The organism is Candidatus Ornithobacterium hominis (assembly GCF_900538215.1).
Lineage (GTDB): Bacteria > Bacteroidota > Bacteroidia > Flavobacteriales > Weeksellaceae > Ornithobacterium > Ornithobacterium hominis.
Map to the genome: position 1 here is coordinate 460,884 of NZ_UNSD01000002.1, position 222,663 is coordinate 683,546.

At 35.5% G+C, this 222,663-nt stretch carries 193 protein-coding genes, 5 tRNA genes, 3 rRNA genes and 1 pseudogene (1 of these 202 cut by a window edge); 116 read left to right on the plus strand and 86 right to left on the minus strand.

The window, feature by feature from the left end:
- On the minus strand, positions 1 to 958 hold the 5' portion of the coding sequence (locus D5J18_RS02385; RefSeq protein WP_119057411.1) for a UDP-glucose dehydrogenase family protein. It extends 353 nt beyond the left edge of the window; the window shows 958 of its 1,311 coding nt (coding positions 1-958); the start codon lies at positions 956 to 958; its stop codon lies off the left edge, out of view.
- A 98-nt stretch (positions 959 to 1,056) separates the two neighbouring features.
- On the opposite strand from D5J18_RS02385, the gene D5J18_RS08765 reads away from it, so the two are divergent.
- The 5 genes from D5J18_RS08765 (at position 1,057) to cysN (ending at position 5,857) form a co-directional block, all read left to right on the plus strand.
- A complete protein-coding gene (locus tag D5J18_RS08765; RefSeq protein ID WP_165844942.1) occupies positions 1,057 to 1,212 on the plus strand; it encodes a hypothetical protein in 156 nt (51 codons plus the stop codon).
- Positions 1,209 to 2,996 (plus strand): SLC13 family permease, encoded by a 1,788-nt coding sequence (locus D5J18_RS02390; RefSeq protein WP_119057412.1) that lies wholly within the window; start codon positions 1,209 to 1,211, stop codon positions 2,994 to 2,996. Before D5J18_RS08765 ends, D5J18_RS02390 begins: the two co-directional genes overlap by 4 nt.
- A complete protein-coding gene (gene cysC, locus D5J18_RS02395) occupies positions 2,993 to 3,595 on the plus strand; it encodes an adenylyl-sulfate kinase (protein WP_119057413.1) in 603 nt (200 codons plus the stop codon). Before D5J18_RS02390 ends, cysC begins: the two co-directional genes overlap by 4 nt.
- 5 nt (positions 3,596 to 3,600) lie before the next feature.
- Positions 3,601 to 4,506 carry a sulfate adenylyltransferase subunit CysD gene (gene cysD, locus D5J18_RS02400; protein ID WP_119057414.1) on the plus strand — a complete coding sequence of 302 codons (906 nt, stop codon included), beginning with the start codon at positions 3,601 to 3,603 and terminating at the stop codon, positions 4,504 to 4,506.
- 94 nt (positions 4,507 to 4,600) lie between these two features.
- Entirely contained in the window at positions 4,601 to 5,857 is a 1,257-nt protein-coding gene (cysN, locus tag D5J18_RS02405; RefSeq protein WP_119057415.1) for a sulfate adenylyltransferase subunit CysN, read from the plus strand.
- Positions 5,858 to 6,184: 327 nt separating this feature from the next.
- Here cysN and D5J18_RS02410 read toward each other — a convergent pair whose 3' ends face one another.
- From D5J18_RS02410 to D5J18_RS02545, 28 genes are all read right to left on the minus strand, one after another.
- Positions 6,185 to 7,342, minus strand: a complete 1,158-nt coding sequence (locus D5J18_RS02410; protein WP_119057416.1) for a glycosyltransferase family 4 protein — start codon at positions 7,340 to 7,342, stop codon at positions 6,185 to 6,187.
- Positions 7,339 to 8,361 carry a hypothetical protein gene (locus tag D5J18_RS02415; RefSeq protein WP_119057417.1) on the minus strand — a complete coding sequence of 341 codons (1,023 nt, stop codon included), beginning with the start codon at positions 8,359 to 8,361 and terminating at the stop codon, positions 7,339 to 7,341. The genes D5J18_RS02410 and D5J18_RS02415 overlap by 4 nt, the downstream gene beginning before the upstream one ends.
- 31 nt (positions 8,362 to 8,392) lie before the next feature.
- Positions 8,393 to 9,616, minus strand: a complete 1,224-nt coding sequence (locus D5J18_RS02420) for a hypothetical protein (protein WP_119057418.1) — start codon at positions 9,614 to 9,616, stop codon at positions 8,393 to 8,395.
- The gene (locus D5J18_RS02425) at positions 9,616 to 10,140 is read right to left on the minus strand and encodes an asparagine synthetase B family protein (protein WP_119057419.1); all 525 of its coding nucleotides are present in this window, start codon (positions 10,138 to 10,140) and stop codon (positions 9,616 to 9,618) included. The genes D5J18_RS02420 and D5J18_RS02425 overlap by 1 nt, the downstream gene beginning before the upstream one ends.
- 46 nt (positions 10,141 to 10,186) lie before the next feature.
- A complete protein-coding gene (locus D5J18_RS02430; protein WP_119057420.1) occupies positions 10,187 to 11,422 on the minus strand; it encodes a glycosyltransferase family 4 protein in 1,236 nt (411 codons plus the stop codon).
- Positions 11,423 to 11,430: 8 nt separating this feature from the next.
- A complete protein-coding gene (locus tag D5J18_RS02435; protein ID WP_119057421.1) occupies positions 11,431 to 12,618 on the minus strand; it encodes a glycosyltransferase in 1,188 nt (395 codons plus the stop codon).
- Between the two features lie 15 nt (positions 12,619 to 12,633).
- Positions 12,634 to 13,692, minus strand: a complete 1,059-nt coding sequence (locus tag D5J18_RS02440) for a glycosyltransferase (RefSeq protein ID WP_119057422.1) — start codon at positions 13,690 to 13,692, stop codon at positions 12,634 to 12,636.
- Entirely contained in the window at positions 13,689 to 15,167 is a 1,479-nt protein-coding gene (locus D5J18_RS02445) for an asparagine synthase-related protein (protein WP_119057423.1), read from the minus strand. The genes D5J18_RS02440 and D5J18_RS02445 overlap by 4 nt, the downstream gene beginning before the upstream one ends.
- A 12-nt stretch (positions 15,168 to 15,179) precedes the next feature.
- Entirely contained in the window at positions 15,180 to 16,253 is a 1,074-nt protein-coding gene (locus D5J18_RS02450) for a glycosyltransferase (RefSeq protein ID WP_119057424.1), read from the minus strand.
- Positions 16,250 to 17,737 carry an oligosaccharide flippase family protein gene (locus D5J18_RS02455; protein ID WP_133298090.1) on the minus strand — a complete coding sequence of 496 codons (1,488 nt, stop codon included), beginning with the start codon at positions 17,735 to 17,737 and terminating at the stop codon, positions 16,250 to 16,252. Before D5J18_RS02455 ends, D5J18_RS02450 begins: the two co-directional genes overlap by 4 nt.
- Before the next feature lies 1 nt (position 17,738).
- Positions 17,739 to 18,842, minus strand: coding sequence for a DegT/DnrJ/EryC1/StrS family aminotransferase (locus tag D5J18_RS02460; protein WP_119057426.1), 1,104 nt, complete (start codon positions 18,840 to 18,842; stop codon positions 17,739 to 17,741).
- A complete protein-coding gene (locus tag D5J18_RS02465) occupies positions 18,833 to 20,038 on the minus strand; it encodes a formyltransferase family protein (RefSeq protein ID WP_119057427.1) in 1,206 nt (401 codons plus the stop codon). Before D5J18_RS02465 ends, D5J18_RS02460 begins: the two co-directional genes overlap by 10 nt.
- Positions 20,028 to 20,450 carry a sugar 3,4-ketoisomerase gene (locus tag D5J18_RS02470; protein WP_119057428.1) on the minus strand — a complete coding sequence of 141 codons (423 nt, stop codon included), beginning with the start codon at positions 20,448 to 20,450 and terminating at the stop codon, positions 20,028 to 20,030. The genes D5J18_RS02465 and D5J18_RS02470 overlap by 11 nt, the downstream gene beginning before the upstream one ends.
- Entirely contained in the window at positions 20,443 to 20,841 is a 399-nt protein-coding gene (locus D5J18_RS02475; protein ID WP_119057429.1) for a sugar 3,4-ketoisomerase, read from the minus strand. The genes D5J18_RS02470 and D5J18_RS02475 overlap by 8 nt, the downstream gene beginning before the upstream one ends.
- On the minus strand, positions 20,841 to 21,707 hold the full coding sequence (gene rfbA / locus D5J18_RS02480; RefSeq protein ID WP_119057430.1) for a glucose-1-phosphate thymidylyltransferase RfbA: 867 nt from the start codon (positions 21,705 to 21,707) through the stop codon (positions 20,841 to 20,843). The genes D5J18_RS02475 and rfbA overlap by 1 nt, the downstream gene beginning before the upstream one ends.
- Positions 21,708 to 21,741: 34 nt before the next feature.
- On the minus strand, positions 21,742 to 22,290 hold the full coding sequence (gene rfbC, locus D5J18_RS02485; RefSeq protein WP_119057431.1) for a dTDP-4-dehydrorhamnose 3,5-epimerase: 549 nt from the start codon (positions 22,288 to 22,290) through the stop codon (positions 21,742 to 21,744).
- Between the two features lie 284 nt (positions 22,291 to 22,574).
- Positions 22,575 to 23,693: a non-hydrolyzing UDP-N-acetylglucosamine 2-epimerase gene (gene wecB / locus D5J18_RS02490; RefSeq protein ID WP_119057432.1), complete on the minus strand. Its 1,119-nt coding sequence runs from the start codon at positions 23,691 to 23,693 to the stop codon at positions 22,575 to 22,577.
- Positions 23,694 to 23,894: 201 nt separating this feature from the next.
- Complete coding sequence (rfbB, locus tag D5J18_RS02495) at positions 23,895 to 24,944, minus strand: dTDP-glucose 4,6-dehydratase (protein WP_119057433.1); 1,050 nt, start codon at positions 24,942 to 24,944, stop codon at positions 23,895 to 23,897.
- 1 nt (position 24,945) lies between these two features.
- Positions 24,946 to 26,232, minus strand: a complete 1,287-nt coding sequence (locus D5J18_RS02500; protein WP_119057434.1) for a nucleotide sugar dehydrogenase — start codon at positions 26,230 to 26,232, stop codon at positions 24,946 to 24,948.
- Positions 26,233 to 26,375: 143 nt separating this feature from the next.
- Positions 26,376 to 27,347: an SDR family oxidoreductase gene (locus tag D5J18_RS02505; protein ID WP_119057435.1), complete on the minus strand. Its 972-nt coding sequence runs from the start codon at positions 27,345 to 27,347 to the stop codon at positions 26,376 to 26,378.
- Positions 27,344 to 29,755 (minus strand): GumC family protein, encoded by a 2,412-nt coding sequence (locus tag D5J18_RS02510; protein WP_119057436.1) that lies wholly within the window; start codon positions 29,753 to 29,755, stop codon positions 27,344 to 27,346. Before D5J18_RS02510 ends, D5J18_RS02505 begins: the two co-directional genes overlap by 4 nt.
- Before the next feature lie 4 nt (positions 29,756 to 29,759).
- Positions 29,760 to 30,512 carry a polysaccharide biosynthesis/export family protein gene (locus tag D5J18_RS02515; RefSeq protein WP_119057437.1) on the minus strand — a complete coding sequence of 251 codons (753 nt, stop codon included), beginning with the start codon at positions 30,510 to 30,512 and terminating at the stop codon, positions 29,760 to 29,762.
- 38 nt (positions 30,513 to 30,550) lie between these two features.
- On the minus strand, positions 30,551 to 32,335 hold the full coding sequence (locus D5J18_RS02520; protein ID WP_260377426.1) for a UDP-N-acetylglucosamine 4,6-dehydratase family protein: 1,785 nt from the start codon (positions 32,333 to 32,335) through the stop codon (positions 30,551 to 30,553).
- 158 nt (positions 32,336 to 32,493) lie between these two features.
- Positions 32,494 to 33,627: a DegT/DnrJ/EryC1/StrS family aminotransferase gene (locus D5J18_RS02525; RefSeq protein ID WP_119057439.1), complete on the minus strand. Its 1,134-nt coding sequence runs from the start codon at positions 33,625 to 33,627 to the stop codon at positions 32,494 to 32,496.
- Positions 33,620 to 34,219, minus strand: coding sequence for an acetyltransferase (locus D5J18_RS02530; protein WP_119057440.1), 600 nt, complete (start codon positions 34,217 to 34,219; stop codon positions 33,620 to 33,622). Before D5J18_RS02530 ends, D5J18_RS02525 begins: the two co-directional genes overlap by 8 nt.
- Before the next feature lies 1 nt (position 34,220).
- Positions 34,221 to 34,829, minus strand: coding sequence for a sugar transferase (locus D5J18_RS02535; RefSeq protein WP_119057441.1), 609 nt, complete (start codon positions 34,827 to 34,829; stop codon positions 34,221 to 34,223).
- Between the two features lie 120 nt (positions 34,830 to 34,949).
- On the minus strand, positions 34,950 to 35,609 hold the full coding sequence (locus tag D5J18_RS02540; RefSeq protein ID WP_119057442.1) for a 50S ribosomal protein L25/general stress protein Ctc: 660 nt from the start codon (positions 35,607 to 35,609) through the stop codon (positions 34,950 to 34,952).
- Between the two features lie 22 nt (positions 35,610 to 35,631).
- On the minus strand, positions 35,632 to 36,567 hold the full coding sequence (locus tag D5J18_RS02545) for a ribose-phosphate pyrophosphokinase (protein WP_119057610.1): 936 nt from the start codon (positions 36,565 to 36,567) through the stop codon (positions 35,632 to 35,634).
- An 87-nt stretch (positions 36,568 to 36,654) separates the two neighbouring features.
- Between D5J18_RS02545 and D5J18_RS02550 the strand changes: the two genes are divergently transcribed.
- From D5J18_RS02550 to D5J18_RS02580, 7 genes are all read left to right on the plus strand, one after another.
- Positions 36,655 to 39,738: a UvrD-helicase domain-containing protein gene (locus D5J18_RS02550; RefSeq protein WP_119057443.1), complete on the plus strand. Its 3,084-nt coding sequence runs from the start codon at positions 36,655 to 36,657 to the stop codon at positions 39,736 to 39,738.
- Between the two features lie 24 nt (positions 39,739 to 39,762).
- Positions 39,763 to 41,583, plus strand: coding sequence for an excinuclease ABC subunit UvrC (gene uvrC / locus D5J18_RS02555; protein WP_119057444.1), 1,821 nt, complete (start codon positions 39,763 to 39,765; stop codon positions 41,581 to 41,583).
- 170 nt (positions 41,584 to 41,753) lie between these two features.
- Positions 41,754 to 42,119, plus strand: a complete 366-nt coding sequence (locus D5J18_RS02560) for a hypothetical protein (protein WP_133297995.1) — start codon at positions 41,754 to 41,756, stop codon at positions 42,117 to 42,119.
- Positions 42,120 to 42,336: 217 nt separating this feature from the next.
- Entirely contained in the window at positions 42,337 to 43,260 is a 924-nt protein-coding gene (locus tag D5J18_RS02565; RefSeq protein WP_185124698.1) for a hypothetical protein, read from the plus strand.
- 7 nt (positions 43,261 to 43,267) lie between these two features.
- Positions 43,268 to 45,262: a porin family protein gene (locus D5J18_RS02570; protein ID WP_119057612.1), complete on the plus strand. Its 1,995-nt coding sequence runs from the start codon at positions 43,268 to 43,270 to the stop codon at positions 45,260 to 45,262.
- 48 nt (positions 45,263 to 45,310) lie between these two features.
- Positions 45,311 to 46,171, plus strand: coding sequence for an MbnP family protein (locus tag D5J18_RS02575; protein ID WP_119057446.1), 861 nt, complete (start codon positions 45,311 to 45,313; stop codon positions 46,169 to 46,171).
- Positions 46,172 to 46,242: 71 nt separating this feature from the next.
- Entirely contained in the window at positions 46,243 to 47,277 is a 1,035-nt protein-coding gene (locus D5J18_RS02580; RefSeq protein ID WP_119057447.1) for a cytochrome-c peroxidase, read from the plus strand.
- Positions 47,278 to 47,762: 485 nt separating this feature from the next.
- Here the strand turns inward: D5J18_RS02580 and D5J18_RS02585 are convergent, their stop codons facing one another.
- The 3 genes from D5J18_RS02585 to D5J18_RS02595 form a co-directional block, all read right to left on the minus strand.
- Positions 47,763 to 48,791, minus strand: a complete 1,029-nt coding sequence (locus tag D5J18_RS02585) for a hypothetical protein (RefSeq protein WP_119057448.1) — start codon at positions 48,789 to 48,791, stop codon at positions 47,763 to 47,765.
- A 390-nt stretch (positions 48,792 to 49,181) separates the two neighbouring features.
- Positions 49,182 to 49,859 (minus strand): tRNA (guanosine(37)-N1)-methyltransferase TrmD, encoded by a 678-nt coding sequence (gene trmD / locus D5J18_RS02590; protein ID WP_119057613.1) that lies wholly within the window; start codon positions 49,857 to 49,859, stop codon positions 49,182 to 49,184.
- An 8-nt stretch (positions 49,860 to 49,867) separates the two neighbouring features.
- A complete protein-coding gene (locus tag D5J18_RS02595; RefSeq protein WP_119057449.1) occupies positions 49,868 to 52,300 on the minus strand; it encodes a transketolase C-terminal domain-containing protein in 2,433 nt (810 codons plus the stop codon).
- A gap of 254 nt (positions 52,301 to 52,554) precedes the next feature.
- Between D5J18_RS02595 and rplM the strand changes: the two genes are divergently transcribed.
- The 4 genes from rplM to tsf all read left to right on the plus strand — a co-directional run bounded on the left by rplM (position 52,555) and on the right by tsf (position 55,281).
- Positions 52,555 to 53,010: a 50S ribosomal protein L13 gene (gene rplM, locus D5J18_RS02600; RefSeq protein WP_119057450.1), complete on the plus strand. Its 456-nt coding sequence runs from the start codon at positions 52,555 to 52,557 to the stop codon at positions 53,008 to 53,010.
- 4 nt (positions 53,011 to 53,014) lie between these two features.
- Complete coding sequence (gene rpsI / locus D5J18_RS02605) at positions 53,015 to 53,401, plus strand: 30S ribosomal protein S9 (RefSeq protein WP_119057451.1); 387 nt, start codon at positions 53,015 to 53,017, stop codon at positions 53,399 to 53,401.
- Between the two features lie 213 nt (positions 53,402 to 53,614).
- Positions 53,615 to 54,367, plus strand: a complete 753-nt coding sequence (rpsB, locus tag D5J18_RS02610) for a 30S ribosomal protein S2 (protein WP_119057452.1) — start codon at positions 53,615 to 53,617, stop codon at positions 54,365 to 54,367.
- Positions 54,368 to 54,456: 89 nt separating this feature from the next.
- Positions 54,457 to 55,281 (plus strand): translation elongation factor Ts, encoded by an 825-nt coding sequence (gene tsf, locus D5J18_RS02615; RefSeq protein ID WP_119057453.1) that lies wholly within the window; start codon positions 54,457 to 54,459, stop codon positions 55,279 to 55,281.
- Positions 55,282 to 55,441: 160 nt separating this feature from the next.
- Here tsf and D5J18_RS02620 read toward each other — a convergent pair whose 3' ends face one another.
- Together D5J18_RS02620 and D5J18_RS02625 are read right to left on the minus strand one after the other, a co-directional pair.
- Positions 55,442 to 56,425: an FAD:protein FMN transferase gene (locus D5J18_RS02620; protein WP_119057454.1), complete on the minus strand. Its 984-nt coding sequence runs from the start codon at positions 56,423 to 56,425 to the stop codon at positions 55,442 to 55,444.
- The gene (locus D5J18_RS02625; protein ID WP_185124681.1) at positions 56,422 to 56,781 is read right to left on the minus strand and encodes a DUF8840 domain-containing protein; all 360 of its coding nucleotides are present in this window, start codon (positions 56,779 to 56,781) and stop codon (positions 56,422 to 56,424) included. Before D5J18_RS02625 ends, D5J18_RS02620 begins: the two co-directional genes overlap by 4 nt.
- 71 nt (positions 56,782 to 56,852) lie before the next feature.
- Here D5J18_RS02625 and D5J18_RS02630 point away from each other — a divergent pair, with 71 nt between their 5' ends.
- From D5J18_RS02630 to D5J18_RS02640, 3 genes are read left to right on the plus strand one after another with little or no spacing between them, the layout of a single operon-like run.
- The gene (locus D5J18_RS02630; protein ID WP_119057455.1) at positions 56,853 to 57,263 is read left to right on the plus strand and encodes a thiol-disulfide oxidoreductase DCC family protein; all 411 of its coding nucleotides are present in this window, start codon (positions 56,853 to 56,855) and stop codon (positions 57,261 to 57,263) included.
- 37 nt (positions 57,264 to 57,300) lie between these two features.
- Complete coding sequence (gene rpe / locus D5J18_RS02635) at positions 57,301 to 57,948, plus strand: ribulose-phosphate 3-epimerase (protein WP_119057456.1); 648 nt, start codon at positions 57,301 to 57,303, stop codon at positions 57,946 to 57,948.
- Positions 57,949 to 58,299, plus strand: coding sequence for a hypothetical protein (locus D5J18_RS02640; protein WP_119057457.1), 351 nt, complete (start codon positions 57,949 to 57,951; stop codon positions 58,297 to 58,299).
- Here D5J18_RS02640 and D5J18_RS02645 read toward each other — a convergent pair.
- Together D5J18_RS02645 and mnmC2 are read right to left on the minus strand one after the other, a co-directional pair.
- Entirely contained in the window at positions 58,284 to 58,718 is a 435-nt protein-coding gene (locus D5J18_RS02645; RefSeq protein ID WP_119057458.1) for an NUDIX hydrolase, read from the minus strand. The genes D5J18_RS02640 and D5J18_RS02645 overlap by 16 nt on opposite strands.
- Complete coding sequence (gene mnmC2, locus D5J18_RS02650) at positions 58,706 to 59,386, minus strand: tRNA (5-methylaminomethyl-2-thiouridine)(34)-methyltransferase MnmC2 (protein WP_165844943.1); 681 nt, start codon at positions 59,384 to 59,386, stop codon at positions 58,706 to 58,708. The genes D5J18_RS02645 and mnmC2 overlap by 13 nt, the downstream gene beginning before the upstream one ends.
- Positions 59,387 to 59,466: 80 nt before the next feature.
- On the opposite strand from mnmC2, the gene D5J18_RS02655 reads away from it, so the two are divergent.
- On the plus strand, positions 59,467 to 60,522 hold the full coding sequence (locus D5J18_RS02655) for a branched-chain amino acid aminotransferase (protein WP_119057459.1): 1,056 nt from the start codon (positions 59,467 to 59,469) through the stop codon (positions 60,520 to 60,522).
- A gap of 68 nt (positions 60,523 to 60,590) precedes the next feature.
- Here D5J18_RS02655 and rsmD read toward each other — a convergent pair whose 3' ends face one another.
- Genes rsmD through D5J18_RS02670 form a run of 3 tightly spaced genes read right to left on the minus strand, consistent with a single transcriptional unit; the run spans position 60,591 to position 62,573 of the window.
- A complete protein-coding gene (gene rsmD / locus D5J18_RS02660; RefSeq protein ID WP_119057460.1) occupies positions 60,591 to 61,133 on the minus strand; it encodes a 16S rRNA (guanine(966)-N(2))-methyltransferase RsmD in 543 nt (180 codons plus the stop codon).
- 6 nt (positions 61,134 to 61,139) lie between these two features.
- Positions 61,140 to 61,829 carry a DUF3822 family protein gene (locus D5J18_RS02665; protein WP_119057461.1) on the minus strand — a complete coding sequence of 230 codons (690 nt, stop codon included), beginning with the start codon at positions 61,827 to 61,829 and terminating at the stop codon, positions 61,140 to 61,142.
- 30 nt (positions 61,830 to 61,859) lie between these two features.
- Positions 61,860 to 62,573, minus strand: coding sequence for a hypothetical protein (locus D5J18_RS02670; RefSeq protein ID WP_119057462.1), 714 nt, complete (start codon positions 62,571 to 62,573; stop codon positions 61,860 to 61,862).
- A 99-nt stretch (positions 62,574 to 62,672) separates the two neighbouring features.
- Between D5J18_RS02670 and kdsB the strand changes: the two genes are divergently transcribed.
- From kdsB to D5J18_RS02700, 6 genes are all read left to right on the plus strand, one after another.
- On the plus strand, positions 62,673 to 63,410 hold the full coding sequence (gene kdsB / locus D5J18_RS02675) for a 3-deoxy-manno-octulosonate cytidylyltransferase (protein WP_119057615.1): 738 nt from the start codon (positions 62,673 to 62,675) through the stop codon (positions 63,408 to 63,410).
- Positions 63,403 to 64,062, plus strand: a complete 660-nt coding sequence (locus tag D5J18_RS02680; protein ID WP_133298091.1) for a LolA family protein — start codon at positions 63,403 to 63,405, stop codon at positions 64,060 to 64,062. Before kdsB ends, D5J18_RS02680 begins: the two co-directional genes overlap by 8 nt.
- Positions 64,059 to 64,286: a DUF3820 family protein gene (locus D5J18_RS02685; RefSeq protein ID WP_119057464.1), complete on the plus strand. Its 228-nt coding sequence runs from the start codon at positions 64,059 to 64,061 to the stop codon at positions 64,284 to 64,286. Before D5J18_RS02680 ends, D5J18_RS02685 begins: the two co-directional genes overlap by 4 nt.
- Before the next feature lie 88 nt (positions 64,287 to 64,374).
- Entirely contained in the window at positions 64,375 to 65,127 is a 753-nt protein-coding gene (sufC, locus tag D5J18_RS02690; protein WP_119057616.1) for a Fe-S cluster assembly ATPase SufC, read from the plus strand.
- Between the two features lie 4 nt (positions 65,128 to 65,131).
- The gene (gene sufD, locus D5J18_RS02695; RefSeq protein WP_119057465.1) at positions 65,132 to 66,406 is read left to right on the plus strand and encodes a Fe-S cluster assembly protein SufD; all 1,275 of its coding nucleotides are present in this window, start codon (positions 65,132 to 65,134) and stop codon (positions 66,404 to 66,406) included.
- A gap of 197 nt (positions 66,407 to 66,603) precedes the next feature.
- On the plus strand, positions 66,604 to 67,824 hold the full coding sequence (locus tag D5J18_RS02700) for an aminotransferase class V-fold PLP-dependent enzyme (protein WP_119057466.1): 1,221 nt from the start codon (positions 66,604 to 66,606) through the stop codon (positions 67,822 to 67,824).
- Positions 67,825 to 67,911: 87 nt separating this feature from the next.
- On the opposite strand, the gene rho is transcribed toward D5J18_RS02700, so the two are convergent.
- A complete protein-coding gene (rho, locus tag D5J18_RS02705) occupies positions 67,912 to 69,576 on the minus strand; it encodes a transcription termination factor Rho (RefSeq protein ID WP_119057467.1) in 1,665 nt (554 codons plus the stop codon).
- A gap of 161 nt (positions 69,577 to 69,737) precedes the next feature.
- Between rho and D5J18_RS02710 the strand changes: the two genes are divergently transcribed.
- The 7 genes from D5J18_RS02710 (at position 69,738) to D5J18_RS02740 (ending at position 77,661) form a co-directional block, all read left to right on the plus strand.
- The gene (locus D5J18_RS02710) at positions 69,738 to 70,145 is read left to right on the plus strand and encodes a DUF4293 domain-containing protein (protein ID WP_119057468.1); all 408 of its coding nucleotides are present in this window, start codon (positions 69,738 to 69,740) and stop codon (positions 70,143 to 70,145) included.
- A gap of 241 nt (positions 70,146 to 70,386) precedes the next feature.
- Entirely contained in the window at positions 70,387 to 72,573 is a 2,187-nt protein-coding gene (locus tag D5J18_RS02715) for a glutamine synthetase III family protein (protein ID WP_119057469.1), read from the plus strand.
- Positions 72,574 to 72,675: 102 nt separating this feature from the next.
- Positions 72,676 to 73,758 carry a peptide chain release factor 1 gene (gene prfA, locus D5J18_RS02720; RefSeq protein ID WP_119057470.1) on the plus strand — a complete coding sequence of 361 codons (1,083 nt, stop codon included), beginning with the start codon at positions 72,676 to 72,678 and terminating at the stop codon, positions 73,756 to 73,758.
- 1 nt (position 73,759) lies between these two features.
- Complete coding sequence (locus D5J18_RS02725) at positions 73,760 to 75,031, plus strand: DUF2851 family protein (RefSeq protein WP_119057471.1); 1,272 nt, start codon at positions 73,760 to 73,762, stop codon at positions 75,029 to 75,031.
- A gap of 330 nt (positions 75,032 to 75,361) precedes the next feature.
- Positions 75,362 to 75,535 carry a hypothetical protein gene (locus D5J18_RS08770; protein WP_165844944.1) on the plus strand — a complete coding sequence of 58 codons (174 nt, stop codon included), beginning with the start codon at positions 75,362 to 75,364 and terminating at the stop codon, positions 75,533 to 75,535.
- A 2-nt stretch (positions 75,536 to 75,537) separates the two neighbouring features.
- The gene (locus tag D5J18_RS02735) at positions 75,538 to 76,470 is read left to right on the plus strand and encodes a helix-hairpin-helix domain-containing protein (protein ID WP_119057473.1); all 933 of its coding nucleotides are present in this window, start codon (positions 75,538 to 75,540) and stop codon (positions 76,468 to 76,470) included.
- 57 nt (positions 76,471 to 76,527) lie between these two features.
- The gene (locus D5J18_RS02740; RefSeq protein WP_119057474.1) at positions 76,528 to 77,661 is read left to right on the plus strand and encodes an acyl-CoA dehydrogenase family protein; all 1,134 of its coding nucleotides are present in this window, start codon (positions 76,528 to 76,530) and stop codon (positions 77,659 to 77,661) included.
- A gap of 25 nt (positions 77,662 to 77,686) precedes the next feature.
- On the opposite strand, the gene D5J18_RS02745 is transcribed toward D5J18_RS02740, so the two are convergent.
- The 9 genes from D5J18_RS02745 to D5J18_RS02785 form a co-directional block, all read right to left on the minus strand.
- Positions 77,687 to 78,481 carry a lysophospholipid acyltransferase family protein gene (locus D5J18_RS02745; RefSeq protein WP_119057475.1) on the minus strand — a complete coding sequence of 265 codons (795 nt, stop codon included), beginning with the start codon at positions 78,479 to 78,481 and terminating at the stop codon, positions 77,687 to 77,689.
- A gap of 3 nt (positions 78,482 to 78,484) precedes the next feature.
- Complete coding sequence (locus tag D5J18_RS02750) at positions 78,485 to 79,150, minus strand: NUDIX hydrolase (RefSeq protein WP_119057476.1); 666 nt, start codon at positions 79,148 to 79,150, stop codon at positions 78,485 to 78,487.
- A 101-nt stretch (positions 79,151 to 79,251) separates the two neighbouring features.
- Positions 79,252 to 80,883: a S8 family peptidase gene (locus tag D5J18_RS02755; protein WP_119057477.1), complete on the minus strand. Its 1,632-nt coding sequence runs from the start codon at positions 80,881 to 80,883 to the stop codon at positions 79,252 to 79,254.
- 18 nt (positions 80,884 to 80,901) lie between these two features.
- Entirely contained in the window at positions 80,902 to 81,501 is a 600-nt protein-coding gene (locus tag D5J18_RS02760) for a WbqC family protein (protein ID WP_119057478.1), read from the minus strand.
- Positions 81,501 to 83,009 carry a signal peptidase I gene (gene lepB, locus D5J18_RS02765; protein WP_119057479.1) on the minus strand — a complete coding sequence of 503 codons (1,509 nt, stop codon included), beginning with the start codon at positions 83,007 to 83,009 and terminating at the stop codon, positions 81,501 to 81,503. The genes D5J18_RS02760 and lepB overlap by 1 nt, the downstream gene beginning before the upstream one ends.
- A gap of 7 nt (positions 83,010 to 83,016) precedes the next feature.
- Positions 83,017 to 83,733, minus strand: coding sequence for a 4-hydroxy-tetrahydrodipicolinate reductase (dapB, locus tag D5J18_RS02770; RefSeq protein WP_119057480.1), 717 nt, complete (start codon positions 83,731 to 83,733; stop codon positions 83,017 to 83,019).
- Entirely contained in the window at positions 83,730 to 84,296 is a 567-nt protein-coding gene (locus D5J18_RS02775) for a DUF5683 domain-containing protein (RefSeq protein WP_119057481.1), read from the minus strand. The genes dapB and D5J18_RS02775 overlap by 4 nt, the downstream gene beginning before the upstream one ends.
- Positions 84,293 to 85,156 (minus strand): ParB/RepB/Spo0J family partition protein, encoded by an 864-nt coding sequence (locus D5J18_RS02780; protein WP_119057482.1) that lies wholly within the window; start codon positions 85,154 to 85,156, stop codon positions 84,293 to 84,295. The genes D5J18_RS02775 and D5J18_RS02780 overlap by 4 nt, the downstream gene beginning before the upstream one ends.
- A 43-nt stretch (positions 85,157 to 85,199) precedes the next feature.
- On the minus strand, positions 85,200 to 85,967 hold the full coding sequence (locus D5J18_RS02785) for a ParA family protein (RefSeq protein ID WP_119057483.1): 768 nt from the start codon (positions 85,965 to 85,967) through the stop codon (positions 85,200 to 85,202).
- Between the two features lie 90 nt (positions 85,968 to 86,057).
- Between D5J18_RS02785 and D5J18_RS02790 the strand changes: the two genes are divergently transcribed.
- From D5J18_RS02790 to D5J18_RS02825, 8 genes are all read left to right on the plus strand, one after another.
- A complete protein-coding gene (locus D5J18_RS02790; RefSeq protein WP_119057484.1) occupies positions 86,058 to 87,062 on the plus strand; it encodes a FecCD family ABC transporter permease in 1,005 nt (334 codons plus the stop codon).
- On the plus strand, positions 87,059 to 87,661 hold the full coding sequence (locus tag D5J18_RS02795; protein ID WP_119057485.1) for an ABC transporter ATP-binding protein: 603 nt from the start codon (positions 87,059 to 87,061) through the stop codon (positions 87,659 to 87,661). The genes D5J18_RS02790 and D5J18_RS02795 overlap by 4 nt, the downstream gene beginning before the upstream one ends.
- 389 nt (positions 87,662 to 88,050) lie before the next feature.
- Positions 88,051 to 89,571: ribosomal RNA gene (locus D5J18_RS02800) — 16S ribosomal RNA — on the plus strand.
- A gap of 142 nt (positions 89,572 to 89,713) precedes the next feature.
- Positions 89,714 to 89,787, plus strand: a tRNA-Ile gene (locus D5J18_RS02805).
- A gap of 143 nt (positions 89,788 to 89,930) precedes the next feature.
- A tRNA-Ala gene (locus D5J18_RS02810) sits at positions 89,931 to 90,004 on the plus strand.
- 264 nt (positions 90,005 to 90,268) lie between these two features.
- Positions 90,269 to 93,031: ribosomal RNA gene (locus tag D5J18_RS02815) — 23S ribosomal RNA — on the plus strand.
- An 83-nt stretch (positions 93,032 to 93,114) separates the two neighbouring features.
- Positions 93,115 to 93,223, plus strand: a 5S ribosomal RNA gene (rrf, locus tag D5J18_RS02820).
- Together the 16S, 23S and 5S rRNA genes with 2 tRNA genes alongside form the textbook arrangement of a ribosomal RNA operon.
- A 645-nt stretch (positions 93,224 to 93,868) precedes the next feature.
- The gene (locus D5J18_RS02825; protein ID WP_119057486.1) at positions 93,869 to 97,684 is read left to right on the plus strand and encodes a dermonecrotic toxin domain-containing protein; all 3,816 of its coding nucleotides are present in this window, start codon (positions 93,869 to 93,871) and stop codon (positions 97,682 to 97,684) included.
- Positions 97,685 to 98,120: 436 nt separating this feature from the next.
- Here D5J18_RS02825 and D5J18_RS02830 read toward each other — a convergent pair.
- Positions 98,121 to 98,194 (minus strand) — tRNA-Ile (locus D5J18_RS02830).
- A gap of 227 nt (positions 98,195 to 98,421) precedes the next feature.
- Between D5J18_RS02830 and rbfA the strand changes: the two genes are divergently transcribed.
- Both rbfA and D5J18_RS02840 read left to right on the plus strand, forming a co-directional pair.
- Positions 98,422 to 98,781: a 30S ribosome-binding factor RbfA gene (rbfA, locus tag D5J18_RS02835; protein WP_119057487.1), complete on the plus strand. Its 360-nt coding sequence runs from the start codon at positions 98,422 to 98,424 to the stop codon at positions 98,779 to 98,781.
- 6 nt (positions 98,782 to 98,787) lie between these two features.
- Positions 98,788 to 99,984: an ABC transporter permease gene (locus tag D5J18_RS02840; protein ID WP_119057488.1), complete on the plus strand. Its 1,197-nt coding sequence runs from the start codon at positions 98,788 to 98,790 to the stop codon at positions 99,982 to 99,984.
- A gap of 96 nt (positions 99,985 to 100,080) precedes the next feature.
- Here D5J18_RS02840 and D5J18_RS02845 read toward each other — a convergent pair whose 3' ends face one another.
- Positions 100,081 to 101,502, minus strand: a complete 1,422-nt coding sequence (locus D5J18_RS02845) for an L-serine ammonia-lyase (RefSeq protein ID WP_119057489.1) — start codon at positions 101,500 to 101,502, stop codon at positions 100,081 to 100,083.
- A gap of 270 nt (positions 101,503 to 101,772) precedes the next feature.
- Here D5J18_RS02845 and D5J18_RS02850 point away from each other — a divergent pair, with 270 nt between their 5' ends.
- The 11 genes from D5J18_RS02850 to D5J18_RS02895 all read left to right on the plus strand — a co-directional run bounded on the left by D5J18_RS02850 (position 101,773) and on the right by D5J18_RS02895 (position 114,499).
- On the plus strand, positions 101,773 to 103,887 hold the full coding sequence (locus tag D5J18_RS02850; RefSeq protein WP_119057490.1) for a M3 family metallopeptidase: 2,115 nt from the start codon (positions 101,773 to 101,775) through the stop codon (positions 103,885 to 103,887).
- A gap of 74 nt (positions 103,888 to 103,961) precedes the next feature.
- Positions 103,962 to 104,402 (plus strand): hypothetical protein, encoded by a 441-nt coding sequence (locus tag D5J18_RS02855; protein WP_119057491.1) that lies wholly within the window; start codon positions 103,962 to 103,964, stop codon positions 104,400 to 104,402.
- A 227-nt stretch (positions 104,403 to 104,629) separates the two neighbouring features.
- Positions 104,630 to 105,874, plus strand: coding sequence for a DUF1015 domain-containing protein (locus tag D5J18_RS02860; protein ID WP_119057492.1), 1,245 nt, complete (start codon positions 104,630 to 104,632; stop codon positions 105,872 to 105,874).
- Positions 105,875 to 105,878: 4 nt separating this feature from the next.
- Positions 105,879 to 106,535, plus strand: a complete 657-nt coding sequence (locus tag D5J18_RS02865) for a YggS family pyridoxal phosphate-dependent enzyme (RefSeq protein ID WP_119057493.1) — start codon at positions 105,879 to 105,881, stop codon at positions 106,533 to 106,535.
- Positions 106,525 to 108,141 carry an ABC transporter substrate-binding protein gene (locus D5J18_RS02870; RefSeq protein WP_260377432.1) on the plus strand — a complete coding sequence of 539 codons (1,617 nt, stop codon included), beginning with the start codon at positions 106,525 to 106,527 and terminating at the stop codon, positions 108,139 to 108,141. Before D5J18_RS02865 ends, D5J18_RS02870 begins: the two co-directional genes overlap by 11 nt.
- A gap of 194 nt (positions 108,142 to 108,335) precedes the next feature.
- On the plus strand, positions 108,336 to 109,040 hold the full coding sequence (locus D5J18_RS02875) for a head GIN domain-containing protein (RefSeq protein ID WP_165844945.1): 705 nt from the start codon (positions 108,336 to 108,338) through the stop codon (positions 109,038 to 109,040).
- 7 nt (positions 109,041 to 109,047) lie between these two features.
- Positions 109,048 to 110,757, plus strand: a complete 1,710-nt coding sequence (locus tag D5J18_RS02880; protein WP_119057495.1) for a phospho-sugar mutase — start codon at positions 109,048 to 109,050, stop codon at positions 110,755 to 110,757.
- 119 nt (positions 110,758 to 110,876) lie between these two features.
- Positions 110,877 to 111,020, plus strand: coding sequence for a hypothetical protein (locus D5J18_RS08775; RefSeq protein ID WP_165844946.1), 144 nt, complete (start codon positions 110,877 to 110,879; stop codon positions 111,018 to 111,020).
- Between the two features lie 94 nt (positions 111,021 to 111,114).
- Entirely contained in the window at positions 111,115 to 112,092 is a 978-nt protein-coding gene (locus D5J18_RS02885; protein ID WP_119057496.1) for a YpdA family putative bacillithiol disulfide reductase, read from the plus strand.
- A gap of 48 nt (positions 112,093 to 112,140) precedes the next feature.
- Positions 112,141 to 113,889, plus strand: coding sequence for an arginine--tRNA ligase (argS, locus tag D5J18_RS02890; RefSeq protein ID WP_119057497.1), 1,749 nt, complete (start codon positions 112,141 to 112,143; stop codon positions 113,887 to 113,889).
- Positions 113,890 to 113,893: 4 nt separating this feature from the next.
- A complete protein-coding gene (locus D5J18_RS02895; protein ID WP_119057498.1) occupies positions 113,894 to 114,499 on the plus strand; it encodes an HAD family hydrolase in 606 nt (201 codons plus the stop codon).
- 87 nt (positions 114,500 to 114,586) lie between these two features.
- Here D5J18_RS02895 and D5J18_RS02900 read toward each other — a convergent pair whose 3' ends face one another.
- The gene (locus D5J18_RS02900) at positions 114,587 to 115,801 is read right to left on the minus strand and encodes a porin (RefSeq protein WP_119057499.1); all 1,215 of its coding nucleotides are present in this window, start codon (positions 115,799 to 115,801) and stop codon (positions 114,587 to 114,589) included.
- Positions 115,802 to 116,121: 320 nt separating this feature from the next.
- Between D5J18_RS02900 and secD the strand changes: the two genes are divergently transcribed.
- From secD to D5J18_RS02925, 5 genes are all read left to right on the plus strand, one after another.
- Positions 116,122 to 119,085 (plus strand): protein translocase subunit SecD, encoded by a 2,964-nt coding sequence (secD, locus tag D5J18_RS02905; protein WP_119057500.1) that lies wholly within the window; start codon positions 116,122 to 116,124, stop codon positions 119,083 to 119,085.
- Positions 119,086 to 119,398: 313 nt separating this feature from the next.
- A complete protein-coding gene (locus tag D5J18_RS02910; RefSeq protein WP_119057501.1) occupies positions 119,399 to 119,692 on the plus strand; it encodes a twin-arginine translocase TatA/TatE family subunit in 294 nt (97 codons plus the stop codon).
- 1 nt (position 119,693) lies between these two features.
- A complete protein-coding gene (locus D5J18_RS02915) occupies positions 119,694 to 120,278 on the plus strand; it encodes a phosphatase PAP2 family protein (RefSeq protein ID WP_119057502.1) in 585 nt (194 codons plus the stop codon).
- Positions 120,278 to 121,297, plus strand: coding sequence for a 3-oxoacyl-ACP synthase III family protein (locus tag D5J18_RS02920; protein ID WP_119057503.1), 1,020 nt, complete (start codon positions 120,278 to 120,280; stop codon positions 121,295 to 121,297). The genes D5J18_RS02915 and D5J18_RS02920 overlap by 1 nt, the downstream gene beginning before the upstream one ends.
- A gap of 118 nt (positions 121,298 to 121,415) precedes the next feature.
- Complete coding sequence (locus tag D5J18_RS02925) at positions 121,416 to 122,315, plus strand: ATPase (RefSeq protein ID WP_119057504.1); 900 nt, start codon at positions 121,416 to 121,418, stop codon at positions 122,313 to 122,315.
- Positions 122,316 to 122,723: 408 nt separating this feature from the next.
- Here the strand turns inward: D5J18_RS02925 and D5J18_RS02930 are convergent, their stop codons facing one another.
- From D5J18_RS02930 to pncB, 4 genes are all read right to left on the minus strand, one after another.
- The gene (locus D5J18_RS02930) at positions 122,724 to 124,694 is read right to left on the minus strand and encodes an alpha amylase C-terminal domain-containing protein (protein ID WP_119057505.1); all 1,971 of its coding nucleotides are present in this window, start codon (positions 124,692 to 124,694) and stop codon (positions 122,724 to 122,726) included.
- Between the two features lie 241 nt (positions 124,695 to 124,935).
- A tRNA-Asp gene (locus tag D5J18_RS02935) sits at positions 124,936 to 125,009 on the minus strand.
- A gap of 433 nt (positions 125,010 to 125,442) precedes the next feature.
- The gene (lipB, locus tag D5J18_RS02940) at positions 125,443 to 126,219 is read right to left on the minus strand and encodes a lipoyl(octanoyl) transferase LipB (RefSeq protein WP_119057618.1); all 777 of its coding nucleotides are present in this window, start codon (positions 126,217 to 126,219) and stop codon (positions 125,443 to 125,445) included.
- Positions 126,219 to 127,403 (minus strand): nicotinate phosphoribosyltransferase, encoded by a 1,185-nt coding sequence (pncB, locus tag D5J18_RS02945; protein ID WP_119057619.1) that lies wholly within the window; start codon positions 127,401 to 127,403, stop codon positions 126,219 to 126,221. Before pncB ends, lipB begins: the two co-directional genes overlap by 1 nt.
- 69 nt (positions 127,404 to 127,472) lie before the next feature.
- On the opposite strand from pncB, the gene pepE reads away from it, so the two are divergent.
- From pepE to D5J18_RS02965, 4 genes are all read left to right on the plus strand, one after another.
- Positions 127,473 to 128,180: a dipeptidase PepE gene (gene pepE, locus D5J18_RS02950; protein WP_119057506.1), complete on the plus strand. Its 708-nt coding sequence runs from the start codon at positions 127,473 to 127,475 to the stop codon at positions 128,178 to 128,180.
- Between the two features lie 83 nt (positions 128,181 to 128,263).
- A complete protein-coding gene (locus D5J18_RS02955; RefSeq protein WP_119057620.1) occupies positions 128,264 to 130,381 on the plus strand; it encodes a S9 family peptidase in 2,118 nt (705 codons plus the stop codon).
- 169 nt (positions 130,382 to 130,550) lie between these two features.
- The gene (locus tag D5J18_RS02960; RefSeq protein ID WP_119057507.1) at positions 130,551 to 131,630 is read left to right on the plus strand and encodes a 3-oxoacyl-ACP synthase III family protein; all 1,080 of its coding nucleotides are present in this window, start codon (positions 130,551 to 130,553) and stop codon (positions 131,628 to 131,630) included.
- Complete coding sequence (locus D5J18_RS02965) at positions 131,627 to 132,955, plus strand: metallophosphoesterase (protein WP_260377437.1); 1,329 nt, start codon at positions 131,627 to 131,629, stop codon at positions 132,953 to 132,955. The genes D5J18_RS02960 and D5J18_RS02965 overlap by 4 nt, the downstream gene beginning before the upstream one ends.
- 28 nt (positions 132,956 to 132,983) lie before the next feature.
- Here the strand turns inward: D5J18_RS02965 and D5J18_RS02970 are convergent, their stop codons facing one another.
- From D5J18_RS02970 to era, 5 genes are all read right to left on the minus strand, one after another.
- Complete coding sequence (locus D5J18_RS02970; protein WP_119057622.1) at positions 132,984 to 133,964, minus strand: DUF438 domain-containing protein; 981 nt, start codon at positions 133,962 to 133,964, stop codon at positions 132,984 to 132,986.
- Between the two features lie 94 nt (positions 133,965 to 134,058).
- On the minus strand, positions 134,059 to 134,787 hold the full coding sequence (locus tag D5J18_RS02975) for a YggS family pyridoxal phosphate-dependent enzyme (RefSeq protein WP_119057508.1): 729 nt from the start codon (positions 134,785 to 134,787) through the stop codon (positions 134,059 to 134,061).
- Between the two features lie 217 nt (positions 134,788 to 135,004).
- Complete coding sequence (locus tag D5J18_RS02980; protein ID WP_119057623.1) at positions 135,005 to 136,609, minus strand: DUF6909 family protein; 1,605 nt, start codon at positions 136,607 to 136,609, stop codon at positions 135,005 to 135,007.
- 59 nt (positions 136,610 to 136,668) lie between these two features.
- A complete protein-coding gene (locus D5J18_RS02985) occupies positions 136,669 to 137,250 on the minus strand; it encodes a DUF3109 family protein (protein ID WP_119057509.1) in 582 nt (193 codons plus the stop codon).
- Between the two features lie 295 nt (positions 137,251 to 137,545).
- Positions 137,546 to 138,427, minus strand: coding sequence for a GTPase Era (gene era, locus D5J18_RS02990; protein ID WP_119057510.1), 882 nt, complete (start codon positions 138,425 to 138,427; stop codon positions 137,546 to 137,548).
- A gap of 323 nt (positions 138,428 to 138,750) precedes the next feature.
- Between era and ligA the strand changes: the two genes are divergently transcribed.
- The 7 genes from ligA (at position 138,751) to D5J18_RS03025 (ending at position 147,685) form a co-directional block, all read left to right on the plus strand.
- The gene (gene ligA, locus D5J18_RS02995) at positions 138,751 to 140,739 is read left to right on the plus strand and encodes an NAD-dependent DNA ligase LigA (RefSeq protein ID WP_119057511.1); all 1,989 of its coding nucleotides are present in this window, start codon (positions 138,751 to 138,753) and stop codon (positions 140,737 to 140,739) included.
- A gap of 627 nt (positions 140,740 to 141,366) precedes the next feature.
- Positions 141,367 to 143,055, plus strand: coding sequence for an FISUMP domain-containing protein (locus tag D5J18_RS03000; RefSeq protein ID WP_119057512.1), 1,689 nt, complete (start codon positions 141,367 to 141,369; stop codon positions 143,053 to 143,055).
- A gap of 382 nt (positions 143,056 to 143,437) precedes the next feature.
- On the plus strand, positions 143,438 to 143,716 hold the full coding sequence (locus D5J18_RS03005; RefSeq protein WP_119057513.1) for a fibrobacter succinogenes major paralogous domain-containing protein: 279 nt from the start codon (positions 143,438 to 143,440) through the stop codon (positions 143,714 to 143,716).
- Between the two features lie 287 nt (positions 143,717 to 144,003).
- Positions 144,004 to 145,206, plus strand: a complete 1,203-nt coding sequence (locus D5J18_RS03010; protein ID WP_260377438.1) for a reverse transcriptase domain-containing protein — start codon at positions 144,004 to 144,006, stop codon at positions 145,204 to 145,206.
- Entirely contained in the window at positions 145,178 to 145,522 is a 345-nt protein-coding gene (locus tag D5J18_RS03015) for a four helix bundle protein (protein ID WP_165844947.1), read from the plus strand. The genes D5J18_RS03010 and D5J18_RS03015 overlap by 29 nt, the downstream gene beginning before the upstream one ends.
- Before the next feature lie 36 nt (positions 145,523 to 145,558).
- Complete coding sequence (locus D5J18_RS03020) at positions 145,559 to 146,065, plus strand: MutS N-terminal domain-containing protein (RefSeq protein ID WP_119057516.1); 507 nt, start codon at positions 145,559 to 145,561, stop codon at positions 146,063 to 146,065.
- A 555-nt stretch (positions 146,066 to 146,620) separates the two neighbouring features.
- Positions 146,621 to 147,685, plus strand: a complete 1,065-nt coding sequence (locus D5J18_RS03025) for an FISUMP domain-containing protein (RefSeq protein WP_119057517.1) — start codon at positions 146,621 to 146,623, stop codon at positions 147,683 to 147,685.
- Between the two features lie 185 nt (positions 147,686 to 147,870).
- Here the strand turns inward: D5J18_RS03025 and D5J18_RS03030 are convergent, their stop codons facing one another.
- The 3 genes from D5J18_RS03030 to D5J18_RS03040 form a co-directional block, all read right to left on the minus strand.
- The gene (locus tag D5J18_RS03030; protein WP_119057518.1) at positions 147,871 to 148,368 is read right to left on the minus strand and encodes a hypothetical protein; all 498 of its coding nucleotides are present in this window, start codon (positions 148,366 to 148,368) and stop codon (positions 147,871 to 147,873) included.
- A gap of 4 nt (positions 148,369 to 148,372) precedes the next feature.
- The gene (locus tag D5J18_RS03035; protein WP_375730843.1) at positions 148,373 to 149,146 is read right to left on the minus strand and encodes a (Fe-S)-binding protein; all 774 of its coding nucleotides are present in this window, start codon (positions 149,144 to 149,146) and stop codon (positions 148,373 to 148,375) included.
- Positions 149,147 to 149,265: 119 nt separating this feature from the next.
- Positions 149,266 to 151,401 carry a polyribonucleotide nucleotidyltransferase gene (locus D5J18_RS03040; protein ID WP_119057519.1) on the minus strand — a complete coding sequence of 712 codons (2,136 nt, stop codon included), beginning with the start codon at positions 151,399 to 151,401 and terminating at the stop codon, positions 149,266 to 149,268.
- Positions 151,402 to 151,946: 545 nt separating this feature from the next.
- Between D5J18_RS03040 and D5J18_RS03045 the strand changes: the two genes are divergently transcribed.
- Positions 151,947 to 152,384 (plus strand): DUF417 family protein, encoded by a 438-nt coding sequence (locus D5J18_RS03045; protein WP_119057520.1) that lies wholly within the window; start codon positions 151,947 to 151,949, stop codon positions 152,382 to 152,384.
- 83 nt (positions 152,385 to 152,467) lie between these two features.
- Here the strand turns inward: D5J18_RS03045 and D5J18_RS03050 are convergent, their stop codons facing one another.
- Genes D5J18_RS03050 through map form a run of 3 tightly spaced genes read right to left on the minus strand, consistent with a single transcriptional unit; the run spans position 152,468 to position 154,301 of the window.
- The gene (locus D5J18_RS03050) at positions 152,468 to 153,238 is read right to left on the minus strand and encodes a class I SAM-dependent methyltransferase (protein ID WP_119057521.1); all 771 of its coding nucleotides are present in this window, start codon (positions 153,236 to 153,238) and stop codon (positions 152,468 to 152,470) included.
- A 32-nt stretch (positions 153,239 to 153,270) separates the two neighbouring features.
- The gene (locus tag D5J18_RS08780; RefSeq protein WP_165844948.1) at positions 153,271 to 153,426 is read right to left on the minus strand and encodes a hypothetical protein; all 156 of its coding nucleotides are present in this window, start codon (positions 153,424 to 153,426) and stop codon (positions 153,271 to 153,273) included.
- A 41-nt stretch (positions 153,427 to 153,467) separates the two neighbouring features.
- A complete protein-coding gene (gene map / locus D5J18_RS03055; protein ID WP_119057522.1) occupies positions 153,468 to 154,301 on the minus strand; it encodes a type I methionyl aminopeptidase in 834 nt (277 codons plus the stop codon).
- Positions 154,302 to 154,617: 316 nt separating this feature from the next.
- Between map and D5J18_RS03060 the strand changes: the two genes are divergently transcribed.
- The 6 genes from D5J18_RS03060 to D5J18_RS03085 all read left to right on the plus strand — a co-directional run bounded on the left by D5J18_RS03060 (position 154,618) and on the right by D5J18_RS03085 (position 158,404).
- Positions 154,618 to 154,691: transfer RNA gene (locus D5J18_RS03060), tRNA-Met, on the plus strand.
- Between the two features lie 201 nt (positions 154,692 to 154,892).
- Positions 154,893 to 155,717, plus strand: a complete 825-nt coding sequence (locus D5J18_RS03065; protein ID WP_119057523.1) for a helix-turn-helix domain-containing protein — start codon at positions 154,893 to 154,895, stop codon at positions 155,715 to 155,717.
- Between the two features lie 681 nt (positions 155,718 to 156,398).
- Positions 156,399 to 156,923: a PH domain-containing protein gene (locus tag D5J18_RS03070; protein WP_133298092.1), complete on the plus strand. Its 525-nt coding sequence runs from the start codon at positions 156,399 to 156,401 to the stop codon at positions 156,921 to 156,923.
- A gap of 27 nt (positions 156,924 to 156,950) precedes the next feature.
- Complete coding sequence (locus tag D5J18_RS03075) at positions 156,951 to 157,433, plus strand: hypothetical protein (protein ID WP_133297998.1); 483 nt, start codon at positions 156,951 to 156,953, stop codon at positions 157,431 to 157,433.
- Between the two features lie 215 nt (positions 157,434 to 157,648).
- Positions 157,649 to 157,933 carry a virulence factor gene (locus D5J18_RS03080; RefSeq protein ID WP_119057526.1) on the plus strand — a complete coding sequence of 95 codons (285 nt, stop codon included), beginning with the start codon at positions 157,649 to 157,651 and terminating at the stop codon, positions 157,931 to 157,933.
- A 96-nt stretch (positions 157,934 to 158,029) separates the two neighbouring features.
- Entirely contained in the window at positions 158,030 to 158,404 is a 375-nt protein-coding gene (locus tag D5J18_RS03085; RefSeq protein ID WP_119057527.1) for a hypothetical protein, read from the plus strand.
- Positions 158,405 to 158,459: 55 nt separating this feature from the next.
- Here D5J18_RS03085 and D5J18_RS03090 read toward each other — a convergent pair whose 3' ends face one another.
- Positions 158,460 to 158,783: a DUF6922 domain-containing protein gene (locus tag D5J18_RS03090; RefSeq protein WP_119057528.1), complete on the minus strand. Its 324-nt coding sequence runs from the start codon at positions 158,781 to 158,783 to the stop codon at positions 158,460 to 158,462.
- A gap of 771 nt (positions 158,784 to 159,554) precedes the next feature.
- Here D5J18_RS03090 and D5J18_RS03095 point away from each other — a divergent pair.
- The 8 genes from D5J18_RS03095 (at position 159,555) to D5J18_RS03130 (ending at position 168,661) form a co-directional block, all read left to right on the plus strand.
- Positions 159,555 to 159,998 (plus strand): DUF1648 domain-containing protein, encoded by a 444-nt coding sequence (locus D5J18_RS03095; RefSeq protein WP_119057529.1) that lies wholly within the window; start codon positions 159,555 to 159,557, stop codon positions 159,996 to 159,998.
- Positions 159,991 to 160,362: a thiol-disulfide oxidoreductase DCC family protein gene (locus D5J18_RS03100; protein ID WP_119057530.1), complete on the plus strand. Its 372-nt coding sequence runs from the start codon at positions 159,991 to 159,993 to the stop codon at positions 160,360 to 160,362. Before D5J18_RS03095 ends, D5J18_RS03100 begins: the two co-directional genes overlap by 8 nt.
- A complete protein-coding gene (locus D5J18_RS03105; protein WP_119057531.1) occupies positions 160,352 to 160,537 on the plus strand; it encodes a hypothetical protein in 186 nt (61 codons plus the stop codon). The genes D5J18_RS03100 and D5J18_RS03105 overlap by 11 nt, the downstream gene beginning before the upstream one ends.
- A 380-nt stretch (positions 160,538 to 160,917) precedes the next feature.
- Positions 160,918 to 164,283 (plus strand): SusC/RagA family TonB-linked outer membrane protein, encoded by a 3,366-nt coding sequence (locus tag D5J18_RS03110; protein WP_119057532.1) that lies wholly within the window; start codon positions 160,918 to 160,920, stop codon positions 164,281 to 164,283.
- A 2-nt stretch (positions 164,284 to 164,285) separates the two neighbouring features.
- Positions 164,286 to 165,626, plus strand: a complete 1,341-nt coding sequence (locus D5J18_RS03115) for a RagB/SusD family nutrient uptake outer membrane protein (RefSeq protein WP_119057533.1) — start codon at positions 164,286 to 164,288, stop codon at positions 165,624 to 165,626.
- A 231-nt stretch (positions 165,627 to 165,857) separates the two neighbouring features.
- Positions 165,858 to 167,267: a TlpA family protein disulfide reductase gene (locus D5J18_RS03120; RefSeq protein WP_119057534.1), complete on the plus strand. Its 1,410-nt coding sequence runs from the start codon at positions 165,858 to 165,860 to the stop codon at positions 167,265 to 167,267.
- Positions 167,268 to 167,490: 223 nt separating this feature from the next.
- Positions 167,491 to 167,871, plus strand: a complete 381-nt coding sequence (locus tag D5J18_RS03125) for an START-like domain-containing protein (RefSeq protein ID WP_119057535.1) — start codon at positions 167,491 to 167,493, stop codon at positions 167,869 to 167,871.
- Entirely contained in the window at positions 167,855 to 168,661 is an 807-nt protein-coding gene (locus tag D5J18_RS03130) for an aminotransferase class IV (protein WP_119057536.1), read from the plus strand. Before D5J18_RS03125 ends, D5J18_RS03130 begins: the two co-directional genes overlap by 17 nt.
- Here the strand turns inward: D5J18_RS03130 and D5J18_RS03135 are convergent.
- Complete coding sequence (locus D5J18_RS03135) at positions 168,650 to 169,204, minus strand: YqgE/AlgH family protein (RefSeq protein WP_119057537.1); 555 nt, start codon at positions 169,202 to 169,204, stop codon at positions 168,650 to 168,652. The two genes, D5J18_RS03130 and D5J18_RS03135, sit on opposite strands and share 12 nt — an antisense overlap.
- A gap of 35 nt (positions 169,205 to 169,239) precedes the next feature.
- Here D5J18_RS03135 and pdxH point away from each other — a divergent pair, with 35 nt between their 5' ends.
- On the plus strand, positions 169,240 to 169,881 hold the full coding sequence (pdxH, locus tag D5J18_RS03140; RefSeq protein ID WP_119057538.1) for a pyridoxamine 5'-phosphate oxidase: 642 nt from the start codon (positions 169,240 to 169,242) through the stop codon (positions 169,879 to 169,881).
- 3 nt (positions 169,882 to 169,884) lie between these two features.
- On the plus strand, positions 169,885 to 170,166 hold the full coding sequence (locus D5J18_RS03145) for a DUF493 domain-containing protein (RefSeq protein WP_119057539.1): 282 nt from the start codon (positions 169,885 to 169,887) through the stop codon (positions 170,164 to 170,166).
- Here D5J18_RS03145 and D5J18_RS03150 read toward each other — a convergent pair.
- Both D5J18_RS03150 and tsaD read right to left on the minus strand, forming a co-directional pair.
- Positions 170,156 to 170,866, minus strand: coding sequence for an RsmE family RNA methyltransferase (locus tag D5J18_RS03150; RefSeq protein WP_119057540.1), 711 nt, complete (start codon positions 170,864 to 170,866; stop codon positions 170,156 to 170,158). The genes D5J18_RS03145 and D5J18_RS03150 overlap by 11 nt on opposite strands.
- The gene (tsaD, locus tag D5J18_RS03155) at positions 170,863 to 171,870 is read right to left on the minus strand and encodes a tRNA (adenosine(37)-N6)-threonylcarbamoyltransferase complex transferase subunit TsaD (protein ID WP_119057541.1); all 1,008 of its coding nucleotides are present in this window, start codon (positions 171,868 to 171,870) and stop codon (positions 170,863 to 170,865) included. Before tsaD ends, D5J18_RS03150 begins: the two co-directional genes overlap by 4 nt.
- 33 nt (positions 171,871 to 171,903) lie before the next feature.
- Here tsaD and D5J18_RS03160 point away from each other — a divergent pair, with 33 nt between their 5' ends.
- The 3 genes from D5J18_RS03160 to D5J18_RS03170 all read left to right on the plus strand — a co-directional run bounded on the left by D5J18_RS03160 (position 171,904) and on the right by D5J18_RS03170 (position 177,574).
- On the plus strand, positions 171,904 to 176,454 hold the full coding sequence (locus D5J18_RS03160; protein ID WP_133298093.1) for a translocation/assembly module TamB domain-containing protein: 4,551 nt from the start codon (positions 171,904 to 171,906) through the stop codon (positions 176,452 to 176,454).
- 119 nt (positions 176,455 to 176,573) lie between these two features.
- On the plus strand, positions 176,574 to 177,050 hold the full coding sequence (locus tag D5J18_RS03165) for a winged helix-turn-helix transcriptional regulator (RefSeq protein WP_119057543.1): 477 nt from the start codon (positions 176,574 to 176,576) through the stop codon (positions 177,048 to 177,050).
- Positions 177,051 to 177,175: 125 nt separating this feature from the next.
- Positions 177,176 to 177,574: a hypothetical protein gene (locus D5J18_RS03170; protein WP_119057544.1), complete on the plus strand. Its 399-nt coding sequence runs from the start codon at positions 177,176 to 177,178 to the stop codon at positions 177,572 to 177,574.
- A 30-nt stretch (positions 177,575 to 177,604) separates the two neighbouring features.
- Here D5J18_RS03170 and gldG read toward each other — a convergent pair whose 3' ends face one another.
- Genes gldG through D5J18_RS03190 form a run of 4 tightly spaced genes read right to left on the minus strand, consistent with a single transcriptional unit; the run spans position 177,605 to position 181,340 of the window.
- Positions 177,605 to 179,266: a gliding motility-associated ABC transporter substrate-binding protein GldG gene (gldG, locus tag D5J18_RS03175; protein ID WP_119057545.1), complete on the minus strand. Its 1,662-nt coding sequence runs from the start codon at positions 179,264 to 179,266 to the stop codon at positions 177,605 to 177,607.
- The gene (locus D5J18_RS03180) at positions 179,263 to 179,979 is read right to left on the minus strand and encodes an ABC transporter permease (protein ID WP_119057546.1); all 717 of its coding nucleotides are present in this window, start codon (positions 179,977 to 179,979) and stop codon (positions 179,263 to 179,265) included. Before D5J18_RS03180 ends, gldG begins: the two co-directional genes overlap by 4 nt.
- A complete protein-coding gene (locus D5J18_RS03185; RefSeq protein ID WP_119057547.1) occupies positions 179,976 to 180,515 on the minus strand; it encodes a CopD family protein in 540 nt (179 codons plus the stop codon). The genes D5J18_RS03180 and D5J18_RS03185 overlap by 4 nt, the downstream gene beginning before the upstream one ends.
- Positions 180,516 to 181,340: an SAM hydrolase/SAM-dependent halogenase family protein gene (locus D5J18_RS03190; protein ID WP_119057548.1), complete on the minus strand. Its 825-nt coding sequence runs from the start codon at positions 181,338 to 181,340 to the stop codon at positions 180,516 to 180,518.
- A gap of 57 nt (positions 181,341 to 181,397) precedes the next feature.
- On the opposite strand from D5J18_RS03190, the gene D5J18_RS03195 reads away from it, so the two are divergent.
- The 3 genes from D5J18_RS03195 (at position 181,398) to D5J18_RS03205 (ending at position 184,772) form a co-directional block, all read left to right on the plus strand.
- The gene (locus D5J18_RS03195) at positions 181,398 to 182,348 is read left to right on the plus strand and encodes a PhoH family protein (protein WP_119057549.1); all 951 of its coding nucleotides are present in this window, start codon (positions 181,398 to 181,400) and stop codon (positions 182,346 to 182,348) included.
- Positions 182,349 to 182,359: 11 nt separating this feature from the next.
- Entirely contained in the window at positions 182,360 to 183,979 is a 1,620-nt protein-coding gene (locus D5J18_RS03200; RefSeq protein WP_119057550.1) for a glycosyltransferase family 39 protein, read from the plus strand.
- Positions 183,980 to 184,298: 319 nt separating this feature from the next.
- Entirely contained in the window at positions 184,299 to 184,772 is a 474-nt protein-coding gene (locus tag D5J18_RS03205; protein ID WP_119057551.1) for a Dps family protein, read from the plus strand.
- A gap of 83 nt (positions 184,773 to 184,855) precedes the next feature.
- Here the strand turns inward: D5J18_RS03205 and D5J18_RS03210 are convergent, their stop codons facing one another.
- A complete protein-coding gene (locus D5J18_RS03210; protein WP_119057552.1) occupies positions 184,856 to 187,006 on the minus strand; it encodes an endonuclease MutS2 in 2,151 nt (716 codons plus the stop codon).
- 114 nt (positions 187,007 to 187,120) lie between these two features.
- Positions 187,121 to 187,768 (minus strand): protein-L-isoaspartate(D-aspartate) O-methyltransferase, encoded by a 648-nt coding sequence (locus D5J18_RS03215; protein WP_119057553.1) that lies wholly within the window; start codon positions 187,766 to 187,768, stop codon positions 187,121 to 187,123.
- A 77-nt stretch (positions 187,769 to 187,845) separates the two neighbouring features.
- Between D5J18_RS03215 and D5J18_RS03220 the strand changes: the two genes are divergently transcribed.
- Genes D5J18_RS03220 through D5J18_RS03230 form a run of 3 tightly spaced genes read left to right on the plus strand, consistent with a single transcriptional unit; the run spans position 187,846 to position 192,967 of the window.
- The gene (locus D5J18_RS03220) at positions 187,846 to 188,805 is read left to right on the plus strand and encodes a Gfo/Idh/MocA family protein (RefSeq protein WP_119057554.1); all 960 of its coding nucleotides are present in this window, start codon (positions 187,846 to 187,848) and stop codon (positions 188,803 to 188,805) included.
- A gap of 3 nt (positions 188,806 to 188,808) precedes the next feature.
- The gene (prmC, locus tag D5J18_RS03225) at positions 188,809 to 189,681 is read left to right on the plus strand and encodes a peptide chain release factor N(5)-glutamine methyltransferase (protein WP_119057555.1); all 873 of its coding nucleotides are present in this window, start codon (positions 188,809 to 188,811) and stop codon (positions 189,679 to 189,681) included.
- A 43-nt stretch (positions 189,682 to 189,724) separates the two neighbouring features.
- A complete protein-coding gene (locus D5J18_RS03230; protein WP_119057556.1) occupies positions 189,725 to 192,967 on the plus strand; it encodes a cytochrome c biogenesis protein CcsA in 3,243 nt (1,080 codons plus the stop codon).
- 492 nt (positions 192,968 to 193,459) lie between these two features.
- On the opposite strand, the gene D5J18_RS03235 is transcribed toward D5J18_RS03230, so the two are convergent.
- Genes D5J18_RS03235 through D5J18_RS03250 form a run of 4 tightly spaced genes read right to left on the minus strand, consistent with a single transcriptional unit; the run spans position 193,460 to position 197,763 of the window.
- Positions 193,460 to 194,812 (minus strand): peptidylprolyl isomerase, encoded by a 1,353-nt coding sequence (locus D5J18_RS03235; protein WP_119057557.1) that lies wholly within the window; start codon positions 194,810 to 194,812, stop codon positions 193,460 to 193,462.
- Positions 194,790 to 195,626: a peptidylprolyl isomerase gene (locus D5J18_RS03240; protein WP_119057558.1), complete on the minus strand. Its 837-nt coding sequence runs from the start codon at positions 195,624 to 195,626 to the stop codon at positions 194,790 to 194,792. Before D5J18_RS03240 ends, D5J18_RS03235 begins: the two co-directional genes overlap by 23 nt.
- The gene (locus tag D5J18_RS03245; protein ID WP_119057559.1) at positions 195,619 to 196,827 is read right to left on the minus strand and encodes a hypothetical protein; all 1,209 of its coding nucleotides are present in this window, start codon (positions 196,825 to 196,827) and stop codon (positions 195,619 to 195,621) included. The genes D5J18_RS03240 and D5J18_RS03245 overlap by 8 nt, the downstream gene beginning before the upstream one ends.
- Positions 196,828 to 196,872: 45 nt before the next feature.
- A complete protein-coding gene (locus D5J18_RS03250) occupies positions 196,873 to 197,763 on the minus strand; it encodes a hydroxymethylglutaryl-CoA lyase-like TIM-barrel protein (RefSeq protein ID WP_245952921.1) in 891 nt (296 codons plus the stop codon).
- Positions 197,764 to 197,812: 49 nt separating this feature from the next.
- Between D5J18_RS03250 and pepT the strand changes: the two genes are divergently transcribed.
- Both pepT and D5J18_RS03260 read left to right on the plus strand, forming a co-directional pair.
- Positions 197,813 to 199,057 (plus strand): peptidase T, encoded by a 1,245-nt coding sequence (gene pepT, locus D5J18_RS03255; protein WP_119057560.1) that lies wholly within the window; start codon positions 197,813 to 197,815, stop codon positions 199,055 to 199,057.
- A 149-nt stretch (positions 199,058 to 199,206) separates the two neighbouring features.
- Positions 199,207 to 199,935, plus strand: a complete 729-nt coding sequence (locus D5J18_RS03260; RefSeq protein WP_119057561.1) for a M15 family metallopeptidase — start codon at positions 199,207 to 199,209, stop codon at positions 199,933 to 199,935.
- Between the two features lie 46 nt (positions 199,936 to 199,981).
- Here D5J18_RS03260 and D5J18_RS03265 read toward each other — a convergent pair whose 3' ends face one another.
- Positions 199,982 to 200,374 carry a hypothetical protein gene (locus D5J18_RS03265; protein ID WP_133298094.1) on the minus strand — a complete coding sequence of 131 codons (393 nt, stop codon included), beginning with the start codon at positions 200,372 to 200,374 and terminating at the stop codon, positions 199,982 to 199,984.
- A gap of 32 nt (positions 200,375 to 200,406) precedes the next feature.
- On the opposite strand from D5J18_RS03265, the gene D5J18_RS03270 reads away from it, so the two are divergent.
- From D5J18_RS03270 to D5J18_RS03285, 4 genes are all read left to right on the plus strand, one after another.
- The gene (locus D5J18_RS03270) at positions 200,407 to 201,903 is read left to right on the plus strand and encodes a GFO_1087 family putative carboxy terminal peptidase (protein ID WP_119057563.1); all 1,497 of its coding nucleotides are present in this window, start codon (positions 200,407 to 200,409) and stop codon (positions 201,901 to 201,903) included.
- 132 nt (positions 201,904 to 202,035) lie between these two features.
- Entirely contained in the window at positions 202,036 to 202,704 is a 669-nt protein-coding gene (locus D5J18_RS03275; RefSeq protein WP_260377442.1) for a LysE family translocator, read from the plus strand.
- Positions 202,691 to 202,927, plus strand: coding sequence for a hypothetical protein (locus tag D5J18_RS03280; RefSeq protein ID WP_165844949.1), 237 nt, complete (start codon positions 202,691 to 202,693; stop codon positions 202,925 to 202,927). Before D5J18_RS03275 ends, D5J18_RS03280 begins: the two co-directional genes overlap by 14 nt.
- 56 nt (positions 202,928 to 202,983) lie before the next feature.
- The gene (locus D5J18_RS03285; RefSeq protein WP_119057566.1) at positions 202,984 to 204,204 is read left to right on the plus strand and encodes an AI-2E family transporter; all 1,221 of its coding nucleotides are present in this window, start codon (positions 202,984 to 202,986) and stop codon (positions 204,202 to 204,204) included.
- 16 nt (positions 204,205 to 204,220) lie between these two features.
- Here the strand turns inward: D5J18_RS03285 and rsmA are convergent, their stop codons facing one another.
- Complete coding sequence (rsmA, locus tag D5J18_RS03290) at positions 204,221 to 205,000, minus strand: 16S rRNA (adenine(1518)-N(6)/adenine(1519)-N(6))-dimethyltransferase RsmA (RefSeq protein ID WP_119057567.1); 780 nt, start codon at positions 204,998 to 205,000, stop codon at positions 204,221 to 204,223.
- Between the two features lie 162 nt (positions 205,001 to 205,162).
- Between rsmA and serS the strand changes: the two genes are divergently transcribed.
- Together serS and D5J18_RS03300 are read left to right on the plus strand one after the other, a co-directional pair.
- A complete protein-coding gene (gene serS, locus D5J18_RS03295) occupies positions 205,163 to 206,428 on the plus strand; it encodes a serine--tRNA ligase (protein WP_119057568.1) in 1,266 nt (421 codons plus the stop codon).
- A gap of 215 nt (positions 206,429 to 206,643) precedes the next feature.
- The gene (locus D5J18_RS03300; protein ID WP_119057569.1) at positions 206,644 to 208,125 is read left to right on the plus strand and encodes a glycoside hydrolase family 10-like protein; all 1,482 of its coding nucleotides are present in this window, start codon (positions 206,644 to 206,646) and stop codon (positions 208,123 to 208,125) included.
- Between the two features lie 27 nt (positions 208,126 to 208,152).
- Here D5J18_RS03300 and D5J18_RS03305 read toward each other — a convergent pair whose 3' ends face one another.
- Positions 208,153 to 208,728 (minus strand): YiiX/YebB-like N1pC/P60 family cysteine hydrolase, encoded by a 576-nt coding sequence (locus tag D5J18_RS03305; RefSeq protein ID WP_119057570.1) that lies wholly within the window; start codon positions 208,726 to 208,728, stop codon positions 208,153 to 208,155.
- A 306-nt stretch (positions 208,729 to 209,034) separates the two neighbouring features.
- Positions 209,035 to 209,649 carry a deoxynucleoside kinase gene (locus tag D5J18_RS03310; protein ID WP_119057571.1) on the minus strand — a complete coding sequence of 205 codons (615 nt, stop codon included), beginning with the start codon at positions 209,647 to 209,649 and terminating at the stop codon, positions 209,035 to 209,037.
- Between the two features lie 154 nt (positions 209,650 to 209,803).
- Between D5J18_RS03310 and dapA the strand changes: the two genes are divergently transcribed.
- The 12 genes and pseudogenes from dapA (at position 209,804) to D5J18_RS03370 (ending at position 220,293) form a co-directional block, all read left to right on the plus strand.
- Entirely contained in the window at positions 209,804 to 210,694 is an 891-nt protein-coding gene (gene dapA, locus D5J18_RS03315) for a 4-hydroxy-tetrahydrodipicolinate synthase (protein ID WP_119057572.1), read from the plus strand.
- A 45-nt stretch (positions 210,695 to 210,739) separates the two neighbouring features.
- Positions 210,740 to 211,558 (plus strand): outer membrane protein assembly factor BamD, encoded by an 819-nt coding sequence (locus D5J18_RS03320; protein ID WP_119057573.1) that lies wholly within the window; start codon positions 210,740 to 210,742, stop codon positions 211,556 to 211,558.
- A 5-nt stretch (positions 211,559 to 211,563) separates the two neighbouring features.
- Complete coding sequence (locus tag D5J18_RS03325; protein WP_119057574.1) at positions 211,564 to 211,893, plus strand: DNA-directed RNA polymerase subunit omega; 330 nt, start codon at positions 211,564 to 211,566, stop codon at positions 211,891 to 211,893.
- A 2-nt stretch (positions 211,894 to 211,895) separates the two neighbouring features.
- Positions 211,896 to 213,086 carry a bifunctional phosphopantothenoylcysteine decarboxylase/phosphopantothenate--cysteine ligase CoaBC gene (coaBC, locus tag D5J18_RS03330; protein ID WP_119057575.1) on the plus strand — a complete coding sequence of 397 codons (1,191 nt, stop codon included), beginning with the start codon at positions 211,896 to 211,898 and terminating at the stop codon, positions 213,084 to 213,086.
- Positions 213,087 to 213,992, plus strand: a complete 906-nt coding sequence (gene porD / locus D5J18_RS03335) for a type IX secretion system protein PorD (RefSeq protein ID WP_119057576.1) — start codon at positions 213,087 to 213,089, stop codon at positions 213,990 to 213,992. It begins immediately after the preceding gene.
- A 3-nt stretch (positions 213,993 to 213,995) separates the two neighbouring features.
- Positions 213,996 to 215,648 carry a DNA repair protein RecN gene (locus D5J18_RS03340; protein ID WP_119057577.1) on the plus strand — a complete coding sequence of 551 codons (1,653 nt, stop codon included), beginning with the start codon at positions 213,996 to 213,998 and terminating at the stop codon, positions 215,646 to 215,648.
- A gap of 59 nt (positions 215,649 to 215,707) precedes the next feature.
- On the plus strand, positions 215,708 to 216,454 hold the full coding sequence (locus D5J18_RS03345) for an electron transfer flavoprotein subunit beta/FixA family protein (protein ID WP_119057578.1): 747 nt from the start codon (positions 215,708 to 215,710) through the stop codon (positions 216,452 to 216,454).
- Positions 216,455 to 216,466: 12 nt separating this feature from the next.
- Positions 216,467 to 217,399 carry an electron transfer flavoprotein subunit alpha/FixB family protein gene (locus tag D5J18_RS03350; protein WP_119057579.1) on the plus strand — a complete coding sequence of 311 codons (933 nt, stop codon included), beginning with the start codon at positions 216,467 to 216,469 and terminating at the stop codon, positions 217,397 to 217,399.
- 194 nt (positions 217,400 to 217,593) lie between these two features.
- Positions 217,594 to 218,217, plus strand: coding sequence for a bifunctional nuclease family protein (locus tag D5J18_RS03355; protein ID WP_119057580.1), 624 nt, complete (start codon positions 217,594 to 217,596; stop codon positions 218,215 to 218,217).
- Positions 218,218 to 218,241: 24 nt separating this feature from the next.
- Positions 218,242 to 219,564 (plus strand): annotated as a pseudogene (locus D5J18_RS03360) (NupC/NupG family nucleoside CNT transporter); the annotation flags it as partial.
- An 11-nt stretch (positions 219,565 to 219,575) separates the two neighbouring features.
- The gene (locus tag D5J18_RS03365; RefSeq protein WP_119057582.1) at positions 219,576 to 219,908 is read left to right on the plus strand and encodes a CD225/dispanin family protein; all 333 of its coding nucleotides are present in this window, start codon (positions 219,576 to 219,578) and stop codon (positions 219,906 to 219,908) included.
- A complete protein-coding gene (locus D5J18_RS03370; protein ID WP_119057583.1) occupies positions 219,868 to 220,293 on the plus strand; it encodes a DUF2752 domain-containing protein in 426 nt (141 codons plus the stop codon). The genes D5J18_RS03365 and D5J18_RS03370 overlap by 41 nt, the downstream gene beginning before the upstream one ends.
- A gap of 194 nt (positions 220,294 to 220,487) precedes the next feature.
- On the opposite strand, the gene lpdA is transcribed toward D5J18_RS03370, so the two are convergent.
- Complete coding sequence (gene lpdA / locus D5J18_RS03375) at positions 220,488 to 221,885, minus strand: dihydrolipoyl dehydrogenase (RefSeq protein ID WP_119057584.1); 1,398 nt, start codon at positions 221,883 to 221,885, stop codon at positions 220,488 to 220,490.
- Positions 221,886 to 222,663: the final 778 nt, after the last annotated feature.

The window sequence follows — 222,663 nt, forward strand, 5'->3', positions numbered from 1 at the left end:
CGGCAATGGTTTTTCCTTTTAAATTTTTAAAGGCTTTAGAAATTTTATTGAAAAGCACTCGTTTTTGGTCTTGATTAACGTCATCTACTGCTTGCAGAATTCGTAAAGGATGGTTTAACTCTTCTCCAGTTTTGATGAGAGCCTTTACATCTTTTGGGAAACAAGAGCCTCCATAGCCCAAACCAGCGTATAGAAATTTTTTCCCAATTCGGGGGTCAGCTCCAATGCCAGCTCGGATTTGGTTGATATTTGCACCTACTTTTTCACAAATATTAGCAATATCATTCATAAAGCTGATGCGCGTTGCCAGCATGGCATTTGCGGTGTATTTGGTGAGTTCAGCAGAGGTGACATCCATATAGATGATTCGGTAGCCATTGAGCTGAAAGGGTTTATAGATTTTTTCTAACATATTCTTGGCACGGTCGTTTTCAACACCAATCACCACACGATCGGGTTTCATGAAATCATCTATGGCTGCACCTTCTTTTAGAAATTCAGGGTTGGAAGCCACATCAAATTCAATGGATGAATTTCTTTTTTCTAATTGTTCTTCAATGGTTTTTTTTATCAATTGAGAAGTCCCTACAGGAACTGTGCTTTTGGTAACCACAACTAAATAATCTTGCATATTTTCTCCGATTTCTTTAGCCACAGCTTTCACGTATTGCAAATCAGCATTACCTTCCTTATCAGGTGGCGTACCCACTGCTATAAAAATGGCGTTGGCATCTTGAATGTTTTCGGAGAGGTGAGTCGTGAAGTTTAAACGTTGAGCTTTGATGTTTCTTTCAACAATTTTGTCTAAACCAGGCTCATAAATAGGGATTTCACCATTTTTTAAGGCCTTAATTTTTTCTTGATTAATATCTACACATGTGACAGAAATACCGACGTCTGCTAAGCAAGCTCCAGTGACTAAGCCTACATAACCTGTGCCAACAACAATGATTTTCATGCCTATAAAATTAAAGATTTAATTTAAATTTAAATAAAAATTCATTGTTTCAAGAATTTTTTTTAGAATCTCTTATTTTTGTCTTTCAAAATTGAATTATGAATTCAATGCATCATTTAAGGCGAATTGCTATTCAAGCAGCTTTATCAGCAAGAGCGAGGGTTTTACAAGACGATACAAATCAAGAATTAAAGTATAATAAAGGCGATTTGCTCAGCTCATGGTTTGTAGTAAGTGATAGATTAGAGGCATGATGATAGCGGAAGAAATGCAAATGTGGATTGTACTGGGGGTAATGGCGCTTTTAGTCGTAGGTTTGGTCACAGATAAATTCAGGCCACATAATTTATTTTTCGGAGCCACATTAATTCTAATGTTACTTGGAATTTTAGACTACAAGGTTTTTCTCACTTCCTTTGCCAATGGTTCCATTGCGACTATTTTTGTCTTAATACTGATTACGGCAGGGGTGAATTCTAATTTTAATATTCTCAAGTATTTAGATAAAATCTTTACACAGCAACAAAAGCCAAGATGGTTTCTTTTTCAGATGATGGGCATGGTTTCGTTAATTTCATCGGTGATGAATAATACGCCGATTGTGGCAATGATGATTCCTTATGTGATGCGCTGGAGCAAAAAAATGAAAATTCCTCCAGCAAAGCTGCTGATTCCGTTGTCTTTTGCAGCGATTTCTGGCGGAATGATTACCGTGATAGGAACCTCTACCAACCTAGTGCTAAATGGTTTTATGGAATCTAAAGGGGTGGAAGGGTTTAAAATTTTTGATTTTGTGATTCCAGGTATTTTGGTGACATTAGCTATGATTTTCTTTCTAATAACGGCAGGGTATAATCTGCTTACGGCTAGAAAAAATCCGATTGATTTTGTGAAAGAAAACTTAAAAGAATATTTAGTCGAGGTATCCTTAAGTCAAAATTCAGCTCAGATTGGGAAGACGGTGCAAGAGGCGGGTTTACGGAATTTGCAGCGGGTTTATCTCGTAGAAATTGACCGAGGCGGGAAGCTCATATCACCAGTAGCGCCCGAGGAAGTTTTAGAAAGCACAGACCGTTTGTTTTTTGCAGGAGACACAACAGGGATTGTAGAAATTGTGAAAGAAAAAAATGGCTTTGAGTTTCCCAAGACGCAACGGTTTAACTTACAAGGACAATTAGAAATCATTGAAACATTGATACCATATAATTCTCATTTATCAGGAAAGACATTGAGAGAAGCTGGCTTTAGAGAAAAATATGATGCTGCGGTGATAGCAATTCACAGAAATTCAGAGCGTTTGCGGGGGAAATTGGGGGAGATTCGATTGTCGCACGGAGATTTATTGATGTTAACAGCAGGGAGGAAATTTCAAAAGGCTTTAGAAAATAATACCGATTTATACTCACTAGGCATCAAAGACCAATTGGGGAAAACGCCACGCTGGAAGGCCACGACACTTGGTGTGATTGCTGTTTTTATGATGAGTTTAGTCATAGCTGGATTTATTCCTTTTTTTATTGGTATTTTAACTATATTAATCACTTTTTTAGGGCTTGGACTGATGTCTCAAAAAGAAGTATCGAAGAATCTGAATCTTGATTTATTCATTATTTTAGGAAGTGCAGTGGCGTTGGGTTCAGCTTTTATAGAAACAGGAGGAGCTAAATTTATTGCCGATGAGGTCATTCATGTTTTCTCGGCTTATGGAAATATCAGTTTAGTCATCGGGATATACCTTCTCACAGTAATTCTTACGGCGTTTATCACCAATGCAGCGGCTGTTTCCATTGTTTTTCCCATTGCGTATGAAATGAATCAAGCTTTGAACATAGAAGCCAGCGCGATTTATTTAGCCATAGCATTTGGGGCGAGTTGTTGTTTTACCACGCCATTCGGATACCAAACGAATTTGATGGTTTATGCACCAGGCGGATATAAATTCATAGATTTCATCAAAATCGGAATACCTGTAACTATTATTTATTCAGTCGTAAGTTTGAGTTATATTTTTATTCATTATCAAATGTATTCGTCATGAAATTAAAAAATATCATAAAACAAAATTATAAAATAGATAGAAAAAAAAGAGAAAATCAATATCATCAGCACGGGAAGGTGATTTGGTTTACAGGGCTTTCAGGTTCTGGTAAATCCACTTTGGCGAATCTTTTGGAATATGAGCTGCACCAAAAAGGATTCAAAACTTATGTTTTAGATGGAGATAATCTACGATTTGGTTTGAATCAAGACTTAAACTTCAGTCCGCAAGATAGAAAAGAAAATCTGAGAAGAACAGCTGAAGTTGCAAAACTTTTTGTAGATGCTGGGGTAGTGGTTTTGGCAGCATTCATTACACCATACCAAGAAGATAGAGATAAAATTAAGCAAATCATAGGCAAAGAAGATTTCATGCACATTTTTGTGGAGACGCCTTTAGAAATTTGTGAAAAGCGAGATGTAAAAGGTTTGTATGCCAAAGCAAGAGCTGGTGAGATAAAAGATTTCACAGGAATCAATGCTCCATTTGAAATTCCTAAAACCTATGATTTAATCATTCATACAGAAAAAGAAAAGCCCGAAGAAAGCGTAGATAAATTGCTATCTTTGGTGCTACATAAAATAAACCTCCAAAAATAAAAATCATGACATCTTATAGACTATCTTATTTAAAGGAATTAGAAGCCGAAGCGATTTACGTTTTCAGGGAAGTTTATGCTCAGTTTGATAATCCAGCGATTCTTTTTTCTGGAGGGAAAGACTCGATTGTTCTCACACATATTGCCAAAAAAGCTTTTTCCCCAGCCAAAATCCCGTTCCCGTTGGTGCATATAGATACAGGACATAATTTCCCTGAAGCCATTCAATTTAGAGATAATTTAGTCAAAAAATTGAGCGTTAAGTTAATTGTAGGTTCTGTTCAGAAATCTATTGATGAAGGTAGAGTAAGAGAAGAAACTGGAATCAATGCCAGTAGAAATACTTTGCAAACGACTACGCTTTTGGATACAATAGAAGAATACAAGATTGATGCAGCAATGGGCGGAGGAAGAAGAGATGAGGAAAAAGCAAGAGCAAAAGAAAGATTTTTTTCTCACAGAGATGATTTTGGGCAGTGGGATCCTAAAAATCAGCGGCCAGAATTGTGGAATTTGTTCAACGGAAGGAAGAATATGGGCGAACACTTCCGTGTTTTTCCGATTTCTAATTTCACCGAAATGGATATTTGGAACTACATTATGGAAGAAAATATTCAATTACCACCTTTATATTTTGCTCATCAAAGAAACGTAGTTTGGCGAAACAATACATGGATTCCAGAGTCAGAATTTCTACAATTGAGAGATGGCGAAGAAATCGTGAGCAAGAAAATTCGTTTCAGAACTTTGGGTGATATTACCATCACAGGTGGAATTGAATCAGATGCAGACACTATAGAAAAGGTAGTGAATGAAATTGCTACAACCAGAAGTACAGAAAGAGGAAACCGTGCAGACGACAAGCGTGGAGAGACAGCCATGGAAGACCGTAAAAAGCAAGGATATTTTTGATTAAAGTTGAAGATGCGATGAAGAAGTCAAGAAGGTAAAGGCACGGTGTTACCCATCAACTTCCCCAACCACTAAACTTATAACCCCCAAAACAATGAACAATAAAGAACGCGAATTACTAAGATTCACAACTGCTGGAAGCGTAGACGACGGGAAAAGTACGCTGATTGGCAGATTGTTATACGATTCTAAATCCATATTTCAAGACCAATTAAACGCCGTAGAAGAATCATCTAAAAAGAAAGGATTAGAGCATGTAGATTTTTCCCTTTTAACCGATGGATTAAAAGACGAAAGAGCGCAAGGCATCACGATAGATGTAGCCTATCGCTATTTCTCCACACCTAAAAGAAAATTCATTATTGCAGATACGCCAGGACATATTCAGTACACTAGGAACATGGTAACAGGAGCCTCCACAGCCAATCTTGCTTTGATTTTGATAGACGTTCGCAATGGCGTGGTAGAACAAACCAAAAGGCACTCATTCATCGCTTCACTTTTGCAGATTCCGCATGCTATCGTATGCGTCAACAAGATGGATTTGGTAGATTATTCAGAAGAAGCCTTTAATAAAGTCGTAAAAGAATACGAAGAGTTTTCAGCAAAAATGGCGATTAAAGATATTAGATACGTTCCCATTTCAGCACTCCATGGCAGTAATGTCGTAGATAAAAGCGAAAAAATGCCGTGGTATCAAGGGCGAACCTTACTCAACACCTTAGAAACCATTCACATCGCCAGCGACCACAATTTTATAGACATGCGTTTCCCCGTACAAACCGTGATTCGCCCACATTCAGATGAACACCACGATTTTAGAGGATATGCTGGGCGTTTAGCCAGCGGAACGGTGAGAGTAGGAGACAAGGTATCCGTGTTGCCATCAGGCTTTGAATCTACCGTCAAAAGCATTCACATACACGATGGAGATTTGCAAGAAGCCTTTCCCCCAATGTCTGTAACGCTCACTTTGGAAGACAATATAGACGTGAGCCGAGGCGATATGATTGTGAAAATTAATAACAAACCACAAGAAACTCAAGATGTAGATGTAATGCTCTGCTGGCTCAACAATAAAGCTCCATTGCCAAAAGCCAAATATTACCTAAGACATACATCAAACGAAGTGAAAGCAATGATAAAAGAAATCGTTTACAAAGTAGATGTCAACACTTTACACAAAAACGAAGAGGATAAAGAATTGAAAATGAATGATATTGCAAGAGTAAGACTGAGAACAACCAAACCCATTTTTACAGACGAATACAGAGACAATAGAATCACAGGTTCTGTTATTTTGATAGACGAAACGACCAATGAAACCGTAGCCGCAGGAATGATAAATTAAATTTTATGGACTAGACTTTAGCTCAAAAGAAAAAGTCGTCTCAAAAAACGAAGACAACCGCCGTAAATTTTTTAAGCCTTAAAAAAATCTGTAGAAGTATTATAAAAAAAGTTGATCGAAATACTAAAAAGTTAATGTAATGTATTGAATATTAATAAAATAATAAGGATCTTAAGGAAAGTAAAAAAATAGTTTTGATAAATTATAACAATCAATTCTAAATATTAATCAATTTGTGTTTAATAGACCTATTCAACAATGTTAAAGTTAGCTTGAACTAAATGCATTAAGGATTCTGTACATGAAGTTAAAAAGCAAATAATGAGTTTATTTTGCATTCAAATAAAATTGATAGATTTCATAGATTTTTTGCCAAATAGCCTCACGTTTGTATTGGCTAACAATTGTTGGACGTGCGTTTTGTTGTAATTTTTCATAAATATTTTCTTCATTTAGCATGCGTTGCATCGCTATTTGTAGATTTTCTCTATCTTTTATAGGAACGATAAAACCGTTTATTCTATTTTGAATAATTTCATTGCACCCGTTGATGTCGCTCACAATACTGGGCAACCCCATAGCACCAGCTTGCATCACTACATTGGGGAAGCCTTCACGGTAACTGGGGAAGACCAAGGCATCACTTATAGCAAAATAGGGGCGGACATCGTTTTGCCAACCTACAGAAATAATATTTGGATTTTGATTGATTTCAGTTAAGGTGTTTTCATCTAAAGGATCTAAATTTTGTTCAAAAGAACCAACTAATAATAATTTAAGATTTTTCTGTCGTATTTTTGAAAAAGCAGTTATCAATTCATTAATCCCTTTATCTTTTACCAATCTTCCTACGAAAATAAAGACAAAATCATTTTCACTGATATTTAAATTTTTTTTTAAAGCCTTTAAAAATTCTTCAGAAAAATGATCTTTAGAAAAATAATTCGCGTCAATGCCATTAGAGCTACCGTTACCAACGATATGAAGTTTATTAGGTGAAGCTAGTTTTTCTTTTATAATAAAATCTTTCAAACCAGTAGAGTTGGGTAAAACCTTTGACGCACAGGCGTAGGTTAACTTTTCTACAAAATTGAGTATTTTTCTTTTTGGGCCAGAGGTTTCCATAAGAGGCAATCCAGCTACTGTATGCAAACGAATAGGAACGCCCGCTAATTTGGCTGCCAACATACCTATGATTCCAGCTTTTGGGGTATGTGTATGCACAATTTCTGGCTTTTCTTGACGCAGAAACTTCACCATTCGGAAGAGAGCTTTTAGATCTTGAGCGGGGGTAATGCTTCGGGTCATTTCAATGGGGTGATATTGAACGCCTTCTCTTTCAGCTATTTTTTTTAAATATCCATCTTCCCAGCAACTAACGGCTATTACCTCAAAATGATTAGCCATGTACTTTAATTGACCTTCTAAAAGTTTGTCTAAAGAAAGGGGAACAGTTGTAATGCGTACAATCTTAGGCTTTTTCATTTGAGTTTAAATGGGTTTTTAATCAATTGAAAGATAATGTGAATCTGTATTATGTAAATGAATGGCGTTACCAGTATTTTGGTTCTTGCAATAATGCCAAAGTTACTGTAAAGTTGTGCATATACCAAGGCATAAACCAAAGCTAAAACAAAAATGAAAACTTGTAAAAAAGAAATTTTAATCACTTTATAATTTAGAATTAGAAAGTAAGACCAGATTAAAAAAAGGCCAAGAAAAACCATGTTTTCTAAACCATAAAACCAACCGAGCAGATCTAAGCTTTCTGCTGCAATCGGACGAAAATAAAAGGTTAATAATTGCCAAGGAATGGAATATTCCTCCATAGGTACATAGCTTGGAGTATCTTTAAAAACGGTGTGATGAGCTTGAATATATTGCTTAATAGAGCTAAGGTCTATATTTTGAAAATTTGCTGTGTATAGAAGAGAATATATAGCAGCGATTCCGATTAGGAGGCCGCAAATAGCTACAATTAATTTGTTCCACCAGCGGGTAGGGTAAGTGAGGAGAAATGAGAGAACAGCCGCGGCCAAAATCATAGCAGCCGTATGAGGCCTAATAAGTACGATTGGGATGAAAAATAAAGCTGTAAACCACCAATTTTTTTTGCTAATGATTCGGTAGAAAATAAGACTCATTAATGAAAATAATATGGCTTCTTTGCCCACAAAAGAAGTCCATAAATGCAAAGAAGGAAAAAGCAACAAGAGCTTTGGCAGTTGTAATCTTTTAAAATCGGGGGTGAAATTAATATACTTTTGTATGGATAAATACCAATAAAAAATGCCCGTAAAGCCGATGCAGCTGTAAATTAAATCTCCGACCCAAAGAGGGATTCGTAGCAAATAAGCAGGCACATAATTAAGGTAAAGCATAAAACTATTGCCCATAGGGAATGGCTGATATTGTAACCAGCCAAAAGAAGTTTCTTTATTAAACCAATAAAAATAACTATCAGCTTGTAGCCCCAATTGCCACACGGCAATAGTGAAAGCCATATGATAGAAAAATAGAAAAAGGGGGAAATATCTATTCTTTAACAGGCTGATTAGCATAATATTTTTCCTTTTCTTTGGCTAGCCACCATTCGTATTTTCTGAATTTTTTGGTATTGGCTATACCTGCTATGGCAAAAAGAATAAATGCAGGTAAAAACATATTTCTTTCACGAATAATAATTCCTAAATTACTCATCACAGGAGCGAAAGTTAATGCCCCAATGAGCCAAAATAAAAATGATCCTAAAATCAGGAAATGAGATTTTTTAAAAGTTCTAAAAGGATTATTATTGAAGAAATTAAGAGATAGAGTTATCCAAACTAAATTTTCAATACTAGCGAGAAGAGAAAGTATATTTCTAGCATCAAAAAATAATGGACGATATAAAAAGGTTAAAACTTGTAGAGGATAGGGTAGTCCAGCTAAATCAATACCTGAATTTGCTTCAGAAGCTAATGCTTCTGATTTATGGCTACTAAATTTATCAAAGCTTTCTAAAGTTGCTTCTTCAATTTTTACAAACTCTAATACTTTTGACAATAATGGGAAAAAAAGAATAGATGCAAATAAAATAAGGAAGAACTTTTGATATTTCATCAAATTACTTTTCAATAGAAAGGCAACTCCAAATCCCGTGAAAATCATGAGTGTAATGTGTGGTCTAATGAAATACGAAATTAAAACTCCAAGCAAAAGAAGAAAAAAATATTTTCTAAAAGATAATAGACTGTACATAATAATACTTATGGCAAAAAAAACCAAAGTATCCTTACCTATACCGCCAGACCAAAAGTGGAAATTAGGTAAAAATAAAAGTGTAGGAAATATAGAAAAATTGAGTATTTTTACTCTGCTTAAAAACTGGTTTAAAGGGAATAATTTTTTGATGATCAAATATAAATATAGAAGACCAATATAGCCAATCACTCCGAAAATCATACACCCTGTGAAAAAGTCTAAATCTAGAATTTTGGAAGGAAGATGAGTGAAAAACAACAATGAAGCAGTGGCATTTTGTTCTAAAAACATCATATGAGCAATTTCTGTGAAATCATGATCTCTTGTTTGCTCCCAGTATCCAATAGCATCACCTCCATTTGTCCTAATATAAAGATAAAATATAAAGGACATAATCATATGGTAAAAAAATAACAGATCTAAAATACGATGATCATAAGCATTTAAAAATCTAAAGCGGTTTTTAAAACCATAACCAAAGATAAGTATGATAGGAACTATGATATAGTCTAGCATTAGGTGTTATTTTTTAGATTTTTGTAAATATTTTCATGCCATTTTTGGAAACAATAAAAAGTCCAAATCTTAAAAGTATGATCTTTTTTACTGTTGATATGCTCATGGATGATATTCTGAATGTAATGAGTGTTGAAAATACCTTGCTTGTTTAGATAGGAAACCTCAGAAAGGTACAATAACTCATCTTTTATTTTGTAGTACAACTGCAATATAACTTCTGTATCACTTTTGGTTTTGAAAATAGCACCTTCATCTATCAGCATTTCTTTTATGGCGAGATAATTATAAATTTCTCCATTAAATACAATAGATACTTGTTCATTTTCGGTACTGATGGGTTGCTGACCATCGTGCAAATCGATGATGGAAAGCCTTCTCATCCCCATTTGTACTTTCACTTCGTGTTTTTCATCGGTATAAATCCCTTCACTATCTGGGCCTCGATGAATAATCTGATTATTCATCTCGTGAATATTTGTTTGATAATGATTCCAAGAGATACTACCGTTGATGCCGCACATAATTCTACAATTCTAATTTACTCCTACTACAAATATAAGCCGTAATTTATAAAGCAATATGATTTTTATCCATAAATTGGCTGTAGGTTAAATTTTCTAATGCATACGTACTATTATTTCTATACTTTTCAAGATAGAAATCATTGTTATCAATTGCTTTTGATATTACTTTTGCTAAATCTTCAACGTTAGAAGGTTCAAAATACAAAGAAAGCTTCTCATCTTCATTGATTTGATGTACACTTTCAAAATCACCATTTATTACAATTTTATTGGAAAGTAGAGAATCCAAATATTTAAGATGAATTATCAAATGTGAGTATGGATTATCTTGATCTGGGCAAACGATGATTTTGGCTAAAGATTGGTAGATAGGTAAGTCACCATAAGGTGTTTTCCCTGTAAAAATTACTTTATCATTTAATCCTTTTTGTTGCACATATTTTTCACAATATGCCTTTTCTGGACCGTCGCCAACCAGCATTAATTTAGCTTTAGGCTTGGTTGGACTTAAAATTTCAAAAGCCTTGATTAAATCTAAAACCCCACCTGTTAGTTTAAATGAACCTGCAAATAGAATAATAAAATCATTTTCAGTGATTATATATTTTTGTTTAATTTGCTCAGCTAATGCCAAATTGATTTTTTTATTAAAAGAATTTTCTGAAAGTAAATTAGGAATTACCACCTTTTTTTGATGTAAAATTGCTGGATATTTTTCGCAGAAATAATCATACATTCTTTCGCTGGCATGAATGTTAAACAAAGCATTACTCAAAACTTTTTTATCCAATTTCTCAGCAACAGATTCTTTCAATTGGAATTTTAGGTACTGAAGGTTTCCTTTATTTTCCTTTTGATAAGAAAACTCTAAAGGTGCAATGCCATGAATATCATTTACATAATTCCCGATGATTTTGTTTTTATAAAGCCAATAGCCAATAGAATTATCTAAATATTCAAAAAAATAAACAGTATCGTTTTGATGAGAAGATAATAAATGATGTAAATGCACTTTTAAATCCTTAAATACTGAATCCAAAATAGGAATTAACCCTAAAGCTAAAAAAAACTGAAATTTCCTTTTATCTTTAGCAGAAATCTTTTTATTTACAAAACGATGCTCAATAGCTGGGTGGAAATTATGATAATCAGTTGCGTTAGAATAGAAAACAACATGATTGCCATCATTTGCTAAAGTATTTAAAAGACCATACATCCTGACAGGACCTCCACCTTGAGTGCTAAAATCATTTAATGTAAAGAAAATCAGATTTTTCATAAAAATATTCAAATCATTTTATTCAAAACTCTCAAATAAGACTCAGCAGCCGCTTCTAAAGAAAAGTATTGGAGAGCATAATTTCTTATTTCTTGCTTAGTTATATTGTTTTGATTTACAAAGTTAATAATTTCCTCCAAAGGAGGAATATTCTTGTGGTCATATAAATAGATTTCTGGAATTTCTTTTAGAATTTCTTCTGAATCGCCGATGCCTTTGCTTGCGATGGTAGGAAGACCGGCTAAAAGGTATTCGCCTAGTTTGATAGGAAAGACCCCTTGCATGCTCAGAGTAGGTTGCCGAATAGCAAAGGCAACATCTGCCGCATTCATATATTTAGCAACTTCTTCAAACGGAACACGATGTACAGTAAATTTTTCTTTTAAATTTTCAGGAATTAAAGGTTTTACTTTCTCAGGAGAACCAGTTAAAAAGATAAAATGTGTGGGCTGATTTTTTTCATAAGCTTTAAAAATTTCTATCATTTCCGTGCCGCCGTATTGTGGACCAAAAGAACCTGCATAAACGAAGACTTTAGTATCATCCGTTACATTCAGTTTTTTGCGGTATTCTTGCCGTATACGTTTATCTACATTGAACTGATTGGTGTCGCGTCCATTCAATACGCGATAAAATTTATTTTGATTTTTTAGATGATAGTGCTCCAAATGATAAGCAATTGACTTGTTGGAACGCGTCATCACATAATCCGCTTTTTGAATTATGTTTTTTTCTATGTTTTGTAAAAATTTATGAGATAAACTATTACGTTTCAATCCTGCAAAATCAATACGCTCCTCGATGGGTAACCCATCAGCATCAAAAATGATAGGTATATCTGATTTTAGTTGATTAACCATAAAAGCAGGGAAAAGACTCCTTGGCATCAGTATATCAATATCCCATTTTTTGATGTATTTTTTTATCTCTTTATGTCCATTGAACAATGCCCAAAAACTACCCAATGTAGCTATTGGCTTTCTTTGAATATGAGCGGAAGCATAAGGAATATTAAATTGTTTGGATGCTATTTGTTGGTTTTGTGTATTATCTGTAGGAATAAATTGCAAACAGTGGAATTGAAAACGAGTATCTATTTTCTGAATTTCATGAAAAATAGGCATAAACAAACCTTCCATATAACTGGTTTGAGGTCCGTCCCAAGTGATGAAGAGTATGTTTTTTTTATTGTTCATTTTTAAAAAGTAAACCTATTGATAAATTTTAATTAATTCTTGAATATGATGTTCTAAAGAATAATTATTAACGATTTTTTCATGTCCAGCGTTTCCAATTTGCTCCAATTGATATTTAGACATATTTATAATTTCTTTTAATTTTTGGTACAAGTCTTCTTCATCTGCTGGTTTTACCAAAAATCCATTTATGCCATCTTTTATCATTTCTTCTGCAGCACCTACTTTAGAGCTTAGCGAAGGCGTGCCGCTATACATTGCCTCTGCCAATGAATTAGAAAAGCCTTCAGAATGAGAGTTGAGAATATATAAATCAGATTGGAGGAGAAGTGGATATGGATCTGTAACATAACCAAGCATCTCTACAACATTCTGTAGGTCTAATTCCTCAATTAAATTTTTTAAAAAGATTTCTTCGGATCCTGTGCCAGCAATTTTTAAGCAAACATTTATATTTTCTTTGTATAATCTTGAAAAGGCAGCGAGCACTCCTTTAATATTTTTAACTTTTTCCAAGCGAGAAATCATTACCATCTGAAAGCATTTGTCAGAATGCTGTTTTTTATTATTCAGATGACTGAAAATTAAAGGGTTATCTATTTTTACCAATTTTGAGTATGGAACTTTATCAAGTTGATGAACTGCATCTAATACCAATTGAGAATTACCCACTACATAATCTGTCAATTTATAAAGGCTTGAAAAAATAATTCGAGCCATTGTGCTATGTTGCGGTATGCCAATTTCCTCGCCAATAATTTTTGGGATCCCAACTATTTTTCCCGCTATAATACCATGAAAATTAGCTTCAGCGCCAGAGGTGTGTAGTACATCAGGCTTTTCTTTCCTCAAAAATTGAACCAAGTTTTGAAGTGTTTTGTAGGAAAAAATTTTAGGTGAAATATTCAGATTGACGACCCGTTTTTGATTGGATTCAATAATCTTGGCAGCATTACCTCTTTTGTCAAAGCAAACAAATACCCACTCATTATTATCTTCCACATGTGAAATATTGGCTAATCTACGCTCCAGTCCACCATAATCTAGATAGGTTGAAAGTCTGATGATTTTCATTTGATAAGGTTTATTTTTCTTAAAAAATTTCCGCTTTTATTTCTAAGATACCTTAGCATGTACTCATTATAAGTTGCTTTTGTTGAAGATGAATTCCCTTCAACTGTTTTTAAATTCGAGAAATTAAAATTTTGGTAATCTAATAAAGTAGAAACACTTGCGAGCCAAGCTAACTTTTCTGTATAATAAAAATTATTCATTGGGTATTTCTGAACTAAATCAAAAAGTTTTTCTAAATTTTGATAATTTATTATGCCAGTATTCTTGAGTTTTTGAGTCAAAGTAATTTCTCTAATTTCGTCTAAAATGTCAAACTGTAAGATTTCTTTGTAACGGTGATGCGCTTTCGTATAGTTGTCAGTACTTCCTTTTTTTATTCCATATCTTAATCCTGTTCTTGCCCATGGAATATCCTTCAAATCAGTTTTGAAAAATTCTAAAAGATGAATATACAATTCATCATTTCTCAACGAGGTGTCTATGCTCCACATGTATCTAAAAGTATTAGGATGTGTAAAAAGTTGATAAAATTTAGTTTTTTTGGTTAGTAACTCCATACATGGATTTAGTTGTCTGCGCATATAATGAAGCTGATAATCAAATTCGTTCTGCATATACTTTTCTTTTGCAGGAAATAATTTATGATAACGATCGATATCAGACTGAATTTCAGACAAAGTATCACTGTACACTTCTTCAAGAATTAGGGAAGCTATATTTTGAATTCCTTGATTAATAGGTGCCAAATTTGAAACATGTACTCCACCGTATTCCGCACGTCCGATACTATCGCCATAACTTCCACCTATAATTATGTCAGCGGAAGTAAAATCCCTAACTTTTGGAATTGCATGTAAGTGCATAGGTGAATATTCACACCCATGAAGTGCGGTTTCTTTAATATTATTTAAAATGTCATTTCCATCAACGGTAAAATGGGTCCATTCCCAATTTAATCTTGTTGCAATTTTTTTTGCATATTGAACATCACGAGAGTTGGTTAATCCCCAAGTATAAGCATGCACATTAGGTGTGATTTTATTTTCTTTGATGAGGTAGTCTAATACCCCAGCTGCCATTCTACTATCCATTCCGCCACTTAACAAGATTCCGATTTCATTGGCGTTTTTGGTTTTTTCAAATACCTCATCTTTTAAGCGCTGAAAAAGTTCATTAGCAATAGATTTAGTATCGTTTTTAATATAATCGTGCTTGGGTATATCAGCTCTTTCCCAATCAGTGAAATCTTCGTTAGGTTTAGATAGCCAAGGAGTTTTATTTATCCCTTTAATAATAGTTCTATCTCCAAGTGCAAAATTTTTGTTTAAAACTTCTACAAATGTAGTTGGATCAAGAGTTAGACTTTTATTGAACATATTTAAAATATCTTCAAAATGTGATGAAATGATTAATTTATTTTTTTCCTTAAAAAAATAAGGATTATTGAAGCCTAGATTTTGGTAATTATTAAACATAAGTTTTAATTTTTATTGTTGCCAAACATCAACATATTTTTTCGCGACCTTTATGTGATCGTGAATATCTTCTACATATTTGCGTGATTCCATCCCCATTTCTATTATGTTTTTCCTATTTTCAATTAAATGAAATACTGCTTTTTCAATACTTTCTTCTGTAGGTTCCAAGGGAATCATGGGGGAGGATGTCAATCCAAATTCTTGTATACATTCCTTTTCTCCTCCACCCATTACAATTTTTCCTTTTGCCATATTTATTATGGCATTTACTCCATAAGATGCTGAATATAGTTGATCAATTACAACATTGGCTGAATCTAATACTTTCAAATATTCATTGTAGGGCAAACCACCAACCATCATAACGTTTATTTCATTAGGATATTTTTGTTGTAATTTATTTAGAACTTTTTCAATCAAAGGGGTACCTTTATCAGCACGGCTTTTTCCGTGAAAAATATTTAATTTATTTTGGATAATATTGTCAGTATAGGTTATTTTTTCTAAATTGATAGGAATAGGAATAGTTGGTTTTAGTTTGTCATATTTTTCCCTCCTATAAGGTTCCGCATACTCATACATTAACGGAATATAACCATCTAAAATATCCAATAAAAAATTGTTAAATTTTCTACCTTCGATACCCTCGCTCCAAAGTTCTTTATTTTCGGGGTTAATAGCTCTATAGATTTCTTTATATTTAAAATATTTTTTGTAAAAATCAGCAAGTTTGGAGTTTAATTGGGTGCCTCCAGCTCCTAGCATGAAAATTTTATGATTATTTTTTTTTAAATGCTTTAAAATCCTATAGTTTATCTTATATTTGATAGGGAAAATTCCTGGATGCATGAGTTGAACTACATCATAATTCCTAATCCTTTGAGAGAGAGCTATTAGTTTAGAGAAGTAATGAATGTCCTTGAAAACACCTAAATTTTTATTTTTAGTAAGGTCAATATCACGCTCAATATTTCTAAATCCGTCACCTGAAGATGCGACAATAACGTCATGACCTAAATATGTTAATCCTTCCTTTAAATTTTTGTGAACACCACTATACTCGCCTAGTAATAATACTTTCATTTTAATAAATTTAAAAAACGTTTTTTTAATGTACTTAAGAATTCCACTCTTTCGTCCAATTGATTTATTGCTATTAAACTTACAATAATAATAAACAAAGAACCTAAAATATAAGCATATATTTCCTGTAGAAAGATGTCGATTAATAGACAAGAACTAGCAAAACATAAATAAACTAATAATTTTTTGATTACGATTGATTGTAGTTTTAATTTATATTTTTTTCTACACACTACATATATCTGTATAAAGTATAAAAAATATCCAATTAGATAAGAAAAACCTAAACCTTTTAGGTGAAAAAAATTGTACAAGCAAATATTTAGGAGTAACATATAAATATTACTAAATATTTCATTCCAGAAGAAAAGCTTTGAGTTCCCTTTAGATAAAATTAAATATGCAGTAGAAACACTTACAGCTTTAAATAAAACACCAATTATAGCCCACTTAATCATAGGAATGATTCCTAAGAATTTATTTGAGTATAATAAAATAATTATCCAATTTATATGGATTAAGAAAAAACAGATAAGTGGAGCAGTGATAATCAGGCTTACTTCTGATTGCTGTGATATCAATAAGTTATATTTTTTGACATTATTGCTAATTGCAGAGAGTCTTGGAAAAAAATCAGTACTCATTGCGGTAAAAACCAATCCAACATAGCTATTAATAATAGCGAAACCTGCTGTATACAAACCAACTTCTTCAATAGATCCTAATCTTGCAATTAAAATACGTAGTAGATAAGAACATGCGATAGAAATCAATCCAGCGAGTGATAGCATAAAGCCTAACTGTAGCATTGGTCTTCCCTTTCTTATGGCTTCTTTTAGGTTTATGACAGCCTTTTTGATCTGAATATTTTTAGTGAAAAAAAAGTAAACGATATAATTGAATATAGCTCCTAAGATAAGTGCAGGAACTATACCTTCTTCTCTAAGCCAATAAAATAAGGGAATGGAGACTATAAGCATAGACAATGAGCCCCAAACGTTAGCCTTTGCTAATAATGTTATTTTTCTTAAACCTTGCAATAATACGCTTTGCCCTGTATTTAATTGCTCAATCAAAAGAACTAGGGACAAAGCTACAAAATGATAAGTGTAATCTCTATTGCCAAAAGTGAGTTCACTGAGCCAGGGAGATAAAAGTATAGTAACAATTAAGCCTAATAAACCTGTACCCCATATTAATCTACGAAATACCGAAACAGTTTCTGAAATTTTTTCAGGCTGGTTTTGTTCATTTGCGGAAGCGATATCTTTTACCGCACTTGTTCGCAATCCAAAATTGGTAGAAGCCTGAATTAATTGTATCGTGGACTGCAAAAGTCCCATTATACCAAAACCTGCTGGGCCTAATAATACAGCAACAACTTTAGACCGAATTAGCTGAATAAGGATATTAAATACCTGAACACCTCCGAAGATGGAGGTAGCCTTCATAATTTGGCGGTATGAACTTTTTTCTGCAGACAAATTAAAACTGATTTACTACTTCAATTACTTTTTTTACTTCCTCATCAGACATTATGGGGCTGATAGGTAAGCTTAATACTTCTTTATGGATTTTTTCTGTGATTGGGAAACTTAAATCATTCCAATCTTTATAAGCCTCTTGTTTGTGAGGAGGAATAGGGTAGTGAATGAGTGTTTGCACACCATTTTCAGTTAAATATTGCTGTAATTTATCTCTGTTTTCTGTGCGAATCACAAATAAATGCCATACGTGTTCCTTTTTATTTTGAGGTAGATTAGGCAGTGTAACCGCATCATTTTTGATGTTTTTTACATACTGCTCAGCAATTTCCCTTCTTCTTTGATTTTCTTTATCAATATACTGAAGTTTAACGTCCAGTACAGCTGCTTGAATTTCATCTAATCGTGAATTTAAACCTTGATAAATGTTCACATATTTTTTGTGCGAACCATAGTTAGCTAATGCTCGGATGGCATTTGCCAATTCAGCGTCATGGGTAGTTACAGCACCGGCATCACCCAGAGCACCTAAATTTTTACCAGGATAGAAACTAAAACCAGCAGCATCACCTAAATTTCCGGTCTTGATGCCATTCCATTCCGCACCGATAGCTTGGGCATTATCTTCTATAATCTTTAGATTATATTTTTGTGCCAAAGATTTTAATGCATCGGAAAAAACAACTTGCCCGTACAAATGAACAATCATAATCCCTTTGGTTTTATCTGTGATTTTATCCTCAATTTTATGGATGTCAATATTATAAGTGTCTAAATCAGGTTCAGCTAAAACAGGAATCAATCCATTGTCTGAAATTGCCAAAATAGAAGCGATGTATGTATTGGCAGGAACAATGATTTCATCGCCTTTTTGCATGATGCCAAGTTCTATATATCCACGTAAAATCAGACGCAAAGCATCTAATCCATTGGCAACACCTATGGCGTGTTTAGCTCCGATATATTGAGCTAAATTGGTTTCAAAATTTTTCACTTCGTTCCCTAGAAGATACCAACCGCTTCTGAAAGTTTGTAATATACGCTCTTCAATCTCTTGCTGGTAAGCTAAATTGATTTGTTGTAAATCTAAGAATTTTATTGACATAGTATGTTTAGTACTTTACTGTTACTTAGTTTTTTAGCATAGTGAAGGATATCATATCCATACGCATCTTTATGATTCCAATTTATCTCTGCACAGTTTTCTTTGATATATTTAAGTAATTGGATGTCATCTGATGTAGAAGCATTGGTCATTACATACATTGCAAAGCTTGTTTTATTATTATTCATTGAATTTTGATTCCATTTTAAATCTTCAATCAACCATTTTACGAAATCATACTTCCCGTTATATGCTGATATGATTAAAATATCCCATCCTTCTTTACTTCTCTGCTCAATAGGATATTTATTGGATATCATTTCCTTTACAAAATTGATATTACCTTCTTTTGCAGCATTAAAAAGTTCTTTTTGTCTATCTTTTAATAAACATAAATCATAATCAATAGTAGAAATCACTTTTTCATAATCATTTTCTAACTGTACAGTACCAGGCTTATCTTTGCTTTTCTGATTTAAAATTCTAGAATGATAAATTTTATTACCTAAGATAATTGGTAACTGGTAGGCTGGAAAAGAAAATGCTCTAATTTGATTATAAATTTCAAAAGCTGTTTTGTTTAAGTCAATGACAAGATTCTGATAATCAATTGTGGATTTTGAATAGTAACTTGCACCTTGGATAGGTTGAGGTGTTTCCGTATAATTTTTTTGAATTATTTGTACTAAATTTTTCTTGATTAAGTCTGTCCCATAGTTTATATATTTATTATATAACTCTTGCCCGGTCATCTTAAAATCAATTTTAAATGAAGTTTGAGCAATTATATTGCCTGTGTCAATTCCAACATCAATTTTATGTAAAGTAACCCCACTTTTATTTTCACCATTTATTATTGGAAGTGCAGAAGTGTACATCCCTTTATATGCTGGTAAAAGAGAAAAGTGAATGTTAAATAACTCCTTTGTTTTTAAAAGTCTAGGTTTGATGATTCTATCAAATTCCAAAGATAGAAATATTAAATTTTCAATAGGATAAACATCCTTTAGTTGAACAATTTCTATATTATTATTCTCACAAAATAATTTATAAGATAATTGAAAATGGTTCTTACCATTATCATTTTGATTTATGATAGAAACAATCTTATAATCAGCAAAATTATCTAATACATATTGAGCAATATTTATAGCAATATTATTTTTACCAGCAATACAAATTGTTTTACTTGCCATTTCTAAACTTTAAAAAATCATTATAATCTCTAATGTAATCACTTTCTGTGTATTCTTTTGATGCTAATACTAAACAAACACTTCCGCTTGAAAACTCTCTCATTTCTCTCCAAATTCCGGGTTTTATATGTAATGCTTTATCGGGGTGATTGAGGAAAAAATCTCTTCTTTGACTTCCATCATCTAATGTGAAAATGAAAGAACCACTTGCGGCAATTATAAATTGCTCTAATTTATAATGTGCATGCCCACCTCTTGTGCTATCCATAGGAATGTCATACAAATAATAAATTCTTTTGGTATCGAACGGGGTATTAATACTATTTTCTAAAACAGTAATGTTCCCTTTGTTTTCATGAACAATGGGCAATTTTACAATTTTACAATCAAAAACAGAAAAAGAATTATTCATTTTTTAGTTTTTTAAATTCATTAAAATCACGAATGTAGTCATTGTCGTCATAACCTTTATCAGAAACAATCAGTGCTAATGAATTGGTAGAGAAGTTTTCCATTCTCCTCCAATACATTTTGGGCACATATAATCCGTAATAGGAGCGATTAAGTGAGTAAGTATAATCCTTTTTCCCATCGTTCAAAACTACATCAAAGCTTCCTGATAAGGCAACAATAAATTCCTTTTGTTCTCTAAATGCATGCCCACCTCTTTCCTCTCCACCTGGCACATCATAAATCCAGTAAGTTCTGGCAATTTCAAAAGGCAATTGATTCGGGTGCTCAAAAAAAGATAAATTTCCTCTTTTGTCTATAATTTTAGGTAGATTGATGATTTTTGGCTCCATTATAAACTCAATAAATACTGTCCGTAGCTGCTTTTTTTGATGATTTCGGCGTTGTTTAATAATTGTTCTTTGCTGATGTAGCCCATTTTGTAGGCAATTTCTTCTATTGCAGCAATCTTTAGCCCCGTTCGGTTTTCTACTGCTTTTACAAATTCTGTGGCTTCTACCAAAGATTCATGCGTACCTGTGTCTAGCCAAGCATAACCACGAGACAGAACCTCTAATTTTAAATCTTTTTGCTCTAAATAAGCCGCATTTACAGAGGTGATTTCCAACTCTCCACGTGCAGAAGGTTTCACGTTTTTTGCAATTTCTACCACTGAATTAGGGTAATAATACAAGCCAACCACAGCGTAATTACTTTTCGGCTGTTGAGGTTTTTCTTCAATGCTAAGCACATTTCCTTCCGTATCTACTTCGGCAACTCCATAGCGTTCAGGGTCATGCACTTGGTAGCCGAAAACGACGGCTTTATTATTTTCTTTCACCATTTTCACGGCATTTTGCAACTTTTGTGATAGCCCAGCACCATAAAAAATATTATCGCCTAATACCAAGCAAACATCATCATTACCAATAAACTCTTCACCAATGATGAATGCCTGTGCCAATCCGTCTGGTGAAGGCTGTTCTGCATAGCTCAACTTCAATCCGATTTGTGAACCATCACCCAAGAGCTTCTTAAAATTAGGTAAATCATGTGGTGTAGAAATGATTAAAATCTCTTGAATGCCTGATAACATCAAGATAGACAGCGGATAGTAAATCATCGGCTTATCATGAATGGGCAAAAGTTGTTTAGACACCGCCAAAGTTAATGGATGCAATCTTGTTCCTGAACCGCCAGCTAAAATAATTCCTTTCATATTAATTTTTCACAGATTTAGATTAGAAATTTTTTTAAGCCTTTAAAAATTTAGACCAAGATAAGGCATTTTTATCTTTTTCAGAAATAATCGCTTCATCCGTAGCAATTTTCCAGTTTATGGCTAAACTTTCGTCAAAAGGATTTACCGAAACCTCTGATGCTTTGTCATAAAAATTATCACATTTATAAAAAAAAGTAGCTTTTTCTGATATTACGCTAAATCCGTGCAAACAACCTCTTGGTATGAACAATTGCTTTTTATTTTCAGCACTTAACTCCACTTGTACAACATTTCCAAAAGTAGGGGAGTCTCTCCTCGCATCTACGGCAACATCCATTACATCACCCTCTAAAACTCTGACTAACTTGGCTTGTGCGTAATTGCCCAGCTGTGCATGCAAGCCTCTCACAACACCATAAGTAGATTGAGATTGATTATCTTGCACGAAATTTGTTTTCAAACCAGAAAGTTCCTCAAAGCTTTGCTGATTAAAACTTTCAAAGAAGTAACCTCTTTCATCTTCAAAAATCGCAGGCTCAATAATGTAGCAGCCTTGGATGATTGTTTTTTCTATTTTCATAAACGTTAATTGAAATAAATTCAATGATGAAGCGATAAATGCATAGAGATATTAGAAATATTATTACCCTTAGTGCATTATAAAAATTATAAAAAAAGTTACTCCAAACACTGAGGTTTATTGCATTAAATTGATTATCAATGCAATTGCTTCAATTTTGGGTCGCAAGTTACAAAATAGATTTGAATGAACTATAAAAAAATATCAGATTCAGAAAACTTTTCATCACTAAGTATATAAAATAATTGAAGTAAAACTAATTGATTTATAGGTGATTAGTTTAATTATTTCATCAGTCTAAATTCTTGAAATAAGAGTTTAATTTCTTCTAAAATCTCCACAATCCTTTCTGCTGATTTTCCGTCCCATTTTGCTGGGATTTCACCTTTTTTCCAATCGTTTTTTATGATTTTTTGCATTAAAACTTCTATCAAGGTTAAATTTTTTCCAGCTAATTCATTCGTTCCAATGCTGATGGTTTCTGGACGTTCGGTGTTTTCTCGCAGGGTAATACACGGAATTCGCATTACGGTAGCCTCTTCGGTAATGCCTCCAGAATCCGTTAAAATGCCCAAAGCATTTTTCACTAAATAGTTAAATTCTAAATAGCCTAAAGGTTCGGTTAAGATTAAATTTTTTGGCAATTCAGCGGTGGTAAATTTTTTTTTGGTTCTTGGATGAATCGGGAAAACAACGGGAATAGATTGAGCTTTTTCGCAAATAAACCTTACCAATTCATTCAGTTGATGCTCTACATCTACATTAGACGGGCGATGCAATGTAAGGACAAAATATTTTTTAGGGCTTAAAAAATTTTCATCAAAAAATGTAGGTTTTTTAAATTCATTTTCAAAATTTTTGAGCGTATCTATCATCACATTGCCTACAAAATGGATGTTTTCTGGATTTTTCCCAATGGAAACTAAATAATTAGAAGCCTCTTGCGTGGTGGTAAAAAAATAATCAGAAATACTATCTGTTACCATGCGATTGATTTCTTCTGGCATGGTAAAATCAAATGAACGAATACCTGCTTCTACATGAGCTACAGGAATTTGCAGTTTTTTCGCCGTGATAGAACAAGCTAAAGTGGACGTAACATCGCCCACAACTAAGACCAAATCGCACGGGTTTTCGAGCAACTCACGCTCAAAAGCCATCATGATTTTGGCAGTTTGCTCGGCTTGAGAACCACTTCCGATGCCTAAATTAGCATCAGGTTTGGGAATATTCAGTTCTTCAAAAAAACTTCCACTTAGTTGATAATCATAATGCTGACCTGTATGCACAAGCCTGTAATTCAAAGCTTTACCTTCAGATTTTTGTTTTGAAATAGCGTCAACTATCGGAGCAATTTTGATGAAATTGGGTCTTGCTCCTGCTACAATCGTGATTTTAAGCATATGTATGATCGTGATTTTGAAAAGTTGGATAAAATTAATAAAAAAAATTAAGGCTTTAAAAATCTAAATTTTTTAAGCCTTAATTGAATTCTTAGTGCATGATTTGTTATTTTAATATTTAAACCTGCTAATCACTTACTAGTTTGAAAATCAAAGTAATCTAATTCCTTATCTACTTATTTACCAACAACCAATCGCCAATTAATTATACTGTTTCTTGTAATAATCTTGGTATTCGCCAGAGGTTACATTTTTTAGCCAATCTTGATTGTCAAAATACCAATCTATGGTTTTTTTCAAACCTTCAGGGAAGGTTACCGACGGCTTCCAATCCAATTCTTGATTGATTTTGGTTGCATCTATTGCGTAACGCAAATCATGTCCTGGACGGTCTTTCACGAAAGTGATGAGCTTTTCTGACGTGCCCTTTTCTCTGCCTAATTTTTCATCCATTTGCTGACAAAGTTCTTTCACTAAATCAATGTTTTTCCATTCGTTAAAGCCTCCAATATTGTAGGTTTCTTTGTTTTTCCCTTGATGAAAGATTAAATCAATCGCTCTGGCATGGTCAATCACAAACAGCCAATCTCTGGTGTAATTTCCATCGCCATAAACGGGTAAAGGTTTTTCATTGATGATATTATTAATGAAAAGCGGAATCAATTTCTCTGGGAAATGATTTGGACCATAATTATTGGAGCAATTAGAAACCACATAAGGCAAGCCATAAGTTTCGCCATAGGCTCTCACAAAATGGTCTGAAGACGCTTTAGACGCTGAATACGGAGAATTCGGGTCATAAGCGGTTTCTTCTGTAAACAAGCCAGTTTCGCCTAAAGTCCCGTAAACTTCATCGGTAGAAACATGATAGAATTTTTTGCCTTCAAAGTTGTTTTTCCATGAATCTTTGGCAGCGTTCAACAATATCATTGTCCCTAAAATATTGGTTTTAGCAAAAGCCAATGGGTCGGTGATAGAACGGTCTACATGAGATTCTGCCGCCAAGTGAATGACTCCATCAAACGGATATTTTTGAAACAATTTTTCAACAAAATCAGCATCGGTTATATCACCTTTTTCAAATATATAATTAGGTTTTTCTTCTATGTCTTTCAGATTTTCTAAATTTCCAGCATAGGTTAATGCATCTAAATTTACGATGGTGTAGTCAGGATATTCATTCACGAACCGCCTAACTACGTGTGAGCCAATAAATCCAGCTCCTCCAGTGATTAAAATTGTTTTTTTCATTCTAGAGCTTTTTATTTACAAGAGAAGAAGAGTAAAATCCCTTCACATCATATACCACGGCGTTATCTTTCTTCAAAGATGCTAAATCAAGCTCTTTAAATTCTTTGTGAGAAACGGCTAAAACTATTGCATCGTATTTCTCGTTAGGTAAAGTTTGCGTTGTTTCAATTTGGTACTCGCGTAGCACTTCTGCGGGGTTTGCCCAAGGGTCAAAAACTATAACTTCTGTGCTGTATGATTTCAATGAATTAATCACATCAATTACTTTGGTATTTCTAACGTCTGGACAGTTTTCTTTGAATGTGAAACCTAAGATCAAAATTTTAGCATTTTTGATTTTAATGTCTTCTTTCAACATTAGCTTAATTACCTCAGATGCAACGTATTCGCCCATTCCATCATTCATTCTCCTACCAGCTAAAATGATTTCTGGATGGTAGCCATATTCTTGAGCTTTTTGGGCTAAATAGTAAGGGTCTACACCGATGCAATGCCCACCTACTAATCCTGGACGGAATGGCAAGAAATTCCATTTAGTTCCAGCGGCTTCTAGAACGTCTAAGGTGTTGATGCCCATTAAATTAAAAATCTTTGCCAATTCATTTACAAAAGCGATATTGATATCTCTTTGAGAATTTTCAATCACTTTTGCTGCTTCAGCCACTTTGATAGTAGGGGCGAGGTGTGTTCCTGCAATAATCACAGATTTGTATAAATCATCTACCACTTTACCGATTTCTGGCGTGGAACCTGAAGTTACTTTCAAGATTTTTTCTACAGTATGCTCTTTATCACCAGGGTTAATTCGCTCAGGAGAATATCCTACAAAGAAATCTTCATTAAATTTCAAGCCTGAATGTTGCTCCAATACTGGAATACATTCTTCTTCTGTAGCTCCAGGGTAAACCGTTGATTCATAGATGACTATGTCTCCTTTTTGTAAAACTTTACCTACGGTTTCGCTGGCCTTAACTAAAGGGGTTAAAACAGGGCGATTGTTTTTATCTACAGGTGTAGGGACTGTAATCACGTATATAGTAGAGTCAGCGATATCTTCTGCATTTGCTGAATTGAACAAACCTGTTTCGCCTAGAGTCGGATTTTGTTTTAACAATACAGATTGCAATAATTCGTCAGAAACTTCTAATGTATCGTCATGTCCTTGATTTAATTTTTCAACTCTTTCTTGGTTGATGTCAAAACCAACCACAGGATATTTTTCTGCAAATAATCTTGCCAATGGTAAACCGACATAGCCTAATCCAATGACTGTAATTTTATGATTCATAGTTTTAATTAGTGTTGATTATCAGATGTTTAGCATTAAGTTAAATTTGAAATGTACAAAGAGTAATGTGTGTTTAGTGTCTAAAATTTAAAAGTGTAATGTTTTTTTTTCTGATCCGTTCAAAATTTAGAATTTAAAATAAATCAACGTAAATTTTCCCAATACCAAGCCACAGCTTCTTTCAGTCCTTCTTGGAAGATATGGGTAGGTTCGTAGCCTAATTTTTCTTTCGCTTTATCAATAGAAGCCAATGAATGAGGAACATCTCCTTTTCGGTTTGGGCCATATAAAATTTCTACGTTAGCAATTTCGGCATCGTATTCAGAAAGGTATGTTCTCAATAATTCAGCCATGCCTTTGATGGTTGTCCTATCACCAACGGCAGTGTTATAAACTTCATTGAAAGCTGCTTCATTTTCTGTTTCAATTGCTCTCAAATTCATTTGAATCACATTATCAATATAGGTGAAATCACGAGAAAATGAGCCATCACCATTGATGGTTGGCGATTTGTGTTGCATAAATTGTAAAACAAATTTCGGAATCACAGCTGCATAGGCTCCGTTCGGGTCTTGTCTTCGGCCAAACACGTTGAAATATCGTAAGCCAATGGAGTTTAATCCATAAGTTTTGTAAAAAACATCGGCATAAACTTCGTTTACCAATTTAGTTACAGCATAAGGCGAAAGTGGTTTTCCGATTTTATCTTCAATTTTTGGCAAAGCGATAGAATCACCGTAAGTAGAAGAACTTGCGGCATATACAAATCTTTTTACGCCATTATCTCTTGCCGCCACTAACATGTTGAGAAATCCACCTACATTTACATCATTGCTCGTAATTGGGTCATTGATAGAGCGAGGGACAGAACCTAAAGCTGCTTGATGTAATATAAAATCAACGGTTTTACAAGCTTCTTGGCAAGTAGCTAAATCACGAATATCTCCTTCTGTGAAAGAAAAATTTTCGTTAACTAAGAAAGCTTCAATATTTTTTCTGTGACCTGTAGCAAAGTTGTCTAATCCTGAAACTTGATAGCCTTTTGCTAAAAGCGTTTCAACTAAGTTTGAACCGATAAAACCCGCTGCTCCAGTTACTAAAATATGTTTTTTCATTTTTTTAAATTTATACCAAAACTTGATAATAAACGTTCATGGAATGGACGTTTTCTATTTTTTAAGCCGTATCCGTATCCATAACCATAGTTATATTTGTATCCATAAGCATAGCCAGAATGGGCTGTTGATATGTCATTCAAAACGAAAGTTAAGTGATTTAAACGATTTTTTTCTTCAGCTTCTAGAGGAACTCGTAATACGTTTTTAGGTGTATACTCAGAACGGGTAACATAGAGAGTAACATCAGCTAAATTACTGATATGATAAGTGTCTGATACCAATACTAATGGAGCGGAATCTATGACAATATAATCGTATTTTTCTTGCAATTCTTTAATCAAATTCTCAAAACGCAAACTCATCAGCATTTCCGTAGGATTTGGAGGAATTCTCCCTGAAAAGAGAATATCTATCTTGTTGTCTACCTTAGAGGTGTGAATGTATTGTTCTACATCATCATTTTCATGGTATAAATAATCGGTTAAGCCAGGAATATTTTTTTCTAAGCTCTCAAATTTATGCAATTGTGGATTTCGAATATCTGAACCAATGATGATAGTCTTTTTACCCTCTAATTGACCTAGAGTATGCGCATAATTCATGGAAATAAAGGTCTTTCCCTCTCCTTTAATGGAGGAAGTGACTAAAATGACTACAGCTTTTGAGGTGTCTCGTTGAATTTTAGAAATCACAAATTCTAGATTTGTACGCATAATTCTGAAAGCTTCAGATAAACTACTCAAATCCCCTCTTACAGCAACATATTTATCTTGCTTAGTATTTATGCGAGGGATTTCTCCAACGATTGGCTTCCCATTGATTAACTCTTCTAAATCATCGCGTGTTTCAATTTTATTTTTAAGCAACTCTTTAATATAAATACCAGCTAAGGGTAAAAGTAAACCTAGAGCGAGAGCACCAAAATAATATCTAGACTTTATTGGAGATACAGGGCCAGTACTTGAAGGAGGGTTAATAATCTTTATTTTATCTTCAGTAATTGCTTTAGAAATTGCGGCCTCTTCTCTTTTTTCTAATAATAGAAGATATAAACTTTCTTTAATTTGTTGCTGGCGGTCAATGTCTCTTGCTATACGCTCAAATGTAGGGGCTTGTCTTTTGAAGCCAGAAGCCGAAGTTAACTGAGATGATAGATCACTTCGTGTACTTCTTAAAACTTCTTGATGTTTAGATATATTGGTTAAAATATTTTGTTTTGCTGATGAAATGCTTGTTTCTAAATTTTTAACCATAGGGTGATTTGAAGTAGCCCCATTTGCGATTAAATTATTCCTTTCCATAACCAATTGATTGTAAGTGGAAACTGCAGAATTTGTATTTCCACCTGAATTGGAGATATCGCTAGGTAAAACTTCGCTTAGCGATTGATTATTTACATAACTCTTATAAGTATTGGCTAAACTTAATTGAGTGTCTAACTGTAATAGTTGAGACTCTAGTTGATCTTTCCTTTCTATACTACCTACAATTTCAGAAGGTAAATTAGCAATATCATTCGATTGTTGGAAAGTTTCTTTTTCCCCTTCAACTCCAGAAAGTTCTCTATTGAGAATGGCAATCCTTTCCTCAATAAATTCCTCTGTTTTTTCAAATTCTAAAGATTTATCTTTTTTTGCATCTTGATTGTAAACTCTCACTAATTCAGCTAAAATAGCTTCAGTTTTGTTGGTATTAGCTCCATCTAATGAAATAGTAATAACATTGGAGTAATATTCAGAATCAATGCTAATTCCGTTCTTTAAGCTTTTAATCAAGGAATTAGGAGGGGCAGAAATAACTGTAAAGCTCCCCACCGTACTATGATTATTATGGGGATTGTTGTAAAAAGAGAAACTTTGTTTATTTATTTTAAAAGCTTGATTAAGCTCGGTATCAATCGTCACGTCACCCGATGTAATTTTTATTTTAGGCAAATTATATTCAATTTCCATGGATGTGGTACGAATCAATGAATCGGGGGTAAAGTTTTTTAATAAAATAGGAAGCTCGTTTTTATATACCTCTACATCAATGACTTTGCCTCGTTTTATATAAGTATTAGATAAATCTAAATTGTTAACAACTTTTTGAACCAATTGATAGGATTTAATAATTTCTACCTCATCATTTAAACTATTAAACATGGCTCTTTGCGCCCCAGAATTACTTAATAACATGTTGGCACCTAATTCTTTTGAAGAATCTTTGATTAAAACTTTTATCTTAGATTCATAAACGGGAGTTAAATAACGCGTATATAACCAAGCTACAAATAAAAAGAATAAAATACTGATTAAAAAAATAGGCCATCTTCTAATATAAGCTGCTATACTCTCTCTTAATTTTGCTGTTCTTTCAAAGGATGATTCTTCTAAAAAAGGATTTTGGATATTGTTAGTTTTCATCTATCTATTTAAATAAAGCAATAATTGCAGTTAAAAACCCAAGTACTGTTAATACAGAGGTTATAGGTTTTGTGTTAAATTCCATAGCTCTTGATTTTGTAGGCAAGGCATATAAAATGTCATTTTGTCTCAAGTAATAATAATCACTATTCATTAAATTAGCATCATGTAAATTAACAAAGGTATGATGTCTTTTCCCATCAATGGTTCTAATTAGCATAACTGAATCACGAATAGCATAATAAGACATTCCTCCCGCATTGGCAATAGCTTCCATGATGTTAATGCGATCAGAGGTTGAATTAACGACCCCTTGCTTGTTAAATTCACCTAGCATGGTTACTTTAAAATTCATGATTCGAATATTTACCATAGGATTCTTAATGAATTCTGAAATTTTTTGTTGAAGTTCATCTGAAAGAGCTTTTCTTGTCTTGCCAGCAGCATTGATGGTCCCCAGCATTGGAAATTCAATGTTGCCTTCGCCATCGACCAAATATGAATTGGGGTTAAGCTCAGCCATCGCTATATTTGTAGTGTTAGCGATTCCTCCTCCTAAGTTAAAAGGTTTTACTAGAGCCTCATCATAAGCACTTACAATAATGGTCATCACATCCCCTCTTTGGATGGTAGGGTTGGTGAAATTATCTAATTCAATAGGGATGTTGTCAATATTTTGTAAATACAAAACATCTTTCTGTGTACGGCAAGAGGTAATCGTAAAAACAATTAGAAAGGTTAAAATTATTTTTTTCATAAATAGGAATCTTAAACAAAAGTAAAAAAATAAAATATTTAATCTAAATTTTCAAATTCTGAATTTTGGCTGATAAATTCAGGCACGATATTCTTTATCATTAGCACTAATTCAACCTTATCTCTTTTGATAGATGCTCTTGCCAATTTTTGTATCTTATCTGAAATGACTTCATAAGGAATTCTCTCATCTTTAGAACACATAATTTTGTCATGATATGTGGGGAGAGTTGTTGATTTATCACTTAATAATTCTTCATATAGCTTTTCGCCAGACCTAAGTCCAGTAATATGAATGGGGATGTCTCTATATGGCTCTAGCCCACTTAGTTTTATCATTTTTTTAGCTAAATCTATTATTTTAACAGGCTCGCCCATATCAAAAACAAAGATTTCGCCACCATGCCCCATCGTTCCTGCTTGCAAGACTAGTTCACAAGCCTCTGGAATCGTCATGAAATAGCGTGTGATTTCCTCATGTGTCACCGTTACTGGTCCGCCTTTCTCTATTTGAGCTCTAAAAAGTGGAATAACAGAACCATTTGAACCAAGCACATTCCCAAAACGTGTAGTGATAAACTTTGTTGTATTCTCAGGCTTCTCTTGAAGAGATTGAACGTACAATTCAGCCACCCGTTTAGAGGCTCCCATGACATTGGTCGGGTTCACCGCTTTGTCTGTCGACACCATCACAAAACGATTGATTTTATATTTATTAGATAAGTCAGCTAATATTTTAGATCCAATAATATTAACATTAATCGCCTCTGTAGGGTTTTCTTCAATAATGGGAACATGCTTATAAGCAGCCGCATGGTAAACCATAGAGAAATTATACTTTTTGAAGAGTGGTTCTATGCGATACTTATTACTTACATCGGCTAGATGAAAAACAAACTTTTGATTAGGAAAAGATTCGGTTAATTCCAATTTCAAGCTATTAAGTGGAGTCTCAGCTTGGTCTACAACTACAATTATTTTGGGGCTAAATTGAGCAACCTTTCTCACAATTTCACTCCCAATAGAGCCAGCGCCACCCGTTACCAAAATATTCTTATCTATATGTCTTTTGCTTATTTCATCATTTTCTATTGTGATTTGCTCGCGGTAAAGCAAATCTTCAATTTTTAAACTTTGAATCTCATTGGCAGAAGAGTTATCATTTTTATCAAAAACTTTCAGAGGAATATGATAAATCTTGTAGTTTTTCTGAATAAGTTTGTTAGCCAAAGACTCAAATTCATCGTTTTTAAGAAATTCATCATCGAAAATCACACTTTTTATAGAGTCTATAATCTCTTGATTGTTTAAAACATCATTGATTGTATAAATTTTCTTTGATAAAATTCGGTTTTTGGAAGAGATGTTTTTAGGATTTATAAAGCCTTTTAAATTAAATACTTGATTTCTGTCTTTGATGGTGTTAGCTATGGCAACAGCTCCCTCGTCTGTACCGAAAACCAAGATATTTTCATTGTTTTCAGAGTTAAACCATTTAGTGAAATTAATGAAAACTAGCTTGACATAAAATCGAAATAGAATCAAGCCTAAAAAACTAATAATGGAGTGAAATATAATAGAAGGGTCATAGAAAAGCTTGACTTCATTTAAATAATAATACCCATAAGAGATGGCAAGTAATGTGAAAAGATTTAGCGTGCAAGCCAAGCTGATTTTTATAATATCATGCAATGAAGAGTGCCGAATGACGCCTGATGAAATATTAAAAGAAAGTAAATAGATGACCGAAATGATAAAGACGATGAAAATACTATAAATGTCATTTAACGGACTGAAGCCATCTACCACATTCCATAAATGCATAAAAGTATAAGTGATAAGTAAAGAGCAAGAAATAATAAAAACATCAATAAGCAACACAGCCCACCGGGGCAGGTGCTCCATATTGTAAATCTTGCCAGCTAATGATTTGGTTTGATTATATAAATTTTTTCTTTGTTTAGTTGTTGAATTAGGCATAATTATAAAATATCTATTATAACTCTTTTTATTCTATCTTTTTCTTCTAAAGTCAAGTTAGAACCACTTGGCAAACAAATTCCTTTACTGAAGAGGTTTTCTGAAACAGAAGAGCCATAGTATGGGAAATCTTTGAAGACTGGCTGCAAATGCATGGGCTTCCATAATGGCCTAGATTCAATGCTTTTTTCTAATAATTTAAGCCTTAAATTTTCTCTCAAATCATATCCATTTTTATCGTCAAAATAAAGAGCCGTTAGCCATCTGTTTGGTGAGAATTTATCTGAAGGATTACTCTGCAAAACAATCTGTTCAAAATCCTTTAGAAAGCCTTTATAAAATTCAAAAACCTGTCTTCTAGCTTCTACCCATTGGTTCAAAACCTTCATTTGCCCTCGCCCAATCCCAGCAGAGACATTGCTCAGCCTATAATTGTGCCCGATTTCGCTGTGCTGATAATGCGGAGCATCGTCACGAGCCTGCGTCGCAAGGAAAACGGCTTTATTTTTAATTCCCTCTGAATGTGCTACTAAGGCTCCACCGCCCGAAGTGGTAATAATTTTATTCCCGTTAAAGCTTAAAATGCCAATATCTCCTAAAGTTCCACAGGCCCTCCCGTCATAGAAGCTACCTAAAGCTTCTGCACTATCTTCCAAAACAGGAATTTCGTATTTTTCTGAAATCTCCCTTATTTCTTTATGTTGATAAGGCATTCCATATAGATGAACGCCAATAATGGCTTTTGGCTTCACCCCTTTTTTTATTCTATCTTTAATGGCATCTTCCAGCGCTTGCGGGCAAATGTTCCAAGTCTCTATTTCACTGTCCACAAAAATAGGTTTCGCGCCTAAATATTGTATGGGATTAGCAGAAGCGGCAAACGTCATGCTTTGGCAAATAACTTCATCGCCAGCCTGAACATCTAATAATTTTAAACCTAGATGAATAGCCGCAGTGCCCGAAGATAAGGCCGCTACAGAAACATTGTTCCCCAAATAATCTTCTAAGCTTTTCTCAAATTCATTCACATTTGGCCCAAGCGGAGCAATCCAGTTTTGCTCAAAAGCTTCATGAATATACTTTAACTCTTCCCCTCCCATGTGTGGAGAAGACAACCATATTTTTTCGTCACTCATTTTTCTTTATTATTTTTCCAGGGACGCCAATTACAATTGAGTGGTCAGGAATATTATTGATAATTACACTCCCTGCGCCAATCATAACATTTTTACCAATATTTATTCCTTGAATGATTGAGGCTCCAATTCCTATATGGCTTAATTCGCCCACGCTCACATTCCCAGCTAACGAAGCATTAGGTGAAACATGAACATAATCGCCAATTTCACAATCGTGGTCTATACTTGCATTCGTGTTTACGATACACTGCTTCCCGATTTTGGTATCTGCATTCACTGTAGAATTCGCCATAAAACAGGTTCCCTCTCCTATTGTTACAGAATTTGATAAAATAGCTGAAGGATGTTTAATAGAAGGGAAATTAACGTTAAATTCACCATGAATTTTCTTTCTTATTTTATTATCTCCTATGGCGATAAATAAATTTTTAATTTCTTGAAAGTAGCCTTCTCTTAAATAAAGAGGAAATCCGTAAAAAGAATCTCCTTTCTCAGCATCGTCTAAAAAACAATCGACACTAAATTTATTTTCTAGCTTGATAATATCGGCAACCACTTTGCCGTGTCCGCTTGCGCCAAAAATCACCATTCTACTTTGCGTTTCCAGTAAATTTAGTTATCGTTGCTTGCCCTTTGGCTGAAATCCCTTCTGATTTAAAAACCTTCAAGAAAGTTAAGTAAATAATTCTTAAATCCAAAATAAAATTCAAATTTTCAACATACCACACGTCATAATCAAACTTTTGCTCCCAAGATATGGCATTTCTTCCGTTTACTTGAGCCCAACCTGTGATGCCTGGCCTAACTTTATGTCTTTTCTTTTGATGCTCATTGTACAGCGGCAAATACTCTGGCAGTAGAGGGCGAGGGCCGATTAAGCTCATATCACCTTTGATGACATTAATTAATTGAGGAATCTCATCAAGTGAAGTTTTCCTCACGAATTGCCCAACGGGAGTTAATCTCTCTGCATCAGGTAACAAATTGCCTTGAGCATCTTTTTTATCGCTCATGGTTTTGAACTTGATGATTTTGAATAGCCTTTCGTTCTTTCCAGGTCTGATTTGGAAGAAGAAAGGTTTGCCATGATTTGCAATATACAACCTGATATAAACGATGATGAAGATGGGTAATAAGAAGATAAAACCCAATAAAGCTAAAGAGAAATCAAAGATTCGTTTAAAAAAAGATTGATACATCATTGAATCAATTTAGACTACAAATATGCTAAAAAGAAATTTTAAATCGATTGTTTGATATTATAAAAAAGTCACTCTAAAGATAATTTAGAATGACTTTTTTTAAGGCTTAAAAAAATTTTACTCCTGAGTTTCTTCAGCAGAATCACTGTTACCCTCTGCGGCTTCAGTTGCTTGCTCTTCTGCTGCTTCGCCATCTTCTTCATCTTCATCATCATCGGCAATAGCAATAGCAGTTCTAGCCGTTTTAATCATACAAACAACTTGGTTATCTGGGTGTACTAATTCAAAATCTTCTACACGCAGATCTTTGATGTATTTCTTGTGGCCAATTCGCATAGAAGAAATATTCACCACGATTTCATCTGGCAATTTAGACGGAATCGCTTTTACTTTTAAGTTTCTTTGGTTGAATCGTAATACACCACCAGCCATCACACCACGTGCTCTACCTTCCAGTCTTACAGGAACAGTCATTACAACTGGTTTATTCTCATTGATTTCATAGAAATCAACGTGTAAAATCTCATCAGTCACTGGATGAAACTGAATGTCTTGTAAAACACAATTAACAGAGTCTGCACCTTCTAGCTCAAGATTTACAATGTGTGCTTCCGGGGTGTAGACTAAGTCCTTGAACTCTCGCACGTTGGCAGAGAAATGGATGGGCTCGCTTCCACCGTAAACAACACAAGGTACTCGTTCAGCATTACGCAGGGCACGTGTACTCGTTTTTCCAACGCTTTCTCTTTTTTTCCCTTGAATCGTTAATGATTTCATTTTACTATATTTATTTTAATAATTAAATTACAAATTTATTGCTAATAGATTCTTTGTTGTGCACCAAATGCATTACTTCAGCAAATAACGGTGCGCAAGATACAACTTTAATTTTATCTACATCATTTCTTTTTAGAGGAATTGTATCTGTTACAACTAATTCTTCTAGTGCAGATTCTTGAATGCGCTCATAAGCCTGCCCAGATAAAACTGCATGAGTAGCCATAGCACGAACGCTTTTAGCTCCTTTTTCCATCATTAGATTTGCAGCTTTGGTTATGGTGCCAGCCGTATCTACCATGTCATCTACTAAAATTACATTTTTATCTTTTACGTCACCAATCAGCATCATTCGCTCAATTTTGTTTGCTTTTTTTCGTTCCTTATAGCAAATAACGATATCAGAATTTAAATGGTTGGCATACGCATTGGCACGTTTAGCTCCACCCATATCTGGGGAAGCAATCATTAGATTATCTAAATTTAAGTTCTGAACATAATCTACCAAAATCGTAGAAGCATAAATGTGGTCTACTGGAATTTCAAAAAAACCTTGAATCTGGTCGGCATGTAAATCCATAGTCATGATGCGAGTAGCACCAGCAGCACTCAGTAGATTTGCCACCAGCTTAGCCCCGATTGGCACACGGGGTTTGTCTTTTCGGTCTTGCCTGGCATAGCCAAAATAGGGAATCACCGCCGTCACATTCTTTGCAGAAGCCCTCTTAGCAGCATCGCACATCAAGAGCATTTCCATTAAATTAATATCAGGCATGAAGGTAGAGCCAATCAAGAAAACACGTGCGCCTCTGATGCTTTGTTCGAAAGAAGGTTGATATTCTCCGTCACTAAATTCTTGAAATACGATTTTCCCTAAAGATTGCCCGTAAGATATTGCAATTTCTTCTGCCAAAGCCTTGCTTTGACGGGTCGAAAACAGGAGTGCTCTTTGATCCATGTGATAAAATTTTTGCAAAAGTAAAGTTTTCATCACGCATTGAAAAATTAGAGACGATATAAATTTAAAATTCTTTACTTTTATCAAATGGAATTAAACTCTCCTCTGAAGATTTACAACGCCTCCGCTGGCTCAGGAAAAACCTATACCTTGGTGAAGGAATTGTTGCGCTACATTCTGTCGAGCAGTCAACCACGTAGGTTTCAGCACGTTTTGGCGGTGACTTTTACCAACAAAGCTGCGCAAGAAATGAAATCCCGAATTTTGAAAGAACTGTCAACTTTAGCCCAAAAACCAAGTGAAAGTAATTATTACCAAGAATTTTTAAAGGCTTTAGAAATTTCAGAAGAAAACCTACAGCAACGCGCCAAGAAGACTTTGCAAGAAATCATCCATCACTATTCGCTGTTCAATATCAGTACGATAGACACATTCAATCTCCGTTTGATGCGTTCATTTGCCAAAGATATGGGCTTATCTTATAATTTTGATGTAGAAATGGAGGCCGCCCCAATCATCGACGAAGCAACTCATTTGCTGTTTTCTAATCTAGAAGTGGGCGACGAATTAAGTACCATTATCACAGAAATGGCACTCAATAATATGCAAAAAGACCGTTCTTGGGATGTTTCTTATGAGCTCGCCAAAGATGCTAAGAAATCCTTCGAAGATGAATTCCGGGCAGAATTAGAGAAGTTTCATCAAAAGGGAATTCAGTATTTAGAGAATTTCAGGCAAAAAAAACAAAAAGAGCAATTTGAAATTCAGCATGAAATAAAAGACCTTGCTCAGCAAGCCATCTATGAAATTAATGAAAATGGGATCCCCCCAGGAGCATTTTCCCAAGGAAACAGAGGCGTCTACGGATTTTTTAAAAAAAATTCTGAAGGGGAAATCAAAAAGTCTAATGACTATGTGCTGAATTTTTTTGAAGAAAGAAAATTAACTTCTAGCAAAGCTTCAGATTCTGATTACCAAAAAATTGAAGAAATTTTTGAAGGCTTAAAAAATATTTATGAAAAAATCATAGAAAAAATAGCTCAGCATGAAATCCTTCAATTAATTCTAAAGAAACTAAACGCCTTAATTTTGCTCAGTGAGCTCAGCAGCTACATTCACCACATTCAGCAGGAGGGTAACTTTTTGATGATTTCAGATTTCAATAAAACCATCAGTCAACATCTTCAGCAGCAGCCAGCACATTTTATTTATGAAAAGCTAGGAATCAGATATGATAAGTTTTTCATCGATGAATTTCAAGACACATCACGCATTCAGTGGAACAATCTTTTCCCACTGCTAGAGGATGCTTTGGCACAAAATCATGAAGTTGCATTGGTGGGCGACCCCAAGCAAGCGATTTATCGCTTCCGCGGCGGCGATGTGAATTTGATGCTAGATTTGCTGCGTCATAAAATTTACCCAGCACAACTTTTTCACCTAGGCACCAATTACAGAAGTGCGGAGAACGTAATTGAGTTTACCAATCATTTTTTTAGCTGGGTAGCACCTCAATTGCCTACGCCAGATTTTGAGAAAATTTATATCGAAGGGAATCAGCAAAAAGTCAATCACCGAAAGGGCGGCTATGTGCGGATAGAAATTTGCGACGCTAAGGCAATGGGATTGAAGAGCAAAGAAGCACAATTGAAGCAGATTTTGTTGCAAATTCAGCGAATTTTAGCCAATGATTACCCGTTGAGCTCGATTGCGATTCTTTGCCGAACGAGAGGCGATGCAATCTTGGTGAGTGAGTTTCTAAAAGCAAAAGAAATCCCCGTGATTTCCAATGAATCTCTGCTGCTCAGAGAATCAGCTGTGATTCAACTGTTGCAAACTTTTTTTAGATTTTATAATGAACCGCAAAAGCCAGAGCTTCGATTTGAATTTCTACGTCAACTTAAGAAACTAAACTTTTTCTCTGAAGAGGAATTTGCTCCTTTTGTCTTCGAAAATAAAGAGAAAAATACCATAGAATTTTTTAAAGCTTTAGAAAAAATAGGTTTGCAATTAGATTTAAATTTCATTCAGAATTTAAGCTTATTTGATTTGACTGAGTATTTGATTCAGAAATTCCAATTAGAGAATCAAGAAAGAACCTATTTAATTCGCTATTTAGACGAGATTTTGAAATTCCAGCAGAAACAAAACGGAGATTTAAGCGATTGGCTGCGGCACTTTCAGAGTTTAGAACATAAACTCAGCGTCAATCTGCCCGAGGGGAACGATGCAGTTTTGGTAATGACAATTCATAAATCTAAAGGTTTGGAATTCCCGATTGTGATTTTGCCTTTCTGCGACTGGGAAATGAAGAGTGGCGGCATTTGGGTGGATTTAGAAAATGAAGACGTAGAACGCATTTATGTAGAAGCGGCAAAAGATGCTACGAATTTGCCACCGCAGATGCAGGCTGCTTATGAAGATGAGGTGAATCATACAATTTTAGATGAAGTCAATGTCTTCTATGTGGCAACCACGCGGGCAGAGCAGCAGCTTTACCTGTTTGGGCCAGCCGTGAAGGAGTCAAAAAAATGGTTGTACAATCTTCTCCTCAATTACGTGGAGCAATTTGGCGACGGGAACATTTATGAGAAAGGAATTTTTAAAGCTTTAGAAAAAAAAGAGAAAAAAGAATCAGCCGAAGGGGAGCTGAAATTCATGGACTTAAATTACCGTGCAGATGCATGGCAAAATAAAATCCTAATCAGTACAGAACATGCTGATTTAGAGAGTGAAAGGAATGTGTCTCGCATTACTGGCAAGCAAATTCATTTGATTTTGGAGCGGATTCCGCACAGTGCGGCCTCTATGCAGGTTTTAGAGAAATTGGAATTAGAGGGAGTCATTACAGCGGAACAAACGAAGGAACTTCAAGTTTATCTTGATCAAGTTTTTCATCATCCGAAATTGGAGAAATTTTTTAAGCCTTTAGAAAATTTAAACGAAAGGGATTTTGTGGCTTTAGATGGCGAGATTTTCCGCCCAGATAGGCTGGTGAAAATTCAAGAAAACCAATGGGTTTTAATCGATTATAAGACTGGGGCAAAAAACGCTCGCTATAGAGAGCAGTTGAATTTCTATGCTAAAGCATTGAATGAATTGGGTTTTCTGGTGGTGCAAAAATTCTTGGTTTATTTGCACGAGAGGGTGGAGGTGGAAGAAATTGTTTAATTTTGCATTAAAATTCAGGCAGGTTTGAATCAATCGCTACAACTGAAACTCCAAACTTTACCCAATAAACCTGGTGTTTATCAATATTTAGATAAAACTGGGAAGGTTATTTATGTAGGGAAGGCGAAAAATCTAAAAAAACGAGTCAATTCTTATTTTAACAAAACGCATGAGATTGCACGCACAAGAATGCTGGTAAAGCGGATTGAAGACATCAGAGTAATTGTAGTCAATACTGAATTTGATGCGCTTTTGCTAGAAAATAATTTGATAAAAAAATACCAGCCACGCTACAATGTGATGCTGAAAGATGACAAATCTTATCCGTGGATTTGCATCAAAAAAGAACGTTTCCCTCGTATTATTTACACAAGAACTATTATTCGAGATGGGTCAGAATATTTTGGGCCATATGCCAGCCCAAAGATTGCTAAAATTCTTTTGTCGCTATTTCGGGAAATTTATTTTTTCAGAACCTGCCACTATGATTTGTCTGAAGGGAAAATTCAAGAGGGGAAATATAAAGTTTGCTTAGAATATCATTTAGATAATTGCTTGGGGCCGTGTGAGGCTTTGCAAACGGAAGCAGATTATATGAGTATGATTGAGAATGCACGGCAGATTCTGAAAGGGAACTTCCAAGAAGCGAAGTATTATCTGAAAGAGAAGATGTTAGGTTTTGCTAAGGATTTAGACTTCGAGCGGGCACAAAAGATTAAAGAAAAATTAGAAGCCCTAGAAAAATATCAAGCCAAATCGCAGGTAGTTCACCCATCGATTACCAATGTTGATGTGTATTCCATCATTTCTGATGAAAGCTACGCTTATGTAAATTTTTTCAATATTGTAAATGGAGCAATTATCCGCAGCCACACTTCTGAAATCAAAAAGAAATTAGACGAGAGCAATGCCGATATTTTAGAGGAAGCCATTATTGAGCTGCGCGAGCGATTTCCGTCTACAGCAAAGGAAATTTATTTGCCCTTTGAGGTAGATTTTGAGATTCCACAGACTAAAATTAGCGTCCCACTTATTGGGGATAAAAAACGCATCGTTGAACTCTCTGAGCGTAATGCGAAGTATTATCGTATAGAAAAATTAAAACAGACCAAAATCGTTGACCCTGAGCGTCATACCAAACGGATTATGGGGCAAATGAAAAAAGATTTACACTTGCCGCAAGAGCCATATCATATTGAAGGTTTTGATAATTCCAATATCCAGGGGACTAGCCCGGCAAGTTCTTGCGTAGTGTTCCGAGGTGGGAAGCCCAGCAAAAGAGAGTATAGAAAATTCAATGTGAAAAGTGTAGAGGGGCCCAACGATTTTGCGAGTATGGAAGAAGTCGTGTACCGTCGCTACAAAAGAATGCTAGATGAAGGCGAAACACTGCCCCAACTGATTGTGATTGATGGCGGGAAAGGACAACTGAGTTCTGCAGTAAAAAGTTTAGACCGCTTGGGCATTCGTGGGCAAGTTTCTATCTTAGGAATAGCAAAGCGGTTAGAAGAAATTTTCTTCCCAGATGATAGCATTCCGCTGTATTTAGATAAGAGCTCGGAGACGCTGAAGGTTTTGCAACACGTTCGTAATGAGTCACATCGTTTTGGCTTAGCACACCACCGAACACGGCGCTCCAATAGTGGTTTCAAATCTGAGCTGGAAGAAATTCCTGGCGTTGGAGCTAAAACAATTCAAAACCTTTTGAAGAAGTTTAAATCCATCAAGCGAATCAAGGCAGCAAGTTTAGAAGAATTAGAATCTGTGGTTGGGCTGCACCGTGCCGAGAAGCTTTTGAAATATTTTGAAGAAAATGAACGAGGAATAGATGCGAGCAAAAATTAATGTCCAAGGGCTAGCTGCATGCATTAACACTTATTAACATACATTAACTTGAGTTTACCTCTTGATTTCACTCTTTAAATTTTCATTTAAGCCTTTAAAAAAACCATAAAAAGACAGAAAAGTCTTTTTTAAATTTGCGAAATTTAAAAATTCACCATAATTTTGTGCACGTGAAAAGATGTATCATCATATTATCTTTATTTATTCTATTCAAGCCAATTTTGCCTTGGATAGAATATGCGATTTTTTATGATTACATCAAAAATGAACTCTGCATCAATAAAGAGGAAAAAAACTCAAACTGCCATGGCACATGTCACCTCAATAAGCAATTGGCAAAGGCTACAGATGCCGAGGGAGATGAGAAACCTCAATTTTCATCTAATCAAAAAGAAATCGTAATTTGCCAAATGACTGCTCATCATCCTATCAAAAATATGATGAAGCTACAACAGCTAGTCGAGGGGAACTTCTCTTACCAAGAGACTTATTTTTACGACTTTAACTCAACGCTATTTAGACCTCCAATCGTCTAAAATCCCTTTTCTACATTTAAATTTTCTAAGCCTTAAAAAAATCTATGAATTTTAATTCATAGACTTTATGTTGATATTGTTTTTACTTGTCATAGAAAGAGGATTTCATTGAACGTTTGATGGTAGAAATGTCTCCAGAGCCTGTTTAAATTTTAAAGCCAAAATTTTTTAAGGCTTAAAAAAGTAATATTTCCAAATTTTAAATTTTATCAAAAGGATGATTTATTCCAAAATTTTTATCATTGTGGCAGTTTTTTTTATGCTATTTTCTTGTACGATAGACAAAACAGATTTTGAAGCTGAAATGAGACGAGAAATTCCTCAATCAATTGAATTTAAAGAAACTATATCTTTCAAAAAAGATGAATATCAAATCAGTATTTCTTCTCTGAACGGAGTTTTCTATAAAGGATATAATGAAATCCGTTTGAAAATCTTGAATACTAAAACAAATCAGCCCGTTCAAGATTCAGAGGTTACTTTTTTACCAATTTTCATTGATGACAATGCTGAGAAATCAACTTGTCCGCATCAATATCAGTTAACTTATGAGCCAGATAATCAGCATTATAAAGGCTATTCGGTATTTAATAAAATTAATGAATCCAATAATTGGAATTTGTATATTTCTTTCACAGACGGAAATCAAAAATATACAGTAAATCAGAATTTTAAAGTAGCTGAGCAGGAAAATAAAAACTTAAATATGACTGAATTTGTGGGGAATGATGGTAAAAAATATTGTATTGCTTTGATTGCTCCACTAAGCCCCAAAGTTGCAGAAAATGAATTAATTGCAGGGGTTTATCAATACGATGAGCCAGCTCAATCAGCAGGTGAGTACCCAGATGCGTTTCAATTTTCTTACTCAAAGGCAGAAGGTTATACGCTGCTGCTAGACCCTAGAATGCCAGAGCCTTCTATGGGAAATCATTCATCACCGAATAATGTTGATTTGACTCAAAAAGAGGATGGAAACTATCATGGAGTGGTAAATTACACCATGACGGGGAACTGGACTTTGAATTTTATTTTGCTGAATAAAGCTAAAGAAGTCATTAAGGGAACTGAGGTATCTAAAAAATTTACTCCAGGCATTGAGGGTGAGAAAGGTGAATTGCATATAGATATTTTATTTTAAAATGGAAATGAAAAGGAGAAAACTGCTGATATTATTTCTTTTCGCTGGGACTTCAATATTTGCTCAACAGGCTGAATTTCAATCGGATAGCCTGAAGAATATTGAATTAAAAACCATTGAGGTTTTTGGGGAGGCTAAGAGAAATATTGAAACAGAAATGAAAATGGCGGTTTCTATTGATGAGTTTTTAGCGTCATCAGAGCAGATTAGTTTCATCAAGCGAGGAGCGTATGCGTGGGAACCTTTGTTGAATAATATGAGCACGGAACGTTCTACGATAACGATTGACGGGATGCACATTTTTGGTGCTTGTACAGATAAAATGGATCCTGTGACGTCATATGTTGAGAGCAATAATCTTGCTGGGATTGATATAAAATCAGGGCAAGAGGGCGGATTGCATGGTTCCACGGTTGCTGGTAATATTGAGTTGAAAAGAAAACAATCTAGATTTACAACACAGAATGGCTTCAAAGGCTCTTACCAAACAGGTTTTGAGCTAAATAATAAGCAGTTCTTCAATTTAGGAAATGTTTCGTTTTCCAATGAAAAATGGGTGGCAGATGCTAGTATTTCTTATCGGCAAGCAGAAAACTATTTTGATGGAAATCAAAAAGAAATCAAGCATTCTCAGTTCAAAAAATTAAATACCTCGTTAGGTGTGGCATACAAAACTAGCGAATTGTCTTTGGTGAGATTAGATGGGATTTTTGATATGGCAAAAGATGTTGGTTTTCCTGCTTTGCCTATGGATTTGTGGCTTTCTAGGGGGCTTATTACATCAGTTTCTTACAAGCAATTGTTTGAGAAAAGTTGGATTCGATTGTGGGATACAAAGCTGTATTTCAATACGATAGAACATTATATGGATGATACAACTCGCCCAGAAAATTTGGTGCATATGGATATGCCTGGCTGGAGTACAACTTATGGGTTATTGTCTAAAATTAATTTGAAAAATAATGATTATTCATCTGAAATTCAATTGAATGCATATCAAAATTTATCTATTGCAGAGATGCGAATGTACCCGCAAGATAGAAGCAAAAGAACCATGTTTGCTTATACTTGGCCTTGGGTAACTACCAGCTATGCAGGAATTTCTATGAATAATGCTTGGGATATTTCAAGAAATCACCAAATGAATTTTGGAGGTTCCTTGGGTTTAAATCATCATTATGCTAAATACCCCGATTTTAATTGGATTTTTTATCCAGGGGCATCACAAGAAAAAAACAGAATTTTGCCGAGTTTGTTTTTGAGTTATCATTCAGATTACAAACCGATTAAATTCTCTTTAGGTAGCGGATATGGGCATAGAGCTCCCTCGGTATCAGAAGCTTATGGATATTACATCTACAACAGTTTTGATAGATATGATTATATAGGAAACCCTGATTTGAAGAACGAGATTTCTTATGAAATTAATGCAAGTGCAGAGATTAGCGGAGAGAGGTTTAGTCTTAGAGCTCAGGCAAATTATTTCTATATTCAAAATTATATTATTGGCAAAATATTAAATCTGGGAAGTCCTATGAATTATCAATCTGTAGGCGTAAAAGCTTATACGTCATTAGATTACGCTACGATTTTTAATCTTTCTTTAAAGGCTAGATATGATGTTTTAAAGCATTTGCACTGGAATGGGATCTTGACTTACGCTAGAGGTAAAGATAACCAATCTGGAAATCTTCCGTTCATCAGGCCGCTCAATTATCAAACCTCATTGCAAGCGCATTTAGGAAATTTTGGTATACAAACCAGCTTGAATGGTGATTTTAAACAAAGAAATTTTAGCCCCTTCTATGGTGAAGATTCAACTCCAGCTTATATGATTTGGAATTTATCTGCTGACTATAATTGGAGGTTCAATCAGTACAAGGTGGCCTTGCAAGTGGGGGCAGAAAACTTGCTGAATGAGTATTATAGCACGTATGCAGATTGGGGGAATATTCCAAGAATGGGTCGAAATTTGTTCACCTCAGTTAAATTTAACTTTTAAAATATAATAGTATAAAATAAATTAATGTTTAATTAAAATTTAAAAAAAATGAAAAATTTAAGAAAGTACGTAGTTTTATCAGCAATTTCTGCTGTATTGTTTTCCTGTGATGGGGAGTCGGTTCCTGTTGTGAACGATGTGAATTTAGAATTTACAAACACTTTCGCAGACAAGGCAATTGTGCTAGGTGATGCAAATTCTGCAGCAGCAACTAAGCATACCTCTCAACAAGATCAAGTTCATCATTTTCAGGAGCTTAAGTATGTTGTTAGTAATATTCGTTTAGTAACATCTGAAGGGAAAGAACTTCCTTATAATATCAATGATTTGGATAAAGGAGCTACGGTTATAGACCAAGCTAAACCATACTCTCTAACTTACACCCTAAGTAATATTCCAGCTAGTGAGTATAAACAAATTAAATTTGGCTTAGGAATAAAATCAGAATTAAATACATTAGACCAAACTAGATTCCCGAAATTCTATGAAGCAGCAGGTGCTAATGATACCAAAATGCACTGGGAATGGGGGACAGGATACCGTTTTACAAAAATAGAGGGCTTCTATGATGTTGATAATAAAACATTATCTGTGCACACTGGTAGCACTGTGAAAGGGAAAAAAGACGAACCAGAAAGCTATAAGCAAGGAGTCGATGCATATAGAGATATAACATTAGATTTGCCTAAAAACGTAGTAGTAGGTCATAAATCACCGACTATTATCATCAAAGCAGATTTTGACAAATTATTAAGCGGGAACACTAAAATCACTCTAGCTAGCGAAGGGAGAGATCCTAATGCTACACCAAGTATTCATACAGCTAATAATATGAAAGTATTTGTGGATAACTTAGGAGGTGATAGCGAAGAAAATAAAGGAATGTTTTCTATAATAGGGGTTAAATAATTGTTTTTTAATAGTTTAGTTAAGCAGGCGGCTTTGTAGGTCGCCTGTTTCACTATGATAAATTCGATGATATGAAAAAAGTAATAGAATATCTAATTTTTTCTTTTACAATCATAATAATGTCTTCTTGCAATAATGACAGTGTGGAAATGCCTGTTGATTATAAAAATGAGGAAATTCCATTGAATTTCCCAAAAGAATTCCCTCAAGCAAACTATTTCTTTGCAGAAAATAAACCCACAAAGTACGGGGTTCAGCTAGGGAAAAAGTTATTTAATGACAAAAGATTAAGCGAAGATAATACTATATCATGCAGCTCTTGCCATCTAAAATCAAACGCCTTTGCAGATAATAATAAACAAGCTATAGGAATAAATAACCGTGTAGGAATGCGAAATGTCCCACCGATTCAGAACTTGGCTTTCATGAAATATTATAACTGGGATGGGAATAAGCTAGATCTGGCTGAACAAGTAATAGTTCCTATCATCACACACGAAGAAATGAATTCTTCTATCCTAAACGTCATAGGGAAAATTCAAAATGATAAAGAATATATAGACCTATTTTTAAAAGCCTTTGGAGATAAAAAAATTACAGCAGAGCGTATTTTCAATAGCGTGGCACAGTATGAATATACCTTGATTTCCGCTAATAGTAAATACGATAAAGTCATTAGAAACCAAGGTGAAAAATTTACGGAAAACGAAAAAAAAGGCTATGCAACCTTTCAAAAAAAATGTGCCATTTGCCATAGTACCGCTCTATTCACAGACCAAACATTCAGAAATGTGGGCTTCCCCTATAATCCTGATTTAGTGGAAGAGCACGGCCGAGCTAGAGTGACAGGAGAAAATGCAGATTACATGAAATTTCGTGTGCCATCACTTAGAAATATTGAATACACGGCACCTTATGGGAGTTTTGGGCAATTTCCCACGCTGAAAGACGTTTTAGATTACTTTGATAAAGGCGTATTGGACGCCGAAAATCTAGATCCTATTTTAAAAGAAAATAACAACAGAATTCCACTCACAGAGGAAGAGAAAAATAATCTCATTTCATTTATGAAGACCTTGAGTGATGAAGAATTTGTAAAGCCTTAAAAAATTTCAAATTTCAGATGAAAGACAATTTTGTGTTCTACATTGGAATCTCTTAAAATAGTATCTAAAACTTTTAGTTTTTGAGGTTGATTTACCAGTCAGTACCTATGTCATTTAGCATAAAATCAATCCAACGATCAAAGTTAGAGTAATAACCAGCTACTGTCTTCTTTTTTGAATTTTACAGCCATACTCTCAAAATAATCATAGGTTTGTACATTACGCTGGGAATGATTGTTTTTTGTCTAGATCAGCCAATCTATTCCATTAACGGACGCATAAAAAAATTCCAAGCATTTCGCCTGGAATTTTATATTTTTATTTCTTCTTTATATATTTCTTCTCCAAAATATGATATATAATAGTCGAAAGAATAGGAGTAATTAAAAAAAATTTTAAATCTAAATTAAATTCAAAAATAACATTAACTAAATACATTGTAAGCGTACATATAACTAAAGAAACTAAATATTTCATGTCTGATATTATTTAAATATAAACTCACCGTTCTTAAATTCAATTTTATTTAAATCTGATATTTTATCAGTTAAAATAACTTTATTCCACATTTCTGGAACTATTTTGCCATTTTTAAGTTTTACTTCGTCCTCAAGACGTGCCTCTAAACTCATAGCTTCCAAAATAGAATTTCCTATACCTCCTGCTATACCTCCACCTATGCCTCCTGTTATTGCTCCTGGAACAGCACCAGCACCTCCCACAAGAGAACCAAGAACAGCTCCACGAACAGCCCCACCTATGCCTCCTGCTATTGCTCCTTTACCATCTGCTTTAGCATAATGTTTAACAGATTTCCAAAGACCTCCAATTGAGTACCCTTTACCTTTAGCTTTAGTATTAAAATCTATCCCACGGTAACTATACATCTTAGATTCCCATTTAATTAATTTACTATCCCAATATTTATAAGAATCTAAATAAGTTTCTGCTCCTAATAAAATAATATTCTTTTCAATTAGACTTAAATTTTTAAATAAAACACTATTTAATAATTCATTTTGATTTTTCTCTATATCATTTATAGAATTACCATCTATATTAATTAGCTTTAAAGCTATATCATAAAATTCATTACTAAATTCAAAATTATAATCTGATAAATAAACTGTTTCTTTCAAACTAAAATCTTCTGAAATAATAGATAAATTATCAACATATTTAGGATCTAATTTTTTTTCAATTAAAAAATTTTCTAAATTGTCTCTAACTAAATCATAATCTGATTTTATCAATCCTAGTGTTTTTAGATCATCATCTATCTTTGATTTTTCTACCCTATTACTAGATTTGATAGCGCGATTAAATCTAGTTGATTTATTTTCAACTAAATTTTTATAAAAAAAATCTAATCCTTCACTATGAGATTTAATAATTTCTTTTATTTCGAGTCTTCTTTCCGTGTCTTTATTTTTTTTAAAACCTTCATTAATTGATTTCTCATCAGAACAAGAAATAAATAAAAAAATACCTAAAAATGCAAATAACTTTTTCATAATAATTTATATTTAAGATTAATAGATTAAAATTATATAAAATAAAACATATATACAAAAAAAAGTCAAAACTTTAACATAAATAAAAATTAATTAGATTGGATAATCGGTCAATTTCTTAACCTTTTCGGGGAATAGTAAGTTAAACAAGAGCACCACCGTTCCCTTTATCGTGCCAATCATCAGTGCACCATCTGAATACACGATTAGCCATTCCCTCAAGTGCAACCCTGTATGTTAAATTATATTAATTTTACCAAAAAGGAAAATAATTTTCTTTCTATTTACTAGTAGGAAGAGTAAGGGAAGCAATTATATGTTTGATGTCAATGATTCATAAATGGGGGAGGAGAGCAAAAATTTTTTAAGGCTTAGAAAAAATAGCAAAGATTAGTCGCTTAAAAGATCAGGCCGACGCTCAGCCGTCCGTATTTCTGCAGATTTTTGGCGCCATTCATCAATGGCCTTGAAATTCCCGCTTAGCAGTACTTCAGGGACTTTTCTGCCACGCCATTCGGGCGGACGTGTGTAGACAGCTGGGGCCAGTAAATTGTCTTGAAAAGAATCCGTAAGTGCAGAAGTTTCATCATTCAAGACGCCAGGTAGCAATCGCACAACTGCATCCACAATTATAGCTGCGGCCAATTCGCCGCCGCTCAGTACAAAATCACCGATGGAAATTTCCATGGTGACATACTCATCGCGCACACGTTGGTCAATGCCTTTGTAGTGCCCACAAAGAATGATGATGTTTTGTTGAAGAGAAATCTGATTGGCTAAGCGTTGCTGAAAAGTCTTGCCATCGGGTGTTACGTAGATGATTTCATCATAATTCCTCTCTGCTTTCAGCTTTTCAATACAAGCCTCTATAGGCTCGGGAGTCATGACCATACCAGCGCCGCCTCCGTATTGGTAATCATCGACTGATTTATAATTATCCGTTGCAAAATCACGTAAATTATGAACGTGTATTTTGGCTAAAGATTTATCTTGAGCACGCTGCAAAATACTATTGCTAAACGGGCTTGAGAGCAAATCTGGAACGACGGAAATAATATCTATTCTCATCATTTCAATCAAATTGCGGGATATTCTGTAGGATTAGACTCATGCATTACCGCATAGACACCTTCTACAATATCATCTAAGGAAGGCTTGCTAAAGTAATCTCCATCGCTAGCATAGGCAGGGCGGTGCGCTTTTGCTGTGATGGTTTTAGGTTGGCTGTCTAAGCTGAAATAGGCATTGTCTTTTTCTAAAATTTGCTGAAGAATATAGGCTGAAGCTCCTCCAGGAACGTCTTCGTCAATAATGAATAAACGATTGGTTTTTTGAACACTTTTTGCAATCTGCCCAGATAAATCTAGCGGGAGGAGAGTTTGGACGTCAATGACTTCACAAGAAATATTCATTTGAGCTAATTCCTCTGCTGCTTTAGCAACGATACGCCAAGTAGAACCATAAGTCACTAAAGTTACATCGCTTCCTCGGTGGGTGATTTCTACTTCACCAATCGGCGTTTTGAACTCACCTAAATTGTTGGGCATAGTCTCTTTTAGGCGATAGCCGTTGAGACTTTCTATCACAATCGCGGGAGAATTTAAATCTAGCAAAGTATTGTAGAATCCAGCGGCCTTGGTCATATCTCGTGGCACACAAACGTACATTCCACGGACTAAATTTAGAATTCCAGCCATTGGAGAACCAGCGTGCCAAATGCCTTCTAACCGATGCCCTCTTGTGCGTACAATTACTGGTGCTTTTTGTGTGCCAGCAGAGCGATAAAAAAGGGTAGATAAATCATCGCTCATCAATTGCAGGCAATAAAGCACGTAGTCCAAATACTGAATCTCTGCAATGGGGCGTAAACCACGCATTGCCAAGCCAATTCCTTGGCCTAGAATCGTCGCTTCTCTGATGCCAGTATCGCTGATTTTTTCGATTCCAAATTTCTCTTGCAGGCCTTCTAAACCTTGGTTTACATCACCGATTTTCCCAGTATCTTCCCCGAAGATTAAAACATTATCTCGAGATGAAAATATTTTTTCAAAATTATCTCTCAATATAATTCTGCCGTCCACAGTCTTGGTATTTTCATCAAAACTTGGCTTGACTTCACTAGGCAATTCACCAAAGTCGTCGGCATAAAGCCCCGCAGAATAATTTTTTGTTTGAATGGCTAAATTTTTCTTCAGCCATTGTTTTAATTCATTTCTTTCAGAAGAATTTTCGCCTCTCGTTACCCAAACGGCAGAACGTACGGCATGGAAAATGTCTTTTTTATAAATGGAAGGTTTATTTATTAAGCCTTGTAAAATTTCTTCAATTTTTTCTTTCTCTGAGCTTGAATTTTTTAAAGCCTTTAGAAATTCTTCAACCTCTTTTTGCAAGCTAGAAATCTGATTTTGATAGAAATCCCAAGCCTCTTTTTGTTGTTCTTTCACACTAGCTTTAGCCTTGCTTTCAATTTCGTTGAGCTCTTCTTCTGTCGCCAAAATCAGTGTTTCGCCATTTTCTTCTGCACGAAAGTTGGAAATCCATTTTCTAAAGAGTTCAATGTTATCATTTTCTGCCTCCCAATTTAGTCTCTCTTTACTCTTATAGCGTTCGTGAGAGCCTGAGGTAGAATGTCCCTGAGGCTGGGTGCAATGTTGCACGTGTACAACCACGGGGATGTGCTGTTCACGTGCAAAGCGTTCAGCTTTTTCATAAGACTCTACCAAATGTGGATAGTTGGTAGCGGAGGTGGTGATGATTTCAAAACCACGCTCATCGTTGTTCCTTTGGAAACCTTTGAGTAGCTCGCTGAGATTTGTCTTTGTTCGTTGGTGTTCTTGCCCGACAGAAATACCATATTCATCGTCCCAAATGGAGATGATAACGGGGATTTGTAAAACACCACAAGCATTGATGGTTTCCCAGAAGAGCCCCTCTGAAGTACTCGCATCGCCAATGGTTCCAAAAGCAATTTCCTGCCCATTTACAGAGAAATTTTGCTTAGGATCAGCCTCAGGGTGTTTTTTGTAGAACTTAGAAGCTTGCCCCAATCCTACTAAACGCGGCATTTGACCAGCCGTGGTAGAAATATCTGAACTGGAATTTTTCTGCTCGGTTAGTTTTCGCCAAGAGCCATCAGCATTTAGCAAAGGTGAAGAGAAATGAGAAGTCATTTGTCGCCCAGCAGAAGAAGGTTCCATTTCTAAATCGGTAATAGCATATAGCTGAGCAAAGCAACTCCTGGGTGTTGTTTGCCCGATTGCCATCATAAAGGTTTGGTCTCTGTAGTAGCCTGAGCGGAAGTCTCCATTCTTGAAAACTCTTGCCATAGCCAATTGCGGCAATTCTTTACCAGCCCCAAAGATTCCAAATTTAGCCTTCCCGGTAAGAACTTCTCGCCGCCCGAGTAAACTCATTTGCCGACTGAGATGAGCAATGTAGAAATCGTTTAAGATTTGTTGTTTGAAATCTTCAAAAGAAATTTGGTTGTTTATTGTTTCTTGCTGATGCATTATATTATAAATTTGTGAAGCCTTACAAAATTAAAAAAGAAATTTAATAATTAAAATTGATATTCATGCCTGCAATGATGAATATTTCAAATATTGAAATGCCTTACATCAACTGTTTGTTAATGAAAGTGATTGATTAATCATTTATCAATTAAATTACGTTATTTTTTTGCATAGTCAGAAATAATATTTAAATTTGCACCCCGATTTTATCCAAAAAAGAGTCAAAAAAACAATAATTTAAAATTATTCAGGTGGATACACTTAGTTATAAAACGATTTCAGTCAACAAAGAAAATGCTAACAAAGAGTGGTTGTTAGTAGATGCTGAAGGTCAGGCATTAGGAAGATTAGCTTCTAAATTAGCTAAACTTTTAAGAGGAAAACATAAACCCAACTTTACACCTCATGCTGATTGCGGAGATTATGTTGTAGTAATCAATGCGGATAAAATTAGTCTTTCTGGTAACAAATGGGCTGATAAAGTTTATGAAAGATATACAGGCTTTCCTGGTGGTAAAAGAACTTTGACGGCAGAACAATTGATGGCCAAAGATAGTACCATGATGGTGGAAAAAGCTGTACGTGGAATGTTACCTAAAAATAAATTAGGTAGAAAAATACTTAAAAATATGAAGGTCTATGCTAGTGAAGAACATGAGCAAACAGCACAGCAACCTCGTAAATTAGAAATTAACGAATTCAAATAAAAATATGGCGGCAATTCACAAAATTGGTAGAAGAAAAACTTCTGTAGCCAGAGCATACGTTCAAGAAGGCAAGGGGCAAATTACGATTAATGGTAAAGATTTAGAACAATATTTCGGGACAGGAGTTCTGAGATATAAAGTGAAACAACCTTTCCAGTTGACAGAGACATTAGACCAATATGATGTAAATGTTTTGGTGTATGGTGGTGGAATCACAGGGCAGGCAGAGGCTATTCGCTTGGCTTTGTCAAGAGCTTTGGTAGAAGTGAATCAAGAATTTAGAGCTGTGCTAAAGCCAGAAGGACTTCTCACAAGAGACCCAAGAATGGTAGAGCGTAAAAAGTACGGACAGAAGAAAGCTCGTAAGAAATTCCAGTTCTCTAAACGTTAAGTTTTTACACTTGTATTTATATATTACATATATTACAATTAATTGATGAAAATAAAAGGTTTGCTCTCTTTGGTGAAGAGCAAACTTTATTTTTCAAAATAATAAAAAAAGCCGGTTAGTTTAGCATCCAAATCTTCTGGGCGCGCCTAGTGGCAACCACCAGTTGATTGATTGCTGATAAGCGGAAAGTAAACTAATTTAAAACTAAAAAAAATGGCAAAAAAAAGCGTAAAAGAATTACTAGACGCAGGGGTGCACTTTGGTCACCTCACACGCAAATGGAATCCCAACATGGCTCCGTACATTTTTATGGAGAAGAACGGAATCCACATCATTGACTTGCATAAAACTGCAGTAAAGCTTGAAACAGCTTGCAATGCATTGCAGCAAATGACTTCTTCTGGAAGGAAAGTTTTGTTTGTAGCAACAAAAAAACAAGCCAAAGACATCGTGTCTAAATATGCTGAGGAGGTAAACATGCCTTACATCACAGAAAGATGGCCGGGAGGAATGCTAACAAACTTTGTTACTATTCGTAAAGCTGTAAAGAAAATGAACGCCATCGATAAAATGAAAAAAGATGGGACGTTTGAGAGTTTATCTAAAAAAGAGCGTCTACAGGTTAATCGCCAAAGAGCAAAATTGGAGAAAGATTTAGGTTCAATTTCTGATATGACTAGACTTCCATCAGCATTGTTCATTGTTGATATTGTAAACGAGCATATTGCTGTGAAAGAAGCTCAGAAGTTAAATATTCCTGTCTTTGCAATGGTAGACACAAACTCAGACCCAAGAGAAGTTGATTTTGCGATTCCTGCTAATGATGATGCTACAAAGTCAATTGAAATCATCATGCAAACGGTAACAGAAGCCATCAAGGAAGGGCTCTCTACTAGAAAGGCAGAGAAGGCAAAAGCAAAAGATTCAGATAAAAAACGTGAGAGAGGAAATTCAGAAGAAGAATAAATAAAATAATCAATTTAAAAAATAGTCTTTTATTTCTTAAAAGACTATTTTTGTATAAATTATTTATAAATTTTAAAATAGAATAAAAAATGGCATATCAAGTAAAAGCTGCTGAAGTAAGTAAATTAAGAAATTCTACCGGTGCAGGTATGATGGACTGCAAAAAAGCATTGGTGGAAGCAGAAGGTGATTTTGATAAAGCAATAGAAATCCTTAGAAAAAAAGGACAAAAAGTTGCAGCGAATAGAGCTGATAGAGAAACAACTGAAGGAGCGGTGATTGCAGCTGTGAATAGCGATGCAACAAAGGGAGTAGTTGTGACATTGGGTTGTGAGACTGACTTCGTAGCAAAAAATGAGGACTTCGTTGAATTAGCAACAAGATTAGCTCAGAAAGCTCTTGACTTTAAAGACAAAGATGAATTTTTAAAATCAGATATGGATGGTATTTCTGTAGAAGATAAATTAACTGAGCAAACTGGTGTGATTGGTGAAAAATTAGACATTAAAAACTTTGAAGTTCTAGAGGCTCCTTTTGTGGGTTCTTATATTCATAACGGGAACAAAATTGCCGCTTTGGTAGGTTTATCAGAAAGTTTTGAAGGAGCAGATGAAGTAGCAAAAAATGTATCAATGCAAGTAGCTGCAATGAATCCTTTAGCTTTAAGTGAAGAAAAAATAGATCAGCAGGTAATCGATAAAGAAATTGAAATTGCGAAAGATCAATTACGCCAAGAAGGGAAGCCAGAGGCAATGTTGGATCAAATTTCTAAAGGGAAATTAAATAAATTCTTCAAAGATAATACTTTAATTCATCAAGAATACATCATGGGAGAGAAACAATCTGTGAAAGATTATGTTTCTTCTGTGAAAAATGGTGTTGAGATTATAGATTTCGTAAGAGTTAGTCTTTAATTATTAAAACATCTAAAACAAAATCTAAAAAAAAAGCGGTAACCAAAAAAGGTTTAACGCTTTTTTTTTAGCATTAAAATTCCTAAGAAATTTTTAATAATAAAAAGATATAAGATAAATATTTCATTAAAATTTTAATGAAGTTAAATATTAAAAAAAATTAAAAATCACCGAATCTTTCACTTTTCAATTCACCATTTTGATTGAAGAGTAGAAGAATTTTGTAGGAACTATTTTGGCTGAATTCCTTTGCTTTTTGCAGTCCCATTGCCATGAGAGAGGTAGCGATGGCATCCGCTTCTGCTGCACTCGGTGCGATGACGGTAACACTTAGTAAATGACTGGCTTGAGAGAAGCCATTTTTGGGGTTAATGGTATGCACAACTTTTCTTCCGTCGGGCAATTCATGAAATTTTCGATAATTGCCAGAGGTAGCTAAACCAGCATGTTGAAGAGTGTGAGTCGTGAAAATTTCTCTTCGAGGTGTGTCTTCAGGAACATCAATGCCTACATTCCAAGGTTTCCCTTCGCTATTAACGCCTTCTGCATAGAGCTCACCACCGATTTCAATCAAGTAGTTTTGAATGCCTTTTTTTTGAAATTTTAGAGCAATGTAATCATTGATGTATCCAGTTACGGCATTAAAATTTAATTGCGTATGAGGATTTGTTTTAATCAAACTATCTCCTTTGATTTTAATTTTCCCCATGCCTGTATAGGCTAAAACTCTTTGAATGGCGGAATCTTCTGGGTAATGCATTATTTTTCTTCCGTTAAATCCGTATAATGCTGACAGAGGCGCCACTGTAGGGTCAAAGAAACCTTTACTTTTTTCATTAAATTCAAAACATTTTTGAACCAAATCAAGCAAAACACTATCTGCTTGAATTCCTCGTGTACTTCGATTAAATTTTTCGAGCTGGGAATCATCTCGGTAAGTGCTGATTAACTCATCAAAATAAAATAAATCTGCTTTAATCGTGTCAGACAAATCTTTATCGTGCTCATAATGAATAGTATAGCTCGAGCCAAAAGCCTCGCCTTGTGAAACTTGATAAGATTTTTTTTCAGGTTCAAGATTGTTTTTTTTCTCTTTTTCGCAAGAGATTAGACTTAAGAAAGTTAATAAAAATAAATATCTCATTCGTGTAAAAATTGAAACCCAGGGAATAAAAGCTTGTAAGCTTCACCCTTGATTGGCGATTGTTGTATGTCGCTTGCATGAGTGATTCCCACTCCAGCAAACCAAACTTTGGCATTATGTTTTTTGGCATGAGCCACCATTTTGTGTGCATACTCGGGGATTTTTCGGTAATCTTCTGGCGGGACTGCTGCTTTTACGAGCACAAAAATTTTCTTTTCATCTTTTTTGAAAGTGACAAACTGTGGGTGTTTTTTGAGTTGAGAGTTAACTGTCAAAAACTCAAATTCCATTTTTTGCAGTTCTTCGCCCACAAAATTCATAGCCAAATAATGCAATTCTTGCGTTGTGAAATTCATAAGTTAAATGTATGAAAATTTAAAAGAAATTTTTTAAGCCTTAAAAAAAATAGATGTATTTTTAACCAAATATGGAACCAAATTATATTGTGTTTTTTGATGGTATTTGCCGTTTTTGTAATGCAAGTATAAATTTATTAATAAATTTAGATCAAGAAAAAAAATTGAAATTCACATCACTACAGTCAGATTGGGCTCAGGATTTTTTATTTAAAAAATTAAAAAAGAAAACTGATTTTCAGACGATACTTTATTATCGCAATGGGACTTTTTATGAGAAGTCAGAGGCTGTTTTTCAGATTTTTAGAGATTTAAATAAATTTGTTGTATTGACTTCTATCTTCCGGCTAATCCCCCAGAGATTATGTGATTTTTTATATGAAAGGCTAGCAAAAAATCGGTATTTTCTATTCGGAAAGCATGAAAATTATAAAGCCTGTCGAAGGCTCACACCTGATGAGAAAGAACTATTTTTAGAATAGCAAACTATCTGTTATCTTCGCAAAAAAAAAAGATAAAATGGCATTAGTTTCTCCCTCTATATTAGCTGCAAATTTTTTAAGCCTTGAAAAAGATTGCCAATGGCTCAATAACAGCAACGCCGATTGGTATCACTTGGACATTATGGACGGTCTTTTTGTCCCAAATATTTCCTACGGGATGCCAGTGGTTCAGGCAATTCAAAGTGTAGCAAAAAAACCATTGGACGTTCACCTAATGATAGAAAAACCAGAAAGATATATTCAAACTTTTGCTGATTTGGGGGCAGAATTCCTGACAGTCCATTGGGAAGCCTCCACGCATTTGCATAGGACTCTATATGCCATCAAACAAGCGGGGATGAAAGCTGGTGTGGCATTAAACCCTCATACGCCAGTGGAACTTCTCAGTGACATCATTACAGACGTAGATTTATTGCTCATTATGAGTGTGAACCCTGGTTTTGGAGGGCAAACTTTTATTGAAAATACGTATTCTAAAATAGCAAAAGCAAAAGAACTTATTCAAAAAAAAGGTGCGAATACATTGATTGAGGTAGATGGTGGGGTCAACATTCATAATGCTAAAAAATTAGTAAATGCGGGAGCCGATGTTTTGGTTGCCGGGAGTGCTATTTTTGGAAGTGAGGACAGAGATGCAGTGGTAGAACAACTAAAAAAAAGCTAAATGAGTGAAGAAAGTCAATACTGGAGGCGGATAGAAAATTTCTTTCAGCAAAAATTTACACAAGGCGAAAAACCCGATTTAGATAGTATGATTTTTCTAATCGGGGTTCAAGAATTGGGGCAAGGGAATCGACGCTTCAAGAAAGATGAAAAAGTAAATCTGATGCACGTTGCCGTTTGCCGTTTGCTGGAACCGTTTGATTACTACCGATTTTCGGGTCGAGATCAAGACGGGTGGCCGCATTTTGATAAAATTCAAGATTTGCCGATTTTAAAACCTAATGAACAAACATTGCTGATGAGAAAAGCAATCATTCATTACTTTAAAGAGCAAAATTATTTAGAAGAATAATAAATTTCTAATAAACGTTGGAAAACAATTTTATCTACAGGTAAATCAAAGTATACACTATTTTCTTCCTTGATTTCCAGCCATTCTATTGCTTCAATTTTGGGTTCTAAAATTTTTAAAGCCTTTAAATTTTTACAATTTACACGGTAATAAACCGTAAAAAGCTGCTCATTGGGGTGCAAACCTGAGCAGATGAAATCTTCTTGTGTGTAGAAATGTTCAATACTTTTTATACAGAGATTTAATTCTTCCTGTAACTCTCGGTCTAAGCATTCCTTTACACTTTCACCAAATTCTAAGCCACCGCCAGGTAATTTGTAAATCATTTTCCCCCAGAAAGGTTCGCGTAAAATCAATAGGCGATTTTGATGAATAATCAAAGCATAAATACGAATGGTGAATCGATCTAGTTTTTCCATGCAATTAACATTTCTCTTTTGCCAGGCGGGCCAGGTTTTTTTTCTACATTAAAGTTTAATTCATTGAGTATCCGCTGTGTAGCTCCATTGGCGGCATAAGTCGTCAACAACCCAAATTTTTTTAAGGCTTTATAAATTTTCTCAAAAATAGGAAAAGTCCAAAGTTCGGGTTGCACCCTTTTGCCAAATGCATCAAAAAAGACGATGTCATATAAATTTTCTTCTGGCTCAAAGAGTTTAAAGTCTATTTTAATTTTTTTAAGGCTTAGGAAATCACTTATTTTTTCTTCAAAATTCCAAGCAGAGGAATGCATTTTTTTAAATATTTCTTGATTTTCTGCTTGAGGAGGAAGAAGTTTTGCATAATCTAAATTTTCCCATTCTGAATGGGTGATGGGGAATTTCTCTAAACTATGATAGCGAATCGAAGCTGAATTTCTCGTTGCCCAATCGTGAGTCAAAAGAGCGTTCAGCCCAGTGCCAAAACCAAATTCTAAAACCGTATAACTTTTTTGGGTTGGGATTAAATCTAATCCGTTTTTTAAAAAAACGTGAATCGCCTCTTGCAGTGCACCGTGCTTGGAATGATAAGATTCGTCCCAGCAAGGGATGTTTAAGGTTTTGGAACCATCTTGGGTAATTTTTATTTCTCTTTTTAGAATTGACATAGAAAATGAAAGTTAAAAAAAAATACTGGATTTTCTATTTTTAATTTATTAAATTTGAAAAGATAAGAAACTTTAATAAAATGAGAATTGAAAATATCGAAAAAACACGTTTGACGGCGGACGTGTTTGAGGAAAAAAACTTTGGGAGTAGCTTTAGCGACCACATGCTGGTTTGTGAATTCAAAGAGAATGAGTGGCAAGAGCCTGTCATCAAGCCTTATGGTCAGATTAATTTTACGCCCGCAATGCACGCCCTGCACTATGGGCAGGCTTGTTTTGAGGGAATGAAAGCCTTCAAAGGCGAAAATGGAGATGTTTTTTTATTTAGACCTGAGAAAAACTTTGAGCGTATCAACAAATCTGCAGAACGTTTGGCTATGCCTGCAATTCCCAAAGAAATTTTCTTAGACGGGCTTAAAGCTTTGATTGATTTAGATAGAGCTTGGGTACCAAGTAAATACGGAATGTCGCTTTACATTCGCCCAGTGATTTTTAGCACAGAAGAAATCATCTCGGCACGTGGCTCAAACAGTTTTATGTTTGTGATTTTAACTTCCATTGCACCAGACTATTACAACAAACCTCTCCGTGTAAAAGTGGCAGACCACTATTCTCGTGCGGCAAATGGAGGCGTAGGCTACGCTAAAGCTGCTGGTAACTATGGGGCGAGTTTTTACCCGACTGGTTTGGCCAAGGAGGAAGGTTTTGACCAAGTGATTTGGACTGATGCAGCGACGCACAGCTACTTTGAAGAAGCAGGAACGATGAATATTTTTGTCAGAATTGAAGATAAATTGCTGACGGCGCCAATTTCAGATCGAATTTTGAATGGAGTGACTAGAGATAGCCTGATTCTGCTGGCAGAAAAAAACGGAATGACCGTAGAGCAACGGCCAATAGAGGTAAGTGAGGTTTATGAAGCTAACCAGAATGGAAGTTTGAAGGAAGTTTTTGGTTGTGGAACGGCTGTGGTTTTAAATAATTTTTCTGCTATCGGCTATGCAGATAAAGTGATGGAATTACCTGAAATTACAGAAGAAAGCTGGGGACCTCAATTGAAAAAGCAAATGAATGAAATCCAATATGGTATTGCAGACGACCCATTTGGTTGGAGAGTTTTGGTCGAAAGAAAATAATGAGTGACTGAAAATGTTATGAAATTTTAAAAGCCTTGAAAAATTTAGTTTTTTTAAGGCTTTTAAAATTATTTAAAAAAACTAAATTTAATGTTGCTGTATTTTTTCTCTTCTTGAAATTTAGGGTGCGCTTCAAATGTTCTTTTTTTGGAATGCTCTAAAATGAAAACACCTTTTTCGTCAATCCATTGATTGTCAAAAATTAATTCTATAAGATTTTGGTAATCTTCATCTTCCATGCTAAACGGAGGATCGGCAAAAATTAAATTAAAATGACGCTGAGCTAGATTGGTTTCTAAAAACTTATAAACATCTGATTTTATGATATGAATGTTTTCTATTTCTAGCGAATGGGCTGTTTCTGCAATGAATTTTGTGCATGTAGAGTTATGCTCTACAGAAGTCACCTCTTGAGTGCCTCTAGAAATAAATTCTAAGGAAATGCTACCAATCCCAGCAAATAAATCAAGTACATTTAAATCCTGAAAATAGAATCGGTGGCTTAAAACATTGAATAAACCTTCTTTAGCAAAATCGGTAGTGGGGCGAGTCTCCAATTTTTTTGGCGCCATAAATCTTCTCCCACGGTGTTCTCCTGCAATTATTCTCATGTTTTTTTAAATAAATTCAATGTGATGGACAAAGTTAGTCAACATTTTTAAATACTCTTCTAAATTATCACCTTGGCAATAGAGCGTGTCCTGCGTGGGGTCTAAATCAGTGTTTTTATATGCGTTTAAGATATAATAAGAAAAATCTTCTTTGGTATTGACATCAAAAATATTATAAAAAATGACTAGCTCTTCATCCATTACCAAGAGCGATAAAGAGCTAAAAAAAAGATGAGCATACATTCTTTTCCCGTGGTGAGATGTTGTTTTTTTTATTAAATTCTGTAGAGAATGTTCGACCGTATAGCTTTCAAAATAATGTTTTAAAACTTCATCAACTTCATTGGCATAACTGAAAATTAAAACCATATTCTTCTCTGGAATATTGATGTTTTTAATCGGGTCGAGTTCAAAAATTTCAGTATTGAACTCCAACCAAAAAAGAGGCTCTGGATGGGCTTCATAAATTTCTGTGGGGACTAAATTAAACTGCGAGGAGTTGAATGTCGCCTTTACAATATCATAGTTTTGCCGCCAATATAGCGCATTTTCTTGCGTCAAATTCAATAAATCATTTTGTAACTCAAAAGCATTTTGCGGGTATTCTTTTTTGTAGTGGTAGATTAAATCTCCGTTTTTGATTACAAAAAAAGAAAATCCACCTTTTGAGAAAAAGATGGATAACTCTTTAGCCATATCTATACGTATTAATTAGCTGATATTATTTTATTTACTTCGCATTTCACGAAGTTTTTCTTGGTCTTTTTTAGCTTGCAGAGCAAGGTCTACATCAGTACTCCAGTTGCCCTCTAGCGATGGTCTAGAGTCACTGCCGACTTTTATCACATCAGATCTGATGGGCGAAGTGTTATCAGCCAGTTCTCTTCCTATCAACTCTTGGTCTAGCCCGCTTAAAACTTTATTTTTTTCTATCGTACCCATAAAGAAGTGGTCACGCTGAATGTTGGTGCTATCTTCTCCTATAATTCTGTCATTAAAAGAAGCGTATAATTTTATAGGATGTTTTTCGCCATTTACAGGAACGTAGCCAAAATTTTCTAAAGCATTGCTGCGTTTACCAAAAATAGAATCTTTCACAGACACAGGAGAAACAACGGTATCAATAATAGTAAAATTCTTCATGACATCAATTCTTTTTCTCTCATCAAAGACGTAAGCAGAAGAGTCTTTTCTGATGATGCTGTAGATTTTACCATTTTGGATGAAATCTTTTAGTGAATCTAAATTATCTGTGTACTCGCCATTATAGCCTTTATACAATTTCTCAGCCAAGGCAAGATCTTGCATTTGCTCTACAGCAACCACATAGCGATTCATTTTTTCGTTATGGAAATCAACAAATCCATCTACAGAACGGTAAACAAAATAACCTAAAACTACTGCTGTAATGATTAAAACGATTTTTAGTATATTTTTCATCGAATCAAAATTTCCTCAAATATAATTTATATTTCTGAACCTAATAAATTTTGATGTTAAAAAATAACGTAAAAAATAATTTATTTTATATTTATGCTCATGAAAATGATTGGTGTAATTCCTGCAAGGTACGATTCTGTTCGTTTCCCAGGGAAGTTATTAGAAAAAATAAGTGGCCTCCCCGTCATCGTGCATACCTATAATAATGTAAAAAAAATGAATTTGCTCGATGAGGTAATCGTAGCAACAGAGCATGAGAAAATTTCTCAAAGCCTTAAAGAATTTAACATTCCTTTTATTGTAACCTCCTCGTACCACGAGTCAGGTACCGACAGAATTGCTGAAGCGATAAAAAACATTCCGTGTGAAGTAGTCATCAATATTCAGGGAGATGAGCCTTTTCTGCCGAAAGAAGGGCTAGAAAAAATTTATAAAGCCTTTAAAAATGATGAAAAAAAGGAAATTCAGGTAGCGAGTTTGATGACTCCTTTGGTGAACGAAGAGGAGATTTCTAACCCCAATAATGTGAAAGTAATTTGTAAAAAAAATAATGAAGCCTTGTATTTTTCTCGTTCGGTGATTCCATTCAACCGCTCGGGCAAAGGGAATCAATATTTCAAACATTTGGGCGTGTATGCTTTCCGCAAAAAGACACTGTTGGAATTCGTTAATTTACCTAAATCAGATTTAGAAGAAACCGAGAAACTGGAGCAGTTGCGGCTTTTGGAGAACAATTATTCCATCAAAATGTTTACAACGCAACAGCCTAGCATCGGGATAGACACGCCAGAAGATTTAGAAAAAGCTATAAAATTTTATCAAGAAAACCATGCGTAGATTTTGTGCATTAGTGTCATCATTGTTAACAATTTTTTTACAAGCTCAGGCAGCTCAAGAAATTTTGAACGCTCATTTCAAACATTCGGGCGGAGAAAAGGCCTGGAACCAGCTAAATTCCGTTTACATGAAAGGCACGGTGCAAATCGGGCTGAGCGATGAGATTCCCATTGAAATTTACCAAAAAAGACCTTACTACAAAAAAATTATTTTTGTAGAAAATGGGAAAACGAGACTGAGTGAGGGTTTTGATGGCAAAAATGCATTTACCTTTAGCGAAAGTTTAAATAAAAATGTTAAAATTCCAAATTATTCACCCGATGCTTTTGAAACCGATTACTTCAATTATGAGAAAAAAGGTTTTTCAGTGAAGAAAAAAGCAGATGCACTCATAGATGATACGCCAGTTTATCATTTGGAATTAATGAAAAACACCCAAAGAGTTCAGCTTTATTTTTCTAAAAAAGACTATTCTTTGATTCAAGAAGAAAATGAAAATGAGGTAATTATCTATAGAGAAGATAAAATTTTTAAAGGCTTAAAATTTTCTACCGAAATCGAAACTTTGCCCAAGAACGGAGCGGCTTATGTGCTGAGAATCAGAGATGTAATTCCGAATTTAGCGATGCCTGATAAGACTTTTCAATTTTGAAACCAGATGCCGAAATTTTAAAAGCTTGCGTTACAACGCCGATGCCCTTTGGTAAATACAAAGAGCAAAAAATTGCAGATTTGCCAGTTTCTTACCTAGAATGGTTTGAGAAAAAGGGTTTCCCCGCTGGTAAACTCGGCATGCTGATGTCAACCGTTTGGGTGATAAAAACCAACGGGTTAGAGGAACTTTTAGCTTCCATCAAAAAGGTAGAAAAGTATTAGTGAAAAATTTATGCCTATCAATAAACTCTATCATGAAGTTATACAAAAAAGATTTTATTTATTTAATTTTGTTCCACAAAGAAAAATTATGCTGAGAATAAATAATTTACACGCCTCGATAGAGGAAGAGGGTATAGAAATACTAAAGGGAATTGATTTAAAAATTAACCCAGGAGAGGTTCACGCAATTATGGGGCCAAATGGCGCTGGGAAAAGTACGCTTTCATCAGTGATTGCTGGTAATGAAGATTATGAGGTAACACAAGGAGAAATCCTCCTAGAAGGTGAGAGTTTACTGGATTTAGACCCAGCGGAGCGTTCGCACAAAGGAGTTTTTCTATCTTTTCAGTATCCAGTGGCGATTCCAGGAGTTTCGGTGACTAATTTTGTGAGAACAGCACTTAACGAATCAAAAAAAGCGCGTGGAGAAAAAGAAATGACTGCCAGTGAAATGCTGAAATTAATGCGCGAAAACGCTGCTAAACTGGGTATAGATCAGTCTTTCCTGTCACGCTCGCTGAACGAAGGATTCTCGGGAGGGGAGAAAAAACGAAACGAAATATTCCAAATGATGATGCTTAATCCGAAATTAGCGATTTTGGATGAAACAGATTCCGGGCTAGATATTGATGCGCTGAGAATCGTTGCCAATGGTGTAAACCAATTTAAAAGTAAAGATAATGCGGTGCTCGTCATTACACATTATCAGCGATTGCTAGATTACATCGTTCCAGATTTTGTTCACGTTTTGGTTGATGGGAAAATAGTAAAATCAGGCGATAAAACTTTAGCGCTAAAACTGGAAGACGAGGGCTATGAATGGATAAAAGAAGAGGCTTAAAAGTATGGCAGATTTAAAAAATCAAATAGAAAATTATTTTAAAACCAATTTTCAATCGGACTCTCTCTCAATTCAGCGAGAGAAATATTTTGAAAAATTCTTGAGTCAAGGTTTCCCTACGCCAAAGTTGGAGGAGTGGAAATACACCAGCATGAGAAAATGGTGGAGCCAAGAATATGAGTTGGCAAAAGTTGATGAGGTGAAAGCCAATGAGCAAATTAAAAAAATAGTGAAAGATTCACAGCTAAGTGGTTCGAAATTGGTTTTCATCAATGGCGTATTTAGTGAAGAAATCTCTGAGATTCAACGAGGTTTAAATATTTTATTCCTTCAAAATCAGCCAAAATTGCCAAAGAAATTTGGACAAATTCTGAAAGAAGATGAAGCGTTGGTGAATCTGAATGCAGCTTTGGCTACGCAAGGCTACTTAATTTCAGTAGAGAAAGCTTCAAAATTAAATCCAGTAGAAATTTTTCACTTTTACGAATCTGAAAAACCTATTTTTTTAAACCTTCGAAATTTTATTGAAATAAAAAAGAGTCAGGAATTAGCACTTATTGAAACGCACATTTCATTGAGCAATCAGCCTAATTTCATTCATCAATTGACGGAAGTTGATTTAGAAGAAAACGCAAAATTAGATGTTTATAAAATACAGAATAACGAAAAAGGTTCAGCCTTGGTTGATTCTGTTTTTTGCAACCAGCAAAGAGATAGTTTGGCCAAAGTGCACACATTTTCAATGGCTGGGGAAATGATAAGAAACAATTTGAATTTCAGGCAAAACGGAGAAAACTGCAATTCGGTGATGCAGGCAATTACGCTAGGGAAAGAGCAGCAGCATGTAGACCACCATACGCTAGTGGAGCATACCGCACCCAATTGTGAGAGTCACGAACTTTATCGTACGATTTTAGATGATGAATCTACAGGTGTTTTTAACGGGAAAATCATTGTAGATGCAAATGCGCAGAAAATTGATGCCTTCCAGCAAAACAATAATATTTTGCTCTCGCCAAAAGCCAGTGTCGACACCAAACCACAATTGGAAATTTTTGCCGATGATGTGAAATGCAGCCACGGTTGTACCGTCGGGCAACTAGATAGAGACGCTCTGTTTTATATGGAATCAAGAGGAATTCCCAAAAAAGAAGCACAAGCTTATTTGCTTTTTGCCTTTTGTGCAGATGTATTATCTGAGGTGGAATACGAACCTTTGAAAAATCATATTTCAGCGATTCTTGCTAAGAAATTAAACGTAGAAATGGATTTTCACTAAAAATTTTTAAGCCTTAAAAAAAAATAAAAATCCAGAAAGCCAGATTTGGTTATTACTCAAAAATTTCATCATTTTTTTGAGTAGTGAGTTGATTGTAAATGGCAAAATTGGAAATTCTCTTAGGAAATTTTAAGAGAATTTTTTTAAGGCTTAAAAAAAATATTTCACTTTATTATCTTTGAAATAAATTCAATAAAATGCTCAATAAATCAGCAATAATACGACAATTCCCGATACTTCAACAGAAAATCAATGGTCAAGCTTTGGTTTATTTAGACAACGGTGCTACTGTTCAAAAACCACAGCGAGTTATAGATACGATTGCGAATTATTATTCTACCACCAATAGTAATGTGCACCGCGGGATTCACACGCTAAGCCAGAATGCAACTATAGCGATGGAGAAAGCGAGAGAGAAAGTCAAGGCGTACATCAATGCCAAGAAACCTAAAGAAATTAATTTCACCTACGGCACTACCGATGCTATCAATTTAGTAGCCACAGGATTTACCTCTCTGCTGCAAAAAGGAGATGAAATCATCATTACTGAAATAGAACATCATTCTAATATAGTTCCGTGGCAAATATTGGCGCAACGCACGGGAGCCGAAATCAAATATATCCCGCTGACGTTGGAAGGGAAATTGGATTTAGATAAATATAAAAGTCTACTGACGGATAAGACTAAAATGGTAGCTGTAAACCACGTGAGCAATGCCTTGGGTATTGTCAACCCAGTGAAAGAAATCATTGATTTAGCTCATGAAAAAAAGGCTTGGGTTTTGGTAGATGGAGCCCAAGCGGTGGCACAGATGAAGGTAGATGTGCAAGAATTGGATGTTGATTTTTATGCTTTTTCGGGGCACAAAATGTATGGGCCGACAGGAACAGGAATTTTATACGGGAAAGAAGAAATTTTAAAACAAATGAGCCCGTACCGTGGTGGCGGAGAAATGATAGAGACGGTAGAAATGAAAGCATCAACTTATGCAGATTTACCCTTTAAATTTGAAGCTGGAACGCCTAATATTTGCGGGAATATTGTTTTGGCAGAAGCTATAGATTTTATGCTGGATATTGGCATGGAAAATATTTCAGGTCATAAAAAATCTTTGGTTACTTTAGCTGAACAAAAATTAGCTGAATTGCCTGAAGTTGAAATTTACTCGCCCAATATGCCGAAATCAGGAGCGATTTCATTTAACTTAAAATTAAATGGCGTTCACCCATCAGATGTTGGTATGATTTTAGACAAGCAAGGCATAGCTGTACGCACAGGGCATCACTGCTGCCAACCCATTATGGCAAGACTGGGCATACTGGGGACGGTGCGAGCAAGTTTTGCAGTCTATAATACCGCAGAAGATGTAGATAAATTGGTGGCAGGAGTGAAAAAAGCCATCACCTTTTTAAGATAAATTTTTAAAGCCTTAAAAAAAAATCATGAAAAATCCGTTATCAAAAAGTAACGGATTTTTTTCATTTATTAGCTAATTTGCAATTAATTAGTTGTTCATTGAAACCAAGAACTCTTCATTAGATTTGGTGAGTTCAATTTGTTTTTTCAGAAACTCCATGGCTTCCACAGGATTCATGTCGCTCATGTACTTACGTAAGCCCCACATGCGCTGAGAGGTAGGCTCATCTAGCAACAGGTCATCACGTCTTGTGCTTGATGAAATCAAGTCGATGGCAGGGAAGATACGCTTGTTGGCAATGCGTCGGTCGAGCTGCAACTCCATATTACCAGTTCCTTTAAACTCTTCAAAGATAACTTCATCCATTTTTGAACCAGTATCAATCAAAGCAGTAGCAATGATGGTTAAAGAACCCCCATTTTCAATTTTTCGGGCAGCACCAAAGAAGCGCTTGGGTTTGTGTAACGCATTAGCATCTACACCACCACTCAAAATTTTACCTGAAGCTGGAGCTACAGTGTTATACGCTCGAGCCAGACGAGTAATGGAATCTAGCAAGATTACAACATCGTGACCACATTCTACCAGTCTTTTCGCTTTAGAAAGCACGATATTGGCAACCTTCACATGACGTTCTGCTGGCTCATCAAAAGTAGAAGCAACGACTTCGCCTTTCACATTGCGTTGCATATCAGTTACTTCCTCTGGTCGTTCGTCAATTAAAAGAATGATTTGATAAACCTCTGGGTGATTGGCGGCAATCGCATTAGCAATGTCTTTCATCAGCATGGTTTTACCTGTTTTGGGCTGCGCTACAATCATTCCACGCTGCCCTTTTCCGATAGGTGAAAACAAATCTACAATGCGCGTAGAAATAGTGCTTTCCTTGTTAGCGATATGAAATCTCTCTTGAGGGAAAAGTGGAACCAAATGCTCGAAAGCCACTCGATCTCTTACAAATCCTGGTTCCCTACCATTGATTTCAGTAATTTTGAGAAGGGGGAAGTATTTTTCACCTTCCTTAGGTGGACGAACTTCGCCAGTGATGGTGTCGCCTGTTTTTAAACCAAACAAGCGGATTTGTGATTGAGAAACGTATACATCATCAGGAGAGGGTAAATAATTGAAATCAGAAGAACGTAAAAAACCATAACCTTCATTTAAAATTTCCAAAACTCCCTCGGCAGAAATAATCCCGTCAAACTCATAATTTGGGTCGAGGTATTTATTTTTAGGCTTTTGATTTTTAGGGTTTTTAGGCTTTTGATGATGGCCGTTATTATTCTGATGATTTTTATTTGGTTGAGAATCATTTGATTTGGCACTATTATTTTGTCGGTACCCTTGTTGATTCTTAGAGGTATTTCGCTGTTGATTTCTATTTTGGTCTGAATTTTTAGAATACTGATTCACTTTTTTTTGTAGCGAAACCTCTTTTTTATTTTGTGGAGGCTCTTGATTTTGTGTTATTTCACTTCTATCAGTCTTCTCTTCCTGCGGGCTAGACCTTTTTTCTTGCGGTTTTTGTTGCTGGCTTTTCTGGTGAGAATTTTTCCGATTGCTACTAGAGCCTTCTTTTGGGGTTTGACCTTTAAAAATCTTCACAGATTCAGGGTTTGCAGCTTGGTGATCTAAAATTAAGAAAATTAGATCTTTTTTCTTTAAGGGTTGAAAGCCTCTTAAACCCATCTCTTTGGCAATAGCGTGCAAATCCGCTACCTTTTTGCTTCTTAGTTCATTAATATCAAACATGAAATTGATAATTGATTTTGATTTATAAAAAAGTAATTCTTTAAATTCAATGTAGTATAGAATTTACTTGAGTCTTGAAGTGTACTCTAGTGCAATGATACAAAATATTTTTTTATTTCTAAGAAGAAAAAAATGTTTAAATTTGCATTGAATTAAAAAATATGATACAAAGAGTTCAATCCGTTTTTTTATTTCTTGCGGGGATTGTTTCCCTTGTCTTGTCCCATTTTTTTGATTTGTGGAGAATCGGCGTAGAGTGGATGCAAGCCAATGACTATGAAATTATTTGGGCTCTGTTTTTAAGTTCAGGCATATTGTCTTTTATCGTAATTTTTTTGTTTCGAAACAGAAGAAGACAAATCATTTACAATTCCATTAATATTTTGATCAACGTAGTGTTGGTGGGATTATTGATTTATCGTCTATTCAACTTACCTGGAGAAGGCTTTGCTTCGGAGAAGGGTGTTGGCGTATTTCTACCTTTCGTTACTATTTTGCTATTATTTTTAGCCAATAGAAGCATAAAGAAAGATGAAAAGCTTGTAAAATCGGTAGATCGAATTCGGTAATCGCACGCATTTATTTATATATATGAGTGTAGAGAGCAGCTATTTTTTTAATGGCTGCTTTTTTATTTAGTATTAAGACTAAAAAAAATTTAAGGCTTAGAAAAAAAATATTAAAAAATTGTGTTCTCTCATCTTCTAACTAGGGGTGTTTTGAATAAATACATTTGAAAATGAAATTTAAACCCTAAAAAATAGGGGTTTAGAAAAAAACATTGTTAAATTTGCTAAAAAATTTAATAAGATGTCCACCTTAAGATTCAAAGCCATTGAAAATTTAAATGTGTTTGATTTAAAAACCTTTAAAGTAGAAAAAAAATTATCAGAATATTTTTGTGAGAATGTTTTCAATATAGACACGATGCGTCAATATCTGAGCAAAGATGTCTTCAAGATTATCTCTACTGCGATTGATTCAGGAGAACAAATTAGCAGAGACATTGCCGACCAAATTGCTCTTGCGATGAAAGAATGGTCTCTTTCTAAAGGAGTTACACACTACACGCACTGGTTTCAGCCACTCACGGGAGCAACAGCAGAGAAGCACGACAGCTTTTTTAGCCCTTTAGAAGATGGGCGAGCTATTGAGCGGTTTAACGGCGGAATGCTGATTCAGCAAGAGCCAGACGCGTCAAGTTTCCCCAATGGTGGCATCAGAAACACCTTCGAGGCAAGGGGTTACACGGCTTGGGACCCTACTTCTCCCGCTTTTGTGATAGGGACGACACTTTGTATTCCATCAGTTTTTATTTCCTATACGGGTGAAACTTTAGACTACAAAACACCTCTGCTCAGAGCTTTACAAAGTGTAGACGCAGCAGCAACCGAGGTGATGCGTGCTTATTTTGATCGAAAAACTACGAAAGTTTATTCCACGCTGGGTTGGGAACAAGAATACTTTCTTTTGGATTTAGGCTTAGCCAATGCAAGGCCAGATATTACACTTACGGGCAGAACATTAGTGGGGCATTCACCAGCAAAAGGGCAGCAATTAGATGATCATTATTTTGGGAGTATTCCTAGCAGAGCTTTAAATTTCATGATGGAACTTGAGGTGGAGTGTATGAAATTGGGAATCCCAGTGACGACACGGCACAATGAAGTTGCCCCCAACCAATTTGAGCTAGCACCAATGTTTGAAGAAGCTAATTTGGCGGTAGATCATAATTCCCTATTAATGGACATTATGGGGCGCATAGCGAGAAAGCATAATTACAAAGTATTGCTACATGAGAAACCTTATGCTGGAGTGAACGGCTCAGGTAAACACAATAACTGGTCACTCTCTACCGACGCGGGCGATAATTTGCTAAGTCCAGGGAAAAACCCGAAGAGGAATTTACAGTTTTTAACTTTTTTTATCAATAGCATCAAAGCAGTTCATGAGTTCCCAGAGTTGATTCGTTCGTGCGTCGCATCAGCGTCTAACGACCATCGTTTAGGCGCCAATGAAGCTCCGCCAGCCATCATTTCCATTTTTATTGGCTCGCAATTGACTGAAGTTTTTAATGAATTAGAAAAAGTAACTGAGGGGAAATTGAGCCCAGATGAAAAAACAGAACTAAAATTAAACGTCGTAGGTAAAATTCCTGAAATCCTTTTAGATAATACCGATAGAAACCGAACTTCTCCTTTCGCTTTCACAGGTAATAAATTTGAGGTGAGAGCAGTAGGTTCCTCTGCCAACTGTGCAGAAATCATGACGGTGATGAATACCATTATGGCTTTTCAGCTAAGGAAATTTAAAGTAGCTGTGGATGAATTGATAGAGAAAGGCTTGAAGAAAGACGAAGCGATATTCAATGTATTGAGAGATTACATCAAAGAAGTGCGCCCGATTTTGTTTGAAGGCGATGGTTATTCGCAAGAATGGGTAGAAGAAGCAGAGAAGAGAGGTTTAGCTAATTTAATCACAAGCCCAGAAGCTTTAGCCACAGAAACGACGACGAAGCACATTAATTTATTTGAAAGTAGCGCTGTATTGTCAAAGAGAGAAATCTATGCACGCAACGAGATTAAACTAGAGAAATACAGTACCAATATCAGTATCGAAGCAAAAGTTTTGGCAGATTTATCAAGAAATCATATCATTCCCACAGGGATTCGATATCAGAATGAATTGATAGAAAACGTAAAAGGATTAAAAGAAATCTTCGGTGAAGATTACAGAGATAAAGCAGAGCAACAAATTCAATTGATCAAAGAAATATCAGAACATAATTTTGAAATTACTCGTTTGGTAAAAGAATTGCTAGAAACCAGAAGAAAAGCAGAACAAATTACTGAAGCGCAAGAAAAAGCCAATGTTTTTTGTAAAGATGTAATCCCTTACCTAAATCAGTTGAGACATCACGTCGATGCACTAGAAATGCTTGTGGACGATGAAATGTGGCCGCTACCAAAATACCGTGAAATGATGTTTATCAAATAAATACAAAAAAAATAAAACTCAGAAAATTTTTTAAGCCTTAGAAAAAAAAAGATAGATTTTTGTAAATTTGCTCTCTTCAAAAACTAGATTTCAAGCACTTATATGTCCACATTACTAGAAAAACTACAAGGAATTCAGCAGCGATTTGATGAAATTGCAGATTTGATTATTCAGCCAGATGTTATAAACGACCATCAACGCTATGCAAAACTCAACAAAGAATATTCTGACCTCACCGATATTATAAAAACGAAAAAGGAATACGAATCACAACTGAATTTGCTAGATGAAGCCAATGAAATTATAACCAGTTCCGATGATAAAGGAATGGTGGAACTAGCCAAGATGGAGAAAGATGAGGTTTTGCAGCAATTGCCTGAAATGGAAGAAAAAATCAAGTGGATGCTGATACCCAAAGACCCAGAGGATGAAAAAAATGTGATTGTAGAATTGAGAGCAGGGACGGGGGGCGACGAAGCAGCAATTTTTGTAGAAGATATTTTTAGAATGTATTCGATGTATTTCAAAACTCGAAATTGGAATTTTGAAATATTGAATGCAACAGAAGGTGGAATAAAAGGTTACAAGGAACTAGTAATGGAAGTGAGCGGAGATGCGGTTTTTGGGACAATGAAGTTTGAATCTGGCGTGCACCGCGTGCAGCGTGTCCCCGAGACAGAATCTCAAGGGAGAGTACATACCTCGGCGATTACCGTAGCCGTATTACCCGAAGCAGAAGAGGTAGACATTGAAATCAATCCGGCCGATTTGGAATATCAAACAGCTCGTTCAAGTGGGGCAGGAGGGCAGAATGTAAACAAAGTTGAAACAAAAGTACAACTGACTCACAAGCCATCGGGCATTACGATTCAATGCCAAGAGTCACGATCTCAGCACGCAAACCGTGAAAAAGCTTTACAATTATTACGAACTAAGTTATATGAAATCGAATTTGAAAAAATTCAAAATGAAAGGACAGAACAGCGACGCTCTTTAGTTTCAAGCGGAGACCGCTCAGCAAAAATCAGAACGTATAACTACCCGCAAGGGCGAGTGACAGACCATCGCATCAATAAATCCATTTTTAATTTAGATAATTACATGAATGGTGATATTCAAGAAATGATAAATGCACTGAAATTAGCTGAAAACGCAGAGAAACTAAAAGGAGAAGAATTGGTGTAAAATGGAAATAAAAGAAGAATTCCTGTACAACATTTGGCAATTCAAGCGGTGGGGTTCTTCTATAAAGTTAAAAACCACCCAAGGCGAAGAAATAGAAGTGCTATCGCCAGGGGTACTGAATCCCAATGCTGGTCCTGATTTCTTGAATGCTCGGCTTCGCATCGGTGGAGTTTTGTGGGCAGGAAATGTTGAAATTCATCTTCGCACAACCGACTGGTTTTTGCATCGGCACGAGGAAGACCCCGCATATCAGAAAATTATTTTACATGTAGTTTTTCAAGATAATTCAGCCCAAAAAGTGGGCGATTTTTCAACTTTAGAATTAGGAAATTACGTTTCGAAAGAATTAATCCTAAGTTATAAAAATTTAAATCGACCTTTTGATTTTATTCCCTGCGAAAGCTCATTGCCTTCAGTAGAAGCGGAAGTTCTCGAAACAACGAAAATCAATATGTTGCTCGAGAAATGGATGGGGAAAGAGCAAATTTTGCAACAAAGACTTGACCAATTGGCCGGTGACTGGGAGCAACTTCTCTTCGAACAAATTGCTTATGTTTTTGGTTTGAAAATTAATGGTGAAGCCTTTTTACAATTGGCTAGGAGCTTGAAAAACAATCAGTTGAATGGCTTGAATTTGTTTCAGAAAGAAGCCTTAATTTTTGGACAAGCAGGATTTCTTCAAGAATTTGAAAATGAATACACTGAAGCTTTGAAAAAAGAATATGAATTCCTTCAGTACAAATGGAATTTAACGCCGCTTAACAAAGAAATATTTAAGTTTTTTCGACTAAGACCACCCAATTTCCCGAGTGTTCGTATGGCGCAGTGGGCAGCTTTTTCAGACCTTTTCCCACAAATTTTTTTAAGCCTTAAAAAAAATAATTTTTATGAAGAATTCATAGAAGAGTGTAGCGAAATTCAAGCTTCTGATTTTTGGAACACCCATTTTACGCTCGGGAAACCATCCCTGAAAAATCAACCCAAGAAACTCTCACGCTCGTTTATTGAACTACTGCTTATCAATGCTTTCTTCCCAGTTCATTTTTTGTATTTAAAATCTATTGATAAAAATCCAGAACCTCTGCTAAATCAGCTGGAGAAATTGCCACCAGAGTACAATCAAATAATTAAGGAATTTAAGGCTTTAGAAATTCCCATCTCATCTGCTTTGGATACACAAGGATTATTATTTTTAGAAAAAAATTATTGTCAAAAGAAAAAATGCTTAAATTGTAAAATCGGAAATCATATTTTGAGAAATCATGCTAAATAATATTAGAAATACAGCCGAAGCACACGGGTTTGAAGTTATCTCAAGAATTTCAGATAAATTGGGGCTGAGAGCGAGCAAATTACGTTTGCTTTTCATCTACCTCTCTTTTGCAACATTGGGGGTCACATTTCTTATTTATTTAATTACGGCGTTTTTCTTTTGGTTAAAAGACAGCTTATTTATTAAGCGAAAATCAGTATTTGACCTGTGATTTATTTTTATTTAAAATAAATTAATTTAATAAAATAAAGTTTTTTTGACTCTCTTTTTTGAAAACATTTCAAATAACTTAATTGATTTATACTAAAAAAAAAGACTTATAAAAAATTCATGAAAAATGCTTCGTTTCTATATTTATTTCCATTTTTCCAGATTAGTTTAATCGGGCAAGCAAACATTTTTTTAGAAGAGACCTTAAATGATTTTAGAATTGAAGAAGAAATCAATCCCTGCGGCGATAAATTTAAATATTTTTGGTGGGGAAAAATCTTACAAATAGTATAAAAATGAGAAAATTTTTGCGCCATTTCGAGATGGGAAAAGCTCAGCGGAGTGGTTTTTTTATTTTAATTATTCTAATCCTCATCATTGAATTGGGTTTTTATTTTCTAAGCCTTAAAAAAAATGATGCCCCCTCAGAATTGATGCCTGAAGAACTGGAATGGCTGAAAATTAAAGAGGAATCAACTCATCTAACCACGAAATCGAGGGGAGAAGTTAAATATTTCACATTTAATCCTAATGAATTTTCAGCTCAAGACTGGCAAAAAATTGGTTTTAGTTCCAAGCAAAGTGAAATCATCATCAAATATAGAAATTCTCTAGGAGGGAATTTTGAGAACTTAGCACAAATTCAAGAATGTTTTGTTATCAGTCAAGAAAAATTTGAGGAAATGAAAAAGTATATTCGGTTGAAAAATATTCCGAAAAATCAAATTAATTCAAACTCAAAAGAATTTTTTGAGGCTGAAAAAATTCTTCCTAAGTCAAAGAAAAAATTAAAAATCTTTGACCCCAATCAGTTAAGTTTAAAGGAATGGGAGGATTTGGGTTTTAGTGAAAAACAAGCTAAAGTAATCTTGAATTACAAAGAAAATTACCTGAAAGGAGAATTTAAAAATTTAAATGAAATAAAAAATTGTTTTGTCATCAGTGAAGCAAAGTTTAATGAATTAAAAGCATTTATTCGCTTACCTCAGAAAAATTCTGAGAAGGGAATTAAATCAGAAAATATTTCACCCAAAAGCAGCGATTTTCACGTGAATTCAATGAATGAATTGGATTGGAAAAAATGCGGCGCTACGGCAGAGGAGGCTAAAAATATTGTGAAATACAGAGATTTCATAGGTGGATTTGAAAATTTTAAAGCCTTAGAAAATTGTCCGTATCTCAATAAAGATGTTTTAGAAAAACTAAAAAATAAAGCGCTTATTTTTTGAAAAATTTTTTAAGCCTTAAAAAAAAATGATACTTTTAAAGTTAAAAAAAAACAAACGATGAGAAATCCTGAAAATGAAATAATCATACAAGCTGCTAGAGAATTTGCCCAGAGAGAAATAGCGCCTCACGTGATGGACTGGGATGAGAATCAAAGTTTTCCCGTAGCGTTATTTCATCAATTAGGGGAAATGGGGTTCATGGGGATTTTAGTTCCAGAGGAATTGGGCGGAGCTGGTCTTTCTTATTTTGATTATGTAAATATTATTGATGAAATTTCACAAGTAGACCCGTCTATTGGTTTGTCAATAGCTGCACATAATTCGCTTTGCACCAATCATATTTTGTGTTTTGGGAATCAAGAGCAAAAAGAAAAATGGGTGCCGAGTCTTGCGACGGGGAAAGTGATTGGAGCTTGGGGATTGACTGAACACAATACGGGTTCTGATGCTGGCGGAATGGGGACTACTGCAGTGAGAGATGGTGACGAATGGGTAATCAACGGGGCAAAAAATTTTATCACACATGCGATTTCTGGTGACTTAGCCGTGGTGATGACAAGAACGGGAGAAGTAGGGGCGTCTCGTAATTCGACGGTTTTTGTTTTAGAAAAAGGAATGCCAGGTTTTACGTCAGGAAAAAAAGAGAACAAACTGGGTATGCGTGCTTCTGAAACTGCTGAACTCATCATGAACAATGTACGTGTGCCAGATTCACACCGCTTGGGTGAAGTGGGGGAGGGCTTCAAGCAAGCTTTGTCAATTTTAGATGGGGGGAGAATTTCTATTGCAGCATTGTCTCTTGGGATTTCAAAAGGAGCTTACCAAGCTGCGTTGAAATACAGTAAAGAAAGAAAACAGTTTGGGAAATCGATTTGCGAATTCCAAGCGATTAATTTTAAATTAGCTGAGATGGCAACTAAAATTAAAGCCTCTGAGCTGCTGATAGATGAAGCTTGCCGCTTAAAAGAAAATGATGAAAGAATGACGATGGAAGGTGCTATGGCTAAGTATTACGCTTCTGAAGCTTGTGTGGAAATTTCAACTGATGCTGTACAAATTTTTGGCGGGTATGGCTATACCAAAGATTTTCCAGTAGAGAAATTTTATAGAGATTCAAAGCTTTGTACCATTGGCGAAGGCACTACTGAAATTCAAAAATTAGTCATCGGGCGAGAAATTTTAAAAGGCTGAAATTTTTTTTAAGCCTTTAAAAAATTTAATAAAAAGTATTTGGTTCCGTATCTAAATTGGTTTCGATAGGTTTGACTTTGTTGAATTTTGGACTCTGCTCAATAGCGTCCATCACTTGATCAATGATTTGCTGGGTAGAATCGTTTTCATAATCAATGGCTAAAGGAGCTTTAAACTTCATTGTCGGCTCAACGCCACGTTTTTTTATCAACAAGCCTTTTTTATCAAAAGCGCGGCGGAAACCGTCAATGACCACGGGAATCACGATGGGTTTATTTTTCTTGATGATGTGTGCCGTACCACGCCGCCCAGGCGCGAAAGCTTTTGTCGTCCCTTGTGGGAAGGTAATGACCCAGCCGTGTTGTAAAGCGCGTTCAATGTTATCTACTTCGCTTAAATCGACTTTTCGCTGAACGTCTTTTCCTGCAGAACGCCAAGTTCTTTTGACGGTAATGGCGCCTGCAAATTGAAAAATTTTAGCTAAAATACCTTTATTCATTGTTTCCTCAGCAGCGACATAGTAGAGGTCGATACGTGGATTAATGAGGTAAATTGGATTGTGAATGGAGTTTTCAAAACCGTTTTTTGCACTGAAAAATACGTGATACATTGCTGAAACATCAGCAAAATAAGTCTGATGATTGGAGACGAATAAAACATTATTGTCAGGCAAATCAGTCAAATGTTCAGTGCCTGAAATTCTTAGTTTGTTAAAGCCATTGTATCTGCGATAAGAAACAACACCTAGTACAAAAATGACTAAACGCTTAATAATATACCAGCGTCCAAAAGCATCATAAAAAATGGTTTTTTTCTTCAAAATTTATTCAATTTCAGAATTCAAATTTAAAGAAATCCTGATGAATTCTAAAAATTCATTCAACATCATAGCGGTAGCTCCCCACACATTTAAATTTTGATTTAAGCTAAATCCAGGAACTTTATGGGCTTTACCTTTCACGTTAACGATGTAATTTTGAAGAGGAGGATTTAAAATAAATTCTTTCAGCGAAAGGGGAATAATATCTTTGACTTCCTTGTCACACGGGATAAAATTAGGGTTCAATTTGTAGCTGCCTACAAATGGGTGAACGATGAAATTGCTAGGCGGGATGAATAGTTCCGAGAGTTCTCCCCAGATTTCTATAGCCTCTGGTTTAGCTCCAATCTCTTCAAAACTTTCTCGGATGGCGGTTTGCTCTAAGTTTTCATCAGATTTCTCTACTTTCCCTCCAGGGAAACCTACTTGATTGCTGTGTACGCCAGGGTAAGTGTTTCTATGAATCACTGGGAAAAATATTTCACCATTTTTTTCATAAAGAATTATCAAAACCGCTGCAATTTTTGATTTTTGCGTGTTAAAGCGGGCTTCATCTACTAAATTCTGACGATAAGGAGGAGCCATAACTTGCTGCGCTTTCCACCCAGGAATCTTTTGGAAATTTAATTTTGACTGAAGCGTTTGTAAATTTAAATCAGACCACATCATAAAATCTAAAGGTACAAAAAAAGCCGTGTAATTAACACGACTTTTTAAATGCTAATTAAATTTTTTGGAATAAATCAAAAAATCTCTAAGGCTTTAAAAAATTATTTTTTATCAGCTAATAGCATTTCAGCAATTTGCAATGCTTTTTTAGCATCGACAATCACACCATTGGTACTTAGGTCTAATAAATCATTGCTTAAATTTCCACTCTTTATTAAAACTTCTCTCAGCTCCTGAGCTGTTAACTCTGGGAAGTACCCCCAAACCAAGGCAGCAACCCCGCTCACTACTGGAGCCGCCATACTTGTGCCTTGCAAGAATTTATAATCATTTTGTGGAACAGTAGAGTAAATTTCTAACCCAGGAGCAAAAATATCTACTTGTTTTTTTCCGAAGTTGGAGAAGGAAGCACGAATGTCATCATTATAGCGTGTGCTAGCACCTACGGTAATCCAAGTAGGGGCAACTACTTTCCCATCACTATAGTAATTGATTGGATAGTTGATGATTTCATCAATATTTTGATTGTCATTTCCAGCTGCGTGAACTAATAATACATTATTATCACTTGCGTACCTCATTGCTTCCCACACTTTCTCAGGATGTGGGGAATAAGCTTTACCGAAGCTCATATTGATGATTTTGGCTCCGTTGTCTACGGCGTAGCGAATCGCATTGGCAATATCCTTATCTCTTTCATCACCATCAGGGACGGCTCGGATGCTCATCAATTTTGCATTGGTAGCGATACCATCCATCCCAATATTATTGTTTCTTACGGCGCCGATGATTCCTGCAACATGTGTACCATGCAAAGCATCAGGACCTTGAATATCATTGTTCCCATAGATTCTTTCGTCAAGATTTTCATAGTCATCACCTACAATATCTCTAGGGTCAAAATCAAGATTGTAGTGATATTTCACTTGAGATTCGTAGTAAGAAATGGCTTCATTTACCCCTTTGTTGAATTCCTCTAAAATTTCACGTGGTGTTTTCCCAAAAACTTCAGGAGCCTCGTATGTATTGATGGTAGATTCAAATCTGCCAGCAATAAATTTAGCTTCATCAGACTTTGGTTTGAAAGATTTGATTCCTTTTACAGAAATCTCTTTATCCATCCCATATTCCTCTCCAAATTTTGAATACCCCAAACCTGCTTGCTCAGCTTGTATACTGATTCCCTCATAAGCCATTTTCGCTTGAGTATAGTTCTCATCTAGCTCTGCTTTAGCTTTAAGGTAAGTAGCATATTTCTCTGGGAATTTTTTCTGATTAGTCTCATTGGTGAAATTATCTTTGCTCGCAAAAAGAGCATTTCCTTCACGCACCAAACGAGTCAACTCCAAGTTATCTTGATTCACATTTCTACCATCAGCACCTCCAATGAAATTCCATCCGTGGACATCATCTATATAACCATTATTATCATCGTCAATACCGTTATTTGGGATTTCATTAACGTTCACCCACATATTCCCCGCCAAATCCTCGTGGTCACCTTGTATCCCGCTGTCAATCACTCCGACTACGACAGGATTTATCTTCAGTCCCTTTTCTTTAGCATAAGCGTATGCATCTTCTGTCGCCACGCCATACACATTTTCCTTGGCAAAACTCTTGTGGTACCAAGCTCTAAGCTCTAATTCCTCTTGCGAAGGCTGAGGTACTTCTTGTATCTGCCCATAGACTAAGCTAGCAGCAAACGAGAGTGTGAATAATATTTTTCTCATATTATTAATTATAAAAATTTAATTGTTTTTGATGTAAATGCCCGCTTCTGGACCTAAATTAAAAACCAAATCTAAAATGGATAAATCTGATACAAAATTAAATTTATCTTGAAAAACTTGCTGATAAGCAGGAATTTTTTTTTCAGATTTTACTTTAGCGTTAAAATCATGTCTAAAATCGTGCCGAGCTTCATTTTGGTAAGATTTTGTAAAAGAAAAAGAGCAATTTAGTTTCAAGTCTCTCAAAATTTGTAATAAAATTTTTTGGTTTAAATCAAAAAGCTGACTTGGTTTTTCTTTTAAAATATTCCTATAAGAATCCCAATAATAGAGAAAAAAAGGAGCATTGCGATAAGCCGTTTCAATAGATTTGATGTGCTCTGCCACCCATTTATTTTCATAGTGAATTTCTACAAGGCTTATTTTTTTTTCTAAACCTTTTTTAATTGGAATACTCAAAGATTGTTTCCCATTAGGGCCCAAAATGCAACACCGATTTCGGTAAGTTTGTTTGGTATAATTTTCCTCACTCTCGATGGCAAATTCTTTAAATTTTTTAAGGCTTAAAAAAAAATCAATCGGTGGGAAATAAAACAAAGGGAAAACAGGCAACTCCATTATTTATCTTTCTTTTTTTTGAAGAAAAAATCCCAACCCAAGAAAATAGCCAATAAAATCGCACCAATCCATAGATAGCTTGTTTTGTTGGGGTTACCATTATTGGGAACGGTAAACCAACGCTCCCAGTGGAAGCCACTTTTAGGCTCAAACCCCATTAATTGATTTAAATTTGCCCATAAGAAAAACGGCTGCCCTACGATGTGCGTTTCTGGCACAAAACCCCAGAACCGACTGTCTAAAGAATTGTGGCGATTGTCTCCCATCATGAAATAGTAATCTTGCTGAAACGTATAATTTTCTATCGGCTGCCCGTCCATTAAAAGCTGCCCGTCGCTTACTTCTAAATCATGATTTTCATAAGTCTCTATAATATCGATGTAATCTGCTAAGTTTTGAATATCAAGCTTGATTTGCATTCCCTTTTTGGGCACGGTTAGCGGCCCGTACCAATCTTGATTATAAGGTGCATCTTTGGGGAAGATATTGTGATCAGTTTGATCTTTAGGAGTGATGAGTTTATTTGCAGAGATGATATTGGAATTATTTTTTAAGGCTTGAAAAATTTCATCAGATAAACCATGGAATTCGTAAATAAAACCATTTTCATTCGCTCCAAAAACATAATCGGTGCTGACTAAAGAAAACTCTTCTTCCAAATATTTAGGACTCAGTTGCGTTTTGCTTTCGATGATATATTTATACTGAATTTTCGCATCTTTTTTGGGAATAAATTTCTCGTGATTGATAAAAAGTTCAGCGTTTCTAATTTCAATCACATCGCCAGGTGTTGCCACACAACGTTTCACGTAGTTATCTTTTCGGTCAGTAGGATTATAAACAGAATCAGCTGGATAATTGAAAACCACAATGTCATTTTTCTCAACTTTTTTCCACCCCGGGATTCGAGCGTAGGGCAATTGCAGTTTTTCTATAAATAAACTTCGGTTAAACAAATCTGCAAATGGAACTGCCACAGGGGTATTGGGGATTCGTGTGCCATAGATGTTTTTACTCACAAAAAGTGCATCTCCGATCCGCAATGTGTTTTCCATCGAGCCAGTAGGGATAATCATCGGCTGAACAAAATATGTGTGGATAGTCGTAGCCAAAACCACTGCAAAGAGGATTGCGCTCAGGAGTGTCTCTTTGCGGTCTTCGGGGCCAGTATAGGCTGGTTTTTCTACATAATTCAAATAATAAATATAAAAGCCTAGAGTGGCAATGACCAAAATGGCTTCTCCCCAACCTCTTTTGCCGTAGCAACGGATGAAGTCTACCCATAGAATCATAATCATAATGGGTGAAAGGATCGGTAAGAAAAGAAAGACAATCCACCAAGTGGGCCTTTGGATAATCTTTAATAAAACGTAGGCATTATAAACTGGCACAGCAGCCTCCCATGTTTTACGCCCTGCTGCTTTGTATAGCCACCAAGTTCCTGCAAAATGAATGATTTGTACGGCGAGAAAAAAAATCGCCCAAGCTTCCCATGTGTAAATCCACATAAAATATTTATTTTAAATTTAATACGTCTTTCATGGTAAAGATACCATTTTTCTCAAAAATATATTCCGCAGCCATCACAGCTCCCAAAGCAAATCCATCTCGAGAGTAAGCTTCGTGCTTGAGTTCGATGGAATCAATCGCGGATTTAAATTGTAAAATGTGTGTGCCCTTCACCTCTGCTTTGCGCATCGCTGTTATAGGGATAGAGTTTTCTTTAACTTCTTCTTCGCTGGTTAAATGCCAAGTTTTATAATCAGAAATTTCCATTAAATTTTCAGCCATGCTAATTGCCGTTCCGCTCGGGGAATCTTTTTTTTCGGTGTGATGGACTTCTTCCAAAGATAAGCCATACGCAGGATAATCATTCATGATTAGCATACATTTCTTTATTATTTCAAAAAATAAATTTACACCCAAGCTAAAATTAGTTGCATGAATGAAGCTACCATTGTATTTCTCTACAAGTTCATAGACTTTTTTCAAATCTTTGTCCCACCCAGTTGTGCCGCTCACCACGGGCACATTACTCTGCAATAGCTGAACTATATTTTGGTAAGCAACTTCTGGGTTTGTAAACTCAATGGCAGCATCCACCCCATTATCGGTGAGTTGGTAATGTTTTGGTGTTTCGTTCAATTTTAAAACCACATCATGCCCCCGTTCTGTAGCGATTTTTTCGATGGTTTTACCCATTTTTCCGTAGCCAACCAATGCTATTTTCATAATTTAAAATTTAAATTTAAGCCGAAATTTATTTTTTCTGTCACGGGATCAAAAAAAGCCGTGGGTTGAATATTCAACTCTTTATCTTTCCTCACTTGGTCTAGATGCGCATCCACTGTCGCATCTACAATGTTGACGATATAAGCTAAGATGCTGAGTGCTATGGCATAATCTCTATCACGTTTAGCTTTATCTTGAGCTTTTGCCAGCACGTTTACATCGTAAATTCCCGAGAATCGATGCGGCTCACCTTTGAGTTCAGCCAAATAAGCATCACGATATTTATGATAACGATTGTTTAGGTAAACCGTAAATCCTACCCCTGAGCCCACAAGTCCCCAAGCGAGAGGCACTTTCCAGTATTTGCCGTTGTAAGTTTGCCCCAAACCAGGCAAAATAGCTGAATACAAACCTGCTCTCATTGGGTTTTTGAAAATGATTTCATCTTCATTCGGGTCCAAAAACAATTGCCCCGAAACTTGCACAGAATCAATTTTGGGTATTTTTTGCCCAAAAATGGAAAGGCTTAGAAAAAATATAACGATGAGGAAGAGAGACTTCATTCCAATAAATTTTTAAGCCTTAAAAAATCTTCATCAGATTCAAAATTGATAACAATTTTTCCTTTCCCTTTCTTATTTCTTTTGATTTCCACTTTAGTTTCAAGATGTTTTTCAAAATAATGTTTGGCAGATTTAAATTGATTGGGTAGAGAAGCAACTTCCTTTCGAGGAGTATTAAGGTTTTTGATGAGGTTTTCGGTTTGCCTTACCGATAGACTTTGTGCAATTATTTTTTCATAGACCTCCATTTGCTCATCTAAATCAGTTATGCCCATCAGTGCTCTGCCATGCCCCATGCTTATCATCCCGTCTCTGATTCCTGTCTGAATAATAGGGTCTAGTTTTAAAAGCCTTAAATAATTGGTCACCGTACTTCTGTTTTTCCCGACACGTTCGCTCAGGGCTTCTTGAGTTAAATTAATTTCATCAATCAGGCGCTGGTAAGTCAAGGCAACCTCTATGGCGTCTAAATCTTCTCGCTGAATATTTTCTACCAAAGCCATTTCAAGCATTTCCTGGTCATTGGCCAAGCGCACAAATGCAGGAATAGTTTCTAAATTCGCAAGTTTGGAGGCTCGATAACGGCGCTCTCCAGAGATAATCTCGTAGCTATGCTGATTCTTCCTAACGGTAATGGGTTGAATAACACCTAGTTGACTAATGGATTGAGCTAGCTCTACCAAAGCTTCTTTATCAAAATACGTCCGCGGTTGGTTTGGGTTTGGTTTAATATTTTCAATAGGAATTTCTACAATTTGCTTGATCAAATCTGCAGCACCTTCATCTTTCACAGAATTTATTTTCTCCGTTGATTCGCTTAGCAATGCTGATAAGCCTCTTCCCATCGCCTTTTTTTTCATTTCTCTTTGTTTAATTCAATATTAGTGAAAAAAAATAAAACAACTATTGATTGTTTTTCTTTAGAAACTCTTGAGCCAAAGCCAAGTAGTTTTCAGCACCGCGGCTAGCAGCATCATATTTGATGATTGATTCGCCGTAGCTAGGAGCTTCACTCACACGCACATTTCGTTGAATAATTGTGTCAAAAACCATTTGGGGGAAGTGACTCCGAACTTCTTCCACCACTTGGTTAGACAGCCTTAAGCGTGCATCAAACATCGTTAATAATAAACCCTCAATGTCTAAATTAGGATTATGAAGTTGCTGGATGCTCTTTATCGTATTAAGTAGTTTTCCTAAACCTTCCAACGCAAAATATTCACATTGAATAGGAATAATCACAGAATCAGCAGCCGTCAAAGCGTTGAGCGTAATCAAACCTAAAGAAGGAGCACAGTCGATAAAAATATAATCATATTCCTCCTTGATTTCTTGCAAAGCAGTTTTGAGCATATATTCACGCTGTTCTGAGTCAACCAATTCAATTTCAGCGGCGACTAAATCTACATGAGCAGCAATAATGTCTAGGTTGGGCGAATTCGTTGGTAAAATAGCTTTTTTTGCCGGGGATTCATGCTCTAGAACCTCATAAGTGCCGATTTCTAAATTGTCGATGTCAATCCCCAAACCCGAAGAAGCATTCGCTTGCGGGTCAGCATCAATCAGTAATGTTTTCTTTTCTAAAATGCCAATCGAAGCAGCTAAATTAATGGAAGTAGTCGTTTTCCCTACCCCGCCTTTTTGATTTGCTATAGCAATTATTTTTCCCATCGATTAAAAGTCTTTACTTTGCAAAAGTAAAAATATAAATAGCAGCCATTATCAAAATTAAATTAATTTATTAACAAACTTCAGATTATTATGCACTGGAAATGGTATTCAGACAAAGTGTTTTGGTTTTGGTTACTAGCTTTGCTCTCCATCTTTCTGCTGAATTTAGTAGTAGGGAAAGGAACTGCAAATATTTTTAAAGGCTTAGAAAATTCTGATAAAGAATTAATGCGAGATTTAATCATTAATTATCGTTTACCCAAAGGATTAGCGGCAGTCCTCACAGGAATTTCTTTATCAGCAAGTGGCTGGGTATTGCAAGAATACTTTAGAAATCCATTAGCCGGCCCATCCGTTTTGGGAGTCACCTCCTTTTCGGGTTTAGGCGTAGCCATTGTCATTGTTTTTTTTGGATTATTCAGTCAAATAGACATCAATCAGCCTGCGTTATTAATTTTTTCAGCCTTGAGTGGAGCTGCATTTGCAATGCTGGTGATAATCCTATTCAGTTATAAAATAAAATCAGTTTCAGCATTAGTATTAATCGGATTTATGCTAAGCGGATTAGCAGGAGCCATCATTAGCTTACTTCAATTTTATGCCGACACGCATCACCTAAAATCATTGATTATTTGGTCGTTTGGCTCCATATCAGGACTATCTTATACACAGATAATTTATTTTTTGACATGTGTAGTGGTAGGTTTAATGCTGATTTTTTTAAGCCTTGATAAATTTCAGAAATTACAATTAGGGCACGACTATGCACACACAATGGGTGTCAACATTCATTATGTAAAATTTATTGTAATACTGAGCTCGAGTCTATTAACAGGCGTGGCAACAGCACTCGTAGGCCCGATTGTTTTCATCGGGATTGCCATACCACATTTAGTAAGAATTAATTTAAAGTCAGCAAACTTCAAAAAAGTCTTCACATACATTATTATAATAGGAGCATTTACGCTAAGTTTATTTTCCTTGATTTCAGACAATATTCCTGGGCAAGTCTTACCGATCAATATCATTTCCGCATTATTAGGAGCTCCTGTACTCATTTGGATTATTTATCAAAATAAAAACAAAATGCTGTGATAGAATTAAAAAACGTGACGTTGGGTTATGGAAGAAAGAAGGTTGTAACTGGCTTAAACCACCAATTTTATAGAGACCAGATGAATTTCATTATAGGGCTAAACGGAAGCGGGAAAAGCACTCTGTTAAAGACTCTATTAAAGATGACCCCCCTTTTAGGAGGTGAAATAAACCTTGATGGAACTCCTCTCACAAAAATAAATCAAACTCAAATGGCCCAGAAAATCGCAGCAGTTTTACCAATGAACTTTTCTTTACCAGAGATTCGAACCGAAGATTTTTTAAGCCTTTACAAAAAAATTGAAAATAGTAAAATAGAAGAATCCCTAAGCCAATTTAATTTATTAGAATTAAAAAAAGAATTCATTACAAAATTAAGCCAAGGGCAATTACAGCAATTATTCATCATCAGAGCTTTGCTGCAAGACACCCCATACATTATTTTAGACGAACCAACAGCACATTTAGATTATAAAAATAAGCCAAAAGTCTTCCAAAAGTTGAAATTTATGCAAGAAAAACATCAGAAAGGAATTATTATTATCACACACGAGCTAGAATATGCCGAGAATTTAGCAGACAATAAACTAATTCTGTAAAAGGACAAACCAAGAATAGAAATATTTTCACAAAAAAAATTCAATTATATCCATCTGTAAATCAACCAATTACAATTTATTTAAAAAAAAATTACAAAAAACAGGGTAAAAAATTTGGAAGGGAATAAAAATAGTATTTATATTTGCGATCCTTTTGAGAGAGAGAGTTATTTGAAGGTTTGATAAAAAAAGGATAAATTTTTTTGGATTAAAAGAAAAAGAATTTATATATTTGCAGCCCTTTTAGGGTAGAGGAGTTCATAAAGATAGAAATAAGATACAAATTAGAAGACAAAATAAGCAAAAGAAGCCAAGTGTCAATTTGATGAGTTTGGGGATAGCTTTTCAGTTATAGTTATTATTTAAGACAATAGATAATTTAAGGAATAACAACGGAGAGTTTGATCCTGGCTCAGGATGAACGCTAGCGGGAGGCTTAACACATGCAAGCCGAGGGGTATTTAATTTTCGGATTAGAGAGACCGGCGAACGGGTGCGTAACGCGTATGTAACTTGCCCTTATCGGGAGGATAGCCCGAGGAAACTCGGATTAATACTCCATAACAATAATTATGGCATCATAAATATTTAAAAGATTTATCGGATAAGGATAGGCATGCGTCAGATTAGTTAGTTGGTAGTGTAGAGGACTACCAAGGCGATGATCTGTAGGGGGCCTGAGAGGGTGAACCCCCACACTGGTACTGAGACACGGACCAGACTCCTACGGGAGGCAGCAGTGAGGAATATTGGACAATGGGTGGAAGCCTGATCCAGCCATCCCGCGTGCAGGAAGACGGCCCTATGGGTTGTAAACTGCTTTTGTATAGGGATAAATCATCTTACGAGATAGGATGTTGAAGGTACTATACGAATAAGCATCGGCTAACTCCGTGCCAGCAGCCGCGGTAATACGGAGGATGCGAGCGTTATCCGGATTCATTGGGTTTAAAGGGTCCGTAGGCGGGCTAATAAGTCAGTGGTGAAATCTCACAGCTCAACTGTGAAATTGCCATTGATACTGTTAGTCTTGAGTGAGTTTGATGTTGCTGGAATGTGTAGTGTAGCGGTGAAATGCATAGATATTACACGGAACACCGAATGCGAAGGCAGGTAACAAAGACTTAACTGACGCTGATGGACGAAGGCGTGGGGAGCGAACAGGATTAGATACCCTGGTAGTCCACGCAGTAAACGATGCTAACTCGTTTTCGGGGTGAAGAACTTCGGAGACCAAGCGAAAGTGATAAGTTAGCCACCTGGGGAGTACGTTCGCAAGAATGAAACTCAAAGGAATTGACGGGGGCCCGCACAAGCGGTGGAGCATGTGGTTTAATTCGATGATACGCGAGGAACCTTACCAAGGCTTAAATGCATTTTGACGTACCCTGAAAGGGGTATTTCTTCGGACAGGATGCAAGGTGCTGCATGGCTGTCGTCAGCTCGTGCCGTGAGGTGTTAGGTTAAGTCCTGCAACGAGCGCAACCCTTATCTTTAGTTGCCAGCGTTTAAAGACGGGGACTCTAGAGAGACTGCCAACGCAAGTTGAGAGGAAGGTGGGGACGACGTCAAGTCATCACGGCCCTTACGTCTTGGGCTACACACGTGCTACAATGGTCGGTACAGAGGGCAGCTACTATGTGAATAGGTGCGAATCTTGAAAGCCGATCTCAGTTCGGATTGGAGTCTGCAACTCGACTCTATGAAGCTGGAATCGCTAGTAATCGCAAATCAGCCATGTTGCGGTGAATACGTTCCCGGGCCTTGTACACACCGCCCGTCAAGCCATGGAAGCTGGGGGTACCTGAAGTTGGTGACCGTCAAAGGAGCTACCTAGGGTAAAACCAGTAACTGGGGCTAAGTCGTAACAAGGTAGCCGTACCGGAAGGTGCGGCTGGAACATCTCTTTTATAGAGTTAAGAATAATAAACGACGGAAAGAAACAAATTAAGAGAATAGGCACTGGCTTTTCATTTGCTAAATTATCGGACGATTTGTATTTTTGATATTAAAGATAAATAAGCCCCTAGTCGTAGAAGGAGGGATGGATAGAGTCTCGTAGCTCAGCTGGTTAGAGCGCTACACTGATAATGTAGAGGTCGGCAGTTCGAGTCTGCCCGAGACTACAATGAAGGATGAGGGGGTTGAATTATTAAGAATTATGGATTAAGAATTATGGATTAATCATTAATTGGTGATTTTTAATAGAGTAGAAGAATACTGGGAGGTGAGTGATAATTTTTCATTTATAATTTTTAATTAAGATAATGGGGGATTAGCTCAGCTGGCTAGAGCGCCTGCCTTGCACGCAGGAGGTCATCGGTTCGACTCCGATATTCTCCACGATCATTGATTACGCATTGTTTAGGTTACGATGTGTAATTGAGAAGAAGTTCATTGACATGATAGATAGCAAGTTTTTCTCTATAGGATTAAGGGATTAATAATATAGAGGGAAAAGAAACTTGAAGTAGAAAACGAGAAATGATAACGAGTAGGATTTTTTTTTTGAATTATAGATTGAGAGATTTATAGGAATAGAAAAGATCTAAAAGAAATAAAATAGAAGGTGAAAACAAATAACCGAGATTAAAGAGCGCGGTTAGAAGAAATCGTTAAGGGCGTATGGCGGATGCCTAGGCTCACAGAGGCGAAGAAGGACGTGATAAGCTGCGAAAAGCTGCGGGGATTTGCACATAAGAATAGATCCGCAGATATCCGAATGGGGCAACCCACTATGTTGAAGGCATAGTACCAGAGATGGGGCGAACCCGGGGAACTGAAACATCTAAGTACCCGGAGGAAAAGAAATCAAAAGAGATTCCCAGAGTAGTGGCGAGCGAAATGGGATTAGCCGAGAATTTACAAATATTAGAAATACTTGGAAAAGTATACCGAAGAAGGTGAGAGTCCTGTATAAGAAATGAGTAGATTACGTATTAAGTAGGGCGGAACACGAGAAATTCTGTCTGAAGATGGGGGGACCATCCTCCAAGGCTAAATACTCCTGACTGACCGATAGTGAACCAGTACCGTGAGGGAAAGGCGAAAAGCACTTTGAATAAAAGGGTGAAAGAGAACCTGAAACCGTACGCCTACAAGCGGTCGGAGCATCGTAAGATGTGACGGCGTGCCTTTTGCATAATGAGCCTACGAGTTACTGTTACTGGCGAGGATAAGGTGTTCAGCACTGTATTCGAAGCGAGAGCGAGTCTGAAAAAGGCGGTATAGTCAGTAGGAGTAGACGCGAAACCTTGTGATCTACCCATGGGCAGGTTGAAGCTGTGGTAACACATAGTGGAGGACCGAACCGGTTGACGTTGAAAAGTCTTCGGATGACCTGTGGGTAGGGGTGAAAGGCCAATCAAACTGGGAAATAGCTCGTACTCCCCGAAATGCATTTAGGTGCAGCGTTTAAATAAGTTTATTAGAGGTAGAGCTACTGATAGGATGCGGGGGATTCACCTCCTACCAATTCCTGACAAACTCCGAATGCTAGTAAATGATATTAAGCAGTGAGGGCATGGGTGCTAAGGTCCATGTCCGAGAGGGAAAGAACCCGGACTAACAGCTAAGGTCCCTAAATGTATGTTAAGTTGATAAAACGCGGTTGGATTGCACAGACAGCTAGGATGTTGGCTTGGAAGCAGCCATTCATTTAAAGAGTGCGTAACAGCTCACTAGTCGAGCGATCTGGCATGGATAATGATCGGGCATAAACATACTACCGAAGCTATAGACTGTAGATACAGTGGTAGGGGAGCATTCTATACGAGTAGAAGTTGAGCTGTAAGGCTTGGTGGATTGTATAGAAAAGAAAATGTAGGCATAAGTAACGATAATGCGGATGAGAAATCCGCACGCCGCAAGACTAAGGATTCCTCAGCTATGCTAATCAGCTGAGGGTTAGTCGGGACCTAACATGAACCCGAAAGGGGTAGTGGATGGCAAACAGGTTAATATTCCTGTACCTGCTCACAGAGGAAGTGACGGGGTTAAGTAATAAGTGCGTACTGACGGAATAGTACGTTGAACCCATTTAACGTGGGGATAGTACACAAAGGCTACGGCTGGCGTGATAATCTTATGAAGTGACCTCCAAGAAATAGCGAGTGAAGCAGCCCGTACCGTAAACCGACACAGGTAGTCGAGGAGAGTATCCTAAGGCGCTCGAGTGAATCATGGCTAAGGAACTAGGCAAAATAGACCTGTAACTTCGGGAGAAAGGTCGCCCCAAGAGATTGGGGCCGCAGCGAAGAGGTCCAGGCGACTGTTTATCAAAAACACAGCACTCTGCAAACACGAAAGTGGACGTATAGGGTGTGATGCCTGCCCGGTGCTGGAAGGTTAAGTGATGGGGTTAGCGTAAGCGAAGCTCTTGATTGAAGCCCCAGTAAACGGCGGCCGTAACTATAACGGTCCTAAGGTAGCGAAATTCCTTGTCGGGTAAGTTCCGACCTGCACGAATGGTGTAACGATCTGGACACTGTCTCAGCCATGAGCTCGGTGAAATTGTAGTATCGGTGAAGATGCCGGTTAATCGCAACGGGACGAAAAGACCCCGTGAACCTTTACTATAGCTTCGTATTGACTTTGGGTAAACCATGTGTAGGATAGGTGGGAGACTGTGAATTGGCATCGCTAGGTGTTAAGGAGTCGTTGTTGAAATACCACCCTTGGTTTACTTGGAGCCTAACTCCGAAAGGAGGACATTGCGTGGTGGGTAGTTTGACTGGGGTGGTCGCCTCCGAAAGAGTAACGGAGGCTTTCAAAGGTACCCTCAGCACGCTTGGTAACCGTGCGTAGAGTGTAATGGCATAAGGGTGCTTGACTGTGAGACCTACAAGTCGAACAGGTGCGAAAGCAGGACATAGTGATCCGGTGGCGCTGAATGGAAGGGCCATCGCTCATAGGATAAAAGGTACTCCGGGGATAACAGGCTGATACCGCCCAAGAGTTCATATCGACGGCGGTGTTTGGCACCTCGATGTCGGCTCATCTCATCCTGGGGCTGAAGCAGGTCCCAAGGGTATGGCTGTTCGCCATTTAAAGAGGTACGCGAGCTGGGTTTAGAACGTCGTGAGACAGTTCGGTCCCTATCTGTTGCGATCGTTAGAAGTTTGAGTGGGCTTGACTCTAGTACGAGAGGACCGAGTTGAACGAACCGCTAGTGTATCTGTTGTATTGCCAAGTGCACCGCAGAGTAGCTATGTTCGGTTAAGATAAGCACTGAAAGCATATAAGTGCGAAACTTGCCACAAGATGAGACTTCTTTAAAGGGCCGTGGGAGATGACCACGTAGATAGGCTACAGATGTAAAGGCAGTAATGTCATAGTCGAGTAGTACTAATTACCCGTAGATTTAACTAACCGCGAGAGAATCGGTTGTTTGTTTTTATTCTTTTTTATAAAAAAAGTTTTAATCTATCTATCAAACATGTCAATCAAAGATTTAGGGTGACTATAGCGGCAGGGCTCACCTCTTCCCATTCCGAACAGAGAAGTTAAGCCTGCCTGCGCCGATGGTACTGCATATCGTGGAAGAGTAGGTCGTCGCCAGTTTTTTATTACAAACCTGCATAGTACATTACTATGCAGGTTTTTGTTTTACACCCTAATTGATTCCTTTCTCCCTCCTTTTGTTCGCTTTTCAGATTTTTAGTTTTTATCTAGATTATTATATCACCCTATTCGAAGTTATATTACAAGATTTTTATCTAAAATTTTATAAGGCTTTAAAAAATGACAAATTCTGCTTATGCAAGACTCACCTCTTCCCTTTCCGAACAGAGAAGTTAAGCTTGTCTGCGCTATATGATATCACAGATCGGAGTTTTTCTGAGTAAAGGAAAATAATTTTAGTTGTGTATAAATAAAATGAGTAGTTTTAGAAGAGTTGAATTAGATTGATTAAAATTATTTGTAACTTTAATTAAAGTTTTTTGTATTTTTAATTGACTATCATATAATTATGTGAATTTTATGATTCAATGAGTAAGTTTTTTATTTTATATACCAAATGAACATCGGGTATGAAAAAGTTTTCTGAATTTGATGTTTTTTGTAATTGATTTAAAACTATTTTGTAACTTGTTTCAAAGTTGCAACCATTGTATAATACTACTCAGCTGGTACGGTATACTAAATTTTAATGTTTTGAGTAACTTTTTCATAATATATTATAGGTATTTTTAATATTTATTTCAAATGGAATTATCTAACACTTATTTCACAGATTATCAGATTAAGGGAAAATCTGTTTCACAAATTTTTGCTGAATTATTAAATGATAGAAATAAAGCTTTTTCTATAAATCGAAAAGACTGGCAGGAGCAGTATGTGCGGTCTTTTGCCCAGATGTTGGATTCTATGCCTGAACCTAGAAAAATAGTGAAAGAAATATTAGCTAGGGAGCTAGAGAAAAAAGGATTACAGCCAATAGATCCTGATGCGGTTTATTTAAACAAATTTGGACAAGCTGATAAATCTTCTGATGAGCAATATTACAATCATGAGAGTGGTTCTCTTGTTTGGAGCTATAAGTTGACTGATGCTTGTTTGATGAATGTACTGGGCAAGTATTATTATGATGATTGGGATATTTTATATTCAGATGTGTCTGTGGGGCTATACACAGAGGGTTCATCGGCTGGTTCTTGGGGAGCACATAATATTGTGCCTATTATGCCTATAGAGATATTTAATATTTTTTATTACTATCCTATCTACAAGGAGTTTAATCGCCAAGTGGAGAATTTTTGGCAGCAGTATAAAGATAGATATAAGCATTATTTGGAAGATAATTTTCTATTATCAGGCGTTGTGCAGTATAAGAATAAAATGCTATCAGAGAATGCTTTTTCTATAATTCGCAAGGTTTATAATCATCAAGATGATATTGAGGCTAAATTTCTGAAAATATATGGCTATGCATCTACAGATATCATGATAATTAGGGATTTAAAAGATGCAACAGGGCTTTTGATTTTATATATTCCTGGCGCTAGGTTTCCTTTCATAGAATTTTTAACATCTTCTGATTGCAGAAATTGGATTAAACAGCATATAGAAAATCCTTTTTTGCGTAATTCATTTGCCAATCACTTCTCTATATATGAAAGACAAGACGGGTTGGAATATTCAGGTGTGGACACAGCACTCAAAGGTATAGCAGAGGATACTTGGGATATTGGGTATATTGATTTTGATCATCACACAGTGCTGAGTGTGAATTTATTTGCCACAGTGGCAGATAAAACGCAAAAAAGAATGCAAGCAGATGGTGATGTGCAGATAAAATCAGATTCAGAGTTAACAAGGGATCATGTCTATAACTTCATTCATGGTATGTTATCCCAATTATATTATTTTGAAGCACTTGTGCCAGAAATTTTAATCCCTTTGAATTTAACATTATCTCTCACAGAGCTAGGCTTGAGCGTGGATAAAATGGTGGATGGGGATACCTATGAAGAGAGAAAATACGGTGTGGGTGAATTCGTAACTTCTTTTTTATTCCTAGGAATAAATATGCTCCCATTCTTCGCCGAAGCTATCTCTTACATGAAACAATTTGATCTGAAAAAAATCCCAGAATACTTAAATGAAGAAGAGGTAATAAAAACCTATTTTAATGTATCTGCAGAGGATGTATTGATAGATACTCCCGCCATTACGCCTGAAGGCGAAGACGCTGGCAAAACGTTTTTAGCTCGATTAGCAGATGAAAATAATGAATTAGTAGTATTTAAACCCCTTGCAGGGAATAAATATATCAGATTAAATCCCACTACGCACGAAGAAATTCCAGGTGAATTAATTTCAAAAGTATACTCCTCAAATTTAGAAAAAATGGTGTACGTGAGAAGCGGATTAAAGGGGGGAGCACCATATAGCCCTCTAGAACTGGATTTTTCAGCCGTTATGTCTGTGGCTGATTTACGGAAAAAAGCTGCTGTAATAGGGAAACCTATTGGCAAGTCGTATAAAAAAATTATCGAAAAATTAGATCACTGGCACACAATTACCACATTTGAAGAAAAATCCAAATCAGCATTTGAATTAATCCACCTAATCAGAAAATACAAAATAGAACATCCAGAATCTAGACGTATCCCTGCTTTTGATTCATTAGAAGAAGAATTAAAGGGAGCTCTGTTTACAGATGGAATGAATGATTTGCAAAAGAATTTAATCAAAATGCTAGATAAAGTAGGGGCAGAAGCCACATCCATACTATATAAATCTGTATTGCAAGAAATCAAAGGCATAGATATAGGAAAAACTGGAACACTGGTATTATTTGCAGAAAATAATTATACCACATATCCCTTTGCTGGATTTGCAGAAGAACTGCCCACACAACTATCATTCACGCCCTACTATGTGATACCAGAAACAAGTGAATTTTCAATACTTGAACACGCTTATTATCACGATTCTTTATTCGAAGGGCTGGGATTTGATAATAATATTGATGTGCTGAAATATACAATAGAACGCATAAAATCAGAAAATTTACTTTCTGAAATAGAAGAAATAGATAACAAATTATATATCGGCTATAATTTTGAAGAACTGAATCAAATCATTTCCACATTTTCATGTGCAGAGGAAACTCAATATAGTGAGTATCCCCTCACATTTATAAAAATGCTACAAGAGCTGGGAAGTATAAAAGGACAAGGAATTCCAGAAAAGGGATTGATGCACGTATATTCCTCTGCTAAATACTATCAAGACACAGTGGAAAAACGTATGAATACCGTGGAAACGGCCTTTCAAATATCAGATAATTATGATTTTTCAATTTGGGATAATAATTTTCCTGGAAATCAAAATTATATCGAATTTCTGAAAAATCAGGAAACCACCAATTCCGCCATATCTACAGCTGTTTCAACATCTATGGGTGTAGCTTTTGATGATTCAGCAGAATCACTTAGATTTATTACAGAAAATCTAGAAACTTTCTATGAAGAAGGAATCAGGAATATTTTTGTCAGGAGATTAAATCACAGATTGTTAAAAAGAGATATAGCACTCTATTTAAGAGGTGAGAACATGACTGATCGCTTAAATGCTGCATTACTCACCACACTAGAGCACGGGCATGATTTATACAGATCACTGATTAGAGAGGCAAAAAAAATTAAAATAAATGTGATACCCACAGGCGGGCATGATGGCATTATATCTGGCGCTCTAGATATATATGAAAGCTATTATGCAAATGTGGAGCAAACCATAAGAGAGTTCAATCTTATAAATGATTCTTCAGGAAAGTTTCTAATCATAACCCCGCCCACTGCGTTGCGCCCTATAGCTGGTATTCATGCGCCTTTCCCAAATATAGCAGAGCTCACCAATATTCCTGTTTTGAAAGTCACAGAGAATAAATTGCTAGAATTATCTGTAGCTATAGGCAGAGAAAAGTTGGATGTGAGAGTGCCTGCTTGGACGGAGTTTGTGCCACTCGACGGGAAAGTATTGGGCTGGAAGACCTACGGGGGTAAAGATTATTTAAAACCTAATCAATCTACTCGAAGAGATCTTTTTATAAAAGGTAGAGATGCTCATCAAGCAACGGAGCTACTGAACGAAATTGATGTATTGAAAGGTCATATTGCAGATTTAGCCACGGCATCATCTGGAAGTTGTGCAAGCGTTTCTGCAAAAGTTTTACAAAATTTACGAACCTTGGGATACAATACAGGCAGAGGCTACTCCCTTGCTTATTGGAAGAAGAGGGGGAATGATTATTTTCCATTTAATCACACTGCCACATCTGTATGGTTACAAAATGAAGAGTTTGTAGTAGATGCCACACACCTTCAATTTCCACACGCTCCAGAGGATGCAGAACAAATCATAGTACAGAGACCAGAGGATTGGGCAGAGGAAATTGCTAGCCGAGCAGAGGCCATACGCCCATGGCTGGAACACGGGCTGAAGGGCGTGTCTGTAATTGGATATTTTGAACCCCCTATATACACTAAACCACGAATTTTAAAGCAACTATAAAATGATGGAAATTTATAAAATCAATTTTCCACCCAAGATTTTATTCAAATATTGTTTGCTATGGCAGTCGTCGCACACGGAAATTGATAAGCTTTAAACAAAGTACATTAATTTGAACTTCTATAGTATATATTGGGTGGAATTTTTTTATTTAGTTCATAGTGATTTTTATCTATAAATAAGTCTGTTAACCTTCAGGTTTTCAGTGGTAAAATCATAACTTTTACAAAGCAATCGTAGGCGATAATATTAGCAGAGCTGGATGCTCATTTGAACGAGAAAATACAAAATATAATCACTAAAATACCAATATTTTCAAATAAATAATTACCTTTTGAAACAACAATTTATTGTATCAATGTTGTACTAGGAGTTTTTTTTTGAAGACCAAAAAATAAGCACCTACATTGCTGTAAGTGCTTGATTATTAAAGTTGTGGTCCCACCTGGGCTCGAACCAGGGACCACCTGATTATGAGTCAGGTGCTCTAACCAACTGAGCTATAGGACCAGTTTTTATTGGAGTGCAAATATAAAAGAATTTTTAATTAAAGTAAGCTTTTTTTAATTTTTTTTAAGCTTTAAAAAATTCATATGAAAAAGGCTGCTGAAATTTTATCTTTAAAACTATTTTAGTTACATTTCCATCTCTTTTTGATGAAATTTCTTTTAATGTAAGAGATTCGTATTTTTTTTCATTTAAATCTCTTATTTTTGAATTTTTAAATTAATATTGTTTTGGATAGTAAACGATTACAGCGGGTCAATCAACTTTTGCAAGAAGAATTGGCCGATATTTTTAGAATAGAAGCCAATAAAATTAAACAAGGTCTTTTAATTTCTGTGACAGAGGTAAGAACAGTACAAGACCTCTCTATTGCAAAAATTTTTATCAGTGTTTTCCCCACCCAATATCGTAATTCAATGATGAATGCAATTCATGAAAATGTTCCCTATTACAGAAAAAAATTAGGCGAGCGAATTGGTAAACAAATGCGAATCGTCCCCGAGCTTCACTTTTTTATTGATGACTCTTTAGACCGAGTAGATACGATAGAAAGAGAACTCAAAGGGCAAGGGAATAATCCTGAATTGTAAGGCTGAATGAATTTACCGCTTTACATTGCTCGCAAATATGTTTTTTCAGGCAAAAATGCAGTAGAAGTCAATATCATTTCTTGGATTGCTTTTATCGCTTTGGGTTTTGTGACTGCTTGTTTGATCGTTATTTTATCAGTTTTTAGCGGGTTAGAGAAAATTAATATTCAATTCTACAGCGAAATCAACCCCGATGCGCAAATTACTCCCAAAACGGGTAAAGTCATCGAAAATTCAGAGCAATTGCTGGGGAAAATCCAAGCTTTGCCAGAGGTGAAGGTGGCAAGTAAAGTCATTGAAGAACGTGCTTTCATTGATTACAATCATAAAAATCATATTGTCACGCTCAAAGGAGTTGACCAAAATTTTAATCAAATTTTTGGACTAGACTCAATGGTAAAAATAGGAAAGCCTCTCTCAACGGAATATCCTAGAGACATTATTTTAGGACAAGGAGTTTCTTCCCGGCTATCGCTGTATATGGATCAGGTGACTCCTGCTGTTTTGTATGTTCCCAAGCCAGGCAAAGGTTTGATAACAAGCAAAAAAGAGGCTTTTAATACAACAGAAGCTTACGGGACGGGCATTTTTAGCATTAATGATAAATACAGCGAATACGTTTTTGCTCAGTTAGAATTGGTGCAAAATCTATTAAATTACCAAAAAGGAGAAATATCTGCCATAGAAATCAAATCGGCTACGGCTGATTCTAAACAATTTTTAAAGGCTTTAAAAAAAATCATTGGGGATGATTTTCAAATCAAATCAAGAGAAGAAATTGATGCTGCTTTCACCAAAATGATGAATACTGAAAACCTCATTATTTACCTGATATTTTTTTTGATACTAATCATCGCTAGCTTCAATTTGGCTGGTTCTGTTGCTATTCTTATTCTCAACAAAAGAAAACAATCTTTGACGCTAAGAGCCTTGGGAATGCCACGGGGTAAAATCAAGCAAAGCTTCTTCTACACGGGTGTTCTTATCACTATTTATGCTTTGTTTACGGGTTTGCTAATCGGTACGTTAATTATTTTTTTGCAGCAAGAGTTTGGGCTTGTCAGCATCAATATGTTTATGGCATTTCCAGTTCGCTTCACGCTTCAGAACTATTTGGTTGCAATTCTTAGTGTTTTGTTTATAGGGACGGCTGTTTCATATTTTGTGAGTAGAAGCATTGCTCTATCAGCTTTACAAAGCTAGCCTTCTGTTTAAATAAGGGATTGAAATAGCGGAATGAATTTTTTTATTGAGATAAAAAATTTAGAGACACAAATTTTCTTAAGCCTTAAGAAAAAATTAGCAATCAACGATTTTCACACTTACAGCTAGACCACCTTCAGAAGTTTCTTTGTATTTAGAATTCATGTCTTTAGCCGTTTGCCACATAGTTTCAATCACATTGTCAAGCGACACCTTCACATGTTCAGGATTTGTTTCTAGAGCCAATTCAGAGGCATTGATTGCCTTGATGGCTCCCATTGCATTTCGCTCGATACAAGGGATTTGCACCAAACCTTTTATTGGGTCGCAAGTTAGCCCGAGGTGATGTTCCATGGCAATTTCAGCCGCATTTAGACACTGCCTTGGTGTTCCTCCACGAAGCTCAGTCAAACCTGCGGCGGCCATTGCACTAGAAACACCAATTTCAGCTTGGCAGCCACCCATCGCTGCAGAAATCGTTGCATTTCGTTTGAAAATACTGCCAATGACACCTGCCGTCAAGAGGAATTTTCTAATTTCATCGTTCCCTGCTTTATGATTTTCTATCGCTAAATAGAATAAAATAACCGAGGGTATAACCCCAGAAGAACCATTGGTAGGGGCGGTAACCACACGACCCAAGCTAGCATTGACTTCATTTACAGCGATAGCAAAGGTTGAAACCCATTTAAAGATTTCACGATAATGCATTTTGGTATTGCGAATGCTTTTAATCCATTCAGCATGATTTTGATACTGATTTTTAGGATTTTTCAATTTTTGGTACATGTCAAAGGCACGCCTGCGCACCATCAAGCCACCAGGTAAAAATCCCTCTGTATGGCAACCTAAATAAATGCTCTCTAGCATCACAGCCCAGATAGCGTCCAATTGCGAGTGGATTTCTTCCTTACTTCGCACACTCCGTTCATTTTCCAAAACCAACTGAGAAATTGAAAGTCCGTATTTTACCGTTTGTTGAATGATATTTTCAGAAGAAGCTGTAGGGTAAGGAAAATTGTCATTTTCAGATAAATCTACAATTTGCTCATCAGATTCCTTGGTAATGAACCCACCACCGATGGAATAAAAGGTTGACTGATAAATTTCTTCATTTCCCATAGTAGCACAGAAACGCATCCCATTGGCGTGGTATGGTAAAAAATCTCGTTTGAAGTGAATTTGCTCTGGCAAGAACGGAATCGCCTTTTCACCACCAAGTTCCAAGTATTGTCGCGTATTGATATGCCCAATCGTGGTATCGATTTCATCTATAGGAATCGTGACAGGGTCTTTCCCGCTCAGGCCTAGCATTATGGCCAAATCTGTGGCATGCCCTTTCCCCGTCAACGATAAAGAACCGTACAACTCAACCTGAATATCTGTTGTTTGATGAAAGATGTCTTTGTCTTTCAATTCTTGTACAAATTCCTGAGCTGCTCGCCAAGGACCTAGCGTGTGCGAACTGGATGGGCCCACACCAATTTTTAACATATCAAAAACGCTAATGTGCTTCATAAGTTTAAAAGTAAACAATCTGAAAGGTTTTAAAAAACAAATTTTTATAAATTTATTGGGATTTTTCTAAATAGATTAAAAAATTCAGGTATAAAATTCAAAGAGTTTAGAAATTTTAAGTTTAAAATTCATTAAAGAAATGAAGGTTTAATTTTTTTTTGTATTTTTAAGTTTTCAAGCTAAGAATAGGATAAATTTAAAAAAGAAGTAAGGTGAAACAATTTAAATTTTTAAAGCCTTAAAAAATTTTTAAGATATATAATTAGAAAAATGATAAATAAAATTAAAAAAGGAGGAGTTTTGTTAGCCGCAGGTTTAGCGTTTTACGCCTGCTCAACAAATAAGATAATAGAAAATAAAGATATGAGTAGCAATCCTTTATTGATGAAAAGCACGTTGCCTTACCACGCACCAAACTTTACGCAAATAAAGAATGAACACTATCGCCCTGCTTTACTACATGCGATGGGGCTTCAAAAAGAGAGAGTGAAAGAAATAGCCCGAAATAAAGCAAAACCAAGCTTTGAGAATACGGTTTTGGCGCTAGAAAAAAGTGGAATTGAATTGAGCCGAGTGTCATCTGTTTTTTATGGCTTAACTAGTGCAAACACAAACGACACGCTACGGAAAATACAAGAAGAAATGTCCCCTCTCATGGCAGCGCATACGGATTTTATTTATCTAAATGAAGATTTATTTCAACGTATAAAAGAGGTTTATAAAAATAAAGATGAACTTAGTGGAGAAGATAAAATTTTGACTGAGGAGTATTATAAAAGTTTTGTGCAAAGCGGTGCAGAAATCAGTTCAGATAAAAAAGAGAAGCTTAAAAGAATTAATACCGAAATAGCTTCGCTTCAGACTGAGTTTAATCAAACTTTGCTGGATGCCATCAATCATAAAAAATTAGAAATTTATGAGGTAAAGGAATTGGAAGGCCTGAGCGAAGGTCTACTGAAGTCACTGAAAAAGGAAGATGGCTCGGGCTATGAAATTAAGCTGATAAATACAACTCAGCAGCCGTTACTAAGTTCTTTGAAGAATAGAGAAACAAGAAAAAAACTGTTTGAACTTTCTTACAATCGAACTAACGGGGGTGAGTATGATACCAATGGCATCATCGTGAAAATAGCAGAACTAAGAGCTGAGAAAGCTAATTTGCTGGGGTTCGATACGTATGCTGACTGGAGTTTGGTAAATACAATGGTGGAAAATAAAGAAACCGTTCAGAATTTCTTCGCTCAGCTCATTCCATCAGTAAGGAATAAAACTGCAAAAGAAGCCGAGATACTGAAAGAATCACTGCACGAAGATGGCTTTGCAGGAGATTTAGAACCATGGGATTGGGCTTACTATGCGGAGAAAGTACGTCAGAAAAAATATGATTTAGATGAAAATTTACTCAGAGAATATTTTGAAGTTAATAACGTTTTAGAAAAAGGCGTATTCTATGCTGCGAATAAACTTTACGGGATTACATTTGAAGAAAGAAAAGACATTCCTGTTTATCATCCAGATGTGAGAGTTTTTGAAATCTTTGAAGAGGACGGAACGCCATTAGCTCTATTTTACGTTGATTTATTTGCTAGGCCTAGTAAGCGAGGAGGTGCATGGATGAGCAACTTTGTAGCACAAAGCCATTTGTTTAAAAACAAGCCAGTGGTATATAATGTGTGTAATTATGCAAAACCTGCTGATGGTGAACCAGCACTTATTTCTTATGATGAAGTAACAACACTGTTTCACGAATTTGGGCACGCCTTGCACGGTTTGTTTGCAAACCAAAAGTATGCGAAACTTAGTGGAACCAATGTAGCGAGAGATTTTGTAGAGTTACCTTCGCAAGCTAATGAGCATTGGGCATTGAATGATGAAGTTTTAAAAAATTATGCAAAACATTACAAAACTGGAGCAATTATTCCAGCTGAAATGATAAAAAGTGTTAAAAATGCAGCAACATTCAACCAAGGTTTTAGCCTAACAGAAGTAATGGGAGCTGCCAACTTGGATTTGCAATGGCATAATAAAAGCTTATCTGCACTGAGCGAAATAAGAAACCCGTTAGATTTTCAAAAAAAGCAGCTTGAGAAAGAAAATTTGTATGACCCGTATATTCCTACCCGTTATCTTTCAAACTTCTTTGCTCACATCTTTGGCGGAGGCTACGCAAGTGGCTATTATAGCTATCTTTGGACAGAAATGCTGGCAGAAGATACCAATGCATGGTTTGATGCCAATGGAGGCCTAAATAGACAAGCGGGGCAACGCTACCGAGATATGATTCTATCTCAAGGAAATACCCAAAATTATAAAGAAATGTACAAAGCCTTTACTGGTAGAGATGCAGAAGTAGAGCACATGATAGAAGCGAGAGGCTTGAACTAAAAAAATATAAGCCTTGAAAAAAAAGGAGAAACTTGATTGAAAATTTGTAAATTAAAATAATAAAACTGGAAAAAATGAGAGAAAAACTCTTTGATCCCATTATAGAAAGTCAAAAGAAATTAATCCAAAATCTAGAGGCAAGCCTGGAAACACTATCGACTACGACGGATTTAGATGAAGAAATGACGCGAGATTTAGACGCGCATTCACACCAATCTAATTTGCAAGGGCTGGAGATAGAAACTAACAAAAAATTAGAAATGGAACGGGCCGATTTACTAAATATAGAAGCTCTGAGAAATAAAACAGCAGATGAGGTGAAGCTCGGTGCTTTCATAGCTACAGAAAAAGATTACTATTTCTTTGGTTACGCATTCACACCGGTGCATTTTGAAGAAAAGAAAATCTTTGGAGTATCGCCAGAAGCTCCTGTTTTTGAAGATAATTTAGGTAAAAAAGTAGGAGATTCTTTAAGTTTGAAAAATGTAAGTTTAGAGATAAAAGAAATTTACTGATCATTCTAATCATTCATTTTTTTGAATTAAATCATTTATAAACAATAACTTAAAAAGCCTGTTGAGATCTTGACTTCAAACAGGCTTTTAAGAGTTAAAATTTTTTAAGCCTTAAAAAAAATGAAATCAAATCGTATTATTTATAAAATCACATTTTTTTAATAATGGCTAAGCTTTTGTAAATTTGTAGTTTGAGTGAGATCATCAATTCCTATAAAAAAATTTAAATGATAGAATTTAAACCCTTTTGCGGCGTTCGTCCTGCAAAAAATAAAGCTTCGACGGTTACGACAAAAAATCTAGACTATTATCTGAAAGAGGAAATTTCACATGAACTCAACAATACACCAGAATCGTTTCTGAACATTCTAAAACCAACCATAGAGCACAAAGAATGGTCTGATAAAGAAAAATACCACGAAGTAAGACATAATTTTCAGGAATTTTTAAAAGAAGGAATTTTATTAAAGGACAAAAAATCTTACTATATCTACGAGCAAGAAGATGCTAATGGAGCTGTGACAATAGGAGTGATTGGCATTATTTCAATTGATAATGTGAGAAATAGCCAAATAAAAAAACATGAAAATACTTTGGGCGAGCGAGAAGAAATTTTTGCCAACCACTTGAAGGCAATTCATATGCAGGCAGACCCCGTACTTTTAACTTTTCCAGAAAATCAGAGTATAGAGTTAATTATGTCGATGACAACCCGCCACACGCCAACTTTAGAATTCACTGGGGCAGATGACCATACCCACAGGCTATGGCAGGTCAAAGATCGCCTAATCATGCAGCAATTGAAATCAGCGATAGAAAAACTACCGTCTTTGTATGTAGCAGACGGGCATCATCGCCTAGGGAGTTTAGAACTATACACCGACTATATGCGAGAGCAGGAACCAGATTTCTTCGGTGGAGAAGCGTTTAACTATGCAATGGCTGTGATTGTTCCTGGGAATTTTTTGAAAGTGAAAGATTATAATCGTTTAATCAAAGATTTAAATGGCTATACGCCTATTGAATTTCTAGAGAAAATCAGTGGAGTCTTTAGCGTTATAGAAAAAGAAAAACCATACTACCCTAGTGGCAAACATCACATTAGCCTTTACTTAGATGGTAAATTTTATGCACTTTACGTCAATCAAGAATACCGAGGCATCCCCAAAGCCTTAGGCGAACTAGATACGTATTTGTGGGAGGAACACATCATGAAACCCGTTTTGGAAGTTGAAAATTCCAGAAAAAGCAAACGGATAAAGTTTAAAAAAGGAACAGGTAATATTGATGGAATTTTAGCCATGAAAGAAATGGTAGATAGTGGTGAATTTGTAGCCGCATTTGGTTTCTACCCAGTTTCTATAAATGATTTAATTTTGGTTGCTGACGAAAATAAAATGATGCCGCCAAAAAGCACCTTTATTGAACCGAAATTTCTTTCTGCCTTGACGACATTTGACTTGACTGATTAAGAATATGAGCATCGAAAAAAAATATCAAAAAATAAAAGATTCTTTACCCAAAGACGTTACGCTAGTCGCCGTCTCTAAAACCAAACCGATAGAGGATATTGAGAAGCTGTATGCAATTGGTGTGCGAGATTTTGGTGAAAACAAAGTTCAAGAATTAACTGAAAAAGCTCAGCAGCTACCCAAAGATATACGTTGGCATATGATCGGTCATTTACAGTCTAATAAAGTCAAGTACATCGCTGATTTCGTCCATTTAATTCATAGTGTAGACCGCCAATCACTCATCAAGGAAATCAATAAAAGAGGTGAGCAAGAAAAGCGCATCATCGAAGTTTTAATACAAGTAAAAATTGCTGATGAAGATTCAAAATTCGGAATGAATTTTCAAAAAGCAGAAGATTCACTTCGTAAGTTAGGAAACTACCCTTTTGTGCGCCCCGTAGGCATGATGGGGATGGCAACCAATACCGATGATGATGAAAAAATTCAAAACGAATTTGCTGAACTTCGTTTATTTTTTGAAGCTCAACAAAAGAAGTACCCACAACTCAAAATTTTATCAATGGGAATGAGTAGCGACTATGAAATTGCACTACAAGAAAAAGCAAATATGCTGCGTGTCGGGAGTAAAATTTTTGGAGAAAGAAATTATGATGAATAAAGCTTTTGAGAATTTAAATTTTTTTAAGGCTTTAAAAAAAACTCCACTATTTGTAGTTTATATTTTCATTTTTGCTTGCCACTCAGCTCCAGAGGTTGATGATAAGAAAGTTTTTCGGCTCAATCGCTATGACAATATTAGCTCTCTAGACCCTGCCTTTGCACGAAACCAATCTAATAATTGGGTGGCTAATTTGATGTACACAGGTTTGGTAGGATTTGATGATGAGTTAAACGTTGTGCCAGAAATTGCAAAATCTTGGGATATTGCAGCAGACAAATTAACGTATACTTTTTACTTAAACACTCATATATTTTTTCACCCCAATAAATATTTTGGCAAAAAAAAAACACGAGCTGTTAAGGCACAAGACGTAGTTTATTCATTTGAGCGGCTGCGAGACCCAAATTTGAATTCCTCGGGCGGATTTGTATTGAACAATGTGGAAGACTTTAAGGCCTTGAATGACAGTGTTTTTCAGATTAAATTAAAAAAGCCATTCCCACCATTCCTAGGCTTATTGTGTATGAAATATTGTTCCGTTGTGCCACAAGAAGTCTTTCAGCATGCAGGTGAATCCGGTTTTACCCCGAGTGGGACAGGGCCTTTTCAGTTTCAGTTTTGGGAGCCGAATGTAAAATTAGTATTGAAGAAGAACCCTTTGTTTTATCATTTTGATTCCAAAGGAGAGAGATTACCTTATTTAGAATACGTAAATGTGCTGTTTTTGCCCGAGAAACATAGTGAGTTTTTACAATTAATTCAGGGTAAAATAGACTTTATGGCAAGTCTTGATCCTTCCTACAAAGATGAATTGATAGATGAAATGGGCGATTTGCAAAAAAAATACACTCACCAGCTCCAAATGCTGAAATCACCATACCTGAATACAGAATATTTGTGTTTCTATCTAGGCGGAGATAAGTCTGTTTCAGAAGATTTGCGACGTGCTATCAATGCAGCGATAGACAAAGAAAAAATGATAAAATATTTGCGAAATAATATTGGTTTTGCAGCAAATGGGGGATTCATTCCCAAAGGTTTGCCTGGGTATAGAGATAGCTTGGGCAGTGGCTACAATCCACAGAAAGCACATCAAATAATTCAAGAAATAAAAGAAAAAAAGGCTTTGCCGAAGCTGAGTTTGGTTACCACGCAAGAATATGTGGATATGTGCGAATTTGTGCAATCAGAATTGGCAAAAGTAGGCTTAGCTATCGAAATCAATAATGTTGACCCAGCGACTTTGCGCGAAGGAAAAGCCAATGGGAAATTTAATTTCTTTCGGGCAAATTGGGGAGCAGATTATCCCGATGCTGAAAATTATCTTTCACTCTTTTATTCAGAGAATTTTGCCCCCCAAGGGCCTAATTATTCTCACTTTAGAAACAGAAAGTTTGATGAATTATATCTCCAATCTTTACAGTCCACAGAAATAGAGGAGCGAATAAAGCTTTACTGGCAAATGGACGAAATAGTGATACGGGAAATGCCAGTCGTTCCTATATTTTATGACCAAGTCTCGGTTTTTTTACAAAAAAATATTAAAGGCTTTAAAAATAGTCCTATCAATATGCTGGACTTGACACGGGTATACAAAGAGTAAATTTTTTTTTAAGCCTTAAAAAAAAAACAGATGGTAAATAGTTCTGTTATACATTCCCTTTACCTCAGAGGGAATTATTGTGATGCGCTTGCGATGAGTTATAATAGCAAAGCATTAATAGCTAGTCGCTAAAAATATTATAAAGACTTTTCTTTTTTTTTGAGTAAATGCTTAATTTTATTGAAAATTTAAAGATGAAGTACAGCTCAATTTTTTTGCTATTTATTTTATTTATTTTCAGTTCATGTCAGAAAGAAATCGAAGGAGAAGGAGAGGCAGGAATAGCACAAGATTTCATGCTCGAAAAATTCAATGATGTACAAGCAAAAGGTATATTCAAGCTTTTGCTGATAGAAAATGATAGCGCTTACGTAAGCGTGCAGACACACCAAAATTTGATTGAGAATATCAATATTTACGTTCAGAGAGGAACTCTGCATATCGAGGAAAAGCAACCCGTTTCTTCTTTTGAGAGTTATGTCATTTATTTGTACTACAATGATTTAAAGAAGGTTGAAATCCAAGAAAAAGTCCTTTGTGAACCTGCAGATAAAATAATACAAGATAAATTAGAATTAAAAGCCTATGGCGATGCTAAATTTGATGCTTTTGATATTGAAACGGAAGAGCTAAGCCTACGAGCAGAAAATTCTTCAAGCATAAGGATAAAAGGCTTGGCAAAAAATGCTAAATTCAAAGCAAAAAATCAAGCTCAAATCAATGCAACAGAAATGAGAGCCCGTGTGGTAGACTTAGACTTAGCAGGAGAGGCAGAAGTGCAAGCAAGCATCGAAGATGAAATCAAAGGAAGGGTTTTAGACAATTCAGTCATCCGCTACACAGGCAATCCACAGAAAAATATAGAAGTAAAAGACCATGCACAGGTCGTAAAAGAATAATTGAAATATGAAAATAATTGATAAAGCTAAAGTATGGCTAAACCCCAGTTATGATGCTGAAACGCGCGAAGCTGTTCAGCAATTAATTGACTCTAACCCAAAGGAGTTGGAAGACGCTTTTTATAAAAATTTAGAATTCGGTACTGGTGGAATGCGTGGCATCATGGGGGTGGGGACTAACCGACTAAACAAATATACTTTGGGCACAGCGACACAAGGTTTAGCAAATTACTTAAACGAGCAATTTCAAGGCGAAGAAATTAAAGTTGCCATAGCTCACGATGTGCGAAACAATAGCCGAAAGTTTATGCAAATTGTAGCAGACGTTCTATCCGCTAACAATATTCATGTTTATATTTTTGATGGCTTTAGACCAACGCCAGAACTCAGTTTTGCAGTAAGACACTTGGGCTGTAATGCAGGTATTGTATTGACTGCATCGCACAATCCGCCAGCATATAACGGCTATAAAGTTTACTGGAATGATGGAGCTCAAGTGACACCACCTCACGACGAAGAAATTATCCGTAGAGTCAATCAAGTAAAGGCAGAACACATTCAGTTCACAGCAAAACCAGATCTGATTCACGTTTTATCTAATGAAATAGACCAAACCTTTATTGAAAAGTGCGTTCAATTTGGCTCAAGAAATGATAAAAAAGGCTATGATGATTTAAAAATTGTTTTCACGCCTATCCACGGAACGGCAATAGCATCAATTCCTGAGGCTTTGGAAGAAGCGGGATTCAAAAATGTTTTTTTAGTAGAAGAGCAAACCAAACCTAGCGGGGAATTCCCAACGGTAGAGTCGCCAAACCCAGAGGAGCCCGCCGCGCTCAAAATGGCAATGGAATTAGCTGAGCTCAATCAAGCTGACATCGTAATAGGAACAGACCCTGATGCAGATAGGCTGGGCGTAGCAGTGAGAAATAAAAAAGGAGAAATGGTCTTGCTTAATGGGAATCAAACCAATACGGTTTTAACCTATTTTCTGCTCAATGAATTGAAAGAAAAAGGCGAAATAAATTCCAAAAACTTTATAGGCTCAACTATTGTAACATCAGATATTTTCATCGAAATGGCAGAACATTTTGGCGTAAATTGCAAAACAGGACTCACTGGGTTCAAATGGATTGGTAAAATGATTCGAGAAGCAGATGAAAATGAGAAATTTGTATGTGGAGGAGAAGAAAGTTTTGGTTTCATGGTAGATGATTTTGTAAGAGATAAAGATTCGGTAACCTCTACGCTGCTGGCATGTCATATTGCTGCCAAAGCAAAAAATGAAGGAAGCTCTTTCTACGAAGAGTTATTGAAAATTTATCAGAAGCTGACTTGCTACCAAGAAGCACTGGTTTCTCTAGTGCGTCCTGGGAAATCAGGAGCAGATGAAATAAAAGCTTTGATGAGTGACTTTAGAGAAAGAACCCCCGAAACAATCAATGGAATTAAAGTTGTGAAATTAATGGATGTACAAGCAGGAATTGTAAAAAATATGCTTGATGACACAGCAGAAAAATTAACTTTACCTCAGTCAAATGTTTTAATATTTTATTTAGAAGATGGGTCAAAAATCTGTGTAAGACCCAGCGGGACGGAGCCGAAAATTAAATTCTATTTCTCTGTGAAAGAGACATTAAACAGTGTAGAAGATTATGATGAAACACAAGCTAAATTATTCCAGAAATTGAAAGGTTTAGAGCAGAGCTTTAAATAAAATTAACTTGATGGGTAGAAAAAAATGATTGTTAAAATTTAAAAATAAAGTTTAAAGAATTGGTTTTTAATCTAAAATTTTCTTATTTTCATATCATTAACTAATGAGAATGACGTGAAATGAGAAAGGATTTAGAAAATTTAAGAGAATCTATTTTAAAAAATGAATCAATCATCTTTTTTACCGTAGGAATTTTTGCCTCAGCACTGTTTTTCTTGATAATGATGATTGTAGCCTTCCATTTGGTCTATACCATTTTTTAGAAAAAAATAAATAATTAACAAGAGCTTGCTTTTTGTAGACATTTTTTTATAATTAAAATTAATTAAAGCATGAAATTTGTAAAGAACAATCAAAATGAAAAAAGTGAAGCAAGTTTATGATATAATTATTGTCGGGGCAGGACCAATGGGAATAGCAATAGCCATTGAAGCTCAGAAAAATAAACTCTCATATCTGATTCTAGAAAAAGGAACGTTGGTAAACAGTATTTTTAATTTCCCCAAGAACATGACATTTTTTTCTACCTCTCAGAAATTAGAAATAGGTGAAATTCCCTTTGTTTCCATCAATGAAAAACCTAAAAGAACCGAGGCTTTAGAATATTACCGCCGAGTTGTAGAGCATCTAAATCTTCAGCTCCGTTTGTATGAAAAAGTAGAAAACATAGAAAAAAAAGAAGACTTATTTCAGGTCAAAACAGCAAAAGAGAACTACACAGCTAAAAATATTGCAATAGCAACAGGATTTTATGACCAGCCAAACCGACTGAATATCCCAGGGGAAGAATTACCTAAAGTAAAACACTATTATGACGAGCCATATGCATACATTAATCAGAATGTTGTAGTCGTAGGAGCAGGTAATAGTGCTACTCAAGTCGCTCTAGAGCTACACCAAGCGGGTGTGAATGTGACGATGGTCGTACGAGATAATAAGATAGAACCAAACGTTAAATATTGGATTAAACCCAATATCGAAAATCGAATAGAAAATCAAGAAATTCCCACTTACTTCAATTCTGAATTGGCGGAAATTAATCCTAAAAGTGTGAAAATCAGTACACCACAAGGGCTGATTGAAATTAAAAATGATTTTGTACTAGCAATGATTGGCTACCATCCTGATTTCGAATTTTTGAATAAAATAGGCGTGACTTGTGATAGCAATAATTTTAATAGACCTAATTTCTCTCTAGATACGCACGAAACTGAAATTGAAAATTTATACGTAGCAGGTGTTGTATGCGGGGGAAACCATACGTCCACATACTTTATTGAAAATTCGATAGAACATGCTACGGGCATTGTAAATTCTATTCTCAGTAAGGCTTAAAAAATCCTTTTTAAATCTTATTTTTGTTTTTTTTAGAAAAGTCATTTTATGAATATTAAAACGGAAATTTCATCAAAAATTTTTAAAGCCTTAAAAAATTTTTTGGCGCTTGAGGATGATAAAATAGAACTTCAAAATACGCGGAAAGAATTTAAAGGCGATTACACTTTGGTTGTTTTCCCTTTTGTGAAAATTTTAAAATTAAAACCCGAAGAAGCCGCAGAGAAAATTGGTGAAAAATTACTGGAAATTTCTGAAATTAAATCGTACAATGTTGTAAAAGGCTTTCTGAATTTGAGCTTGACAGACGAAGCTTTTTATGATTTCTTATACCAAAAAACGGAAGAATATCCTAAGCCTTCAAAAAAAATAATGGTAGAATATTCCTCACCTAATACCAATAAACCACTGCATTTAGGGCACGTTAGGAATAATCTTTTAGGCTATTCGGTGGCTGAAATTTTGAGAGAAGCTGGCAACGAAGTTTTAAAAACACAGGTAATTAACGATAGAGGCATCCATATTTGTAAATCTATGCTGGCTTGGCAAAAATTTGGAAAAAATGAAACGCCTGAATCTTCTGGCAAAAAAGGAGACCACTTGGTGGGTGATTATTATGTAAAATTCGACCAAGAATATCAAAAAGAAATTCAGGATTTGGTAGCAAAAGGAATGAGCGCCGAGCAAGCGAAAAAAGAAGCTCCCCTACTGAATCAAGCACAGAAAATGCTCAAAGATTGGGAAGATGAGAAACCTGAAGTGAGGGAACTTTGGGCAAAAATGAATGCTTGGGTTTACAATGGCTTCGAAGAAACCTATCAGCGATTGGGAGTTGATTTTGATAGCATTCAGTATGAAAGCGAAACTTATCTGCTGGGAAAAGACATTATTTCTAAAGGCTTAGAAAAAAATGTTTTTTATCAAAAAGAAGACGGCTCCGTTTGGATTGATTTGACCAACGATGGACTGGATGAAAAATTGGTCTTACGTTCAGATGGAACTTCAGTTTACATCACTCAAGATTTAGGTACGGCGGTACAGCGTTTTGAAAGCTTTAATATTGATGGATTAACGTATGTGGTTGGTAATGAGCAAGATTATCATTTTAAAGTTTTATTTGTAATTCTTAAGAAATTAGGCTTTCATTGGGCAGAAGATTTGCATCATTTGTCTTATGGAATGGTAGATTTACCACACGGGAAAATGAAATCTCGTGAGGGGACAGTGGTAGATGCTGATGATTTGATGAACGAAATGAAAGCTACCGCCAAAGAAATTGCGAAAGAAGCTGGCAAATTGGACGGAATGAGCGATGACGAGAAAGAGAAACTTTATGAATCAATCGGGATGGCAGCACTGAAATATTATATTCTAAAAGTTGACCCGAAAAAAAGAATTTTATTTGACCCTAAAGAAAGTATTGATTTTAACGGGAATACAGGGCCTTTCTTGCAATATGCTTACGTACGCATACAGTCAGTGCTGAGAAAAAAAACGCCAGTGGCAGGTGAATTCCGTTCTCCTGAATTGACCGAAATAGAGAAAAATTTAGTGAAACAAATGAATGATTATGATGAAGTGGTGAGCAAAGCGGCCGAGGAATTAAATCCAGCATTGGTCGCTAATTACGCATATGATTTGGTGAAATTATTCAATGGATTTTATCAAAATCATTCCATTTTGAGCAATGATGATGAAAATATAACGCAATTTAGATTGCAACTGATAAAGAAAGTGGGCGAGAAAATAAAAAGAAGTTTAAACCTATTGGGAATTAAAACGCCCGAAAAAATGTAATTCTATGAAAATTAAAAATATTGTTTTTGACTTTGGAGGAGTTTTAATGGATTGGGACCCTGTGTATTATTACAAAGATAAGTTTGAAAGTGAAGATGCGATGGATCATTTCTTAGAGAATGTCTGCACGCATGATTGGAACATTCAGCAAGATGCAGGGCGTTCGTTGCAAGAAGCAACAGAAGAGCGTGTGGCAAAGTTTCCTGAATATGAGAAACACATCCGAGATTACTACAGCGAATGGGAACAAATGCTGAAAAGTGACATCTATGAAAACACCTATTTGGTTGGGAAATTGAAAGAAAAATCTTACCCGCTGTATGGTTTAACGAACTGGTCTGCAGAAACTTTTGGTATCGCATTCAGGCGTTATGGTGTGTTTCAGCTTTTTGATGGCATTGTGGTCTCAGGAGAGGAGAAAACTATAAAACCTGAATCTAAAATTTACAAAATTCTCTTGGAACGCTATCAGCTAAAAGCAGAAGAATGTCTCTTCATTGATGATAATTTACAAAATATAGAAGCTGCCGAGAGACTTGGTTTCCAAACGATTCATTGCCCCTCAGGAACTAATTTAAAATTAGCTTTAGAGAATTTAGGTCTGATTTAATCTGATTTAATCTGATTTTAAGAATATTTAAAAGCAATTTAAATTTAGATTAAAAATTTTTTAAGCCTTTAAAAAAATAGCAACTTTTTAAATCCCCAATTCTATTTGAAAACGGATAAACCAAGTGTCTTCGCTGGTGCCGTTAAAATATTCAGCGTAGGTTTTGGTGATTTCAGTTTGTAGTTTAAAGGCGTGTTCAGAAATGTATTTGGTAACCCCCAAGCTGAATTGGTTTTGTTTTGGGTTCAAAACCCAAACGTCTTTCGTTGGATTCTGATGAGAATATCTGCCGATGATTTCAAAATTATTTCTGAAAAGATAACTTAACTGAGAATCAATGCCGTACCCTGTAAATACATATTTTAAATCTTTTGGATTTGCAAAAGTGGCTGGAATTTGATTTTCTGAATCTTTCTGCATATAAGCTAACATCAACGCCCAGCCTTGGTATTTTGCAATGGCATCCAGAAATAGACTGCGAATATCTTGCGCATTATCCAGTAAATCACCACGTTGTCCGTTGCTTCTCAAAGCATCTTGATTGTATTGGTAGCTACCAGAAAGCATGACTTTAGGCGAAATTTCTCGAGCTAAATCACCTTCGTAAAAAGCTCCGTCTCGGCTAAAAGCACCGAGTGGGAATAGTTCCAGCCTTGCAGTATAAGCCAAGGCGTTATCAGATTCATGCAAGAAGTTTCGTCCTTCGCCTGTGCTGATGGCGGTCTTTATATTGTAATCAAATCCTTGCTTTTTCTTGGCTAAATAGTAGACCTGAACTCCAAAATCTCTATCAATATTAAACGTAGAATTATTGATAGACCTATCAGTAAGTTGCAGTCCGCCAGAGGAATTAATCAGCTGCCTATTGCCAGGGAGTTTGGTTTGCCCTACACCGATTTGCCAATGTTTATTGGGTAAATAGAAGAACATTGCATCACGTACAACATTGAGGTCAGTATTATTTCCAGTGGTCCCCATATCCTCGTGAGGAAAAGAAAGCTGAATTACATATTGAAACTTTGGGTCGCTCACAAAGCCATCAAATCGCAGCCTTAGGCGCCTCACGGTAGCTTTATACACCGTTTCATCATTTTTTCCCAAAGCCGTGATTCTGCTTTGCATCCTAAAGCGGATATTCATTTGATACAAACTATCTGGTGAAGTGATTCCGATTCCTTTGCCGTAGGAATAGTAAGGCATGGCGCTTATTTTATTTTGTATTTCTTTTGCCAAAATAGAATCGGTAGCTTGTGCTTGGACAACAGAAGCGAAAGCTAAATAAATGATGAGAAAATATTTCATTTTTACTTTAAATATAAATTAGCAAAAATAATGGATTTTTGTTGAATTATGCCACGCTTATTGAATGAAATTTTGGGGATTTTATTTTGAAATAGAGAGAAGAAAGAGTTGAAATTATTTTTTTTAAAGGCTTAAAAAAAAATATGAAAATAAAATCTTGAGATTAAAAAGTTGATATCTACTCAAAAAAAACTAAGCTCTAAAAAACAAAAAAATAAAATTTGTTAAGACTATGTATAAAACTTATGCTTAAAATTTATGAAAATTATTTTCATAAGCTTATATTTGCCCGTTATTAACGTATTTTTAGAAATCGGAGAATGAAAGGAAAAGGATTAATACTAACGTTTGCCATTGCACTCGGGATTTTAAGTATTTACTATTTAAGTTTTACGTGGTATACCAACATCATAGAAAGCAAGGCTGATCGTGAACTGGTTCAGAGAATGGATTCATTAGATTCTGCAGCACCAGATTTAAGTTTTGTTGAGCGTGAATCATATCAAAACACGTTTAAAAATTCAATTATCAGTCGATTAGCCAGCGACACACTAGACTTAGGTGTTGTGAGATATGATTATAACTCAGCAAAAGAGAAAGAAATGGCGCTGGGACTAGATTTGAAAGGAGGGATGAATGTGATTTTGCAAATTTCAGTAAGAGATTTGATTGAAGATTTTTCAGACCATTCAGCTTCACCAGCTTTAAAGGATATTTTAGATAGAACTGATGAAGCCCAAAAAAGTAGTAATGCAGATTATATCAACGATTTTTTTGCACAATATGATAAGTATAAGGCAGAAAAGGAATCGAACTTACTCTTAGCATCTCCAGATTTGTTTGGAAATCGGAAAAATGCTGAATTAATTTCAATTAATTCAACTGATAATGAAGTAAAAGAAATTCTTGATAAATATATAACTGATAAGATTAATACTGCATTTCAGGTTATCCGTGCGCGCATCGACCAGTTTGGTGTTACGCAACCCAATGTGCAAAAAGTGGGAGAAGCAGGTAGCGGTAGAATCTTGGTAGAGCTTCCTGGGGTGAAAGATACTGATAGGGTTAAAAATTTATTGCAATCAACAGCTAAGTTAGAATTTTGGGAAGCTTTAAGACTAGATGAACAACTTTCAAATTACGCTACAAATTTAAGTCAACGCTTGATGAACCCACAAGATTCAGCAGCGGAGAGCAATTCATTGATTTCAAAACTAATTCCATCACAAACTAATGCAACATTTTTTGTTCAATTAAAGGATACAGCAGAAGTTAATAAAGCATTCAGCAGTAAACTGGGGGAAGAATTATTGCCAGCAGGGCTAAAGAATGTTAAGTTTTTGTGGGGGAATAAAACATTTAGAAACAGAGGCGGGCAAGAAACAGATTTTTTACCCTTATATGCCATCAAAGGAAATGCAAGAAACATGGCTTTGCTAGATGGCGGAGCGGTGACAGACGCTTCTGCTGAAACTTTGACTCAGACTTTTGGAAACGACATTATGGTTTCTATGCAGATGAATTCAAATGGAGGAAGAGAGTGGTATGAAATTACAAAAAAATATCAAAATAAACCCATTGCCATAGTTTTAGATAATTTAGTATACAGCGCACCAAATATCAATGAACCGATTTCTGGTGGCCGATCAAGTATATCTGGTGATTTCACCATGGCAGAGGCACAAGACTTGGCCAGTGTTTTGTCCGCAGGTAGCTTACCAGCTTCGGCTAAAATCATTCAAGTAGATGTAGTGGGGCCATCTCTGGGGAAACAATCGATTCAAAACGGGATTTTTTCTTTCTTGATTGCTTTAGTGATTGTCTTTGCATATATGATTTTCTTCTACAATCAAGCAGGGATTATATCTGTAATAGGTTTAATCGTAAACATCCTATTTCTATTAGGAATCTTGGTCGCTTTTGGAGCCACATTAACGCTACCGGGAATCGCAGGTATAGTATTGACTATCGGTATGGCAGTGGATGCTAACGTGATTGTCTATGAAAGGATAAAAGAAGAAATGGCAAAAGGTAAATCTTTACGCCCGTCTGTTGACATAGCCTATACGTGGAAAGGAGCACTTTCTGCAATTATTGATGCTAATATTACAACTTTAATTACTGCAATCGTTTTATTCTATTTTGGTAATGGACCGATTAAAGGTTTTGCTGTAACATTGATTATCGGTGTATTTACAACATTTTTTACTTCCGTTCTGTTGTGTATGTATTTTATTTACAGGAGATTAGAGAATGGCAGGAATATAAAATTAGGAAATAAATGGTCACTCAATTTCTTGAAAAACACTAATCTTGATTTCTTTAAATTCAAAAAGATTTCTTATATCATTTCAGGAACTTTAGTTATAATTTCACTAATTTCATTATTTACACGTGGACTAAATTTGGGAATTGAATTCCAAAACGGGAGGGAATATAAAGTCAGATTTAATCAGCCTATACAATCCAATGAAATAGCTTCAGACTTAGCCAAAGTTTTTATAGATGAAGAAGGAAACTCCTATCAACCCAACGTTGTAAGCATAGGAGCAGGGACATCTAACCAAGTGAAAATCACTACAAAATACAAAAGTAATGATGATAGCCAAGAAGTTGACCAAGAGATAGAAGAAAAAATTTATGAAGGCTTGAAATCTTATTTTACAGATTTAAATTTTGACCAATTTGTGAATGTAGGAGAGAGCAAAGAAGGCGCTTACGGATTGATAGAATACAGGAAAGTAGGTCCATCTATAGCAGATGACATTACTTACAATTCATTCTACTCATTAGCCATTGCATTAAGCTTAGTATTCTTATACTTGATTTTAAGCTTTAAGAGGTGGCAATTTAGCGCTGGAGCAGTACTAGCAACCATGCATGATTCCTTAATTGTTTTAGGATTATTCTCATTACTTCATGGGTTTGTGCCATTCAGTTTAGAGATAGATGTAGCATTTATTGCAGCAATTTTGACGGTGATTGGCTATTCACTCAATGATAGCGTCATTGTATTTGACCGTATAAGAGAATTCTTGAAAGAATTTCCATCCATGTCTTTAAAAGATTTAATCAACAAAGCCATAAACACGACTTTGACTCGTACACTCAATACCTCTATGACGACTTTGTTTGTAATTTTAGTCATATTAATTTTAGGTGGAGAAACCATTCGAAGCTTCATGTTTGCCCTAGCAGTAGGGGTAGGAGTAGGTACATATTCGTCAGTATTTGTAGCGAGTTACCTATTCTATGACTTGATGGATAAGAAAAACAAAAAATAATAAGGAATTTTTATAAACCTTAAAAAAAATAAAACCTGCTTAAATTTTATATTTAGAATTTAAGCAGGTTTTAAACTTTCAGGTAATTATTACGATTATTATTTCTCAAGAAAAAACAATCATTATTAAATCACTGTTTTTTATTCACTGGTTTTTCAATCACACTCGGCGGTCTTCATTTATTTTACCTATGAGCGTCAAGCATTTGTTCATTTTGCTAAAACACTACATACTAAAGCGTAATTTTTTTTAAGCCTTAAAAAAAAAATAAATATTTATAAATACTTTTTTTGATTATTTATACCTTTGGCTTATGCATTATTCAGTTATATTTGCATTTATTGGTTTCCAAGAAATTACAGTAATTTTAATCATTACAGTATTGATTTTTGGTCCGGATAAAATACCGGAAATTGCACGTGGATTGGGCGAAGGTGTAAGGGCTATGCGAAATGCCACTGACGAAATCAAAAGAGAAGTAATGAAAAGTGCTGAAAGTATAGACCCAAGCGGCGAAATCAAAGAAGTGCAAAAGAGTATAGAAAACGAAATTTCATCAGCAAAGAAAGAAATAGACGATGCGATGGGACCAATAAAAAGAAATTGATTTGGAAGAATTAGTTCACTGGGATCAGCAGTTGCTGATAGATTTAAATAATTTAGGCTCAGATAGCTGGGATGATTTTTGGTTGCTAATCACCAATAAATATACGTGGTTTCCACTGTATGCGGTATGCTTATTTTTGATTTATAAATTTTGGGGGTTAAAAAACTTAATCTACGCTGCCGTGGCGGGAGCACTGTTAGTTACCTGCACAGACCAAATTTCTCTTCTGTTCAAAAATGTCATTGTACAGCGTTTGCGCCCGTGTCATCAACCTGGCGTTGCAGAATTTTTACGTTCAGTCGAAGGTGTTTGTGGTGGACAGTATGGCTTTTTCTCTGGTCATGCGACCAATCATTTCGGTATAGCAGTTTTTTTAAGCTATATTTTTAGAGAAAAAATAAAAGGCTTTTATATTTTTTTATTAATAACGGCGATTTTTGTAGCCTACAGCAGAGTATATTTAGGCGTGCACTATTTTTTAGATATTTTGGTAGGGACAATCGTTGGAAGTATTTTTGGGTATTTATTTTATTTATTCTATCAATATTTGGTTACAAAAAACATTTTTAAAATCAAAAACAAATAATGAGATTAAAAAATTCAATCATATTGGGCGTAGGACATTACGTGCCTCAAAATGTGGTAACAAACGATGATTTATCAAAAATTATGGAAACCAATGATGCATGGATTACCGAGCGAACTGGCATCAAAGAAAGAAGACACGTTGACCCAGAAAAAAAAGAAACAACATCAGATTTAGGCTATCAGGCGGCATTAGAAGCTATAAAAGATGCTGGAGTAGATAAAACCGAAATAGATTTCATTATCTTCGCTACACTGAGTCCAGATTTATACTTCCCAGGGAGCGGTGTATTGCTTCAGCAAAAATTAGAGCTAGATACCATTGGCTCACTTGATGTAAGAAATCAATGCACTGGATTTGTCTATGCATTAGCCACAGCAGATGCTTTCATCAAAGCAGGGAAGTATAAAAATATATTGGTCGTAGGAGCAGAGGTTCATTCTTTTGCCTTGGATATGACGACACGAGGGCGAGGAGTTTCCGTTATATTTGGAGATGGCGCCGGAGCAGTAGTTTTATCAGCAAGCGAGGAAGCGAACAGAGGAATTATAGCTACAAACTTACATTCGGAAGGGAAATATGCCGAGGAACTAATGATGGCATTTCCAGGGCCTAAATATGGTTGGATTGAGTCACTGATAGATGCAGCCGAAAAAGAAAATACGCATTTGATTTATCCTTATATGAACGGGAATTTCGTATTCAAGCATGCCGTGGCAAGATTTTCTGAATCTATTGTTGAAGTTTTGAAAGATAGCGGCTATACTAGAGAAGATTTAGATTTATTTATACCGCACCAAGCTAACCTCAGAATCAGTCAGTTTATTCAAAAACAGCTTAACTTGCCAAACGAAAAAGTATTTAATAATATCCAAAAATACGGAAATACAACAGCAGCGTCCATTCCCATCGCTTTATCTGAAGCCAAACAGCAGGGGCGCGTAAAAGTAAACGATTTAGTGTGTTTAACGGCTTTTGGTAGCGGATTCACTTGGGGAAGCGTTTTATTAAGATTCTAGGTGTATTTTGAAACTTTATTAGACCTTAAAAAGTAAAATATGACTAAAATTACGTAAGAATTTTTGTAAAATCCTAAATGCTTATGTAAATTTATGATGTTAAATAATTTTATAGAAAATGATAGCAATTATAGACAGTGGCTCTACAAAATCTGATTGGGTAATTTTAGACGAATCAAACGGGAAAGAAATAGAACGTGCAAAAACGATTGGGTTTAATCCTTTTTTTATCAAAGAAGAAGATATATTGAAGGAATTAAAGAAAAATAAAGAATTAACAGCACTAAAAGATAAAATCAATAAAATTTATTTTTATGGAGCTGGAGTTCATAACCAATATTTTTCAAAAGTCGTTAAAAAACCTTTTGATGAGTTCTTTTCAAAATCAACTAATTTGATAGACCATGATATGAAAGCGGCTGCTTACGCTGCATATAACGGTAAACCTGCAATTGTTTGTATTTTAGGAACTGGGTCTAATTCTTGCTATTTTGACGGTGAAACCATTAAAGAAGAAACACCAGCTTTATCCTATGTTTTAGGGGATGAAGGTAGCGGAAATCATATTGGTCGTCAGTTGATTAGGGCTTATTTTTGCGGTAAGTTTCCTACACATTTGAGGAGAACATTCAAAGAAAGATATAATTTAACCGAAAAAGACATTGAAGAAAAAGTATACAACAATCAGTTTGCTAATGCATATTTAGCATCATTTAGTGTTTTTGCATCAGATCACAAATACGAGCCATTTATTCAAGAATTGGTTTTTAATTGCTTAGAGGAATTTTTCCTTTATCACGTGATGCCATACAAAGAAAAAGCAGATGCAGAAATCAATTTCATCGGTTCTATCGCACATTACTACGAGAGTACGCTAAAATCTGTAGCCAATAAATATAATTTACACGTAGGGAATATTGTGAAAAAGCCGATTGATGATTTAGTGAAATATCATAAAATATATATCTTTCCAGAACAAATGAAACCTCAATCGCCTGTAAAGGATGAAAAAAAATAATTTAAATCAATCTTTCTTGATGAGTGTCCTAATTTTTTTAGGACACTTTTGTTTTGGGCAAAATTTATCTACTGAAGTTTTTGCCCCCATTTCTATGGCAAAAGATTCTACACATATTCTACACATATTATATTAGAAGATTACTCCCCCGATGTTGAGAAAACAGCTTACAAAATCACTCACGAGCCAAAAGGAATTGATAAAATGCTAGGCCAAAGATATTTTGAGCAAATTTGATAGGCAAATCACATCTTAAGAAGATGAATGTTTTCTTAGGCTTAAGTTTGAATTCTGATTACCAGGGAAATAAAGAGAAAATTTTTTAAAGCCTTTAAAAAAAAGTCAAAAACTCAAGCTTTGAAGCTTTTGACTTTTTTTGTAAATAGATTTTTAATAAGCCTTGAAAAATTATTTTTTCTCAAAAACCAAAGCAGTTCGGCTTGGTAAATAAATCAGTAAATCATTGTTTTTTTGTGTTTTATAAACTAAATCTTTATCAATTCGCTCAAAACCGCCAAACGGCTCATCATCAGTGCTCAGGCAAATTTTATAACTTCCTTTTTCTTTCAGCGGAATAGCAAAATCAAAGAAACTTTCTGTTCCAAAATTAAATGCAAATAGATGTGAGCCTTTAGAGAATACTAAAATTTTATTTTCATTATCCTCTAATATTTTGTAATCATTTTTTTGGTTTAATAAAGCTGTTTTTTTGATAAAATCAATTAATTTTTGATCAAAATTAAGTAAAAACTCATATTTTAAATTTTTATTCTCTGCTAGCGACCACTGTCGGCGAGCATAGTGGTAAGACCAATTGTTCCCTTCTCTTGGGAAATCAATCCATTCAGGGTGGCCAAACTCATTGCCCATGAAGTTTAAATAAGCCTCTCCACCCAGTGTTGCGGTAATGAGACGAATCATCTTGTGAAGAGCTATTCCACGGTCGATGATGATATTTTCTTGGCTTTTTTCCATGGCTGTATACATTTCTTTATCCATCAGCCAAAAAGCCAAAGTTTTATCACCTACCATTGCTTGGTCGTGACTCTCGGCATAAGCAATGTTTTTTTCATTTAGCCTACGATTGGTCAATCGCCAATAGAGGTCGCCCATATGCCATTGCTCATCAGATTTATTTTCCAATAAATTATACCAAAAATCAGGAATCCCCATTGCCAATCGGTAATCAAATCCCAATCCTCCATCTTTCACAGAGCGGCAAATCCCAGGCATTCCGCTCATGTCCTCTGCAATGGAAATTATATTGGGGTTGATTTCATGAATCAAATCATTCCCAAGCTGAAGGTAAATTACAGCGTCATTGTTCACATGCTCAAAATACTGATGATATTCTGTGAAGTCCGTTAAACCATGGTGGTGATAGAGCATGCTTGTTACTCCATCAAACCGAAAGCCATCAAAGTGAAATTCCTCCATCCAATAGCGTAGGTTGGAAGCTAAAAATCGCTTGACCTCTAGTTTGGCATAATCAAAAATGGCTGAATCCCACTCTGGGTGATGGCCAGTGAAATACAAAGACGTTCCATCAAATTCAATTAATCCTTCATTTCTATTTTTAACACTATGACTGTGAATTACATCCAAAATCACAGCTAGCCCCATCTCATGTGCTTTGTTGATAAGGTAGCGTAAATCATCTGGTTTGCCAAAACGGCAAGAAGGCGCGAAAAAGTTAGAAACTTGGTAGCCATAAGAGCCATAATAGGGGTGCTCCTGTATTGCCATGAGCTGAACTGTGTTGTACCCCAAATTTTTGATGCGAGGTAAGATTTTATCAGCAAAATCTCGGTAGCTACCCACCTCTTCTTTTTCGGTAGCCATGCCAATGTGTGCTTCGTAAATCAGAGGTGTTTCAATTTTTTGTTTTCGGAAATTTTCGTCTGTCCATTTAAAGGTATTAAACCCACTGAAGACCCCATTAAAATTATGATTTTCATCCTCAGAAGTTTCTCTGATGTAAGCTGGAATCCTATCGAGTGCGCCATTGTCTGCAATTACATGAATTTTAACTTCAGACCCAGCCACGAGCTTATCTTTGTACTCCACATCTGGCAAGAAAATTTCCCAAACGCCAAAGTTTCCTCTCTTGAGCGGGTGTGAACTTCTATTCCAATCATTAAAATCACCAATCAAAAAAACTTGATGTGCGTGCGGAAGCCATTCACGAAACCACCATCCTTTATTTTTCTCATCATAATTGAAACTAAAAGTCAGATGTGCATTGGCAAAATTATAAAGCGTCCCAAAATGCTTTTCAATATAATCTTTGGTGTTTTGATACCACTCAATCCGATTGATGAGTTGGCGTTCATAATTTTTTAAATACGGATCTTCCTGAATGATTTTTAGCTGATGCATACCCCCTGATTTTTACTTACAAATCTACATGAATTTAATGAGAATTTTTTAATAAAAAAAAATATTTAAATGCATTAAAATTTATAACCCAAAATGTATTATAAACAAAAAGTTGCTCAAAAATCCGGGAGTTTATATATTTAATTGATTTTCAGGTGTTTAAATATTATGAATATAATGATAATATAAATATAAATGTAATATGAAAAATAAAGCCCAACACTTACGTGCTAGGCTTCTGCGATCCGGACGGGATTCGAACCCGCGACCACCTGCGTGACAGGCAGGTATTCTAACCAGCTGAACTACCGGATCAATATTTTTTGATTTCTTGTTAAGAACTTTTTAAAATCAACTTCATTGTTGATTGCGGATGCAAATATAAAACCTTTTTTTTTATTTACAAACGTTTTTCGGTTTTTTTTTCATTTTTATAGAATTTTTTTATAAATCGTTGTAAACGAAATCATTATCTACTTAGTGATTCAAAATTATTTTAGCTGACTTGGGTAATTTAGGTTTAAATGCCACATTCTTTTATCAAATGTGCAACGGGGTAAGCTTCTATTTTTGTTTCAGGAGAGTTTATGAGGCAGAAATTGGTTTTAATTATTCTAAAAATAATGCGTGAAACGAAAAGCGGAAAATCAGGTTTAGTTTATTGAGTATAATAAAAGTTTAAGATTTTAATGGATTGAGTTTGCGTGATGCAAAAATTTTTTAAGCCTTAAAAAAAAGTAGTGAAAATCTATTTTAGTCGTTTGATTTCAGCATTGAAGACTTCTTCAAAATATTGTACAACTTTTAATTTTACTTCTACCATATTTACTTCTTTGTTTAATTCCCGTTGCAGAGAAGTCACTGCTTTGTCTTTGATGCCACAAGGGACGATGTATTCAAAATAACGTAAATCAGTATTCACGTTTAGGGCAAATCCGTGCATCGTGACCCAACGAGAGGCTTTAACTCCCATGGCACAAATTTTCCGGGCGAAGGGTTTCCCGACATCTAGCCAAACGCCAGTTTCACCTTTTGATCTCTCACCTTTTAGTCCATAATCGGCCAAGGTTTTGATGATGATTTCTTCTAAACTACGTAAATACCAGTGAATATCAGTCTGAAAGTTGTCTAAATCTAAAATCGGATACCCCACCAATTGCTCTGGGCCGTGGTAGGTAATATCTCCGCCACGATTTGTTTTCACGTAGGTAGCATTGATTTCGTTCAGTTTTTTTTGATTGATTAGCAAATGATGTTCATCTCCGCTTTTTCCCAGTGTATAGACATGGGAGTGTTCTAAGAAAAAAAGATAGTTGGGCGTTTGGATTTTTTGCATTTTTTCTGCTAAGTCTTGTTTTTTAGCTTCATCCTTTTCTGCTGAATAAGCTCGTTCCAGTTGTCGGAAGCTCATCTTTAAATCTACAATTTCACTCAAGATTTTTTCTTGAAAATCCCAAGTTTCTTGATAGGCTTGGTGGGCTCCCAAATCACGAAATTCTATGATTTTATTTTGACTTTTCTTCATCATTGTTCTATTCTTAAGATTTCTTTGGCTAAATCAATCATTTTTTGATTTCCCGTGTGTTTACCTTTTTCGTCAGATAATTTTAGGGTATCCACCCACTCGTTGTCGCTGGTCAGTACTTGAGTTAATTTGATGACAATATTCATTGGGCGAAGACCAACATCATTGGTTAAATTAGTTCCGATACCAAAAGAGATGCCAATTTTGTCTTTAGTTGCATGGGTGATGGATTCGACTTTCTCTGGGTTTAATCCGTCTGAAAAGATAATGTATTTAAAATGAGGATTAATGCCTAAATGCTTATAATGTTCTATGGTTTTATTTGCAAATTCTATCGGGTCTCCGCTATCGTGACGTACACCATCAAAAAGTTTACTGAATTTTTTATCAAATTGTTTGAAGAAAACCTCTGTTGTATAAGTGTCTGAAAGCGCAACACCCAAATCTCCGCGGTAAACATCTACCCAATGTTCCAGCGCCATTGTATTAGACATCTTGAAGCCATATTCTGCTGCATGAAACATAAACCATTCATGTGCGTGAGTTCCAATCGGTTTTGTGTTGTAAAGCATTGCCATGTGAACATTACTCGAGCCGATGAAACTTTTGCCATTGAAGGTTTCTAGGGTGTGAACAACCAAACGGTGTGCGTGGTAAGAATGGCGGCGGCGAGTACCAAATTCAGCGAAGCGAACGTCTAAATCGTTGAATAGTTTAACCTTATCTAAGGTATTTTTTATAATTTTCTCATCATCCCAGCTGGTTTGTCCAGTTGCTTTGTAGTATAATTCTGAAATCAATGAAAGCAAAGGAACTTCCCACAAGATTGTTCTGTACCAGAAACCTTCCACCTTCACTTCCAAGTCGTTACCATTTTGCTTGATGTGCACCTCAGATGGGTCGTAGCGGTAACCTTCTAGAAAATCTATGTAAGCTGGGTTCAAATACGGGCAAGTGCGAATGATGAAATGCTTCTCATCTTTCGTCAACTGTAGCTGTGCCATATAATCTACCGCTTCTCTCAGTAATTTATCAAAACCTTGTGGGAACTCATGTTTCCCACGGTTGATGAATTTATACTTTGCCTTCACATTTGGGAAGAGCTTTACCACAGCACATTGCATTGTAAATTTATAAAAATCGTTATCTAAGATTGAATTAAAAATGCGAGTATTGATTCCCATAAAGATTTTTTTTAGCAGAAATTTAATCTCAAAATTAATTCTATTATCTTTGAACACAAAGAAAAAAGCATGAACTTTATTTTAGCCAGTACTTCCACGATGTTTGGGCAAGATTATTTAGCTTATCTCTCGACTGCACTAGAAGAATTATTATCTGATATAGAGGAGGTTACATTTATTCCTTTTGCTCGCCCTTCGGGAATCTCTTATGATGAGTACACAAAAACGGCTGCAAAATTTTTTCAAGGCTTAGAAAAAAAAGTAAAAGGTTTGCATGAATTTCAAAATCCTGTAGAGGCTTTACAAAATGCTGAAGCCATTTTTACTGGGGGAGGCAATACCTTCTTATTGCTCAAAACTTTGTATGAATTAAATTTAATGGAAACTTTACGCCAGAAAATTCAAGACAAAACGCCTTACCTAGGCACAAGTGCTGGCAGTAATATTGCGGGGCAAAACATCAAAACCACGAATGATATGCCAATAGTTTATCCACCAAGTTTTGAAGCACTGAAGATTATCCCGTTCAACATCAATCCACATTATCTAGACCCCGACCCAAACTCTACGCACAATGGCGAAACGCGTGAAGTCCGCATATTGGAATTTCTTAGCCAAAACGAAACCCCAGTAATTGGGCTGCGAGAAGGCTCATGGATACGCGGAGTGGGAGAGGAGCTACATTTGAAGGGTAAATTCTCGGCACGAATTTTTCTGAGAAATCAAAAGCCTTATGAAATTGAAACAGAAAGTGACTTGAAATTTCTAAAGGCTTAAAAAAATTGAAACATTTATATTAAATAAATATATTAAATAAAATTAGTTCTAAAATGAATTTTCACAAAAATAAATTTAGTGGTATGAAAAATGTTTTTTTCACCTTAATTCTATTGGGTTCTTTCTTGAGCGCTCAGCAAAAGGAATTAAGTATTTCAGATGCGGTTATGGGCTACTACAATGGGCTTTACCCTCTTGGTGTGGAAAACCTGAATTGGGTACAGAATTCAAATCGCTATTACTACACTGATGATGATAAATTAATCATCGTAGATGCGGATAAGGAAAATCCGAATAAAGAAATCACTTTAGCAGAATTTCAGAAACGATTCCCGAAATTGAACAGAATTCCGAGTATGAAAAATTTTGATGAAGAAAATTTCACCATACAGAGTGGGGAGTTTCTCTCTGTCATTAATTTAAACAATGGGCAATCACAAACGATAAATTTAAGCCAAAATTATGAAAACGTAGACTTTAGCCCAAAATCCAAAGCAGTAGCCTTCACGGTAGATAATGGTTTATACATTAAAAAGTTTGATAATCAAACTTTGGTTGTAAAAGAAAATAAAGATAAAAATATCATCAGCGGGCAAGCGATTCATCGCAGTGAATATGGAATTCATAAAGGGACATTTTGGTCTCCTGAGGGGAACTACTTAGCCTTTTATGAGAAAGATGAAACTCAAGTAACTGATTACCCGTTGGTAGATATTGATACAACGCCTGCGCGTCTCAAAAACATTAAGTACCCGATGGCAGGGCAAGGCAGCGAAAAGGCGAAAGTTGGAATTTATGATTTGAAGAATAAAAAATTAATCTACCTAGACATCAATACCGAAGATGAACATTATTTGACGAATTTAGGCTGGTCACCAGATGAAAAACACATTTTATTGGCTGAAATTAATCGAGCAACCACGCGTTTTGATTTTAATTTATACGATGCTAAATCGGGGAAAAAAATCAGAACTATTTTCTCTGAAGAAAATGAACGCTGGGTAGAGCCAGAGCATACATCATTCTTTATCCCTAGCAGGAAAAATGAATTTCTCTTCATCAGTCAGCGAGATGGGTTCAACAATATCTATCACTACAATATCAATGGGAAACTAATTCAGCAATTAACCAAAGTTAAATGGGTAATTAAAGATATTTTAGGTTTCAACGGGAATGAAGTCATCTTTGAAGGAACGGGAGAAGACGGAAGAGAAAATCATATTTATAAAGTAAATTTAAAGAGTAAAAAAATTACAAACCTCACGCCCGAAACAGGAACTCATCAAGCCGTGCTCAACGATAATGGAACGTATCTGATTGATAGCTATTCCAGTTACGATGTAGCTGGCATTACTCAGATTGTAAATGTAAAAACAGGAGCTAGAAAGGTTATAAATCAAGCTGAAAATCCGCTAAAAGAGTATAAATTAGGAGAAATCGACCCAGTGGAAATTTTAGCCGCAGACGGGAAAACGAAGCTTTATGCTAATTTAATCAAACCTGCCAATTTTGATGAAAATAAGAAATACCCTGTCCTAGTTTATGTCTATGGTGGGCCGCACGCACAGCTGGTAACCAATTCATTTTTAGGCGGAACGGACATGTGGTTTTCTGCTTTTGCGACACAAGAAGATTATTTAGTATTTACATTAGACAATAGAGGTTCAGCTTATCGAGGTTTTGAATTTGAGAGTGTCATTCATCGTCAATTGGGCGAAAATGAAATTCAAGATCAAATGAAAGGAGTAGAATATTTGAAATCACTCAAATATGTGGATTCCAGCCGAATGGCTGTCTATGGTTGGAGTTTTGGAGGATTCATGGCGAGCAGTCTGATGCTGAAGAAGCCAGGCGTTTTCACAACAGGCGTTGCAGGAGGGCCAGTCACAGACTGGAGCTTGTATGAAGTGATGTATGGTGAACGCTATATGGATACGCCGCAAGAAAATCCTGAAGGCTATCAAAACTCCAATTTGGCCAATCATATCACAAACTTAAAAGGGAAATTAATGCTAATTACTGGTAGTATAGATAATGTAGTGGTGCCTCAGCATAGCCTACGTATGATGCAAGAAGCCGTGACAAAAAATATCCCGATTGACTTCTTTGAATACCCTATGCATGAGCATAATGTGTATGGCTATGATAGAATTCACTTGATAGAAAAAATTGCAAGCTACATTACGACAAACAATCAATAAAATTTTCTAAGGCTTAAAAAAAAATAATAACAGGAGCAAGTATTTTTTACTTGAAATCAGGTAATACACTATAATTCACGGTAGATTATGGAAGAGAAAATTCAATGTGAAAAGTGGGGTGTTTATTGCCATTCTTTTTTTTAACTTTGTATTCTCAAAAATTGATAAAATGCGGAATGCTGTAATTACTGGCTCAGGACATTTTTTGCCCGAAAACATTATTGAAAACGATTATTTTTTAAATCATACATTTTTTGATGAAAAAGGTGAGAAAATTCAAAAATCTAATCAAGAGACAATTCAAAAATTTGAAGAAATTACCGAAATTAAATCGAGAAGATATGCAGAACCAGAGCTTCAAAACTCAGATATGGCTGCCATTGCAGGTGGCAGAGCACTGCAGGACGCTGGTGTAGATAAAGAAACGCTTGACTACGTCATCGTAGCATCAAACTATGGCAATATTTCTCACGGGCAAGGCTTAGCGGATGTCATGCCCAGTATGTCGGCAAGGGTAAAAAACAAATTAGGCATCAAAAATAATGCGTGCAGACCTTATGATATGACTTTTGGTTGCCCAGGATTCAATGAAGCATTGATTTTAGCCACGCAATTCATCAAAGCTGGCTTAGCAGAGAAGATTTTAGTTATAGGATCTGATATGATTTCTCGTGCTGTTGACCCATATGACCGCACCGCTATGATTTTTGCTGATGGTGCTGGTGCCGTCATTTTAGAAAATAAAAAAAGCGACCAAGAATGTGGTGTTCTTCATTATTTGACAATATCAGACAACTTAGAGGAATTGGATTATTTGACCAACGGCCCCTCTCTCAATACCGAGTACAAAGGCGCCTCCAAGAGCGTAAGCATGAAGGGAAGAAAAGTCTATGAGTATGCACTGAAAAAAGTTCCAGCAGCGATGCACCGTTTGATAGAACAAGCTGGGGTTGATGTAAAAGAAATCAAAAAAATTCTTTTGCACCAAGCAAATGCTAAAATGGATCACGCTATGGTGAAGCGTTTTTATAAACTAAACGGCATCTCAGATGCTCCAAAAGATATTGCGCCAATGACGGTTCAAGATTTTGGTAATAGCTCCGTAGCTACTGTGCCTACGATGTTTGATTTGGTAAGAAAAAATCAATTGGGGAATCACCAGTTTTACCCTGATGATAAAATTATTTTAGCAAGCGTTGGTGCGGGAATGAATATCAATGCTTTACTTTATCACTTCCCAGCAGAATGATTTTTATCAGGACTTTCATCATCCCGCTCATCGTCCTTCTTACGCTGACGGATATGGTGTTTTTTCGGTTTCTCATGCATTTATCTCACGGGATGAATATGAAAATCTATTTTTGGATTCTGATTTTAGCTATTGAATTTTATAGCTATCAAGCTTTTAGAACTCTTCACCAGAGCTCGCGGGGTTTAGCCATTTATATCGCATTTCATTTATTACTCTATGGAACTTTGATTTACTTCCAAATTTCGACATCGAGCGGATTCTCATCATCTAATTTTAAGAAAACCATTATTTTGCTAAGCTTGGTTATTGTGCCAAAAATATTTCTAGCCATAGCATTGGTTCTCGAAGATTTATTCAGAATTGGACTTTATCTCACGCAACAACTTCAATCAAATTCCGTCGAAAAAAATATCTCAGGAAGAAGAAAAGCCATCTCTTGGTTGGCAATCGGTATTGCGAGCATTCCATTTTTAGGCGTTCTGCATGGTATATTCATTGGGAAATACAATTATCATATTATCCGTAAGAAAATCAAGATTAAAAATTTACCCTCAGAATTTGAAGGCTTTAAAATTACTCAAATATCAGATTTTCATGCTGGGAGCTTTGATAATTTAAAAAAAGTAGAGTATGGGATTGATTTAATTACAGAAACCAATCCCGATGTCTTAGTCTTCACGGGAGATATGGTCAACAACTATTACAAAGAAGTTGAGCCGATTTTGCCCATTCTGAAGAAACTTAACGCCAAAGAAGGCATGTTCTCAGTTTTGGGAAATCACGACTACGGAGATTATGGCAAGCTTACCGAAGCAGAGAAAAAGGAAAGCATTCAAGGCTTACAAAATTTCCAGCGAGAGATGGGCTTTTTACCTCTGAACAACGAAATGAAAAGCATCGAAAAAAATGGAAAAAAACTCAATATCATTGGCGTAGAAAACTGGGGCAACGCCGATTATTTCCCCAAAAAAGGTGATTTGAAAAAAGCAACTCAAGCCGTGCAAGAAGATGATATTAATATCCTCTTATCGCACGACCCTTCACATTTTGACCATGATTTGCCTGGCCACGACAACGTTATTCAGTTTGAAAAGATGCTGCACTTAACTCTATCTGGTCACACACACGGAATGCAATTTGGTATAGAAATTCCTGGGCTTATCCGCTGGAGTCCAGTCAAATATCGCTATCATAACTGGGCAGGTTGGTATGAGAAAAACGGACGCCAGCTCTACGTCAATCGTGGATTTGGCTACTTGGCATTCCCAGGGAGAGTGGGCATTTGGCCAGAAATCACCGTTCTAGAACTCACTAAAGCTTAAAAATTTTTTAAGCCTTAAAAAAAATCTATTAATCCCATTCTAAAAGGCGTCTTTCTCCCGAAATTTCTTGGATGTGATTGATTTCTTGAGACATTTCTATGACACCACGGTAGTTTTTATCTTTATCTCTCACCGCAAAATAGCGAACGTAGATGAACTTCCCTCTATAATTGAACCAAAAATTTGCTTCATCTCTTTCGCCACTTCTGAATGCTTCAACTATTTTCAAAACTGTGTCTACACTCTTGGGTGGATGACAGAATTTAACCTCTCGGCCGATGATTCCTGCACTTCTTGGGAAAACACGAATATCACCACGATTGTAGAATATAACTTTATCATTTTCATCTACATAGGTAATATCTAATGGCAAAGTTCTCATCAATAAATTCACTTGCTCTACCGTCATATAGCCTTCATCAAAATGGTGAGCGTCTTCTGCAAATTTAACATCTGTTCGGCGTTGCGTATCTTGAGACGGATGCACATAAGCTGGCTCCTCTTTTATATCTTCTTTAGCTTCTTCTGCTGGGTATTTTGCTGGTTCTTTGTGTAACATCCAGCCTATTTCTTCCTCACCTTGGCGCATATTTACCCAATCTTCTTCTGTCAATATTTCCATTGCCCTTGGGAAGAGCACTCTCTGCTCGACTTCTAATAACCTTAGGAGATTATCTAGCAAAAATTCTGTATTTCTATTAACGGCGGCTACATCTTGTTCCTCCAAATTTTTTCTCACAAGGCGGAATATATCACGAATTGTGTCATGAAAAGACCACATATTTTGTGATGGATTAGTCCATCCTCTTTTTTCTAAAAACGGGAAAAGTTGATTTTCCTTTCTAGCAAATCTTTTCTCTACGGTAGAAAGATGATTGAATATATTATAGTACTTTTGGTAATCATTTGTCACATCTACATCTTCCAGTTCTTTCACCAGTTCGTGAATCAACTGAGTCTCTAATAAATACGTGTGTATAGGATGTCCTTGAGTTATATTTTCTAGCATTTTCATTAAATTTCTGTACAAAGATAGACAAATCAAATGAATAAAAGAGCTCTTTGTATTTTATTTATTAATTTTTTAATTAAATAATTAGAAATCACCCTTCATTCCAGTAGTAACTATCGGGGTATTTTCTTTCGCCAAAAATTGCTGTTCCTACACGCACAATAGTGGCTCCTTCTTCTATTGCTATTTCCAAATCATTGCTCATGCCCATAGAAAGTTCATTCATTTCTACGTTGGGGATAGATAAAGATTGTATTTTGGTTTGAATATTCTTCAGAAGCTGAAAACATTTCCTCACTCTTTCTGCTTCGGCGCTAAATAAACCAATCGTCATTAATCCTTTGATTTTCAACCTATCTAAATGGGCTACTTGCTGTGTGAATTCGATAGCTTTATCTGGATAGACACCAAATTTACTTTTCTCTCCAGAGGTATTTACTTGAATGAAAACGTCTATTGTTTTATCTTCAAATTCTAATCTTTTTTGAAGTTTTTCTGCCAATTTTAGACGGTCGAGAGACTCCACACAAGTTACATCATACTTTAAAATTTCTTTGACTTTATTTGTCTGCAAATGCCCAATAAAATGATTAATATGTGGCGTATCTTTTAACTTTTCATATTTATTTTTCAATTCCTGCACTTTATTTTCAGCGATTAACAGATAGCCAGCGGCAATCGCTTGCTGGATTTTTTTAGCAGAAACCGTTTTAGTTGCTAGAAGCAATTTCACTTCATCGGGGTTTCTGTTGGATTGAATACAAGCTTGATTGATTCTATTTTCAATTATTTTGAGATTGGATACGATGTCAGATGTCATTATGAATGTTTTTTATTTGTTTCGTCTATTCATTTAGCAAACATTTATCAAAAAAAACACCAGCCACTGATGCCTCAATTTTACTAAAAGAAAAAGAAATTACCGTCTTCAGTCTTTACTTTAGGAAAGAAATGCTTGTTTTTATCAAAAAAAATAAGCCTTCAAATTTTTAACTTGCATCAAAAGTAGCTAAGATTAGATTCTTAAAACTTGCTTTTTACTTCTTCAATATTTGCTCTAAAATTTTAGATGTAATAAGGTATGTTGGTTTTACTCCTGTAAGTCCCAAGCCTCCAGAAGCTAACGTGCCTCCAGTTTCCAGCGGATTATCTGAAGCGTAGTAGGCGTAGCGCACCTTCACATCTTCTGCAATATGAGCTCGGATTTTACTAGCAATCTGAATTGCCTTCTGGTAATGCGCACCTTCCATTTCAAGACCTATTCCCTCCCAGCTGGTATCTCTAAAGAAATGCAGTAAATCTTTGTTTTGCAAAGAAGTACCTAATACCGTTACCATCATTCCGCTAAAGGATTTCAAATCTTCATACTGAAAATCTTGCAACTGAAGCTCATTTTTGAAAGGGTAATTATCTGCTGTTCCTTCAAAAATATGAGAGGTTGGAATCATGATATCTCCCTTGCGCCCTTCTAAAATACCAGCTTTCCCCATAATTGAGATGCTTTTAACTTGCATTGTAAAACCATTCTCTAAATTTTTATAAGGCTTTAATAATTCGTCCATGACTTCAAATGCCTGCTCACCAAAAGCATAATCCATCACCAGTAGCACATCATTAGAATTCACATTCTGGAAAGGTCCTTTTTTACAGTGATATTTTTCTAAATCAATGATTTGAACATTAATATTTGCTCCCGATTTATCTTTGATATAAAGTAAGCCATTTTGCTGAGCAAAATTCATCACATGATCTCTCAAATCTTTGTTTCTCGGAACGGAAAGCTCTTCGTACGTCTGAAATTCTAAATTGGGCAGATATTCTCCTTTCAAACTTTGGTGAGCGTAAAGCATATTCATCACGCTGTGCATATTGGAACTGATAATATGCAACGGGCGGTTTTGCAACTGGTGTTCCACCAATGTTTTTTTAATATGATTAGCCCATTTTTCTCCTGTGATATGATGCCCAATGGTGGAAATCAATGTGGAAGTAAACAGAATCTCACGGCTTAATAGCCCATTAAAATCTTGATAACTCAATTTACCCATCCAGTAAACAACGTGCAAGAGACGATGCTTGTTTTCATGGTAACTAAATGCCTCGTAAGCCCACTTCGTTTCTTCAAAAGTTCGTCCTAAAATTTGTGCTAAATAGGTCAAAACCACCTCTATATCAGCTTCAGGCATCTCTTCTTCGCTATAGACGAATTCTTCTAACTTTTGCCAAGTTCGGTTCATTTTCTTTGGGTTTGAACCGAATGCGTTATTCCTAATTTTATCTGCTTCGTTATAGAAAAAAGTTAAATGCGTCAAAATATCATAAATCTCACTTCGCCCGCGAGTTACTTCAATATTCATTTGCTCCTCATCAATACGATAGCAGTTCCGTCTTCTCTTGAGCGGAACAATGGGCTGAAAAGAAGAATTTTGGTAACCTTCATCCGAAGTTAAATTAATATAACTGCATTCTTCTATCCCTTGTGGGAGGCGGTCTAGCACATAGAGCAAGCCTTCCAATTCTACTCGGTTGGGTTCAGCAATAGAACCGTAAATTTCTGGGTTAAGTTTCAGCAAAAGTTCACGCAAAGCCATACCAGAAGTCCCAGTAACTTTGAACGAACCTCGATAAAACAGATGCCGCATGGTGATATAAATACGTTCAATACTTTCGGTTGATTTTCGGGCAGAGGCAGCGTTTCCTATCACTTTGATTTATTTTTATAAAGTTCATCTTGAGCTATCATCAGCTGCTTGTACCAATCTTCGCCAAATTTTCTCAGCAAAGCTTCTTTGGTAAATTCAGCAACGGTAACACCTAATTTTTCGCCCAAACTACAAGCATCTTTGCAGATAGACCATTGGTCGTAGTTCACAGCGGTAAAAGTTTTGTACTTCTGCACCCGAATAGGGTACAAATGGCAACTCACAGGTTTTTTGAAGTCAATTTTATTGTCTTCATAAGCTTTTTCTATACCACATTGGGTAATTCCATCTTTATTGAAGACCACATAAGCACATTCTTTACCTTTGACCAGCGGAGTAGTCCAGTCGCCCTCAAAGTCTTTAACGTATTTCCCCTGCTCCTCAATAGCTTCGATTCCCTCTGGGCGAAGATAAGGTTTTACTTCTTCATAAATTTCATCTAAAATATTCAGTTCATCTTCATCCAGCGGAGCACCGCTATCGCCCTCTACACAGCAAATGCCCTTGCATTTCTCTACATGACAAACGAATTCCTTTTTTAGGACATCTGTACTGATAATGGTATCGTCAATTTGAATCATAGTGAAGCAAATATAAAAAAGCTTAATTTCATTTTTCAGCTTTTCGTAAGAAAAAACTGTGCTAAATTTAGAATAAAGTTAAAAAAAATCAATGGCAACGCCGTCTCGGCATTTTATCAAATTATCAAAGGATTCTAAAAAGACTTGAAGTAATTCAAAAATAATTATTAAATAATCATTAAAAAAAAGACGCTATTTACCTTTTATTCGCCATATAATCAGTGCGTTGAAAACGAAAGCAAAAAGAATTTTTTAAGCCTTAAAAAATTTTTTAACTAAAAAATTCAAACAAGCTTTAATACCCAAAATGTTCTAAATCACGATTATTTTTCCGCCAATTTTTCTTCACTTTTACAAAAAGCTTTAAAAATATTTTTTTCTGAAAGAAATCTTGGATTTCCAGCCTTGCTTCTCGCCCAATTTTAGATAAAGAGTTCCCTTGGTGGCCGATTAAAATTCCTTTTTGAGAATCTCTTTCCACATAAATATCGGCATAAATCCTTATCACATCCTCTTCTTCTATAAATCTTTCGGTCACAACCTCCACCGCATAAGGAATTTCTTGCTGGTAATTTTCTAAAATTTTTTCTCTGATGATTTCATTCACGATGAATCGCTCACTTTTATCAGTCAGCTGATCCTCAGGATAGTACATAGGTCCTTCGGGCAGTAAATTTTTAATCTTCTCTAGCAGAAAATCAATATTGAAATGATTAAGTGCAGAAATAGGCAAAACATCAGCTTTGGGCAGCTGCTTGTGCCAGTAGTCTACCGTTTCTTCCACTTCCGCTTGATTACTCAAATCTATTTTATTCACAAGAATAATGACGGGGATTTTCAGGCGGTGAAGCTTCTCATTCAGCAGTTCGTTTTCTAATTTCTTTTGGTTCGGTTCAACTACATACAAAATCACATCAGCGTCCTTAAACGCTTCTTCTACAAAACTCATCATTCGATTTTGCAGTTCGTAGGCGGGGTTCAGAATTCCTGGCGTGTCTGAGAGAACAATCTGCATCTCTGGCGTAGTTACAATACCCAAAATGCGGTGGCGTGTGGTCTGTACTTTTGATGTAATGATAGACAAGCGCTCGCCCACCAACTTGTTCATCAACGTTGATTTCCCCACATTAGGATTTCCAATGATATTTACAAAACCTGATTTAAATTTTTCAACCATTTCTACAAAGATAAGCTTTAAACCCGTAGTGCATTATAAAAAAGTTGCTCAAAACACCAAAATAAAACATATGACATTGATTATGAGCAAAATACTATTAATACTATTACAGTCGACTTTGAGGCAATTTACAAATTAATTTTGAAAGAATTACGCATAACTTCAGAAAATGAGAAATTTTATTTTCAAACCAATTATTCCCGAAACCAATTGATTTAGAATTGATTCAAAAAATCATCAAAAAAATCTAACCAAGTAATTCAGTTTAGCCGATCAAAACCTTATTCTCGTTTTGCTTATCTTTGTTTTTTATTAATCATTTTATGAGCATAGAGCAAAAAATCAAAGCATTATCTCAAGAATTAGACGAGCATAATTATAAATATTATGTGCTAGATCAGCCTGAAATATCTGATTTTGAATTTGATATGAAATTAAAAGCTCTACAAGAATTAGAAAATGAGTACCCGAAATTTGCAGACCCTCATTCACCGACGCAACGGGTTGGCGGGGCAATCACTAAAAACTTCCCGACCGTTGTTCATCAATATCGGATGTACTCGCTGAACAATGTTTATGAAATTTCAGAATTGCAAGAATGGCTCGAGCGAGTAAAAAAAGATTTGGGAGAAACCGTTGAATTTGTATGCGAATTAAAATTCGATGGAGCGTCCATTAGCTTAACTTACGAAAATGCCACTTTGGCACAAGCGGTAACAAGAGGCGACGGCTACCAAGGTGATGAAATTACCGCCAATGTGAAGACCATCAAAAGTATTCCTCTAAAATTAAAAGATGCAGAAGCCAATGAAATTTTTGCCCGCGGTGAAATTATTTTGACGCATGAAGCTTTTCATAAAATCAATCAAGAACGAGAAGAATTAGGATTAGAAACATTTATGAACCCGAGAAATACGGTAAGTGGGTCTTTGAAACTACAAGATTCTGCCGAAGTGGCTAAAAGGGAATTATCAGCATTTATCTATGGAATTTATGGCAAGAATCTTCCTTTTGATAATCAATGGGCAATGCTGCAAACAGCTAGAAAATGGGGCTTCAAAATTCCAAATTCAGCAAAACTTTGCTTAGCTGAACAGCAAATCTTTAACTTTATTGCATTTTGGGACAAGCAAAGGCACGATTTAAATTATGAGATAGATGGTGTGGTGATAAAAGTTAACCAATTTTTTCAACAAAACGAATTGGGGTATACCGCCAAATCACCACGCTGGGCAATCGCCTATAAATTCAAAGCAGAACAAGCCAAAACACGATTGAACAAAGTCTCTTACCAAGTGGGCAGAACAGGGGCGGTGACCCCCGTGGCAAATTTAGAACCCGTTCTGTTGGCTAGGACTACAGTAAAGCGTGCATCGCTACATAATGCTGATATTATCAAAAATCTAAAAATTTGCTTGGGAGACATGGTTTATGTAGAGAAAGGAGGTGAAATTATACCCAAAATTGTAGGTGTGAGTTTAGAAGACCGCCCAGCCAATGCCCAAGCGGTGGAGTTTACAAAAACATGCCCTGCCTGTGCAACGCCATTGGTGCGTACAGAAGGAGAAGCCGTACATTATTGCCCCAATGAAGACGGCTGCCCACCACAAATTAAAGGGAAAATAGAACACTTCGTTAGCCGAAAAGCGATGGATATGGAATCCATTGGGAGCGAGACAATTGCACAGCTCTATGAAGTAGGATTAGTGCAGAAAATTTCAGATTTATACCATTTGCAGGTAGAAGATTTGCTTCCGCTGGAGCGAATGGCACAAAAATCAGCAGAAAACATCATTAATGCCATTGAGAAATCAAAAAAAATTCCGTTTGAGAAAGTTCTCTACGGCCTAGGCATCCGTTTTGTGGGAGAAACCGTTGCAAAAAAATTAGTCGAAGCTTTCCCAAATTTAAAATTACTACAAAATGCAAAGCCAGAAGAGCTAGAAGAAGTCGATACAGTCGGTACGCGAATTTCTAAAAGCGTAGTAGACTATTTTAGCCAAAAAGAGCACATGGAAATGCTGGAAGATTTGATGAATCAAGGATTGCAATTTGAAGCAGCAGAAAAAGAATTAACGTCTAATAAATTTGAAAATCAAACATTTCTATTCACTGGGAAATTGGCTGAATTTACGCGAGATGAAGCCAAGCAATTGGTAGAAGAAAACGGAGGTAAAATAGCATCTTCTGTGACTAAAAATTTAAAATTTTTAATCGTGGGTGAGAAAGCTGGTTCAAAATTAAAAAAAGCACAAGATCTAGGCAGCGTTCAAATTTTAACCGAATTGGAATTTTTGGAATTACTAAAGTAATTTTTTAGCAATTAGTGCAAAAGTGATTGTTGGTCTACTGGCGTTGATTGAGATAAAATAAATAAAAATTTCTAAAGCCTTAAAAAAAAGACCTTCTTTTAACTAAAAAAATTAAGCCTTAAAAAAAAATGAGATTTTTAAATGCACGTCAACTCCCTTTCCTTGGGAAAGGGCTGGGGATAGGATAAAGCCTTAAAAAAAATCCTCTGCCCAAAAAAAAAATAAATTTGCATAATTCAAAAACGTGAAATACATTTGCGGGCAGGTTGAGAAAAGAGAAAAATCTCAACAGAAAATTTTAACAAAAAAATAACGAAATTTTAACAAATGAAATTTGTGAGTTTCAAAATAAAGTGTAAACACACACACACACAAGTAATGAGCTAAACAACTCATTATCAGCTACTTATAATAATTTTTTGCTTCCCCGTAGGAGCGAACCGCAAAGCCGTGCAAGAAAATCTTGTGCGGTTTTTCTATTTTCACCTGTGTGAAAGTAGTAATTTCTTCAAAAAGAAGAGCCTCACGGGTTGGGGCTCTTTCTAAAAGAAGAAGCAAAAAAAATAGCAAAAATTTAATTAAAAAAAGAATAAATCAATCAAATATTAACCAAAAAAATTAAAGCAAATGAAGAAATTATTATTTTCTTTAGCCGTATTGCCAGGAGCTTTAGCTATGGCTCAGGTGGGCGTTAATACAGACAAGCCAAGGAGCAGCTTAGATGTAGCTTATATAAAGGGAGCGGATCCTGCAACACCTCAGGGAGTTCACTTCCCGAATGTTAGCACAGAGCAGCGCTTAAAATTTGAAAATGTGAGTGAAGGAATGATGATTTATAATACTGATAAGAAGTGCCTTGAGATGTACCTTGGGGACGGAAGCGGTTCCCACGAATGGCAATGCATCCCCAATGTAGGGAGCGAATCATCACAAAGAGTATCAGTATCGCCAGCAACATTCGGCGGGCAATTTATAGGAGGCGTGGCATTATCAGGCGCCAGCGTAAGTTTCAAAATTACCAACAATGGATTCTCTCCCATTGATGTTGACTTCTCTAATGCCGTTACGGTAGAAAATGAAAGGGGAAATATAACAGTAAATGGCGATGCCCACAAAGGCGTTAGCCTAAAAGGAGGCGCAAGCAAAACCTTGACGTATCAGCTTAGCGGGACGCCGCAGGCAGGTACGCTTACGGCTAGATTCAACCAATCAGGATTAAGTGCAGACCAGCAAATAACGGTAGACAAAGGAAACGCAAACCTGCAAAACCAAGAGCATTATATCGTGTCGTTAGCCCATAGTAGCACGCCCATACAAGGTCTTATAGAGAACAACCAAGTTAGCATCAGTATACCTTACACTGGTGGAAAAGGAAGTTATGATGCCGTAAGCATTACCCAAACCACCGCCCCAGGGCAAGGAGGAGCAACCAAGAAAATCACGCTTAGTATCCCCGCAGGGAACTTTGGAGTGCAAGGCGAGTTGACTGCGACGCTAAACGTAGAAGGAGGTGGGCGTTACCCAGTTAGGCAGCTGCCGGCAGGGGAAAGTTACAACATTGCAACTTATAATATTGATATTAACGGGAGCACATCCAAAGTCATCATCAAAGGGATAGGCGGTATCCCAGACAGGATGTTTGGCAAAATGACCAACGGACAATTACGCCACCAGTTTGTTTACTTGCCCGTTACCGTTACAGGAGCAGGTGGTTATAATAAGACATGGCTCAATTACAACTTAGGAGCAGAATTTGCCAAACTAGGAGAAAACTTTAAGCCACAGCAGCAGTTGTTTGGTAGAGCTGCCCATGATGATGATAAAACCCACGGTTCATTATACCAATGGCAGCGAGCGAGTGATGGGCATGAGCTTAGAAATGTACAAACTACCTCAACACAAGCCTCAAATTGGAGAAACGCAGGCAGTTCAGCGTTTATTACTGGAAGCTCTAACTGGGTACGGAATGGTGAAAATGCAACAGGTTCAGATTTGCTGTTGTGGAGAGCAGGCGGAGTTAATAACCCTTGTCCGTCTGGTTACCATGTTCCGACTGTGCAGGAGTGGCAGCAATTACTCAATGCTATAGGAAGTAATGGAATGTATACACAGACTAAGTTGCCAAACCTTGCAGCTGCTGGCTCCCATCGCTATGACAATGGTTCGCTGTACGGCAAGGGTTCTTACGGAGAATACTGGAGTAGCTCTGCTAACGTCAGTAGCAGCGCTCACTACATGCACTTCTACAGTGGCTACAGCAGTACGAACATCGACAGCCGAGCTTACGGCGGCAGCGTGCGTTGCCTCAAGGATTAAGAGAGGGTATCGCTAGCCGACCCGCCGCAGGCAAGTCGGCTGGCAAGCGGGAGGTGAGGAAGATGTCAAGCGTATTCCCGCCTTTTGCGGCCCGCCGCAAAAGGCGCTTGGCAGAAAAATCACTAACCAATTGTTCTTTGAAATATTGAGGGATTTTAAAATTATGTTTTTTACTCTTTGAGAACTGTATGATGCTACATCTGGGTATGTAAAACAGAAGCCTGAAATAGCATGTGGCTAGTCAGTAGCCTAATAGCTAAGGTAAGGTGGCGGAGTGTTGTGCAGCCCTAGAGTAATGTGGAGAATAATCTTCCAAAAAATAGAGTATTAATCCAAGCCTAAACCATCTCCCCCTAAGGGGAGTGGTATAGGTGTGCAGGGAATGCACACGCTACCAGAACACACGTTGCTGAGTAGTGAAATTAGGCTTTTTTTTGCGTGGCGGTGTTCGCCAGTCGCTGCTTGGCTGCGCCTTGCAGCTGCTGGCTACCATAACTATAACAATGGTTCGCTGAACAACAAGGGTTCTAACGGAGAATACTGGAGTAGCTCTGCTAACGACAGTAACAACGCTCACAACATGAACTTCAACAGTGGCAACAGCAATACGAACAACGACAACCGAGCTAACGGCAACAGCGTGCGTTGCCTCAAGGAATAAGCTCACTTTTTGGGTAAAACCATAAGTTAATTTTAATGAAATGCAACGGTATTTCTATCTTTCAATATTTCAAGAATAATTTGTATTCCTCAATGCATCAAAAGGAGTAAAAAAAATACTCAGAAGAAATTAGGACTTAGAGTATACTAAGGATATACTAAGATATACTAAGATATACTAAGAAGACAAAGGGAATTCCAAAAAGGAATTTTAAATTTAATATTTTAGAGCTTTATGCTCTTGCTAAAACGAAACAAAGAAAGCTTATCAGATTACTTTATAAAAAATTGCACGAAGCCTATTACAGTGCAAGAAAGCACAAAAGAACCAAGCCAGAACAGCTGCGCTTTGAGTATGAATATGATGCTAAATTATATGAGCTTTGTCAGCTAATTGCTACGCAACAATATGAGCCATTGCCCGCCAAAGTTTTTGTGACGCGCAAGCCTGTGCACCGTGAGATTTTTGCACCGCAGTTTAGGGACAGGGTTGTTCATCACTTGATTTATAATTATTTGTATGATTATTTAGACAGAAAGTTTATTTATGACAGCTATAGCTGCCGAGTTGGCAAAGGGACGATGTTCGGCATTGAACGGGCAAAAAGTTTTATGCGGAAAGTAAGCCGTAATTATACACAAGATGCCTATGTGCTAAAGTTAGATATTAGTGGCTATTTTATGAATATCAACAGGAAATTACTCTATGCAAAATTGCAGCAAATGATAGATTTCACCGCACTGGATATAACGAAAACAGAGCAAAAAAGTTTAGAATATTTGCTGAAAGTCAATACCTTGCACGACCCGACAAAAAATGCCATTCGCAAATCACCCTTACACTATTGGGATACAATACCACGGAGCAAAAGTTTGTTTCACACGGCATCTGATTGCGGATTGCCCATTGGCTCACTCACAAGCCAGCTGTTTTCAAATGTTTTTTTGAATGATATAGACCACCGCATCAAGCAACACATCCCTCACTATGGCAGGTATGTAGATGATATGCTGCTGATGCACCAAGATAGCGAAACCCTGCGTGCGGTGATTCCTATGGTGAATGAATGGCTGGGCGAGATTGGACTGCAGCTCCACCCAGGCAAGATCGTTTTGCAACACTACAGCAAGGGATTTTATTTTTTGGGGCAATACATCAAGCCAGGCTGTTGCTACATCAGCCGCAGGCTCAAGAAGCATATTTTTATCTTCCAAAAAGAATTAGAAGCTTATTTTGCATTACCAAGACAAAAGGAATTGAAAGAATTGCAGTTGGTAGAAAATAAATTAAATTCGTATTTTGGTGTATTAGCCAAAGCCAATACCTACCAGTGGACAAAACTTTGGGTGGATAAATTGCCTCAAAATTTGAAGGAATACATGGACCTAACTTATAATGAAGCAACCCAGCAAATGAAAGCAAGTTTGAAATCTGCTTATAAAATTAAAAATAATTACACCCGTGAGTGTTACGCATTTACCCATTTATAGAAGTGCCTTTAGATTCCATGTATACGTGAATGATTTGGTAGATACCTTCCCCAAAAGATACCACTATACGCTGGGCGCTAAAATGCGAAAAAATAATATCCAGCTGTGGGAAAATATAGAGTTGGCGCTGGTGGAAAAAGAAAAAGAGAAAAAATTAAAATATTTTAAAAAAGCTCAAAAGAAGGCATTTAGGTCAAGAATTTATTTTAAATTAGCACAAACATATGGTTTGGTGTCACTCAAGAAAATTTCTTATGTTTTCTTTGAATTAAATGATGTTGAAAAACAAATAAAAGCGATAGTAAAACAATGCTAAAGCGTCTGAATTCCCATAAAAAACCTATTTTTTTCTATGAATACGCAAGAGAAACTAAACCTGATAGATCAAGATAAGTACAATAGCTTAATATTATTCAAAGAAGGGAATTTCAGGAAGTGCTATAATGAGCATGCCATGTTTTTTGTAGAAAACGTGAAGATGATGAAAATCCATACCCGATTTTATAAAAACGTGCAAAAATATATTCATGCTATAGGCTTCCCCGAGCGCTCGGTAGGGAAGTATGTAGATTGGGTGAAAGAGGAATTTAAAGCAAAGATAGAAGAAGACACCGCAGAATACATACGTCTGGTGGCATGCCGCTGGAAGAAAAAATATCACTACAAAGTATGGGAAGAGCCACTGATACAAATAAAAGAGGGGCTCATGCTAGAGGAAAAAAGACCCAGCATAGATGGAAGTTATAAAGATAAAATCTGCACCCTTTTAGATGAATTTGCAATAGAAAAATCTACACCGCTAGAGGCTTTTCAATTTTTAATAAAGCTAAAGCATGGCATCAAAGAACCTAATAACTAAAGGACTCAAGAATTTCATTTTATATTTTATGAAAATCTAAAAGTCTAAAAATCTAAGAAGTGACGTTTTAAATAGCAAGCTGAACGCATTAAATACAAACTGGAAAAAATTTCTAAAGCCTTTAAAAAAAATCCACTGCCTCAAAAAAAAATAAATTTGCATAATTCAAAAACGTGAAATACATTTGCGGGCAGGTTGAGAAAAGAGAAAAATCTCAACGGAAAATTTTAACAAAAAATAACGAAATTTTAACAAATGAAATTTGTGAGTTTCAAAATAAAGTGTAAACACACACACACACAAGTAATGAGCTAAACAACTCATTATCAGTAACTTATAATAATTTTTTGCTTCCCCTCGGGAGCGAACCGCAAAGCCGTGCAAGAAAATCTTGTGCGGTTTTTCTATTTTCACCTGTGTGAAAGTAGTAATTTCTTCAAAAAGAAGAGCCTCACGGGTTGGGGCTCTTTCTAAATGAAGAAGCAAAAAAAAACAGCAAAAATTTAATTAATAAAAGAATAAATCAATAAAATATTAACTAAAAAATTAAAACAAATGAAGAAATTATTATTTTCTTTAGCCGTGTTATCAGCAGTAGCGGTCACCGCCCAAGTAGGCATTAACACAGATGCTCCAGAGGCGACATTAGACATCAGAAAAAAAGACAACCAAAAAGGAGACCTGCGCATAGAAGGAGACTTGCGCATACAAGATGTTGAGGAAAAATCTATCCAATGGTTTTTAGTTTGGGATGAAAAAGACCAAAAGGTGAAGCGCACAAGCCTTTCAAGAGAGATTTCAAGGATTAAATCGGAAATAGAAAATGATGGTAAAAGAAAGCACATCCGAGATAAGCAGCCAGCCAGAGCAGATGAGATCATCAATAAAATCAAGCAATGTGCACCAGAAAACATAGTTTTTGATAAATTATTTGGTGTCGACGGCAAGCATGATTTTGTGTATTGCGCTATAACTGTAACTGGTACTAATTATAATAAAACATGGCTCAACCTCAACCTTGGAGCAGAATACGCCAACATCCATAGTTCTCATTTTGACCCTATCGTTAGTAAAACAGGCACAGATGCCCATAATGAGGCTAAAACCTACGGTTCATTATACCAATGGCAGAGAGCGAGTGATGGGCATGAGCTTAGGAATCAACCAATTACCCCAAACAAAGCCCAAAGTTGGACATACACAGGCAATTCAGCAGGGAAGTTTATTACTTCTAGCGATAGTAATTGGGTAAATAATCCTTCATCAGACCTTAACTTGTGGCAAGCAGGCAAAGTTAATAACCCTTGCCCGTTAGGTTACCATGTTCCGACTGTGCAGGAGTGGCAGGAATTTTATCAGGCTGTAACGGGTAGCACTTCTGCTGTTTCTACTGATCAAATGTGGATACAGGATAAGTTGCCAAACCTTGCAGCTGCTGGTTACCATTATGGTAACGATGGTACACTGTACTACGCGGACTCTGGCGGGTACTACTGGAGTAGCTCTGCTACCAGCGGTAACAACGCTGACAACTTCTACTTCCACAGTGACGGCAGTGATGTGAGCGACAATAGCAGCAGCCAAGCTCACGGGCTCAGCGTGCGTTGCCTCAAGGATTAAGAGAGGGATTGCGAGCCTTAACTTTATCAAAATTAAGATAAAAGCAATAAAACTTTAATCTTAAAAAAACATAAGCATGAAAGTAAATCGTGCTTATGTTTTTTCATTTTATAGTGTTTTTTTTAAAAGTTTAGAAGAAATAATTCCTTAAAACAAATGAAAATTTTTAAAGGCTTTAAAAAAAATCATAGGAATTTACTCGCCCAACTATCTTTCAACTTTCGCTTCCATTGGTGGCGGAATTGGTATAAATCTGAAATGCTGTTATCATACACCAAAGCATCTGAATTGATTTCTCCATTTTTGAGCTTCATCTTAAATTGATGCAGTTTTTCTACTTTTATTTCTGAGTTTTCGGTAGCTTTCCATGCGACCAGCATTCGGTTGGTTAAGGGATTTTCTATTTCTTTCTCTAAACCTTGCATAAATCTCATTAGGGAATCAATTGAACAGCCAGAAGCGCCAGCCTTGCTTTCGTCTACGCAAATTACAATAAAGCGACTCTCTAGCAGCTCAAACCCAGCGTGTAGATCACTTCCGTGGGCTTGCCACTGCGAGATGAATGAATTTAAGGATTTACGAGCGAGCTCCAAAACTTCTTCTTGCAAGGGATTTTCTGCCATGAAAATCCAAACTTTACTGTTTTCATCAAAGGATAAAAAGTGGCTAAAAATCTTTTCCATTTTTCTATAATTCTTCTGCTTCTGCTATCAATTCTGCAAAATCTTTAACTGCTAAGTTACGATTAAAATGTTTAATGCCGTCTGTCATCATCGTATTACAAAACGGGCATCCTGTTGCGATGACTTCAGGTTGAGTTCTCAGAGCCTCTTCGGTTCTTTCAATATTGATTTCTTTATTCCCCGACTCCGCTTCTTTGAACATTTGTGCTCCACCAGCGCCACAGCACAGTGCCTGAGCTTTGCATCTTCTCATTTCTACTAATTCGGCGTCCAGTTTTTTGATTAAGTATCTGGGCGCTTCGTAAACGCTGTTTCCCCTCCCCAAGTAGCAAGGGTCGTGAAAAGTTATTCGTTTACCGCGGAAAGCTTTTCCTTCAATCTTCAAGCGGCCGTTATCAATCAATTCTTGCAAAAATTCTGAATGATGTTGCACCTTATAATTCCCCCCTAAGTCTGGGTATTCATTCTTCAAGGTATTAAAGCAATGGGGGCAGGTTGTTACAATATTTTTTATGTTGTAAGCGTTTAAAACCTGAATGTTTGTAGCTGCAGCCATTTGAAATGCGAATTCATTTCCCGCTCTTTTAGCGGGGTCTCCCGTGCAGCTTTCCTCGGTCCCGAGCACGGCGAAATTCACATTAATATGATTCAGTATCTTTACAAATGCCCGCGTGATTTTTTTAGCCCTATCATCAAAGCTTCCAGCGCATCCTACCCAAAATAAGACTTCAGGTTCTTTGCCTTCAGAAAGCATTTGAGCCATTGTTTTTACTTCCATTTTTATTCTAAACTGATGAATCAAATATAAGCTTTTTTCAAAAATTTTTAAGCCTTTAAAAAAATAGTATAAAAAAAGGGACTGATTTTCAATCCCTTTTTTTTTAAGCTTTAGAAAAGTTATTCTTCATTTTTCTTCTCTGGTTTTGGGAGCAGAACCTTTCGGCTTAATCTCATTTTCCCAGTTTTCTTGTCGTTTTCGAGGTATTTTACTTCAATAATGTCACCAATGTTCACCACATCTTCCACATTATTCACACGATGCCACTCCAGCTCAGAGATATGAACGAGCCCCTCGGTACCTCTTTTCAGCTCCACAAAAGCGCCAAAAGGTTTGATGGAAACCACTTTGCCTGTGTAAGTTTCACCAATTTCAGGTTCAAAGGTAATTTCTTTAACTCGCCGAATGGCTTCATCTATGCCAGCTTGGTCTTTCCCGCTGATTTCTACGATTCCCATATTGTCTTTCTCATCGATAGAAATTTCAGTATTTGTATTCGCTTGAATTTCTTGAATGATTTTTCCGCCTGGGCCAATCACGGCGCCAATAAAGTCACTTTTTATCATCAAAGTCACTAATTTAGGAGCGTTTGGCTTTAATTGAGGATTTGGTTCAGCAATGGTTTCCAGCATTTTATCCATAATATGGAGGCGGCCATCTTTTGCTTGCATCAGTGCTTTTTCTAGAATTTCGTAAGATAGACCAGATATTTTAATATCCATCTGGCAAGCCGTGATACCATCTTTTGTTCCCGTTACCTTAAAGTCCATATCGCCCAAGTGGTCTTCATCACCCAAGATGTCAGACAAGACGGTCCATTTTCCACTTTCTTGGTCAGTAATCAACCCCATGGCAATTCCAGAGACAGGCTTTTGAATTTTGATACCTGCATCCATCAGCGCCAAAGTCCCAGCACAAACGGTAGCCATAGAAGATGAGCCGTTAGATTCTAAAATATCAGAAACCAAACGAATGGTGTACGGATTATCCGCAGGAATCATTCGCTTCAATGCACGCTCAGCCAAATTCCCGTGCCCGATTTCTCGTCTTGAAGTTCCACGGATTGGTCTAGCTTCGCCCGTAGAGAACGGAGGGAAATTGTAATGCAAATAGAATTTTTTATCATACTCTTCGATGATGCTATCAATGCGGTCAACATCCAGCGATGAGCCTAAAGTCACCACGCTCAGAGATTGAGTTTCCCCACGCGTAAAGACAGAAGAACCATGCGTAGCTGGTAAATAATCAACCTCGCACCAAATTGGGCGAATCTCCTGCGGAGACCTCCCATCCAAGCGCACCCCTTCGTTGAGCAACATTTGGCGAACTGCATTCTTTTTAACTTTACCAAAGTATTTATCAATCAACGGTTCGATCTCGCTCAGCTCCTCTTCACTATATTTTTCTTTCCAATTTTTTAAAGCCTTATCAAATTTTTCTGATCTTTCATGCTTTTCACTCGGTTCTTTCGCAATATCATAAAGCTCTTGGTAAAGCTGTTCTTTGATTTCTCTTTCAAGATTTTCATCATTCACTTCATGGCAGTAAGTGCGTTTAGGGAAAGATTTCCCTACTTTTTCAGCCAAGCGTTCCTGTGCTTCGATTTGGTCTTTGATGGCTTCGTGGGCAAACTTAATAGCCTCAAGCATTTCCTGCTCAGAGACCTCAGCCATTTCACCTTCTACCATCACCACAGAATCCTTAGAAGCTCCCACCATGATGTCTAAATCAGCTTTTTTCAGAGTTTCTAAATCGGGGTTGATAGATAATGCCCCATCCACACGCACCACGCGAACTTCAGAAATCGGATTCTTAAAAGGAATATCAGTCAAAGCCAATGCAGTAGAAGCCGCGAGCCCAGCCAAAGAATCAGGCAAAACACTAGCATCGTAAGATAAAACATTGATGATCACCTGAACCTCTGCATGGTAATCATCAGGGAAAAGCGGACGCAAAACACGGTCTACCAAGCGCATCGTCAAGATTTCATCATCGCTTGGGCGCCCCTCTCTTTTGATGAACCCCCCTGGGATTTTACCCGCAGCTGTAAATTTCTCTCTATATTCCACAGTCAAAGGCATAAAGTCAACACCCTCTCTAGCTTCTTTTGCACCCACCACTGTAGCAAGTAACATGGTACCACCCATCTTCACCACCACAGATCCATCGGCCTGTTTAGCCAATTTACCCGTCTCTAAGGTGATGGAACGCCCGTCATTTAAACGGATTTCTTCTGTTTGTTCTATATAATTCATAAAAATATTTATGGCACAAATGTACGGTTTATTTAAAAGTTACTAAAATTCATTTATTTATATTTTTTTTCAGGTTGGCAGTCGGGCTTTTCGCTATACTCCGCAGCCTTCACTTATTTTGCCTATCGCTGGCAAGCGTTTGCTCAGTCGCTCCACACTTGCCAACGATGGCAAAAATTAGCGTTCATGCTTTGCGGGGTGCCGCTGCAATCCCTGCCAAATCAATGCATTATTTACAAGTTACACCATCTACTGCAAAATTTCTAAAGCCTTAAAAAAAAATCATGGAAAATTTAGATGAAAAATAATTTCTTCAGCACATTATTTAGTTAATCCATTCTTTTTCAGTTTTTTACAGAAAATTCATCAGATTAACTAGTTTTTGAAGTAAATTGATTTATATTTGCAATATTGAGATTTTCAATAAAAATCAATAAAATTAAAAATTAGCCAAGCGACTAAGTCTTTACCTGAAATCAAAAAAAGTTATAAGACTTTTTAAATTGGTCAAATAGAGTTAAATTTAATTTGTAATATTTATAATTATGAAAACAGCGGATAAAAAACAGCAAGATATCGGCATGATTGTAATGATTTTGGGAACTGCATTAATTTTATTATGGATAGGAGTTTTCAAGTTTACGCCCACCGAAGCTGAAGCAATAAAACCTCTGATGCAAAATCAACCATTATTATCTTGGATGTACAGCATCTTAGGGGTACAAGGCGTTTCTAACTTCATCGGTATTGTAGAAATCGTAACGGCAATTTTACTTATTTTAGGATTAAATTTTAAATTACTTTTAAAATACGCAGGAGCTTTACTCATCTTAACATTTACCATTACCATCAGTTTTATCTTCACCACCCCAGGAGTGTGGAGAAGTGTGGATGGCGTACCTGTTACAGACTTCTTTATCTTAAAAGATCTAATTCCTTTAGGTTTGGGGATTAAGCTTTTAAATGACCATAAGAAGTTATAAAAGCTTCCTGAAATGAAGTGGTTAAGTCTACAAAAGTATAAAGATGCACGGCTTCTATAACTTTTATCAAACCCATTGTTAAACTATACCGATTTTCTCACAATGGGTAGCACTTCACCTTTCATCAGAGCATATTTCTTCTGCTCTTCTTCCGTAAATTGATGAGAGCCAAAGTCTTTCGTTACATCAAATCCCACATCTTCCAGCCGTTGAAAATAATCCATTCCATACCATCTCACATGGTCATATTGCCCAAAATGTTTTTTTCTTTCTTCGGGAGATTGAATGGTAAAATCTTCGTAAGTTTTTTCTAAATCACTTTTCATTGGCACTTGCAAGATGCCCCAGCCGCCTTTTTTCATCACCCGATATAATTCTTGCATAGCCCGAGTATCATCTTCGATGTGTTCCAGCACGTGGTTGCATAAAATCACATCAAAGGTTTCATCATCAAAAGGAAGGTGGAGCAAATTGGCCTTCACGTCTGCTAGCGGACTATGAAGATCGGCCGTGGTGTAATCTAAATTTTTTAAGGCTTTAAATTTTTTGTAAAAACTTTGCTCTGGAGCCACGTGTAAAATTTTTAAAGGCTTAGAAAAAAAATCAGTTTCTCTTTTGAGGTAAAGCCACATTAGCCGATGTCTTTCCAGTGAAAGTGTGGATGGAGAAAGTGCATTCGCTCTTGATTTTCCGTAGCCGTATGGCAGAAATTTCCTGAATTTTTTGCCATCAATCGGGTCTACAAACTGATTGCCACGATAATAAATAATAAGTAAAGGTTTCACCCAAAAGCTCAAACGAATCAACCACGGGCGGGGTACGAAATTTAAAATAAATTTAAGCAATTCATTCATTATAAGTGAATTAATGATAAATCATCGATGGTTCAAAGTGATTTTTGATTAGATTCAGTATTTGATGTATTTTTACTCACTTCAACCTGAGAAATTTCTTCTTTAAATTTAGCCAATTCTACTTGAGGTAATTGCTTCACTAACGCCAAAAGTTGTTTGTAATTAAGATTAATTTCTATTGTCATCATTTAAAAATAAATAATTCTACTGATTTTCAATAATTTAAAACTCAATCTACAAAAGCGTCATCAAACAAAAACTCCTTTTCTTCATCACTTTCAATGCCCAAAGCATCATAAATGTATTGAAACGTAGAAAGCAATCTTGGTTTGCCATCAATCATGGTTACATCATGCTCAAAATGAGCTGAATAGGAATTGTCTTTACTTGTTACCGTCCAGCCATCTTTATGAAATTTCACTCGTTTTGTCCCCATATTAATCATGGGTTCAATTGCTAAAACCATTCCATCTTTCAATACTTTCCCTGTGCCTCTTCTGCCATAATTCGGCACTTGTGGTTCTTCGTGCATATCTCTCCCCAAGCCATGGCCGCAGAGTTCTCTCACTACACCATAGCCTTCTTTTTCGTTATAAATTTGAATGGCATGGCATATATCGCCTAAGCGATTTCCTTTCTTGAACTGGCGAATCCCAGCGTATAAACTTTCTTTCGTTACTTTCAAGAGTTTATCAACCTCTGGCGAGACTTCTCCGATTTTAAACGAATAAGCATGATCGCCATAAAATCCATTCATGTAGACGCCGCAATCCACCGATACGATATCGCCTTCTTGCAATGGTTTATCGTTGGGGATGCCGTGTACCACTTGCTCGTTTGGCGAGATGCACAGCGATTTTGGGAAATCATACATACCAAGAAAAGCGGGATAAGCACCGTGGTCTCTGATGAAGGCGTCTCCTAAATCATTAATCTGCTGTGTGGTAACGCCTGGGCCAATGATTTTTGCGATTTCGCCTAGAGTTTTAGAGACTAACAAAGCACTTTCACGCATCAGTTTCAGTTCGTCTATACTCTTTATGATGATTTCTGCTTTTGCCATGTTTATTGTTTTATAAAATCTTCACAAAGTTAATAAATAGGTTTCTTTTAAAATAATTTTGTAGTTTTGAATAAGATTATTCATCTATTTAATGATTTGGTAGTCAATTAAATATACGATTTTTTAATCAAATGGACAATCTTTTTTCTTTTTTTATTCCTAAATGCACAACAGGTTTTAATAATTAATTTCTTATTAAATTTCAAAAGACACCCCCTTGAGAATAGTTTTCAAGCGCTTCGGATAGTTGTGATTTTAAAGAAAAAAGTTTTGTGTGATTTAACAGAAAATTCATATATTTGCAATCCTTTTAAACGGCGAGGTAGCTCAGATGGTTAGAGCGCAGGATTCATAACCCTGAGGTCGGCAGTTCGATTCTGCTCCTCGCTACTTTTCAAAGCCATTGATAATCAGTGTTTAAAGCAAAGATTTCAATGGCTTTTTTTTTGGAACAACTTAAAACCGTATATGAAATCGTGTATAAAACTAATTAGTTTATCTTTATGTTTACTTTAGTTGTTATTTTATATATTTGTCCTGCGATATGATTGCGAAATTACAATAATATTACATTATATCACAAAAAATAACATGGAAAGTGCTCAACAAGTTATAAACAATCTTTTAGCGAAAATTACTCAAGAGGAGTTAGCTAAAGAATTAGGAGTATCTCAAAGCTACATTTCAGGATTGAGTTCAGGTTCCAGAAATTTAAGCAAGAATTTAGCTATTAAAATCTCTGATAGATTTAGACTTGACAGGAACTTACTCTTGCATTTTCACAACCCAAAAAAATACCCAAAGCATAACAAACTTAATTCAGCTGATGAAATTTTAACAAACAATGGTAAAATGCTTGAAAAAAGCAAACCAGCAATCAATCAAGGTTTCTCTAGCAATACCTATCCGCCTATATCTGAGGGTGAAGTAATAGAAAATAAAAGCGGAAATAAATATTATCCTAATCCAAACGGAGGTTTCACAATTGAAGCTCCTGTGGTGCCGTTCCCAGCTTATGCTTCCTTTGTTGAAGTCTTTGAAGATGAATATAAAGTTCACGATGATTTCTCAAAAGCTTATTTCACGGTAGACCACGTAGGGCGGGGGCGATATATCGGTTTCCGTGTTACCAACGAAAGCATGAACGACGGAACAATGAACGGAACGCCAAGCGGAGCAGAAATTTTAGGAAGAGAATTGCAGCGCCACCATTGGAAAGACGGATTCAAACCAACTAAATACGGCTGGGTTATAGTAACGCACACAGGTATTTTATTCAAAGATATAATTTCAAATATTTCAGAGAACGGAACGCTAAAGCTTCACTCAAGAAACCCGTCCCCTGAATATTCCGACTTTGATTTTGACGTAAACAAAATCCACAGCATATTCAAAGTAATTAAAAGACAGTTTTAGACAAGAATAAGAAAGGTACAAAACATCTTTTAGGCTCTTTAAATGATATTTATAAGTATGAAGACGAACTTTTATAAAGCGTAAATTTTTCCCTTTAAAATCACTATAACTCGCAAAAAAAGTTAAATAAAAAACCGAATAAACCTCAGGATTAAACCGAATTTATAACTAATTGATAAACAATAGGAAGACTGTGATTTTAGCTCTCAAAGAGAGTTCATAACCCTGAGGTCGGCAGTTCGATTCTGCTCCTCGCTACAATTGCAAAGCCATTGATAATCAGTGTTTAAAACAAAGATTTCAATGGCTTTTTTTTTGAAGAAATAATTCTAAGCGAGTACGAAAGCGAGTACAAAATGAAATGGACTAAACCGAAAATTTATAAACCTAAAAAAGGACGTTGGTACATCTATTATAATTTTGAACATCCGACAGAGGTTAATAAGCTTGGCAGACCTAAAATGGTTCGTTTTTGGCAGTCTACAATTTCTCCACAATTCGGATAAATTAGTTGGCTTTTTGGCAGTTTCTTTTTTTTGCTAAGCCTTATTATTTCGTTATAAAATTTCAACACCTCAGTTAGAACTATTTTAATCATTAATAAACAATTATATAATTATGTATTTATATATTTGTGTTTATGTTAATCATATTACATTTTTAATTAAATTTGAAGAAACTATGAAGAATTTATTTCAAGAAATAAATGTAATTGAGAATAGAGAACCTGAAGAAGTTATTTACGAAACTAGACTTCACTGGATAAGCTTTTTGCCCTATATTGTAGGTATGTTATTTACCTTACCTAGTTTATTCGCATTCGTAATTATATTTTTTACTTATGTAAGTAAAGGAGTTAAGTACGAAGATACTCAGCCTTTTGAGTTTGTCGGGCTATTTACTTCTGGTATGTTTTCTTTACTGTTTTTATTTTTACTCTATAAATATTTTCTACTTAAAAGTATAAAAGTTCAGGTGCTTAAAAATAGTCTAACCTTACGTTCAGGAGTAGTAGCACAAGAAGTGAACGATATTCTATTAAGTAAGTATGAAGGGTTTCATTTACATCAAAGTGCGATGGGTAAATGGCTTGGGTATGGAATATTTAGAGTCACAACAGGAGGAGCATATCAATCTTATAAAATCAAAGACCCCATGGGGCTAAGGAATACTGTAATGAATCAAATTAATGAAATAAATAAATAAATAATAAAAATTTTTAAATATTACGCGATGAAAAGAAAATTGAAAACATTAGCATTTTGTTTAATGCTTGGAACTAGCTTTACCGCTATTACTTCGTGTAACAATGATGACGGAATAGAAGAAGTTGTAAAGAATAAAAAGAATAAATATACTTATTCTCCTCCAGCATGGATTCAGGGCAGCTGGGTGGATGAGGAAGAATTAGATGAAGCTCGTGGTTATAAGTTTACTGAATCAGGTGTATATTTTGTTAGTAAGGATGGTGAAGTAGCTTTGGGTGGATCTGAAATTGATGAGAATTGGAAAAAGGCGGAGCATTCAAGTAATAATAAATATAAATTCGCTTTGTTAGATGAACTTTATATCTATGAAGTTAAATATATTGACGATAATCATGTAGAGTTAAAACTACCTGTTTTGGTTAGCGACAAACCCATTAAGTTTGAATACTATTATTTAAAATTAAAAAGACGTAATAAAGATTTTATTATACCAAAAATATTTGAATAAATAATAAATTATATTTTAAGTTTAAAAAGCCCGAACTGTATCGGGCTTTTTTAATAAATATAGATTTGTGTCACACAATCATTTATATAATTATTGTAGGCGTGGGGCAGTTGAGTGTCCTTAAATTGAGGGCAAAGCCACTCATTGGTTACTTTTATAATACTCAACTTTGTTTTATTGGTTGCTTTTATAATACTTTTGATTATCTTTGCATTATGTACGCAGTATTATTTGATTTAGACACGAATTGCCTTAATGAAAATTATGAAGGCACTACATATCATAACGCCTATAAGCTAATCAAGGATTTTATGATTAGTAACGGATTTGAATGGAAGCAAGGAAGCGTTTATTTCGGTGGTAATACAATTGATGCAGTTACTTGTGTTCTTGCTGTCCAAAAATTAGCAAAACAATATCCTTGGTTCTCTACCTGTGTGAAAGATGTGAGAATGCTTAGAATAGAAGAAAACAACGACCTTTTACAAGCTATTTTATAAAAATAGCGAAGACACCCCATACACGACAGAAGATTTTCTTCAAATAGGCTACAAAACGAGTGATCCAAAAGGTGGGATTTGCAAACATCAATTCTAATGAAATTTATAATATTAAACCTTTTTGCTGTTATCATTTTGTATTCATGCACAAAAAAAAATAAATCAGATTATCCAATTCTTACTAAAGAAGAAGCAATTACTGGATTTAAGTATCTTGAACTAAAACATAATAAATATGTTTTTAACGAAAAGTCTGCGAGAGACAATAATGTGTCGAATAAGATTATTAAAGTATTAAAAGAAAATACAGATAGTATTAATGACTACCTTAAAAATGAATTAGGTGACTTGTATGAAAATAAGGACTCTGTTGACTTCTATTTATTAAGATTAATTAATTTTCAAGAAATGGATGAAAATGACTTTCCTATAGCACGAGATAGTATATTCAAAGATATTCAAATTAAATAATTTTTCTAAGTTGATAATAAACTGCAGTAATTTTTACCGCAGTTTATTTTACTTTTTACGAGTTAAAAAGAATCTCTCGGAACTGTTTTCTTTTGTAACTCCATAAATCTTCTTTTTTTAACTCAAACCCGATGCATACATAATTCATATCTATTTCATTTAATACGGGAACTTCATTTTTTACAATCTCAATGAAATTATCTAATCCTCCATATAAATGAATAGCTGCATACCAATCACTATACCAACCTCTTTCTATAACTCGCTGAACTACAATAGCTCTTGCGTTTTTCCAATCAAATGTATCTAAATTATATTCCCATAGTAATGCAGGATTTATTTTCTCATTTGGGTGGTCTTGCCAATCATCAAAAATCATATTGATATAATTAGATTATCTATACAAATTTACTAATAAAATGTTTATTTATCATTCTTGAAAACCATACCCTTGAAGAAGCTGTTAAGGTCTTCTCCATTATTTTTAAAGGCTTATAAAATTCCTTGTTGTTTAATAATTCTTCTTTGTCGATTATAACTATGTGGGTTTAAAAATAATAAAAAGTTATTGCCGAAATTTTTTTTGAACTAGGAAAAGTTCAAATTTTTTTAGAATAACTTTTTAACTTACACAGTTTGTGAGATAGTATTTTTTTTTGCTTTTTTGGTGACAAGCATGGTTTCTTACTTCTAAAGAAGAGACGATCTTTACTTTTAAAGAAAAACACATTAAAATTAATGGAAATTAACATAACTTATTTTGTTTTTATTTATTTTTTTTTTGAATTTAGCATTCGATTAATTCAAAAATTACAAAAAATTTATTATCTGAAAAAGAAGATAATAAGACTGTGTGTAGTTGGTGTGTTAAATCTGGCGAAAGTATGAATTGTGCAACGGCTAAAGATTGTTCTGAAGCTAGAAAAATTGCGCTTGCGATGGCAATTGATGAACTTGGCTGACTAATTTTAACCTAACCAGAATTATTTGGGTTAGGTATTTTAAACAATTTTAAAATTAATGAAACATTATTTCATTTTTCAATAATTATTTTCCACGGCATATTTTCTTTCTTTTTTTCTATAACTGCTTGTTTAATTTTATTTCTCTATCCTACATACCAAAACATTAATTTTAAAAAATATTTATTATGATTAAAAAAAACATCTTAATAGTTTTCTTAATATCTGTTTCAATTTTAATTCTGAATTGTTATTTCGTTTTTACAAATTATGATAATATTTCAAATGAAATTATCACTCATATTGACATCACAGGAAAACCAAATGGTTATGGAAATAAAGTAAATTTAATTTATGCAATGCTTGCTAATTTTTTATTAATATTTATTATTTTTTTGGGCATCAAATATCCCAAATATGCAAATTATCCAATCGAGATAAATAATAGAAATAGGAAAACTGCATATCAAAAAATGCAAATGTTTTTAGCTATTATTTCAATAATTACATCACTAGCTTTTTCATATATGGTTTTTTTAGCAGTAGGTAAACAAGAATCAATGATTTACATCATTCTATATAGTATTATTTCAACTTTAACTATTTTATTTTATTTCAAAACTAATGAATAAATTTATTGTTTTTTATGACAATTGGTGTCCAAACTGCAATAGATTTAAAAATTTTATAAAAAAAGTGGACTCGCTAAATTTAATTTTCTTTAAAGAACTAAGAAACAATATAGAAAATGAAACTTACAAAGACATTGACAAAACATTAGCATTTCAAGAAATGGCATCATACCATAAAGGAAAATGGAATTATGGTTTTTCATCTATTTTTCTAATCTTATTAAGAATCCCATTATTTTGGGTTACTATTCCAATATTTTATATTTTAAAATTAACAGGTTTTGGTCAATACATTTACAAACAACTTGCAATTAATAGAAAAATAATTCCTTTACATTGTGATAAAAATAACTGTGAAATATAAAAAGGCTTCTTGCAACAAGCGTTTTGCAAAAAAAGGTAATCAAATTGAACCGAAATCAATCGTTAAGCCAAAAGGAGGTAAAATTGTATCTGCTCAAGAGTATGATGAAATTTATGAAGAAATCATGAAAAAAATAAGGGAAATGTATGGGCAAGGTGTTGAGGTTTCTGATTAGAATAATTTATACTAAAACTTTTGAGGAATTCAAAACAAAATTTTAACTAAAATTTTATAAGCCTTAAAAAATATTTCTTAAGAAAAAAAATAAGATAATCTAAAAATAAACCTTGTTTGATATTGCACTACGAAATATTAATTTTTTTAAGACTTAGAAAAAACGATAAATAATTTTTTCAATTAAATATTTTAATCTAAATTTGCGATCACAAAATGAAAAAACAAGTACAAAATATGATGATATCTATGATGATGTGCCTTAATAAGGTTGCAGCGCATGGATAATGTCTTTTTTTGTCAATTAAATAGAATCCAAAGCCGCTGCATATTTGTAGCGGTTTTTTTAATTTAAAAAAGTTAAATAATTAATATAAATAAATGAAAAAGAATAGATTAAAATTGTATTCTCTTAGTTTGATTTTAAGCTCAGGTTTTTCATGGGCAGCCTTGCCTGTTTTGTCTGAAAATCAATCTTTTAAAATTCACCAGCAAGGTTTGGTCAAAGATATTACTGGTCGTGTACTAGATGAAGATGGAAACCCCATTGCTGGCGTTGAAATTCAAAATAAGACTAGCAAAATCACGGTAGTATCTGATAAGCAAGGTTATTTTTTGCTAGCTGTGGGGATTGATGACAAAATTCAATTTTCTAAAGCAGGTTATTTCACTGATTTTAAGGTGGTTGATGACTTTAATTCTTTAGAAATCACCTTGGTAAGAATGAGTGATGGCCTGATAGATGATGAGGTTTTGCTGAGTGATGTGGTGGTGACAGGATACCAAAAATTGAATGTGAATAAAGCTGCAGGTTCATTTGATAAAATTGATATGGAAAATTTTGAACGCCGCGGAAGTTCCAATATTATTGATGCATTGGAAGGTTTATCCCCTGGTTTAGTTCTGTCTACCAATCCTTCTGCTCCTTCGAGTTCTAAAGAGTTGACCATCCGTGGAATTTCTACTTTGTCAGGTAGCGCTAGGCCATTGATTGTGGTTGATGGATTTCAGTACGAGGGAGATTTAAGTGGCATTAATCCTTATGAGGTGAAAAGCATTAATTTGCTGAAAGATGCTGCAGCGAGTTCAATTTATGGGGCAAAGGCAGCTAATGGCGTCATTGTCATCGAAACTAAAAAAGGGCGAAAATCTGGTACGCAAATTCGCTATACAAGTAATTTAACTTTTAAGGAAAAAGTGGATATTGGCTATGTGATGAACCGTGTGAACTCAAGCGAATTGGTAGAGATTCAGTCTCAAATTGCTAAGCAAGAAGTGGCTAATGGAAGCATTATTAATTATAGAAATGCTTTTGAAACAAATAAACCTAATGCCACAAATCGTGTCGGGGCAAATAACAATGTATACCAACTCTATAGCGATTTGCACTATGGCTACATAACTGCTACTGAGTTTGATAGTAAATTACAAGCCTTAAAAAATTTAGATAATACCAAGGATTTGGAAGACGTTTATTTGCAAAATCCTTTGACCAATCAGCAGAATATTTCGGTTTTGGGAGGGAATGAATTTATCACATATCGAACTTCGCTCAACTATACTGATGAGTTTTTGAATATTAAGAATTACAAGAATAACCGAATTCTATTCGATTTCGTTTCAGATGTTAACTTTACTCAAAAGTTGAATTTTAATTTTCAAAGTAATTTAAGTTTAAATCGGTATTCATCTAATCCTTTGAATTTTGCAAATACGAATAGTTTTACTGATATTTTTAATATTAGTTCTTATGACAGGCTTTTAGACGAGCATAGAAACCCCCTATCTGTTACCAAACCAGCTTATAGGAATATTGATAATGGAATTTTTGGAGGAAAGGATGCTTATGAAATTCAGCGACTGATAAATGCTGGTTTGCTAGATGAAACATATTATCCAGCACTGGATTTCAAACGCTATGCCTACCATAATGATGATTGGTCGGTAAGGATTCAAGGTTTACTCAACTATGATTTGACTCGTGATGTAACTTTAAGATTGGGAGGGAAAATTCAAAAAAAGGCTTTAAAAACAGCAAATTTAGCTCATGCAGATTCTTGGTATATGAGGCATCTTGTCAATAACTTTACGCCGTTGTCTTATACGGGGGATAAGGCAGATTTAATCATCCCCATCGGGGGGAGGTTGCAAGAGACGCGCGGAGAAGAAACCAGCTATTTGCTCAGAGGGCAATTGGATTTTGACAAAACTTTGGGGAATCACTATGTGAATATTTTGGTAGGAAGTGAAATTCAAACGAATCAAGCGGAATCAACTTCTACTGACCGATTGGGCTACGATGCTAATTCTAATTTATTTTTACCAGTTAATTATTACAATTTTTATAATAATCAGTTTGAGAAAATTTATATGCCAGGAGGCAATGCTTACCGTAACGGGCTAGTATTTGATAATTCATTTGGAAGCAGTGAGAATAGGTTTTTCTCACTATACGCCAATGCACAGTATGTTTATGGAAATAAATATATTTTGACGGCAAGCACAAGAATAGATCAATCTAATTTATTTGGTACAGACCCAGCGTATCGCTATAAGCCATTTTGGTCTGTAGGAGCGAAGTGGCGAGCAGGGGAAGAGGCTTTTTTAAAAGAAAATGCGGTTAACTTAGATTTACGGGTTTCGTATGGATTTAATGGAAATATTGCTAATAATGTTGGCCCATTTGATATTGCACATAAAGCCTATGTCCAAAGGGTAGGAAACTTAATGGGGCTGAGCCTTGCTAGCCATAGTACGCCAAACCTTCGTTGGGAACAAACGGGGACTTTTAACTTTGGGCTTGATACTGATTTTTGGAAAAATAGATTGAACCTCTCATTAGACTATTACCGCAAACACTCAAAAGATATTTTATCTAATGTACAAATTGACCCAACTTTAGGAACAGGAAACGCCATGAGAAATGATGCCAGTATCATCAATAACGGTTATGAAATTGGGCTTAGAACAAAGAATGTATTGACTAATAAATTTAGTTGGGAAACGCAACTGAACTTCAGGTATAATAAAGGAAAAGTAAAAGAAGTTTACTTTAACGAAGCTCACGCTTACAGATATGCAGGTAGCATTATGAACTTGAAAGGCGGTGCACCAAATGCATTGTATGTGACCAATTTTGCAGGTTTGAACTCAGAAGGGATAGCTCAACTAAGACAAGCTAGCGGGAAATTAGTAAACATAGATACAAAAACTGATGTGAATGTCTTTAACATAGAAGATCTAGTAGAGGCAGGCTCTTCTTTGCCTATACATGTAGCTGGTTTGAATAATAATTTAAGATGGAATAACTTTGCACTTTCATTCTTATTTATTTATCAAGGAGGGCATAAATTGCTGAAAGACACGTATAATGGTGAAATTCTAAGTAGAAACGTCAACCTCGTGCATGCAGATGTAGCAAAAGCATGGCAAAAGCCAGGAGATGAACTTGTGACAGACATTCCAGCGCGATCCTCTGTTGTTTACAGCAATTTGCTAGCAGGAAGCAGCAAAAACGTCATCGACGGTGATTTTATTCGCCTAAGAGATGTAGTGTTAAGCTACACCTTACCTCAAAATTATTCTAGCTCAATAGGATTACAAGAATTAACCTTAAATGTGAGAGGAAGCGACTTGTGGCTATGGGCAAAAAATAACGAAGGTATAGACCCAGAAACCCAAGGTCTAGGCGTAAGGACATCTCCAGTTCAGAAATCATTTACTTTAGGTTTAAACTTAATATTTTAATCATGAAAAAACAACTTATATTTCTATCTATTTTAGCCACTATTACGGCTTGCAACGACTATTTGGACGTTCAGCCCAAAGGCGTTGTAATACCCAAGACTATAGAAGATTACGACTTATTACTCAATGGGAACGCCTACAGCATTCATAGCATTGATAATGCAGAAATTTTAGGATTTACTGGCAATGATTTTGAGTTTTCTGAAGAATTAAGTTTAGATACTAATAATCCTGATTATCAGAACTTTCAATTATATTCTTACGGAGATTTAAGATTTTACAACCCCTCAACTACAGTCCCCGCATGGGATGCAGCTTATGAGAATATTTATATTTATAATAAAATCATCAATGAAGTTGATGCCGCTCAAGATGCCGTAGGATACAAAGCTCAAGATAAAATTAGAGTCAAAGCAGAGGCACAATATTTTAGAGCCTTAGATTACTTTTATCTAGTTAACACCTTTGCAAAACATTATAGCCAAAAAAATGCTGATACGCCAGGCGTTCCGTTGGTGAGAGAAGCTGATATTACACAAAAAATTGGCTCACGAAACACCGTAGGCGAAGTCTATGAATTTATTCTAAATAATCTAGAAGAAGCAATTCCCAATTTACCTAATAATAAAATCGGAAAAGCCAGACCAGACAAAGCAGCTGGGTATGCTCTCCTAGCACGAATCTATTTATACAAATCTGATTTTGAAAAAGCACTAAATGCAGCTAATAAAGCGCTGGAAATCAAAGGTGAATTAGCTGATTATGTGGAAGCAGAAAACATTAGCACAGCATATGAAAGCCAGCAATACAGCTCTCGATTCTTTGGCGGCTCATCAGGAACGTATACCAACCCGTCTAAAGATCTAAAATCCATTATAGATACGGTAAATGATACCAGGTACAGCAAATTTTTCACCTTTTACCCTGGCTATGGAGTCTATTCACCCTTTGTCTTTTATCACAATCAATTACCCTCGGTGGGCGAGATGTATGTCACAAGAGCAGAGGCCAATGCCCATTTAGGCAAGAACGAAGAGGCAATCAAAGATTTGAATCAATTGGGCGAAAAGCGAATCATTAATTATCAGCCGCTGATGGCTTCAGATTTTTCAAATCAAAGCGAATTGTTAAAATACATTTTAAACGAAAGAAGAAAAGAAATTTACTTTACGCTAACACAAGTTTTTGATGTGAAGAGAAGAAATTTGATTCCAGGCTTAGAACAAAGCATCACACATGAATATGGTGGCGTGAAATATACGGCAACGCCCAATAGCGGAAAGCTAGTTTTGCCAATTCCTGCATCGGTATTGAAGTATCACCCCGATTGGCAACAGAATTAGCTATGAGAGTAATTTTTTTTAAGCCTTAAAAAATAATCTAAAAGAGTAAAAAAAAATGATAGATTTGTAATGGAAGAGGTTCAATAATAGGAATTGAAAGATTATTTGGTATATCTTGTACCGAAAATCATTTATCATCCATCAAGATTTTAAAATTAACTTTATTATCTTTCAAAGAATTAATGCTATCTAAAAAAGAAACTAAAGCAATTATCAATTATTTATCTGAAAATGAAAATTAAAAGTTTTATATTAATATTTTCCATTGTCTTTGCAGTAAATGCACAGAATATTCAAATTTCTGGAGAAATCAAAAATTCACCCGACCCAGAAGTCTTTTTTAATTTCCCTGTAAATGGTAAGTATTTTGCAGCGAATAATGAAATTGTTTCTATTGAAAATCAAAGATTTAAGATAGAAAAGAAATTAAATAAAGCTGGATTTGTGAGTGTGACTAATAATTTTGTGACTGCAATGATTTATGCCGAGCCAGGCAAAAAATATGTTGTAAATTTTGATGCAGAAGAATATGAATTTACAGGAGAAACGGCGGCAAAACAAGAATTTATAAATAATTTAGGTCTTTTTGAAAATGCTAATCAATTTGAGGAATTGGAAGCTCAGCAAACGCTTTCAGATAAATTGAAATTTCATCAAAATTGGCTGAATGAGAATCAAGAGAAATTAAATGAAGGCTTAAAAAATAAGTGGATAAATCAGGCTGAATTTACTTTATTTTCAAATCTTTTAGAATTAAAATATCAAGATTTCTTAGCTACGGATTTCTTCTTTACGTATCGGTATTTTTATGAAGAAAAGAATTTGGCTGAGAGATTTTTAAAAATTTATGGGAAAGAATATGAAGATATTTTTTCTAAAGCCTTAGAAAATCCGTATTTGACCAATTATTTATCGCCGATTCCGTTTTTAGATAAATATAAAGCTTTACAAGATTTGAAAGCGACGGGGCGATTGAACTTTGATGCGGGAAACGTTCCTTACGGAATTTCGCAAATTGCATTTTTTCAGGAAATTTTAGCTCCTGATTTTCAGGAATGGGACTGGGCAAATAAGATTTATGATGGGCTTTCGGCTCACCGTTTTGAGCGGGAGTGGATAGGAAATTTTGAAGCCTTTAAAAAAAAATACCCCAACAGTGCGTTGGCTGAAAAATTAGAAGCCTTGATTCAAGAAGTGAGAGATTATCACCAGCCCAAAAAGGAAATCACTTTTGTGGAAAACTATGAGAATATCAATTCTCTAAGCGATTTGTTTGAGCAACTGAGGGGTAAAGTGATTTACGTAGATTTGTGGGCAACGTGGTGTGGCTCGTGTCGACAGGAATTGCAATATTCTAAGAAAAACCACGCAAAGTTAGAAGAAATGGGTGTTTTACCTTTGTATTTATCGGTAGATTCTGAAAGGCAAGATGAGGACTGGAGAGCAATGACTCAAAGTTTAGGGTTAACGGGTTTGCACATGCGGGCTAATCCTCAGTTAAAAGCGGAGTTGGACGAGAGGCTGAAAAATGGAATTCCATATTACATCATCGTAGGGAAAGATGGTAAAGTGAAAGTGTGGGGTGCTAAACGCCCTAGCGACCAGCAAGATTTGTTTGACCAATTGACTTTATTTTTATAATCATGAAACCGCTTTTGTAAAAGAGCGGTTTTTTTATGGAAATTTTTTAAGGCTTAGAAAATTTAAACCTCTTCCCCGTATTATTAAATGAGATTACTTTTTAGATTAGTGTTTTTGAGCAATTTTTTTAAGCCTTCTCAATTTTATTCGGCTAGAAGTTTTTATAATAATTTTTTATTCGATTTGGTTTTGTTAAATTGCGACAAATGTTAAGTTGAATACAATGTCAAAAAAGAAATTCGAATTAGAAGTTCCTGTGCAGGCTTCGCCAAGCTTTTTATTTAACTATATTTATACTCCCTCGGGACTTTCTGAGTGGTTTGCAGATAATGTAAACTCAAGAAGTGATAAATTTGAATTTATTTGGGATGGCGCTGAACAAACAGCTACTTTAATTAAATCTAAATATGATGAATATGTAAGATTTCGGTGGGAGGAAGATGAAGGAAGTAAATATTATTTTGAGATTAAAATACAAGTAGATGACCTCACAAATGATGTTTCTCTTATTGTGACAGACTTTGCTGAAAGTGATGAAATAGAGTCTGCAAAAGAATTATGGTTAACTCAATTGGAAGATTTAAAGCATGCCATCGGATCATAAATTTGTTTATAATACGCATAAATTCTTTAAACTTGAAGAAATAAATTTAAATACACTTTCTTTGCTAGAGAATTTCCACATCAGAGAAGAAATTACAGTCATCAAAGGCAAAATTATTTTCCCAGAAAATCATTATTTTCATCTGATTGCTAATCTTAGGAAAGCTAGATTTAAAATCTCTCTAGACTTTACATTAGAATATTTTATCGAAAATATAAATGCTTTTATAAATAATCGTAAAATTTCAGTAAATCTTCTCTACTCTTGCATTTTAAATGGACAAGGATTGCAGCATCTTGTTTATGAAAATCATAGAGAACCAGAGACTTCAACCTTTAATGAAGTTGAAATTTATAGAGAAGATTTTATGGCAAATAATCACTCTTCGCAGATTAATTTTTCTAATGGATTTTTGCATGCACTAAATACGTATAGGGCTGAAAATGAATTAGATGATATTTTTTTATTAAATCAAAATAACCATTTAACTGGCTCTTTTTATGGAAATGTTTTTTTAATTAAAGGGCAAGAATTATTAACTCCTCGCTTGGATGATGGAGCAAGAGATACTGCTGCTCGTCAAAAATTTTTACTTTTAGCTAAAAAGTGGCCAGAGTTTGATGCAGTTTCAGAAAAAACACTACCCCCATTTGAAATCACAAAAGCAGATGAATGTTTTATTTTCACGCCATTTTATAAGCTTATTTCGTTAAGCAAATTTAGAAAAACGGATTTTGACAATCATTATATTCAGGCGATTAAAAAAAAATTACTTGAATTAGTTCAATAAAGGATTTTCAGGCATATTGGCCCAAAGAAGATTTTCTCCGCCAAGATTAGTCATTTGTTTCTTCCAGTCTTCAACTTCTTGAATATCAATTGGATTGAAGGAATAATCATTTACAACGGCCCAAAAGTTATTTTTTATTTCTTCTTCTAATTGGCCGCTAGACCAGCCGCTGTAACCAATGAAAAATTTAATTTGATTAAAATTTTTAAGGCTTAGAAAATTTATTTGATGATTGATTTCTTGTAAATTTCCACCCCAAAATAAATGATTTGTAACAGCAATTGCATTGGGTATATTTTTTAGACTATGGATATAGAATAAATTGTCCTGCTCTACGGGTCCGCCCTCAAAAACTGTAATATCAAAAGGGAAATTCTTTATTAAATCATCTGTTTTATAATCAGTTGCTTTGTTCAGTACGAAACCAACCGCTCCAAATTCAGAGTAATCGGTAATTAGAACAATGCTTCGGCTAAAAATGTCTACGCTAAGACTTGGTTTTGAAATTAAAATTGTTCCTGGTTTTATTAAGAATTTTTCCATTGAAATAGTTATCTTTGATAAAGATAAGAAATTGTATGGAGCAAGATTTAAGTAATTACAGAAAATCTTATGGGAAAGAGAAACTACTGGAGGAAAATCTGAAAGAAAATCCTTTGGAGTTCTTCAGAGATTGGTTTTTAGAAGCAGATTCTGATGAGAAGATTACTGAAGCTAACGCAATGACTGTGACGACAATAGGGCTGGATGACTTCCCTAAAGCGAGGGTGGTTTTGCTCAAAAAATATACGGAAGAAGGCTTTGTCTTCTACACCAATTATGATAGCGAGAAAGGAAAAGCCATAGCGGCAAATCCCCACATATGCTTATCTTTTTTTTGGCCTGTCTTGGAACGGCAAATCATCATCAAAGGAAGAGCCGAAAAATTGGCTGAAAATTTATCTGACGGTTACTTTGAGTCTCGACCTCTACCAAGTCAATATAGTGCGATTGCTTCACCACAAAGCGATGTGATTTCTAGCAAAGAAGTTTTAGAAGAAAAAATTAAGGCTTTAGAAAAAAATAATACCCTACCAAAACGGCCAAAAAATTGGGGTGGATACCTAGTAAGGCCAATGAGTATGGAGTTTTGGCAAGGAAGACCCAATCGATTACACGATAGATTTCGATACACTTTGCAAGAGAATTATGATTGGAAAATAGAACGATTAGCCCCTTAAAAAATGAATGAAGAAAAAGATTTTTATCAGCGTTTGAAAAACGAGTTAAATAAAGTTGAAGAATTTCCTACCGATTTTGTTTATAAATTTATCATACCAACAAGCAATAAAACGATGGCAGAAATTCAGCAAATCTTTGATGGAGCTAGGCCACAAGTAGCAACCCGAGAATCCAAAAAAGGTAAATACACGAGCATTACCGTTAGAATTTTTGCATTAGATGCAGACCAAGTCATTTTTTATTATAAAAAAGTAGGAGAAATCAAAGGAGTCATCATGCTCTAAATGTATTGAGAAAGTTATAAACGCTTGCAAAATAAATCCCGGCAGTTTCTGTTCTAAATCTCTGATTTCCAAAGCTAATGCTTTTGTAGCCTAAATCTATAGCTGTATGAATTTCATCTTCAGAAAAATCACCCTCGGGGCCGATTAGAATTAGACTATCTTCGCCAGGCGACAGAACGTTTTTTAGCAAACTAGTTGGTATCGCTGAATTGCAATGGGCTATAAATTTATTTTCTAGATTTTTTTTAAGGCTTAGAAAATTTTTAAAATCCTGCAAATCATATAATTGGCAGCGATGAGCTTTCAAGCTTTGTTTAGTTGCGGCATCTGCAATTTTTTGCCATCGTTCTACGTTAATTTTTCTTCTTTCGGAATGAAAAGACGTTATAGGGAATATATTTCTTGCGCCTAGTTCCACTATTTTTTCAATCAAAATTTCAGAACGCTCATTAGATTTTGTCGGTGCAAAAGCGACTGAAAGTTCAGGGAAATTATTTTGAATTTCTCGCTCTTTTCCTAGAGAGATTAAGCTTTGTTTTTTTGTAATTTCTAGAACATGACCTTCAAACATTTTGCCTTTGCCATCGGTGACCAAGACTTTATCATTTTTTCCAAGCCTTAAAACTTTTTCTAAATGATGCGTTTCTTTTTCATCTAAAATGGCTTGGTTGTTCTCAAAATGAGCAAAAAATAAATTCATAGTTTTAATCTTGGGTTAGTAGTTACACTTAAATCAGAAAAAAGAGCATTCTCGTATTTCAATCGCCCTACGATGGCAATCATTGCGGCATTATCTGTAGTTAATTCAATGGGGGGGATGTGAATTGAGTAATTTTCTTTTTCTAAACTTAAAAATTTATTTCGAAGAAAAGAATTTGCGGATACTCCTCCTGCTAGAACTAAATTTTTGATATTTAAATTTTTAGAAGCTTTTAAAAAATTTTCTAATAAAGTCTCTACAATAATTTTTTGGATGGAAGCGCATAAATCATTCAAGTTTTCTTGAATAAAGTTAGGATTTTCATCACATTTTTTTTCTAGGAAATATTTTACTGCCGTTTTTAATCCACTGAAGCTGAAATTATAAGCTTCCATTTTTGGTTTGGTGAAATCAAAGCGATTTTTGTTTCCTGTTTTTGAATGTTGGTCTATCCACGGACCAGCAGGGTAGGGCAAACCGAGCATTTTACCAATTTTATCAAAGGCTTCGCCAGCAGCATCGTCTTTGGTTTCGCCAATTACCTCGAGCGAATCTATACTTTCTATTTTCACAATTTGTGTGTGGCCGCCACTTACTGTGAGACACAGGAACGGAAAATCAGGTGAATTTTTTTCATCGTAAAAGTTAGCAAAAATATGAGCTTGCATGTGATTGACACCGATGAGGGGAATGCTGAGCGCCTGAGATAAACTCTTGGCAAAGCTGCTGCCGACCAAAAGTGAACCCATTAGCCCAGGTCCTTGCGTAAAAGCTATGGCATTTACATTTTTAAGCGATATATTTGCTTCTTGCAAGGCAACCGTGAAAACGGGTATGATGTTTCTGAGATGGGCTCTGGATGCTAGCTCAGGGACAACGCCGCCATATTTTTGATGAATTTTTTGACTATTAATGACATTAGATAAAATTTTATTACCTTGAAGCACTGCGACAGAAGTATCATCACAAGAAGATTCTATACCAACGATTATGGGGTCTTTCATATGGCAAAGTTAACTTTTTTTAATGTTTAAGCTTTGAAGCATTTATTTAGAATTTCATTTATTTTATTGGCATCGGTTTTAGCACTGCTGTTGCTGCTCATGGTCGTCATTCAAATTCCTGCTGTACAGTCCGAAGTAGCATCAAAAGTGATGGAAAGGGTAAATGAGCAGTTTGGCACTCAGGTAAAGATAGGAAAAGTAAATATCAATTACTTAGGCAATGTCAAATTATACCAAGTCACGGCGAAAGATCATAGAAATTATGAATTTATCAATATTCCGCAGCTTACGGCAGAAATTAGTTGGCTAGACTTGTATCGGAATTCCAATCACGTCAATATAAATGCGGCAACTTTGGTAAATCCTCGCGTAGATGTGTTTACTTACTTGGGCGAAGAGAAATCTAATTTCATCAAATTTATCGATAAGTTTGTTTTAGAAGATAGCACAAGGGGCGATTCTGAATTTGTTTTGAGAGGGAATTTGGAAATACAAAATGGGAAACTAAAAATTATAAATCATAATTTGGTTCAGAATTCGAAAGTCTGGCTAGATGCTAATCGCTTGAATGCTAGATTAGAAAAAATTAGTGTAGAGGGGAAAACTTATATTGCGAGAATTAAAAAGTTGCGTTTTGATGCGGTGAAAAACAGAGAAAAATACCAACTGAAAGATTTGACTACAAATTTCAAAATGACAGATAAGGGTTTGTTTTTCAATGACTTAAATTTAGAAACACAATCTTCTCATTTAAACGGATTTTTACATTTGACGTACGATCATATAAGCCAATTTTCTAACTTTAGTGATCGTGTAGAATGGAATGCAAAATTTACTGAAAAGAGTAAATTTGCTTATAAAGATTTAAGATATTTTGTTCCTAATTGGCAAGAGAATCAAGTTTTTAGTCTTTCAGGAGAGGTGAAAGGATTCTTAAATAATTTAAGCCTTAAAAAATTTTCACTAAAGAATAAAGAAACTTACATCGATGCGCAGTATTTAAATTTCCAGAATTTGATGAAAGATGGATTTTCTCTCTCTGGACAAGACCTAAATCTAGCGACCTCTTACACGGAATTAAAACAAATTTTACCCCAAAATTACACTCAGTATATTACAGATTTTATTGCTCGATTTGGGAAAATGAGCTACGTTGGGAACTTCAGCTTAGACGGTAAGTATTTGAGAGCCAAAGGTTTTGCATCTACAAAATTGGGTAACGGGCAATTGGATTTAGTGTTATCTGATTACAGCGGAAATCGCCCACACTACCAGGGGAGTCTAAATACCGACCAATTTCACCTAGGAGCTTTGGCAGGTACAGAAAATCTGGGTAAAGTGAGTGGAAATATTCGCTTTGATGGGCGTGGTTATGATTTGGATTTATTGGACGTTGATGCAGTAGGGAAGTTGAATTACTTAGAATTTAATAATAATCGATTTAATCATATTAATTTTGATGGAAAGCTTGCTCAAAGAGCATTTAAAGGATTTTTGGCGATAAATGATAGCGAAAAAGCAAGGCTAAACTATCAAGGAATTTTTGACTTTAGTGCGCCTCAATTAAAAATGGATTTTAACTCAAAAATCGATTATTTGAATTTAAATTACTTTGGTATTTCTAAGACAAAGAATACTTGGATTAGTGGTGATATAGAGGGAGTTACAAACTTTAGTGAAATCAATGATTTAAGTGGCGGATTCAATATTGAAAATTTAACTTTCAATTCAGATACCGTGCAAATGAATTTGCCGAAGTCTAATGTGGCGGTATACCAAGATGAATTACAACAGAAAAATATAGATGCCAATATACCGGGTTATCTCTCAGGGAAAATTATTGGAAAATTTCATTTAGATGAATTGGGTGTTTTATTTGAAAATGGAGTGGGGAATTTCATGGTAAATTACGAGCATAAGCAAGCAAATAAGAATCAATATTTAAATTATGCCATTAAAATTGAAAGTGATTTATTGAAGTTTTTTGTTCCTGAAAGTAATATTCAGCCTAATTCTCTATTAGTAGGGACGTTAAATAATGATGAAAAAATATTTGAAGTTGATTTTAAAACGCCTCAAATAAAATATCAAAATTACATTGCACAAAATTTGCATTTTTTGGCCTCTACATCTATTGACAAGTCTTTTTCTGCTAAGGCGGATAAAATTGAAGTCCAAGGAATTAATGTTGAGAAATTTAATTTTGAAGGGAAAACTAAAAGCGATACCTTGCTGGCAAAAGCACATTTTTTCACAGGTGAAAACTTGTATGGCGAGTATGATTTAAATTTTTATCAGACCTATGATGCCAATCAAAAAATAAAAATTGGATTTTCCCCCAGTACGATAAAGTTTGATGAGCAAGTTTGGAATATCAATCAATTTAGTGATTCTGATTCTAATTATGCTATTATTGATTTTGAAAAAAATAACTATGATTTGGTCGAAATTTTATTAAATTCTGAAGAACAATTCTTGAAAATCAATGCAAATTATGTTGATGATGACAATTTTAAACTTCAAGCTGATGTCAATAAAGTCAAACTTGAGAAGGCTATACCTAATTACTATTTAGGAGACCTCGGGCTGCGTGGAACGGTAAATGGAAAATTAAATGTCACAAAATCTAACAATAGTTTGAAACCGATTGCTGATATTGTGGTAGATAGCATTTATCTTAAAGAGCAGTACGTAGGCCGTTTTGTCGCAGATGCAGAGTATAGTGTGGGTGATAATCTCTTCAATATCAACGGAAGTTTAGACCGCAATGAAATCAATACATTAATTCTTACAGGGGCGATAGATAACAAAGGCGAAAAACCTCAGTTGGATTTATTGGCGAATTTTGATGACTTTAATGTGAATTTGATAGATGCTTTTCTGTCAGACATTCTGAGCCAGTGGAAAGGGGAAATCTCTGGTGAAGTAGCGGTGAAGGGAGATGTGGGAAATCCAAGTTTTGTAGGAAATATAACGACTCGAGATTTAGGCTTTCGGGTGGTTTATCTTGGCACTTACTATACCTTGATAGGTGAAAATGAGTTTGATTTAAACAAGCAGCCAGGGCAAAGTGGTTTGCTAGATTTAGCGCAAGTAGAAATAATAGAATCCACGAGTAAAACTAAAGCTATGGTAGATGGTTCTTTGATTTTTTCTAGTATTTCAGATTGGTTTTTGGATTTAGAAATTTCTAGTGACCGTTTGATGGTGATGAATACCACCGTAGCCGATAATGAACTTTTCTACGGTAAGGCTTTCGTTCAAGGGGAATTATACATGTTTGGTCCCGCAGCAGATTTAGAAGTATCAACAGGCTTTGATGCGAAGGTTCTAAAAGGTTCAATCATCAATATCAATACAGGAGGGACTAAAACAATAGGAGAAAATAAATTCATACAATTTTATTCTTATGACGAATCAGGTCAGCTGGTAGAGAGTGAAAAAAATTCTCAGAAAATTCAAGGTTTTTCAATGGATTTAGTCGTGGATGTAGATGATAAGACAATTGTAAACCTCGTGCTAGATGAGAAAAGCAATGATGTGATACAAGCACAGGGCTTTGCTGAAAACTTTGAAATAGCAATGAACAAGGCTGGGAATTTAAGCATCAATGGTGATTATAACATCACCGACGGAATTTATAGCTATAGAGAAGGCATCATCATCAATAAAGATTTTGATATAGAGAAAGGAGGTTTTATCCGTTTTACTGGCGACCCATACAATGCCCAAATGGACATCAAAGCTGTTTACTCCAGAAATGTAAATAACATTGGTACTTACTTGGGAATCAACTATGTACAACCCACCGTGGTGGATTTAATTATAGGAGTCAATGGAGACCTGAAAAATACTCAAATCAACTTAGACTTAGAAACTCCAGAAACCAGTACACAAGTGAAAAACTTACTTTCCAGCAAATTAAGGGATAATCCTGATGAGAAAATAAGGCAGGTAGGGTCTATATTAGTTTTAGGAAGATTTGATTCCAGTGAAACCATCGGCACAAGTACAGCAACAGATGCAGCCGCAGCATCAGCTTTTGAACTTTTGAGTAAGCAGGTAGGAAGCGCATTTTCTAATATCATCCCAGGCTTAGAAATCAACCCGACTTATCTACAATCTTCAGACAGCCGAAATCAATCAGATAAAATTCAAACGGAGTTTAATCTCGCTATAAATAAGCGATTATCAATCAACGGAGCTGTAGGCACGCCTCTCGGCTCACAATATAATGAGCGGATTACAACACAACTGGAGTTAGATTATGACATTTCAAAAGCAGCTGATGGAGGATTACGTTTCCGCGCATTTTCACGCCCTTCTACTATTGGGTTAGAGAATTACAACGTCAACATCAGTTATACCCAAAGTTACGGCGCAGGGATAGTCTATAGGAAGTCGTTTTACCATTTTAGAGATTTATTTACGTTTAAAAAAGCTGAACAAGAAAAAAATATCTCACCCATCAAAGAAGAATCAGACCCCCGAACGGATAGCATAAAAGAAGAAAGCAGGCGAATAAAAGACTCGCTCAAACAAAGACAAAACAAAAAAGATTTATCATTCCTACAATTTAAATAAAATTTTTAACAAGCCCCATTATTTAGCATATGATTTATTTTCTTGGTAATATATCATGTGTTTTTGTTTAAATAATTGAATTTTATTCTTAATTTTGTTCTATAATTGAAAATAATTTTATGAGATCAAGGTATAAAATTGATAATGTAGACAAGCAAATTTTACAATTCTTAATTCAAAATACGAGAATGCCCTTTACAGAGATAGCCAAAAGGATGGAAGTTTCTGCAGGTACAATTCATGTAAGAGTAAAAAAGTTAGAAGACGCAGGAATCATCAAAGGAAGTTCTCTAGAGATTGACTATGAGCGTTTAGGCTATAACTTTATTGCCTATATCGGTATTATGTTGACAAAATCAAGCCATACGAAAAGCGTTATTGCCCAATTAGAAAAAATCCCAAACGTGACGGTAGCAAATATAATCTCTGGGCGATACAACATCTTCTGTAAAATTAGAGCAAAAGATACGAACGATGCACGTGATGTGATTTTCAAAATTGATGAAATTGAAGAAGTTTCTAGAACTGAATCTATGATTTCTTTAGATGAAATCATCGACGATAGAAGCCGCCTGTTGACTAATATTTTTATGTAACTGAGAGCAAAAATTTTTTAAGCCTTAGAAAAAATATGACATAAATTTTTAAATCGGTTTTGAGAATTTGAAGCCGATTTATTTTTTTTCCTACATTTACATGTTAACCATCATAGTTAGTGAAAATGAAAGGTCAAGATTATTTTGAGAATACCTCCAGTGAAAAGAATTTAGGATTCAAACTAATCATAGGGCTTACCGCTTTTATGATTTTTTCAATCTTAGCCATTAGACTTTACAGCCTGAGCACGTTGCAAGTAGCGCCAGACCCCACACTATATGCAGAGCCAGCTTGGTATAACTACACCGTTATATTCCTGTCTGCGATCGCTTTAGGCATGCTTTATTTGACTTATCAGTACAAAAAAAATGGAGTCTATGGCACAATATTCAGTCTATTTATAATCATTCTTATCAACCCAGAATTTTCATTATTAAGGACGCTAGCCCCCATGTTTACACTTTTTATATTTGTCGGCTACGGATTATTTGAAATTATCCCGAAATGGAAATTCTTTAAATAACTAAAATCGACTTAAAATCTAAACAGATTCTTAGCTAAACTTCTTTTTCCGATAGAAATAAATAATAAAAAATAAAAGGCTTAAAAAAATACTGGGAATAAAAACTGAGAGCCAACGCCATTCATTTTTAGCGTTTTGCACCAAGCTTTTATTCAAAATCTTATAACTTTCAGAATCAGTATCAAAACCAAAATTTAAATTTTCGCCCAGCATATACTGCAAGGCATTGATGAGGAAATTAGCATTATCATAAATCACATTTGGAGCAGATTTCAAATCTGGACGCAGGCTGTATTTATCGGCACCGAGAGGCAGTGGTGTTCCTCTGAAAACGTGATTTTTGATGAAATCCCCATCACTGATGAGCAATAATTTCCCCTGTTGAGTTTTTGATTTGAAGTTATTCAATTGCTGAGAAACTATTCGCCCAGCGTAGGCAGAACCAATCTCACCTGAAACTAAAACGGCTAAAGGGAAGGGAGTTTCTTCTAGGTAATTCTCGGGAATTGTTCTATCGATTTCAGAAAAATTGATGTAGGAAAGCGGTTTCTGCAATTGGGTATAAGGAGACGTGCTCAGTAAAATTTGATAATGTGTACTTTCTCTAGGCAGAATTTCTATCGGGTTTGCAAATTCAAACTTTAGCGGATTGTTCAAATTCTGATTAATTTGATGATTTTTAGGTGAAATTGCCAGCGGGAAATAAACCCAAGGGAATTGCTCGTAAGCCGTGTTTTGCTCTACGTTACCAATCGCAAGTGTCACGTAAGCCGCTTGCAAATCTTTGATGAGAGACGGGGCAATCCTTAAACCATATGCGAATAATAAATCATCTAAATTATTATCTCTAGGGAAACTTACAATATTATCAGAACGAAAAAGGCTATCCATCTCGGCATCAACATTTTCAGTCAAAAACATTAAATTCCCCCCTTTCATTAGATATTGGTCTAGGTAAATTTTATCATTATCACTAAATGGCTTAATCGGCTTGGCAGAAATAATTGCCGCTAGAGAGTCGGGTTCAGGAATCTGCTCAATGTCTAATTCTCCCGTGCCAGAAGTAATGGGAGTCGTCAACGGTTCAAATTGGAAATAAGGAGAAGCCGCCATTAAAAATCCGTCTAAATATTGTGGCAATAATTCATCATGATGCACCATCAGTCCGATTTTAGGTTTTTGAGTTTGCACGACATTTTTTAAAGCCTTAAAAAATTTATTCGGAATTTCTGCTATAGATTGTTCAGCTCTGTCATTCACAGGAATTTTTCTGTTATTTAAAACAGAAATCACATGAGTTTTCCCATTATAATTAAAGCTTGCATAAGGGAAAATCCGTAAAATTTTGCTCTCCGTGGGTACCGCCAAGCCTTGAATGCCTAGCTTTGCCAAAGAATCTAGATTTAGGCCTTCTGCCACGGGATTGATGATGCTGTATTCTATATTTTTATTCTCTTGATGAAAAAGCTTCACCCACTGCAAAACTTCATTGCGCAAGGCTCTGAAACTCCCCGTCATTTCTCCGTCTAAGTAGAAATTAATGTGCAATGGCATCTCTGGTGTTTGCAGCAATTCTTTTGCAGATTCTGTGAGTGTAAATCGTTGATTTTCGGTGAAATCCCATCTTGTTTCAACCCATTGAGAAAGAGAGATTAAGATTAAAATTCCAATAGCAATTATCCAATTTTTCATTTTTGATTTAATTTTTGATGAGCTAGAAAAATGAAAAGAAAACTAAAGCCGATAAAGTAGCTGCAACTGCTCAGGTAGAATATGCCTTGAGTGAAGCGCTCGTAGTGAAACTTTACGCTTAGACTTTGGGTGAGGTAGTCTAAACTTCCAATTAAATTATAATCGGCTAAACCGCTGATGAAAAAATAGAAAAAAGCATTAATAAGTACGGCTAAAATGTAAGCCAAAATTTGATTGGAACTGATGGCTGAAGAAAAAATTCCGACAGAAATAATGAATATCCCTAAAAATATCAACCCCAAATATGAAGAGAAAAGCAGACCGCTATCAATACCATTGAGGCTGAAATGCTGTACGATGAAAAAAAAAGTAAGGCTTAGAAAAATGAAGGTGAATAAGCCTGAAAAAATGCTTAGAAATTTTGTCGCAACAATTTTGCTCATGTCTACGGGCATCGTCTTTAGCCAGTCTAGTGTTTCTTTTTCTTGTTCTTCGGCAAAACTCTTCATCGTCATCGCTGGTAGTAGAATGATTAGAAAATAAGGAGCAATTTGAAAAAATGGATAGAGATTGGCCTGATTTAGCTCAAAAATATTGAAGTTTCCGCTGAAAAAGAATAGAAACAAAGCTGACCCAACCAAGAAAATAAAACCGAGTAAATAAAACCCGACAGATTTATAAAGGCTTAATAATTCTTTGATAAATAAATTCATGATTTATTTCGATTAACTAATTTGACAATCAACATGATAAGTGCACCCATTGCTACAAATGAAATCAACGCCCAATACCAATACGCCATAAAAGATTGTTTTAAAATAACCGCAAAAACGACTACAAAGAGAATAATGGTGGCGACTTCGTTCATCATACGTAGTTGCACAGAGGTGTATTGAGTTTTTTCTTTTTGTAGATTTCTAATGGTTTTCCATGTCCAGAAATGGTAAGCGGCCAAAATCCCTACAAAGACTAATTTCACAATCATCCAACCTTGGGTGATAAATCCCCAGTGAGTTAGATGAAGCATGCAAAAGCCACTGATAATCATTATGATAAAGGCTGGGAGCGTGATGATATTCCAAAGCCGCTCTTGCATGTAGATTAGCTGCTGATGCAAAATATTGCCTTTTTCATTTTTTAGTTCCAAAGCTTCGGTATCATAAACAAAAAGACGAACCATGTAAAATAGCCCAGCAAAATAGCTTACGACAAAGATAATGTGAATTGCTTTTAAGATTTGATAAGTCATTTATATGAATTTTACGGTGACGTGCGTTCCAATACTCAAGCCCATCAGAGAAGAGGCGCCGCCATAGGATTGTAAATTAGGTTTATAAATAGCGATTTCTAGAAAATCATTACTGTTAAAAAGAGCTATCCCATCGCCGTGATATTCCACTTCTTTGGTAAAATCTTTCACAACATCACTGTAGCGATTGGCTAATTTTTCAAAAGTTAAATTTCGTACAATAATTTGAAAATCTCTTCCACGGCGGCATTCATTAAAGAGCCTGTAAGAAATATTTGTTATCGCATTTCCAAAATTATCAATGTAAATCACAGTGCCAATGATGCTCTTATCCTCCTTGATTTGGGCACGCAATAAATTCAATTCCCTATATGAATTGGTGGGAGCACCGATGACGTTTAATGAGCCGCCGCGGCACAAGTGACAAGCCACAGGAACAAAGATGTCTCTCGTCGGGGAGTTGCTGTAGGGTTTGTATTTATTTATGGTAATTTCTACAATTTCTTCAGGTTGACTTTCACTCAGAATTAAAGATAAAATACCATTATCTGCACAGATGAAATAGTGATTGGCAATTTTAGCCGCCAAGAGTTTTTTATTTTCATTAGGCAAAGCATCAACACCGATGATGTGAATGCTTTCCTCTGGGAAGTCTTGATAAACATTTTTGATAATATAAGCAGCTTCGCCAATATTAAAAGGTGAAATTTGATGAGAAACATCAACAATGGTGACCTGAGCCAATTCCTTTAAAATAGCTCCTTTTACGCTAGCGACAGAAAAATCCTTCAGCCCAAAATCAGTTGTGAGTGTAATTATTGACATCTTTCAAACACAAATATATTGTATATTTTTGTAGTTTTATAGTTAAAATAAAAGCATTTGAATAAACTTATTTTAGAATTACAAGAAATTAGCGTTCAAGAATTTTATGGAACGAATAATGAGAACTTAGATTTCATCATCCATAAATTCCCAAGCCTTAAAGTTTCCGTCCGTGGTAGAAAAATTTCAGCCTCAGGCCCTGAAGAAGATTTGAGAAAATTTGAATCTAAAATCAAAGAAATATCTGAACACATGTTGCATTATAACCGATTGAATTTTCAAGATTTAGAATACATTTTTGATGAGCAATCAATACCGTTTTCTAAAACTAGAAACATTGATGATGTGATAGTTCACGGTGTCAATGGGCAGCTAATCAAGGCTCTAACGCCCAATCAAAGAAAATTAGTGAATGCCGTGCAAGAGAAAGACATGATTTTTGCCACAGGCCCAGCAGGAACAGGAAAAACTTACACCAGCGTGGCTTTGGCAGTGCGAGCTTTGAAAAACAAAGAAGTCAAGCGAATTATTTTAACGCGGCCGGCGGTAGAAGCTGGCGAAAGTTTAGGTTTTTTGCCTGGCGATTTGAAGGAAAAGCTTGACCCATACCTGCAGCCGCTTTATGATGCGCTTCGAGATATGATTCATTATGAAAAGTTAGCAAATCTAATTGACCGAGGAACCATAGAGGTAGCACCACTCGCCTTTATGCGTGGGCGAACGCTAGACAATGCCTTTGTGATTTTAGATGAAGCTCAGAATACGACACATTCTCAGATGAAAATGTTTCTAACTCGCATGGGTAAAAGAGCAAAATTCATCATCACCGGAGACCCAGGGCAAGTCGATTTACCCTTGAAGCAAAAATCGGGATTGAAATTGGCGATGCATATTTTACAAAACATCAAAGACATCGCTTTTGTGCAACTAGACGGGAAAGACGTCGTGCGGCACAAACTAGTTAAAGAAATAATAGATGCTTATGCATCAGAGGAAAATCAATCATAGAAATCTGAAAAGTGATTAATTTTTTTAAGCCTTGGTATTTTTTCCTATTTTTTTTGCTAGCAGTAGTCTTAGGCTTTGGTTTGTTTTTGCCGCTCATGGAAAACGACTCAGCTCAGCATGCCACTATGGCTTGGCGAATGGCAAGAGAAAACGATTTTGCTCACATATTCAAAGGGAAGCAGCCGTACCTAGACAAGCCACATCTCCATTTTTGGCTCTCGGGCTTGTCTTTTGAAATTTTTGGTAAAGCAGAGTGGGCGTATCGTTTACCCGCTATTTTATTAACGCTGATTTCGGGTTACGGAGTTTTTTCTTTATCAAAATTAATGTATCAAAAAACAGAAATTGGGCAGCTAGCAGCATTGTTTTACCTCACCAGCCAAACCATTCTCCTCAGTCTGCACGATGTGCGAACCGATGCTGTCTTGACTTCAATGCTTATTTTAGCCATTTGGCAATGGGCAAAATTTTTAGAGAAAAACAATCTATCAGCAGCGCTATTAGGTGGAATTTTCACCGCCTGTGCATATTCTACCAAGGGGCAGGTAGCTGTAGCTTTGGTAGGACTATTTTTATTCATAAGAGTTGCTTATCAAAAGGATTGGGAGAAATTACTGAACTACAAAGTTGCACTGGGAATTTTAGTTTTTTTTATTTTTTCTCTGCCGATATTCTTGACCTATTATCATCAATTCGGTTGGGAAGGGGTAAAGTTTATCGCAATGGGGCAGAGCGCAGAACGCTTTCAAGGAGGAGAATTTGGGCAAGCTGGTAGCCAAGATTATTTCTTTTACTTTCACACCTTGCTTTGGGCTTTTTTGCCATGGTCACTTTGGTTTTATTTATTGACCTTCCGAGTGGGATTTATTGATAAAAAGAAAAGCTTAAAAGAAATAGCTACACTCTCTACAGCTTTGATTTTTATAGTGGTAATGAATTTCAGTCAATTTAAGCTTCCGCATTACATCAACCCGATTGTTCCACTCATAAGTATTTTTACAGCAGCACAAATTTTAAATTTAAATCAGACTGAAAATCAGAAATTTTTTAAGGCTTTTAAAATTTCAAGTTATATAATTCTTTTGCTAGGCATGCTACTCTTGGCAAGCATGGCAAGCTATTTTTTCCCGATAAGGAAAAGGGAAATCCTCATTTTATTTTTAATTTTAATGGGGCTTAGCTTTTTTATTTTTATTCAAATAAAAAACCAACTTTATCGATTGATTTTTGGGTTAGCAGCTTTTATTTTATTAGCAAATATTTATTTAAATTCTACTTTTTATAAAAATTTAATCGAAAATTACCAAGCAGACACTCAAATAGCTAAATTTGTAGAAAGAGAAAATTTAACTCAAGAAAATATTTTTGTTTATGATAGGCTCCATTCTTGGGCACTGGATTGGAGCCTGGACAGAACGACCCCTACATTAGAAGAAAATGAATTGAAATTACAGCAGAAACCTTATTATTTAGTGATTTCTGATAAAAATTTACATCAAATTGAGCATTTACGACATTCGGTAGTTTTTACAGCTAACGAATTCAGAGTCACACGTTTATCATTCAAGTTTATAAACCCCAAGACTAGAGCGAGTCAAGTTAATCAAATTTTTTTAGTTAAAATTTTTTAAGCCTTAAAAAAAAAATAGGAAAAATGAAAAAATGCCCAAAAAAATACTCGAGAAGCTAAACGTCTCCACAGCAGAATAGCCTTTATTGTGAATTACTTTCAAAAAACACTACCTCAATAAGTGCGTAAGACTTATTCAGTAGCCCGAACGAACAATAGGGCAGGTTTTCCATGAGCATTCTACAAGCATTCTCAGGCAATTTAAATTTATCGAAGTCTCAAGAGCATATATTTTTAAATTAAATTTCTAAATTGATATTTTGGACTAAATATTGCATGTTTTTAGATTACGATTTAAACATAATTTAAAAATTTATTTTATGAAACCAAATTTAGGAATTGACGAAAAAAATTTAATAGCTGTACAAGATTTGTTGAATCACGTATTGGCAGATGGCAATATCTTCTACATCAAATTAAGAAACTTCCATTGGAATGTAAAAGGCAAAGATTTCATGGAATATCATTTATTGTTTGAAGAGCAATACACTGCCTTGGCAGAAGCTATTGATGCGATAGCAGAACGTGTGACTACGCTTGGCGGGATTGCCATCGGGACAGCGAAAGAATTCGCAGAATACTCTAGCCTAGAGGAAACACCAGGTAAAGTCCCTCCAACACTAGAGATGGTGAAAGAGTTAGTTCAAGATCACGAAACCATTATCCAAAGTTTGCGAGAAAAAATTGATGCTTGCGAAGAAAAATACAAAGATGTCGGTTCAGCTGATTTCTTGACAGGATTGCTAACTGACCATGAGAAAATGGCTTGGAAGCTAAGACAATATTTAGCTTAATGAGTTGAATTTCAAGCAATTAATTCAGTCCTTCAATAATTTACTTCGGTGATTTTTGAAGGATTTTTTAAAGCTTAAAAAGATTAAATTGATTCAACTTCGTGGACGTTAATCTTTGTTAAAAATTTTCCGTAATTGATGATAATACTGTTTCCTTCTACGCGTTCTACCGTTCCTACGCTGCTGCTTCCTTTGATTCTGACTCGCTTACCAATTTTGATTTTATCAATTTTTGCCTGAGTTTGCTTTTTTTCTACCGCTTCAACTTTTTTCTTAATTTCCTCAATATTCTCTGCTTGCTTTTGCATTTCACGTTTTAGCGCTTTTTGCTTTCTTCGTTCTACTTTTTTCTCTTGAAAATGATTTTTAGGCTTTTTAGCATTTTCTGTTTCAATAAGTTTTAAGAAATCTCCAATTAATTTTTTTCGACTTTTATTTTTCAAATAATTATCAGCAAGTTCCTCGATTCTTTTACCTAATTGAATATTTTTTTGTTCTTTTTCATAAAGCCTTTGAAAATCCACCAATTTAGACTGAATTCTATCTTGCGTTTCTTCCAGTTGATTCTTTTGTTCATCAGATGCATTTCTCAGCTCTTCCAGTTCATTTCGAGTTTTCTGAATGTTAAATTTCTCTTGCTGTAGCTTTAGAATAGTTTTATCTAGGCGAACTTTATTTCTTTCGATTTTCTTTTTTGCCCGATTAATTAATCGGAAAGGGATTTTATTTTTTTGAGCCACTTCAAAGGTAAACGAGCTCCCTGCTTGCCCAACTTCTAGCTGAAAAAGCGGCTCCAAAGTTTTCTCGTCAAACAGCATACTTGCATTTTTGGCGGCATCCCATTGTTCTACCAAAACTTTGATATTGGTGTAATGCGTGGTAAAAACGCCAAAAGCACCCATACTATAAAATTCTTCCAAAAAAACTTCGGCCAGCGCACCGCCCAGTTCTGGGTCTGAACCCGTCCCAAATTCATCGATCAGCAGTAATGTTTTATCATTTGTATTGTAGAGGAAATCATGCATTTGCTTGAGTCGATAAGAATATGTACTTAGTTGATTATCAATTGATTGATTATCTCCAATATCGGTGAAAATCTTTTCAAAAAAGCACATTTCAGATTTCTCATGCACGGGAATCAGCATTCCACTTTGCAACATTAGTTGTAGTAAACCAATTGTTTTCAATGTTATACTCTTTCCCCCAGCGTTGGGGCCAGAAATCAAAAGTAATCGGTTATTTTCATCAAACCCCAAACTTTGCGGAACAATTTTTTTCTTTTCTTTCTGGTATTTAAGCCAAAGCACAGGGTGGTAAGCTTCTCGTAAAAACATCTTTTTATCTTTGAGATGAATTTTGGGTAAAATAGCTTGTATTTCATCAGCATATTTCGCTTGTGAAGCAATTAAATCCATTTGGAAAAGAAAATTCTGATACGCAATCAAATCCTCTTGATATTCTGCGAGCAAAGCAGTCAATTCACGCAAAATGACTTTGATTTCATTTTTTTCATCTTCGGTCAACTCATCCAACTCTCGCTGAGATTGTAGTACGGCTTCAGGTTCTATGAAAGAAATTGAGCCAGTTTTACTCGTACCAACCATTCGCCCAGGAACTTTTTTACGATGCATCGAGGCTACCGCCAAGACACGCCGTCCGTCGATGACAGATTCTCTGATATCATCCAAAAACTCGTTGTAATGGCGCATTGCTCCCGTAAAACGCTCACTCAAAGCACGTTGAGTTCGCTTCAGCCCCTCACGAATTTGAGCTAGGCGTGGCGTTGCATTATTTTTTATTTCTCCTGATTTCTCAAAAACCTGATTGATGTGATTAAGGATTTCATTTTCAAGATTAAGCTTTTGAATATGATGAAAAAAAACAGGGAAATAAGCTTCAAATCGTGTTAAAAATTTGACTAAATCTTTGATTTGTAAGATTTGTGAGCGAATGGCCAAAAATGCAGCGAGCGGCATCTGATAATTTTCAATATCTAAATTATTGAGTTCCTCTCGGATGTCGTCGTAGTCTGAAAATGGAAAAGGCGTACTGGATTGAATTCCAGTCAAAAACTCATTGGTTGCCTTCAGACGAAAAAGTGCTGCTTGATGATTTTCTAAAGGCTTTAATTTTTCTATCACAGCAGCGACACGTTCTGTCTTAGCATATTTTTTCACTTCAGCCAAAACCTTTTTGAATTCTAAATCTTCTAGCGTTTTATCGGGAATATTCATCATTGCAAAAATATCAAATATTCCACCAAATTTTAAGCCTTTATATAAATTTTAGTAAAAGTTAATTATACTGACTTAAATTGTTGAATATTTTTTTTAAGGCTTAAAAAGAAATTAAAAATCCTTCTGTTCCAACATCGGGACGAATTTATAGTCTCCAAATTCCATTTGCTCATATTTACGTTCGCTTACCTTTAGGAAGCTATACATTTTCTGATTATTTTCCCCGATGGGAACTACGGCAATTCCTCCAATCCTGAGCTGTTGCAGTAATTTTTTAGGGATAATGGGGCTACCAGCCGTCACGATGATTTTATCAAACGGGGCAAAAGTGGGCAAACCTTTGAACCCGTCGCCATAGGTTTGGTAAACGGGCGAAAGTTCTAAAAGTTGAAACATTCTTTTAGAGAATTTGACGAGTTTTTGCTGACGTTCGATGGTGTAAACTTTTGCACCCATGGCGATGAGAACCGCCGTTTGGTAGCCACAGCCTGTGCCAATTTCTAAAACTGATTCGCTAGGGGAGAGATGCAATAAACTGCTTTGGAAGGCGACTGTGTATGGATGAGAAATGGTTTGGTCTGCGGCGATCGGGAAGGCTTTGTCTTCGTAAGCAAAATCCTCAAAAGCAGAGTCAATAAACAAGTGCCTAGGGATTTGCCCCATGGCTTGCAATACGTTTTCATCATCAATTCCCTTTGCTATTAGCCGCTTTATGAGCTGTTGGCGTTTGCCTTTCTGCCTAAAATTTTCTGTCCACATGGTGCAAAAATCTTAAAAAATAGCTAAAAAATCACTTTTTTAATTAGATTATATTTACTTTTAGGCAAAATTTTAATATGCTGAACATTGGAGTTGCAGGCGCAGGTCATTTGGGGAAAATTCATTTGAAGCTTTTACAACAGTCTGAGAAGTTCAATTTGATTGGTTTTCACGATACTGACCGGCAAACTATTGAATTTGCTGAGAAAATGGGGTATCAATATTTTGAAAATCTTCAGGACTTACTTGATCAAGTGGATGTTTTGGATATTGTGACTCCTACGACTTCACACTTTAAAATAGCAGAACAAGCCATCAAAAACAAAAAACATATTTTTATAGAAAAACCTATTTCACAAAGTCTGAAAGAAGCTACTTTTATAAAAAAAATGGCAGAAGAATATGGAGTTTTGGGGCAAGTGGGGCACGTAGAGCGGTTTAACCCCGCTTTTTTGGCAGTGCAAGAACAGATTAAAAATCCGAAATTTATTGAAATTCACCGCTTAGCAGAGTTTAATCCGCGCGGAACAGATGTGCCAGTCGTTTTGGATTTGATGATTCATGATTTAGATATTATTTTATCTATCATTGATTCTGGAGTAAAGGAAATTCGCAGCAATGGCGTGGCAGTCGTCAGTGAAACGCCTGATATTGCGAATGCAAGAATTTTATTTGAAAATGGCTGTGTGGTGAATCTCACGACGAGTAGGATTTCGATGAGAAATATGCGCAAAACTCGAATTTTCCAAAGAGATGCCTATATTTCGATTGATTTTTTGGAGAAAAAATCAGAAATAATCCGAATAGAAGATGCTGAAGAAAATAGTGCGGTTGAATTTTCTATGATTTTAGAAAATGCTGAACGTGTAAAGAAAAAAATTTACTTTGAATACCCCAAAATTGAAGCAAATAATGCTATTTTGCAAGAATTAGAAGAATTAGCAGATAGCATCAACCATGGGAAACCAATCAAAGTGAAGTTGGAAGACGGGTATAAAGCATTGGAATTAGCCTATCAAATTATTGATAACTTTTAATTTATGAGAAATTTACAGCAGATTCGAGATAAATTTAACGTTTTAAATCAAATTTATACTCCATCAGAAATTAATACGATTTTCTATGCCTTAGCTGAAAAGTTTTTAGGTCAAAAAAAATCAACACTGAGAATGGGTTTACATGAACTAAATTCTAAATTAGATGAGAAAGAAATCTTGTTTGATAATGCTCTTTACGCCTTACAAAGAGGAGAACCTTACCAATATGTGTTGGGAGAAGCTGAGTTTTTTGGCTTGCGCTTGAAGGTGAATTCGCAGGTGTTGATTCCTCGGCCAGAGACAGAAGAATTGATAGAATGGATGCTACAAGATATTAATGATTTAGAAAAATTTAATGGCAATATTTTAGACATTGGGACTGGTAGCGGAGCAATTGCCTTGGCATTGAAGGCTAAATTGCCTTCAGCAAATGTATATGGTATCGATTATCGGGAAGAAATCATAGAAGTGGCAGAAAATAATGCGAGAATTAATCATTTAAAAGCTGATTTCCGTGTAATGAATTTATTTGAGTCTGATTTCAGAGAATTGCCGTACTTTGATTATATTATTAGCAATCCACCATATATTCCTTTGCAAGAAAAGGAAAATATGCCTGATGTTGTGAAAAAATTTGAACCAGAAACAGCACTTTTTGTTGAAGATGAAAACCCGACAAAATATTATTTTGAAATCAGCCAAAAAGCACAAGATATTTTGAAACCAAAAGGAAAAGTTTTTGTGGAAATTCATCAAAATTTTGCAGAAAAAATCAAAGAAATTTATGATTTTGGATTTTCTAAAACGGAACTGAAAAAAGATATTTCTGGAAATTGGCGAATGCTAAAAGCTTCAGGAACTTACACGTGTGGGTAAATTTTTTTAAAGCCTTAAAAAATAAATAAGAAAGATTGAAAAAATGAGTTGGATAGAGAAAATGCTTTTTTCTACAAGAGCGATGGCTGTAATGTTGTTTGTTTATGCAATTTCCATGGCTGTGGCTACTTTTGTGGAAAATGATTTTGGTACACCAGCTGCCAAAGAAATGATATACTATAGTTGGTGGTTTAATTTAGTACAAGTTTTATTGATAATTAACTTTATTGTCAATATTTGGCGTTACCGCTTGTGGCGAAAAGAAAAATGGTCTGTTTTGACTTTTCACCTAGCTTTTGTCATTATTTTCATTGGGGCAGCTTATACGCATCTTTTTTCAGTGGAGGGGAATATGAACATCCGCGAGGGTGAAACTTCTACAGAAATCATTAGTAGCCAGACTTATATGAAGATGAGTCTTTTTGACGATACACAAAATTTGGTGTACGAGACCCCTTATCAAATGACTTATTTTGACCGAAAGGAAGCTTCTTTTCCTTTTAAAAGACAGTTTGAAAAAAAATATCAATTTAAAGATAAAGTGATTTCTCTGAAGGCTTTAGATTTTATTGAATTAGCAAAAGATACCATTTTGGAAGGAAGTGGTAAACCGACTCTGGAAATCGTGAGTATAGGGCAGAGCGGAAGGGTAAGCAATTACATTCAAGCGGGGGAAATCAAAGAAATAGCTGGTGCAATGTTTAGTTTTGAAAACCCAATTACTGGGAGCATTCAGATTGCTCAAACTCCTGATGGGTTAAAGATAAATTCTCCGCTGGAGGGGCAAAGCATCAAAATGGCAGGGCAACAAATCGGGCAAGTGACAGATTCATTAGCTTTGCTGCAGACGCAACAGATGATTTATGTGGATTCTGTACAAGACTTAAATTTAAAATCACTTTACCAAATTGGCTCAGCAAATTTTGTTTTACCTCGAGAGGTTTTTTTAGCTAAAGTTGATTACATTCATGGTGATAAGAATAACCCACAAGATCAGAATAATGCTAATGCAATATTTGTAGAATATGATGACGGCAGTGTGAAAGACACTCTCTTGGTACGTGGTAGCGTGGGTAGCACGGGCTATAGTATAAGAAAGAATATCAATGGTTTGCAAGTTTCACTTGGTTTTGGTTCTAAAATTATCAAAACGCCTTTTGGCATGAAATTAAGAGATTTTGAGATGGAAACTTATCCTGGCTCAGGAAATCCAGCATCGTATGCAAGTGAAATCACAGTTATTGATAACGGAAAAGAAGAAGATTACCGTATTTATATGAACAATGTTTTAGACCATGGCGGTTACCGATTTTTTCAATCCAGCTACGACCCAGACCAAATGGGGACACGCCTGAGTGTAAACCAAGATCGCCCTGGAACTATGTTAACATACATCGGGTATATTTTACTATTTATTTCTATGTTTTTCACTCTGTTTTGGAAGGGGACACGCTTCTACTCTTTACGCCAACAATTAAAACAATTAGGCCAAAAAAAATTCCTTGTACTCATTTTAGTTTTAGCAACCATGCAAAGTTGGGCACAAGATAGTGTGCCACATACGCATCAGCACCCCAAAACGGATTCAAAAGAAATAGTAACTCCTTTCTCCACAGAAACGGAAACGCTTATTCCAGCAGAGGAAGTCGTGAAAAAGGTGAAGTTTAACGCTGAGCATATTAATGAGCTAGAACATCTGCTAGTGCAAGACGACCAAGGGCGGATAAAACCCCTTGGAACCCACGCTTTGGAATTGCTTCGGAAGATATACAAAAGTGATAAATACGCTGGTCTGCCCGCTGTAGGCTGGTTTATGTCTGTGCAACAAGACCCTTCGCTGTGGGCAAAAGCGTCACTGATACGAGTAGCGGATAAGATTGGTCTAGATTTACAAAAAAAATTAAAAGTTGATAAAACGGGACATACCTCATTATTGAATTTAGTGGATTTAAACACAGGAGCTTTCTTATTAGCTGATGAATATTCCATAGCATTTCGCAAAAAGCAATCGGAGAGAAGCAAAGCTGAACAAGAAATTCTAAATGTGACAGAACGATTTAGCATATTAGATAATATAGCAAAAGGCTATTACCTAAAGATGATTCCAGTGAAAAATGATAGGAATGAAACATGGAATAGCTGGCTAAAATCTGTAGAGCCTTTAGAAATAGACACAACGGCCTTAGCCTTCTTTAATACCTATTTCAACCGCTTGGGGAAAGCACAAAAATCAGGTGATTGGCAACAAGCCAATAAAAGCCTGAAAGAAATAAATGAATATCAACAAAAATGGGGGAAAAATGTAATTCCACCAGCAACCAAAGTCAATATCGAAGTTTTTTATAACAAAGTAGAACCATTCTTTTTTGTGATGATTGCTTATACCTTTTTGGGAATTATTCTATTAATTTTAGGATTCATTCAAATTTTAGCACATAAACCACAATGGTTAAACGGCATCATCAAAGCTACTTTAGGGATAACTTTATTGGTATTTTTAATCCATGCCATTGGGCTAAGCTTACGTTGGTATATTTCAGGTCACGCCCCTTGGACTAACGGTTATGAGGCCATTATTTTCATCTCATGGGTAAGTGTATTAGCTGGTGGATTGCTCTACCGCAACGGGAACGCCCTGTTACCTGCAGCAGGCTGTCTAGTTGCCGTTATCATGATGGGATTTGCGCATGGTAGCTCACTTCTAGACCCCCAAATTACGCCATTGGCTCCAGTATTAAATTCGTATTGGCTGATTATTCATGTAGGAATCATAGCCTCCAGCTATGCCTTTTTTGGATTAGGAATGATGCTATCTATTTTTTCTTTAATTTTATATTTTTTTAAGCCTTCTAGGAAAATTCAACACACCATCAAAGAATTAACTGTAGTAAATGAAATGTCGCTAACCATCGGGCTATTTGCCTTGACAGTAGGTACATTTTTAGGAGGAATGTGGGCCAATGAAAGCTGGGGACGCTACTGGAGCTGGGATCCCAAAGAAACTTGGGCATTCATCTCAATTATCATTTACGCCATAGTGTTGCATATGAGGCTAGTGCCAGGTTTGCGAGGAAACTATGCATTTAATGTAGCTTCACTATGGTCAATTTCAAGCGTGATAATGACTTATTTTGGAGTCAATTATTACTTGACAGGTTTACACACCTATGCAGCGGGAGACAGTATTCCGATCCCAGCGTGGGTACCCATTGGAGTCGTTTTATTCTTAAGTTTAAGTTTATTATCCTATTATTTTCATCGGGAAAATTTCAAATCCAACCAATAAAAAGTTGCTTTATGGAAAATAAGTTTTAAATATCATAAATTTTTAAAGGCTTAAAAAAAAATGCTTCCCGACGAAATGTTTTTGACTAATTGATAAACAGAATGTTTTGTCGATATGTGTAGTAGAAGTGAAGTTGGTATTTTTGATTTTCTATCATAATCACCTCTTTAGCCAGATGTTTTTCTCTTTCGTTAGTAAGTACAACAAGAATCTAAAAACACAAAAGCATATAGATTAACTTATAACAATACGCAAATAGGTCAAATCATATACTTTAATAAGCCTAAAGAAAAATTGTATTTTACTATTGAAGCATCAAATAAAGATTGTTTGCTAGAGATTAATAGTTTCACCTTATAGTATACAGAGTAATTATTTGAATTCTAATCTAAAGGAAATTAGTTTGATTATTGTCAGATAAAAGAGTCGCCTCAAAAGCGACTCTTTTATCTGACAACAATGGGAGAAACAGATTTTATAAGGCTTAGAAAATTAAAGTTTTTTCCAGTTAAAATCAAAGTTACAGTTCATCAAATCTCGATTTAATTTAATGTAAGTTTCAGGTAATTTTTCTCTCACCCATTGGTATAATTTCTCCTGTTGCAATTGCTGTTTTGTGATATTACTTAGACGAGAATAGTCGGTTTTGATGTCAATTTTATGCGCTGGGATGATATCGTCTACACGTATCAACCCGAGAGCCTTTTTTCGGTCATGTTCTAATTCAAAAATATCAGAAAAATCACCTTTGTTGAGCCCAGCGATGGCGTAGAGTTGAGTTGTGGGTAAATCACTTCTCTCAAATCGACTTTCTTGTGTTGATGGGTTAATGATTTTCCCGCCATTAAATCGTGTAAATTTATCTTTACTGTATCGCCTTGCAGCTTCTTCAAAAGTGATTTTACCCGACTGAATTTCTTTCTTGATCCTATTGAGACTATCTTTGGCAGTATTTAGCTCGTCTTGGGTATAGACGGGTTTTATCAAAATATGTCGCACATTGATGTTTTGCCCCAATCGCTTATCTAATTTAATGATGTGAAAACCAAACTCAGTTTCTACTGGTTCAGAAATTTCACCTTCTTGTAGATTGAAAGCTATGGCATCAAATTCTGGGACAAACTTGCCTCTGCTCACATTTTCATACAACCCCCCATTGCTAGCAGAACCTGGGTCGTCAGAATAAAGCGAAGCTTTGGTCTTGAAATCATCACCGTCTTCAATGTCTTTTTTGATTTTGATCAGGCGATCTTTGATTTCCTGTTTATGATTCTCTGTCAATTCTGGGTAAATGATAATTTGAGAAATCTCAATTTGCTCACCTATGTCGGGTAATTCGTTTTTGTGTTGTTCAAAAAACTCACGCACTTCTTTGGGCGACGCATCAACATCTTTTACTATGCTTCTTTGCTTCTCAGCAACCAAGGTATTTTCTTTTTGCAGTTCAATCACATAATTTCTAAATTCGGCCATATTGGCAAAACCATAAGCTTGTAAAATTTGCTCATCACTCCCGCGTGAACGGATATTTGCAATTCGGGCATCAGCTTCGGCGGCAGCTCTCTCGTTTGAAACGCTAATTAAGGTATCAATTTTTGCTTTGCTCAAAATTAATTTTTGAACTAAAAAATTCTCTATAAAAGAACATTTGTCATCTATTTTAGCCCCCTGCTGCTTTGCCATCTCAAAATCTCTATCAATTTCAGATTGAATCACAATTTCATCACCAATCACGGCGCTCACACCATCTACTTTTGTTCCGTAATTTATATTTTGAGCTTGTAATACACTGTAAAACAATAGGCTAAAAAGCAGTAAAAAGTTATTTAATTTTAATTTCGTCATTATATAAGGCTTTTTCGTAAAGTTTATTTTTTTTATCAGTTAGCAAATTTAATTTTCTTTTGTTGATTAGCATGCTTTGAATCTGATTTTTTACTAAAACAAAAGGTTTCGGCTCTCCTTTTTTAGCAAAATTAGTAATTTGGAGCAGAAAATAATTACCCTGATGAGGAAGGTTAAAAATTTGCTTTTTTAAATAAATAGCTTTTGGAGCATTATCTGGTAAAGGCGTTAGCTGCACCAATTGACTAAATTTCAACCATTGCTGGGGTTTAATCTCTGCTTTATACAAATTATTTTTCATCAGAGTATCTAGCTTTATTCGAGCTCTTGGCGTGTTTTCTTGCATCAACTTCCGCGTGATGTAAGCTTTGGAAGAAGGAACTTCCGCAAAACGAAATTCTACGAAATCATCTTCTGCTAAAAAATTAGCTTTATTTTTTTCGTAATAATCAAGTAATTCTTTTTCACTCGGATTCATCACGCTATCCTGTGCCAGCCATTGTAATTCAATCTCATCTACCAGCAAATCATTTTTGTAATTCTCAACTTTTTGTTCTATTTCCAGTAAAACATTTTTATCTAATTCTTCACGGCTAGTTTCTAAAATAATTTTATTTATAGCCCAATTTTCAATGAATTCTTTCACTAATTTGGTACTATCCTCAGGGCTCAGCCCATTGGGCAGCATCGCTTTAATCTCACTGCTAGTTAATTGCTCACCTTTGTAGCTGGCGATAATATTTTTATCATTCTCTTCTTTGCAAGAAAAAAAGATTAAAGAGAAAAGAAAATAAATAATTATAATTTTATTCATCGAATATCTTTATTTCAGCGTTTTCCCACAAGTTAGAATAAAACTCATTCAGCAGATGATTGTAAAAATCTTCTTTCAAAACATTCCCCGCTTCATTCACAGTCATGGGAGCTGGTGGCCATTGCTTGATGAGGCGAATCCACGTCGGTGTATTTCTGAAAGTTCCTTCTTGAATTTTTTCTGAAGGCTTAAAATTTTTCCCTAAAACCTCATGATAAATCGGGAATTTACCTTGGTTCACAATCAATGCAACATCACTGCCAGCTGTATTCCATTTTTTTTGAATTTTATCTGAATTCCAATTATTTTTTAAGGCTTTTAAAATTTCATCTTTTAATTCGGGCTGGTAGTAACGATAAATTTCCACCTCGTAGCGTACAGGCCAAGTGTAAGTAGCTTTATTTTTGTTCAAAAAAATCTGTAATTTTTGGTTTAGTTCATCGCCACTGTATTTTTGATAAACTTCATTTTCTAGCAAATAATTGATGATGATTGTTTTTTTCAGCAGATCTACCTCTTCCTTGAATTTTGGTTGATAAAACTCAAAATGTTCTTGGTAATCATTGATTAAAAACTGATTCCGCAGTGAATTCAGTCCCGAGTTGATGAGTTCAGAAAGCTTTAAATTCTCTTCAATTTTTTGCTGAGCGAAGTTCAATTGTTTCACCAAATCTTGTTGCGTAAAACTTCCCGTAGCTGTTTTGTAAATCCACTGATTTTCATTAAATTTCAAAGGATTTTTATCAATCAAGAAGTTTTCGCCCGCCGCTTCAATGACTTGTTTTAAAGCGGCAGAATCGGTTTGAATCTCTTTTTCTTTTTCCTCAATCACAAAAGCAGTCAAGATTTTAATTTTCTCGCTTGGGGCTAATTCATGTTCTACAGGAATTTTATTTTTTTTCAAATAATTTTGAACGATTTTATCAAGATAAATCCGTTGAATTTCTTCTTTTTTTTGATTCAATAGATTTTGATAATAGTGAGTCGTATCAACTTGAAGTTTTTTGCCACGTTGCAGCATTAGAAGATATTCGGTATAATTTTTTAAAGCCTTATCATAACCCTCAACTTCAATGTTTTTGGCAAAATCTTTCTTAAAGTTAGCGAGGGTATATTTTTCGCCATTCACTACAATGCTTTCTTGTGCTTTTGCCTGAAAAAATAGGCTAAAAAAAATAAGGCTTAAAAAAAATCTTTTCATCTATTATTTCATGTATAAAGGGTTGGGAGGGCGAAAATAAAGATACTATCTCCATTTTGCAAAGCTTTGGCCCCGAAATAGTGTTAAGGCGTTATTAAAAGCTCCTTCAAAGGCAGCTAAATTTAACTCATGATTTAGTTGATGCAACTGAGCGTAGTTGATGAGCTTCTCCGTTGGCATGTTCCCCATCAGGGGCGAATCGGCCATTGGGCAGCCACCAAAACCATGAATTGCACCGTCAAAATGAGTGCACCCGCCTTGGTAGGCTGCATCAATTTTTTCGTGCCATTGATTATAGATAGTATGTAAATGAGCCCCAAAATGCACTTTTGGGAAATTTTTTTTAAGGCTTAAAAAAACTTGTTGAATCTGATGTGGTGTTGCAACTCCCACAGTGTCAGATACATTAAACCGATAAACTCCTCGCTCAACTATTTTTTCTACGAAATTTAATAATAAATCTAAAGACCAATCTTCGCCATATCTATTGCCGAAAGCCATCGAGAGGTAAACCAATAAATTTTTACCGCTACCGCGCATCATATCTTGAATGATTTCAATGCGTTCTAGCCCTTCTAGGCGCGTAGCGTTGGTGTTTTTTTGCTGAAAGGTTTCTGAAATAGAGAAAGGAAAGCCTAAAAAATCTACATTTTTTTGTTGTAGAGCGAGTTCTGCACCACGGCGATTGGCTATAATTACAGAAATTTTTGTACTGGATTTTGATTTATCTAAAGCTGCCAAAACCTGTGCCGTATCAGCCATCTGAGGAATAATGCGTGGTGATACAAAACTACCACAATCTAGTAACTCAAAATTAACACCAAGCAAGCTCTGGAGGTAATCAATTTTTTGAGGCGTTTTTATAAAGCTTTTGATGCCTTGCATGGCGTCACGCGGGCAATTGCTGATATAAAGTCTTTGTTTATCCTTACTCATTTGCACTAAAGATAAATTATAATTAATATATTTACCAAAATTTATTTTTATGGAACGAATTTGGAGTGAGAAATTACTGAATAGATTTACTAAATACGCTAAAGTTTATACCGAGAGTAAACCTGGTGTAGATGAGATTCCGTCAACGCCACAGCAGTGGGATTTAGCTAAAATGCTAAAAGAAGAATTGGAAGAGATGGGATTGGAAAATGTAAGTATTGATCAGCACGCCTATGTGATGGGCTATTTGCCTAGCAATCAAGATAAAGAATTACCTACGATTGGTTTCATTTCACATTTTGATACCTCGCCCGACTTCTCTGGGAAAGACGTGCAACCGCAAATCTGGGAAGATTATAACGGGGAAGATGTAGTATTGAATTCAGAAGAGAATATCGTTTTAGAAGTTAAAGAATTCCCAGAACTGGAGAATTTCAGAGGGCAAACACTGATTACCACAAACGGTAAAACACTTCTCGGTGCAGATGATAAAGCTGGTTTAGCTGAAATTGTGACGGCAGTAGAATACCTAATCAATCACCCAGAAATTCCAAGACCGCGTATTGCTGTAGGGTTTACACCAGATGAGGAAGTCGGGAAAGGAGCACATTTATTTGATGTAGAAAAATTTGATGCAGATTGGGCCTACACAATGGATGGGAGTAGTGTTGGTGAATTAGAGTACGAAAACTTTAATGCTGCTGGTGCTACAATTAAAATCCAAGGAAAGGTAGTACACCCAGGCTATGCGAAAGGGAAAATGGTGAATGCAATTCATTTGAGTCGTCAGTTTTTAAATCTTTTGCCTGAAAATGAGGTGCCTGAAGCAACTGAAGGCAGAGAAGGCTTCTTTCATGTAACGAATATTCAAGGCGATGTAGATCATGTGGAAATTGAAATGATAATCAGAGATCATGACGAAGAAAAATTTGAAAAAAGAAAAAATCAACTGAAAGATATTGCTGATAAATTAAATCAAAGTTTAGGTAGAGATAGAATATCGGTAATTATTGAAAATCAATATTTTAACATGCGTAAACATTTGGAAGATAAAATGCATATTATTGATTTAGCTGAAGAGGCAATGAATAATTTAGGCATAAAACCGCTCATTAAACCGATACGCGGTGGAACGGATGGCGCTCAGCTTTCTTACAAAGGTTTACCATGCCCCAATATTTTTGCTGGTGGGCAAAATTTCCACAGCCGCTATGAATATGTGACTTTGGAAGCCATGGAATCTGCGACAAAGGTCATCATTGAAATTGCTAAATTGGCGGGTAGTAAATTTTAAGAAAAAAATAAATATTTATTTGATTTTAAGTGGAATTTCTATTCCCAATTATTTTCTCTTACTTTTGATTTGTTTAATTTTTTTATGAAAAGAATGAATGAAAAAATAAAGGAGGAGAAAACTAGATTTTAATCAAATAAAAGGTTTAAATGAGAAGAAGAAAATTCATAAAAATCAACAGTTTAGCTTTAGGAGCAATTTTAGTCCCTAACTTCCCAAAATTTGGATATGAAATCACTCAAAATGATTTGTTGGGGAAATCGAAACGTCAATTGTATGGTCAATCATATCAATTGCTAAAGGAAGCGTCTGCCTCGTTTGATAAATTAGCTAAGGAAGCAAAAAAAGAAGGATTTCGTATTTTTGCCGCCAGCAGTTATCGTTCTTTTGAGCATCAGAAGAGAATTTGGAATAATAAATATAAGAAATTCACACAACAAGGTCTCAGCCCAAAGGAATCCATCTTAAAGATTGTAGAATATTCTACTATTCCTGGCACCTCTCGGCATCATTGGGCAACTGAAGTAGACGTGATAGATTTAAGCAAAACTACCCCTGAGAATCCCCTCAGTGCAGAACATTTTACAGGCAAAGGAGTGTATGCGGATTTTAAAAAATGGCTGGATGAAAAGGCCGAAGGCTTTGATTTTTATGAAGTCTATACCAATGTGCCTAAACGAAAAGGCTTTAAGTATGAACCTTGGCATTTCTCTTATCGCCCGCAGAGTTGCAATATGCTAACCCGATATAAGGAATTAAATTTCTCTGAAATCATGAGAGGTTTAGATATAGAAGGGAGCCAGTATTTTACTTCAGCATTTTTAGAGAAATATTATGAAGAAAATATTCTAGACATTAACCCAGAATTGTTGCCCTAAAATTTTTTAAGGCTTAAAAAAAAAGAAAAATTTAAGCCTTAAAAAATTATTTCTTTTTGAAATTTACTTTTTTTAGAAAATAAGTCGAATCAACTAAAAATAAAACGCCATTTTCTTGATTAAAAACCTGTGGTTTGAAGTTTTGTATTCTTCTTGATTCGTGGATGACGTTAGTCTGGTAGAGTTGCCCTGTCACGTCATCAGCAGTTAAATCTTGTTTGACTTTATAGGCGACTACACCCACAGGCTGAAAGAAAGAATTCTCTACCTCAAAGGAAACCGTGTAGCCACGTTCGCCCTCAGTATTATAACTTTCGATGAAGGCATTTTTGATTTCAGGCAAAAAGTCATTACTCGTTACTGCATTTGTTTTGCAGCTATAGCCACACATTGCTAGAATTAAAAAGAAGAGGAATGGGGATAACGATTTATTTTTCATAATTTTGCCAAATATTCCGAAATGTAAAAATAATGAATAAATTATATTTTTTCCTATTGATGTCGATTTTGAGTTTTTTAATCAGCTGCGGAGATGAAATTCAAAAAGAAGAAAAAGGACCAACAGCGCAAACGAAAAAGGATGAAGTAAATGATTTTATATGGAGTGCACTGAACTCATGGTATTATTGGCAAAAAGATGTTCCTAATTTGGCTGATAACCGATTCAGCGATGCAGAATATTTGAGGTTTATAAATTCAACAAAGGACCATGAAGGTTTTTTCTATAATCTTTTGTACCGATATGGTGAGGAAGATAGATTTTCTTGGGTAGTGGATGATGTAGAAAAATTAATGGCAAGCTTCTCTGGCAAGCAAGCAGCGACGGGTTTAGAGTATAGCCTGGCAAGAATTGAAAATGGAAACAGCATTCTAGGTTTAGTAAATTATATCATACCTAACTCGCCAGCAGATAAAGCAGGGCTGAAGAGAGGCGATGTTTTCTTTAAAATTAACGGTGAGTTGTTGACTCAAAGAAATTACAGAAAGTTGACAGAAGATAATTTTACCATAACGGTTGCCCAGAATTTTAAATTTAAAAATAAAGTCTTTACCTACGATGGGGAAAAAAATTTTCACATCAAAGGGGAAGAATTACAAGAAAATCCCATTCATTATTCAAAGATTTTTAAAATCAACGGTAAAAAAATAGCTTATCTCGTTTTTAATGCCTTTCAGGCTAATTACAATGATGAGTTGAATGAAAAATTTGGAGAGTTCAAAGCAGAAGGCGTTACAGATTTGATTTTAGATTTAAGGTACAATGGCGGAGGTTCTGTCAATACAGCTCTAGCACTTGGGCAAATGATTACAGGGCAGTTTGCTAATAGAAAATACATTACGCTAAATTATAATGATAAGCATACGGCTAGTAACTCAACAGGGTATTTGAATAAAGAGATAGGTCTTTTTGAATTTGAAGATGGTGAAATGAAAAGCAAAGGCAAAGAATTGGCTAATTCATTACATCTTAACAGAGTCTATGTTTTAACCTCTCATGCTACGGCATCTGCAAGTGAATTAACGATAACGTCACTAAAACCCTATATCGATGTTGTGCAGATAGGGCAGAAAACGTATGGGAAATTTGTGGGTTCTATCACTTTAGTTGATGCACCAGATAAGAATATAAATAAAGCCTATACAGATTTTGAAAATAGAAATAAAAATCACTCTTACGGAATGCAACCGATTGTTTTTGCGTACTTTAACTCTAGAAATGAAGTCTTCGTTGAGGGAGTAGAACCTGATATTAAAATTAATTTTGTAGACTATTTAGGCAATATCAAAGAGTTTGGGAATCCCAGCGACCCCGCGCTAGCCAAGGCTTTAGAGCAAATCACTGGAAATAAATTTCGTAAGGCGAGTGAAAAAAAATTAAAATTAGAAACTTGGCCTGTTGGTGATAGTAAAACGCTTAAAAAATTCGGGACAGAAATGTATATCACTGATTTATCTGAATTTAAGTAAAAAAAAATTTAAGGCTTAAAAAAATCATGAAGAATTTAATTTTAATCTTCAGTTCAAATGATTAATTTGCGAAATTCTTTTAGATATTAATCATAGATTCATCGGATGTTTGAAATGATTTTATATGCAATAATGCTAGGCGTATCCTTGAGTCTTATCTTGATAGGACCAGCATTTTTCCTTTTGATTGAAACAAGCTTGACGAAAGGTTGGCGCTCGGCTATAGCTTTAGATGCAGGTGTCATCGTAGCAGATTTGATTTGCATTGCATTTGCTTTTTTTGGCTCCAAAGACTTAATTCATTATATAGAAACACACCGCTCGCTATATATAATTGGCGGATTTATCATTATGATTTACGGTTGCTATATGTTTGTTTCTAAACCAACCCTGCATATTAACAATGAAGCATTGGTTAACAAAAATTATATCAAAACCTTTTTCAATGGATTTTTGATGAATATTTTAAACATAGGGATTGTCATTTTTTGGTTTGTCGTTGTAGGTTGGGTTATTTTAAACTACACCAAAAGTTACGAATTTGTTTTATTCATGGGCGTCGCACTGAGTGTTTTCTTTTGCATAGACTTGGCCAAAATATTTTTAGCAAGGAAATTTCAGAGAAAAATGAGCGATGAGTTGGTTTATAAAATCAGAAAAGCGTTGGGGGTTGTGTTAGCCATTTTTGGTTTGGTAATTTTACTCAAAGGATTCATTTCCTTTGACCCAGCAGATCATATTTTTTTCAAAAAATCTCATAACATACAAAATATAAATACAACAAGCGATGAAAATCCTTAGTCACATACTATTAATTTTTTCAATGCTATTAATTTTGATTGGTGTTTATTTTGATTTAATTGCTCAAAATCAAAGTTTACAAGATAAATTCTACGGCGCAGGTTCGCTTTTATTTTTCTTTGTTACGATTCCGATTTTTTTAATTTCACGTAGAAATAGCAAAAGCTGGGAAAAATATCGTTGGAATCCAGAGGAATTCAAAAGACAGCAAGATTCAAAATAAATTAATATAAAAAATTTTTAAAGCCTTAAAAAAAACAGTAAAAGTATAATAAAAATATGAAGTCACCTCATCAACATCTTGTTTTTTCAGCACAGAAGTATGTTTTTGTTATCCTAGCCATAGGGCTTACGGTAGCCAGTTTATACCTTGGCAGGTCATTTTTTGTACCCTTTGCATTTTCATTATTATTTGCCTTCATTTTATTGCCCTTAGTTTGGAGATTTGAGCGGTGGGGAATACATACGGTCGTAGCCATTATATTCACTTTTTTGATAGTGATAGCCATCTTTTTCGGTATTGTTTTTTTCTTTGGTTCACAGATTACATATTTAATCTCAGATTTTCAAGAATTTTCCAAAAGATTTGAAACACTTTTACAAATTGGTATAGATAAATTCAATGCCACATTTTATTTTTTACCACCCATTGATGAGCAAAAAATCCAAATGAAACTCACCGAATTGGCACAGACCAAAGGCGGAGGTTTTTTAGGTACCACCTTTATTCAGACTTCCTCCTTTTTAGCCACAGCATTTCTTGTGCCAGTATATGTTTTCTTACTTTTATTGTACCGAAAAGGCATAAAAATGGGAATACTTTTGCTATTCAATAAATCCAGAAGACAGCAGGTCAATCATATTTTGACAGAAGTACAGACGGTAGGCAAAGATTACCTAGTAGGTATATTTATATTAATGATAATTTTAGCGATACTCAACAGTATTTCCTTATTAATCATCGGGGTTGATTATGCCATAATGTTTGGTTGCTTGGCAGCGATTTTAGTTGTTATACCCTACATTGGGACATATCTTGGGGCAATACTCCCCATTTTATACGCACTCATCACCATGGATGCCCAAAGCGCATTTTTTGTCTTAATCGCCTTTGTTTTAATAGAAGCATTGGAAAGCAACCTCTTAACCCCCAAAATCGTGGGGAGTAATACTAGCGTCAACCCATTAGCAGCCTTTGTCGCTTTGATAATAGGAGGATTAATCTGGGGAATTGCAGGGATGATACTTTCGATTCCCTTTATAGCGATGCTCAAAAAAGTCTTCAGTCATGTCGTTGGTTTGCAGCCACTTGCAGCCTTATTAGGAGAAGATATATACGAAGAAGACGTCATTTCACTCGAGCAAATAGAGAGAGAGTTTTATGAAGCAAGCAAAAAAGAAGAAAATAAAAAGCCCAATTTAGCTTGGCGTCTTTTGAAAATCTGGTTTAGCAAATCAAAAGAAGAGATTCCCGACAAAGAAGAAGCTAATTTAAATTAATTGGATAAGCAAAATTTCATGAATCAGAAGAAGCAAGAACATTGCTCAAATCTATAAAATCAGCAACACTCAGCTGCTCAGCACGTAGATTTAAAACTTCATTAATTTTGAAATCCACAGAATAATTTAAACTTTTCAGTGCATTGCGTAGCGTCTTTCTTCTTTGATTAAAAGCCGTTTTCACAAGTGTAAAAAAATACTTTTCATTTAAAATCTCAAATCTAGTATCATTTCGTGTCAATCGAATTACAGCCGACTTCACCTTAGGTGGCGGAGAAAACACATGCTCATCAACCGTAAAAAGATACTCCACATCATAATAAGCCTGCACTAGAACAGATAAGATTCCGTAGGTTTTACTCCCATGCGTTGCCACAACTCGTTCAGCCACTTCTTTTTGGAACATCCCGACCATTTCAGGAACTATATTTTTATTTTCTAAAATTTTAAATAAAATTTGAGAAGAAATATTATAAGGGAAATTCCCTAAAATTGCTAAAGGAGCATTAAAATTTGCTGAAAGATTCATCTTTAGAAAATCTTCGCTATAAATTTTTAATCTTTCTTGAGTTAAATTATACTTTTTATTCAAAAACTGAACAGACTCTTCATCGATTTCCACAACCTGAATATTTTGATTTTTCTCTATAAGAAATTGAGTCAAAACACCCATACCTGGTCCAATTTCTAAAACCTGCTCATAGCCTTGCCAAGACAAAGATTCAATGATTTTTTGTGCAATGTTTAAATCATTCAAAAAATGTTGCCCCAAATGCTTTTTTGCTCTCACGCTCATGCCACAAAGATACTAAGAAAATCATCAGAGAGAATTGCTCAGATAAAAAAATGAAAGAAACAATTTAATTCAAAATTTTAAAATTTTTTAAGCCTTTAAAAATTTATTAGATTTCGTATAAAAATTATATTTTTACCATTCCTTTTAAAAAATCATAGAACTATGCTGCAAGTGAACGAAATTCGTAACGAGCGAGAAAAAATTGAAGAAGGTTTAAAAAAAAGAAACATTCAAGATTTAAATTTTCTAGATGAAATTATTTCTTGGGATGATGTGCGTAAATCTACTCAGTATGAGCTAGATAATATATTGGCAAAATCTAACCAGCTGTCTAGAGAAATCGGCGAATTATACAAAAACGGCAAAACCGAAGATGTAAATGTACTAAGAGCAGAAAGTGCAGAGCTGAAAAATCAGACCAAAACGTTGCAAGAAAAACTCAATGAAACAAAAACTAAAATAGAGCAACTTCTATTTGAAGTGCCCAACCCTGTACACCGTAGCGTACCAGCAGGGAAAGGCGAAAGTGAAAACATCATCATCAAAAGCGTAGGTGAACCGACCAAAAATGATTTACTACCACACTGGGAATTAGCTAAAAAATATGATTTAATCGATTTTGAACTGGGTACAAAAATCACTGGCGCTGGATTTCCCGTCTACAAAGGGAAAGGAGCTAAGTTGCAACGTGCTCTGATTCAATATTTTCTAGATAAAAATACGGCAGCAGGATACACGGAAGTTCAAGTACCTATATTAGTCAATGAGGCTTCCGCACGCGGTACAGGGCAGTTGCCAGATAAAGAAGCACAGATGTATGAAGTTCCGCTTGATGGTTTTTACTTGATTCCTACGGCAGAAGTTCCTGTGACTAATATTTACCGAGATGAAATTTTAGAAGAAAAAGATTTACCTGTTTTATTGACGGGGTACACGCCTTGTTTCCGTAGAGAAGCGGGTTCGTATGGAAAAGATGTGCGTGGCCTAAATCGTCTTCATCAATTTGATAAAGTGGAAATTGTACGCATAGAAAAACCCGAAAATTCTTATGAAGCTTTAGAAAATATGAAAAATCATGTGGAAGAGATTTTGAATGAATTAGGCTTCACATACCGAATTTTACACCTCTGCGGTGGCGACACTGGTTTCGCTTCAGCATCAACTTTTGATTTTGAAGTTTGGTCTTCAGCACAAGCAAAGTGGCTAGAAGTGAGTAGTGTTTCTAATTTCGAAGCATTCCAAGCCAACCGATTAAAATTAAGATATAAAACGGGAAAAGGAACCGAGCTATGCCACACATTGAATGGTAGCTCATTGGCTTTGCCAAGAATTTTAGCTTCTCTACTAGAGCATTACCAGACAGAGGATGGTATAGCAATTCCAGCAGTTTTACATCCTTATTGTGGATTTCAATCTATTGAGAATTAAATTTTTAAACCCTTTATAAATTTAACATTTAAAATAAAAAAAGCCTTTAAAAATTTTATAAAAAAATCTAAACTATACTGAAAGTAACGAGAAATCTTCTGATTATCAAAACTTAGATAAAATATAATGGTATGAAAGCTATTTTTCACTTATTTTTCTAAGCCTTAAAAAAATATTAATTAAAGTTTAAACAAATCACCAGAGAAATTCATTTTATGAAATACGTTATTGCATTTACTTTCTTTTTTCTAAGTCTTGATAAATTTTACTCACAAAAATCAGAGTTTCGTGGCGTTTGGATAGCAAGCGTCAACAACATAGATTGGCCCAAAAATGCGCTAGATTCTAATGAGAAGAAAAAAGAAGATTTTCTAAAGCTTATTAAATTTTATAAAGATCTAAACTTTAATGCCGTTATTGTACAAATCAGAACGGCGGGCGATGCATTCTACCCAACTCGCTTTGCCCCTTATTCTCGTTTTTTGACGGGGAAAGAAGGCGTATCGCCACAGGGAGATTTTGATTTCACCAAATGGATGATAGACGTGGCTCACAAAAATGGAATGGAGTTTCACGCTTGGATTAACCCATACCGTGCGACGACAGATTTAAATAAAATGAATTTAAGCCCAAAGCATGATGTCTTTCAGCATTCAGATTGGATGATTCAGTACGGGAATAGATACTATTATGACCCTGGCTTACCACAAGTGGAAGCACATCTGCTCAAGCTAAGTGAGGAGATTTTAGATAACTATGATATTGATGCTCTGCATTTTGACGATTATTTTTATCCATATAAAATTGCGGGTAAAAACTTTAACGACCGAAATTCTTATTTAAAGTATAGAGAGAAAAATCAAAGTTTAGAGCAATGGCGACGCTCCAATGTAGATTCGCTCATCTTCAAGCTTCATCGTCTTATCGAGAAAAAGAAACCTTGGGTAGATTTCGGGATTAGCCCGTTTGGTATTTGGCGAAACAAAGATAGAGACCCGCGGGGCTCTGATACCCGCGGCGGGCAATCTAATTATGACGATTTGTATGCCGACCCGCTGCTGTGGGCAGAAAAAGGCTGGATAGACTACCTAGTGCCACAACTTTATTGGAGCTTAGATTATCCAGTAGCATCTCACCGTGTATTAGCTAAATGGTGGAATGATAATGCGGCAAATACGAAAATCTACATCGGTAATGCACCGTATAAAATCAATGACGGGAAAGACCGAGCTTGGTATCAACCTAAGGAATTAGAAAAACAAATTGAACTGGCAAGAGCGACAAAAAATATTTATGGAAATGTGCTTTTCAGTGCAAAATCATTGCTACATCATACACAAATCACCCAAGAATTGAAGCAGAATATTTATCAAAATCCAACATTGGTACCAAAGACTAAAAGAGATTCTGCGGTGGTATTGATTCCACAAGTGGTGCGATTTTCTAATTTAAAAGCAGAAATTCAAATTCCTGAAGCTCAAAACATGAGATGGCTTTGCATTTACGAAAAACAGAGTGGAGTAGGAGAGCAAAACTGGATTTTGAAAGATAAAGTCTTCGTGACAGGAGTGGAGGATACTCTAGTGGTTTTGGTAGAGCCATTTTTAGGATTAGAAAATCATGCCTTCAGCCTTATTGATTTATACAAAAATGAAAGTCAAAAAGTTCAAATTCCTGAATTTGTGAATGAGCTTTGATGAATTTTTTTTAAGCCTTAGAAAAAATTAAGGATTTTGTAGGGTGAGAACAAATTCAATTTTATCAGACATTGAAAGTCCATTCGGGTTGCAACCTAGCTTCCCTTCAGGGGCTTCCAAGCCTTGTTTTTGGTAAAATTCATTCCAATAAACATCTATTTCACCAGTTTCTGGATTTTTGAATGTCATAGGTTTTAGTTCAAAAATTTGATGTTCTCGAAAAATTCGTTCGATGAAATCAGAACAATAGTAGCTGGAATCACTAAGAATATATGTAAAATTATAAGGCTTCCCAAGCATTTGAGATGCTTTTTCTAAAGCGTGGGGAATAGCCTTTTGATGCTCTTTTTTAAGCCGAAATATGTCAATTTTCACATCATTATGAACATTTTTGAGAAAAGAATTTAAAGATTCTATTTTTGAGCCACCTTGGGCTGTTGCATGGTAAACTGAAATCGCATTTTTTCTTTTTTTGATGATTCCTATATGGTCGTAAGAAGTTTCTTTGCTATCTTTGGTTACTCGGCTGATTGCACCAGATAATTGCTTCTCATTAGATTGGACAAAAATTAAATCGCCGTTTTTTAAGCTACTGAATTTCATTGTTTTACAAGAATATAGGAATAAAGCAAATACAATGAAGAACCCGTAGTACATTATTAAACGAGATTTATTTTTAAAATTATTTAAGTTTTTTTTGGAGAATACAAACATATTGAGTTATTGAATTGCTGTAAATTGTAATTATTTTCGTTAAAATTCTTATTTTAAAATCCTCAAAAAAAATTAGATTTCTTTTAACCAAAAATGGAATTAATTTAGGTTTGAATAAATCATTTACTTTATGAATAATTTATTCTAAACAGCGACTGCTCTCTATTTTAGAAATTTTTTAAGCCTTAAAAAAAATTAAAATAATCCGTTGATTTCACCTTGAATTTTATCAATAATCAAACCTAAATCTTCACGATTGCTTACAAAATCAATATGATCAACATCAATGATGAGCAATTTCCCGTCATTGTAACTTTTGATCCATTCTTCATATTTTTCGTTAAGCCGATTGAGGTAATCGATGCTAATGGTGCTCTCGTAGTCACGGCCGCGCTTTTGAATTTGCTTGACTAGCGTGGGGATGGAAGCTCGCAGATAAATCAATAAATCGGGCGCTTCTACAAAGGAATTCATCAGGTTAAAGACCGTTAGATAATTTTCATAATCTCGCGTCATCAGCAAGCCCATATCATGCAAGTTGTTGGCGAAAATAAAAGCGTCTTCGTGTATCGTACGATCTTGAATGATGTCTTTGCCGCTCTCTCGAATTTCTTTGATTTGCCTGAATCGACTACCTAAAAAATAGATTTGTAGGTTGAATGCCCATTTTTCCATATCATTATAGAAATCATCTAAATACGGATTTCTATCTACGTCCTCATACTGAGCTGTCCACTCAAAATTTTTAGCCAAAAGTTCTGTAAGTGTAGTTTTCCCGGCCCCAATGTTTCCAGCAATAGCAATATGCATGATTAAATTTTTTTTGATTCAACAAAGATAAAATCCAAAAGAAAAGTTTCAAAAAAATCAAGCATATAATTTCACTCAGATTTCAAATGAATATATAAATTTTGATAAATCAAGTGATTCTCATTAATTTTACTTTTACTAAAAAAAATAATCTATGGAATGTTTGCGAGGGACAGGAGTTGCATTGATTACACCTTTTACCAAAAATAATGAATTGGATGAGAGGGGCTTAAAAAATGTAGTAAACCATACGGTGGAGTGTGGTGCAGATTTTTTGGTAGTGCTGGGAACGACAGCAGAAACGCCAACACTTAGTGCTAAAGAGAAAGAGCGGATCAAAGAGCTAATCATAGAAGAGAATAATGGGCGTTTGCCGTTAGTCTTGGGAGTGGGAGGTAACAATACTTTTGCCGTTCAGCAAGAGATTTCACAAGGTGACTTTACGCATTTTGATGCTATACTTTCAGTTTCTCCGTATTATAATAAACCAACGCAGCAGGGAATTTATGAGCATTTTCAGTTTATAGCAGAACACGTTGATAAAAAAATTATCATTTACAATGTGCCAAGCAGAACTGGCAGCAATATAGAGAGCCGAACGACTTTGCGTTTGGCTCAAGATTTTGAAAATATTGTTGGGATAAAAGAAGCGAGCGGGAATTTTTTACAAGGCTTAGAAATTATTGCAGAAAAACCAGATGATTTTTTGGTGCTGAGCGGTGATGATGAGTTGGCTGTTTCCACGACTTTAGCTGGTGGAGACGGGGTGATTTCTGTGATAGGGCAGGTAGTCCCAGAATATTCACAAATGATAAATTTAGCATTGAATAAAAAGACGACTGCGGCTTATGAAATTTTCTATGGCATTCAAAATTTAATAAAAGCAATTTACTTGGAGGGAAACCCAGCGGGAATCAAAGCTCTGCTTGAGATAAAGGGTATTTGCAGTCGATACACGCGATTGCCTATTGTGGCTGCTAGCTTGCAACTTGTAGAGAAAATAAAAGTGAGTGAAATGAATAAAAATTTTAAAAATAGGCGTTAGAAAAATCATATTTTATTGTATTCAAAAAATCCTTACTTTTGCCAAATGATTAAACATTTTATATGGTTTTTTAGCGTTTTATTTCTGTTGCAATCATGTAATAAAACTTTTGAAGAAGCGCTAAAAAGCGATGACCCTCAATACATTTTGCAAATAGCAGACCAAATGTATGAAGAAAAAAGATGGGATAAAGCTTTAGAATTATATCAAAAAATAACTGCGAACTATGCTGGGACTCCCCAGGCAGAAGAAATCGCTTGGAAGGGAGCTTATGCAAATTTTTATGATAAAAATTACCCCTTGGCAGCTAAGCAGTTCAAAAATTTCTTTTTAGGATTCAATAAATCTGAACGAGCTGAAGAAGCTCTATATATGTCAGCTTTCAGCTATTATAAAGGCTCACCAGAATACAATTTAGATCAATCTAACACGATCGAAGCAATCAAAGAATTGCAAGGTTTTATAGACGTTTACCCTGATTCTGATAAGGTGGCGGAAGCGAATCAATTGATTAATGAATTGCGAAAAAAGCTGGAAAAAAAGTATTTTGAAATCGCTAAATCGTATTTTACAACGCTGCACTATAAATCAGCAGCAAACAATTTTGAAAACTTCATAGACGACTACCCTGACTCTAATTACCGAGAGGAAGCGTACATGTATCTAATGAAATCTAAAGCAGAATTGGCTTTGCAAAGTGTGTTTGATAAAAAAGAATTAAGATTAAAAGAAGCAATAACTACCTATCGTTTGTTTTCTAGAAATTATCCGCAATCTCAGTATGCTAAAGAAGCCGCTGATTATTACAAAAAAATAGAAAACGAGTTAGAACATCATCAAAAAATCCTAAAAAATAATCAATAAAATATATGAGCACAGATTTTAAAAACGTTGTAGCAGATGCTTCAACAAAGACATATAACCGAGCAGAAATTCAAAAACCAACGGGCAATATCTATGAAGCCATCGTCATCATGGGGAAAAGAGCAGAACAGCTAAACTCAGAGATAAAAACTGAACTCTTAGATAAATTAGATGAATTTGCTTCTAACAATGATACATTAGAAGAAATTTTTGAAAACAGAGAGCAAATCGAGGTTTCTAAATTCTATGAAAGATTACCTAAGCCAACCTCTATCGCCGTGCAAGAGTGGAAAGATGGTGAAATCTATTTCCGTAAACCGGAAGAAGAAAAGTAAACATGTCTCTAGCAGGTAAAAAAATTCTCATAGGCGTTTGTGGCGGCATTGCAGCCTATAAAATCCCTTTACTTGTTCGTTTATTAAAAAAAAATAAAGCCGAAGTTCGTGTAGTGATGACTGCTTCGGCTATTGAATTCGTTAGCCCCTTGACTTTAAGCGTACTATCAGAATCAAAAGTTTTATATGAATTTCAAGATGAAAAACATCAGTGGAACAATCACGTAGAACTGGGGCTGTGGGCAGATGTTTTTTTAATTGCACCCGCTACAGCTAAAACAATTTCTGCTATGGCACATGGGTATGCAGATAACTTGTTGCTGACCACATATTTGAGTGCGAGATGTCCTGTTTTTGTTGCACCAGCCATGGATTTGGATATGTATTCTCATCTTTCTACAAAGAAAAATCTAGAGAAATTAGCACAGTTTGGAAATCACATCATAGAATCAACTGAAGGTGAACTAGCCAGTGGATTGGTAGGTAAAGGAAGAATGGAAGAACCAGAAAAAATTTTTTTAAGCCTTCAGAAATTTTTTGAAAATAAAGAACGCCTCAAAGGAAAGAAAATTTTGATTACCGCAGGTCCCACGCACGAAAAAATAGATCCAGTCCGTTTTTTTGGAAACCACTCCACAGGTAAAATGGGCTATGCCATCGCTAAAGTCGCTGCTGATAATGGAGCAGAGGTCAAGTTAATTTCAGGCCCCGTTCATTTAAAGTTAGAGCATAAAAACATAGAAATCATTTCGGTAGAATCTGCTTTGCAAATGTATGATGAGGTGGAGAGGAACTTTGATTCCTGCGATGTAGCTATTATGACAGCGGCTGTAGCCGATTACCGTCCCGAGCAGGTTGCTGCACAAAAAATCAAAAAAGAAGACGGACTGCTGAATCTTAAATTGATAAAGAATCCTGATATTTTGAAAGAAATGGGCAAAAGAAAAAAGCATCAGTTGCTGATAGGTTTTGCCTTAGAAACTCAAAATGCTGTAGAAAATGCCCAAAAAAAGTTAACTAAGAAAAATGCTGATTTAATTGTACTTAACTCGCTAGAGAACCAAGGAGCTGGCTTTGCACATGCGACTAATCAAGTGGATTTTGTAACCCCTGAAGGCGTGCAACATTTTGATTTAAAATTAAAGTCAGAAGTTGCAGAAGATATTATTAATTTCATAATAGAAAACATGTAGATGAAACCCATTTTTTTGATTTTATTGTTTTTTTTAAGCCTTAAAAATTTTTCACAAGAAATTTTAGCTGAGGTGAATGTGGATTATTCCCAAATTCAAACCAGTAAAAGATCTAGCTTTGTAGAGTTGCAAAAGAGTTTGAAAAACTTTATAAATACAACACAGTGGACCAAAAGAAATTTAAAAGCTTTTGAAAGAATTCAAGTAAGTTTTTCTTTGATAATCACCGAGCAAATTCAAAATAACACTTACAAAGCTCAACTTCTCGTGCAAAGCCGACGTCCCGTTTATCACTCCGACTATTTCTCACCGATAGTGAATTTAACGGATAATGATTTTACGTTTAAATACATTGATTTTCAACCATTAATCTTCAATCAAAGAAAATTTAGTGGAACAAATTTAACAGATGTGATTGCCTTTTACATTTATTATATTCTGGGGGCAGATGCCGATACATTTAGGCAAAACGGAGGCAAAGAATGGTATGAAATGGCTCAGCAAATTACTAATAATTCACAAAATCAAGATTTCTCTGGCTGGAGTCGCACCGATGGAATAAGAAATCGGTTTACACTGGTGAATTCAACCTTAGCTTCTCAAAATACCCCAATTCGCTTGATGATGTACCAATATCATAGAAAAGGTTTGGATATTATGCATGAAAATCAAATTTCAGCTAAAAAAAATATAGGAAATGCATTGTTAAGCTTAGATAAGCTAATTTTTTCTAATAACTACACACAAAATTATTTTTTAGACAACGTGTTACAAGCTAAAAACAATGAAATTGCACAAATTTTTAGCGGAGGAGAACCAGCCGTGTTCCCGATTGGAGATTTGAGAAACTTACTTCATAAAATTGCCCCGAATTATTCTGATTCTTGGGAAAAACTGAATAAATAATCTATGCTTAAACATTTATTCATCAAAAATTATACACTAATCGATGAGTTGAATTTAGATTTTGCTCAAGGTTTTACGACGATTACGGGAGAAACTGGAGCAGGGAAGTCAATTTTGCTCGGAGGGTTAAAGTTGGTATTAGGCGAAAGAGCAGATTTAAAAGCCTTAAAAAATTCTGAAGAAAAATGTGTCATCGAAGCAGAATTTGATATTTCTAATTTGGGTTTGCAGTCCTTTTTTTTAGAAAATGATTTAGATTATGAGCCGTTGAGCATTCTGCGGAGAGATATTTTACCCTCTGGGAAAACCCGTGCTTTTGTGAATGATGTTCCAACTACGCTGAGCGTGATTTCTGAATTGTCTAATCACTTGATTGATGTGCATTCACAGTTTGATTCTGCGAGTATCATCACCGCTGAATTTCAATTTGATTGGCTAGATACACTTGCTAACCAGCTGAAATTAAGAGAAGAATATCAAACTTTACTTTCAGAATTTCATCAAACCGAAATAAAATTAAAAGAATTTATTCTTCAGCAAGAAACTTGGGAAAAAGAAAGAGAATTAAATGAGTTTATTTTCACAGAATTGGATAGCATTGCGGACTTAGAAAACATCGTTTTAGAAGATTTAGAAGCAGAATTAAATCGTTTAGAAAATGCAGAGCAAATTATTCAGAATTTATCACAGATGGATGTGCTCATCAGCGGAGAGCCAGGGATAGAACAGCTTCTGAATGAATTGTTTATGAAAATAAAAGAAGTTTCAACTTACTTTAAATTAGGGCAAGAAATTCAATCAAGGATAGAAAATGTCAAAATTGAAATCAATGAGCTAAGCAGGGACATCAGCCATAGTGCTGATGATATAGAACCCAACCCAGAGTTGCAGCAAGAAATAAAGGAAAAAATAAATAAAGTAAATGCTTTGCTGCAAAAGCATAAAAAAAATGATATCGCAGAACTAGTTGATTATAAAAATGAATTGTCTGAGAAATTACTGCAAGCAGCTGAGTCAAATGAAAATATTCAACGTCTTGATAATAAAAGAGTTGAGTTGCTCCAGCAACTGGAGAACCTCAGTGAAATCTTGATTGAAGGGAGGAAAAAGGTTATACCCAATGTAGAAAATGAAATTTTAGAAAGCTTAAAAAAAATGGGGATGGATAAATCTAGAATTTCCATCCAAATAGAAAGAATTTCTCATTTTAACCAGTATGGGAAGAATCAAATACAATTTCTATTTTCTGCTAATCCTGGCTTAGAACTTACGCCGATAGAAAAGTCAGTTTCTGGTGGTGAGCGCTCTAGATTGGTCTTAGCCATCAAAAAAAGTTTGTCGCGCTATCGTTCATTGCCCACTTTAATTTTAGATGAAGTAGATACAGGGGTTTCGGGGAAGATTGCCGGGCAAATGGGGCAGATGATGAAAGAAATGAGCCAAGATCTTCAGGTTATTGCCATTACGCATTTACCACAAGTGGCAGCTTTGGGGGAACAACACCTGAAAGTAGAGAAAAAGATAAGTGGGGAAAAAACAACAACGAATGTCTCTAAATTGTCTGATAATGAGCGTTTAAACGAAATAGCTCAAATGATTAGCGGAGATGAAATTAGCGAAGCAGCATTGAATCAAGCTAGGGAACTCATTTCATAAACTATTCTTGCATAGCAAGTAATATTTTGTATATTTATGCTTAACTTTAAAGTAAATAGATGAGAATATTAGTTTGTATAAGCAGTGTTCCAGACGCGACCTCTAAAATAAATTTTACCGAAGATGCTAAAGCTTTTGATAAAAATGGAGTTCAGTTTGTTATCAATCCATACGACGAATTTTCTCTGACTCGAGCCATTTGGTTTCAAGAAAAGCAAGGTGCAGAAGTTACAGTTTTGACTGTGGGTGGTGCAGAAGTAGAACCTGTGATGAGAAAAGCCTTGGCTATAGGTGCTAATGAGGCGATAAGAGTAGATTCACAACCAGTAGATAGTTTCTCCGCAGCAAAGAAAATTGCAAAAGTAGCTAAAGAGAAGAAATTTGATTTGATATTAACAGGTACAGAATCAATTGATTACAATGGTTCAGCGGTGCCTGGTCTGTTGGCTGCAATGTTGGATTATACGTTTGTGAATAATTGTATACAACTGGAAATCGAGGGGAAAGATGCTCATGCGACATCAGAGATAGATGGAGGAGAAGAAAAATTGAGTTTTACGCTACCAGCAGTGATAGCAGGTAAAAAAGGTATAGTGAATGAGGCAGATTTGAAAATTCCCAATATGCGCGGAATTATGCAAGCTCGTTCAAAAAAACTAGAAGTAATAACTGGCATTAATGTAGAAACTCAAGTGAAATATCAACGTTTTGAAAAACCAGAGCCTCGCTCATCGGTTCGGTTGATAGATAAAGATAATGTAGAGGAACTTGCTCGTATTCTGCATGAAGAAGCTAAAGTGATTTAAAAAAAGTTAGAAATGTCTATTTTAGTTTATACAGAATCTCAAGAAGGAAAATTTAAAAAACATGCGCTTGAAGCAGTAAGTTTTGCAAGAGAAATTGCAAATCAGTACGGTACAGACGTCATAGCCGTTAGCGTAAATGCTGAAAATCTAGAAGAATTAGGTAAATATGGTGTAAATCAGGTTTATTCGCTAAAAGCGAAAGAAATCAACCATAGGGCTGTAGCTCAGTTTATTGCAGAAAAAGCAGATGGAGTCGTTGTTTTCTCGCATAGTGCTGAAGGAACGAGTATTGCACCGCAGGTCGCAGTGAAGCTGGAGTCTGCAATAATCACAAATATTTTAGAAAAACCACAAGGAATACACCCACTGGTAGTGAAAAGAACATCATTCTCAGGCAAAGCCTTAGCTTGGGTAGAAACTAGGGATGAAACTCCAGTTTTAACACTAGCGGTAAATGCTTTTGACTTAAAGGAAAATCCAATAGAAATTGAGGTGAAAACAGCGGATTTACCTCAAGTAGAAAATAAAATTAAAGTAGAGAATATAGTACGCAACAATGGTCAAATTGACTTGAAAGAAGCAGAACGAGTTGTCTCTGGAGGTAGAGGCCTAAAAGGACCAGAAAACTGGGGAATGATAGAAGAATTGGCGCAAAGCATAGAAGCAGCTACAGCATGCTCTAAACCAGTCTCAGACATGGGCTGGCGCCCACACTCAGAGCATGTAGGGCAAACAGGTAAAGCGATTGCCCCCAATCTTTATTTGGCAGTAGGCATTAGTGGAGCTATACAACATTTGGCAGGAGTCAACTCCTCCAAAACGATTGTTGTTATAAATAATGACCCCGAAGCACCTTTCTTCAAATCAGCTGATTATGGAATTGTAGGAGATGCATTTGAAGTTGTGCCAAAACTCACCGAAGCTATAAAAAAATTAAAGGCTTAAAAAAAAAACAATAAATATCATAAATTCTTACTTAAAGATTTTAGCTGGTAAATTGGTAAATTGAATATTGAAGTTTAAAAGGGGATTAAACAGATATTTAACTTGCAGTAGCAACCACTAAACAGATAGTGGCTTTTTATTTTGAATAAAATTTAGGTGAAGCGCACTAAAAATAGTATTTTTACTTTTTAATTATGAATTATATCAAGCTAAACATAAGGGGAATTTCATATAGCCAGACTCAAGTAGGAGCTTACGCATTAATATTAGAAGAAGAGTTCGGTGGTAGAAAATTACCCATCATTATTGGTAACTTTGAAGCTCAGGCCATTGCTTTAGCTTTAGAAAAAGATTTAACGCCACCTCGCCCATTGACTCATGATTTGTTTATGAATTTTTGTCATTTACTAGAGATAGAGATGAAAAATGTGCTGATTTATAATTTAGAAGAAGGAATCTTTTATTCCAATATCATCTTTGAAGATAAAGACAATATCTTGCATGAACTAGACAGCAGAACGAGTGATGCGATAGCATTAGCGGTTCGGTTTAATTGCCCGATTTATGTGAAAAAAGAAGTGATGGATAGGGCTGGAATAAAAATGGAAATTATTACCGAAGAGGATTCAGAAGAAATAAAAGCAGCTATTCACGAAATTGAGAAAGAATTAACGAATGAAAATAAATCTGAAGAAGAAAAACTTTTAAATTACACAATAAAAGAACTCGAAAAACAATTGCAACAAGCAGTAGAAACAGAGAATTATGAATTAGCGGCAAGCATCAGAGATGAACTGAGCAAAAGAGAAAAAGAATAAGTAAAATATTAGACATCAATGGAAATCTTAAGAGGGGTTTTAGGTATAATTGTAATTTTAGGAATTGCTTTTTTATTTAGCAAAAAAAAATCTTTTATCAACTGGAAAACTATTTTCGTGGGTTTAGTGATGCAGTTAATATTAGCTATAGGAATTTTAAAAGGAGATACCATCGGGTTTGATGTTGGGAATTACCGATTTGACTTTGGTTTCATAGGTTCTTTTTTTGATACAGTAGGGAAAATTTTTATCGAAATATTGAATTATACCAAAGCAGGAACCACCTTTTTACTTGGTAACTTGTTAGATGACAATTCGTTCGGGTATATTTTTGCTTTTCAAGTTTTGCCAGTGATTATTTTCTTTTCGGCATTAACGTCCGTTTTATTTTATTTTGGAATCATACAAGCTGTTGTAAAATTTTTTGCTAAAGGTCTAAAAAAAATCTTAGGAACATCTGGGCCAGAAAGCCTTTCTGTTACTGGGAATATCTTCTTGGGGCAGACTGAGGCTCCGCTGATGATAAAAGAATACCTCTCTCGCATGACGAAATCTGAAATCCTATTGGTAATGATAGGCGGTATGGCGACAGTAGCTGGGAGTGTTTTAGGTGCGTATATCAATTTTTTGGGAGGGAATGACCCCGTAGAAATGCAGAAATTTGCACGTCATCTACTGGCAGCATCAGTCATGGCAGCACCAGGAGCGGTAGTTGTAGCTAAATTATTGTATCCACAGATTGAAAAACCGACTGAAAATTTGGAAGTGAAAATGGAAAATGTCGGGACTAATTTTTTAGAGGCCTTGTCAAACGGAACCTCAGAGGGATTAAAGCTTGCCGTCAATGTAGCAGCAATGCTTTTGGTATTTATTGCGATGATTGCCATGGTAAATGGCATATTGGGTTGGGTAGGGGAAGTCACACATTTAAACGAAATTATAGCAGCTCATACTATATACAAAACCTTATCATTAGAAATGATTTTAGGCTATTTATTTGCTCCGCTCATGTGGCTTATTGGCGTACCGACCACAGATATTAGCTTAATGGGTCAGCTTTTAGGAATCAAATTAGTAGCGAGTGAATTCATCGCATATGGGCAACTGGCTGAACTGAAAAATACCAGTATAGGCTTAGCACTGACTTCACAAAAATCGATTATCATGGCAACGTATATGCTCTGTGGGTTTGCTAATTTTGCTTCAATAGGAATCCAGATTGGTGGCATTGGCTCATTGGCGCCTAGTAAACGTGTGATTTTATCTGAATTTGGTTTGCGAGCACTTTTGGGCGGAACATTGGCATCGCTGCTATCAGCTACCATTGCAGGAATTTTATTAAGCTAAAAAAACACTTTATGGAAAATTTAAATCAAAGAGAAAGAACAAATTACTTACCGCTCAGTATCATTTCAACATTATTGGGCTGTTTTTCACCATGTTTTATTGGTTTTGTGCTAGGTATTATAGCTATTGTTTTTGCAATTCAAGCTAAGAGCAAAGTAGCTAAAGAAGACTTCGTGGGAGCAAATAATGCAGAGAAATACGCTAAGATTCTATCATACATAGCCATTGCTATAGCTGTAGTTAATATGATTTACGTAGCGTATTTGTATAAAACGAATCCTGAATATTTTCAAGAAATAATGGATGAAATCCAGCGAAACATTGAAAATTCGCAGCAGAAATAAAATTTTAAAAGGAATTTTGCTAGTAATTTTACTATTATTAGCAGGATTTCTTTTACAGCATTTTTATAGGCACAATCCAGAAGAGAACCCTGGGTTGTTCTATCCAGTGTGTACGTTCAAGGCAGCAACTGGATGGGATTGTATTGGCTGTGGCGGACAAAGAGCTTTGCATAGTCTGTTGCATTTAGAGTTTTATAAAGCCTTTAAATTTAATGCTTTATATATTTCTCTAATTCCAGTAATTTTATATTACATTTGGTATTATTTTAATTTAATCTTTTTAAACCGAAAACTGAAAGAAAATTTTTTATTTTCTATCACTTTTGGGAAGTTCATTCTCGTATCGGTTATTTTATTTTTCTTCCTAAGAAATATTTTTCATTAATAGATTATATTACCCGTAGTGCAATTCTAAAAAAGTAAGATAAGCTTGTTCCAAGACCTTAAATTTTGGCATATTCAATTAATTATAAGTTAGTTAAATGTCATCAACAACCTTGAGGCAATTTACAACGAAATTTTGAAAACAATTAATAAGCCTATTATAATGCACTACGAGTAAGATAAATTAACGATAAATTAACTATGTATCGCTCGCTTTTCGGTGGCATCTAAGGCAGCCTCTTTCACGGCTTCCATATAAGTAGGATGTGCATGGCTGATTCTTGCAAGGTCTTCGGCAGAAGCCCTGAATTCCATCGCCGTCACAGCCTCGGCAATCATATCTGCGGCACGGGCTGAGACCATATGTACACCCAAAATTTCATCTGTTTTTTTATCAGAGAGGATTTTCACAAAACCATCAATATCACCACTTGCTCGTGCACGTCCCAAAGCTCTCACCAAGAATTTCCCCGTTTTATAATCCACCTTTTCCTCTTTCAGTTGCTCCTCAGTTTTGCCCACACCAGCGACTTCTGGCCAAGTATAAACAACGCTTGGTATCAGATTATAATCAATGTGCGGCCGCTGCCCGGCCAATTGCTCCGCCACCAAAATGCCCTCTTCTTCCGCCTTATGAGCCAGCATTGCACCACGTATCACATCACCAATTGCATAGATATTCTCCACATTAGTTCTCAAATGCTCGTCCACCTTTATGCGCCCTTTTTCGTCTAATTCTATGCCCAGATTTTCTAGGCCGAGCCCCTCGGTGTAAGGTTTTCGCCCCACGGCAACTAAGCAAATATCACCTTCTATACTTTGGCTTTCGCCCTTATTATTTTCAAACTGCACTTCAACTTTATCTCCCGTTCTTTCCACGCTCGTCACTTTTGACTTCAGTTGAATATCCATACCCTCTTTTTTTAGAATTTTTCTCAATTCTTTAGAAAGGTCAGCATCCATACTAGGAATCAGCCTATCCATATACTCTACCACGCTCACCTCAGCCCCCAAGCGTTGGTATACCGAGCCCAGCTCTAGCCCGATGACCCCACCGCCGATTACTATCATTTTCTGTGGAATTTCCCGCAGCTCTAGAGCCTCTGTAGATGTAATGATTTTTTCCTTATCAATCTTGATGAATGGGAGAGAGGCGGGCTTAGAGCCAGTAGCGATGATGAAGTACTTTGAGCTAATTTCCCGCACCTCTTCGCCTTTGATTTCCAATGTATTTTGGTCTTTAAAACTCCCCAAACCATGGAAAACAGTAACTTTATTCTTATCCATCAAGAAATCGATGCCCTTGGTCGTTTGCTCCACAACTGCACGTTTTCTTTCAATCATGCGGCTTAAGTCTACAGACAAATTCCCGACATCAATGCCGTGCTCGCTAAAGTTTTCTTTGGCATTGGAATAATGCTCAGAAGAATCCAAAAGCGCCTTTGACGGAATGCAGCCAACATTGAGGCAAGTCCCGCCCAATGTATCATATTTTTCTACCAAAGCTGTTTTGAAGCCCAACTGAGCCGCACGTATTGCCGCCACATAACCACCTGGCCCAGAGCCAATAACTGTTACATCAAATTTTCCCATGAAAATACTTTTTGTTTCGAAATTTAAATAAAAAGAATAAATATAAAAATTTTCTAAGGCTTAAAAAAAATCTTTTAGAAAAAAATGCTAACAAAAAATTTAAGGCTTAAAAAAAAATCTTGATTATAACTTTATAATTTTCTTAGATTAAAATATTTATAACGAATGACTTAAATTTTAAATTGCATTTAATTTGCATTTAAATAAAATAAACTTAAAGATGAGCGACAAATTTGCATAATTCAAAAACGTAAAATACATTTGCGGGCAGGTTGAGAGAAGAGGAAAATCTCAACGGAAAATTTTTAACAAAAAAATAATGAAATTTTAACAAATGAAATTTGTGAGTTTCAAAAAAAAGTGTAAACACACACACACACACACACACAAGTAATGAGCTAAACAACTCATTATCAGTAACTTATAATAATTTTTTGCTTCCCCTCGGGAGCGAACCGCAAAACCGTGCAAGAAAATCTTGTGCGGTTTTTCTATTTTCACCTGTGTGGAAGTAGTAATTTCTTCAAAAAGAAGAGCCTCACGGGTTGGGGCTCTTTCTAAAATAAGAAGTAAAAAAAGTTGAATAAAAAACAGCAAAAATTTAATTAAGAAAAGAATAAATCAATAAAATATTAACCAAAAAAATAAAAAAAATGAAGAAATTATTATTTTCTTTAGCCGTATTATCAGCGGTTGCGGTTACCGCTCAGGTGGGCATTAACACAGATGCTCCAGAGGCGACATTACAGGTGAAAGCAAAAAACACCAATGGCAATAC

Bases quoted from the DNA above. Each gene is read 5' to 3' on its own strand.
- D5J18_RS08765 (WP_165844942.1), top strand. From the start codon at position 1,057: ATGAATTCAATGCATCATTTAAGGCGAATTGCTATTCAAGCAGCTTTA.
- D5J18_RS02390 (WP_119057412.1), top strand. From the start codon at position 1,209: ATGATGATAGCGGAAGAAATGCAAATGTGGATTGTACTGGGGGTAATG.
- cysC (WP_119057413.1), top strand. From the start codon at position 2,993: ATGAAATTAAAAAATATCATAAAACAAAATTATAAAATAGATAGAAAA.
- cysD (WP_119057414.1), top strand. From the start codon at position 3,601: ATGACATCTTATAGACTATCTTATTTAAAGGAATTAGAAGCCGAAGCG.
- cysN (WP_119057415.1), top strand. From the start codon at position 4,601: ATGAACAATAAAGAACGCGAATTACTAAGATTCACAACTGCTGGAAGC.
- D5J18_RS02410 (WP_119057416.1), bottom strand. From the start codon at position 7,342: ATGAAAAAGCCTAAGATTGTACGCATTACAACTGTTCCCCTTTCTTTA.
- D5J18_RS02415 (WP_119057417.1), bottom strand. From the start codon at position 8,361: ATGGCTTTCACTATTGCCGTGTGGCAATTGGGGCTACAAGCTGATAGT.
- D5J18_RS02420 (WP_119057418.1), bottom strand. From the start codon at position 9,616: ATGCTAGACTATATCATAGTTCCTATCATACTTATCTTTGGTTATGGT.
- D5J18_RS02425 (WP_119057419.1), bottom strand. From the start codon at position 10,140: ATGTGCGGCATCAACGGTAGTATCTCTTGGAATCATTATCAAACAAAT.
- D5J18_RS02430 (WP_119057420.1), bottom strand. From the start codon at position 11,422: ATGAAAAATCTGATTTTCTTTACATTAAATGATTTTAGCACTCAAGGT.
- D5J18_RS02435 (WP_119057421.1), bottom strand. From the start codon at position 12,618: ATGAACAATAAAAAAAACATACTCTTCATCACTTGGGACGGACCTCAA.
- D5J18_RS02440 (WP_119057422.1), bottom strand. From the start codon at position 13,692: ATGAAAATCATCAGACTTTCAACCTATCTAGATTATGGTGGACTGGAG.
- D5J18_RS02445 (WP_119057423.1), bottom strand. From the start codon at position 15,167: ATGTTTAATAATTACCAAAATCTAGGCTTCAATAATCCTTATTTTTTT.
- D5J18_RS02450 (WP_119057424.1), bottom strand. From the start codon at position 16,253: ATGAAAGTATTATTACTAGGCGAGTATAGTGGTGTTCACAAAAATTTA.
- D5J18_RS02460 (WP_119057426.1), bottom strand. From the start codon at position 18,842: ATGTCAATAAAATTCTTAGATTTACAACAAATCAATTTAGCTTACCAG.
- D5J18_RS02465 (WP_119057427.1), bottom strand. From the start codon at position 20,038: ATGGCAAGTAAAACAATTTGTATTGCTGGTAAAAATAATATTGCTATA.
- D5J18_RS02470 (WP_119057428.1), bottom strand. From the start codon at position 20,450: ATGAATAATTCTTTTTCTGTTTTTGATTGTAAAATTGTAAAATTGCCC.
- D5J18_RS02475 (WP_119057429.1), bottom strand. From the start codon at position 20,841: ATGGAGCCAAAAATCATCAATCTACCTAAAATTATAGACAAAAGAGGA.
- rfbA (WP_119057430.1), bottom strand. From the start codon at position 21,707: ATGAAAGGAATTATTTTAGCTGGCGGTTCAGGAACAAGATTGCATCCA.
- rfbC (WP_119057431.1), bottom strand. From the start codon at position 22,290: ATGAAAATAGAAAAAACAATCATCCAAGGCTGCTACATTATTGAGCCT.
- wecB (WP_119057432.1), bottom strand. From the start codon at position 23,693: ATGCTTAAAATCACGATTGTAGCAGGAGCAAGACCCAATTTCATCAAA.
- rfbB (WP_119057433.1), bottom strand. From the start codon at position 24,944: ATGAAAAAAACAATTTTAATCACTGGAGGAGCTGGATTTATTGGCTCA.
- D5J18_RS02500 (WP_119057434.1), bottom strand. From the start codon at position 26,232: ATGAATCATAAAATTACAGTCATTGGATTAGGCTATGTCGGTTTACCA.
- D5J18_RS02505 (WP_119057435.1), bottom strand. From the start codon at position 27,347: ATGAAAAAACATATTTTAGTAACTGGAGCAGCGGGTTTTATCGGTTCA.
- D5J18_RS02510 (WP_119057436.1), bottom strand. From the start codon at position 29,755: ATGAAAACTAACAATATCCAAAATCCTTTTTTAGAAGAATCATCCTTT.
- D5J18_RS02515 (WP_119057437.1), bottom strand. From the start codon at position 30,512: ATGAAAAAAATAATTTTAACCTTTCTAATTGTTTTTACGATTACCTCT.
- D5J18_RS02520 (WP_260377426.1), bottom strand. From the start codon at position 32,335: ATGCATTTATGGAATGTGGTAGATGGCTTCAGTCCGTTAAATGACATT.
- D5J18_RS02525 (WP_119057439.1), bottom strand. From the start codon at position 33,627: ATGAGTGACGAAAAAATATGGTTGTCTTCTCCACACATGGGAGGGGAA.
- D5J18_RS02530 (WP_119057440.1), bottom strand. From the start codon at position 34,219: ATGGTGATTTTTGGCGCAAGCGGACACGGCAAAGTGGTTGCCGATATT.
- D5J18_RS02535 (WP_119057441.1), bottom strand. From the start codon at position 34,829: ATGTATCAATCTTTTTTTAAACGAATCTTTGATTTCTCTTTAGCTTTA.
- D5J18_RS02540 (WP_119057442.1), bottom strand. From the start codon at position 35,609: ATGAAATCATTAACGATTCAAGGGAAAAAAAGAGAAAGCGTTGGAAAA.
- D5J18_RS02545 (WP_119057610.1), bottom strand. From the start codon at position 36,567: ATGGATCAAAGAGCACTCCTGTTTTCGACCCGTCAAAGCAAGGCTTTG.
- D5J18_RS02550 (WP_119057443.1), top strand. From the start codon at position 36,655: ATGGAATTAAACTCTCCTCTGAAGATTTACAACGCCTCCGCTGGCTCA.
- D5J18_RS02565 (WP_185124698.1), top strand. From the start codon at position 42,337: ATGATTTATTCCAAAATTTTTATCATTGTGGCAGTTTTTTTTATGCTA.
- D5J18_RS02570 (WP_119057612.1), top strand. From the start codon at position 43,268: ATGAAAAGGAGAAAACTGCTGATATTATTTCTTTTCGCTGGGACTTCA.
- D5J18_RS02575 (WP_119057446.1), top strand. From the start codon at position 45,311: ATGAAAAATTTAAGAAAGTACGTAGTTTTATCAGCAATTTCTGCTGTA.
- D5J18_RS02580 (WP_119057447.1), top strand. From the start codon at position 46,243: ATGAAAAAAGTAATAGAATATCTAATTTTTTCTTTTACAATCATAATA.
- D5J18_RS02585 (WP_119057448.1), bottom strand. From the start codon at position 48,791: ATGAAAAAGTTATTTGCATTTTTAGGTATTTTTTTATTTATTTCTTGT.
- trmD (WP_119057613.1), bottom strand. From the start codon at position 49,859: ATGAGAATAGATATTATTTCCGTCGTTCCAGATTTGCTCTCAAGCCCG.
- D5J18_RS02595 (WP_119057449.1), bottom strand. From the start codon at position 52,300: ATGCATCAGCAAGAAACAATAAACAACCAAATTTCTTTTGAAGATTTC.
- rpsI (WP_119057451.1), top strand. From the start codon at position 53,015: ATGGCGGCAATTCACAAAATTGGTAGAAGAAAAACTTCTGTAGCCAGA.
- rpsB (WP_119057452.1), top strand. From the start codon at position 53,615: ATGGCAAAAAAAAGCGTAAAAGAATTACTAGACGCAGGGGTGCACTTT.
- tsf (WP_119057453.1), top strand. From the start codon at position 54,457: ATGGCATATCAAGTAAAAGCTGCTGAAGTAAGTAAATTAAGAAATTCT.
- D5J18_RS02620 (WP_119057454.1), bottom strand. From the start codon at position 56,425: ATGAGATATTTATTTTTATTAACTTTCTTAAGTCTAATCTCTTGCGAA.
- D5J18_RS02625 (WP_185124681.1), bottom strand. From the start codon at position 56,781: ATGAATTTCACAACGCAAGAATTGCATTATTTGGCTATGAATTTTGTG.
- D5J18_RS02630 (WP_119057455.1), top strand. From the start codon at position 56,853: ATGGAACCAAATTATATTGTGTTTTTTGATGGTATTTGCCGTTTTTGT.
- rpe (WP_119057456.1), top strand. From the start codon at position 57,301: ATGGCATTAGTTTCTCCCTCTATATTAGCTGCAAATTTTTTAAGCCTT.
- D5J18_RS02640 (WP_119057457.1), top strand. From the start codon at position 57,949: ATGAGTGAAGAAAGTCAATACTGGAGGCGGATAGAAAATTTCTTTCAG.
- D5J18_RS02645 (WP_119057458.1), bottom strand. From the start codon at position 58,718: ATGGAAAAACTAGATCGATTCACCATTCGTATTTATGCTTTGATTATT.
- mnmC2 (WP_165844943.1), bottom strand. From the start codon at position 59,386: ATGTCAATTCTAAAAAGAGAAATAAAAATTACCCAAGATGGTTCCAAA.
- D5J18_RS02655 (WP_119057459.1), top strand. From the start codon at position 59,467: ATGAGAATTGAAAATATCGAAAAAACACGTTTGACGGCGGACGTGTTT.
- rsmD (WP_119057460.1), bottom strand. From the start codon at position 61,133: ATGAGAATAATTGCAGGAGAACACCGTGGGAGAAGATTTATGGCGCCA.
- D5J18_RS02665 (WP_119057461.1), bottom strand. From the start codon at position 61,829: ATGGCTAAAGAGTTATCCATCTTTTTCTCAAAAGGTGGATTTTCTTTT.
- D5J18_RS02670 (WP_119057462.1), bottom strand. From the start codon at position 62,573: ATGAAAAATATACTAAAAATCGTTTTAATCATTACAGCAGTAGTTTTA.
- kdsB (WP_119057615.1), top strand. From the start codon at position 62,673: ATGAAAATGATTGGTGTAATTCCTGCAAGGTACGATTCTGTTCGTTTC.
- D5J18_RS02680 (WP_133298091.1), top strand. From the start codon at position 63,403: ATGCGTAGATTTTGTGCATTAGTGTCATCATTGTTAACAATTTTTTTA.
- sufC (WP_119057616.1), top strand. From the start codon at position 64,375: ATGCTGAGAATAAATAATTTACACGCCTCGATAGAGGAAGAGGGTATA.
- sufD (WP_119057465.1), top strand. From the start codon at position 65,132: ATGGCAGATTTAAAAAATCAAATAGAAAATTATTTTAAAACCAATTTT.
- D5J18_RS02700 (WP_119057466.1), top strand. From the start codon at position 66,604: ATGCTCAATAAATCAGCAATAATACGACAATTCCCGATACTTCAACAG.
- rho (WP_119057467.1), bottom strand. From the start codon at position 69,576: ATGTTTGATATTAATGAACTAAGAAGCAAAAAGGTAGCGGATTTGCAC.
- D5J18_RS02710 (WP_119057468.1), top strand. From the start codon at position 69,738: ATGATACAAAGAGTTCAATCCGTTTTTTTATTTCTTGCGGGGATTGTT.
- D5J18_RS02715 (WP_119057469.1), top strand. From the start codon at position 70,387: ATGTCCACCTTAAGATTCAAAGCCATTGAAAATTTAAATGTGTTTGAT.
- prfA (WP_119057470.1), top strand. From the start codon at position 72,676: ATGTCCACATTACTAGAAAAACTACAAGGAATTCAGCAGCGATTTGAT.
- D5J18_RS02725 (WP_119057471.1), top strand. From the start codon at position 73,760: ATGGAAATAAAAGAAGAATTCCTGTACAACATTTGGCAATTCAAGCGG.
- D5J18_RS08770 (WP_165844944.1), top strand. From the start codon at position 75,362: ATGAAAAATGCTTCGTTTCTATATTTATTTCCATTTTTCCAGATTAGT.
- D5J18_RS02735 (WP_119057473.1), top strand. From the start codon at position 75,538: ATGAGAAAATTTTTGCGCCATTTCGAGATGGGAAAAGCTCAGCGGAGT.
- D5J18_RS02740 (WP_119057474.1), top strand. From the start codon at position 76,528: ATGAGAAATCCTGAAAATGAAATAATCATACAAGCTGCTAGAGAATTT.
- D5J18_RS02750 (WP_119057476.1), bottom strand. From the start codon at position 79,150: ATGATGTGGTCTGATTTAAATTTACAAACGCTTCAGTCAAAATTAAAT.
- D5J18_RS02755 (WP_119057477.1), bottom strand. From the start codon at position 80,883: ATGAGAAAAATATTATTCACACTCTCGTTTGCTGCTAGCTTAGTCTAT.
- D5J18_RS02760 (WP_119057478.1), bottom strand. From the start codon at position 81,501: ATGGAGTTGCCTGTTTTCCCTTTGTTTTATTTCCCACCGATTGATTTT.
- lepB (WP_119057479.1), bottom strand. From the start codon at position 83,009: ATGTGGATTTACACATGGGAAGCTTGGGCGATTTTTTTTCTCGCCGTA.
- dapB (WP_119057480.1), bottom strand. From the start codon at position 83,733: ATGAAAATAGCATTGGTTGGCTACGGAAAAATGGGTAAAACCATCGAA.
- D5J18_RS02775 (WP_119057481.1), bottom strand. From the start codon at position 84,296: ATGAAGTCTCTCTTCCTCATCGTTATATTTTTTCTAAGCCTTTCCATT.
- D5J18_RS02780 (WP_119057482.1), bottom strand. From the start codon at position 85,156: ATGAAAAAAAAGGCGATGGGAAGAGGCTTATCAGCATTGCTAAGCGAA.
- D5J18_RS02785 (WP_119057483.1), bottom strand. From the start codon at position 85,967: ATGGGAAAAATAATTGCTATAGCAAATCAAAAAGGCGGGGTAGGGAAA.
- D5J18_RS02790 (WP_119057484.1), top strand. From the start codon at position 86,058: ATGCACTGGAAATGGTATTCAGACAAAGTGTTTTGGTTTTGGTTACTA.
- D5J18_RS02825 (WP_119057486.1), top strand. From the start codon at position 93,869: ATGGAATTATCTAACACTTATTTCACAGATTATCAGATTAAGGGAAAA.
- D5J18_RS02840 (WP_119057488.1), top strand. From the start codon at position 98,788: ATGAATTTACCGCTTTACATTGCTCGCAAATATGTTTTTTCAGGCAAA.
- D5J18_RS02845 (WP_119057489.1), bottom strand. From the start codon at position 101,502: ATGAAGCACATTAGCGTTTTTGATATGTTAAAAATTGGTGTGGGCCCA.
- D5J18_RS02850 (WP_119057490.1), top strand. From the start codon at position 101,773: ATGATAAATAAAATTAAAAAAGGAGGAGTTTTGTTAGCCGCAGGTTTA.
- D5J18_RS02855 (WP_119057491.1), top strand. From the start codon at position 103,962: ATGAGAGAAAAACTCTTTGATCCCATTATAGAAAGTCAAAAGAAATTA.
- D5J18_RS02860 (WP_119057492.1), top strand. From the start codon at position 104,630: ATGATAGAATTTAAACCCTTTTGCGGCGTTCGTCCTGCAAAAAATAAA.
- D5J18_RS02865 (WP_119057493.1), top strand. From the start codon at position 105,879: ATGAGCATCGAAAAAAAATATCAAAAAATAAAAGATTCTTTACCCAAA.
- D5J18_RS02870 (WP_260377432.1), top strand. From the start codon at position 106,525: ATGATGAATAAAGCTTTTGAGAATTTAAATTTTTTTAAGGCTTTAAAA.
- D5J18_RS02875 (WP_165844945.1), top strand. From the start codon at position 108,336: ATGAAGTACAGCTCAATTTTTTTGCTATTTATTTTATTTATTTTCAGT.
- D5J18_RS02880 (WP_119057495.1), top strand. From the start codon at position 109,048: ATGAAAATAATTGATAAAGCTAAAGTATGGCTAAACCCCAGTTATGAT.
- D5J18_RS08775 (WP_165844946.1), top strand. From the start codon at position 110,877: ATGAGAAAGGATTTAGAAAATTTAAGAGAATCTATTTTAAAAAATGAA.
- D5J18_RS02885 (WP_119057496.1), top strand. From the start codon at position 111,115: ATGAAAAAAGTGAAGCAAGTTTATGATATAATTATTGTCGGGGCAGGA.
- argS (WP_119057497.1), top strand. From the start codon at position 112,141: ATGAATATTAAAACGGAAATTTCATCAAAAATTTTTAAAGCCTTAAAA.
- D5J18_RS02895 (WP_119057498.1), top strand. From the start codon at position 113,894: ATGAAAATTAAAAATATTGTTTTTGACTTTGGAGGAGTTTTAATGGAT.
- D5J18_RS02900 (WP_119057499.1), bottom strand. From the start codon at position 115,801: ATGAAATATTTTCTCATCATTTATTTAGCTTTCGCTTCTGTTGTCCAA.
- secD (WP_119057500.1), top strand. From the start codon at position 116,122: ATGAAAGGAAAAGGATTAATACTAACGTTTGCCATTGCACTCGGGATT.
- D5J18_RS02910 (WP_119057501.1), top strand. From the start codon at position 119,399: ATGCATTATTCAGTTATATTTGCATTTATTGGTTTCCAAGAAATTACA.
- D5J18_RS02920 (WP_119057503.1), top strand. From the start codon at position 120,278: ATGAGATTAAAAAATTCAATCATATTGGGCGTAGGACATTACGTGCCT.
- D5J18_RS02925 (WP_119057504.1), top strand. From the start codon at position 121,416: ATGATAGCAATTATAGACAGTGGCTCTACAAAATCTGATTGGGTAATT.
- D5J18_RS02930 (WP_119057505.1), bottom strand. From the start codon at position 124,694: ATGCATCAGCTAAAAATCATTCAGGAAGATCCGTATTTAAAAAATTAT.
- lipB (WP_119057618.1), bottom strand. From the start codon at position 126,219: ATGAAGAAAAGTCAAAATAAAATCATAGAATTTCGTGATTTGGGAGCC.
- pncB (WP_119057619.1), bottom strand. From the start codon at position 127,403: ATGGGAATCAATACTCGCATTTTTAATTCAATCTTAGATAACGATTTT.
- pepE (WP_119057506.1), top strand. From the start codon at position 127,473: ATGAACTTTATTTTAGCCAGTACTTCCACGATGTTTGGGCAAGATTAT.
- D5J18_RS02955 (WP_119057620.1), top strand. From the start codon at position 128,264: ATGAAAAATGTTTTTTTCACCTTAATTCTATTGGGTTCTTTCTTGAGC.
- D5J18_RS02960 (WP_119057507.1), top strand. From the start codon at position 130,551: ATGCGGAATGCTGTAATTACTGGCTCAGGACATTTTTTGCCCGAAAAC.
- D5J18_RS02965 (WP_260377437.1), top strand. From the start codon at position 131,627: ATGATTTTTATCAGGACTTTCATCATCCCGCTCATCGTCCTTCTTACG.
- D5J18_RS02970 (WP_119057622.1), bottom strand. From the start codon at position 133,964: ATGCTAGAAAATATAACTCAAGGACATCCTATACACACGTATTTATTA.
- D5J18_RS02975 (WP_119057508.1), bottom strand. From the start codon at position 134,787: ATGACATCTGACATCGTATCCAATCTCAAAATAATTGAAAATAGAATC.
- D5J18_RS02980 (WP_119057623.1), bottom strand. From the start codon at position 136,609: ATGCGGCATCTGTTTTATCGAGGTTCGTTCAAAGTTACTGGGACTTCT.
- D5J18_RS02985 (WP_119057509.1), bottom strand. From the start codon at position 137,250: ATGATTCAAATTGACGATACCATTATCAGTACAGATGTCCTAAAAAAG.
- era (WP_119057510.1), bottom strand. From the start codon at position 138,427: ATGGTTGAAAAATTTAAATCAGGTTTTGTAAATATCATTGGAAATCCT.
- ligA (WP_119057511.1), top strand. From the start codon at position 138,751: ATGAGCATAGAGCAAAAAATCAAAGCATTATCTCAAGAATTAGACGAG.
- D5J18_RS03000 (WP_119057512.1), top strand. From the start codon at position 141,367: ATGAAGAAATTATTATTTTCTTTAGCCGTATTGCCAGGAGCTTTAGCT.
- D5J18_RS03005 (WP_119057513.1), top strand. From the start codon at position 143,438: ATGCACACGCTACCAGAACACACGTTGCTGAGTAGTGAAATTAGGCTT.
- D5J18_RS03020 (WP_119057516.1), top strand. From the start codon at position 145,559: ATGAATACGCAAGAGAAACTAAACCTGATAGATCAAGATAAGTACAAT.
- D5J18_RS03025 (WP_119057517.1), top strand. From the start codon at position 146,621: ATGAAGAAATTATTATTTTCTTTAGCCGTGTTATCAGCAGTAGCGGTC.
- D5J18_RS03030 (WP_119057518.1), bottom strand. From the start codon at position 148,368: ATGGAAAAGATTTTTAGCCACTTTTTATCCTTTGATGAAAACAGTAAA.
- D5J18_RS03035 (WP_375730843.1), bottom strand. From the start codon at position 149,146: ATGGAAGTAAAAACAATGGCTCAAATGCTTTCTGAAGGCAAAGAACCT.
- D5J18_RS03040 (WP_119057519.1), bottom strand. From the start codon at position 151,401: ATGAATTATATAGAACAAACAGAAGAAATCCGTTTAAATGACGGGCGT.
- D5J18_RS03045 (WP_119057520.1), top strand. From the start codon at position 151,947: ATGAAAACAGCGGATAAAAAACAGCAAGATATCGGCATGATTGTAATG.
- D5J18_RS03050 (WP_119057521.1), bottom strand. From the start codon at position 153,238: ATGAATGAATTGCTTAAATTTATTTTAAATTTCGTACCCCGCCCGTGG.
- D5J18_RS08780 (WP_165844948.1), bottom strand. From the start codon at position 153,426: ATGATGACAATAGAAATTAATCTTAATTACAAACAACTTTTGGCGTTA.
- map (WP_119057522.1), bottom strand. From the start codon at position 154,301: ATGGCAAAAGCAGAAATCATCATAAAGAGTATAGACGAACTGAAACTG.
- D5J18_RS03065 (WP_119057523.1), top strand. From the start codon at position 154,893: ATGGAAAGTGCTCAACAAGTTATAAACAATCTTTTAGCGAAAATTACT.
- D5J18_RS03070 (WP_133298092.1), top strand. From the start codon at position 156,399: ATGAAGAATTTATTTCAAGAAATAAATGTAATTGAGAATAGAGAACCT.
- D5J18_RS03075 (WP_133297998.1), top strand. From the start codon at position 156,951: ATGAAAAGAAAATTGAAAACATTAGCATTTTGTTTAATGCTTGGAACT.
- D5J18_RS03080 (WP_119057526.1), top strand. From the start codon at position 157,649: ATGTACGCAGTATTATTTGATTTAGACACGAATTGCCTTAATGAAAAT.
- D5J18_RS03085 (WP_119057527.1), top strand. From the start codon at position 158,030: ATGAAATTTATAATATTAAACCTTTTTGCTGTTATCATTTTGTATTCA.
- D5J18_RS03090 (WP_119057528.1), bottom strand. From the start codon at position 158,783: ATGATTTTTGATGATTGGCAAGACCACCCAAATGAGAAAATAAATCCT.
- D5J18_RS03095 (WP_119057529.1), top strand. From the start codon at position 159,555: ATGATTAAAAAAAACATCTTAATAGTTTTCTTAATATCTGTTTCAATT.
- D5J18_RS03100 (WP_119057530.1), top strand. From the start codon at position 159,991: ATGAATAAATTTATTGTTTTTTATGACAATTGGTGTCCAAACTGCAAT.
- D5J18_RS03110 (WP_119057532.1), top strand. From the start codon at position 160,918: ATGAAAAAGAATAGATTAAAATTGTATTCTCTTAGTTTGATTTTAAGC.
- D5J18_RS03115 (WP_119057533.1), top strand. From the start codon at position 164,286: ATGAAAAAACAACTTATATTTCTATCTATTTTAGCCACTATTACGGCT.
- D5J18_RS03120 (WP_119057534.1), top strand. From the start codon at position 165,858: ATGAAAATTAAAAGTTTTATATTAATATTTTCCATTGTCTTTGCAGTA.
- D5J18_RS03125 (WP_119057535.1), top strand. From the start codon at position 167,491: ATGTCAAAAAAGAAATTCGAATTAGAAGTTCCTGTGCAGGCTTCGCCA.
- D5J18_RS03130 (WP_119057536.1), top strand. From the start codon at position 167,855: ATGCCATCGGATCATAAATTTGTTTATAATACGCATAAATTCTTTAAA.
- D5J18_RS03135 (WP_119057537.1), bottom strand. From the start codon at position 169,204: ATGGAAAAATTCTTAATAAAACCAGGAACAATTTTAATTTCAAAACCA.
- pdxH (WP_119057538.1), top strand. From the start codon at position 169,240: ATGGAGCAAGATTTAAGTAATTACAGAAAATCTTATGGGAAAGAGAAA.
- D5J18_RS03145 (WP_119057539.1), top strand. From the start codon at position 169,885: ATGAATGAAGAAAAAGATTTTTATCAGCGTTTGAAAAACGAGTTAAAT.
- D5J18_RS03150 (WP_119057540.1), bottom strand. From the start codon at position 170,866: ATGAATTTATTTTTTGCTCATTTTGAGAACAACCAAGCCATTTTAGAT.
- tsaD (WP_119057541.1), bottom strand. From the start codon at position 171,870: ATGAAAGACCCCATAATCGTTGGTATAGAATCTTCTTGTGATGATACT.
- D5J18_RS03165 (WP_119057543.1), top strand. From the start codon at position 176,574: ATGAGATCAAGGTATAAAATTGATAATGTAGACAAGCAAATTTTACAA.
- D5J18_RS03170 (WP_119057544.1), top strand. From the start codon at position 177,176: ATGAAAGGTCAAGATTATTTTGAGAATACCTCCAGTGAAAAGAATTTA.
- gldG (WP_119057545.1), bottom strand. From the start codon at position 179,266: ATGAAAAATTGGATAATTGCTATTGGAATTTTAATCTTAATCTCTCTT.
- D5J18_RS03180 (WP_119057546.1), bottom strand. From the start codon at position 179,979: ATGAATTTATTTATCAAAGAATTATTAAGCCTTTATAAATCTGTCGGG.
- D5J18_RS03185 (WP_119057547.1), bottom strand. From the start codon at position 180,515: ATGACTTATCAAATCTTAAAAGCAATTCACATTATCTTTGTCGTAAGC.
- D5J18_RS03190 (WP_119057548.1), bottom strand. From the start codon at position 181,340: ATGTCAATAATTACACTCACAACTGATTTTGGGCTGAAGGATTTTTCT.
- D5J18_RS03205 (WP_119057551.1), top strand. From the start codon at position 184,299: ATGAAACCAAATTTAGGAATTGACGAAAAAAATTTAATAGCTGTACAA.
- D5J18_RS03210 (WP_119057552.1), bottom strand. From the start codon at position 187,006: ATGAATATTCCCGATAAAACGCTAGAAGATTTAGAATTCAAAAAGGTT.
- D5J18_RS03215 (WP_119057553.1), bottom strand. From the start codon at position 187,768: ATGTGGACAGAAAATTTTAGGCAGAAAGGCAAACGCCAACAGCTCATA.
- D5J18_RS03220 (WP_119057554.1), top strand. From the start codon at position 187,846: ATGCTGAACATTGGAGTTGCAGGCGCAGGTCATTTGGGGAAAATTCAT.
- prmC (WP_119057555.1), top strand. From the start codon at position 188,809: ATGAGAAATTTACAGCAGATTCGAGATAAATTTAACGTTTTAAATCAA.
- D5J18_RS03230 (WP_119057556.1), top strand. From the start codon at position 189,725: ATGAGTTGGATAGAGAAAATGCTTTTTTCTACAAGAGCGATGGCTGTA.
- D5J18_RS03235 (WP_119057557.1), bottom strand. From the start codon at position 194,812: ATGACGAAATTAAAATTAAATAACTTTTTACTGCTTTTTAGCCTATTG.
- D5J18_RS03240 (WP_119057558.1), bottom strand. From the start codon at position 195,626: ATGAATAAAATTATAATTATTTATTTTCTTTTCTCTTTAATCTTTTTT.
- D5J18_RS03245 (WP_119057559.1), bottom strand. From the start codon at position 196,827: ATGAAAAGATTTTTTTTAAGCCTTATTTTTTTTAGCCTATTTTTTCAG.
- D5J18_RS03250 (WP_245952921.1), bottom strand. From the start codon at position 197,763: ATGAGTAAGGATAAACAAAGACTTTATATCAGCAATTGCCCGCGTGAC.
- pepT (WP_119057560.1), top strand. From the start codon at position 197,813: ATGGAACGAATTTGGAGTGAGAAATTACTGAATAGATTTACTAAATAC.
- D5J18_RS03260 (WP_119057561.1), top strand. From the start codon at position 199,207: ATGAGAAGAAGAAAATTCATAAAAATCAACAGTTTAGCTTTAGGAGCA.
- D5J18_RS03265 (WP_133298094.1), bottom strand. From the start codon at position 200,374: ATGAAAAATAAATCGTTATCCCCATTCCTCTTCTTTTTAATTCTAGCA.
- D5J18_RS03270 (WP_119057563.1), top strand. From the start codon at position 200,407: ATGAATAAATTATATTTTTTCCTATTGATGTCGATTTTGAGTTTTTTA.
- D5J18_RS03275 (WP_260377442.1), top strand. From the start codon at position 202,036: ATGCTAGGCGTATCCTTGAGTCTTATCTTGATAGGACCAGCATTTTTC.
- D5J18_RS03280 (WP_165844949.1), top strand. From the start codon at position 202,691: ATGAAAATCCTTAGTCACATACTATTAATTTTTTCAATGCTATTAATT.
- D5J18_RS03285 (WP_119057566.1), top strand. From the start codon at position 202,984: ATGAAGTCACCTCATCAACATCTTGTTTTTTCAGCACAGAAGTATGTT.
- rsmA (WP_119057567.1), bottom strand. From the start codon at position 205,000: ATGAGCGTGAGAGCAAAAAAGCATTTGGGGCAACATTTTTTGAATGAT.
- serS (WP_119057568.1), top strand. From the start codon at position 205,163: ATGCTGCAAGTGAACGAAATTCGTAACGAGCGAGAAAAAATTGAAGAA.
- D5J18_RS03300 (WP_119057569.1), top strand. From the start codon at position 206,644: ATGAAATACGTTATTGCATTTACTTTCTTTTTTCTAAGTCTTGATAAA.
- D5J18_RS03305 (WP_119057570.1), bottom strand. From the start codon at position 208,728: ATGAAATTCAGTAGCTTAAAAAACGGCGATTTAATTTTTGTCCAATCT.
- D5J18_RS03310 (WP_119057571.1), bottom strand. From the start codon at position 209,649: ATGCATATTGCTATTGCTGGAAACATTGGGGCCGGGAAAACTACACTT.
- dapA (WP_119057572.1), top strand. From the start codon at position 209,804: ATGGAATGTTTGCGAGGGACAGGAGTTGCATTGATTACACCTTTTACC.
- D5J18_RS03320 (WP_119057573.1), top strand. From the start codon at position 210,740: ATGATTAAACATTTTATATGGTTTTTTAGCGTTTTATTTCTGTTGCAA.
- D5J18_RS03325 (WP_119057574.1), top strand. From the start codon at position 211,564: ATGAGCACAGATTTTAAAAACGTTGTAGCAGATGCTTCAACAAAGACA.
- coaBC (WP_119057575.1), top strand. From the start codon at position 211,896: ATGTCTCTAGCAGGTAAAAAAATTCTCATAGGCGTTTGTGGCGGCATT.
- porD (WP_119057576.1), top strand. From the start codon at position 213,087: ATGAAACCCATTTTTTTGATTTTATTGTTTTTTTTAAGCCTTAAAAAT.
- D5J18_RS03340 (WP_119057577.1), top strand. From the start codon at position 213,996: ATGCTTAAACATTTATTCATCAAAAATTATACACTAATCGATGAGTTG.
- D5J18_RS03345 (WP_119057578.1), top strand. From the start codon at position 215,708: ATGAGAATATTAGTTTGTATAAGCAGTGTTCCAGACGCGACCTCTAAA.
- D5J18_RS03350 (WP_119057579.1), top strand. From the start codon at position 216,467: ATGTCTATTTTAGTTTATACAGAATCTCAAGAAGGAAAATTTAAAAAA.
- D5J18_RS03355 (WP_119057580.1), top strand. From the start codon at position 217,594: ATGAATTATATCAAGCTAAACATAAGGGGAATTTCATATAGCCAGACT.
- D5J18_RS03365 (WP_119057582.1), top strand. From the start codon at position 219,576: ATGGAAAATTTAAATCAAAGAGAAAGAACAAATTACTTACCGCTCAGT.
- D5J18_RS03370 (WP_119057583.1), top strand. From the start codon at position 219,868: ATGAAATCCAGCGAAACATTGAAAATTCGCAGCAGAAATAAAATTTTA.
- lpdA (WP_119057584.1), bottom strand. From the start codon at position 221,885: ATGGGAAAATTTGATGTAACAGTTATTGGCTCTGGGCCAGGTGGTTAT.